At 55.8% G+C, this 230,686-nt stretch carries 216 protein-coding genes, 5 tRNA genes and 2 pseudogenes (2 of these 223 cut by a window edge); 110 read left to right on the forward strand and 113 right to left on the reverse strand.

Annotated elements, in window-relative coordinates; all coding sequences use genetic code 11:
• Positions 1–185, forward strand: partial view of an MBL fold metallo-hydrolase gene (locus EC836_RS09725; protein WP_123332509.1) — the 3' end only. 445 nt of this gene lie to the left of the window's left edge; 185 of the gene's 630 nt are visible here — the last part of the coding sequence; its start codon lies off the left edge, out of view; it ends in the stop codon at positions 183–185.
• Between the two features lie 47 nt (positions 186–232).
• Here EC836_RS09725 and EC836_RS09730 read toward each other — a convergent pair whose 3' ends face one another.
• The 5 genes from EC836_RS09730 to pncB form a co-directional block, all read right to left on the reverse strand.
• Positions 233–1,423 carry an amino acid aminotransferase gene (locus EC836_RS09730; RefSeq protein WP_123332511.1) on the reverse strand — a complete coding sequence of 397 codons (1,191 nt, stop codon included), beginning with the start codon at positions 1,421–1,423 and terminating at the stop codon, positions 233–235.
• A gap of 111 nt (positions 1,424–1,534) precedes the next feature.
• Positions 1,535–1,825 (reverse strand): hypothetical protein, encoded by a 291-nt coding sequence (locus EC836_RS09735; RefSeq protein ID WP_123332513.1) that lies wholly within the window; start codon positions 1,823–1,825, stop codon positions 1,535–1,537.
• 232 nt (positions 1,826–2,057) lie between these two features.
• Complete coding sequence (ompC, locus tag EC836_RS09740; protein ID WP_304466142.1) at positions 2,058–3,149, reverse strand: porin OmpC; 1,092 nt, start codon at positions 3,147–3,149, stop codon at positions 2,058–2,060.
• Positions 3,150–3,447: 298 nt separating this feature from the next.
• On the reverse strand, positions 3,448–4,848 hold the full coding sequence (asnS, locus tag EC836_RS09745) for an asparagine--tRNA ligase (RefSeq protein WP_123332515.1): 1,401 nt from the start codon (positions 4,846–4,848) through the stop codon (positions 3,448–3,450).
• Between the two features lie 167 nt (positions 4,849–5,015).
• On the reverse strand, positions 5,016–6,221 hold the full coding sequence (pncB, locus tag EC836_RS09750; protein ID WP_199735102.1) for a nicotinate phosphoribosyltransferase: 1,206 nt from the start codon (positions 6,219–6,221) through the stop codon (positions 5,016–5,018).
• A gap of 262 nt (positions 6,222–6,483) precedes the next feature.
• Between pncB and pepN the strand changes: the two genes are divergently transcribed.
• Entirely contained in the window at positions 6,484–9,099 is a 2,616-nt protein-coding gene (gene pepN / locus EC836_RS09760) for an aminopeptidase N (protein ID WP_123332521.1), read from the forward strand.
• Between the two features lie 51 nt (positions 9,100–9,150).
• On the opposite strand, the gene ssuB is transcribed toward pepN, so the two are convergent.
• The 4 genes from ssuB to ssuE all read right to left on the reverse strand — a co-directional run bounded on the left by ssuB (position 9,151) and on the right by ssuE (position 12,579).
• Positions 9,151–9,939, reverse strand: coding sequence for an aliphatic sulfonates ABC transporter ATP-binding protein (ssuB, locus tag EC836_RS09765; RefSeq protein WP_123332523.1), 789 nt, complete (start codon positions 9,937–9,939; stop codon positions 9,151–9,153).
• Entirely contained in the window at positions 9,936–10,727 is a 792-nt protein-coding gene (ssuC, locus tag EC836_RS09770; RefSeq protein ID WP_123332525.1) for an aliphatic sulfonate ABC transporter permease SsuC, read from the reverse strand. Before ssuC ends, ssuB begins: the two co-directional genes overlap by 4 nt.
• A 73-nt stretch (positions 10,728–10,800) precedes the next feature.
• Positions 10,801–11,946: an FMNH2-dependent alkanesulfonate monooxygenase gene (gene ssuD, locus EC836_RS09775; protein WP_123332527.1), complete on the reverse strand. Its 1,146-nt coding sequence runs from the start codon at positions 11,944–11,946 to the stop codon at positions 10,801–10,803.
• An 81-nt stretch (positions 11,947–12,027) separates the two neighbouring features.
• The gene (ssuE, locus tag EC836_RS09780) at positions 12,028–12,579 is read right to left on the reverse strand and encodes an NADPH-dependent FMN reductase (protein WP_123332529.1); all 552 of its coding nucleotides are present in this window, start codon (positions 12,577–12,579) and stop codon (positions 12,028–12,030) included.
• A 257-nt stretch (positions 12,580–12,836) separates the two neighbouring features.
• On the opposite strand from ssuE, the gene pyrD reads away from it, so the two are divergent.
• Positions 12,837–13,847 carry a quinone-dependent dihydroorotate dehydrogenase gene (pyrD, locus tag EC836_RS09785; RefSeq protein ID WP_123332531.1) on the forward strand — a complete coding sequence of 337 codons (1,011 nt, stop codon included), beginning with the start codon at positions 12,837–12,839 and terminating at the stop codon, positions 13,845–13,847.
• A 174-nt stretch (positions 13,848–14,021) separates the two neighbouring features.
• Complete coding sequence (locus EC836_RS09790; protein WP_123332533.1) at positions 14,022–14,567, forward strand: cell division protein ZapC; 546 nt, start codon at positions 14,022–14,024, stop codon at positions 14,565–14,567.
• Positions 14,568–14,585: 18 nt separating this feature from the next.
• Here the strand turns inward: EC836_RS09790 and EC836_RS09795 are convergent, their stop codons facing one another.
• Positions 14,586–15,695 carry a YcbX family protein gene (locus EC836_RS09795; RefSeq protein WP_123332535.1) on the reverse strand — a complete coding sequence of 370 codons (1,110 nt, stop codon included), beginning with the start codon at positions 15,693–15,695 and terminating at the stop codon, positions 14,586–14,588.
• 136 nt (positions 15,696–15,831) lie between these two features.
• Here EC836_RS09795 and rlmKL point away from each other — a divergent pair, with 136 nt between their 5' ends.
• From rlmKL to rmf, 6 genes are all read left to right on the forward strand, one after another.
• Complete coding sequence (gene rlmKL / locus EC836_RS09800; RefSeq protein WP_123333156.1) at positions 15,832–17,949, forward strand: bifunctional 23S rRNA (guanine(2069)-N(7))-methyltransferase RlmK/23S rRNA (guanine(2445)-N(2))-methyltransferase RlmL; 2,118 nt, start codon at positions 15,832–15,834, stop codon at positions 17,947–17,949.
• A 6-nt stretch (positions 17,950–17,955) separates the two neighbouring features.
• Positions 17,956–19,869, forward strand: a complete 1,914-nt coding sequence (locus EC836_RS09805) for an ABC transporter ATP-binding protein (protein WP_123332537.1) — start codon at positions 17,956–17,958, stop codon at positions 19,867–19,869.
• An 18-nt stretch (positions 19,870–19,887) separates the two neighbouring features.
• Positions 19,888–21,162 (forward strand): membrane integrity-associated transporter subunit PqiA, encoded by a 1,275-nt coding sequence (pqiA, locus tag EC836_RS09810; protein WP_123332539.1) that lies wholly within the window; start codon positions 19,888–19,890, stop codon positions 21,160–21,162.
• Complete coding sequence (pqiB, locus tag EC836_RS09815) at positions 21,149–22,789, forward strand: intermembrane transport protein PqiB (protein WP_123332541.1); 1,641 nt, start codon at positions 21,149–21,151, stop codon at positions 22,787–22,789. Before pqiA ends, pqiB begins: the two co-directional genes overlap by 14 nt.
• A complete protein-coding gene (gene pqiC / locus EC836_RS09820; RefSeq protein ID WP_123333158.1) occupies positions 22,789–23,349 on the forward strand; it encodes a membrane integrity-associated transporter subunit PqiC in 561 nt (186 codons plus the stop codon). Before pqiB ends, pqiC begins: the two co-directional genes overlap by 1 nt.
• A 278-nt stretch (positions 23,350–23,627) precedes the next feature.
• Positions 23,628–23,795: a ribosome modulation factor gene (gene rmf, locus EC836_RS09825; RefSeq protein WP_123332543.1), complete on the forward strand. Its 168-nt coding sequence runs from the start codon at positions 23,628–23,630 to the stop codon at positions 23,793–23,795.
• A gap of 88 nt (positions 23,796–23,883) precedes the next feature.
• Here the strand turns inward: rmf and fabA are convergent, their stop codons facing one another.
• Complete coding sequence (fabA, locus tag EC836_RS09830) at positions 23,884–24,402, reverse strand: bifunctional 3-hydroxydecanoyl-ACP dehydratase/trans-2-decenoyl-ACP isomerase (protein ID WP_123332545.1); 519 nt, start codon at positions 24,400–24,402, stop codon at positions 23,884–23,886.
• Positions 24,403–24,470: 68 nt separating this feature from the next.
• Positions 24,471–26,237 (reverse strand): Lon protease family protein, encoded by a 1,767-nt coding sequence (locus EC836_RS09835; protein WP_123332547.1) that lies wholly within the window; start codon positions 26,235–26,237, stop codon positions 24,471–24,473.
• A gap of 185 nt (positions 26,238–26,422) precedes the next feature.
• On the opposite strand from EC836_RS09835, the gene matP reads away from it, so the two are divergent.
• Entirely contained in the window at positions 26,423–26,878 is a 456-nt protein-coding gene (gene matP / locus EC836_RS09840) for a macrodomain Ter protein MatP (protein WP_123332549.1), read from the forward strand.
• A gap of 90 nt (positions 26,879–26,968) precedes the next feature.
• Here matP and ompA read toward each other — a convergent pair whose 3' ends face one another.
• Positions 26,969–28,039 carry a porin OmpA gene (gene ompA / locus EC836_RS09845; RefSeq protein ID WP_123332551.1) on the reverse strand — a complete coding sequence of 357 codons (1,071 nt, stop codon included), beginning with the start codon at positions 28,037–28,039 and terminating at the stop codon, positions 26,969–26,971.
• Between the two features lie 349 nt (positions 28,040–28,388).
• The gene (gene sulA, locus EC836_RS09850) at positions 28,389–28,901 is read right to left on the reverse strand and encodes an SOS-induced cell division inhibitor SulA (RefSeq protein WP_123333160.1); all 513 of its coding nucleotides are present in this window, start codon (positions 28,899–28,901) and stop codon (positions 28,389–28,391) included.
• A 214-nt stretch (positions 28,902–29,115) separates the two neighbouring features.
• Between sulA and EC836_RS09855 the strand changes: the two genes are divergently transcribed.
• Entirely contained in the window at positions 29,116–29,724 is a 609-nt protein-coding gene (locus EC836_RS09855) for a TfoX/Sxy family DNA transformation protein (RefSeq protein WP_123332553.1), read from the forward strand.
• Here the strand turns inward: EC836_RS09855 and yccS are convergent.
• A complete protein-coding gene (gene yccS / locus EC836_RS09860) occupies positions 29,721–31,886 on the reverse strand; it encodes a YccS family putative transporter (RefSeq protein ID WP_123333161.1) in 2,166 nt (721 codons plus the stop codon). The genes EC836_RS09855 and yccS overlap by 4 nt on opposite strands.
• Before the next feature lie 8 nt (positions 31,887–31,894).
• Positions 31,895–32,341, reverse strand: coding sequence for a YccF domain-containing protein (locus EC836_RS09865; RefSeq protein ID WP_123332554.1), 447 nt, complete (start codon positions 32,339–32,341; stop codon positions 31,895–31,897).
• 135 nt (positions 32,342–32,476) lie between these two features.
• On the opposite strand from EC836_RS09865, the gene helD reads away from it, so the two are divergent.
• A complete protein-coding gene (gene helD, locus EC836_RS09870; RefSeq protein WP_123332556.1) occupies positions 32,477–34,531 on the forward strand; it encodes a DNA helicase IV in 2,055 nt (684 codons plus the stop codon).
• Between the two features lie 12 nt (positions 34,532–34,543).
• On the opposite strand, the gene EC836_RS09875 is transcribed toward helD, so the two are convergent.
• Together EC836_RS09875 and EC836_RS09880 are read right to left on the reverse strand one after the other, a co-directional pair.
• Entirely contained in the window at positions 34,544–35,002 is a 459-nt protein-coding gene (locus EC836_RS09875; RefSeq protein WP_123332558.1) for a methylglyoxal synthase, read from the reverse strand.
• Positions 35,003–35,084: 82 nt separating this feature from the next.
• Positions 35,085–35,729 (reverse strand): DUF2057 family protein, encoded by a 645-nt coding sequence (locus EC836_RS09880; protein WP_123332560.1) that lies wholly within the window; start codon positions 35,727–35,729, stop codon positions 35,085–35,087.
• Positions 35,730–35,917: 188 nt separating this feature from the next.
• Here EC836_RS09880 and EC836_RS09885 point away from each other — a divergent pair, with 188 nt between their 5' ends.
• Entirely contained in the window at positions 35,918–36,337 is a 420-nt protein-coding gene (locus EC836_RS09885) for a CoA-binding protein (protein ID WP_123332562.1), read from the forward strand.
• 27 nt (positions 36,338–36,364) lie between these two features.
• On the opposite strand, the gene hspQ is transcribed toward EC836_RS09885, so the two are convergent.
• On the reverse strand, positions 36,365–36,682 hold the full coding sequence (gene hspQ / locus EC836_RS09890; protein ID WP_123332563.1) for a heat shock protein HspQ: 318 nt from the start codon (positions 36,680–36,682) through the stop codon (positions 36,365–36,367).
• A 63-nt stretch (positions 36,683–36,745) separates the two neighbouring features.
• Positions 36,746–37,936 (reverse strand): 23S rRNA (cytosine(1962)-C(5))-methyltransferase RlmI, encoded by a 1,191-nt coding sequence (rlmI, locus tag EC836_RS09895; RefSeq protein WP_123332565.1) that lies wholly within the window; start codon positions 37,934–37,936, stop codon positions 36,746–36,748.
• 89 nt (positions 37,937–38,025) lie between these two features.
• On the opposite strand from rlmI, the gene yccX reads away from it, so the two are divergent.
• Positions 38,026–38,301, forward strand: a complete 276-nt coding sequence (gene yccX / locus EC836_RS09900) for an acylphosphatase (RefSeq protein ID WP_123332568.1) — start codon at positions 38,026–38,028, stop codon at positions 38,299–38,301.
• A 3-nt stretch (positions 38,302–38,304) separates the two neighbouring features.
• Here yccX and tusE read toward each other — a convergent pair whose 3' ends face one another.
• The gene (gene tusE / locus EC836_RS09905) at positions 38,305–38,631 is read right to left on the reverse strand and encodes a sulfurtransferase TusE (protein WP_123332570.1); all 327 of its coding nucleotides are present in this window, start codon (positions 38,629–38,631) and stop codon (positions 38,305–38,307) included.
• Positions 38,632–38,739: 108 nt separating this feature from the next.
• Positions 38,740–39,396: an FtsH protease modulator YccA gene (gene yccA, locus EC836_RS09910; RefSeq protein WP_123332572.1), complete on the reverse strand. Its 657-nt coding sequence runs from the start codon at positions 39,394–39,396 to the stop codon at positions 38,740–38,742.
• A gap of 216 nt (positions 39,397–39,612) precedes the next feature.
• On the opposite strand from yccA, the gene EC836_RS09915 reads away from it, so the two are divergent.
• Together EC836_RS09915 and EC836_RS09920 are read left to right on the forward strand one after the other, a co-directional pair.
• Positions 39,613–39,700 (forward strand) — tRNA-Ser (locus EC836_RS09915).
• A 360-nt stretch (positions 39,701–40,060) separates the two neighbouring features.
• A tRNA-Ser gene (locus EC836_RS09920) sits at positions 40,061–40,148 on the forward strand.
• 43 nt (positions 40,149–40,191) lie between these two features.
• On the opposite strand, the gene EC836_RS09925 is transcribed toward EC836_RS09920, so the two are convergent.
• A complete protein-coding gene (locus EC836_RS09925) occupies positions 40,192–41,043 on the reverse strand; it encodes a hypothetical protein (RefSeq protein WP_148050364.1) in 852 nt (283 codons plus the stop codon).
• Between the two features lie 302 nt (positions 41,044–41,345).
• Here EC836_RS09925 and EC836_RS09930 point away from each other — a divergent pair, with 302 nt between their 5' ends.
• The 8 genes from EC836_RS09930 (at position 41,346) to agp (ending at position 50,413) form a co-directional block, all read left to right on the forward strand.
• Positions 41,346–41,873, forward strand: coding sequence for a fimbrial protein (locus tag EC836_RS09930; protein ID WP_123332577.1), 528 nt, complete (start codon positions 41,346–41,348; stop codon positions 41,871–41,873).
• Positions 41,874–42,064: 191 nt separating this feature from the next.
• Positions 42,065–44,590 (forward strand): outer membrane usher protein, encoded by a 2,526-nt coding sequence (locus tag EC836_RS09935; protein WP_158612776.1) that lies wholly within the window; start codon positions 42,065–42,067, stop codon positions 44,588–44,590.
• 2 nt (positions 44,591–44,592) lie between these two features.
• Positions 44,593–45,345 (forward strand): fimbria/pilus periplasmic chaperone, encoded by a 753-nt coding sequence (locus EC836_RS09940; RefSeq protein WP_123332580.1) that lies wholly within the window; start codon positions 44,593–44,595, stop codon positions 45,343–45,345.
• A 19-nt stretch (positions 45,346–45,364) separates the two neighbouring features.
• Positions 45,365–46,321, forward strand: coding sequence for a fimbrial protein (locus tag EC836_RS09945; protein ID WP_123332582.1), 957 nt, complete (start codon positions 45,365–45,367; stop codon positions 46,319–46,321).
• Positions 46,322–46,361: 40 nt separating this feature from the next.
• Positions 46,362–46,868, forward strand: coding sequence for a fimbrial protein (locus EC836_RS09950; protein ID WP_123332584.1), 507 nt, complete (start codon positions 46,362–46,364; stop codon positions 46,866–46,868).
• Between the two features lie 27 nt (positions 46,869–46,895).
• Entirely contained in the window at positions 46,896–47,294 is a 399-nt protein-coding gene (locus EC836_RS09955) for a hypothetical protein (RefSeq protein WP_148050365.1), read from the forward strand.
• Positions 47,291–48,436: an FKBP-type peptidyl-prolyl cis-trans isomerase N-terminal domain-containing protein gene (locus EC836_RS09960; RefSeq protein ID WP_123332588.1), complete on the forward strand. Its 1,146-nt coding sequence runs from the start codon at positions 47,291–47,293 to the stop codon at positions 48,434–48,436. Before EC836_RS09955 ends, EC836_RS09960 begins: the two co-directional genes overlap by 4 nt.
• 309 nt (positions 48,437–48,745) lie before the next feature.
• Positions 48,746–50,413 carry a bifunctional glucose-1-phosphatase/inositol phosphatase gene (gene agp, locus EC836_RS09965; RefSeq protein ID WP_123332590.1) on the forward strand — a complete coding sequence of 556 codons (1,668 nt, stop codon included), beginning with the start codon at positions 48,746–48,748 and terminating at the stop codon, positions 50,411–50,413.
• Between the two features lie 81 nt (positions 50,414–50,494).
• On the opposite strand, the gene EC836_RS09970 is transcribed toward agp, so the two are convergent.
• From EC836_RS09970 to wrbA, 3 genes are all read right to left on the reverse strand, one after another.
• Positions 50,495–51,865, reverse strand: coding sequence for an NAD-dependent succinate-semialdehyde dehydrogenase (locus EC836_RS09970; protein ID WP_123332592.1), 1,371 nt, complete (start codon positions 51,863–51,865; stop codon positions 50,495–50,497).
• A 150-nt stretch (positions 51,866–52,015) separates the two neighbouring features.
• On the reverse strand, positions 52,016–52,246 hold the full coding sequence (locus tag EC836_RS09975; protein WP_123332594.1) for a YccJ family protein: 231 nt from the start codon (positions 52,244–52,246) through the stop codon (positions 52,016–52,018).
• A gap of 17 nt (positions 52,247–52,263) precedes the next feature.
• A complete protein-coding gene (gene wrbA / locus EC836_RS09980; protein WP_123332596.1) occupies positions 52,264–52,863 on the reverse strand; it encodes an NAD(P)H:quinone oxidoreductase in 600 nt (199 codons plus the stop codon).
• A gap of 256 nt (positions 52,864–53,119) precedes the next feature.
• Between wrbA and EC836_RS09985 the strand changes: the two genes are divergently transcribed.
• On the forward strand, positions 53,120–54,046 hold the full coding sequence (locus tag EC836_RS09985; protein ID WP_123332598.1) for a DMT family transporter: 927 nt from the start codon (positions 53,120–53,122) through the stop codon (positions 54,044–54,046).
• Here EC836_RS09985 and rutG read toward each other — a convergent pair.
• The 6 genes from rutG to rutA all read right to left on the reverse strand — a co-directional run bounded on the left by rutG (position 54,043) and on the right by rutA (position 59,049).
• On the reverse strand, positions 54,043–55,371 hold the full coding sequence (rutG, locus tag EC836_RS09990) for a pyrimidine utilization transport protein G (RefSeq protein ID WP_123332600.1): 1,329 nt from the start codon (positions 55,369–55,371) through the stop codon (positions 54,043–54,045). The two genes, EC836_RS09985 and rutG, sit on opposite strands and share 4 nt — an antisense overlap.
• Positions 55,372–55,464: 93 nt before the next feature.
• Complete coding sequence (gene rutF, locus EC836_RS09995; protein WP_123332602.1) at positions 55,465–55,977, reverse strand: NADH-dependent FMN reductase RutF; 513 nt, start codon at positions 55,975–55,977, stop codon at positions 55,465–55,467.
• The gene (rutD, locus tag EC836_RS10000; protein ID WP_123332604.1) at positions 55,962–56,786 is read right to left on the reverse strand and encodes a pyrimidine utilization protein D; all 825 of its coding nucleotides are present in this window, start codon (positions 56,784–56,786) and stop codon (positions 55,962–55,964) included. Before rutD ends, rutF begins: the two co-directional genes overlap by 16 nt.
• 11 nt (positions 56,787–56,797) lie before the next feature.
• Positions 56,798–57,184 carry a pyrimidine utilization protein C gene (gene rutC / locus EC836_RS10005; protein ID WP_123332606.1) on the reverse strand — a complete coding sequence of 129 codons (387 nt, stop codon included), beginning with the start codon at positions 57,182–57,184 and terminating at the stop codon, positions 56,798–56,800.
• A gap of 27 nt (positions 57,185–57,211) precedes the next feature.
• A complete protein-coding gene (gene rutB, locus EC836_RS10010) occupies positions 57,212–57,958 on the reverse strand; it encodes a pyrimidine utilization protein B (RefSeq protein ID WP_123332608.1) in 747 nt (248 codons plus the stop codon).
• Positions 57,958–59,049: a pyrimidine utilization protein A gene (gene rutA, locus EC836_RS10015; RefSeq protein ID WP_123332610.1), complete on the reverse strand. Its 1,092-nt coding sequence runs from the start codon at positions 59,047–59,049 to the stop codon at positions 57,958–57,960. The genes rutB and rutA overlap by 1 nt, the downstream gene beginning before the upstream one ends.
• 291 nt (positions 59,050–59,340) lie before the next feature.
• Between rutA and rutR the strand changes: the two genes are divergently transcribed.
• Positions 59,341–60,006, forward strand: a complete 666-nt coding sequence (gene rutR / locus EC836_RS10020) for an HTH-type transcriptional regulator RutR (RefSeq protein WP_123332612.1) — start codon at positions 59,341–59,343, stop codon at positions 60,004–60,006.
• A 58-nt stretch (positions 60,007–60,064) separates the two neighbouring features.
• Here rutR and cycA read toward each other — a convergent pair whose 3' ends face one another.
• Positions 60,065–61,459, reverse strand: a complete 1,395-nt coding sequence (gene cycA, locus EC836_RS10025) for a D-serine/D-alanine/glycine transporter (protein WP_123332614.1) — start codon at positions 61,457–61,459, stop codon at positions 60,065–60,067.
• A gap of 641 nt (positions 61,460–62,100) precedes the next feature.
• Here cycA and sdiA point away from each other — a divergent pair.
• On the forward strand, positions 62,101–62,823 hold the full coding sequence (gene sdiA, locus EC836_RS10030; protein ID WP_123332616.1) for a transcriptional regulator SdiA: 723 nt from the start codon (positions 62,101–62,103) through the stop codon (positions 62,821–62,823).
• Between the two features lie 128 nt (positions 62,824–62,951).
• The gene (locus tag EC836_RS10035) at positions 62,952–63,575 is read left to right on the forward strand and encodes an acyl-homoserine-lactone synthase (RefSeq protein ID WP_123332619.1); all 624 of its coding nucleotides are present in this window, start codon (positions 62,952–62,954) and stop codon (positions 63,573–63,575) included.
• Here EC836_RS10035 and EC836_RS10040 read toward each other — a convergent pair.
• Together EC836_RS10040 and EC836_RS10045 are read right to left on the reverse strand one after the other, a co-directional pair.
• Positions 63,572–63,910 (reverse strand): GlpM family protein, encoded by a 339-nt coding sequence (locus tag EC836_RS10040; protein WP_123332621.1) that lies wholly within the window; start codon positions 63,908–63,910, stop codon positions 63,572–63,574. The genes EC836_RS10035 and EC836_RS10040 overlap by 4 nt on opposite strands.
• Positions 63,911–64,052: 142 nt before the next feature.
• The gene (locus tag EC836_RS10045; RefSeq protein ID WP_123332623.1) at positions 64,053–64,277 is read right to left on the reverse strand and encodes a DUF2594 family protein; all 225 of its coding nucleotides are present in this window, start codon (positions 64,275–64,277) and stop codon (positions 64,053–64,055) included.
• A 525-nt stretch (positions 64,278–64,802) separates the two neighbouring features.
• Here EC836_RS10045 and uvrY point away from each other — a divergent pair.
• The 7 genes from uvrY (at position 64,803) to EC836_RS10080 (ending at position 69,294) form a co-directional block, all read left to right on the forward strand.
• Positions 64,803–65,459, forward strand: a complete 657-nt coding sequence (uvrY, locus tag EC836_RS10050) for a UvrY/SirA/GacA family response regulator transcription factor (protein ID WP_123332625.1) — start codon at positions 64,803–64,805, stop codon at positions 65,457–65,459.
• Between the two features lies 1 nt (position 65,460).
• Positions 65,461–67,287, forward strand: coding sequence for an excinuclease ABC subunit UvrC (gene uvrC / locus EC836_RS10055; RefSeq protein WP_123332627.1), 1,827 nt, complete (start codon positions 65,461–65,463; stop codon positions 67,285–67,287).
• A gap of 71 nt (positions 67,288–67,358) precedes the next feature.
• Positions 67,359–67,907, forward strand: a complete 549-nt coding sequence (gene pgsA / locus EC836_RS10060) for a CDP-diacylglycerol--glycerol-3-phosphate 3-phosphatidyltransferase (protein ID WP_105593373.1) — start codon at positions 67,359–67,361, stop codon at positions 67,905–67,907.
• Between the two features lie 173 nt (positions 67,908–68,080).
• A tRNA-Gly gene (locus tag EC836_RS10065) sits at positions 68,081–68,156 on the forward strand.
• 42 nt (positions 68,157–68,198) lie between these two features.
• Positions 68,199–68,272: transfer RNA gene (locus EC836_RS10070), tRNA-Cys, on the forward strand.
• A 13-nt stretch (positions 68,273–68,285) separates the two neighbouring features.
• Positions 68,286–68,371, forward strand: a tRNA-Leu gene (locus tag EC836_RS10075).
• 209 nt (positions 68,372–68,580) lie between these two features.
• The gene (locus EC836_RS10080) at positions 68,581–69,294 is read left to right on the forward strand and encodes a YoaK family protein (protein ID WP_123332628.1); all 714 of its coding nucleotides are present in this window, start codon (positions 68,581–68,583) and stop codon (positions 69,292–69,294) included.
• 173 nt (positions 69,295–69,467) lie between these two features.
• On the opposite strand, the gene EC836_RS10085 is transcribed toward EC836_RS10080, so the two are convergent.
• Together EC836_RS10085 and EC836_RS10090 are read right to left on the reverse strand one after the other, a co-directional pair.
• Positions 69,468–70,052 (reverse strand): RraA family protein, encoded by a 585-nt coding sequence (locus EC836_RS10085; protein ID WP_123332630.1) that lies wholly within the window; start codon positions 70,050–70,052, stop codon positions 69,468–69,470.
• A gap of 39 nt (positions 70,053–70,091) precedes the next feature.
• Positions 70,092–70,586: a GNAT family N-acetyltransferase gene (locus EC836_RS10090; RefSeq protein ID WP_233599226.1), complete on the reverse strand. Its 495-nt coding sequence runs from the start codon at positions 70,584–70,586 to the stop codon at positions 70,092–70,094.
• 127 nt (positions 70,587–70,713) lie between these two features.
• Between EC836_RS10090 and EC836_RS10095 the strand changes: the two genes are divergently transcribed.
• Genes EC836_RS10095 through EC836_RS10110 form a run of 4 tightly spaced genes read left to right on the forward strand, consistent with a single transcriptional unit; the run spans position 70,714 to position 75,310 of the window.
• The gene (locus EC836_RS10095; protein WP_123332634.1) at positions 70,714–71,145 is read left to right on the forward strand and encodes a MarR family winged helix-turn-helix transcriptional regulator; all 432 of its coding nucleotides are present in this window, start codon (positions 70,714–70,716) and stop codon (positions 71,143–71,145) included.
• Positions 71,146–71,205: 60 nt separating this feature from the next.
• Positions 71,206–72,843: an MFS transporter gene (locus EC836_RS10100; RefSeq protein ID WP_123333163.1), complete on the forward strand. Its 1,638-nt coding sequence runs from the start codon at positions 71,206–71,208 to the stop codon at positions 72,841–72,843.
• Positions 72,843–73,934 (forward strand): HlyD family secretion protein, encoded by a 1,092-nt coding sequence (locus tag EC836_RS10105; protein WP_123332636.1) that lies wholly within the window; start codon positions 72,843–72,845, stop codon positions 73,932–73,934. The genes EC836_RS10100 and EC836_RS10105 overlap by 1 nt, the downstream gene beginning before the upstream one ends.
• Positions 73,934–75,310 (forward strand): efflux transporter outer membrane subunit, encoded by a 1,377-nt coding sequence (locus EC836_RS10110; protein WP_199735104.1) that lies wholly within the window; start codon positions 73,934–73,936, stop codon positions 75,308–75,310. Before EC836_RS10105 ends, EC836_RS10110 begins: the two co-directional genes overlap by 1 nt.
• Positions 75,311–75,352: 42 nt before the next feature.
• On the opposite strand, the gene EC836_RS10115 is transcribed toward EC836_RS10110, so the two are convergent.
• On the reverse strand, positions 75,353–77,362 hold the full coding sequence (locus tag EC836_RS10115; protein ID WP_123332640.1) for a bifunctional diguanylate cyclase/phosphodiesterase: 2,010 nt from the start codon (positions 77,360–77,362) through the stop codon (positions 75,353–75,355).
• A gap of 756 nt (positions 77,363–78,118) precedes the next feature.
• Here EC836_RS10115 and EC836_RS24830 point away from each other — a divergent pair.
• On the forward strand, positions 78,119–78,292 hold the full coding sequence (locus EC836_RS24830) for a hypothetical protein (protein ID WP_199735106.1): 174 nt from the start codon (positions 78,119–78,121) through the stop codon (positions 78,290–78,292).
• On the opposite strand, the gene EC836_RS10130 is transcribed toward EC836_RS24830, so the two are convergent.
• Positions 78,274–79,437, reverse strand: a complete 1,164-nt coding sequence (locus EC836_RS10130) for a beta-glucosidase (protein WP_123332646.1) — start codon at positions 79,435–79,437, stop codon at positions 78,274–78,276. The two genes, EC836_RS24830 and EC836_RS10130, sit on opposite strands and share 19 nt — an antisense overlap.
• Positions 79,438–79,561: 124 nt before the next feature.
• On the opposite strand from EC836_RS10130, the gene EC836_RS10135 reads away from it, so the two are divergent.
• A complete protein-coding gene (locus tag EC836_RS10135) occupies positions 79,562–81,028 on the forward strand; it encodes a phospholipase D family protein (RefSeq protein WP_123332648.1) in 1,467 nt (488 codons plus the stop codon).
• 24 nt (positions 81,029–81,052) lie between these two features.
• Here EC836_RS10135 and mdoC read toward each other — a convergent pair whose 3' ends face one another.
• Positions 81,053–82,177 (reverse strand): glucans biosynthesis protein MdoC, encoded by a 1,125-nt coding sequence (gene mdoC / locus EC836_RS10140; RefSeq protein WP_123332650.1) that lies wholly within the window; start codon positions 82,175–82,177, stop codon positions 81,053–81,055.
• Between the two features lie 253 nt (positions 82,178–82,430).
• On the opposite strand from mdoC, the gene EC836_RS10145 reads away from it, so the two are divergent.
• The 3 genes from EC836_RS10145 (at position 82,431) to EC836_RS10155 (ending at position 86,927) form a co-directional block, all read left to right on the forward strand.
• On the forward strand, positions 82,431–83,984 hold the full coding sequence (locus EC836_RS10145) for a glucan biosynthesis protein G (protein ID WP_233599255.1): 1,554 nt from the start codon (positions 82,431–82,433) through the stop codon (positions 83,982–83,984).
• Positions 83,977–86,538, forward strand: a complete 2,562-nt coding sequence (gene mdoH, locus EC836_RS10150; protein ID WP_123332654.1) for a glucans biosynthesis glucosyltransferase MdoH — start codon at positions 83,977–83,979, stop codon at positions 86,536–86,538. The genes EC836_RS10145 and mdoH overlap by 8 nt, the downstream gene beginning before the upstream one ends.
• Positions 86,539–86,693: 155 nt before the next feature.
• Positions 86,694–86,927 (forward strand): YceK/YidQ family lipoprotein, encoded by a 234-nt coding sequence (locus EC836_RS10155; RefSeq protein WP_370347342.1) that lies wholly within the window; start codon positions 86,694–86,696, stop codon positions 86,925–86,927.
• 27 nt (positions 86,928–86,954) lie between these two features.
• On the opposite strand, the gene EC836_RS10160 is transcribed toward EC836_RS10155, so the two are convergent.
• The gene (locus tag EC836_RS10160; protein WP_123332658.1) at positions 86,955–87,353 is read right to left on the reverse strand and encodes a MysB family protein; all 399 of its coding nucleotides are present in this window, start codon (positions 87,351–87,353) and stop codon (positions 86,955–86,957) included.
• A 303-nt stretch (positions 87,354–87,656) separates the two neighbouring features.
• Here EC836_RS10160 and EC836_RS10165 point away from each other — a divergent pair, with 303 nt between their 5' ends.
• On the forward strand, positions 87,657–89,006 hold the full coding sequence (locus EC836_RS10165) for a carbohydrate porin (RefSeq protein WP_123332660.1): 1,350 nt from the start codon (positions 87,657–87,659) through the stop codon (positions 89,004–89,006).
• 60 nt (positions 89,007–89,066) lie between these two features.
• On the opposite strand, the gene EC836_RS10170 is transcribed toward EC836_RS10165, so the two are convergent.
• Entirely contained in the window at positions 89,067–89,987 is a 921-nt protein-coding gene (locus tag EC836_RS10170; RefSeq protein WP_123332662.1) for a Kdo(2)-lipid IV(A) acyltransferase, read from the reverse strand.
• Between the two features lie 444 nt (positions 89,988–90,431).
• Here EC836_RS10170 and EC836_RS10175 point away from each other — a divergent pair, with 444 nt between their 5' ends.
• Positions 90,432–91,478 carry a rhodanese-related sulfurtransferase gene (locus EC836_RS10175; RefSeq protein ID WP_123332664.1) on the forward strand — a complete coding sequence of 349 codons (1,047 nt, stop codon included), beginning with the start codon at positions 90,432–90,434 and terminating at the stop codon, positions 91,476–91,478.
• Between the two features lie 49 nt (positions 91,479–91,527).
• On the opposite strand, the gene EC836_RS10180 is transcribed toward EC836_RS10175, so the two are convergent.
• Both EC836_RS10180 and EC836_RS10185 read right to left on the reverse strand, forming a co-directional pair.
• A complete protein-coding gene (locus tag EC836_RS10180) occupies positions 91,528–92,103 on the reverse strand; it encodes a YceI family protein (RefSeq protein WP_123332666.1) in 576 nt (191 codons plus the stop codon).
• Between the two features lie 21 nt (positions 92,104–92,124).
• On the reverse strand, positions 92,125–92,679 hold the full coding sequence (locus EC836_RS10185) for a cytochrome b (RefSeq protein ID WP_123332668.1): 555 nt from the start codon (positions 92,677–92,679) through the stop codon (positions 92,125–92,127).
• Positions 92,680–93,273: 594 nt separating this feature from the next.
• Here EC836_RS10185 and proP point away from each other — a divergent pair.
• The gene (gene proP, locus EC836_RS10190; RefSeq protein ID WP_123332670.1) at positions 93,274–94,752 is read left to right on the forward strand and encodes a glycine betaine/L-proline transporter ProP; all 1,479 of its coding nucleotides are present in this window, start codon (positions 93,274–93,276) and stop codon (positions 94,750–94,752) included.
• Positions 94,753–94,854: 102 nt separating this feature from the next.
• Here the strand turns inward: proP and solA are convergent, their stop codons facing one another.
• The 7 genes from solA to grxB form a co-directional block, all read right to left on the reverse strand.
• A complete protein-coding gene (gene solA / locus EC836_RS10195) occupies positions 94,855–95,970 on the reverse strand; it encodes an N-methyl-L-tryptophan oxidase (RefSeq protein WP_123332672.1) in 1,116 nt (371 codons plus the stop codon).
• Between the two features lie 108 nt (positions 95,971–96,078).
• The gene (bssS, locus tag EC836_RS10200) at positions 96,079–96,336 is read right to left on the reverse strand and encodes a biofilm formation regulator BssS (protein WP_123332674.1); all 258 of its coding nucleotides are present in this window, start codon (positions 96,334–96,336) and stop codon (positions 96,079–96,081) included.
• 213 nt (positions 96,337–96,549) lie between these two features.
• A complete protein-coding gene (locus EC836_RS10205) occupies positions 96,550–96,825 on the reverse strand; it encodes a hypothetical protein (protein WP_123332676.1) in 276 nt (91 codons plus the stop codon).
• Positions 96,826–96,946: 121 nt separating this feature from the next.
• Positions 96,947–97,192 carry a DNA damage-inducible protein I gene (dinI, locus tag EC836_RS10210; protein ID WP_105592825.1) on the reverse strand — a complete coding sequence of 82 codons (246 nt, stop codon included), beginning with the start codon at positions 97,190–97,192 and terminating at the stop codon, positions 96,947–96,949.
• 76 nt (positions 97,193–97,268) lie between these two features.
• Positions 97,269–98,321 carry a dihydroorotase gene (gene pyrC, locus EC836_RS10215; RefSeq protein WP_123332678.1) on the reverse strand — a complete coding sequence of 351 codons (1,053 nt, stop codon included), beginning with the start codon at positions 98,319–98,321 and terminating at the stop codon, positions 97,269–97,271.
• Positions 98,322–98,459: 138 nt separating this feature from the next.
• Positions 98,460–99,023, reverse strand: a complete 564-nt coding sequence (locus tag EC836_RS10220) for a lipoprotein (protein ID WP_123332680.1) — start codon at positions 99,021–99,023, stop codon at positions 98,460–98,462.
• 153 nt (positions 99,024–99,176) lie between these two features.
• Complete coding sequence (gene grxB, locus EC836_RS10225) at positions 99,177–99,824, reverse strand: glutaredoxin 2 (protein WP_123333165.1); 648 nt, start codon at positions 99,822–99,824, stop codon at positions 99,177–99,179.
• Between the two features lie 335 nt (positions 99,825–100,159).
• Between grxB and rimJ the strand changes: the two genes are divergently transcribed.
• The 4 genes from rimJ to murJ all read left to right on the forward strand — a co-directional run bounded on the left by rimJ (position 100,160) and on the right by murJ (position 104,023).
• Complete coding sequence (gene rimJ / locus EC836_RS10230; protein ID WP_123332682.1) at positions 100,160–100,753, forward strand: ribosomal protein S5-alanine N-acetyltransferase; 594 nt, start codon at positions 100,160–100,162, stop codon at positions 100,751–100,753.
• 10 nt (positions 100,754–100,763) lie between these two features.
• Complete coding sequence (locus tag EC836_RS10235) at positions 100,764–101,414, forward strand: YceH family protein (RefSeq protein ID WP_199735121.1); 651 nt, start codon at positions 100,764–100,766, stop codon at positions 101,412–101,414.
• Entirely contained in the window at positions 101,415–102,338 is a 924-nt protein-coding gene (locus tag EC836_RS10240; protein ID WP_123332684.1) for a Gfo/Idh/MocA family protein, read from the forward strand.
• A 146-nt stretch (positions 102,339–102,484) separates the two neighbouring features.
• Complete coding sequence (murJ, locus tag EC836_RS10245) at positions 102,485–104,023, forward strand: murein biosynthesis integral membrane protein MurJ (protein ID WP_123332686.1); 1,539 nt, start codon at positions 102,485–102,487, stop codon at positions 104,021–104,023.
• 195 nt (positions 104,024–104,218) lie between these two features.
• Here the strand turns inward: murJ and rne are convergent, their stop codons facing one another.
• Entirely contained in the window at positions 104,219–108,049 is a 3,831-nt protein-coding gene (gene rne / locus EC836_RS10250; protein WP_123332688.1) for a ribonuclease E, read from the reverse strand.
• 592 nt (positions 108,050–108,641) lie between these two features.
• On the opposite strand from rne, the gene rluC reads away from it, so the two are divergent.
• Entirely contained in the window at positions 108,642–109,598 is a 957-nt protein-coding gene (gene rluC, locus EC836_RS10260; RefSeq protein ID WP_123332692.1) for a 23S rRNA pseudouridine(955/2504/2580) synthase RluC, read from the forward strand.
• Positions 109,599–109,643: 45 nt separating this feature from the next.
• Here the strand turns inward: rluC and EC836_RS10265 are convergent, their stop codons facing one another.
• Entirely contained in the window at positions 109,644–110,225 is a 582-nt protein-coding gene (locus tag EC836_RS10265; RefSeq protein WP_123332694.1) for a nucleoside triphosphate pyrophosphatase, read from the reverse strand.
• Positions 110,226–110,367: 142 nt separating this feature from the next.
• Here EC836_RS10265 and yceD point away from each other — a divergent pair, with 142 nt between their 5' ends.
• The 22 genes from yceD to EC836_RS10375 all read left to right on the forward strand — a co-directional run bounded on the left by yceD (position 110,368) and on the right by EC836_RS10375 (position 129,038).
• Positions 110,368–110,889, forward strand: coding sequence for a 23S rRNA accumulation protein YceD (yceD, locus tag EC836_RS10270; protein WP_123332696.1), 522 nt, complete (start codon positions 110,368–110,370; stop codon positions 110,887–110,889).
• Positions 110,890–110,903: 14 nt separating this feature from the next.
• The gene (gene rpmF, locus EC836_RS10275) at positions 110,904–111,074 is read left to right on the forward strand and encodes a 50S ribosomal protein L32 (protein WP_013025362.1); all 171 of its coding nucleotides are present in this window, start codon (positions 110,904–110,906) and stop codon (positions 111,072–111,074) included.
• A 25-nt stretch (positions 111,075–111,099) separates the two neighbouring features.
• Positions 111,100–112,134 carry a phosphate acyltransferase PlsX gene (gene plsX, locus EC836_RS10280; protein WP_123332698.1) on the forward strand — a complete coding sequence of 345 codons (1,035 nt, stop codon included), beginning with the start codon at positions 111,100–111,102 and terminating at the stop codon, positions 112,132–112,134.
• Positions 112,135–112,140: 6 nt separating this feature from the next.
• Positions 112,141–113,094: a beta-ketoacyl-ACP synthase III gene (locus EC836_RS10285; protein ID WP_123332699.1), complete on the forward strand. Its 954-nt coding sequence runs from the start codon at positions 112,141–112,143 to the stop codon at positions 113,092–113,094.
• A gap of 16 nt (positions 113,095–113,110) precedes the next feature.
• Positions 113,111–114,040 carry an ACP S-malonyltransferase gene (fabD, locus tag EC836_RS10290; protein WP_123332702.1) on the forward strand — a complete coding sequence of 310 codons (930 nt, stop codon included), beginning with the start codon at positions 113,111–113,113 and terminating at the stop codon, positions 114,038–114,040.
• Between the two features lie 13 nt (positions 114,041–114,053).
• Positions 114,054–114,788, forward strand: a complete 735-nt coding sequence (gene fabG / locus EC836_RS10295; protein ID WP_123332704.1) for a 3-oxoacyl-ACP reductase FabG — start codon at positions 114,054–114,056, stop codon at positions 114,786–114,788.
• 154 nt (positions 114,789–114,942) lie between these two features.
• Positions 114,943–115,179, forward strand: coding sequence for an acyl carrier protein (acpP, locus tag EC836_RS10300; RefSeq protein WP_004157115.1), 237 nt, complete (start codon positions 114,943–114,945; stop codon positions 115,177–115,179).
• A gap of 88 nt (positions 115,180–115,267) precedes the next feature.
• Complete coding sequence (gene fabF, locus EC836_RS10305) at positions 115,268–116,509, forward strand: beta-ketoacyl-ACP synthase II (protein WP_123333169.1); 1,242 nt, start codon at positions 115,268–115,270, stop codon at positions 116,507–116,509.
• Between the two features lie 132 nt (positions 116,510–116,641).
• Positions 116,642–117,436 (forward strand): aminodeoxychorismate lyase, encoded by a 795-nt coding sequence (gene pabC / locus EC836_RS10310; protein WP_123332705.1) that lies wholly within the window; start codon positions 116,642–116,644, stop codon positions 117,434–117,436.
• 17 nt (positions 117,437–117,453) lie between these two features.
• Positions 117,454–118,479 carry a cell division protein YceG gene (gene yceG / locus EC836_RS10315; RefSeq protein WP_123332707.1) on the forward strand — a complete coding sequence of 342 codons (1,026 nt, stop codon included), beginning with the start codon at positions 117,454–117,456 and terminating at the stop codon, positions 118,477–118,479.
• Positions 118,469–119,101 carry a dTMP kinase gene (gene tmk / locus EC836_RS10320; protein ID WP_123332709.1) on the forward strand — a complete coding sequence of 211 codons (633 nt, stop codon included), beginning with the start codon at positions 118,469–118,471 and terminating at the stop codon, positions 119,099–119,101. The genes yceG and tmk overlap by 11 nt, the downstream gene beginning before the upstream one ends.
• Positions 119,098–120,096, forward strand: coding sequence for a DNA polymerase III subunit delta' (gene holB / locus EC836_RS10325; RefSeq protein ID WP_123332711.1), 999 nt, complete (start codon positions 119,098–119,100; stop codon positions 120,094–120,096). The genes tmk and holB overlap by 4 nt, the downstream gene beginning before the upstream one ends.
• 11 nt (positions 120,097–120,107) lie before the next feature.
• Positions 120,108–120,899, forward strand: coding sequence for a metal-dependent hydrolase (locus EC836_RS10330; protein ID WP_123332713.1), 792 nt, complete (start codon positions 120,108–120,110; stop codon positions 120,897–120,899).
• 297 nt (positions 120,900–121,196) lie between these two features.
• A complete protein-coding gene (gene ptsG, locus EC836_RS10335; RefSeq protein WP_123332715.1) occupies positions 121,197–122,630 on the forward strand; it encodes a PTS glucose transporter subunit IIBC in 1,434 nt (477 codons plus the stop codon).
• 199 nt (positions 122,631–122,829) lie between these two features.
• Positions 122,830–123,180 carry a purine nucleoside phosphoramidase gene (gene hinT, locus EC836_RS10340; RefSeq protein WP_123332717.1) on the forward strand — a complete coding sequence of 117 codons (351 nt, stop codon included), beginning with the start codon at positions 122,830–122,832 and terminating at the stop codon, positions 123,178–123,180.
• Positions 123,181–123,206: 26 nt separating this feature from the next.
• Positions 123,207–123,575, forward strand: a complete 369-nt coding sequence (locus EC836_RS10345; protein WP_123332719.1) for a YcfL family protein — start codon at positions 123,207–123,209, stop codon at positions 123,573–123,575.
• A gap of 23 nt (positions 123,576–123,598) precedes the next feature.
• On the forward strand, positions 123,599–124,192 hold the full coding sequence (gene lpoB / locus EC836_RS10350) for a penicillin-binding protein activator LpoB (protein ID WP_370347505.1): 594 nt from the start codon (positions 123,599–123,601) through the stop codon (positions 124,190–124,192).
• Positions 124,176–125,024 carry a thiamine kinase gene (thiK, locus tag EC836_RS10355; protein WP_123332722.1) on the forward strand — a complete coding sequence of 283 codons (849 nt, stop codon included), beginning with the start codon at positions 124,176–124,178 and terminating at the stop codon, positions 125,022–125,024. The genes lpoB and thiK overlap by 17 nt, the downstream gene beginning before the upstream one ends.
• Positions 125,025–125,065: 41 nt before the next feature.
• A complete protein-coding gene (gene nagZ, locus EC836_RS10360) occupies positions 125,066–126,085 on the forward strand; it encodes a beta-N-acetylhexosaminidase (RefSeq protein ID WP_123332724.1) in 1,020 nt (339 codons plus the stop codon).
• Positions 126,086–126,120: 35 nt separating this feature from the next.
• The gene (ycfP, locus tag EC836_RS10365; protein ID WP_123333171.1) at positions 126,121–126,663 is read left to right on the forward strand and encodes an alpha/beta hydrolase YcfP; all 543 of its coding nucleotides are present in this window, start codon (positions 126,121–126,123) and stop codon (positions 126,661–126,663) included.
• A 243-nt stretch (positions 126,664–126,906) separates the two neighbouring features.
• Positions 126,907–128,211, forward strand: a complete 1,305-nt coding sequence (locus EC836_RS10370) for an NAD(P)/FAD-dependent oxidoreductase (RefSeq protein WP_123332726.1) — start codon at positions 126,907–126,909, stop codon at positions 128,209–128,211.
• Positions 128,212–128,498: 287 nt separating this feature from the next.
• Positions 128,499–129,038 (forward strand): glycine zipper 2TM domain-containing protein, encoded by a 540-nt coding sequence (locus EC836_RS10375; RefSeq protein WP_123332728.1) that lies wholly within the window; start codon positions 128,499–128,501, stop codon positions 129,036–129,038.
• A 271-nt stretch (positions 129,039–129,309) separates the two neighbouring features.
• On the opposite strand, the gene EC836_RS10380 is transcribed toward EC836_RS10375, so the two are convergent.
• The 4 genes from EC836_RS10380 to EC836_RS10395 all read right to left on the reverse strand — a co-directional run bounded on the left by EC836_RS10380 (position 129,310) and on the right by EC836_RS10395 (position 135,845).
• Positions 129,310–129,750: a hypothetical protein gene (locus EC836_RS10380; protein ID WP_123332730.1), complete on the reverse strand. Its 441-nt coding sequence runs from the start codon at positions 129,748–129,750 to the stop codon at positions 129,310–129,312.
• A 369-nt stretch (positions 129,751–130,119) separates the two neighbouring features.
• Positions 130,120–133,563, reverse strand: coding sequence for a transcription-repair coupling factor (gene mfd, locus EC836_RS10385; RefSeq protein ID WP_123332732.1), 3,444 nt, complete (start codon positions 133,561–133,563; stop codon positions 130,120–130,122).
• 216 nt (positions 133,564–133,779) lie between these two features.
• Positions 133,780–135,000, reverse strand: coding sequence for a glycosyl transferase (locus tag EC836_RS10390; protein ID WP_123332734.1), 1,221 nt, complete (start codon positions 134,998–135,000; stop codon positions 133,780–133,782).
• 29 nt (positions 135,001–135,029) lie between these two features.
• A complete protein-coding gene (locus EC836_RS10395; RefSeq protein WP_123332735.1) occupies positions 135,030–135,845 on the reverse strand; it encodes a mannosyl-3-phosphoglycerate phosphatase-related protein in 816 nt (271 codons plus the stop codon).
• A gap of 644 nt (positions 135,846–136,489) precedes the next feature.
• On the opposite strand from EC836_RS10395, the gene EC836_RS10400 reads away from it, so the two are divergent.
• Together EC836_RS10400 and dsrB are read left to right on the forward strand one after the other, a co-directional pair.
• Entirely contained in the window at positions 136,490–136,648 is a 159-nt protein-coding gene (locus tag EC836_RS10400) for a YqaE/Pmp3 family membrane protein (RefSeq protein ID WP_034824466.1), read from the forward strand.
• A 70-nt stretch (positions 136,649–136,718) separates the two neighbouring features.
• On the forward strand, positions 136,719–136,907 hold the full coding sequence (dsrB, locus tag EC836_RS10405) for a protein DsrB (RefSeq protein WP_123332737.1): 189 nt from the start codon (positions 136,719–136,721) through the stop codon (positions 136,905–136,907).
• 40 nt (positions 136,908–136,947) lie between these two features.
• Here dsrB and rcsA read toward each other — a convergent pair whose 3' ends face one another.
• The 3 genes from rcsA to EC836_RS10420 form a co-directional block, all read right to left on the reverse strand.
• Positions 136,948–137,589: a transcriptional regulator RcsA gene (gene rcsA / locus EC836_RS10410; protein WP_123332739.1), complete on the reverse strand. Its 642-nt coding sequence runs from the start codon at positions 137,587–137,589 to the stop codon at positions 136,948–136,950.
• 578 nt (positions 137,590–138,167) lie between these two features.
• Positions 138,168–138,377 carry a DUF2767 family protein gene (locus EC836_RS10415; RefSeq protein WP_123332741.1) on the reverse strand — a complete coding sequence of 70 codons (210 nt, stop codon included), beginning with the start codon at positions 138,375–138,377 and terminating at the stop codon, positions 138,168–138,170.
• A gap of 173 nt (positions 138,378–138,550) precedes the next feature.
• Positions 138,551–139,945: a GGDEF domain-containing protein gene (locus EC836_RS10420; protein WP_123332743.1), complete on the reverse strand. Its 1,395-nt coding sequence runs from the start codon at positions 139,943–139,945 to the stop codon at positions 138,551–138,553.
• Between the two features lie 454 nt (positions 139,946–140,399).
• Here EC836_RS10420 and lolC point away from each other — a divergent pair, with 454 nt between their 5' ends.
• From lolC to cobB, 5 genes are read left to right on the forward strand one after another with little or no spacing between them, the layout of a single operon-like run.
• Entirely contained in the window at positions 140,400–141,599 is a 1,200-nt protein-coding gene (gene lolC / locus EC836_RS10425) for a lipoprotein-releasing ABC transporter permease subunit LolC (protein WP_123332745.1), read from the forward strand.
• The gene (gene lolD, locus EC836_RS10430) at positions 141,592–142,296 is read left to right on the forward strand and encodes a lipoprotein-releasing ABC transporter ATP-binding protein LolD (protein ID WP_123332747.1); all 705 of its coding nucleotides are present in this window, start codon (positions 141,592–141,594) and stop codon (positions 142,294–142,296) included. The genes lolC and lolD overlap by 8 nt, the downstream gene beginning before the upstream one ends.
• Positions 142,296–143,540 carry a lipoprotein-releasing ABC transporter permease subunit LolE gene (lolE, locus tag EC836_RS10435; RefSeq protein ID WP_123332749.1) on the forward strand — a complete coding sequence of 415 codons (1,245 nt, stop codon included), beginning with the start codon at positions 142,296–142,298 and terminating at the stop codon, positions 143,538–143,540. The genes lolD and lolE overlap by 1 nt, the downstream gene beginning before the upstream one ends.
• A 12-nt stretch (positions 143,541–143,552) precedes the next feature.
• Positions 143,553–144,464, forward strand: coding sequence for an N-acetylglucosamine kinase (gene nagK, locus EC836_RS10440; protein ID WP_123332752.1), 912 nt, complete (start codon positions 143,553–143,555; stop codon positions 144,462–144,464).
• Positions 144,465–144,474: 10 nt separating this feature from the next.
• A complete protein-coding gene (gene cobB, locus EC836_RS10445; RefSeq protein WP_123332754.1) occupies positions 144,475–145,308 on the forward strand; it encodes a Sir2 family NAD+-dependent deacetylase in 834 nt (277 codons plus the stop codon).
• Between the two features lie 6 nt (positions 145,309–145,314).
• On the opposite strand, the gene EC836_RS10450 is transcribed toward cobB, so the two are convergent.
• Positions 145,315–146,496 (reverse strand): benzoate/H(+) symporter BenE family transporter, encoded by a 1,182-nt coding sequence (locus EC836_RS10450; RefSeq protein WP_123332756.1) that lies wholly within the window; start codon positions 146,494–146,496, stop codon positions 145,315–145,317.
• Positions 146,497–146,594: 98 nt separating this feature from the next.
• Here EC836_RS10450 and EC836_RS10455 point away from each other — a divergent pair, with 98 nt between their 5' ends.
• The gene (locus EC836_RS10455; protein WP_123332758.1) at positions 146,595–147,155 is read left to right on the forward strand and encodes a helix-turn-helix domain-containing protein; all 561 of its coding nucleotides are present in this window, start codon (positions 146,595–146,597) and stop codon (positions 147,153–147,155) included.
• Between the two features lie 90 nt (positions 147,156–147,245).
• The gene (pepT, locus tag EC836_RS10460) at positions 147,246–148,484 is read left to right on the forward strand and encodes a peptidase T (protein WP_123332760.1); all 1,239 of its coding nucleotides are present in this window, start codon (positions 147,246–147,248) and stop codon (positions 148,482–148,484) included.
• A gap of 83 nt (positions 148,485–148,567) precedes the next feature.
• Here pepT and EC836_RS10465 read toward each other — a convergent pair whose 3' ends face one another.
• From EC836_RS10465 to rluE, 8 genes are all read right to left on the reverse strand, one after another.
• Positions 148,568–149,695 (reverse strand): cupin domain-containing protein, encoded by a 1,128-nt coding sequence (locus EC836_RS10465; protein WP_123332762.1) that lies wholly within the window; start codon positions 149,693–149,695, stop codon positions 148,568–148,570.
• A 92-nt stretch (positions 149,696–149,787) separates the two neighbouring features.
• Positions 149,788–151,260 (reverse strand): two-component system sensor histidine kinase PhoQ, encoded by a 1,473-nt coding sequence (gene phoQ / locus EC836_RS10470; RefSeq protein WP_123332764.1) that lies wholly within the window; start codon positions 151,258–151,260, stop codon positions 149,788–149,790.
• Positions 151,261–151,264: 4 nt separating this feature from the next.
• Positions 151,265–151,933: a two-component system response regulator PhoP gene (gene phoP, locus EC836_RS10475; RefSeq protein ID WP_123332766.1), complete on the reverse strand. Its 669-nt coding sequence runs from the start codon at positions 151,931–151,933 to the stop codon at positions 151,265–151,267.
• Between the two features lie 119 nt (positions 151,934–152,052).
• Positions 152,053–153,423 (reverse strand): adenylosuccinate lyase, encoded by a 1,371-nt coding sequence (gene purB / locus EC836_RS10480; protein WP_123332768.1) that lies wholly within the window; start codon positions 153,421–153,423, stop codon positions 152,053–152,055.
• 29 nt (positions 153,424–153,452) lie between these two features.
• On the reverse strand, positions 153,453–154,097 hold the full coding sequence (gene hflD / locus EC836_RS10485; RefSeq protein ID WP_123332770.1) for a high frequency lysogenization protein HflD: 645 nt from the start codon (positions 154,095–154,097) through the stop codon (positions 153,453–153,455).
• 36 nt (positions 154,098–154,133) lie between these two features.
• A complete protein-coding gene (gene mnmA / locus EC836_RS10490) occupies positions 154,134–155,243 on the reverse strand; it encodes a tRNA 2-thiouridine(34) synthase MnmA (RefSeq protein ID WP_123332772.1) in 1,110 nt (369 codons plus the stop codon).
• Positions 155,244–155,430: 187 nt separating this feature from the next.
• Entirely contained in the window at positions 155,431–155,904 is a 474-nt protein-coding gene (locus EC836_RS10495; RefSeq protein WP_123332774.1) for an NUDIX domain-containing protein, read from the reverse strand.
• A 45-nt stretch (positions 155,905–155,949) separates the two neighbouring features.
• A complete protein-coding gene (gene rluE, locus EC836_RS10500) occupies positions 155,950–156,606 on the reverse strand; it encodes a 23S rRNA pseudouridine(2457) synthase RluE (protein ID WP_123332776.1) in 657 nt (218 codons plus the stop codon).
• A 102-nt stretch (positions 156,607–156,708) separates the two neighbouring features.
• On the opposite strand from rluE, the gene icd reads away from it, so the two are divergent.
• The gene (icd, locus tag EC836_RS10505) at positions 156,709–157,959 is read left to right on the forward strand and encodes an NADP-dependent isocitrate dehydrogenase (RefSeq protein ID WP_123332778.1); all 1,251 of its coding nucleotides are present in this window, start codon (positions 156,709–156,711) and stop codon (positions 157,957–157,959) included.
• A 376-nt stretch (positions 157,960–158,335) separates the two neighbouring features.
• Complete coding sequence (locus EC836_RS10510) at positions 158,336–160,417, forward strand: hypothetical protein (protein WP_123332780.1); 2,082 nt, start codon at positions 158,336–158,338, stop codon at positions 160,415–160,417.
• A gap of 336 nt (positions 160,418–160,753) precedes the next feature.
• Here the strand turns inward: EC836_RS10510 and EC836_RS10515 are convergent, their stop codons facing one another.
• From EC836_RS10515 to EC836_RS10530, 4 genes are read right to left on the reverse strand one after another with little or no spacing between them, the layout of a single operon-like run.
• The gene (locus EC836_RS10515) at positions 160,754–161,575 is read right to left on the reverse strand and encodes a carbohydrate ABC transporter permease (RefSeq protein WP_123332782.1); all 822 of its coding nucleotides are present in this window, start codon (positions 161,573–161,575) and stop codon (positions 160,754–160,756) included.
• Positions 161,575–162,486, reverse strand: a complete 912-nt coding sequence (locus EC836_RS10520; RefSeq protein ID WP_123332784.1) for a carbohydrate ABC transporter permease — start codon at positions 162,484–162,486, stop codon at positions 161,575–161,577. Before EC836_RS10520 ends, EC836_RS10515 begins: the two co-directional genes overlap by 1 nt.
• A 48-nt stretch (positions 162,487–162,534) precedes the next feature.
• Entirely contained in the window at positions 162,535–163,809 is a 1,275-nt protein-coding gene (locus EC836_RS10525; RefSeq protein ID WP_123332786.1) for an extracellular solute-binding protein, read from the reverse strand.
• A 48-nt stretch (positions 163,810–163,857) separates the two neighbouring features.
• Entirely contained in the window at positions 163,858–164,964 is a 1,107-nt protein-coding gene (locus EC836_RS10530; protein ID WP_123332788.1) for an ABC transporter ATP-binding protein, read from the reverse strand.
• A gap of 555 nt (positions 164,965–165,519) precedes the next feature.
• On the opposite strand from EC836_RS10530, the gene EC836_RS10535 reads away from it, so the two are divergent.
• The 3 genes from EC836_RS10535 to EC836_RS10545 are packed head-to-tail and all read left to right on the forward strand — an operon-like array spanning position 165,520 to position 168,177.
• Complete coding sequence (locus EC836_RS10535) at positions 165,520–166,206, forward strand: cysteine hydrolase family protein (protein WP_233599227.1); 687 nt, start codon at positions 165,520–165,522, stop codon at positions 166,204–166,206.
• Complete coding sequence (locus EC836_RS10540) at positions 166,203–166,772, forward strand: cysteine hydrolase family protein (protein ID WP_123332790.1); 570 nt, start codon at positions 166,203–166,205, stop codon at positions 166,770–166,772. Before EC836_RS10535 ends, EC836_RS10540 begins: the two co-directional genes overlap by 4 nt.
• Entirely contained in the window at positions 166,759–168,177 is a 1,419-nt protein-coding gene (locus EC836_RS10545) for an allophanate hydrolase (RefSeq protein WP_123332792.1), read from the forward strand. The genes EC836_RS10540 and EC836_RS10545 overlap by 14 nt, the downstream gene beginning before the upstream one ends.
• Positions 168,178–168,261: 84 nt before the next feature.
• Here EC836_RS10545 and EC836_RS10550 read toward each other — a convergent pair whose 3' ends face one another.
• The 5 genes from EC836_RS10550 to EC836_RS10570 form a co-directional block, all read right to left on the reverse strand.
• Entirely contained in the window at positions 168,262–169,074 is an 813-nt protein-coding gene (locus EC836_RS10550; RefSeq protein WP_123332794.1) for a DeoR/GlpR family DNA-binding transcription regulator, read from the reverse strand.
• A 187-nt stretch (positions 169,075–169,261) separates the two neighbouring features.
• The gene (locus EC836_RS10555; RefSeq protein WP_123332796.1) at positions 169,262–169,885 is read right to left on the reverse strand and encodes an HAD family phosphatase; all 624 of its coding nucleotides are present in this window, start codon (positions 169,883–169,885) and stop codon (positions 169,262–169,264) included.
• Positions 169,882–171,393, reverse strand: coding sequence for an FGGY-family carbohydrate kinase (locus tag EC836_RS10560; RefSeq protein WP_123332799.1), 1,512 nt, complete (start codon positions 171,391–171,393; stop codon positions 169,882–169,884). Before EC836_RS10560 ends, EC836_RS10555 begins: the two co-directional genes overlap by 4 nt.
• A 27-nt stretch (positions 171,394–171,420) precedes the next feature.
• Positions 171,421–172,221: a BtpA/SgcQ family protein gene (locus tag EC836_RS10565; RefSeq protein WP_123332801.1), complete on the reverse strand. Its 801-nt coding sequence runs from the start codon at positions 172,219–172,221 to the stop codon at positions 171,421–171,423.
• Positions 172,222–172,253: 32 nt separating this feature from the next.
• Positions 172,254–173,120, reverse strand: a complete 867-nt coding sequence (locus EC836_RS10570; RefSeq protein WP_123332803.1) for a DeoR/GlpR family DNA-binding transcription regulator — start codon at positions 173,118–173,120, stop codon at positions 172,254–172,256.
• A gap of 145 nt (positions 173,121–173,265) precedes the next feature.
• Between EC836_RS10570 and EC836_RS10575 the strand changes: the two genes are divergently transcribed.
• From EC836_RS10575 to EC836_RS10595, 5 genes are all read left to right on the forward strand, one after another.
• Positions 173,266–174,066: an SDR family NAD(P)-dependent oxidoreductase gene (locus EC836_RS10575; protein WP_123332805.1), complete on the forward strand. Its 801-nt coding sequence runs from the start codon at positions 173,266–173,268 to the stop codon at positions 174,064–174,066.
• A 99-nt stretch (positions 174,067–174,165) separates the two neighbouring features.
• Positions 174,166–175,314, forward strand: coding sequence for an ABC transporter ATP-binding protein (locus tag EC836_RS10580; protein WP_123332807.1), 1,149 nt, complete (start codon positions 174,166–174,168; stop codon positions 175,312–175,314).
• Positions 175,311–176,111 (forward strand): carbohydrate ABC transporter permease, encoded by an 801-nt coding sequence (locus tag EC836_RS10585; RefSeq protein ID WP_123332809.1) that lies wholly within the window; start codon positions 175,311–175,313, stop codon positions 176,109–176,111. The genes EC836_RS10580 and EC836_RS10585 overlap by 4 nt, the downstream gene beginning before the upstream one ends.
• 65 nt (positions 176,112–176,176) lie before the next feature.
• Positions 176,177–177,451 carry an extracellular solute-binding protein gene (locus EC836_RS10590; RefSeq protein WP_123332811.1) on the forward strand — a complete coding sequence of 425 codons (1,275 nt, stop codon included), beginning with the start codon at positions 176,177–176,179 and terminating at the stop codon, positions 177,449–177,451.
• A gap of 17 nt (positions 177,452–177,468) precedes the next feature.
• Positions 177,469–178,380, forward strand: a complete 912-nt coding sequence (locus EC836_RS10595; protein ID WP_123332813.1) for a carbohydrate ABC transporter permease — start codon at positions 177,469–177,471, stop codon at positions 178,378–178,380.
• Positions 178,381–178,460: 80 nt separating this feature from the next.
• Here the strand turns inward: EC836_RS10595 and EC836_RS10600 are convergent.
• Positions 178,461–178,679 (reverse strand): annotated as a pseudogene (locus tag EC836_RS10600) (Lrp/AsnC ligand binding domain-containing protein); the annotation flags it as partial.
• Between EC836_RS10600 and EC836_RS10605 the strand changes: the two are divergent.
• The gene (locus EC836_RS10605) at positions 178,662–178,871 is read left to right on the forward strand and encodes a hypothetical protein (RefSeq protein WP_199735108.1); all 210 of its coding nucleotides are present in this window, start codon (positions 178,662–178,664) and stop codon (positions 178,869–178,871) included. The pseudogene EC836_RS10600 and the gene EC836_RS10605 sit on opposite strands and share 18 nt — an antisense overlap.
• 28 nt (positions 178,872–178,899) lie before the next feature.
• Here EC836_RS10605 and EC836_RS10610 read toward each other — a convergent pair whose 3' ends face one another.
• From EC836_RS10610 to licT, 4 genes are all read right to left on the reverse strand, one after another.
• Positions 178,900–180,186, reverse strand: a complete 1,287-nt coding sequence (locus EC836_RS10610) for a carbohydrate porin (RefSeq protein ID WP_123332817.1) — start codon at positions 180,184–180,186, stop codon at positions 178,900–178,902.
• Positions 180,176–181,588, reverse strand: coding sequence for a glycoside hydrolase family 1 protein (locus EC836_RS10615; RefSeq protein WP_123332818.1), 1,413 nt, complete (start codon positions 181,586–181,588; stop codon positions 180,176–180,178). The genes EC836_RS10610 and EC836_RS10615 overlap by 11 nt, the downstream gene beginning before the upstream one ends.
• 105 nt (positions 181,589–181,693) lie before the next feature.
• Complete coding sequence (locus EC836_RS10620) at positions 181,694–183,124, reverse strand: PTS transporter subunit EIIC (RefSeq protein WP_123332820.1); 1,431 nt, start codon at positions 183,122–183,124, stop codon at positions 181,694–181,696.
• Positions 183,125–183,355: 231 nt separating this feature from the next.
• Positions 183,356–184,201: a BglG family transcription antiterminator LicT gene (gene licT / locus EC836_RS10625; protein ID WP_123332822.1), complete on the reverse strand. Its 846-nt coding sequence runs from the start codon at positions 184,199–184,201 to the stop codon at positions 183,356–183,358.
• A 441-nt stretch (positions 184,202–184,642) separates the two neighbouring features.
• Here licT and umuD point away from each other — a divergent pair, with 441 nt between their 5' ends.
• The 3 genes from umuD (at position 184,643) to EC836_RS10640 (ending at position 187,668) form a co-directional block, all read left to right on the forward strand.
• Positions 184,643–185,065 carry a translesion error-prone DNA polymerase V autoproteolytic subunit gene (gene umuD, locus EC836_RS10630; RefSeq protein WP_123332824.1) on the forward strand — a complete coding sequence of 141 codons (423 nt, stop codon included), beginning with the start codon at positions 184,643–184,645 and terminating at the stop codon, positions 185,063–185,065.
• On the forward strand, positions 185,065–186,327 hold the full coding sequence (gene umuC / locus EC836_RS10635) for a translesion error-prone DNA polymerase V subunit UmuC (RefSeq protein WP_123332825.1): 1,263 nt from the start codon (positions 185,065–185,067) through the stop codon (positions 186,325–186,327). Before umuD ends, umuC begins: the two co-directional genes overlap by 1 nt.
• Before the next feature lie 399 nt (positions 186,328–186,726).
• Positions 186,727–187,668, forward strand: a complete 942-nt coding sequence (locus tag EC836_RS10640; RefSeq protein ID WP_123332828.1) for an ornithine cyclodeaminase family protein — start codon at positions 186,727–186,729, stop codon at positions 187,666–187,668.
• A 71-nt stretch (positions 187,669–187,739) separates the two neighbouring features.
• Here the strand turns inward: EC836_RS10640 and EC836_RS25080 are convergent, their stop codons facing one another.
• From EC836_RS25080 to ldcA, 3 genes are all read right to left on the reverse strand, one after another.
• The gene (locus EC836_RS25080; protein WP_255416840.1) at positions 187,740–187,865 is read right to left on the reverse strand and encodes a hypothetical protein; all 126 of its coding nucleotides are present in this window, start codon (positions 187,863–187,865) and stop codon (positions 187,740–187,742) included.
• Between the two features lie 412 nt (positions 187,866–188,277).
• The gene (locus EC836_RS10650) at positions 188,278–188,523 is read right to left on the reverse strand and encodes a DinI-like family protein (protein WP_123332831.1); all 246 of its coding nucleotides are present in this window, start codon (positions 188,521–188,523) and stop codon (positions 188,278–188,280) included.
• Positions 188,524–188,687: 164 nt separating this feature from the next.
• Entirely contained in the window at positions 188,688–189,629 is a 942-nt protein-coding gene (gene ldcA / locus EC836_RS10655) for a muramoyltetrapeptide carboxypeptidase (protein ID WP_123332833.1), read from the reverse strand.
• A 308-nt stretch (positions 189,630–189,937) separates the two neighbouring features.
• On the opposite strand from ldcA, the gene emtA reads away from it, so the two are divergent.
• Both emtA and EC836_RS10665 read left to right on the forward strand, forming a co-directional pair.
• Positions 189,938–190,546: a membrane-bound lytic murein transglycosylase EmtA gene (emtA, locus tag EC836_RS10660; protein WP_199735110.1), complete on the forward strand. Its 609-nt coding sequence runs from the start codon at positions 189,938–189,940 to the stop codon at positions 190,544–190,546.
• Positions 190,547–190,684: 138 nt separating this feature from the next.
• Entirely contained in the window at positions 190,685–190,933 is a 249-nt protein-coding gene (locus EC836_RS10665; RefSeq protein ID WP_123332837.1) for a GlsB/YeaQ/YmgE family stress response membrane protein, read from the forward strand.
• A 521-nt stretch (positions 190,934–191,454) separates the two neighbouring features.
• Here the strand turns inward: EC836_RS10665 and EC836_RS10670 are convergent.
• The 11 genes from EC836_RS10670 to EC836_RS10725 form a co-directional block, all read right to left on the reverse strand.
• Positions 191,455–193,590 (reverse strand): TonB-dependent siderophore receptor, encoded by a 2,136-nt coding sequence (locus tag EC836_RS10670; RefSeq protein WP_123332839.1) that lies wholly within the window; start codon positions 193,588–193,590, stop codon positions 191,455–191,457.
• 1,708 nt (positions 193,591–195,298) lie between these two features.
• Positions 195,299–196,975, reverse strand: coding sequence for an alpha,alpha-trehalase TreA (gene treA / locus EC836_RS10680; RefSeq protein WP_123332843.1), 1,677 nt, complete (start codon positions 196,973–196,975; stop codon positions 195,299–195,301).
• A gap of 229 nt (positions 196,976–197,204) precedes the next feature.
• The gene (locus EC836_RS10685) at positions 197,205–197,591 is read right to left on the reverse strand and encodes a hypothetical protein (RefSeq protein ID WP_123332845.1); all 387 of its coding nucleotides are present in this window, start codon (positions 197,589–197,591) and stop codon (positions 197,205–197,207) included.
• Entirely contained in the window at positions 197,573–198,892 is a 1,320-nt protein-coding gene (locus EC836_RS10690) for a phosphatase PAP2/dual specificity phosphatase family protein (RefSeq protein WP_123332847.1), read from the reverse strand. Before EC836_RS10690 ends, EC836_RS10685 begins: the two co-directional genes overlap by 19 nt.
• Positions 198,885–200,648, reverse strand: a complete 1,764-nt coding sequence (locus EC836_RS10695; RefSeq protein WP_123332849.1) for a bifunctional alpha/beta hydrolase/class I SAM-dependent methyltransferase — start codon at positions 200,646–200,648, stop codon at positions 198,885–198,887. Before EC836_RS10695 ends, EC836_RS10690 begins: the two co-directional genes overlap by 8 nt.
• 15 nt (positions 200,649–200,663) lie before the next feature.
• Positions 200,664–201,266, reverse strand: a complete 603-nt coding sequence (locus EC836_RS10700) for a CDP-alcohol phosphatidyltransferase family protein (protein ID WP_123332851.1) — start codon at positions 201,264–201,266, stop codon at positions 200,664–200,666.
• A gap of 138 nt (positions 201,267–201,404) precedes the next feature.
• Positions 201,405–202,334 (reverse strand): N-acetyl-gamma-glutamyl-phosphate reductase, encoded by a 930-nt coding sequence (gene argC / locus EC836_RS10705; protein ID WP_123332853.1) that lies wholly within the window; start codon positions 202,332–202,334, stop codon positions 201,405–201,407.
• 182 nt (positions 202,335–202,516) lie between these two features.
• Entirely contained in the window at positions 202,517–203,032 is a 516-nt protein-coding gene (eco, locus tag EC836_RS10710; protein WP_123333174.1) for a serine protease inhibitor ecotin, read from the reverse strand.
• Positions 203,033–203,132: 100 nt separating this feature from the next.
• Complete coding sequence (locus EC836_RS10715; protein ID WP_199735112.1) at positions 203,133–204,338, reverse strand: lysozyme inhibitor LprI family protein; 1,206 nt, start codon at positions 204,336–204,338, stop codon at positions 203,133–203,135.
• Positions 204,339–204,426: 88 nt separating this feature from the next.
• Positions 204,427–205,317, reverse strand: coding sequence for an oxidoreductase (locus EC836_RS10720; protein WP_123332855.1), 891 nt, complete (start codon positions 205,315–205,317; stop codon positions 204,427–204,429).
• Positions 205,318–205,498: 181 nt separating this feature from the next.
• Positions 205,499–206,698, reverse strand: a complete 1,200-nt coding sequence (locus EC836_RS10725) for a cyanate transporter (RefSeq protein ID WP_123332858.1) — start codon at positions 206,696–206,698, stop codon at positions 205,499–205,501.
• A 108-nt stretch (positions 206,699–206,806) separates the two neighbouring features.
• Between EC836_RS10725 and cynR the strand changes: the two genes are divergently transcribed.
• A complete protein-coding gene (cynR, locus tag EC836_RS10730) occupies positions 206,807–207,703 on the forward strand; it encodes a transcriptional regulator CynR (RefSeq protein WP_123332860.1) in 897 nt (298 codons plus the stop codon).
• Here cynR and EC836_RS10735 read toward each other — a convergent pair.
• Entirely contained in the window at positions 207,651–208,361 is a 711-nt protein-coding gene (locus EC836_RS10735; RefSeq protein ID WP_158612777.1) for a transcriptional regulator, read from the reverse strand. The genes cynR and EC836_RS10735 overlap by 53 nt on opposite strands.
• A 97-nt stretch (positions 208,362–208,458) precedes the next feature.
• Here EC836_RS10735 and EC836_RS10740 point away from each other — a divergent pair, with 97 nt between their 5' ends.
• Positions 208,459–209,124: an alanyl-tRNA editing protein gene (locus EC836_RS10740; RefSeq protein ID WP_123332865.1), complete on the forward strand. Its 666-nt coding sequence runs from the start codon at positions 208,459–208,461 to the stop codon at positions 209,122–209,124.
• Position 209,125: 1 nt separating this feature from the next.
• Positions 209,126–210,043 (forward strand): pyridoxal-phosphate dependent enzyme, encoded by a 918-nt coding sequence (locus EC836_RS10745; protein ID WP_123332867.1) that lies wholly within the window; start codon positions 209,126–209,128, stop codon positions 210,041–210,043.
• Positions 210,044–210,130: 87 nt separating this feature from the next.
• On the opposite strand, the gene yobA is transcribed toward EC836_RS10745, so the two are convergent.
• From yobA to EC836_RS10760, 3 genes and pseudogenes are all read right to left on the reverse strand, one after another.
• Positions 210,131–210,493, reverse strand: a complete 363-nt coding sequence (gene yobA / locus EC836_RS10750) for a CopC domain-containing protein YobA (RefSeq protein WP_370347408.1) — start codon at positions 210,491–210,493, stop codon at positions 210,131–210,133.
• 107 nt (positions 210,494–210,600) lie between these two features.
• Positions 210,601–211,968 (reverse strand): annotated as a pseudogene (locus EC836_RS10755) (PepSY-associated TM helix domain-containing protein); the annotation flags it as partial.
• A gap of 95 nt (positions 211,969–212,063) precedes the next feature.
• Positions 212,064–212,648, reverse strand: a complete 585-nt coding sequence (locus tag EC836_RS10760; protein WP_233599228.1) for a DUF2946 family protein — start codon at positions 212,646–212,648, stop codon at positions 212,064–212,066.
• A gap of 191 nt (positions 212,649–212,839) precedes the next feature.
• On the opposite strand from EC836_RS10760, the gene EC836_RS10770 reads away from it, so the two are divergent.
• From EC836_RS10770 to EC836_RS10785, 4 genes are all read left to right on the forward strand, one after another.
• Positions 212,840–213,022, forward strand: coding sequence for a hypothetical protein (locus EC836_RS10770; protein ID WP_123332873.1), 183 nt, complete (start codon positions 212,840–212,842; stop codon positions 213,020–213,022).
• 566 nt (positions 213,023–213,588) lie between these two features.
• Positions 213,589–214,926: a lipopolysaccharide biosynthesis protein gene (locus tag EC836_RS10775; RefSeq protein ID WP_123333180.1), complete on the forward strand. Its 1,338-nt coding sequence runs from the start codon at positions 213,589–213,591 to the stop codon at positions 214,924–214,926.
• Positions 214,926–215,759, forward strand: coding sequence for a hypothetical protein (locus EC836_RS10780; protein ID WP_123332875.1), 834 nt, complete (start codon positions 214,926–214,928; stop codon positions 215,757–215,759). Before EC836_RS10775 ends, EC836_RS10780 begins: the two co-directional genes overlap by 1 nt.
• 47 nt (positions 215,760–215,806) lie before the next feature.
• Entirely contained in the window at positions 215,807–216,385 is a 579-nt protein-coding gene (locus EC836_RS10785; RefSeq protein ID WP_123332877.1) for a YtfJ family protein, read from the forward strand.
• 39 nt (positions 216,386–216,424) lie between these two features.
• Here EC836_RS10785 and EC836_RS10790 read toward each other — a convergent pair whose 3' ends face one another.
• The 4 genes from EC836_RS10790 to EC836_RS10805 are packed head-to-tail and all read right to left on the reverse strand — an operon-like array spanning position 216,425 to position 220,522.
• Positions 216,425–217,597, reverse strand: coding sequence for an aminotransferase class I/II-fold pyridoxal phosphate-dependent enzyme (locus EC836_RS10790; RefSeq protein WP_123332879.1), 1,173 nt, complete (start codon positions 217,595–217,597; stop codon positions 216,425–216,427).
• Positions 217,584–217,844: an acyl carrier protein gene (locus EC836_RS10795; RefSeq protein ID WP_123332881.1), complete on the reverse strand. Its 261-nt coding sequence runs from the start codon at positions 217,842–217,844 to the stop codon at positions 217,584–217,586. Before EC836_RS10795 ends, EC836_RS10790 begins: the two co-directional genes overlap by 14 nt.
• 27 nt (positions 217,845–217,871) lie before the next feature.
• Positions 217,872–218,786, reverse strand: a complete 915-nt coding sequence (locus tag EC836_RS10800) for an NAD(P)-dependent oxidoreductase (RefSeq protein ID WP_123332883.1) — start codon at positions 218,784–218,786, stop codon at positions 217,872–217,874.
• A complete protein-coding gene (locus tag EC836_RS10805) occupies positions 218,783–220,522 on the reverse strand; it encodes a fatty acyl-AMP ligase (protein WP_199735114.1) in 1,740 nt (579 codons plus the stop codon). The genes EC836_RS10800 and EC836_RS10805 overlap by 4 nt, the downstream gene beginning before the upstream one ends.
• A gap of 459 nt (positions 220,523–220,981) precedes the next feature.
• Between EC836_RS10805 and EC836_RS10810 the strand changes: the two genes are divergently transcribed.
• Complete coding sequence (locus EC836_RS10810) at positions 220,982–222,106, forward strand: N-acetyltransferase (protein ID WP_123332887.1); 1,125 nt, start codon at positions 220,982–220,984, stop codon at positions 222,104–222,106.
• A gap of 26 nt (positions 222,107–222,132) precedes the next feature.
• Positions 222,133–222,492, forward strand: coding sequence for a diacylglycerol kinase (locus EC836_RS10815; RefSeq protein ID WP_123332889.1), 360 nt, complete (start codon positions 222,133–222,135; stop codon positions 222,490–222,492).
• A gap of 39 nt (positions 222,493–222,531) precedes the next feature.
• Here the strand turns inward: EC836_RS10815 and EC836_RS10820 are convergent, their stop codons facing one another.
• Together EC836_RS10820 and EC836_RS10825 are read right to left on the reverse strand one after the other, a co-directional pair.
• Positions 222,532–223,272 carry a hypothetical protein gene (locus EC836_RS10820; RefSeq protein WP_123332891.1) on the reverse strand — a complete coding sequence of 247 codons (741 nt, stop codon included), beginning with the start codon at positions 223,270–223,272 and terminating at the stop codon, positions 222,532–222,534.
• A complete protein-coding gene (locus EC836_RS10825; protein WP_233599230.1) occupies positions 223,265–223,993 on the reverse strand; it encodes a hypothetical protein in 729 nt (242 codons plus the stop codon). The genes EC836_RS10820 and EC836_RS10825 overlap by 8 nt, the downstream gene beginning before the upstream one ends.
• A gap of 141 nt (positions 223,994–224,134) precedes the next feature.
• Here EC836_RS10825 and EC836_RS10830 point away from each other — a divergent pair, with 141 nt between their 5' ends.
• Positions 224,135–224,851, forward strand: a complete 717-nt coding sequence (locus EC836_RS10830; RefSeq protein ID WP_123332893.1) for a thymidylate kinase — start codon at positions 224,135–224,137, stop codon at positions 224,849–224,851.
• Here EC836_RS10830 and lptG read toward each other — a convergent pair.
• The 6 genes from lptG to EC836_RS10860 all read right to left on the reverse strand — a co-directional run.
• Positions 224,848–225,927: an LPS export ABC transporter permease LptG gene (gene lptG / locus EC836_RS10835; protein ID WP_123332895.1), complete on the reverse strand. Its 1,080-nt coding sequence runs from the start codon at positions 225,925–225,927 to the stop codon at positions 224,848–224,850. The two genes, EC836_RS10830 and lptG, sit on opposite strands and share 4 nt — an antisense overlap.
• Entirely contained in the window at positions 225,924–226,994 is a 1,071-nt protein-coding gene (gene lptF / locus EC836_RS10840; protein ID WP_123332897.1) for an LPS export ABC transporter permease LptF, read from the reverse strand. The genes lptG and lptF overlap by 4 nt, the downstream gene beginning before the upstream one ends.
• A gap of 183 nt (positions 226,995–227,177) precedes the next feature.
• Positions 227,178–227,855, reverse strand: a complete 678-nt coding sequence (locus tag EC836_RS10845; RefSeq protein WP_123332899.1) for a GntR family transcriptional regulator — start codon at positions 227,853–227,855, stop codon at positions 227,178–227,180.
• Between the two features lie 45 nt (positions 227,856–227,900).
• Positions 227,901–229,313 (reverse strand): dihydropyrimidinase, encoded by a 1,413-nt coding sequence (gene hydA, locus EC836_RS10850; protein WP_123332901.1) that lies wholly within the window; start codon positions 229,311–229,313, stop codon positions 227,901–227,903.
• Complete coding sequence (locus tag EC836_RS10855; protein ID WP_233599232.1) at positions 229,310–230,059, reverse strand: amino acid ABC transporter permease; 750 nt, start codon at positions 230,057–230,059, stop codon at positions 229,310–229,312. Before EC836_RS10855 ends, hydA begins: the two co-directional genes overlap by 4 nt.
• An 18-nt stretch (positions 230,060–230,077) precedes the next feature.
• Positions 230,078–230,686, reverse strand: the 3' portion of a protein-coding gene (locus EC836_RS10860; RefSeq protein WP_123332903.1) for an ABC transporter substrate-binding protein. It continues 207 nt past the right edge of the window; only the last 609 of its 816 coding nucleotides appear in the window; the start codon falls outside the window, past its right edge; its stop codon occupies positions 230,078–230,080.

Here is a 230,686-nt window from a genome sequence, read left to right on the forward strand (position 1 = left end):
CTGGCGATGTGATTTTCAACGGTGGCGTAGGGCGGTCTGACTTCCCGCAGGGCAGCCACAGCGATTTGATTGCCTCCATTCATAACAAGCTTTTACCGTTGGGGGACGATGTGACGTTTATTCCAGGTCACGGCCCGATCTCAACGTTAGGGCGAGAAAGAATCAGTAATCCTTTCCTGCAATAAATAAAAAAGCCTGCAAATGCAGGCTTTTTTATACCATCAGACCCGCATTACAGCACGGCGACGATCGCTTCACACAGTGGTGACATATTGTCAGGCGTCATACCCGCCACGTTAACGCGACCGGAGTTCACCGCATACACGCCAAATTCTTCGCGCAGGCGAACAACCTGGTCTTTCGTCAGACCGCTGAATGAGAACATGCCGTTCTGGCTGATGATAAAGCTGAAATCACCTTCAGCTCCCTTGTCCTGCAGCGTATTCACAAACAGCTGGCGCATACGCTGAATGCGCTGGCGCATATCGGCCAGTTCCTGCTCCCACAGAGCACGCAGTGCGCTGTTGCTGAGGATGGTTGCGACGATGGCAGCACCGTGAGACGGCGGGTTAGAATAGTTAGCGCGGATAGTCGCTTTAACCTGGCTGAATGCGGTATCCGCAACCGACGCTTCAGCAGCCACCAGCGTGAAGGCACCGACGCGTTCGTTGTACAGGCCAAAGTTCTTCGAGTAGGAGCTGCAGACAATCAGTTCCTGGTGGCTGGCAGCGAAGATACGCAGGCCTTCTGCATCTTCTTCCAGACCACGTGCGAATCCCTGATAGGCGAAGTCGAACAGCGGCAGCCAGCCTTTCGCCAGCGACAGTTTCGCCAGCGCCTGCCACTGTTCGGCAGTCGGGTCGATGCCCGTTGGGTTATGGCAGCAGCCGTGGAACAGAACCACGTCTCCAGCCTGCGCGGCGTCGAGGCTGCTGACCAGTGCATCAAAGTCCAGCGCATGATTAGCGGCATCGTAGTAGGCGTATTCACAGACTTCCAGTCCGGCAGCGGCGAACACATTCTTGTGGTTAGGCCAGCTAGGGTTGCTCACCCAGACGCGCTTAGCACTCGTCTGATTAGCAATAAAGTCAGCAGCAATACGCAATGCACCGGTTCCGCCAGGGGTTTGCGCGGTGCGCGCACGTTTAGCGCTGATAATGGCGCTGTCGGCTGAAAACAGCAGTTCCTGCGTGCAGCGACCAAAGTCAGCAATACCGTCGATGCTGAGGTAATTTTTGGTTGTTTCGTTTTCCAGCAGATACTGCTCAGCTTTTTTTACGCTGGCCAGCACCGGCGTTTTGCCGGTTTCATCTTTATACACCCCGATACCGAGGTTGATCTTATTTGGGCGGTCGTCAGCACGAAACAGGTCGGCTAAACCAAGAATGGGATCGGCGGGTGCAGCTGCAATACGTTCAAACATAATTGAAGTCCGTTAGCTTAATCTAAAGCAAAGTGAGCAATCAGGTTACCGCCAGAAACGTGAAATTGCCAACCGTTTGCATTAAAAAAGCCGGGTAAAGATCAAGCTTCGTTAAAAGAAAACTTTAACGATGGTCATGCAGCTGGCGGCAATAGTGACGGCTGTCCCCATTATCCAGCGAGTCTGATTCGATATCTCCTGGTGCATGCTGCCGATCTCTTTATGCATGCCACCCATTTCTTTATGAATGCCCACCAGACTTTGGTGCATTTCCGTTCTCAGCTCTGCCAAATCGGTCTTAGTTGCAAATGTTTCCGAGCGGGCGGTCAGACATGCAAGGTCAATTTTGATTTGGCCGGTGTCTTTTTCAAGCTGTTCAATACGATTAATCATGATGTCCATACCCTTGTCCTTGTGCCAGGTCCTTGCCTGAGAATGAGTGTACGGCAGCGTGTGGAAATATCACCCTTTATATTCGGGCTTGGGCGAGTTTAGCGCCGCGCTGGGAAGAGGATCGCAGAGTTAATGTAAGGAACTGAAAACTGGCGGGTCAGGGGAAATAAAAAACAAAAACGGGGCCGAAGCCCCGTTAGTTGCGAGTTGCGCGGTGGGCAAGCCCACCGGCAAAAGGCAATTAGAACTGGTACTGCAGGCCAACACCAACAACGTCGTCGGTAGATTTGCCAGCTGCACGAGTGTAGTCGGTGTCGTCCAGCAGGTTGATTTTGTAGTCAACGTAGGTAGACATGTTTTTGTTGAAGTAGTAGTAAGTACCCACTTCGATGTATTTAACCAGGTCAGCATCGCCGCCGCCGAAGCCGTTGAAGCCGTCCAGTTCCTTACCTTTAGACTGCAGGTAAGCGATGGATGGACGCAGACCGAAGTCGAACTGGTACTGTGCAACCACTTCGAAGTTCTGAGTTTTGTTAGCAGCTACGCCGGTGTTGCCGTAGTTGGTGGTGTTACGGGATTCACCGTAGAATGCCGCCAGGTATACGTTGTTTGCGTCATATTTCAGACCCAGACCGTATGCATCAGCTTTGTCGCCGGTGCCGTCTGCTTTCTGATCAACGGTACGGTTAGCAGAGAAGTAAGAACCAACTGCGCTGATGCCCATGCCGGTGTCATAGGCTACAGAAGTACCCCAGCCGTCGCCGTTCTGAAGCTGTACTTCACGACCTTCGTTTTTACCCTGGTACTGTACAGCGAAGCTCAGGCCGTCAACCAGACCGAAGAAGTTGCTGTTACGGTAAGTAGCGACACCTGAAGAACGACCGATCAGGAAGTTATCGTTGTCCTGGTACAGGGTGTCATCGCCGAACACTGGCAGCTGGTCAGTGTAAGACATTGCGTCGTAGATCACGCCGTAGTTACGACCGTAGTCGAATGAACCCGCGTCACCAAATTTCAGACCAGCAAAGCCCAGACGGGTTTTGTTTCCGTCTTGAACGTCAGCGCCGCCTTCAGTGTGGTTAGCCTGGACGTTGTATTCCCACTGGCCGTAACCGGTCAGCTGGTCGTTAATCTGAGTTTCGCCTTTAAAACCGAAACGCACATAAGTTGCATCGCCGTCATCGCCAGCGTTGTCAGAGAAAGTGTGACGCGCATCAACTTTACCGTACAGATCCAGTTTGTTGCCGTCTTTGTTGTAGATTTCTGCTGCGTTGGCTGCACCAGCTGCTAACAGAGCTGGAATTACCACTGCAAGAATGTTGCGCTTCATCATTTTTATTACCCTCATTGGAGTTATTTGGACACCTGCCACTGCCGTCAAGAATTCATTACAGAACTATGATGAGAGTTTGGTGTCTTCCTGTGTCTGCACGCATCTTTCCATTCGTAGCGCGGTTAATCTAGAGGGAAAATGCTACTAATCTCCTATTCTGGTTACAAGAGGAAAATGTGTGTAACAAAATGTAAAAAACAGGGAACTTTGTGAGTGAACTCAAAATTTACAAAAATAAAAAAAGGCCAGCGAGGCTGACCTTTGTATATATATGAATTTCTTATATTTAATTCTGAAATTAGAAAGAAGCGTTCCGCGGCGTACGTGGGAATGCGATAACGTCTCTTACATTTTGTACGCCGGTGACATAGGCGATTAATCGTTCGAAACCTAAACCAAAACCTGAATGCGGTACGGTGCCGTAGCGACGAAGGTCGCGATACCACCAGTAATCTTCTTTATTCAGACCCATCTCAGCCAGGCGGGCATCCAGCACGTCCAGACGCTCTTCACGCTGCGAACCGCCGATGATTTCGCCGATTCCCGGCGCCAGAACGTCCATCGCCGCAACGGTTTTACCGTCATCGTTCAGGCGCATATAGAACGCTTTAATGTCTTTCGGGTAGTTTTTCACCACCACCGGTGCCTTGAAGTGTTTCTCGGCCAGATAGCGCTCGTGCTCAGAGGAGAGATCGATGCCCCATGAAACCGGGTTCTCAAAGGTCTGTCCGGATGCCAGCAGGATCTCTACCGCTTCGGTGTAATCCACCTGGGCGAAATCGGTGGTGACAAACTGCTGCAGGCGAGTGATAGCTTCTTTATCTACGCGCTCGGCGAAGAAGGCCATATCATCAGCACGCTCTTCCAGAACGGCTTTAAAGACGTACTTCAGCATCGCTTCCGCCAGTGCGGCGTTGTCTTCGAGGTCGGCAAAGGCGATTTCCGGCTCCAGCATCCAGAACTCAGCCAGATGACGGCTGGTGTTGGAGTTCTCGGCGCGGAAGGTTGGACCGAAGGTGTAAATTTTAGAGATGGCGCTGGCGTAGGTTTCGCCGTTCAGCTGGCCGGATACGGTCAGGAACGATTCTCTGCCGAAGAAATCTTCTTCGTAGTTGACCTTGCCTTCCGGCGTGCGCGGCAGGTTTTCCAGATCCAGCGTGGAGACGCGGAACATTTCTCCGGCACCTTCGGTATCGGAAGCGGTGATCAGCGGGGTGGAAACCCAGAAGAAGCCCTGCTCGTCAAAGAAACGATGCAGTGCCTGAGCCAGCGTGTGACGCACGCGGGCAACGGCACCAATCAGGTTAGTGCGCGGGCGCAGGTGGGCCACTTCTCGCAGATACTCAATGCTGTGGCGTTTAGCCGCCATCGGATAGGTATCCGGGTCATCAACCCAGCCCACCACTTCTACGTGGGTCGCCTGAATTTCAAAGCTCTGTCCTTCACCCGGGGATTCCACCACTTTACCGGTGACGATCACGGAACAGCCGGTGGTCAGACGCAGCACTTCATCCTGATAATTATTCAGAGAATTATTGACCACAGCCTGAACGGGATTAAAGCAGGAACCGTCATAAACGGCGATAAAGGAAATACCGGCTTTTGAATCTCTTCGGGTACGCACCCAGCCACGTACGGTGACTTCGCTGTCAACCGCAACCCGGCCGTGCAGTACATCCGCTACAGGCACAACGCTCATATAAGTCTCTCACTATTGATCTGAATAGGAATGGTTACCCCAAATTTTGGGTCTTGCTATGTTACTTGCCGGGCGGGGAGAAACAAGAGGAATTCAATGAATGAGGGGAGATTTATTCAGTATTAACGGTGTTGCGGGCCAGAAAGCGTCTGGCCCCAGGGGAAGTCTTAACTGGCTTTCTTCACCAGCGGGAGATCGAAGGCTTTACGCAGTGCGCGAACGAAGGCCTGATCCTGGCAAATGGTTTTGCCCGGGCTGTCGGAAAGCTTGGCCACCGGCTTGCCGTTACACTCCACCAGTTTAATGACGATATTTAACGGTTTAACCTGAGGAATATCGCAGGTCAGGCGTGTGCCAATACCGAACGCCACGTTAATACGCTGGCCGAAGTGACGATAAAGCGCCACGGCGCTGTCGAGATCCAGATTATCGGAGAACACCAGGGTTTTGCTGAGCGGGTCGATTCCCAGCTGCTGATAATGGGCAATCGCTTTTTCTCCCCATTCCTGCGGCTCGCCGGAATCATGGCGCAGCCCCTGATACGCGCTGGCAAAGTTGCGGCCAAAATCGCGCAGGAAGGCATCCATCGTAATGCAATCGGTGAGGGCGATCCCCAACTGGTCCGGGTACTCTTCCAGCCAGGCCTGCAGGGCAGCGCGCTGACTGTTTGCCAGAACAGGGCTGATTTGCTGGTGTGCCTGGAACCATTCATGAGCCTGCGTCCCCATTGGCGCGATATCCAGGCGGCGGGCAATTTCATAGTTGCTCGACCCCACCAGCCACGGGAAATCCTGCTTCAGCGTGCTGACAATGGCCAGATGCACATCCCACGAGAAGCGGCGTCGCGTGCCGAAGTCCATCAGGCGGAAGCGCGACATATCCAGGTCAGCGGTCAAACCCGCAAACTGATCCAGCTTGCATTTCAGCTTATCGACGGCCATCTCCGCCGTCACCTGCGGTGAGCGGTGGCGATGCACGACTTCACTGATCAGCGCCAGCAGTGGGACCTCCCACATAATCACTTCACGCCACGGGCCGCTGATGCGGATATCCAACTTGCCCAGATTATTGCGCACCTGAACCTGTTGGGGATCGTATCGGAATTCTCTAAGCCAGTTGAGATAGTCAGCGGTAAAGAAAGGCAGGCTGGAGAGATAGGCGAACTCTTGATCGTTCAGCGCCAGCGAAGCCATCATCTTTATCTGCTGCACAATTTCATCGGCATACAGGCCCAGCATATCGTCACCGCGGCAGCGAAATTCGGCTGCAACCGTAACATCATGATACCGGTGAAAAACCGCCTGCTGCATATGAAGTTTGTAGGCGTCGGTGTCCAGAAGCGTAGTCAAAATCGGGGAAGCGTGTCGTGTCATGGTGCGTTTCAGCATCCTCTGGCGAAGAGCGTTATCCCTGGTTCAAATGGAAAAAAGTCGCAGGAGTATAACCCGAATACTCATTTATTGAACCCGATCACAGCACAATTCAGACGGGCTGGTCGAGGACATTCTGTGCTCATGTTAACAGTATGTATCATTTTCCAGCAATCCCGCGTTTCAGGTGGAATCAACGTGGCAACCGTGCGATAACAGGAATAAACTTGGAAAGTTAAATTAATTATCGACGTGAGAAGGACTTATGACGCAACTGCCGCAAGCTAAGAACCGCCATGATTATCGTGCACCCGATTACACGATTACCGATATCGATCTGACGTTCGATCTTAATGCCAGTACCACCAGGGTGACCGCCGTCAGCCAGATTAAGCGTCTGGCAAGCACCGACGCCGATCTGCGTCTGGACGGTGAAGATCTGACGCTGGTGTCGATTGCCGTCGATGAGCAGCCCTGGGAGCATTATCGGCTGGACGAGGGGGCTCTAGTTATCAGCCGCCTGCCCGACGCGTTTACGCTGAAAATTGTGAACGATATTCACCCGGATAAAAATACCGCGCTGGAAGGTCTGTACAAATCCGGCGAGGCCCTGTGCACCCAGTGCGAAGCGGAAGGTTTCCGCCATATTACCTGGTATCTTGACCGTCCGGACGTGCTGGCTCGGTTTACAACCACCATTATCGCCGAGCAGGCGCTCTATCCTTATTTACTGTCGAACGGCAACCGCATAGACGGCGGTGAGCTTGACGGTGGCCGTCACTGGACCCAATGGCAGGATCCGTTCCCGAAACCGTGCTACCTGTTCGCGGTAGTGGCCGGGGACTTCGACGTGCTGCGCGACAGCTTCCGCACCCGCTCCGGTCGCGACGTGGCGCTGGAGATCTTTGTCGATCGCGGCAATCTTGACCGCGCGGACTGGGCGATGACCTCGCTGAAAAACAGCATGAAGTGGGATGAAAAGCGCTTCGGTCTGGAATATGACCTGGATATCTTTATGATCGTCGCCGTTGATTTCTTCAACATGGGCGCGATGGAAAATAAAGGCCTGAACGTCTTCAACTCTAAATACGTGCTGGCGAAGGCCGAAACCGCCACCGACAAAGATTACCTCGGTATTGAGGCGGTGATCGGCCATGAATACTTCCATAACTGGACCGGCAACCGCGTGACCTGCCGCGACTGGTTCCAGCTCAGCCTGAAAGAGGGGCTGACCGTGTTCCGCGATCAGGAGTTCAGTTCCGATCTCGGTTCCCGCCCGGTTAACCGTATTGATAACGTCCGCGTAATGCGCGGCGCGCAGTTTGCGGAAGACGCCAGCCCGATGGCGCATCCGATTCGCCCGGAGCAGGTGATCGAGATGAACAACTTCTATACGCTGACGGTGTATGAAAAGGGTTCGGAAGTGATCCGCATGATGCATACGCTGCTGGGCGAAGCGGCCTTCCAGAAGGGGATTCAGCTCTATTTCGAGCGCCATGACGGCAGCGCGGCAACCTGCGATGATTTCGTGCAGGCGATGGAAGACGCCTCAAATGTCGATCTGTCACAGTTCCGCCGCTGGTACAGCCAGTCGGGTACACCGGTTCTGTCGGTACGCGATGACTATAATCCTGAGCTTGAGCAGTACACCCTACACGTTACCCAGATGACGCCGCCGACCGCGGATCGCCAGGAGAAGCTGCCGCTGCATATCCCGCTGGATATCGAACTGTATGACAACAAAGGCCAGCCAATCCCGCTACAGCACAACGGCCATCCGCTGCATAACGTGCTGAACGTCACCGAAAGCTTCCAGACGTTTGTCTTCGACGGCGTTCCGGTACAGCCCGTACCGTCGCTGCTGCGTGAGTTTTCGGCGCCGGTTAAGCTCGACTATAACTGGAGTGACGCCCAGCTGACCTTCCTTATGCGCCACGCGCGTAACGATTTCTCGCGCTGGGATGCGGCGCAGAGTCTGATGGTAAATCATATCCGACTGAACGTTGCCCGCCATCAGCAGGGGCAGCCGCTTTCCCTGCCGCTGCACGTGGCGGATGCATTCCGCGCGGTGCTGTTAGAAGAGAACAGCGATCCGGCGTTGATGGCGTTGATCCTGACGCTGCCGAGTGAAAATGAAATCGCCGAGCTGTTCGAAACCATCGATCCGCTGGCGATAGCCGCCGTGCGCGAAGCGCTGGTGCGCACACTGGCTGAGGAACTGACGGATGAGCTGCAGGCGGTATATCGCGCGAATCAGACGGGTGAATATCGCATCGAGCATGCGGATATCGGTAAACGCGCGCTGAAAAACGTCTGCCTGAGCTATCTGGCGTTCGCCGATGCGGTAGCGGCCGATAAGCTGGTCAGCGCTCAGTATCACGCTGCCAATAATATGACCGACAGTATCGCCGCGCTGGCCGCGTCAGTCGCGGCACAGCTGCCGTGCCGTGCGGAACTGCTGGCGGCGTTTGACGAGCGCTGGCATCACGACGGACTGGTTATGGACAAATGGTTTGCGCTACAGGCCACCAGCCCGGCGGCGGATGTGCTGACCCAGGTCAGAGCGCTGCTGAATCACCGCTCGTTTACTCTCGGTAACCCGAACCGCGTTCGCTCACTGGTCGGGGCGTTTGCCGCAGCCAATCCGTCGGCGTTCCACGCGCAGGACGGTAGCGGCTATCAGTTCCTGGTTGAAATGCTGACCGATCTGAATACCCGCAACCCGCAGATTGCCGCACGGCTAATCGAACCGCTGATTCGCCTGAAGCGTTACGATGCTCATCGCCAGGCGCTAATGCGTCAGGCGCTGGAGCAGCTGAAAGGGCTGGATAAGCTTTCGGGTGACCTCTTCGAGAAAATCGAGAAGGCGCTGAACGCCTGAGTCTGGCGTCCGCGTTAACTAAAGGGGGCGATCGTATCGCCCCCTTTTTTATTAGCGCTGTGCGTAACGCGGTTCGGCAGGTGCTGCCGGGCGCTGCATAACGCGATCGAGAACTTCAGCTTCCAGCTCGGCCAGCCGCAGCGAGCCTTTCCTTCGCGGGCGCGGCAGGTCAATACTCAGATCGAGGCCAATATTTCCTTCCTCTATTAACAGCACGCGATCCGCCATCGCCACCGCTTCGCTCACGTCGTGCGTGACCAGCAGTACGGTGAAGTGATGCTGTTGCCACAGCGATTCAATTAAATCCTGCATCTCAATTCGCGTTAAGGCATCCAGCGCGCCGAGCGGTTCGTCCAGCAGCAGCAGGCCGGGGCGATGGATCAGTGCTCTGGCCAGCGCCACGCGCTGTTTCTGACCGCCGGAAAGGGCGGCGGGCCATTCTGCGGCGCGATCCGCCAGACCGACGGCGGCAAGTGCCTCCAGCGCATTTTGCTTCCAGCCGCGTCCTTTTAATCCCAGGCCAACGTTATCGATGATGCTTTTCCACGGCAGCAGACGGGCATCCTGGAACATCAGGCGGATATCTTCACGCGCCTCGTTCAGCGGTGCGCTGCCGGCAAGAAGCTCGCCGCTGCTGGCTTTTTCCAGCCCGGCCAGCAGCCGTAACAGAGTGCTTTTTCCGCAGCCGCTGCGGCCCACGACCGCCACAAACTGCCCGGAGGGGATATGCAGATCTATACTGTTCAGCACGGTGCGGCCACTGTACTGTTTGCTGGCGCCGTTAATGTTTAATGGTGTTCCTGCATTCAGACGCGGCGGGACGGAGTTGAGCTCGCTCATGCGTTCTCCTCTTTCAGTTGATATGCCGGATGCCAGCGCAGCCAGACGCGCTCCAGCAGCTGAGCGCCGACGTCAGCCAGTTTTCCCAGCAGGGCGTAAAGGATGATGGCCACCACTACCACGTCGGTTTGTAAAAATTCGCGGGCGTTCATCGCCAGATAGCCGATACCGGAATTGGCGGAAATCGTTTCGGCCACTATCAGCGTCAGCCACATCAGGCCGAGGGCAAAGCGGACGCCAACCATGATCGAAGGCAGCGCGCCCGGCAGCACAACCTGAATAAACAGGCTCCAGCCGGACAGGCCGTAGCTGCGCGCCATTTCCACCAGGCCGCGATCGACATTGCGAATGCCGTGATAGGTATTGAGATAGATGGGGAACAGGGTGCCGAGGGCGACCAGAAAGATCTTGGCCGACTCATCGATGCCGAACCACAGGATCACCAGCGGGATCAGCGCGAGGTGAGGCACATTGCGCAGCATCTGAACGGAGGTATCCAGAAGACGTTCTCCCAGGCGCGACATGCCGGTGATCAGGCCAAGCAGCAGGCCAATCGAACCGCCGATAGCGAAGCCCACCAGCGCGCGCCAGCCGCTGATGGCCAGATGCTGCCACAGCTCTCCGCTGGCGGAAAGACGCCAGAAGGTCACCACCACCGACTCGGGGGAGGGTAGGATGCGCGTGGACAGCCAGCCGGTTTGTGAAGCCAGCTGCCAGACTGCAACCAGCAGTACCGGCAGCGCCCACGGCAGCAGGGCATTGGTGATATGTTTTGTTGCTTTACTCATGCCTACCTCTGAACCATGACGACGGGTATTGCCGTAGATCGAAACGCCCGCACGTCAGTACGGCGAGACGTTGTTAGCTTTGGGACACTTTCTGCGGCGCAAAATCATGCGCAACGTGTTCGCCGTGGGCGTGGATTTTCGCGGGCTGCGGCACCTCCGGGATAGCCAGATCGAGATGCGGGAATAGCAGTTCCCCCACCCGATAGGCCTCTTCCAGGTGCGGATAACCGGAAAGAATAAAGGTTTCAATGCCGAGGTTGGCGTACTCCTGCATTCTTGCGGCAACAGTCGGACCATCGCCGACCAGGGCTGTACCGGCACCGCCACGCACCAGGCCGACTCCGGCCCACAGGTTCGGTGCGATCTCCAGATTATCGCGCTTGCCGCCGTGCAGAGCCGCCATCCGCTGCTGGCCGACGGAATCGGTGCGCGCCAGCGCGGCCTGAGCTTTCGCAATCGTGTCATCGTCAAGGTGAGAGATCAGCCGGTCGGCGGCCTGCCAGGCTTCCTCATTGGTTTCGCGGACGATCACGTGCAGGCGAATACCAAAGCGAACCTTGCGCCCCAGCGCGGCGGCTTTCGCCTGCACCTGGGCAATTTTTTCTTTTACCTGTGCGGGCGGCTCACCCCACGTCAGATAGACATCGACCTGTTCAGCCGCCAGATCCTGTGCCACCTCCGACGAACCGCCGAACCACAGGGGCGGGCGTGGCTGCTGTACCGGTTTAAACATCAGTCGCGCACCGCGCACATTGACGTGCTGACCTTCATAATCGACGGTCTCGCCTTCCAGTACCCGACGCCAGACGCGGGTGAACTCGGCCGATTCAGCATAGCGTTCGCGATGATCGAGAAACACGCCGTCACCGGCGAGTTCTTCCGCGTCGCCCCCGGTCACCAGGTTAAACAGGGCGCGTCCGTTGGACAGTCGATCGAGCGTGGCGGCCTGGCGTGCCGCATGGGTGGGGGAGGTGACTCCCGGGCGCAGGGCAACCAGAAAACGCAGCCGCTGGGTCACGGGGATCAGCGAAGCGGCGACCAGCCAGGCGTCTTCACAGGACCGCCCGGTAGGTATCAGCACGCCGCCGAATCCCAGCCGGTCGGCAGCCTGAGCAATCTGCTGCAGATAGGTGTAATCCACCGGACGGGCACCCTGGTTGGTGCCCAGGTATTGACCATCACCGTGCGTAGGAAGAAACCAGAAGACGGACAGGCTCATCGTTTAACTCCTTGATCAGGGCTGTACTGCACCAGCAGAAAACAGAAACGGCTCAAATATGAATAGATGCGGGTAACGGGTTTACACGGCAGCAGCCAGTGGCTGATGGCGTCGCGCCAGCGCATGCCAGAAGGTATCCACCGATTCTTCCAGGCGCGCAGCCAGTCCAGGGGATAATTCCGGCTGACGATCGTAGTGAGCGATCTGGCTGTCATCGGCAAACACACCGTGCAGAACCTCCTGCGCTTTCAGCGCGTTCAGCACCGGCTTCAAGGCGTAATCAACCGCCAGCAGGTGGGCAACGGTGCCGCCGGTGGCCAGCGGCAGAACCACTTTGTGTTCCAGCGCGCGTTCCGGCAGCAGATCGAGCAGCGTTTTCAGCGCACCGGCAAAAGACGCTTTATATACCGGCGTGGAAACGATCAGTCCGTCGGCTTTTTCCAGGTCTTCCTTAAAGGCCAGCAGCGCCGGAGAGTCGAAACGTGCGTACAGCAGATCTTCAGGATGGAAGTTATGCAGATTCCACGGAGTTACCTCAACGCCGCGCTGTTCAAGGGCATGCTGGCAAACCGTCAACAGTGCGGTGGAGCGAGAAGGAAAGCGGGGGCTTCCCGCCAGAGTAATAACGCGCATAACCACTCCTTATAGCTAAAAGTTATTAATTAAACACATTCAAGAACTGATTGGCTTATCCTGACAGAGCGGGCAGAGGGGCTTAAATGATTTATCCGGCATTTTTTTGCCGTTTTTCTCATATAGCGATGGGCGGCGACGGTGAGGCTGTCAGCCGGGCGCACTTTTTTTCAGCTTTTACGCCGCGGCGTTTCCCTTTATTGCCTGAATACCGGATAATACGACCCCGATTTTCTATCGGGACCTCAGGAGTGACCATGTACTATCCCCTCGTTCGTAAGGCGCTGTTCCAGCTCGATCCTGAGCGCGCGCATGAACTGACTTTGCAGCAGCTGACGCGCCTTTCCGGCACCCCCTTCACCGCCCTCATCCGCCAGTCTTTACCGTTTAAGCCGGTTAACTGCATGGGACTGACGTTTAAAAATCCGCTGGGCCTGGCTGCCGGTTTGGATAAAAACGGTGAATGCATTGATGCCTTTGGCGCAATGGGATTTGGTTTTATTGAAATAGGTACGGTCACCCCACGTCCGCAGCCGGGTAACGATAAGCCGCGCATGTTCCGCGTTGTGGAAGCGCAGGGCATCATTAATCGCATGGGGTTTAATAATCTTGGCGTCGATCATCTGGTCGAGAACGTTAAGAAAGCCCACTACGATGGCATTCTCGGCATTAATATCGGTAAGAATAAAGACACGCCGGTTGAGCAGGGCAAAGAAGATTATTTAACCTGCATGGATAAAATCTATCCGTATGCGGGCTATATCGCCATCAACATCTCTTCACCTAACACGCCGGGATTACGCAGTCTGCAATACGGCGAAGCGCTGGATGATTTGCTGCAGGCGATTAAAACCCGACAGGGTGAACTGCAACAGCGCCATCATAAATATGTTCCTGTCGCCGTGAAGATCGCGCCCGATCTTTCTGAAGAAGAATTGATCCAGGTGGCCGACAGTTTACAGCGCCACAATATTGACGGCGTGATTGCCACCAATACCACCCTCGACCGTTCATTAATTAAAGGGCTAAAACACTGTGATGAAGCCGGTGGGTTGAGCGGCCGTCCGGTGCAGCTGCGCAGTACGGAAATTATCCGCCGACTGTCCGCTGAACTGAAAGGAAGCATGCCAATTATTGGCGTAGGCGGTATTGATTCCCTGGTTTCAGCGCGGGAAAAAATGGAGGCGGGTGCCTCGCTGGTGCAAATATATTCCGGGTTTATTTACAAAGGTCCGCCATTAATAAAAGAAATTGTGACCCATATTTGAGTAAAAAATGCCAGGGGCTTTATTTTCGCCTCTGGCTCGTTTATATTTTGTTCTGTTAGATCGCTATTAAGCCATTTTGGCGTGTTGCTGTGAGTTTAAGAAACAGCCGCTTTTTTCCCGGACCATGAATATTTTTCCGGACATCGGTAACCCATTATTACTACAGGACTCATCATGAGGATTAAACCGGACGATAACTGGCGTTGGTTTTTCGACGCAGAACAAGACCGTATGATGCTGGACCTGGCTCGTGAACAGCCGTTTCGTTCACGTTTTCCCCGTAAGATGCTTACGCCGGATGCCTTTGATGTTTCAGGCTTTTGTGTTGATGATGCCGCGTTGTTTTTCACGTTTGCCGAGCGCTGCCGTCAGGCCGAACTCGATTCAGATCAGCATGCTGAACTGGTGCTGAACGTGCTGGTGGCGACGCGCTTCCTCAAGCCGCTGATGCCCAAGAGCTGGCATTTCGATACCCAGGCGCACGGTGGCTTCCGCCCTGAAGAAGGCGATTTGGTTTGCGTAACCGTGAGTGACAGCGGTGAGCAGGCGACAATGATCGTCGTTGAATCTGGTGATAAAGCGGCACTTTGCCTGCTGGCTCAGCCGGAGCTGAACCTGGCCGGACGCAGTATGATGCTGGGTGATGCCATAAAGATTATGCACGATCGCTTTACGCCTCAGGCAAAACCTGACGCGCTGCGGTTCGCTCGCGCGGTGTAGCCCACCGCGCAGATCCTCTTAACGTAGTACCAGATCCCCCGACGGGATGCAGCTGCAGCTCAGTATGGTTCCGTCCTTTCGTATTGCTCCTTTTTTCAACGCGCTGACTTCGCCGCTGACCAGGGTGACTTTGCAGCTGCCGCAGATCCCCGCACGGCAGGAGTAGGGAATGCGGATCCCCTGCATTTCCAGCTGCTCCAGCAGCACCTGCTGATTATTGCCGCTGAACGCCTGGCCGTTCCAACTGAGGGTCACTTCACCGGGCGGTTGTGCATCGATGGTCAGCGTTTCCGTGACTTCTCCACTGCCGTAGGCGCGGGCGGGCTGGCGTTGAATCACCTCAAGCCGGTCACCGGTGCGGATGACGCCGCTGCTGCGGGCGACCAGATTCATTCCGAAGTCGATATCGCCGCTGCCGTCCTGCGCGCTGCGAAAACGCTGAAGCGTTGACAGCGGTTCACCGTTGGGGTGTTTACGACCGCGCTGAGGGCTGATAGTGGTGAACACGCAGCGGCTGCAGGGTTTGGGCAGGTCGAAAAGCACATCGCCGATCTTTACGGTTGACCAGCCATCTTCGGCCCAGGGCTCAGCCCCGGTAATCACCAGGTTTGGGCGAAACTGCTCCATCCTGACGCCCGCCGGGCAGCGCTGTTGTAAATCAAACAGTGAGGCTTCGTTCACCAGCAGATAGGGGAAGCCATCGGCGAATCCCAGGGGAACCTGCTCGAAGTGTTTTACCCGGCGGGTCATCTGCGGGCCAACCCAGCGCAGCTGCAGCGGTCGGGGGAAAAAACCGCTCAGCCACTGGTTGATACTGTCCGGGGCAATCAGGGCGCTGAAGTGGCTTCCCCAGACCTCGGTAGGCGCATCGTCGGGAAGAAAATCGTCAAACAGCACCGTTGCGCTGCTGCCGTCCGGTGCACTGAGCTGTAAACCACCCATAATTAACGCCGGAGTGAACAACACCATTTCGGGATACTGACGCGCGGTAATAAAGGTGCCATCGGGTTCGGTCAGCATAAAGATGCGATCGAAGGCCAGGCCGCTCTCCAGGGCCTGCGCATGCGAAACCTGCATGCCACGCATGGATTTTACCGGGTGAATAAATAACCGTGACAGTGTGATCATGGTGCTGACTCCTTGTGCAGTCGGTATATGCCCCCTGTTAATTCAGGGTTTCTGCAGCAAAAGAAGCTAACTTTATGACATGACGCCATGATTAGCTATAATGCGCAGCAATTTTCTGATGACGATAAGTGACACTATGAATTCTCTGTTTGCCAGTACGGCGCGTGGGCTCGAAGAGCTGTTAAAAAGTGAACTGGAAGCCCTCGGCGCGCAAAGCTGCCAGGTCGTCCAGGGCGGCGTACATTATCAGGGTGACGATCGTCTGATGTACCAGAGTCTGATGTGGAGCCGTCTGGCGTCGCGTATCCTGCTGCCGCTGACCGAATGCGGCGTGTACAGCGATCTGGACCTCTACCTCGGCGTGCAGGCTATTGACTGGCCGGCGATGTTCGGCAGCGATAAAACCTTCGCCGTGCACTTCAGCGGCCTGAACGAGGTGATCCGCAACAGCCAGTACGGTGCGCTGAAGGTAAAAGACGCCATCGTTGACAGCTTCACCCGTAAAGGGCTGGCCCGTCCCGATGTCGATCGCGAACTGCCGGATATTCGCGTTAACGTCTGGCTGAATAAAGATACCGCCAGCATCGCGCTGGATCTGAGCGGCGAAGGCCTGCACATGCGCGGCTATCGCCAGCAGACCGGCCAGGCTCCGCTGAAAGAGACGCTGGCTTCCGCTATTGTGCTGCGCTCGGGCTGGCAGTCGGGTACGCCGCTGGTCGATCCGATGTGTGGTTCCGGTACGCTGCTGCTGGAAGCGGCGATGATCGCCTGCGATCGCGCGCCGGGTCTGCATCGTAACCATTGGGGCTTTACCGGCTGGAGCAAGTTTGATGCGGCGCTGTGGAGTGACGTGAAGCAGGAAGCACAGGCGCGGGCGAAGAAAGGCCTGCAGGACAACACCTCACGCTTCTTCGGTTATGACAATGATCCTCGAGTGATTGAAAGCGCGCGCGCCAACGCGCGTCGTGCCGGGCTGGCTGAGCGTATCAGCTTCACCCTGCAGGATGTGCTGAAGCTGCAAAACCCGCTGCCGGAAGGCCCTGCGGGGACCGTACTGAGTAACCCACCTTACGGTGAGCGTCTGGAAAGCGAGCCCGCGCTGATCGCGCTGCACAGCCAGCTGGGTCGCCTGATGAAATCGCAGTTTGGCGGCTGGAACCTGTCGCTGTTCAGCGCCTCGCCGGAGCTGCTGAGCTGCCTGCAGCTGCGTGCCGGTCGCCAGTTTAAGGCGAAAAACGGCCCGCTGGACTGCGTGCAGAAAAACTATCAGCTGGCGGCGAATCCGGAAGGCGGCGCCGTGGCGCAGCTGGCGGATGATTATGCTAACCGCCTGCGTAAGAACCTGAAGAAGCTGGATAAATGGGCGCATCAGGAAGGCATTGAGTGCTATCGCGTCTATGATGCCGACCTGCCGGATTATAATGTCGCCGTCGACCGCTACGCTGACTGGGTGGTGGTGCAGGAATATGCGCCACCGAAAACCATTGAGCCTGCCAAAGCGCGCCAGCGTCTGTTTGATGTGATTGCTGCGACCCTTAGCGTCATGGAGCTGCCGACCAACAGGCTGGTGCTGAAAACCCGTGAAAAACAGAAAGGCAAAAGTCAGTATCAGAAGCTGGGTGAGAAGGGGGATTTCTTCCAGGTCAGCGAATTTAATGCCAAACTGTGGGTCAATCTGACTGACTATCTCGACACTGGTTTGTTCCTTGACCACCGCATCGCCCGTAAAATGCTGGGTCAGATGAGCAAAGGAAAAGACTTCCTTAACCTATTTGCCTACACCGGCAGCGCCAGCGTTCATGCCGGTCTTGGCGGTGCGCGCAGCACCACCACGGTCGATATGTCGCGCACCTATCTGGAGTGGGCGGAACGCAACCTGCGGCTTAACGGCTTAACCGGCCGCCAGCACCGTTTGATGCAGGCAGACTGCCTGAACTGGATGCGTGAAGCCGATGAACAGTTCGATCTGATCTTTATCGATCCGCCAACGTTCTCTAACTCCAAGCGTATGGAGGAGAGTTTCGATGTGCAGCGCGATCATCTGGATCTGATGAAGGATCTTAAACGTCTGCTGCGCGCGGGCGGTACCATTATGTTCTCTAACAATAAACGCGGCTTTAAGATGGACTTCGCCGGGCTGGAAGCGTTGGGCCTTGAGGCCCGCGAAATTACCGCCAAAACGCAGTCTCAGGATTTTGCCCGTAACCGTCAAATTCACAACTGCTGGCTGCTGACGCACGCCGGTAAGGAATAAGTTTTTATGTCACTAATCAGTATTCATGGCGCTTACCTTTCATTCAGCGACGCGCCGTTGTTGGATAGCACTGAACTGCACATCGAAGAAAATGAGCGCGTTTGTCTGGTCGGGCGTAACGGAGCGGGTAAATCCACGCTGATGAAAATCATCAACCGTGAGCAGCCGCTGGATGACGGTCGCATCATTTATGAGCAGGACCTGATCGTCGCGCGCCTGCAGCAGGATCCGCCGCGTAACGTGGCCGGTTCGGTTTATGACTTTGTGGCCGAAGGGGTGGAGGAGCAGGCGGAACACCTGAAGGCCTACCACGCAATTTCCCATAAGGTAATGGAAGATCCGAGCGACAAAAATTTGAACGAGATGGCGCGCCTGCAGTCCATCCTTGACCACCAGAATCTGTGGCAGCTGGAAAGCCGTATCCATGACGTGCTGGAGAAAATTGGCCTTGATGGCGATGCCGATCTGTCTTCTCTGTCTGGCGGCTGGCTGCGTAAAGCGGCGCTGGGCCGCGCGCTGGTCAGCAACCCAAAAGTACTGATGCTCGACGAGCCAACCAACCACCTGGATATTGAAACGATCGACTGGCTGGAAACGTTCCTGAAAACGTTCCAGGGCAGCATTATCTTTATCTCTCACGACCGTTCATTTATCCGCAATATGGCGACGCGGATTGTCGACCTGGACCGCGGTAAGCTGGTGTCCTGGCCGGGAGATTACGATCAGTATCTGCTGAGTAAAGAAGAAGCGCTGCGCGTTGAAGAGATGCAAAATGCAGAATTTGATCGCAAGCTTGCGCAGGAAGAAGTGTGGATCCGCCAGGGCATCAAGGCGCGCCGTACGCGTAACGAAGGCCGTGTTCGTGCCCTGAAAGCGTTGCGTCGCGAGCGTTCCGAACGTCGCGAAGTCATGGGTAAAGCCAACATGCAGGTGGAAGAGGCGTCGCGCTCCGGCAAGATCGTCTTTGAAATGGAAAACGTTAAGTACGGCATCGCGGGCAAGCAGCTGGTCAACGACTTCTCCCGTCAGGTTCAGCGCGGCGACAAAATTGCCCTGATTGGTCCGAACGGCTGCGGTAAAACCACGCTGCTGAAGCTGATGCTGGATCAGCTCAAGCCGGATAGTGGCCGGGTGCATATCGGCACCAAACTGGAAGTGGCCTACTTTGACCAGCACCGTGCCGAGCTGGATCCTGACCGTACGGTGATGGATAACCTGGCCGAAGGTAAGCAGGAAGTGATGGTTAACGGCAAGCCGCGCCACGTGCTGGGCTATCTGCAGGAGTTCCTGTTCCATCCAAAACGTGCGATGACCCCGGTACGGGCGCTTTCCGGTGGAGAGCGTAACCGACTGCTGCTGGCGCGCCTGTTCCTGAAGCCCAGCAACCTGCTGATCCTCGATGAACCAACCAACGACCTCGATGTGGAAACGCTTGAGCTGCTGGAAGAGCTGATCGATGGCTATCAGGGTACCGTACTGCTTGTCAGCCACGATCGTCAGTTCGTTGATAACACCGTGACCGAATGCTGGATCTTCGATGGCAACGGTGAGATTGGCGCGTTTGTCGGCGGTTATCATGATGCCCAGCTGCAGCGTACCGCCTGGAAACAGAACCGTGCGGCGGCGAAAAATACGGCGTCTCAACCTCGCCAGGAAAGCGTTAAAAGCGAAGCAGTGAAAAAACCGGCTGCTAAGCTGAGCTACAATTTACAGCGCGAACTGGAACAGCTTCCGAAAAAAATGGAAGAGCTGGAAGCTCAGCTTGCTGCTTATCAGGCTCAGGTGGCTGATGTAAACTTCTTCAACCAGCCGCATGATGCGACTCAGCCGGTGCTGGACGCGCTGGCAAACGCTGAGCAGGAACTGGAAACGGCGTTTGAACGTTGGGAATACCTTGAGTCGTTAAGCAACGGCGCGTAATTTTACTGAGGAAAAGGTATGTGTTCGTCGCACCACGCACATCAATGGATTTTATGTCCGCAGTGTGACCTGATGACACAGTTGCCCGTGCTACTGCCGGGCAGCAAAGCAAGCTGCCCGCGTTGTCATACTACACTCCATTCCAGCTGGGTTGAGCCGCTCAGGCGGCCGGCCGGCTATGCGCTGGCGGCGCTGTTTATGCTGCTGCTGGCCAACCTCTTCCCCTTCGTTAATATGCGGGTTGCGGGTTTAAGCAGCGAAATTTCCCTGATGCAAATCCCTCAGGTCATGGTTTCTGAGGACTACAGCAGCCTGGCCACGCTGTTTATGCTGTTTGTTCAGGGCGTGCCCGCGTTCTGCATGGTGGCGATACTGCTGCTGGTCAGCCCGTTGAAACTGCCGCTGCCGTTGAAACGCTATATGACCCGTATCCTGATGCAGCTACGCAGCTGGGGGATGGCGGAAATTTTCCTCGCCGGTGTTCTGGTGAGTTTCGTCAAGCTGATGGCCTACGGCGATATCGGTATCGGCAGCAGCTTTATTCCGTGGTGCCTGTTCTGCGTGCTGCAGCTGCGGGCATTTCAGTGTATTGAGCGCCGCGTGCTGTGGCAGCGTGTGGCACCGCTGCCGCCCCTTCCTGCGCCGCCGGTGGCCGGGATCAGCGGTCTGCGCCAGGGGATGCGCTCCTGCGCCTGTTGTACCGCCGTACTGGCGAGTGACCAGCGGGTCTGCCCGCGCTGCGGCAGCCACGGACATGCCCGGCGTAAGCACAGCCTTCAGTGGACGCTGGCGTTGTTACTGACTTCTATAATGCTCTATATCCCCGCCAACCTGATGCCGATCATGATTACCGAAGCGCTGGGTAACAAGATGGGCTCGACGATTATGGCCGGGGTTATCCTGCTATGGAGCGATGGTTCCTATCCGGTGGCGTTAGTGATATTCATTGCCAGTATCATGGTACCGTCGCTGAAGATGCTGGCCATTGCCTGGCTGTGCTGGGATGCCCGGGGGAACGGTCGTCATCACCGCGACAGTGAACGGATGCACAAAATTTATGAAATGGTTGAGTTTGTTGGACGCTGGTCAATGATTGACGTATTTGTTATTGCCGTCTTGTCGGCACTGGTGCGAATGGGGCGGTTGATGAGCATTTATCCCGCTACGGGCGCGCTGTTATTCGCGATGGTGGTGATCCTGACGATGTTTGCCGCCATAACGTTTGATCCCCGACTGACCTGGGATCGGGTGAAAGATAAGAGTACTGAGGAGTCGTTGAGTGACGGAAAATAATCACAGCACCGCCAGGGTAGAATCCATTAAGCGCTGGTCTCCGGTGTGGATCGTTCCGATTGTGACCGTGCTGATCGGCGCATGGATCCTGTTTTACCACTTCAGCCACCAGGGACCCGAAATCACGCTGATCACCACCAATGCGGAAGGCATCGAAGGTGGCAAAACCACCATTAAAAGCCGCAGCGTGGATGTCGGTATTGTTGAAAGCGCGGTGTTAACCGACGATCTGCACCACGTTGAAATTAAAGCGCGGCTCAATTCGGGCATGGAGAAACTGCTGCGGGAAGACAGCGCGTTCTGGGTGGTGAAACCGACCATTGGTCGCGGCGGCGTCAGCGGTCTGGGAACGCTGCTGTCCGGTGCCTATATTGAACTGCAGCCTGGCGCGAAGGGCGAAAAGGCCAAAGAGTATCAATTGCTGGACGCGCCGCCGCTGGCGCCGCCGGATGCCAAAGGGATCCGCATCACGCTGGATAGCCGTAAAGCCGGTCAGCTCAATGCCGGGGATCCGGTGCTGTTCCGTGGTTATCGGGTTGGCTCGGTGGAAACCAGTACATTCGATACCGACAAGCGCATGATTGGATATCAGCTGTTTATTGCCGCGCCTTACGATCGCCTGATCACCACCAACGTTCGCTTCTGGAAAGACAGCGGGATTGCGGTGGATATGTCCGCGTCGGGCATGCGGGTTGAGATGGGATCGCTGGCGACGCTGCTGAGCGGCGGGGTGAGTTTTGACGTGCCGGAAGGCTGGGAATTGGGCAAGCCCGCCGAGAATAAAGCGGAGTATCGTCTGTTTGACGATCAGCGCAGTATTCAGGACTCCCTGTACAGCGAGCACAGGGACTTCCTGATGTTCTTCAGCGACTCGGTTCGCGGACTGAACGCCGGTGCACCGGTTGAGTTCCGCGGTATTCGCCTGGGCACGGTGGCGGAAGTACCGTTTACGGCTCCGGGCATCGCACAGCGTCTGAATAATGATTACCGCATTCCGGTATTGATCCGCATCGAGCCCGATCGCTTCCGTCAGCAGCTTGGCGAAGGATTTAACTTCGAGCAGCATCTGAAAAACGGCATCGGTGAGGGATTACGTGCGTCGCTCAAATCTGCCAACCTGTTGACCGGTTCTCTCTACGTCGATCTCGACTTCTATAAAAATGCCAAGCCGGTTACCGGGCCATCGAAATTTGGTGATTACGAGCTGATTCCAACGGTTAGCGGTGGACTTGCGCAGATCCAGGAAAAGCTGGTGGAGTCGCTGGATAAAATTAATAACCTGCCGCTGAATCCGATGCTGAACGAGGCAACAGGCACGTTGAAAGAGAGCCAGCGCACGCTGCGTGAACTGCAGAAAACGCTGGATAATCTGAATCAGATCACCTCCAGCCAGGCGATGCAGGAACTGCCAGCGGATATGCAGACGACGCTGCGTGAACTGAACCGCAGCATGAAGGGCTTCCAGCCCGGATCGCCGGCCTATAACAAGCTGGTTGCGGATATGCAGCGACTGGATCAGGTGATGCGTGAACTGCAGCCGGTGCTGAAAACGCTCAACAACAAAAGTAATGCGCTGGTGTTTGAAGCTAAACCCGGTCAGGACCCACAGCCGAAGAGGGCGAAATGATGATGAAATGGATCCCCTTAGCGTTGATCCTTGCGGTAACGGCCTGCAGCAGCACGCCCGAAACCCGTTACTATCAGCTGCCTGCTGCAGGCAGTAATACGGTGGTGAGCAGCCAGACATTCTCCCGCCCGATCTGGGTGGAATCGGTCTCCATACCTGATTATCTGGCAGGTAACGGCGTAGTTTATCAAAGCAATGACGTGCAGTATGTGATTGCGGCCAACAATCGCTGGGCCAGCCCGCTTGACCAGCAGCTGCAGCAAACGCTGGTCAGCAACCTGAGTAGCGAACTACCCGGGGCTATGGTCTCTTCTTCGCCACTTGGCCAGCAGCACGATACGCTTAACGTTACGGTAACTGGATTCCATGGCCGCTACGATGGTAAAGCGGTGGTCAGCGGCGTGTGGGTTTGGCAGCACGAAGGTCGTCTGGAGAAGCGGGCCTTTAGCCTGGCTCTGCCGCAAAGTGAAGACGGTTATGATTCTCTGGTCAGAACGCTGTCCCAGGGCTGGCAACAGACTTCGACTCAGATCGCAAATGCGATAAATCAGCAACGTTAGTTATTATTTTTACAAATGCCCTAAGCCTTTGATTATCGCAAAATGAGACTTTTGCATAATCAGAGGCTTTTTTATTGCGAATCATCTACCTGTGGCCATCCAGGCTCAATAAAAAATGCAAAATTATGAAAATGCCAGGTCATAAATATGACATTGGCGTGAAATTTGCGCATTGATCTTTTATTACCGCAGAGGTAGAACTGGATTGTGGCTGCACGGGTTGTAGCCACTGTTTTCTTTCCACCAGATTCCACCAGACAAAATGAGGGAAACGCGGCATGAAGAGACAGAAACGAGATCGCCTGGATCGGGCACATTCACGAGGTTATCAAGCGGGCATTACCGGACGCTCAAAAGAGATGTGTCCTTACCAATTGCTAGATGCTCGATCTCACTGGTTGGGAGGTTGGCGACAAGCCATGGAGGACAGGACGGTTACCGCGTAACGCCTGTTCAACGTAAAGGAAAAAACCTCCGCTGCTGCGGAGGTTTTCGGTTCTTAGGGTCATCATTTCAAAGCGATAACCAGAACGCTTAGAACGCCGTGGTATCTTTGAACAGACCTACTTTCAGGTCAGTTGCGGTATAAATCACATTACCGTCAACCAGCACTTCACCATCAGCAACGCCCATCACCAGTTTACGGTTGATTACACGTTTGAAATGAATACGGTACGAAACCTTTTTCGCCGTCGGCAGAACCTGGCCAGTGAATTTCACCTCGCCCACGCCCAGCGCACGACCTTTACCTTCTGCACCTAACCAGCCGAGGTAGAAACCAACCAGCTGCCACATTGCGTCCAGTCCCAGGCAGCCCGGCATTACCGGATCGCCAATAAAATGACAGCCGAAGAACCACAGGTCCGGATTGATATCCAGCTCGGCCTCAACGAAGCCTTTACCGTAGTTACCGCCATCTTCGGTCATCTTGATCACGCGGTCCATCATCAACATATTGCCGGATGGCAATGGCGGGCCTTCTGCACCGAAAAGTTCACCGCGACCAGAAGCAATCAGGTCTTCTTTTGTATAGGATTCGCGTTTATCTACCATATTCTCAATAAGCCTTATTTTAGTGAATCACGAATTTTAGCTAACACGTGTACGCTGAGCAAGTCCGATCAGCGCTGGTTGAACCAGTTTAACCAGCGTAGCGGCCAGGGAAGCTGGCGCGCATCCTGTTGGTTAATCTGAGCAATGCGATCCTGAATAGAACGCAGCAGGCAAGAATCGTTTTCCTTGTCCCATTCAACACCCGTTAACAACGGCAGGGCTTCTTCCACGCTGGATACCGCCCACAAATGAAATTTACCTTCTCGTACCGCATCGACAACGTCTTGTTGTAACGAGAGGTGACGTACGTTGGCTGCCGGGAGAATAACACCCTGGTGGCCATTTAGCGTACGCTGGTTACAGATATTGAAGAAGCCTTCAATTTTTTCGTTTAATCCCCCTACCGGCTGAACGCGACCGAACTGATCGACGGAACCGGTGACGGCGATTTGCTGATTGATCGGTTGTAATGCGAGTGCGCTGATGAGTGCGCAAAGCTCGGCCAGCGAAGCGCTGTCGCCGTCAACCTCTGAATAAGACTGTTCAAATACCATCGAAGCGGAGAAGGGCAGTTGCTGATCAAGATCCAGCTCCGCAATCAGCCACGCCTGCATAATCATCATTCCCTTGGCATGAATATTACCGCCAAGCTCTGCTTTACGCTCTACGTCGGTAAACTCGCCGTCACCCACATGCACGACGCAGCTGATACGCGAGGGTTCACCAAATGGACGCGGATGGCCCGGGAAATCAATCACCGAAAGTGCGTTGATTTGGCCAACCATCTCGCCTTCGGTCTCGATCAGGATCTGCTCGAGCAGGATGTCATCGCGCACGCGCTCGGAGAGGAAACTTTCACGCCATTCACGCGTTGTCAGGGCATCACGTAAATTTTCACCGCTTACGCTTTCATTTTCGCTGTAAAGCGCGGCGTCCTGCAGCTGGCGTGCCAGCCACGTTGGATCCAGCGGCAGCGTCTCCTGATCGCCGGTAAAGCGTGCGGCTTCGCGGATAAGCACCGGCCAGAAATCAGCAGCGGGCGCGGGATAACCAAGGCTCTCCGCCACGCTTAACACCCACTGCATCCAGTGAGTGAACTCTTCTTCATCAACCAGCTGGATGTTCTCTTCAAACTCGCTGTAAAGCGACAGCGAAGCCAGCTCGGGTTCGATATCCTGAAAATCAGCCAGGGCATCACGATCGCCGGTCAGCACCAGGCGAAGCTGCATCGGCATTGACGGCACGTCAAGCGGCAGCGGGCGTGTTTCATCCTGTGAATACCAGTCAAAGCGCTGGTTGACCATGATTTTTTTAAGACGCAGCCAGAGCAAAGGCTGTGCCAGCAGCGCGCGCAGAGAAAGGAGCAGTACGCCGCCGTTTGCACGATGAACAAGACCAGGAGACAGGGTCAACGATGCGTTATGAAGACGAACGCAGCCAAACAGCTGCTCTGCTTCAATCCAGTCAGCATGGTGAATGCCGCCGGTGCTGGCAAAATTATCGAGCGGACTTTCCGCCGGGCGCCAGACGATCTGATGGGGTTCAACCAGATAGTGCCCGCCGTATAACGGGCTGGCATCTTCCTCCTCCCCGGATTCGATGAGGGAAGAGAGCACGTTCTGCAGCAAAGCCTGGTATTCAGCGCTTTCGGCGCTTTTGACCAGCATAAGCGGTACTTTTGCCGGGGTTTGCAGCAGCAGGCTGAGGCCATTGAACAGGCGAGACTGCACGTTAGCAAAACATTCTGTCTCAGTGGTGGCCGCCTGTGAGATGAGATGCTGGAAGCGTTCTGTATCGGGCTGTAGGGCGCGCCACTCTAATCGGTTGTTGGTCAAAGTTATCGTATTTTTCTGAAATGAATAAAAGCGGCATTATACAATAATTCAGCCTGTTAAGCACAGCAGACATACGGTTCTGTATTATCTGAATTAAGATTCGCGGCCTGGTTCCGGTTTTCTTTGCAGCCAGATTAAAAAAAGCTGTTATTCTTAAGTTGTTATAGGGTCAGCATGAGATTCCGATGAAATATCAACAACTGGAAAATCTTGAAAGCGGATGGAAATGGAAATACCTGGTCAAAAAACACCGCGAAGGTGAAGCGATCACGCGCTATATCGAGCTTAGCGCAGCACAGGCGGTCGTGGATGAGTTGTTGGCGATGGAGAACAGCCCCAATCTGGTTTTAACCTGGATTAACCAGCATATCAATCCGGCTCTTGAAAACCGTATGAAGCAGACGATCCGTGCGCGTCGTAAACGCCATTTTAATGCTGAGCATCAGCATACGCGAAAAAAGTCTATCGACCTGGAATATCTGGTGTGGCAGCGACTTGCAGGACTGGCGCAGCGTCGTAACAGTACGCTTTCGGAAACGGTGGTGCAGCTGATTGAGGATGCTGAACGAAAAGAGCAATATGCCAGTCAGATGTCCTCACTCAAGCAGGATCTGAAGGCTATTCTCGGGAAGCCTGAATAGCAGGGCAGGAAGCGGTTTACATATCTTAGAAGCTGTAAAACAGGAAATAAAAAACCCCGCCTTAGCGGGGTTTTTTCATCAAAACGTCACTTATGCCTGAGGCTGAGTTACAACGTCTTTGATGCCTTTAACTTCGATTTCTACGCGACGGTCTGGCGCCAGGCAGTCGATCAGAGCCTGACGGCCTTTCACGCTGTCACAGGTGTTGCCAGTAACTGGGTTGGATTTACCCTGGCCACGTGCAGAGATCTTGTTAGCTGGGATACCTTTAGAGACCAGGTAATCCACGACTGACTGAGCACGTTTCTCAGACAGTTTCTGGTTGTATTCTTCAGAACCGATGCGGTCTGTGAAGCCCAGTACCACAACAGAGCCATCTTTCGGATCCAGATTGCTCAGCTGGGTGTACAGCTGATCCAGAGCCTGCTGACCTTCTGGTTTCAGAGTAGCTTTGTTGAAGTTGAACAGTACGTCAGATTTCAGTGTGAAACGCTTGGTTTCAACAACTGGAGCCGGAGCTGGTGCTGGAGCCGGTGCTGGAGCAGCAGCTTCTTCCTGACCGAAACGGTAAGAAACACCTAAGCTGAACATGGAGTTATCAGGACGAGTACCCACGGTACCTGCGTCACCGATGTTGTTCACCCACTGGTAGTCCAGACGGGTTGCCCAGTTTGGAGTCAGCGCATATTCAACACCTACTGCTGCCAGTGGAGAAACGCCGGTGTCGTGGTCGCTGATGCGATCGCCGCCAACTACCTGCTGAGTGGAGTCAGCACGCCATACCATACCACCCAGACGGGTGTACAGGTCCAGGTTGTCCAGAACCGGGTAGCTTAACTTAGCTGCCAGCTGAACGCCCTGCGCTTTGAATGCGCCATTAACCTGGTCGCCTTTGTTAGGCATACGGCCCAGCCAGTCATAACCCAGTTCGAAGCCCAGGTATGGATTAGCCTGATAACCAAGGAATGCACCAGCACCAAGCTGATTTTCATGGGTTGGGCCGTCGTTGTCTTGGTAACCGTTACCGTAGTAACCTTTGTCGTGGTACTGAGACCAGCCCAGTTTAGCACCGGTGTACCAGGTGTCATCTTTAGGAGCGGCCTGCGCTACGGTAGCGAAGCCAGCCAGTGCCACTGCAATTGCGATAGCTGTCTTTTTCATTTTTGCGCCTCGTTATCATCCAAATAGGCAATGAGCTTAAAGTTAGCTCTTTGGTTAAATCCTTTGCCGGGTTATCACGCTCATTTGTGACTCTTCCAAAAAAAAGGAGGTTATTGAGCACCCTGGCGAGATAAAGTCTACAACGTACTAGCAAATTAACAAGTGTGATATGACGATGGCCGATAAAAAAATGGGGATTTTTACATATTTTTTAACAATCGGAAGGGAATTATGTGTACAAGAAATGGTCAGAGACGCAGCTAACCTATTGTACAGCCGCGTCATAACATTATCTGAGGCTTAAGGCGCGTACCACGAGAAAAAATCCTGAGAATTATCTCATTTTTACTTAATGATACAAACTTGAATGAATTTTTAACCCGCTAAGTGGTCTGCCTGACTGCAAATTTGCACGATCGGGACGCATAATCAGCCCCAGCGCCTGGCCAGAATTTGCTGCTGCCATCAGCCGCGCACGATCGCTCTCCGAAACCTCTTCTTCAAACCAACCCAGCACCACGCTGTAATTACCTGTTTGCAAGGCTTTAATCATCGCTTCAATGGTGGTAATGGGCCCTGAATGTGTCGCCTGCATGACTTTATCCAGAGGCAGTCCCGAACGCTGCAACCAGTCGCGGCTCAGTTTTTGCTGTGGGGTGAGCCATAGCTGCCAGCGAGACTGTTTGCCTAGCTGCTGTAGTAGAGGAAGCAACAACAGCTGGGTCATGCCCGGCTGGTTCTCGCTGTAAATTAATTCGCTAATCAGACCAGCGGCACATGCCGGAGCAGATGTCACACGTGATGCAACGTGAAATGCACTATCGCTATTAACAGATTGAGATTTCGGGAAATAGGTACGCATGATGTCTTCGCTCGCAATGTCACTGTATGAATATACAGTATATGGCTGGCGAACAAAGATCAACCTTATTTTTTTGATGACGTCTCGCAAAATCACAAGATAACTGGCAGCAAGCCGAATTATTCATTGAACCTGTAATGCGGATTGCCTATGTTTCAATAGGTTGATTTATCGGGATTTATGCGAATATTCTTAAGCTGAACAGGGAGTAGCTATGAGTAATTCAAAACAGAGAATTGAGCAGACTAAACAGCGGTTAGCGGCATTGGGGCCGGTTGAATCACGCACGCAGTTCGGTGGCTATAGCCTTTCCGTCGCGAAGACCGTTTTTGCTGTCGTTGCCGATGGAGAACTTTATCTGCGTGCCTGTGAACAGGCCCAGCCGTATATCAGCGAAAGGAAAATGCAGCCCCTCCATTTCGTGAAACGTGGCCTGCCTGTTGCACTCAATTACTACCGGGTCGATGGCGTGCTGTGGTCCGATGCTGATCAGCTGGTGGCTATTTCTTCACTGTGCCTGAATGGCGCAAGGCAGGAACTCCGGGATCGGCAGCAAAACCGACGTATTAAGGATCTCCCTAATATGGGAATGCGTATGGAAGCGATGCTGCGCGACGTAGGGATTTTCTCCATTGAAATGCTGATGCAGCAGGGCGCAAAGCGCAGCTGGTTGAAGCTGCGCGCCAACAATAAACACCTCGGGCTTTCGGTGCTGTTTGCACTGGAGGGGGCGATAGTCGGCAGTCACTATCAGGCGCTGCCGACGGCGGTGAAGGACGAACTGCGGGCGTGGTTCAAGCGCAATGCGCCATGGAATCGCTAGGACAGCTCTGCAACCTCACGTCCTGAACGTTGGACAATCTGCTGCTTAAGTCTGGCAATTTCAGGTAGCAATGCCACCAGTAGGCCGACCTGCTGTAATACCAGCGGTTCTTTGGTGGCATTATCCGCCTCGGTTTGCTGAATCCGCTGTGCCAGACTCGCCATCAGACGCTGTGCCTTCGCTTCATCCACCACCTCAATATGCAAGATATCATCGACATAGCAGACTGCATCATCCATCAGCTGCAGTAGGGTGGTGTTTTCCAGCTTCTCACGGTGTGCGCCCAGTGCGGAAATGTAGCTGAGAAAAGAATGGTTCAGGCACAGTAGCCTGAAAGCGGCTTCGCGAAGCGCACTGTCCGCTTTGTTTTCAACCGAGATATTCGACACGACGGCAGCCAGTTCCGCATCACCATTATGGGCATCACGACGTGCTGCTCGGTAATCAAGGCGATTATCCTTGCCCTGATGATATTGCACCAGCACCGCATCCAGATAGCGGCAGTTGGCGTTCAGCGTTCGCTCTGCCACGGCCGGAAGCCGCAGGAAACGCCAGTCGGGCCAGATAAAGGCCACGGCCAGCCAGGCGATAGCGCAACCCAGTAGCGTATCAATAATGCGCGGTAGCGCGACTTCAAACCCTTCGCCTAGCAGATTGAAGCACAGCAGCACCAGCAGCGTAATAAACAGGGTGGCATGCGCATACTGAATAGTGCGGAAGAAGAAGAACAGCACGCCGGTGACGACGATCAGCATCAGCTGACCTTCAATAGACGGTACCAGCCACAGAAGAGGCAGGCCAAGGGCAATCCCCGCCAGCGTGCCGACAATGCGCAGCGCCAGACGTCGGCGTGTCGCGCTGTAGTTAGGCTGGCAGACAAACAGACTGGTCAGCAGTATCCAGTAGCCGTGCTGCAGGCCGGTAAATTGAATAAAGGCGTAACCGGCGCACAGCAGAAGTGATAGGCGTACCGCATGACGGAACAGCGGCGACTCCGCGCTCATATGGCGGCTGAGCCGCAGGCGGATATCGCTCCAGCCGGTCAGTCCCTCGCGAGAAAGCGACTGATCGTGGTAATAACCGCCTTCTGCCAGTGCCTGCTCTGATTCAATGGTCGCCAGTTGGGCATCGATGGCCTTCAGATTGTTCAGCAGAAAGTGCATCGCTTTCACTTCCTGACTATCCGGCTGCTGAACCGCCAGTCTCTGCAGCGCTGCGTTAAGATTGGCAAAAACGCGTTCGAATCGCGGATCATGCTGATAGGTTTCACGCAGCAAAATGGCACGCGAAAGCTGCCGACAGGCCAGAGCCTGCAGGGTTAACAGGCGTTGGAAGCGAAAAAGAATATCACTGGCTCCCCAGGCTTTACGCAGGGAATGGTACTGCACGTGCGATGAACTGGCGCGTTCGTGAATATCCTGCGCCACAAAATAGTAATGAAGCGTGCGTCGTGTTCCACGCTGGCCGCGATCGCCGCGCAGCCTCGACTGAATTGAGGCTTTTGCCTGATTCAGCAGCGTAACCAGCTGGCTGTTGGCCATGGCCACGTCAACCATCGCCTGGCGGTCATCGTCTTCCAGGTCGGGGTCGAACAGGCTGGCTTTGGCTTCCAGATAGTGAGCCAGCTGCGCATAGCAGCGGGAAAGGTTTTCCTGCAGCGGGCGAATAGGAAACAGAAGGTGTCCGCAAAGCGTCAGCAGGTTATACCAGATGGCACCGGTCAGCAGCAGGGCAGGCTGCAAATACCACTGGGGAAACAGGCCAATTCCCAGCATGGTATAGATGGCGATCAGCAGCGCACCGAAGGCGATGGTCGCGTAACGCGGCCCCAGCGCGCCTAACAGGATAAAACCCCAGCTCGAGATCGCCAGCCCGATAACAAACAGCCACGGATGCGGAAACAGCAGCTCGACCGAAACGGAAGCAATACAGAAGCAGACCAGGGTAATTAGCAGGTTTCGCAGGCGTCCGCTCAGACGATCGTCGAGATCGGTCAGCGCGGCAGCCACCACCCCCAGCGTCAACGGGATTGTCCAGGTGATTTGATCCAGCCACCAGGGGAGCGCAGTGGTACCAATCAACGCCAGCGTTATGCGGATGTTATACAGCCAGCTGCTGTTAAAAGCATAACGGCGAAGGTTATCAATCAATGACGTGTGCATGCTGCGGCTCACGGGAAACGGCGGCGCGCATTGGCTTCACGGGCCGCTCGTGCGACCTCGACGGGCACCACGCGGCGACCGACCGGCCAGAGGGCAATCACGGCAATTTTCAGGTTAGCGATGCCCACCGGAATGCCGATAATCGTCAGGCACTGAGCAATCCCGGCCGTAATGTGCATCAGGCACAGCCACCAGCCGAAAAATATCACCCACAGAATATTGAGCAGCGTGCCGCCAGAATTCATCAGGGTGCTTCTCCCATCAGGATCCAACTCGTCCACGTGTATGGCTTCATTGCCGAAGGGCAGCAGCGAAAGTTTGGTGATTTCCCAGCATGAACGGGTCAGCGGCAGGGTAAAAATCAGCACGATGCTGACAACGGTAGCCAGCAGCCAGGACAGGGTAGTCAAAAAGCCACCCAGAATGAAATTGAGGATATTGAGTACGGCGCGCATTGGTGGCGTCCCCTTATGCGTAGAGAAAAGTCTGAGTGACAATTCATTGATTGTAACGCGTTTTAACGCTGGAGCGGTAAACTGTCGCCAGCTAAACTATAAGATGATGAAAATAACCGCAGCAGGGTCGCAGGAATGGAACTGAAAGCAACATCGCTGGGTAAACATCTGGCACAACATCCTTACAACCGGGTGCGGCTGTTGAATGCGGGCGTGGAGGTCAGCGGAGAAAAACACGAATATCTGATCCCGTTTAATCAGCTGTTATCGATTGCCTGTAAGCGGGGCCTGGTCTGGGGCGAGCTCGAATTCTCATTACCTGACGATAAAGTCGTTCGTCTGCACGGCACGGAATGGAATGAAACGCAGCGCTTTTATCACTATCTGAGCCTTGCCTGGCAGCAGTGGAGCCAGGAGATGAGTGAGGTAGCGGCCGGGGTTTTAAACCAGCAGGCCGAGGCGATTCGTCTTGCCGAACAGCAGGACCGCTGGCTGAAACGCAGCGATATCAGCAGTTGGCAGCAGGCGATCCGTAAATCCTTTGACGCCGTGCCGCTGCCGGTCACCCGGCTTGGCGAGTTTGATAACTGCCGCGAATCCTGGCTTTACTGTCAGCAGTGGCTGAATGACAGCGACAGCCAGCGTGTGAAGCGTAACGCGCGCTGGACCGATCGCATGCTGGAACAGCATGCCGACTACTTCGAACAGGTAGAAAGTTCACCGCTGAATCCCTCGCAGGCCAGAGCCGTGGTCAACGGTGAAGATTCGGTGCTGGTACTGGCCGGAGCGGGCAGCGGTAAAACCTCGGTGCTGGTCGCGCGGGCGGGATGGCTGATGCTGCGCAGGCAGGCGACGGCGGAGCAGGTGCTGTTACTCGCCTTTGGCCGTAAAGCGGCGGAAGAGATGAACGAACGCCTGCGTTCACGTCTGCACCGTGAAGATTTTTCGGCGCGCACCTTCCATTCCCTGGCGCTGCACATTATCCGCCAGGGCAGTAATAAATCGCCGGTCATCAGCAAGTTGGAAAACGATACAACGGCGCGCCATGCGTTGCTGATTGACGTATGGCGGCAGCAGTGCAGTGAGAAAAAGGCCCATGCCAACGGCTGGCGTCAGTGGCTGAGTGACGAGCTGGAGTGGGAAGTAGAGGAAGGCAATTTCTGGCAGGATAATGGACTGGCGAAGCGACTGGCGTCGCGCCTTGAGCGCTGGCTGGGGCTGATGCGCATGCACGGCGGCGCGCAGGCGGCCATGATTGAGGGGGCATCAGACGAGATCCGCGATCTGTTCAGCAAGCGGGTTAAGCTGATGGCCCCGCTGCTAAAGGCCTGGAAGACCGCGCTGAAGGAGGAAGGTGCCATCGATTTCTCCGGCCTGATCCACCAGGCGATCAACATTTTGGATAAAGGCCGCTTTATCAGTCCGTGGAAGCATATCCTTGTCGATGAGTTTCAGGATATCTCGCCGCAGCGGGCGGAGCTGCTGGCTGCGCTACGCCGGCAAAATCGGCAAACTGCGCTGTTTGCCGTCGGCGATGACTGGCAGGCCATTTATCGATTCAGTGGCGCAGAAATGACGTTGACGACGTCATTCCATCACTACTTTGGTGAAGGGGATCGCTGCGTGCTGGATACTACCTACCGCTTCAATCAGCGTATTGGAGAAGTCGCCAACGCCTTTGTGCAGCGTAACCCGCATCAGTTGAAAAAGACATTGAACAGCCTGACGAAAGGGACCAAAAAAGCGGTTCAGCTGTTGCCGGAAGATCAGCTCGAAGCGCTGCTCAATAAAATGAGCGGCTACGTTCAGCCGGACGAGCGGATTATGCTGCTGGCCCGCTATCATCATCTGCGGCCTGAGGTGCTGGACAAGGCCGCAACCCGTTGGCCAAAACTCAATCTGGAGTTTATGACTATCCACGCCAGTAAAGGACAGCAGGCGGAGTACGTTATCTTACTGGGGCTCTCTCATGGGAATGAAGGTTTCCCGGCACCGGCCAGGGAATCGGTGATGGAGGCGGCGCTGCTGCCAAAAGTGGAGGAGTTTCCGGACGCGGAGGAACGGCGACTGGCGTATGTTGCCATCACCCGCGCGATTCATCAGGTCTGGCTGCTGTACGATCGCGATGAGCCTTCGGATTTTGTTGCCGAACTGGGCCGTCAGGGCGTTCCGCAGGTGCGAAAACCCTGACGGTAGAAACGGTTACTTCAGGCGCTGCTGCAGGTAGCGCTCATAATCCGGTATCTGGATTTCAACCTGCCGATCGAACAACGGTGAGTGGATAATAAAGTCAGCGGTGGCGCGGTTGGTTGCCACCGGGATATTCCACACGGTAGCCAGACGCAGCAGCGCTTTAACATCCGGGTCGTGCGGCACGGCGTTCAGCGGATCCCAGAAGAAAATCAACAGATCGATTTTCCCTTCTGAGATCAGCGCACCGACCTGCTGATCGCCGCCCATCGGGCCGCTGAGCATCGCCGTAACCGGCAGGCCGGTTGCGCGCTGCACCAGATTACCGGTTGTGCCGGTGGCATACAGCGTATGAGGCTGCAGCTTATCTCTGTGAAGACTGACCCATTCCATCAGGGAGTTTTTACAGTGGTCATGAGCGACCAGCGCAATATGCTTTTGCGGCTGTATCTTACGAGTGGTCTGGTCCATTCAGATATCCTGGCTATGTAGGGTAACGGCAGAAACGTCAAATAAACAGAAAGTTGAGTGTAACGTTGCGGTTAAACGGATATCAACTGGTATGTAAGGCTTTCATCAACGTAATAAAACGCTGGCGGGTGGCAGCATCAACCTGCTGATACCACAGATGCAGCATTCTTTCTGCTGAAGAACGGCGATCGAGGGCAAGATCCTGCTCCTGCGCCGCATTGAGGGCAGTATGTTTACCCGAATGCGCAAAACGTGGCACCGAGGCGCTTTCTCCGTTCAGGTTATAGTGAATCATCGCCTGTTCAAAATCACCGCTGGTGGTGACGGCCAGAAAGTCGCGCTTATTGGCGATTTCAGCACCTTTCTCATCGACTAACGTAAACTGCGGTTTCTTATCGAACATTCTGACTTCGCGTACCGAAGCCAGCGGCGGAAGCTGGATCAGCACCGAACGACTACGCGCGGTAAACGTCACAATCTGCGGGGCAGAAACCCAGGTGACCGGGCTGTGGGCGGGAAGATGAAACGATTTCTCCACGCGAAACAGCAGTTGATGCTCACCGCGGTCCAGTTCTAAGCCGTCAGCGCCTTTAAGCAGAGAACCGGAAATCTTGTGCCCGTCCAGAACCAAAAGGTCAATATCGGCAGAAAGCTTAAGCGTGGTTGCCTGCGCAGCAGAGACAATCAGCATAATGACCAGCCCGGTTATGACCTTAAACAGCTTCATTCTTACTCCAGACGAGCAAACGGTGAGAAAACGTCGAATGTATCAAAGTCTTTCAGTATGGCATCATATTAACATTTAAACACACTTAATCGTGCTATTGATCGTGAATTGCGGAAGTGTCGATACTGAGAGTAGTGAATCAGTCATAATGAGAAAATACAGGCCGTTAACCCGAACCGGAGAAAAAAATGGATGATAAAAAGATTATCAATGTTCTGACCAGCAGCAAAACCATCGCCCTGGTGGGGGCCACTGATAACGCGCAGCGCCCAGCTTTTCACGTTATGGAATATCTTCTTTCACAGGGTTACGACGTCGTCCCGGTTAACCCTAAACTGGCCGGTCAGGAGTTATTGGGGCAAACGGTCTATGCGGAGCTAAAAGACATTCCTCAGCCGGTAGACATGGTGGATGTGTTCCGTAACGCCGAGGCGGCATGGGGGATTGCACAGGAAGCCATCGCCATCGGTGCGAAAACGCTTTGGTTACAAATTGGCGTTATCAACGAACAGGCTGCGGTGCTGGCGGCCGATGCCGGGTTAACCGTTGTGATGGATCGCTGCCCGAAAATAGAAATCCCGCGCCTCGGTTTAGCAAAGAGCGCATAAAAAACCCTGCTTAAGCAGGGCTTTAAATTAGTTTCTCAGGCTTGGCGACTGCAACTGCTGGCGGATAGATAGCGCCAGCTCATCTAACGACTGCTGGTCGGGATGTTCCCCCGGCTGTTCCCAGGAAATCTGTGCTTCCGCCAGATAGGTATGCACCGTCTGGCCTTCTTCATCTTCCATCACCACGTGATACCAGGGCGCGGCACGCAGCGCTTCGCTGCCGCTGATATCTTCACTGACCGATTCTTTCAGTGAATACTGGGGATCCACATCGACTATCACGCCCAAAAAACCCAGCAGCTGATGACGAACCTGCTGACCAATACCGTATTTGCTGGCAATCATGGGTGACCTCCTGAAACGTTGCCCCTACCTCACTGTATGGAGGCAAAGGCAGCATTTTTCAAGTCACAGCACGCGGCAGGCGAACCCTTTCAGGTAAAGTCCTTCAGGATAGCTGGAAATAACCGGGTGATCGGCGGCCTGGCGGAACTGCTCAATAAACTGTACGTCGCGCTTAGCGTCGACGGCGGCATCGGCGATAATTTTCTGGAACAGCTCGGTAGGCATCAGACCGGAACAGGAGTAGGTCATCAGCATACCGCCCGGGTTCAACAACTGCATTGCCAGCATATTAATATCTTTGTAGCCACGACACGCGCCCATCAACTGATTTTTATTCTCAACAAACTTAGGCGGGTCCATCACAATCAGATCGAATTTCTCGCCTTCATCGCGATAGCGACGCAGCAGCTTGAACACGTCATCGCGCAGGAACTGGGCTTTGCTCAGATCCAGACCGTTTAGTTCAACGTTCTGTTTTGCCACATCCAGTGCCGCCTGCGATGTATCCACGCTGATCACCTCACGGCAGTTGCCCATCAGGGCAGAAACTGCGAAACCACCGGTGTAGGAGAAGCAGTTCAGCACGCGGCGATCTTCCGCGTAGCGGCGGGTGGCCAGGCGACTGTCGCGCTGATCGAGGTAATAGCCGGTTTTATGGCCGGTCTGAATATCCACCAGCAGTTTCATACCGTGTTCGGTAATCGGCAGCAGTTCCGGTGGCGTTTCACCCAGCACAACCCCCTGGGTCAGTTCCAGACCTTCTTTTTTACGAACGCTAACGTCGGAGCGATCGTAAATAGCGCAGCCCGGATAGCAGGTTTGCAGCGCGGTGATCAGCGCGGCACGCTGGTACTCCGCGCCGGCAGACAGGAGCTGCAGCACGAGGAAGTTGCCAAAACGGTCGATGGTGATCCCCGGCAGACCGTCGGATTCTCCGGCGATCAGGCGGTAGCTATCAAGATTATCGCGGTGCGCCAGCCAGTCGCGCAGCTGCTGCGCGGCCTGTAGACGGCGAACGAAAAAGTCGATATCAATCGATTCATCCTGCTCCCAGCTCCAGACGCGGGCACGGATCTGCGATTGTGGGGACCAGGCGGCACGCGCCAGCCATTTACCCTGGCTGTCGCAGACATCAATAGTTTCACCCGACTGGGCTTTCCCTTCCATGCGGGCAATAGCCCCGGAGAACACCCACGGATGGCGACGAAGTAAGGACTTTTCACGCCCTTTGGCAAGAATCAAACGAACAGTCATAGTCAGTTATACTTATACTCAGAGAATCAGGCGATATTGTCCGGTGCTGACTGGGAAAAAGCAATCAGTGGCGAAGATAAGGAGAAAAAATGGCGACTATCGGCCTGCGGGCCTGGGTTCACGGCAGGGTACAGGGCGTCGGCTTTCGTTACAGCACCCAGCACGAAGCAAAAGCGCTGGGATTGACGGGCTATGCGAAAAATCTTGATGACGGCAGCGTCGAGGTGTTGATGTGCGGTGAGCAGGAGCAGATTGATACGCTGCTCGGCTGGCTTAAGGCTGGGGGACCGCGCAGCGCAAGGGTTGACCGCGTACTGACGGAACCCTGCCAGCCTCCTACGCTAAAGGGGTTCACAACCGGTTAGCGCTTACAGGCACTTGGCGGGCTTGGGTAAACCGGCAATCTTTGTTGCCTGTTTGGCGGGGCCTTTGGGGAACAGTCGGAAAAGATAGCGGCTGTTGCCTTTTTCCTCACCGTACTTCTGCGCCATGGCCTTTACCAGCATGCGTACCGCCGGAGAGGTATTAAACTCCAGATAAAATTCGCGAACGAATCGAACGACCTCCCAGTGTGCGTCGCTTAGTTCAATGGCTTCTTCCTCCGCCAGCAGCGGAGCCAGCGCCTCGCTCCAGTCCGCGGTGGATTTCAGATAGCCCTGCGTGTCGCGCTCAATTTCTCTGCCTTCGAATTGCACTTTATTGCCTCTGCTGCCTGATTCATTCTGCGGCGGAGTTTAACAAACTTTTCCGCCGCAAAAAATAAAGCCCCGCATAAGCGGGGCTTTATTCACATCAGGTCAGAATTAGTTGCTGCGGGACATGCCCAGCAGGCTCAACAGGCTGACGAAGATGTTATAGATAGAAACGTACAGGCTGACGGTGGCGCGTATATAGTTGGTCTCGCCGCCGTTAATAATGTTGCTTGTTTCCCACAGGATGGCACCGGTAGAGAACAGTACAAACAGCACGCTGATTGCCATGTGCAGCGCCGGAATGTTCAGGAAGATGTTGGCCACTACCGCAATCAGCAGGACAACAAAACCTGCCATCAGCATACCGGACAGGAACGACATGTCTTTACGGGTGGTCAGCACGTAGGCGGAACAGCAGAAGAACACCAGCGCGGTACCGCCCAGCGCCAGACCAATCACATCACCCATGCCTGCAGACAGGAAGGAGTTCAGGATTGGACCCAGGCAATAGCCAAGGAAGCCGGTAAAGGCAAACGCGGCCAGAATACCCGCCGGGCTGTTAGCCAGACGATAGGTCAGGAACATCAGACCGTAGAAGCCAACCAGCATCAGAATCAAACCTGGTGATGGCAGCGCAAATACGGTACTCAGCGTGGCGGTCAGCGCGGAAAACGCCAGCGTCAGGCCCAGCAGGAAATAGGTATTGCGTAATACTTTGTGCGTGCTCAACAGCGAGCGTTCGCGAGCGGAATAAACTATGCGATCCATAAAGCACCTCTCAGGGTCACTAAAATACCAGAGAGAATAAAGAGGGAAGGGCGATTGGAAAAGATGTTTTACCCTTCTTTACTCGCTAAAACGCTGATAACTTGAGCAGATTGGCGAATATCACAGCGAACGCATCGCTTTCGCTGATTTTTCAGGCAAGCGCAACAAAACCTGCTTTACAAGCCAGGTCGGGATGTTTATAGTGCGCCCCATTGTGGAAGCGTGGCCGAGTGGCTGAAGGCACCGGTCTTGAAAACCGGCGACGGGAAACCGTTCTAGAGTTCGAATCTCTACGCTTCCACCACCTCATTCTACGGGTCAGCGAAAGCTGGCCCGTTTTGCTATGTGCAGAATAAATTTGCCGGCACAAATCAGGCCGTTTAGCTTGCCTCTGCCTCTGCCTCTGCCTCTGCCTCTGCCTCTGCCTCTGCCTCTGCCTCTGCCTCTGTTTTGCTACCGTGTCTTCTGTGACATCACTGGGCCGGGACCCAAAACCGTCGGATTTATAATCGTTTACCGTGTGGGCTGCCTGCAAAACAGCCAAAAGAATTCAAATGTTCACAAAATCAACAAAATAGCGAAAAATAATCTTGGCAAACGAAAAAACTCCCCCTATACTGCGCTCCATCAGTTAGCGGCACCTTAGCCAAAGCTGATACCGTGTGGAAGCGTGGCCGAGTGGCTGAAGGCACCGGTCTTGAAAACCGGCGACGGGAAACCGTTCTAGAGTTCGAATCTCTACGCTTCCACCATCCATTCTGACCCCGAGCTTGAAGAAGCTCGGGGTTTTTTGTTTTAGTCCATCCCCTTCAAACCGTATTCAACGGTTGCCAGATAGATGCAAAAATAGTCCTGCACCATCGTCATAAATTCCGGTTTCAGCGTAACGGTATTCTTATCTTCCCTAATCGTCAGCAGTTGTCGGCTGGCGGCAGCCTGCAGGCAGCGACGGATCAGCGATCGCGATACGCAGCAGGCAAATGAAGCCTTCAGCAGGTTATATTTCACATCCAGACTTCCCTGTTTAATGCTCTCCTGAAACAGATTAAACATCATCATATGTCCCCCATCATGGCTCAAAAATTCGCCACTTCCGGGAACCATGTCATGAATAAACAGGCGATTAAGCGTTATTTCCCCATAGTTTCGAAAAAATCGCGGGATAAAGTCATCCTGACGCAAATAGAAATCCGCATCACAATCGGCCGATAGCAGCGAGCAGGGGCGCAGCATGGTATTAATCATTCGCCTGGTTTCGTTAAGGGCTTTTTCCGTGGGTTTGTAGTTCAGCTTACGCCTGTCGTCCTCGTCCCGAAAAACTTCAAGCCGCTGGCTGACCCGAAGGAACAGCAGGAAAGAGTCCAGAGCATTGCTGCTAAACAAATCGTTAGCAATACAAAAGCGGCGGACGTCTTTAAATGTACTGCTGCTCCGCGTGTAATAAATCCCCAGGATTGCTGAACCGACGATAAAACGATTGGCTTTGAATAGCGTTTTAAAATATAGCGGGTTCGTTAAGTATAATTTAGTTAACAATTCATAATGGCATTTTATAGCATCGTTAAGGTTACTTTTCTCCCGTAATTCTTTTGCTCGTCCTTTGATTTCCGTCTCTAACTCTAACTTTCTTTTGCTAATAAATGGCATTTGGCCCTTTGTTATTTCTGATGAACTAAGAATTATCTTATTTAAGATAATCTCCACTGTCAACAAAACCCGTGTATTAAAGCATTAATGGATACGAATCCAGTAAGAATGATTAATTAATGTTATGTTTTTATTGGTTTTTAAATGGCAACAAAAAAGGACAGTGACATATTTGTTTGGATGAATAGTATTGCGGCTGCTGGACAAGGTAATACAGATGTTAAACGAGATGGAGATTTTTAATTTCGTTCTTTTCTAGTGCATACAAATCTGTTAGCTGAAATTTAATCAAGGATATCAAAATGAAGATGACAAAGGTTGCCATTATTTCGCTATTGACTTTGAGTGTGGCGAATATTGCGAATGCCGCCGATCAAGGTAATGGTAAAGTCACATTTAGCGGTTCCATCGTTAATGCACCATGCTCAATTGCACCTGGCGCAGACGATCTGAAAGTTTCTCTGGGTCAGGTTTCGAATACGCTGCTGGCCGCTGGTGGCGAACAAACAGCCGTACCTTTTACGATCGATCTGCAGAACTGTGATGATGCAACCCGCCATACCGTGACCGCAACGTTCACCGGTAAATCTGGCGCAGACGGGCGTCTGGGCATTACCGGCGAAGCGTCCGGTGCCAGCATTTTGCTGCGTGACGGCAGTGGTAAGAAAGTCGAGCTGGGAACCGCAACCGATGCTCAAATTCTGAACGGTACCAATAACAGCCTGCAGTTCTCCGCGGCGCTGAAAGGAGACGGTACCACCGACGCTCCGGTAGCCGTCGGCACCGGTGCTTTCACCTCCGTGGCCAACTTTACCCTGGCCTACCCGTAAGTTTTCCCCGAACCGTCGATGCTGTGACGTTTCGGGAGCTGCCAGGCCTCCTGCCGGTATCTGAATAGGGATGTCCCCAAATTTGGTTCACCGGTAGTGAGGCCTGAAAGCACCCGTCAATCCGCATTTATTCCCCGTCACCCTCAGGCGAGGGGGAAAGCGCCGCTGCCGATAAGGACATCGTAAACGTTATGACCAGTAGAAAAGCCACCAGAAGGTATTACGGGAAAATGGCATTTCCGCTCTGTCTGGTCATGGTATCGGTGTCCGGTCACGGCAGCAGCGACGAAATTCAGTTTAATACCGACGTCATGGATGTTCAGGATCGCAAGAACATCGACCTCAGCCGTTTTACCCATAAGGGATACATCATGCCCGGGCGCTATACGATGAACGTGCGCCTGAATAGGGATGCGCTGCGGGAACATGAGATCGATTTCTTCCTGGCCGACGATCGCCAGGGCAGCAGTTTGCCGTGTCTGACGGCACCTCTGGTGCAGACGTTTGGCCTGCGCGCTTCCGCCAGCGAACACCTCCGCTGGTGGCACAACGAACAGTGCCTGGATACCCGTAGTTTGAAAGGTATGCAGGCGCGTGGAGACCTCGCGACTGCCACGCTTCAGATCGGCCTGCCACAGGCCTGGCTGGAATACCGTTCGGAAAACTGGGACCCGCCTTCACGATGGGATAACGGCATCCCGGGCATTCTGCTGGACTACAGCATTAACAGTCAGGTGCGCTTCAATCAGCGCGGCAGCGACAGCCGGAATCTGGGTGGTACCGGGACCGTGGGCGCCAATGCCGGGACCTGGCGCCTGCGCGCAGACTGGCAGGGACGACAGGAGAACGACGGGACTGAAAAGCGACGCAACTTCGACTGGACGCGATATTACGCCTATCGCGCACTCCCTCAGCTTGAAGCAAAACTGGTCGTTGGTGAGGACTATCTGGTCTCTGACATTTTCGACAGTTTTCGCTTTGCCGGGGCCAGCATTAGGACCGATGACAATATGTTGCCGCCCAATCTTCGAGGTTATGCTCCGGAGATAACCGGCGTGGCGCGGACCAATGCGCGGGTGATCGTGATGCATCAGGGGCGCGTCCTGTATGAATCCCAGGTCGCTGCAGGCCCCTTCCGCATTCAGGACATAAATGACGCCGTGCGGGGAGAACTGAATGTCCGTATTGAAGAGGAAGATGGCTCAGTCCAGACCTTCAGCATGAATACCGCCAGCATTCCTTACCTGACGCGGCCGGGACGCGTTCGTTACAAAATTGCACTGGGCCGCCCAGTGAACTGGAATCATACCGCTCAGGGTTCAGCATTCGTCAGTGGTGAATTTTCCTGGGGTATCAACAGCGGCTGGTCGCTTTATGGCGGGACGATCGGCAGCGATAACTACCAAGCGCTGGCCGCGGGTATCGGGCGGGACTTACTGGCGTTTGGTGCCATGGCACTGGATGTGACCCGCTCTAACGCTCGTCTTCCCGGTGGTGAAACGCTGACCGGCAACTCCTATCGCCTCAGTTACTCCAAGCGATTTGACGACTATGGCAGCCAGGTCACCTTTGCCGGCTATCGTTTTTCCGAACGCCAGTTTATGTCAATGGGCGACTATGTGGATGCCCGGCAGCATGCCGATACCGGCCGCAATACCGGCAATAGTAAAGAGATGTATACCGTCACCCTGGCCCAGGATATCCGTCCGCTGGCGACCAGTGCTCAACTCAGTTACAACCGGCAAACCTGGTGGGACCGGCCGGACAGCGAACGCTTCAGCGTGGCATTCTCCCGCTATTTCGATTTCCTGATGTGGCGCAACCTCAGCCTGTCGGTTTCCGCCTACCGCAATCGATACAGCGGGAATCGTGACGATGGGGTTTACCTCTCGCTGTCGGTCCCGCTGGCTAACAGCGGCACGCTTAGCTATAGCGGGTCGATGAGCAGCGATCGCAGCAGCCATCAGGTGGGTTATTCAAACCGTCTTGAAAACGGGGATAACTACAGCATCAGCAGCGGAAGGAGCCGAAACGGCCTGGAAGCGGGAGGGTACTACCAGCGTGACGGGAGCCTGGCGCAGCTGACCGGCAGCATGAACTATCAACAGAACCGATACAGCACCCTGAGCGGTTCACTGAAAGGCGGGCTGACGGCGACGCCACAGGGAGTTGCCCTTCACAGACAAAACTCCGCCGGCGGTACGCGTCTGATGCTTGATACCGATGGTGTCAGCCATATCCCGGTCAGCGGCGGTGGCAATCTGGTGTGGAGTAACAGCGCGGGCAAACTGGTGATCCCGGATATGAGCAGCTACTACCGCAACCAGGTGAGCATAGACATCAACAGGTTACCGGAGAATGCCGATGTTGCTTCGTCCGTCGCCCAGGCCACGCTCACGGAAGGCGCCATTGGCTATCGCCATTTCTCGGTGGTTGCCGGAGAAAAAGCGATGGCGGTGATCCGTCTGGCTAACGGTTCCGTGCCGCCCTTTGGTGCCGAAGTGCGTAACGCCCGGCAGCAGCAGGTTGGACTGGTTGCCGATAACGGAAGCGTTTATCTCAGCGGCATTCGTGCGGGTGAATCAATGTCCGTGCACTGGGACGGACGACCGCAGTGTGTACTGTCGTTACCGCAGCGGCTGAACCGCGACGTACTGGCTAATTTATTACTTCCCTGCGGGGATACTTTGCCGATGGCAAAAAAAGAAGAGGATTAAACATGGCCTTTTGGCAAACAGCGGGGCGACTGTGCCTCACGGGCATGGTGCTCGTTTCAACCGGATCTCAGGCTGCTATTGCGCTGGACAGAACGAGAGTGATCGTGGACGCGGGTAATCAGTCTGTCAGCCTGTCGGTGGCAAATGAAAACCCACGCCTGCCTTATCTGGCGCAGGCCTGGATTGAGGATGAACGCCATAACAAGGTGACGACACCACTGATCACCCTGCCGCCGGTACAGCGCATTGAACCGGGGGAAAAAAGCCAGCTTAAAATCCAGGCACTGCCGGCGATCAATCTGCTGGCGCAGGACAAGGAAACGCTGTTTTATTTTAACCTGCGCGAAATCCCCCCGCGCAGCGACAAGCCCAACACGCTGCAAATCGCCCTGCAAACGCGGATCAAGCTTTTCTTCCGCCCGGCGGCGCTAAAAGTGTCGGCGTCCGGCTACCAGTCGCCGGTACAAAAGCAACTCACCCTAATCCGTGAGGGAGGTCGTTACCGGCTGAATAATCCCACGGGTTACTACGTCACGATTGTTGAAGCGTCTGGCCGCGTGGATGGTCCGTCGGTAAAGGGATTCGAACCGATAATGGTGGTGCCGCGTGCCAGTGAGCCGTTGAGCGCCAGCATTGCGCAGCTGGGGGACACGCCAGTATTGAAATACGTTAACGACTTCGGCGGCCGCTCAACGCTGATTTTCCGCTGCGCGTCGTCGGAGTGCAGCGTGGCAGATGTGCTGAACAAGGGCTGATGCCAGACAGGGAAGCGTTATGACGATGCGATTTTTTTTACTGCCATATGTTCTTTTCACTACGCTGGTACTGTTGTTTTCCAATGAGAGCGCGGCATTTTCCTGCATTGATAAACGTGATGGCCGGGCGTTTGATGCCGTCGGCCAGCGCAATATTGATGTAACGGTGAATCTATCCCCGGAAATCATGATAGGCGATGTGGTGATCTTCGATCTGGCTAACTATTTTCAGTGCCAGAACACGATTCCCAATCGTTATGTCGACTACATGCGCATCAATGCCGGTAGCTATCAGACTTCACTTGACGCCAACTTCAGCAGTGGGCTGGAAGTGCAGGGACAGCGGCATCTGAACCCCATCACGTCAGCGCTGATGGTTTACGACCTGCGAGATAGTAACTGGCATGATCTGCAGGTTAAGGCGTTTTATCAGCTGAAAGACCGTCCGGGTAAAGGGGTATACATCAAGGCAGGGACGGTGGTGGCGAGTCTGCAACTGTACAAATGGAGCATTCCCGCCGGGGGCGTGTTTACCGCTAACTGGCGCGTGCTGGCGGCAAATGATGCCTACTACACCTCCGGGACCTGCGCCATTAATAATAGCCAGGACATTGATGTTAATTTTGGTCTGATAGCCAGAGAGCAGGTAACCCGCAGTGCCGCTACCAGTCCGTTTCGCCGTGAGGTGACGGTCCCCTATCAATGCAAAGATAACGGCAACTGGGCGATCAAAATGACCCTTTCCGCCGATGCCAGTGCCTTCTCCGCGTCAGCGGTGAAAACCAGCAATCCTGACCTGGGGGTGGAAATCTACCATCAGGGCAAATTGATCAAGCCGTTCGACAGTATCGATAGCCAGATTGTTAACGGTGCCGGAAGCGATGATTTTACCTTCAGTCTGGTGGGGTCAGGCAAAAGTGGGATGGCCACCGGCCCCTTTACCGGCTCTGCCGTGCTGGTGATGAGCCTGCAATAACGCTGGCCGGTAAGCCAATCTAATCAGGAGTGAAAATACCATGCGAGTCTTTCTCAGCGTGATGTTGATGCTTGTGCTTTCGTCAGGGGCGTTCGCCGTTGGCAATAACGGTTACGGCAATATCAGCATTCGCGGCGTCGTCATTGATGCTCCCTGTTCTGTCGCGCCAGGCGACGAGGATTTGCAGGTCAACTTTGGTCAGGTTGCCAGCGCCTCGTTGACCGCAGGCCGCGCCTCGCCCGCACAGGACTTTAGTATCAGGTTACTCCGCTGCTCGCGCCAGATGAGAAATCAGGTGCGGGTCATGTTCAGCGGCAGTGCCTTCAGCGATGGGTTGTTTAAGCCCGGCAGTACAGAGGCTTCATTTGGTATTGCGATCCGCGATCCGCACGATCGTCCGGTTATCAACGGTCAGCCCATCGCCTGGCAGGCGCTCGCCGACGGCGATAACGTGCTGCATTTCAGCGCGTTTCTGAAAGGGCGGCAACAGACGATCGCGCCGGGAGATTTCCAGGCACAGGTCCTTTTTTATCTTGAATATCAGTAATAGCGAACAGCTATCAGGGAGAGCGTGGTGATGAAATTAATAACGCCGTACGGCAGGAACATAGCGCTGATGATGCTGCTGCTCGGGCTGGCAGGATGCCAGGCAAAGAAGCCGCAGGCGATAGCTAAATTACAGGCAGAAGAGACGCTGGCAGCCAGCAGCGGAGACGGTGGGCAGATGGCACTGTGTTTTAAACAACTGGAAGCGCTGAAGGTGATGCAATCTGCGCGCTATCCCTCGCTGCTGGCTGAGTTTAACCAACTGATGGCGGGAGCAGCGAAGTACGGTAGCGTGCGAAAAACGATCGGCCCCCTTAACCAGGATACCGGCGACGCTTTTTTTCGCTTTCGCGCCAACATGATTTGTTCAAAGATCGATAGTGCACTGCTGTCTGCACTGATTGAACAGGACGGGAGCACGTCATGAACATTTCAGGTCAGACCCGGCTGCGCCAGTCACGAACGATTTCACTCTGTCTGTTAACGATCGCGGCCGCTGGCTATCCGGCGACGGAGGGCAGGGCGTCCGATACGGAGATCCCGGCGATTTTACAGTTCGCCGCGCAGTATCACATGATGACGAAGACCGAAATGGATAAAACGAACGCTGTCGGCAAGGCTGCGAAGCCCGGGTCAACGTCGTTGCCGCCGCCCGCCCCGAAAACAGAAAAATCGACCACCTCAGCCTGGCGGCTGAATAACGACAAACAGCTTTTAGCGCTTAATCAGGCGCTGCAGGCATCCTTACAGCGCCAAAAGAGGCTGGAACAGGAAAACCAGCGGCTGAAAAAACCGCCTCTTAAACTCGATGTCTCGGGAGCGCTGGCCAGAGGTTGGGGGGCGTTAAAGCAGCAACTGACCCTGCCGCCGCTGCCCACCGAGCCGATCCGTGCGCTAACCCGGCAGGAGCTGAACCAGGCGGATATACGTCAGGACTATGCTGCGGGGATCTCGCTCGGCAATGAGATCCTGCGCATGCAGTCTGAACATCAGCAATGGGGTATTCCAGGCGACAGGCGCACAATTCTGGCCGGCATCCGCGATCTTTTCGCCGGACAGGCACGACTGAATCCCGGGGAAGTAAACGACGCGCTGGCTGCGGTCGATCGGCAGGTGGCGGCCAGCCGTGAAAAAATGCGCGAACAACAAACCCGGACGGGGGTAGCCTATCAGGCTTCATTTATGCAGCAAAAAGGTAGCCTCACCGCCGACATGGGCTATGGCTACCGGATTGATTATCGCGGCAAAGGAAAGATAGCCAGCGATGCGATAATTGAAGTGGCGGTAAAAGAGATGCGGGTGGATGGAAAGGTGATCCAGGATATGGATGCAGGTGGAGCGCTTTTGTCGCAGCGTCTTGATGAGTTTCCTCCTGTATTCCGCGATGCGCTGGCGCGTCTGGAAAACCATGGCAGTATGACTTTGCTGGTGCCGCCGGATCTGGCCTACGGTGAGGCAGGTTATCCGCCTGATATTCCTCCCGGTGCTTACATGATTTACCAGATCCGTATCTCTGATGTCTTTGATGCCGATACCCCAACTCTCCGTGCGAAGGCAAAGTCATCCTGAGCACGACTAAGACAATAAAGCAGCGAATTGACGCTGACGACATCTTCTGTTTTCGCTCACATCCTGCTATTTTCTTGCTGGAAAGAGCGATTGAGCATTACCGAAAACATCTTGTTTCTTTTCAATCTTCTAATGCCACTAAACCGCCGGGGGCAGAGTCTGCTATATTCTCAATATCGATGATGATTGTGAATGGCCCGGCTTTCTCCGGAGAGCGGTGGTGGTGACTTAGCGCTGTGCGCTGATTTTCTTCTGTGCTGCACGTTTATCTGCCAGTTATTCACCCTGATGAATCAATGGAATACACCTATGATCAAAAAGTTAAGTCTCTGTGCACTCGCCGTATGCTCTGCACTGTCCGGCGTGTCCGCATGGGCAGCCGATAGTGATTACCAGCTGGAACAGGTGCTGATGATGAGCCGCCACAACCTGCGTGCGCCGCTGGCGGACAACGGCAGCGTGCTGGCGCAGGCAACGAAAAAAGCCTGGCCAAAGTGGGATGTACCGGGCGGTCAGCTGACCACCAAGGGCGGCGTGCTGGAAGTGTATATGGGGCGCTACACCCGTGAATGGCTGGCGCAGCAGGGCCTGGTAAAAGATGGCGAATGTCCTTCCCCTGACGCGATTTATGCCTACGCTAACAGCCTGCAGCGTACCGTCGCCACCGCACAGTTCTTTATCACCGGCGCGTTCCCGGGATGCGATGTTACGGTGTCCCATCAGGATGAAATGGGGTCGATGGATCCGATCTTTAATCCGGTTATCACCAGCAGTACGGAAGACTTCAACAAGCAGGCGCTGTCGGCAATGAATGCCGAAGGCGAGAAGCTGGCGCTGAAGCCCGCTTTCCAGCGCCTGGAAAAAATTATTGATTACAAAAACTCTGCGGCCTGCAACGGCAAAAAGCAGTGCGATCTTTCCAGCACCAATCAGAACACCTTCAGCGCCGACAGCGGCAAAGAGCCCGGAGTTTCCGGTCCGCTGAAAGTGGGTAACTCACTGGTTGACGCGTTTACCCTGCAGTATTACGAAGGCATGCCGCTCGACCAGGTGGCCTGGGGACAGATCAAAACCCCTGAGCAGTGGAAAGAGCTGTCGGCGATTAAAAATGGCTATCAGGACACGCTGTTCACCTCACCGCTGGTCGCCCGCGAAGTGGCCGCACCGCTGGTGGACTACATCCGCAGCATGCTGATCGACCAGGATAAAGACAGCGCACCGAAAGTTACCCTGATGGTCGGGCATGATTCCAATATCGCCTCGTTACTGACCGCGCTGGACTTTAAGCCTTACGATCTGGCGGATCAGAACGAGCGCACGCCGATTGGTGGGATGATTCAGTTCCAGCGCTGGCTGGATAAGAAAAACAACCGCGAGCTGGTCAAGGTGGAATACGTTTACCAGAGCACCGAGCAGCTGCGCGATGCAGAGCCGCTGTCGCTGGATAACCCGCCGAAGCGCGTGACTCTGCAAATGGCCGGCTGCCAGACTGACGCGAATGGATTCTGCCCGTGGGATCAGTTCACTGCGGTGCTGAATACCGCGCTGCAGGGCACCTCGATGCAGGTTGCTGAGCCCGTTGCCGCCTCGGCCGATGCGGCCGACGTGACGAAGGAAGCGTCCGACAAAGCTGCTGCGGATCAGGCCGCCGCCGAGAAGGCGACGCAGGATAAAGCCGCGACGGAAGCCAAAGATAAAGCGGCTGCTGAACAGGCGGCAAAAGATAAGGCCGCTCAGGAAAAAGCGGTGAAGGAAAAAGTGGCTGCTGAGAAAGCCGCAGCTGAGAAAGCCACAGCCGAGAAGGCGGCTGCAGAACAGGCAGCGAAAGAGAAAGCGGCCGCTGAAAAGGCTGCTGCTGATAAGGCGGCAGCGGAAAAAGCCGCCGCTGACAAAGATAAAGCCAGCGAGACCAAAACCGCTCAGCCTGATTCTGCAGGCAGTGCTGATAAAACGCAGGCTCAGCCTTCAGCGGGCTAATAGCCGCGGTAAATTCGCGCCAGCGTTAAAAGGCCGACACCCGGGTGTCGGCCTTTTTTTCACTGTTTTTCAAGGTAGGGCTTATTTGCTGATAACCACCAGCTTCTGATTCACAAACTCTTTAATACCGAGATCGGACAGCTCACGGCCAAAGCCTGAGCGCTTGACGCCGCCAAACGGCAGCTCCGGCGCGGTATTACTGGCCGAGTTGATATATACCATGCCGGTTTCGATTCGGGAGGCCAGCGCTTTACCGCGAGCGATGTCTCCGGTAAAGACGGCTCCTCCCAGGCCATAGTGGGAATCATTAGCCAGTTTCACCACCTCATCATCGTTGCGGACAATGTAGATTTGCGCCACCGGCCCGAAAAACTCTGCAAACCAGGCCGGGTTATCGCGGGTGATGCCGGTAAGAATGGTGGGCTGATAGAAGCAGCCTGCGCCGTCGACCGGCTTACCGCCCAGCACCAGTTTCGCACCCTCTTTAACGGCCTGGTTCACCTGCTTTTCAAGGCGATCGCGTGCTTCGGCCGAGGATAGCGGGCCAAGCGTTGTGCTGGCATCTAACGGGTCGCCAATCTTCACCGCCTCGAATGCAGCAACGAATCTTTCCATAAACGCCTCGGCGACCTTCTCATGCACCAGGAAACGTTTGGCGGCGGTACACACCTGACCACAGTTGCTGAGGCGCGCGCCCGCACCGGCCTTCACGGCTTTATCCAGATCGCAGTCATCCAGCACCACGAAAACGTCATTGCCACCCAGCTCAAGGGTGGTTTTCTTGAGATATTTTCCCGCCTGCTGCGCGACCGCGCTGCCCGCACGTTCAGAGCCGGTCAGGGCCGCACCCTGGACGCGGTCGTCGGCAATCAGCCCGGCGATTTGATCATTGCTGACGAACAGGTTGGTCCATGCGCCTTCCGGCGCACCCGCTTTGCTGACCAGATCGGCAAACAGCGTCGCGCAGTGTGGGACATTCTGGGCGTGTTTTGCCAGCACCGGATTACCGGCGGCGAGGTTAGGAGCCAGCACGCGCATCAGCTGATAGAAGGGGAAATTCCAGGGTTCAACGGCCACCAGAACGCCTATCGGATGATGTTCCACCCAGGCCTCACCCAGCTCGCTGGGATAACGCACCGGGGCGAGGAAACGCTCTGCATTTTCAGCATAGTAGCGCGCGATCTGCGCGCACAGTTCCACTTCACCCCGGCTCTGGACAATTAGCTTACCCATCTCGATACTGGCCGCGGTAGCCAGTTCCTCCACGCGTTCCTCAATCAGCGTCGCCAGCTTCTGCAATACCTGCAAACGCGGTTGAATATCCCCTTTAGACCAGTTGGAATGATACAACGCATCGGCGGTGGCCAGCGCCTGTTCTACCTGCTCGTCGCTGTGCGCTGGCCACGATTTTATCAGCTTATTACTCGCGGGATTGATTGTCTGATAGGACATATTACGCTCCTTGGTCGGTAATCAGCCTTAATGGGCCAATAGGTCAATGTGGAGTTAAGCTTAGTAGAAACATTGAGGGGAGTGCCAGGTTATCGGACGAGTCTCAGCGGGCTGTAAACAGAAAGGGCGGGATGATCCCGCCCTCATGCATCAGACGTTTTTGCGTTCAACCACTTTGTTATCCCAGGTAAGCACGTCGTCTTCGGTTTTATCAAAGGCACGGATCAGAACGTCGTCGCTTCCCTGCTGCGCCCAGATTTGTTCGGCAAGGCGTTCATCATAATTAGCCACCTCAAAAATGGCTTCGGCGATTTCCAGCGAGGTGCAGCGCAGGGCTGCCCATTCTCCGACGTGATGAGCCTTGGATTGTGGGGTTGTCATTATTGCCTCCTGTGCGATTATCCGTTGAGTTTGACTGCCAGTCCGGCAACGTATTCGCCCTGATAGCGGGCAATAGTAAGTTCTTCCTCGCTGGGCTGGCGGGAACCGTCGCCGCCTGCAATGGTGGTCGCGCCATACGGCGTTCCGCCACGTACCTGAGAGATATCGAAGAGTTCCTGGGTTCCGTAGCCGATGGGAACGATCACCATTCCGTGATGGGCGAGGGTGGTCCAGGTGGAGGTGATGGTCTGTTCCTGGCCGCCGCCGGTACCGGTTGAGGCGAAGACGCTGGCGAGTTTGCCGTAGAGTGCGCCGGAAGCCCACAGCCCGCCGGTGCGATCGAGAAAGCTACGCATCTGTCCAGCCATATTGCCGAAGCGGGTGGGCGTGCCAAGCAGGATGGCATCATAGTCCGCCAGTTCTTTCGGATCGGCCTCGGCCGCGCTCTGACCGGTTTTGCCGCCAACTTCGGCGAAGCGTGCGGCGTCCATCGTTTCCGGCACGCGTTTAATGGTCACTTCTGCGCCAGGGACTTTACGGGCACCTTCCGCAACGGCGTGCGCCATTGTCTCAATATGTCCGTACATGGAGTAATAGAGCACTAAAATTTTTGCCATACGCTGCTGAGCTCCTCTAACGCTGAGTTTATTTTTTAACTGATTTTTCAGTATAGAAGATGCCTCTGTACCTGCCTGGTGGCAGATCAATTTTGTATTAAAAATCATTTCGGGGTGGCCTGCAGGTCGGTTTGCTTCGATTCTGTCAGGGCCAGAAGAGAGCGCTGAAGTCACTGAAAACAGCCCGCACCGCGTGGCGCTTGACCGGCTATCGTTAACCCCGCAAACTGACGCCAAAATTACAGCAGAGTGCGTTATGTCTGGTTTACTTTCCCGTTACAAATTCTCCGTTAATACCAGCGAGCTGGTGCTTATTCTGATCACTATGGTGTGGGGCGGAACGTTTCTTGCCGTGCATCATGCGATGACCGTCAGCGGCCCGTTCTTTTTTATCGGCGTGCGCTTTGCCGTTGCCGCGCTGTTGCTCGGGCTGGTTTCATGGCGGTTTATGCGCAAGGTGACCTGGCCGGAAATCAAAGCCGGCGTGCTGATCGGTATTGCGATCGGTCTGGGCTACGGCCTGCAGACCTACGGGATGCAAACCATCTCCAGCAGCAAATCTGCCTTTATTACCGCCATGTATGTCCCGCTGGTTCCGCTGATGCAGTGGGTGTTTCTCCGCAAAATGCCGGGGCTGATGTCGTGGGTGGGCATCGCACTGGCGTTCAGCGGACTGCTGCTGCTGGCCGGGCCGGATGGCGGAGAGGTGGCGTTTAACGTCGGTGAAATTGCCACGCTGCTGAGCACGCTGGCCATTGCGGCAGAGATCCTGCTGATCGGCGCCAGTGCGGGGAAAGTGGACGTGCGCCGTGTAACCGTCATCCAGCTGGCCGCCGCCTCAATTTTTGGTTTCCTGATGATGGCCCCAAACGGGGAGTCCGTTCCGGCGTGGAGCCCGTACCTGCTGTACAGCGCGGTGGGCCTGGGCATCGCCAGCGCGATTATTCAGGTGACGATGAACTGGGCGCAGCGCAGCGTTTCACCGACCCGTGCCACCGTGATTTATGCCGGTGAGCCGGTCTGGGCAGGCGTGGTCGGGCGCATCGCCGGAGAGCGTCTGCCGGCCATCGCCCTGCTGGGCGGCGCGCTGATTGTGATGGGCGTGTTGATTAGCGAACTGAAGCTGAAACGCAAAAAAAAGGCGAAGGGATCCCCTTCGCCTGCAGAGTGTAATAGCGGCTAACCGTCCTGGCGCAGCGCGCTGCCGTTGCTTATGGCGGCGGCGCGTTTATGGCTCAGGATCGCGTTGAGCAAAATCGCGCCAAACGTCGCCGTACCGATGCCGCCGAGCGTAAAGCTGCCGATTTTAAGCGCGAAGTCCCCCGCGCCCAGCACCAGCGTCACCGCCACCATGATCAGGTTACCGTTGTGGCTGAGATCAACGTTGTTCTGCACCCAGATCCGCGCGCCGGCCACGGCAATCAGGCCAAAAACGACGATCGACGCCCCGCCGATCACCGGACCCGGAATGGTGTGGATCAGCGCGCCAAATTTAGGCGAGAAGCCCAGCACCATGGCAATCAGCGCCGCCGCAACAAAGACCAGCGTCGAATACACCTTGGTGACGGCCATCACCCCGATATTTTCCGCATAGGTGGTTACGCCCGTTCCGCCTGCGCTGCCGGAGATCATCGTCGCCAGACCATCACCGACGAACGCGCGCCCCATCCACGGATCGAGGTTACGCCCGGTCATACCGGCCACGGCTTTAATATGGCCCAGATTTTCCGCTACCAGAATCACCGCCACCGGCGCGATCATCACGATAGCCTGAGTGCTGAACGTCGGTGACGTAGTCTGCGGCATACCGAACCAGGCGGCTGCGGCCAACGGGCTGAAGTCCACCGGCGTGCCAAAACCCAGCACGTTGGTCATCAGCGCATAAATCGCCCATGCGACAATCAGCCCGACCAGGATCAGCAGTCGCTGCACCATGCCGCGAGTAAAAACCGCCACCACGCCGATGCACATCACGGTCATCACCGCCATCCAGCTGTCGAACATCGAAGCGGATACGCCGCGAACCGCAATCGGCGCCAGGTTCAGGCCGATGGCCATCACTACCGCGCCGGTGACCACCGGCGGCATCAGCTTTTCGATCCAGCGGGTTCCCGCTTTCATCACCACAAAACCGATCAGCGTGTACAGCGCGCCGCAGGCAATAATTCCACCCAGCGCAACGCTGATGTTGGGGTTGATACCCTGGCCGTTAAACCCGGTGGCGGCGATCACCACGCCGACGAACGCCGCGCTGGAACCGAGGTAGCTGGGGATGCGACCTCCGGTCACGAGGAAGAACAGCAGGGTGCCGATGCCCGACATCAGGATCGACAGGTTGGGATCAAACCCCATCAGCAGCGGCATCAGCACGGTGGCACCGAACATCGCCACCGCGTGCTGCAGGCCCATAATCAGGGTTTGCCCGACGGGCAGGGCTTCATCGGGCGCGACAATATCCTGCGCTGACGCCGTTTTTTTCGACCATTGAGGAAACCAGGAACTCGCCATCGTCTTCTCCAGAGTGTCATAACCGCATTGACCGGCCGCGTTGCCGCTGAGTGAGCCAGTAGGTGTGCGGACCGGGTGGTCCGCGAAGAAAAATCAGAAACTGTGTTCGCCGACCGGGTGATAGCGGCGATCGAAATAGATCAGACCACGGCGGCTGTCGCCAAACACCAGCGCGCGGGTCTCGCAGACCAGGATGTCATGGGTGCCAACGCTAACAATCTGGCTGACGATGCAGTCGAAGGAGGCCAGCGCTCCGCTGAGGATCGGTGAGCCGGTCACCTGAGTTGTCCAGTCTGCGGCAATAAAGCGCTCCGCCATCGGGGTTTTACCGCCAAAAAGACCGGATAGCGATTCATGACCGGCGGCCAGCGTATTGACGCACAGCCGCATGTTCTGTGTGAAAACCTCGTAAACCGAGGCGGAACGATTCAGGCACACCAGCAGCGTGGGCGGTGAATCCGTGACGCTGCACACGGCCGAGGCGGTAAAGCCTGCACGCCCTGCGGGGCCGTCGGTGGTGATAATGTTTACGGCGGCGCCAAGGCGGGACATAGCATCACGAAACTGCTGTTTTTCTACCGCCGGGTCATTCAGGGTTTCAGCCATATCAGCTCCATATCAACGGTTTCGGGGCTGCGTTCGGTATGCTGCAGCCAGCTCAGTAAATGGTGGTTAAAGGTGGCACTGTCAGTGACGCTCATGGCATGGCCGCCCCAGTTCATTTGCTGCAGCGTGGCATTGGGCAGGGCGGCATGCAGCCGCTCGGAGCAGGTCCAGGGAACCAGCAGATCGTCACGGGAGCACAGCAGCAGCACCGGCTGAGTGATACGCGCCGCCAGCGCGCTGTAATCACAGCTCATCAGCGCGTGCAGCCGTTTAAGCAAATTCTCCATCCCCTGAAAATGTGCGGTATGCAGCGCATCTTCGGCTTCAATACGTTCCTGATGGTCCGACAGCCAGTCGGCGGGATAAAGAAACAGTGGCTGAGCGCGGACATAAGCCTCCACGCCCGAGTTCAGCAACAGATCCTGACGTACGCGAAAGCAGCGGCGGGTATGGGCATCCAGCTGAAGCCAGCCGTTGACCAGCACGATCCTTGCCACGCGCTGCGGATGATCCAGCGCCAGCTGCATGGCGATCATCCCGCCCAGCGCATGGCCTATCACATCGAAGTGTTCGAGCCCATGCCGGTCGAGCAGCGCGATCAGTTCGTCGGCCATGTCTGGCATGCTGTAACCGTCAGGCAGGCTGTCCGCGCTGCGACCAGTGCCGCGCTGGTCATACACCACCACGCGATATGCGGCGCGAAGGGCATTCATCTGCGGTAGCCAGAAACTCCCCAGTCCACCCAGCCCGGCGGACAGCACGAGGGTTCGGGCATCGGGATCGCTACGGCCTGACAGTTCAATATGCATCAGTGCACTCCTTATTTTCCGATATGCGCCACGCTGGCGATTTCAACCAGCGCGTCCGGTTTCACCAGCCCGCACTGAATGCAGAAACGGGCCGGTTTCTCGCCGGGGAAGTAGTCGGCATACACCGCATTCACCGCCGCGTAGTGGCTCCAGTCGGTAATAAAGATGGAGTTAAAGGTGACGTCATCCATCGTGCCGCCCGCCGTTTCGATCACGCTTTTAATCGTTTCCAGCACGTGACGGGTCTGCGCCGCCGCATCACCGACGTGGACAACGTTGTTATCTTTATCAAAAGGCAGCGTGCCGGAGACATACACGATGCCGTCGGCCAGCGTACCGGGGGCAAACGGGGCTATCGGGATACCGGTGCCGGGTGGGGTAATAATGGTTTTAGGCATGAAGCTTCTTCCTCAGGAAAGTGATAGTTATGCCGTCTGCGGCAGCGCGTTTTGACCGGCCTTCAGCGTGGCGCAGAAGCTGTCAACGTTGGATACCCAGCCGAAAAAGGTTTCGATATTGAAAATCGCCGCCTGCTGGGCAAATAACGGCCCGGCCTGATAGGTCGCGTCTTCCAGCACGATGCCGAAATATTCGAGGAAGAAACCATCGCGCAGGGTCGACTCAACGCAGACGTTGGTGGCGATGCCGGTGAACACCAGATGGCGGATCCCGCGGCTGCGCAGCATGCTGTCGAGCGCGGTATTAAAGAAGCCGCTGTAGCGGGGTTTAGGCAACACGATGTCGCCGGGCTGCGGGGTAAGCTGATCGACCAACTGATAGTCCCAGGTCCCCTTGGCCAGCAGCGTGCCCTCTAACTCAGGGCGTTGGCGCATGGTTTTCAGCGCGTTGGATTTATGCCAGTTTGGCGATCCGGGGCCACCGGCCTCAACGTAGTTATCGTCCCAGCCGTTCTGGAACCAGATAATCTGAATGCCAGCTTCGCGTGCGGCGGTCACCGCAATGCTAATCCGATCGATAACCGGTCGGGTCGCCGACACGTCAAAACCTGCCAGGTCCAGATAGCCGCCGGGGGTAGCGTAGGCGTTCTGCATATCCACCACGATCAGCGCGGTCTGCTCCGGTGGGAAAACGATATCCTCCGGCCGGGCGGGGAGAGTGAGCGCCTGCGCGGTGGAGGCGGTGGTACAGACGACGGCGCGTTTCGCGTTCATTATGCTACCTCTTTTGCGATATCAGTCAGTTCGGCGCGGCTGTGCATCAGTGGCTGGATGCGTTCGCCAAAATCTTCAATGCCCTGCAGGAAATCATCAAACGTCAGCAATATGCCCTGAGTACCGTCAACGGTGGCGGCCTCATCCAGCATGCGGGCGACGTTAGACCATGAACCCACCAGGGTGCCCATATTGATATTGACCGCCGAAGTCGGATCGGCCATTTGTCGGACGTTAGTATCGCTGCCGGAGCGCTTATCCTGCTGGCTCTGGGTGGTCAGCCAGGCGAGTGCTTCCTCATCGGCACCGTCTTTGTAGTGTTCCCATTTGGCGCGCGCGGCCTCGTCCGTTTCGGCGGCAATAATCATAAACAGCACGTAGGAACCGACATCGCGTCCCGCGGCATCGGCGGCAGCCTTCATGCGTGCGGCGGTCGGCGCAAAGGCGGTCGGCGTATTGACGCCTTTACCGAAGCAGAAGTTGTAGTCAGCGTGCTGCGCCGAGAAAGCCATTCCGGCATCGCTCTGCGCGGCACAGATCACTTTCATCGGGCGCTGCGGCTGCGGGCTGAGGCGGCAGTCGTTCATGGTGAAAAATTCACCCTTCAGATCGGATTTACCGGTGCCCCACAGGTCGCGCAGCACGTTGACGTACTCGGTGAGATAGTCATAGCGACGGGAGAAATACTCGTCCCCCGGCCACAGCCCCATCTGATCGTACTCGGGCTTCTGCCAGCCGGTGACCAGATTCACGCCGAAGCGGCCGCCTGAAATGGAATCAATCGTGGAGGCCATCCGCGCCACGATGGCCGGAGGCAGCGTCAGGGTGGCGGCGGTGGCGTAGATCTCGATGCGGGAGGTGACGGCGGCCAGACCGGCCATCAGCGTAAAGGATTCCAGATTGTGGTCCCAGAATTCCGTTTCTCCGCCAAAACCGCGCAGCTTAATCATCGACAGGGCAAAATCGAAGTGGTAGGCCTCGGCTTTTTGCACAATGGCTTTATTCAGCTCGAAGGTCGGCATGTACTGCGGCGCATTGCGGGAAATTAGCCAGCCGTTGTTACCGATAGGAATAAAAACACCGATTTTCATAGGGAACCCTCTGATTAATTGAAAGATTTAATCCCGGCGCTGCGTTGCTTCCTGCGGTTTCCATTTCAGCGGCGCATTGCAGTAAAGGTTGCAAAGGTTATGCCAGAATTAAAAATGTTAATTAAAGCAATGGGTTGTTTTTACTCTGTGAATCAGCAGGTGGAGCAGTCGGTCAAAACGGACCATTTGATAAAAAATAACCGCACAAAAAACGGGCAGCCGTGCGCAATAAAAGTGCAGCGTTGCGATTAGGTGTGATTCAGGTGATTTGGTATTATCCCCGCAACCCCTATGGATCACGGAGTCACGGTGAATTCGACAGATAAACAGCCGGTTAAAGCCCCGACGCGGCGTTCACGCGCGGTTGCGGCGAAGCGTTCCGCCATTCTTGCGGCGGCACTGGAGTATTTTTCGCAGTTTGGCATCCACGGCACCAGCCTGGATAAAGTGGCCGAACGCGCCGATGTATCAAAGACCAATTTGCTGTACTACTTCCCCTCCAAGGAAGAGCTGTACATTGCGGTGTTGAAAGATCTGCTGGACGTCTGGCTGGCACCGTTGCGTGCGCTGCGTGCCGACCAGCATCCGCTGGAGGCGATTCGCCACTATATTCGTCTTAAGCTGGAGGTCTCGCGCGATTATCCGCAGGCTTCGCGGCTGTTCTGCATGGAGATGCTGCAGGGCGCGCCGCTGCTGAAGGCTGAGCTGGCAGGGGATTTACGTCATCTGGTCGAAGATAAAGCGGCGATCATTGAACAGTGGGTTCGCGAGGGGAAACTGGCGGAGGTTCAGCCGCACCATTTGATTTTTATGCTGTGGGCGACCACGCAGCACTATGCTGATTTTGCCACTCAGGTTGAAGCCGTGACCGGCCGGACGCTGAGCGATGAAGCCTTTTTCAATCAGACGGTGGAAAACGTGCAGAAAATGGTGATTGAGGGAATACGCGTACGTTAAGCCAGGTTGGCCGCTAAAGCAGGGCAGTCCGACGATGGACTGCCCCGTTCGGTAGGGCTTAAGCTTTTTTACGGCTGCGCAGGAACCAGCCCACGGCCAGCATCAGGAACCACAGCGGCGTCACCATCAGTGCCTGACGGGTATCCTCTTCCAGCGTTAATAGCACCAGTACGAAGGCGAAGAACGCCATGCATACCCAGCACATGAATTTGCCCAGCGGCATTTTATAGCTCGATTCCGCGTGGCGCTGCGGGTGCTTTTTACGGTAGGCGAGGTACGAGCACAGAATAATCGTCCAGACGAACATAAACAGAATGGCGGATACCGTGGTGACCAGGGTAAACACCGTCATGACGTTCGGGATCAGATAAATCAGCGCCACGCCGCCCAGCAGGCATAAGCAGGAGAAGAACAGGCCGGTCGTCGGTACCGCACGGCTTGAAAGCACACCGAAACGGCGATGCGCCACGCCCTGCTGCGACAGGCCGTATAGCATACGGCTGGTGGAAAAGATGCCGCTGTTGGCGGATGATGCCGCCGAGGTCAGTACCACGAAGTTAACGATACTTGCCGCTGCCGGCAGACCAATCAGCACAAACATTTCAACAAACGGACTGCGGTCAGCGACCACCTGATTCCACGGCGTCACCGCCATGATCACCATCAGCGCCAGCACATAGAACATAATGATGCGCAGCGGGATCGCGTTAATGGCGCGCGGCAGCACTTTTTTCGGGTCGTGAGTTTCCGCCGCTGCGGTGCCCACCAGCTCGATACCCACGAAGGCGAATACGGCAATCTGGAAGCCGGCGAAGAAGCCGCTCAGCCCTTTCGGGAACATACCGCCGTGATCCCAGATATTGCTCAGGGACGCGGTGCCGCCGCCCGGCGAAGGATAGTGCATGGCAACCAGCACGATACCGGTAGCAATCAGCGCAACGATGGCAACGATCTTAATAATGGCGAACCAGAACTCCATTTCACCAAACAGCTTAACGGTGGCAACGTTAAGCGATAAGAAGACGACGATGCACAGCAGGGCGCTCATCCAGATGGAGAAATCGGGGAACCATAGCTGGAAGTAGGAGCTGATGGCCACCACATCTGCAATACCCGTTACTACCCAGCAGAACCAGTAAGTCCAGCCGGTAAAATAGCCCGCCCACGGGCCAAGCAGGTCCGCCGCGAAATCGCTAAAGGATTTGTACTCAAGATTGGAGAGCAGCAGCTCACCCATGGCACGCATAACGAAAAACAGCATAAAGCCGATGATCATATAAACGAAGATGATCGAGGGCCCGGCCAGACTGATGGTTTTACCGGAACCCATAAACAGTCCGGTGCCGATGGCGCCACCGATGGCGATAAGCTGGATATGCCGGTTGTGCAGGTTACGCCGCAGCGTATCCGGGCCTTCCTCTGAAAGCGTTGCCTCTTTTGATTGATCAACCATTAAGGTTCTCCTGTCGTGTTCTGTCCTGTGTAAATGAGTTAAAGCTCTGATGGCTTTTATTTCATTCGGTCCTGCCATGATTAGCTGGCATAAGATAGTGTAATAACCGGTTAAACGGGTAATTCTTTTCGGTAATAGTGATGGCGATCGAAGCGAATGATTCTGGTTGACAACACTCAACGGGGAGCTTAGCGCAAAACCGTACGGTTAAAGCAGAAAAAACAATGACATTGCAGTATTTTTGCCTCATTCGCTTAAAAAATCATCACTGGTGACGGTGCGGATGAGACAAGATGCAGATCCCAAGGAAAAAAGCGTAAAGTTACTGTATGCTGAATGAGATAAATCCTATGATGCTGGTGATATTTGATGGTTAAATGACCGTCGCAGAGGGGGGCTTAGACCGCACAAGTGATAATAACATACGGTATTGTTATGGATTGGCGTAAATATGGACTTATTACGGTGAAAAAATAGCTACACTTAATAAAAATTAGCGAACAATCCGTTAATTTACTCATGTAAGCATTACAACAAAAACCATTTAGCCTGGTCACATTTAATGTCCAATTACGCAGCAATATTGACAATGAAAATTAAAATCAAAACTCATCGTATCCCTTCATTCCATTGGGGAATTAATGGCTGCTGACACTTATTTCAGCTGGCGAGACGCAGTTCAATTCGATTTCAGTAAACAAACTGAGGTTGATCGGGTGACCCTGTTAATTGAGCAGCACGCAAAGCGTCTCGGATTCGATTTTTATGTGCTTTTCATCAGGCATCCTGTGCCATTTACCCGGCCGAAGACCTTTTATTACTGTAATTTGCCGGAAGAATGGATAAATTTTTATTTTCAGAAAAATTATTCTCCTGTGGATCCGATACTAAGGAATTGTCATTTCCCGGGCAGCCTGTGGGTGTGGGACGATGAGAGTGCTGGTGAAGGCGCAGTAATGATGCAGGCCGCCCGGCAACACGGGATTTACCACGGCATTTCAACCTCTGCCATCGCCCAAAACCGGGCAACGGGAATATTATCATTCGCCTCATCAGATCCGTTCAATAATGTAAAATTAACCACCGAGTTAGAGCTTAAACTCCAGTATCTGGTGGAACTGTCTCTGGCGGCGCTCACTCGCCTGAATGATATTTCAATGGTGTCAGTAAAACTGGAATTAAGTGACCGCGAGCGTGAAATCCTCAAGTGGACCGCTGAAGGAAAAACATCAGCTGAAATATCGCTGATACTTTCTATTTCACAGCACACGGTTAATTTTCATCAGAAAAACATGCAAAAACGATTAAATGCGCCAAACAAAACGCAAATTGCTTCTTACGCGGCCGCCATCGGTTTGATCTGACAAAAGACGCAACTACTAATTTTGGTAGTTTCGTATTACTAACGGGTTGTCTACCCTTCGCAAGGGTAACAACCCTGCGCGGCCCGCCTGGGGCGGTTTTCGTGCGGGAGTGCGACGGGGATTTATCAATGAAAATTATTCAGACCAAACTGAAGGATATGCCTTCCTCGTTGCTGGCCGAGTTGGGAAGCTATCGTTACAGCGTTTTTGCCAGAGAAGAAGGCTGGTCAATTCCGTCACGGCTTAGCACCCCCGGTCAGGAGTACGATCGCTTCGATCGCTCAGATGTTTGCTGGCTGATTGCCTGGCATGCGCAGCACGGTATCTGCGGCTGCGCCCGGCTGATGAAATGGCAGTGTCCTGATAATAACGACCTTTCTGACGCCGAGCGTGAAAGCCTGAACGGCGGCCCGATCTGGGAAATGTCGCGTTTTTCAGCGCGTCTGGAAATTGACAGCGAGTTGCCGTTGAATATTTTATGGCATGCACTGCAGCTGGCCGAGCAGTCCGGCATTGGCAATTTATTCAGCGCAGCCACACCGATGCTGGAGAAAATGTTTGGCCAGTATCACGTTAACTACCTGCCGCTGCCGCCGGGCGTAATTCAGTCGGAAGACAATCTGTTCGCCGTAAAAATACCGGTGTCACAGCCCGAGCTGGCAAGCCGTTTTCACGGCTCCAGACGCTTTAAGCCTGAAGAGGTCCTGCCGTCACTGGGCGTTTCCATCAGTTGGGGGATGCGCGGCCGCTAGGCATGCCATTTCGACCACAGGGTAATCAACAGCCAGGCCGCCACGGACCAGCAGGCGACCGCGGCCATCAATGCAGGCACCAGGCGCATCATGTTGATGAAATACCACAGCGAAAGCAGATAAACGAAGTAGGGAATAATCGCCCACATGCCGAACAGGATGGTTGCGCGCAGCGCTTCCATTCCGCGCTCGCTGCCGACGATATAGTGTGCGATCAGCGCAAACGTTGGGAACAGCGGGATCAGTCCGGCAAGATAGTAATTACGTGTTTTTGCGAGTATCCCGATCAGTAAAACCACCACAGCGCCAAGTATCGCTTTTATCAGTAAGGCCATTATTTCTTCAACTGGTTATGAATTGTTACACCGGGAGCGAAGTACACCTTCGGTTACGGGCGCAGGGTAAACGGCGCGGGTAAATATAAAGACTCCGGCACCGGTCCGGACAGATCCATCCGGCTTTCGGTGCCGGTCTGTACTACTGACGGAAAGCGTATTTGATTTGCTTTACGGTATTACTGAATACTTCGGCCTGCTGCTCATCCTCTAAGCCCGCAATGTAGCGTTCCATATTGATGATCACTTTGCCCGCGTCGGCCTGACCAATCGATTTCAGCATCAGCGTAACCAGCGCCTTCATGCAGGTGACTTCGTTAGCTAACGCCTTAACGTCTTCACTGGTTGAAAAGTCAATCTGACTCATGATCTCTCCTGATAAATGATAAAAAACATGCTCCTGAGCCGCAGGACAGGGCGCGAAAAATTGTTAAAAGTATATCATACAACGCGTAAAAAAAAGCAGATGCGCACTCTCCGTTCGTGCTCCCTATGCAGGTTAAGAGTGTTAAGAGAAACGGTAACGCAGTCCGCCTGGCTTCTGGCTTAATACTGAACATAATTAAGTCATCAGTTCTCTCTGACCGCCTGTAAAATTTATCGAATCAAATCGTAGATTGATGATTATTTCGCTAACTCCATGTAAATAATGATTATTGTTTTTCTTGTCTTTCTTTTTCGTAACTATTTATTGCCATTATTCCGCCTGTTATCGACATCGCTCATTTAGTCATTTTCCACAGCGTTCTTTTTTATTTTGCATTATGATTTAAGAAACTAAATGGTTAGCCGCTGTGTTAAATATGTTCTACCAATGAAAAAAAAGTAGTAGAATAACGACCCTGCAATAATTGCTAATCGTCACCTGCCTCAGGCATTTAGGGAGTTCCGTTTGATAAGCGTTTTTCTCGTCGATGACCACGAACTGGTGCGTACAGGGATCCGTCGCATACTGGACGATATCAAAGGTATCCAGGTAGTCGGTGAAGCCAACTGTGGTGAGGATGCAGTCAAATGGTGTCGCGGCAACAACGTTGACGTGGTGCTGATGGATATGAATATGCCCGGTATCGGCGGCCTTGAGGCCACGCGTAAAATTGTGCGCTACACGCCGGATGCTAAAGTGATCATGCTGACCATTTACACTGAAAGCCCGCTGCCGGCAAAAGTGATGCAGGCCGGTGCCGCAGGCTACCTCAGCAAAGGGGCTGCGCCGCAGGAAGTGGTCAACGCGATTCGTTCAGTCAATGCCGGACAGCGCTACATCGCGTCGGATATTGCCCAGCAAATGGCACTGAGTCAGATCGAACCGCAGGCCGAATCGCCGTTCAGCTGTTTGTCAGAACGCGAACTGCAGATTATGCTGATGATTACTAAAGGTCAGAAAGTGACTGAGATTTCCGAACAGCTGAACCTTAGCCCGAAAACGGTCAACAGCTACCGCTATCGGATGTTCAGCAAGCTTAATATCAGCGGTGACGTCGAGTTAACCCATCTGGCCATCCGTTATGGCCTGTTTAATTCGGAACCGTTAATCAGTAGTGAGTAGTATGGCGTTTGATGCTCGTTCCTTCCTGAAAACTGTGACCAGTCAGCCTGGCGTCTATCGAATGTATGATGCCAGCGAGACGGTGATTTATGTCGGCAAAGCTAAGGATCTGAAAAAGCGCCTCTCCAGCTATTTTCGCGGCAACCTTGCCAGCCGAAAAACCGAAGCGCTGGTGGCGTTGATCCAGCAGATTGACGTGACCGTGACCCACACCGAGACGGAAGCGCTGCTGCTTGAGCACAACTATATTAAGCTCTATCAGCCGCGCTATAACGTTCTGCTGCGCGACGATAAATCCTATCCCTATATTTTTCTTAGCGCCGATACGCATCCGCGGCTTGCCAGCCATCGCGGCGCCAAACACGCCAAAGGGGAGTACTTCGGTCCTTTCCCCAATGGCTACGCGGTGCGGGAAACGCTGTCGCTGCTGCAGAAGGTTTTTCCGGTGCGCCAGTGTGAAAACAGCGTGTACCGCAACCGTACGCGCCCGTGCCTGCAGTATCAGATTGGTCGCTGTTTAGGCCCCTGCGTCAGCGGACTGGTGACTGAAGAAGAATATGCGCAGCAGATTAACTACGTGCGGCTGTTTCTTTCCGGTAAAGACGATCAGGTGCTCAACCAACTGGTCACCCGGATGGAAGCGGCGGCGATGGAACTGCGTTTTGAAGAGGCCGCGCGCCTGCGCGATCAAATTCAGGCGGTGCGACGCGTTACGGAAAAACAGTTCGTTTCCAATCAGGGAGACGATATGGACGTTATCGGCGTGGCCTTCGATGGCGGCCTGGCCTGCCTGCACGTGCTGTTTATCCGTCAGGGCAAGGTGCTGGGCAGCCGCAGTTATTATCCGAAGGTCCCGGCGGGAACGGATCAGGCCGAAGTGGTTCAAACCTTCGTCGGGCAGTTCTATTTACAGGGCAGCCAGGCCCGAACCCTTCCTTCCGATATCCTGCTGGATTTTACCCTGCCGGAAAAAGATCTGCTGGCCGATTCCCTGACCGAGCTTGCCGGGCGGAGGGTGAGCATACAAAGCAAACCGCGCGGCGATCGCGCCCGTTACCTGAAGCTGGCGAGAACCAATGCCGCCACGGCGCTGGCAACGCGACTGGCGCAACATTCCACCGTGCATCAGCGGTTGTCCGAGCTGGCGCAGGTGCTGGAACTGCCCGAAATCAACCGCATGGAGTGTTTTGACATCAGCCACACTATGGGGGAGCAGACCGTCGCTTCCTGCGTCGTCTTTGATGCCAATGGTCCGGTGCGCAGTGAATACCGACGCTATAATATCAGCGGGATTACGCCAGGGGATGACTACGCGGCGATGAATCAGGTGCTGCGCCGCCGTTATGGTAAAGAGCTGGAAGAGAGTAAAATCCCCGATGTGATTTTGATCGACGGCGGTAAGGGACAGCTGGCGCAGGCGAAAAGCGTTTTCGCCGAGCTGGACGTCAGCTGGGATAAACAGCATCCTTTACTGTTAGGCATTGCGAAAGGCACCGATCGCAAGGCGGGGCTGGAAACGCTGTTTTTCGAACCGGAGGGGGAGGGTTTTTCTCTGCCGCCGGATTCCGCTGCGCTACATGTATTGCAGCATATTCGTGATGACTCTCACAATCATGCAATTACGGGTCATCGAAATAAACGGGCGAAAGTGAAAAATACCAGCGCGCTGGAAACGATAGAAGGCATAGGCCCGAAACGTCGTCAGATGCTGCTGAAGTACATGGGAGGCCTGCAACCGCTGATAAATGCTTCAGTGGAAGAGATTGCCAAAGTACCGGGAATTTCGCATGCACTGGCCGAAAAAATCTTCTATGCGCTGAAACACTAAGCATTGCAACACCCGTAGCAATGTAGGAACATAGAGACAAATTCTACTCTGTCCAAACAGTTAGCATAATTATGCCATTTAATATCCCGACCTTACTGACCCTGTTTCGCGTAGTCTTAATTCCATTTTTCGTGCTGGCGTTTTACCTGCCGTTCGAATGGGCTCCGCTGCTTTGTGCGCTGATCTTTGTCGTTGCTGCGGTAACAGACTGGTTTGACGGGTTTCTTGCCCGTCGCTGGAAGCAAACCACCCGTTTCGGTGCCTTCCTCGACCCGGTTGCCGATAAGGTGATGGTTGCCATGGCGCTGGTGCTGGTGGCGGAATACTTCCACGCCTGGTGGATCACGCTGCCTGCGGCCACCATGATCGCCCGTGAGATCATTATTTCTGCGCTGCGCGAGTGGATGGCAGAAATCGGTAAACGCAGCAGCGTTGCCGTATCCTGGATCGGTAAAGTGAAAACCACGGCGCAGATGCTGGCACTGTTTGCTCTGCTCTGGCGTCCAAACTCTATCGTCGAAGGGATTGGCGTTGCCGCGCTGTACATCGCTGCCGTCCTGACTTTCTGGTCAATGTTCCAATATTTGAGCGCTGCACGCGGCGATTTGCTCGAACGTTGATCGAAGCGACTTAAAAAGCAGCAAACGGACGCATTGTACGGATAATTTGATTGACTCATTGCTCCATGTCAGTAGAATGCAACGCATCGAAAGGCAGCAGGGTCTGCCAGAAGATAAAGCAAATCAGCAGCTTCTGAGTTTCACTCAAACAAAGCAGCAAAGTTGATAGCTAAGCGGGAATAGCTCAGTTGGTAGAGCACGACCTTGCCAAGGTCGGGGTCGCGAGTTCGAGTCTCGTTTCCCGCTCCAATTTTAGTCGTTAGAGTTTCTCTGAAGACAAAAAAGAATAAAGGCGCGTTGGCAGAGTGGCCATGCTACGGATTGCAAATCCGTCTACCTCGGTTCGACTCCGGGACGCGCCTCCAATCTTACATCCAGGCCCGGATGGTGAAATCGGTAGACACAAGGGATTTAAAATCCCTCGGCTTATGGCTGTGTGGGTTCAAGTCCCACTCCGGGCACCATATTCGAAGTACCGATTAAAACGAATAAAATCAAAGCAATATGTAGTAATGTCGTGACCGCCCAAGGGCGGTTTTTTTGTTTCCGCCCCGCAGTATTCCTGATACCCTTTCCTAATATTATTCTGCTCTCTTCTGCCCACCTCCACTTGTCCTCCGATACAATTAGATCGATGATGTCGGCTCCTCCGCCTGAGAATGAGTCTCCACAGATGTTAATCAGTACCGATGAAGCCAGAACCATCAATACCGACAGTCGCCTGGCGTGCACGCTTGCCGCGGTGGCGGGTGCGCTGAATACGGCGGCTTTTGAGATCGTGGGGTTTTTCTCGGCGAATATGACCGGCAACGTTTCGTCGCTGTCGGATAATCTGGCAAAAGCCAACCTAAAGTCGGGAGCCTTGTTCCTGGCGGTGCTGCTGCTGTTTATCGCCGGTTCTGCCTTCTCCACCACCATTATCAATGCCGGGAGAAGAAGGGGAATACGCACGATATTTGCGGCGAATATTTTGGTCGAAGCGCTGGCGCTGATCGCGCTGGGCATCGTTGAGATGTGGTTCAATCCGTCCTATCCCGGGCTGCTGCTGATATTTTCATTGAGCTTCTTGATGGGACTGCAGAATGCGGTCGTGACGCGGATCTCCAACGCCAGGGTCAGAACCACTCACGTTTCCGGTACGGCAACGGATATTGGCATTGAGGTAGCGATGCTGATTGACGTCTTCCGGCGTAAAGAATCACCGAAGGACGCACCGCTTTATCTGGAAAGGCTGGGGCTACATTCATCAACGCTTTTAGCGTTTTTTGTCGGTGGGATCGCCGGGATCTGGCTGTCTAAGCTGTTTGGCTATGTATTCCTGATCGTTATTGGGGTGGGGCTGGTTTATCTTTCACTGGCGACGATTTTCAGAAAGCGGCCTGCCTGAATAAAGCCGGCTACCTGGCTAAAATTCCCGATAGAGCCTGGCTGAAATTACCGATCCATCCAGAGTCGAACCCTGCTGGAATCACCGATCAAGCCAGGCTTGAAATCGTCTGGAATCATCCCGTTAGCCCGGCGGGTCACCGGGGAGGGATCGATTTTAAAACGCTGCACCATTTATCGCGGGAAGCGTTTTTCCAGCATATCAGCGACTTCCTCTGCATAGTACAGCGGAATAACGCAAACGCCGTTACGATCGGCAAAGACGATATCTCCCGGGCAAACCACCACGCCGCCGCAGCTGATTGGTACGTTGATTTCACCGATACCGGACTTTCCTGAAGCGCCGCAGGTCAGGCCACGGGCAAAGATCGGCAGGCCAATTTTCTCGCAGTCGTCGATATCGCGGAACGCGCCGTCAATAATCACCCCAATCGCGCCGTACTTCAGGGCAAGGCTGCTGCGCTGATCGCCCCAGTAGGCGCTTTCGGTGTTGCCTTTGCCGGCAATCATCACGATATCACCGGGCTGCGCCAGTTCGATGGCGGTGGGAATAATACCGCCTTCGCCCGGCGGCACTCTGACGGTCAGGGCCGGGCCTACGATTTTTCCCGCCCCTACCCAGGGCTTAATGCTGCTGGTCATGCAGTCGAAAATACCGGCCACGTCGCATAAATCCGGCGTGGCATACACCGCCAGTCTGGCCAGCACCTGCGGATCGGGGCGTTCGAAGGAAGCGTTAACGCGTTTACCGTAGCTCATCGTCATTACCTGTCTGAGTCGTTAAGTTATCCATCGCGGTCAGGCCGCGAGGTCCAGCACCATCACCGACACCCATTCGCCGGAGACCTCGCGCTGTTCAACCTCGCGCCAGCCCAGCCGCTGATATAAATTCTGCTGGTCCGGTGTATAAAGCCACAGGCAATCCATACGGTTACTTTTTGCATGGCTGATACAGGAATTAACCAGCGCCGATCCCACGCCCTTGCCGCGCCAGGCAACCGGCGTGAAAACCTCTCCCAGCCAGAAGCGGCGCGACGGATTATCGTCCAGTTCGAACTCAATGACGCTGGCGGTGCCCATCAGATTACCGTCGGTGTGGCAGGCGAGCAGGGTAAAACTGCGGCGATCTGCATGATTGCGCTGCAGCAGACGTTCACTAATCTTTGCGACCGAAGACCAGTTGGCCAGTGCCGACCACTCGCTGTACAACAGCCTGGCGATCTCCTCACTTCTGTCCGGCTGCTGACGCAGGGCAAAAATCTCCATTTGATCCTCTCCGACGCGTGATTTCATTTCCACTCTGTGGCGGAAAGCTTAGGAACTATCTAAACTTTTTCCGATCCTCTTCCCATTTTTATCTGAGCGCGTTTATAATTGCCAGGTAATTTAGTTAGAACTCTAATCATCAGGTCTCTATATATTGAACTCCCAGGAACTGAACTTCTCCCGTTTGCTGCATCTTACGGCGCATGCCTGGCGTCAGGCGATCGATCGGCGGATGAAAGATAACGGTCTGAGCATGAGCAGCTGGATGGCGGTGGCCACCATTGCGATTCAGGAAACGCCCATCAGTCAGAAAGAGCTGGCTCAGGCGCTGGGGCTGGAAGATGCCAGCGTGGTGCCGCTGATCGACAGGCTGGTCAAACAGCAGCTGGTGGAACGCATACAGCCGGAGGAAGATCGGCGCAAGCGACTGCTGCACGTAACCCCGCAGGGCGAAACGCTGTATCAGCGGCTGAAAGTGGAAGCGGATGCGCTGCGCAATGAGCTGCTGGCAAACGTCGATAAAGACGAGCTGGCGGTTACTCAGCGGGTGCTACAACAGCTACTGATTGCCACCGAGGGCAACTAAGTGCGCCGCGATAAACCGAATCCCTATGCGCCGCGCGAATGGGCCCCCGGTGAAAAACCGATGCTGCCCGGTTCGCCCTCTACGCCGCTGCATCCCGGGCACAAGCGCATTGCCTTCGGCATTGTCGGCCTGCTGATCTCCATTACCGGCGCGTTAAGCAACGCGCTGGTCACCGCCAATCTGACCAATCTGCAGGGCGTTTTTGGCGCGTACAGCAATGAAATTGCCTGGCTGCCTGCGGTGTACGTGATGGGCAATATCTCCATCAACCTACTGCTGGTGAAGTTTCGCCAGCAGTTTGGCCTGCGTGTGTTTACCGAAGCGTTCCTGGTGCTGTACGTCCTGGTGGCGTTTTTCCATCTGCTGGTTAACGACCTCAGTTCGGCCATTATCGTACGTGCGGCGCACGGGATGGTGGGGGCCGCGCTCAGCTCGCTGGGTATTTACTACCAGATCCAGGCCTGGCCCGCGAAGCACCGACTGAAGGCGCTGGCTATCGGGCTGGGTGCGTCGCAGCTGGCAATCCCACTGGCGCGTCTGTTCTCTACCGAGCTGCTGCAGCTGGAGGAATGGCGCGGGCTGTATCTGTTTGAGCTGGGGCTGGCGCTGGTGGCGCTGGGCGCGGTGCTGATCCTCAAGCTGCCGCCGGGCGAGCGCACCCGGGAGTTTGAGAAAAAAGATTTCCTCACCTTCTTCCTGATGGCTCCGGGGATGGCGCTGTTTTGCGGCGTGCTATCGCTGGGCCGTATTGAATGGTGGACCAGTACGCCGTGGCTGGGGGTCTGCACGGCGCTGGGCCTGGTGCTGGTGACGGCGGCCGTGCTGGTGGAGCACAACCGCAGCAATCCGCTGATCAATACGCGCTGGCTGGGCAGCGGGGCGATCTTCCGTCTGGGGATCGTGATGATCCTGCTGCGTATTATGCTGGCCGAACAGAACACCGGTGCGGTGGGCTATCTGCAAACGATAGGGCTGTTAAACGATCAGATGCAGGGGCTGGCGCTGGCGATTCTGGCAGGCGTTGCAGCCGGCATTGTTTTCAGTGCGCTGACCATTAATCCGAAACATCTCAGCTGGCCGATCGTCGTTTCTCTGATTATCGTGATGGTCGCCTCGCTGATGGATGCGCAGTCCAGCCCGCTGACGCGCGCGCACAATATGTATTTCAGCCAGTTCCTGCTCGGCTTCAGTACCTCCTTCTTTATTGCACCGGCGATGCTGCTGGGCGTCGGGGGCGTGGTCACCCAGCCCAAAAATCTGGTGAGCTTTGTGGTGCTGTTCGGCATGAGTCAGAACATTGGCGGACTGATGGGATCGGCGCTGCTGGGGACGTTTCAGACGTGGCGGGAGAAATATCATTCCAGCCTGCTCGGCGACCAGCTTTCGCTGCTCGATCCCAACGTGACCGAACGGCTTGCGCAGTATTCCAGCCTGTTCAGCAGTCAGCTGACCGATCCGATCCTCACCAGCGCGCAGGGTACCACGCAGCTACAGACCGTGGCGACTCTGCAGGCCAACGTCCTGGCCTATAACGATGTCTATCTTCTGACGGCGGGGATTGCCGCCGTCACTTTACTCTGGGTGCTGTGGCGGCTGTCCCGCCTGCGCTATCTCAACTGGCAGCAGGCAAAACGAGAAGCGGAAGCTGAACAGCGGGCAATGCAACAAACGGCGACAACGATCGCGACGGGGAAATAATGAGCCAACAGGAACAGCAGCAGGCCGAGCGCCAGAGAAACAACAAGCTGCGAATTTTATCTATCGCTCTGGGATCGGGCATTGCCATCGTCGGCGTACTGGTGATCCTGTACGCCTGGCAGCTGCCGCCGTTTACCAGCCAGGTGCAGTCAACGGAAAATGCCTACGTGCGCGGCCAGGTCACCTTTATCAGCCCGCAGGTCAGTGGCTACGTCACCTCGGTTAAGGTGCTGGATTTGCAGCCGGTAAAACGCGGCGAACTGCTAATGACCATCGACGATCGCATTTATCGCCAGCGCGTGCATCAGTCTCAGGCGCAGCTGGAGATGAAGAAAGCGGCTCTGGCGAACAACCAGCAGCAGCGGCGCAGCGCGGAGGCGGTGATCAAGCGTAATGAAGCCGCCTTGCAAAATGCCAAAGCTCAGGCGGTGAAGGGCGGGCTGGATCTGAAGCGCGTGGAAAATCTGGTGGCGGATGGATCGCTGTCGCTGCGTGAACGCGATGCCTCGCGCGCCAGCAACAGCCAGACGCAGGCGGACGTGCAGCAGGCACAGGCCACGCTGGAAGTCTCCCGCCAGGATTTGCAGACCACTATCGTTAACCGCGCCTCGCTGGAGGCCGACGTCACCAGCGCGCAGGCCGCGCTGGAGCTGGCGCAGATCGATCTGGATAACACCCGTATTATTGCCCCGGATGACGGCCAGCTGGGTCAGATCTCGGTGCGTCAGGGTGCCTACGTGATCGCCGGAACCCGACTGACGTCAGTGGTGCCGCAGCAGAAATGGATTATCGCCAATATGAAGGAAACCCAGATGGCGCACATCCGTCCGGGGCTGCCGGTGAGCTTTACCGTCGACGCGCTGAACAACACGCGTTATGACGGCGAGGTGGAGTTTATCTCCCCGGCGGCGGGTTCCGAATTCAGCGCGATTTCACCGGATAACGCCACCGGCAACTTCGTGAAAATCGCCCAGCGCATTCCGGTGCGGATCCGTATTACCAGCGAGAATACCACGCAGCTGCGTCCCGGCATGTCGGTGGAAGTCAACATTGACACGGCAGGGGATGATAACGGCAGGGAGAAACGCTGATGTCCGCTCAAAAAGCCCTGCTGGCGGTGCTGCTGGCGTCGGTGCTGTCGGCGTGCGCCACAAACGTAGACCAGGCCCCCGCCTCGCTGCCGATCCCTGACGGCTGGCGCAGCCAGGTCGGGCCGGGCGCCGCCGTCGAGGCGAGCTGGTGGCGGGCCTTTGGCGATCCGCAGCTCAATCAGCTGGTGGAGCAGGCGCTGCGCAATAATCCGGATATCCTGATTGCCCGCTCGCGCGTGGATCAGTATCGCGCGCAGCTGCGCGGTGCGCAGGGCGACAACTTCCCGACGCTGGATGCCGGTGTGGCCGCGACCCGTGCCCGTGCGATATCGGCCGTTACCGGGCAGCCTTATCAGTACTCGGTATTCCAGGGATTGCTGCAGGCAAACTATAACGTCGACCTTTGGGGCGCACGCAGCAGCAGCATCGATGCGGCGAAAGCCACGCTGGCCGCACAGCAGGCCGCCGCCAGCGCCGCGGAGCTGACCATCGCCAGTTCAGTGGCTTCCGGTTATATGACGTTGGTTTCGCTGGATGAGCAGCTGCGCGTCACCGAAGCGACGCTGGCAACCCGGCAAAACTCGTTGAATCTGGCGCAGCGCCAGTTCGAAACCGGCTATACCTCAAAGCTGGAGTGGGTGCAGTCGGAGTCGGAATATCAGACGGCAAAAGCGCAGATACCGCTGTTGCAGCACCAGATAGCCCAGCAGGAGAATGCGCTGAGTATTCTGGTCGGTATGAATCCACGCCAGATTGCGCGGCAGAACCATTTCGATCATCTGGCACCGCAAACGCTGCCGGCGGTGATGCCATCGCAGCTGCTGCAACGGCGGCCGGATATCGTGCAGGCCGAGCGCCAGCTGCTGGCGGCGGATGCCTCGCTACAGTCTTCACGCGCCAGCCTGCTGCCGTCGCTGAATCTGACCGCCAGCGGTACGCTGCAAAGCTCCGTTCTGCATGAGCTGGCGGCGAATCCTTTCCGCCTGTGGAGTATCGGCGGCAGCGTGCTGGCCCCGCTGCTTAACCGTGAGGCGTTAACCGCGCAGGTGGATGTCTCAATGGCGTCGCGCAATCAGGCACTTTACACCTATGAAAAGGTGGTGCGCAGCGCATTTGGTGAAGTGAATGACGATCTTGATGCGATTACGCGCTACCAGCAGCAGCTGGTTGAACTGGAAAAGCAACAGCAGGTGGTAAGTGAAGCGCTGCGGATTGCCAGCAATCGCTATCGCAACGGCTACGCCTCGTATCTGGACGAGCTGGATGCTCAGCGCACGCTGTTCAGCACCCAGCTCAGCGTGGTGCAGGCGAAAAATAACCTGCTGCTGGCGCAGATCGACCTTTATCGCGCGCTGGGCGGCGGCTGGCAGCAGTAACGTCCAGCCCGTTCTCAGTTCCGAATCTCAGCCCCGAACGCGTCAACTAAACAGATGGACCAGCCGATCGGGGGTCTGGGAGCGGGAAAAATACCAGCCCTGAAAACGATGACACCCCATGTCGCACAGGGCTGAAAACTGCGTTTCTTCTTCCACGCCCTCGGCGACAATATGGATCCCCAGCGCTTGGCACATGGCGATCATCGCGCGGATCGCCATCAGATGATCCGGGTTGCGCTCCATATCCATCACAAACGATCGATCGATTTTAACCTCGCCGATCCCCAGCTTGCGCAGCCCGGTCAGCGATGCCATGCCCGTACCAAAGTTATCCAGTGCGATATTAATCCGCATGTCCCGCAGCGCGGTGAGCTTTCGCTGAACGTCGTCGATATCGCTGGCCAGCGCCGACTCCAGGATTTCAAAACTCAGCCGTTGGGGATCGATACCGCTGCGGCTCACGATGCGCTGCGTCTGACGGATAAAATCACTGCGTTTGAGCTGGCGCGGGCTGATATTGACCGAGACGCGCACCGTTTCCATTCCGGGCTGGGTCTGCCACTGCTTCAGCTGCGCGCAGGTTTTTTCCAGAACCCATTCGCTGATGTTAAGGATCAGCCCGCTGTTTTCCGCTACCGGGATAAAGGTCGCCGGGGAGATCAGCCGACCATCCGGCGTGCGCCAGCGCAGCAGGGCTTCCAGGCAGGTGACGCTGCCGCAACGGGAAAACTGCGGCTGATACTCAAGGAAAAATTCGTCTTCTTTCAGCGCGCGCCGTAAACCGTTTTCGATAGTATCGCGCTGACGCTGTTCTTCACGCAGGCGTGTTGACCAGAACATCCACTTGCGCTGATTCTTTTTGGAGTAGTACTGAGCCATATCGGCCTTGTGCATCATTTCGGCGATGGGCGCAAGGTCGTGACGATAAAGATAGATGCCGATGCTGCTGGTGATATTAAGCTGGTTATCGTCGATGATGACGTCATGCTCCAGATTCTGCAGCAGGCGCTCGGCGAGAACGGTCAGTTTACCGCGTGCGTCCTGATAGCTGTCGCCGAGGTCGGTGACCAGAACAGCAAATTCGTCACCGCCGAGACGCGAAAGCGCATCGTGGCTGCGCAGGGTGCCACGCAGGCGCTGGGCGATGATTTTCAGCAGTTCGTCGCCGGCGTTGTGGCCCAGCGTGTCGTTCACCTCTTTAAAGCGGGTCAGGTCAAGATAGAGCAGGGCGGAAAACTGCTGGCGATCGGCCTGGCTGCGTGCCTGCTCAATTTTGTCGTAAAAACGGTTGCGGTTATCGAGTTGAGTTAACGGATCCTGCCAGGCCAGCTGGAGCATCTCGCGTTCGCGACGCTTTTTCTCGGTGATGTCCTTCGCCTTGCCCAGCATTTCCAGTACCGTGCCCGACTCGCTGTGGCGCACCGCCTTGCCGTGATTGAGGATCCAGCGCTGGCGTCCAGCGGGGTCGACAACGCGGTATTCACAGTGAAAAAGGGGAGTCTGGCCGGAGAGGTGATTTAAGAAATGCTGTTTGGTGGCGGCGAGATCGTCCGGGTGGATCAGATTGAACATCGCATCCTGATGATGCGTGAGGCGTTTATCTTCAAAGCCGAAAAGCCGGTTCCAGTCCTGATTATGGGAGATAATTCCGCTGGCGATATCCCATAACCAGAATCCCTCTTCCGTGAGCTCCAGCGTCTGTTCCAGACGCCAGCGTGAAAGCGACTCTTCACGCTGTGCCTGCACCTCGGTGGTAATATCCGTGGCAATCAGCAGCTGGCCCGGCGTGGCCTGAGGTTCGCTGATGGTGACGCAGCGCGTCCGTAACCAAAGAGGCACGCTGCCCGTGGACAGATCGAGCTGCGCGCAGTCCTCAGTCAGCGTTTTAGCCAGCTGTCCGGTTGCCAACAGATGATGATAGAGCCGCTCACCCGGATGGTTGGCAAAGGTCAGCATCAAGCCGCCGTCGACGATGAAAATCGCATTGCTACTGTGTTCAATAATCTGTTCAAAAATTAAAAAACTGTCTTCAGGAAGGCGATATCGATGCATGATAAACCTGGTCGCGCAGCAGGATAATTTGGCGATGCCGTTGAATGAGCGCCAGCATTATTCAGTCTTTTTTCATGCAAGTCTATCGGGGTGGCGAGAAAAGAAGCACCCGAATAGCCTGTTGAAAGAATTCCCTATTTTATCTCTTAAATTGCTTAAAATTGGTCGAATAATTCAGGGTCAACGGTATTCACCGTATTTATCAATTGTGCTAATGTTTTTTGAGGTGCCTGGTTTCGTCACCTTAGCCGACGTTCAGGTGTGATGACAAAAAGGAATATCTTATAGCCAATCGGGCCAGTGTTAACTGATTGGCCGTGTTAATATGTTTATTCCCTATGTTATCATTGTTTTTTAACTTGTTTTAGCGGTATCTGGTGCGATTGGGTTGATAAAAACAGGCTGCTGATGATTTTTTCAGGTTAATTATTCTTTATTTAACGACCGATGATCTTGACTCAGAGGGTCGTTTTCTTAAATTTTTTGAAATGGATTTCGGACAGGTTTCTGGTCATCGAACAGGGCAGTTTTGCTAACACGCTGCGGCTTAACATGAAAAAAAGTTCTGAATCTGGCTCCGAATCTGAAGCTGAAAAACACGCACGGGTACCGCTTGATGATGCCCCATTTGCGATAGTGGTACTTGCAGTCACCTCTTTTACTCTTATAATCTTTGTCCTCACCATAACGTTACTGATGTCATGATTTTCCAGGCGGCATCCTGACGTGTTGATTATCCAAAGGATTGAGGATTGCATGGAATCCAGAGACGATAAATTACTGGCGTTGGTCGGACTGCTTACCGCTGGGCTGATTACTGTTACGGTACTGTTTACCCTGACCTGGCTTTCAGACGTGCGGTATCCCGCTGAACAGCCGCTGGACACCCGAACCTGTCCCTCTTCGCTGCATTACTCTTCCCGATCCTGATTCTGCTTTAGTTTTATCTGCTGGCTGCGAAGCGCCAGCGCGCAGGCTTCGTTGATTGTTCGATTGCCGTTAGCGTCGGGCAACCCAAACAGCCCCGCCGGTGAGCGACGATCGTCGTCCCAGCTGGGGTAGTCAACCAGCGGATAGAGCGAAATACCTTCCACTTCGACCCCCAGATCGAGTGCCGTTCTGACTTCATCACACACCCGGTTCAGCCAGTCCGCGCAGCGGGCTGCTTCGGCACCGGTCTCCGCCAGCAGAATGGGGCGCTGATAGCGCTGTCCGATGTCCTGCAGCAGCCGGTGAAGCGGGCGGTAATCGGGGTGATGCGGCTCCAGCGGATCGCCATTGTGAAACCACTGATGATCGGGATACCAGGTCAGGCCAATAATATTCAGTAAATCCTTCTGGCCACCCAGTTCCGGCAGGCTGCGGCCACCGATCCAGTCCCATACTTCAAACTGTGCCTCGTGCTGCTGCTGCGCTGCACTTTTCGCCGCGCCGGAATAGCCGGATGCCGCAACGTGCACCAGCGGATCGGTAATCACAAACCGGGCTTCAGGCAGCTCATGACGTATACCGTGCATCGCCGCGATCGCGGCTTTAGCAAGCTGCTGCTTCAGCTCGCGCCCTCGGCCCGTTTCGAACGGGTTAAACCAGGCGATTTCAGCTCCGGCCCAGGACCAGAATGAGATCTGATTCATCGGTGAAATCAGCGGTTGAATCTCCCCTTCCTCGCGCAGCAGGCGGGCGAATGCCGTGGCGAAGGCCGCGAAGCGGTCAACAAATTCAGGCTGCCAGATATCCAGCCCGTCCGGCCAGCCAAAATGTGCCAGTTCCCAGATCATCTGAATATGGTGTTTTTTTGCCGCCTGCAGCTGCGGCAGAAAGCTGTCCCAGCAGTATTCACCCGGCGACGTTTCAATCAGATACCAGCGAGCACCGTCGCGCGCGGTCAGCAGCTGATGCTCCGCCAGCAGTGCATAATCTTTATCCAGTAAGGTATCGTGGCCGCTGTTGATCATCAGATCGGCGCGCTTACCGGGTGAACGGCAGGCGCTCGAACACGGGAAACTGCCCTGGAAAAAACTCTGAAACAGCCGCGGATGATGTCGGGAGCTTGAGGAGTGGGTGTCATCACACATAATGCTCTCCTGCTTGCAGAACTGAGCGGAACGATGGGATAAGTCTAGACTAAGATAGCGATCGGGCCCGAGGATGACGGAAGCCGCTAACGATGATTGACCGTAACGCCGTAAAGGACAGAAGATGAGTGAAGTGACCGTTTCAAAGCAAACCGATGTCGACGGCTTTACCCGCCTTGCCCAGGCCATCAGGCCGCTGGTTTCAGGACACCCTCAGAACAGCGGTGTTTATCCTCTGGCAGAAGGCCTGGATGCGTTTGCCGCACGCTATCTACTGATTGCGATGGCAGAGAAAACGTTGGATATACAATATTATATCTGGGAAAACGATATGTCCGGGCAGCTACTGTTCAGCGCCGTGCTGGATGCCGCACGGCGCGGTGTGTGCGTTCGGCTGCTGCTGGATGATAATAATACGCTGGGGCTGGATAAGACGCTCAGTGCGTTGAACAGCCATCCAAATATTGACGTACGCCTGTTCAATCCATTTTCATTTCGCACGCTGCGTCTGTTGGGTTATCTCACGGACTTCGCGCGTTTAAATCGCCGAATGCACAATAAAAGCTTAACCGTAGACGGTGAGGCGACCATCGTTGGCGGTCGCAACGTGGGCGATAAGTACTTTGGCGCCGGTGACGAGCCGCTGTTTTCCGATCTGGATGTGCTGGCCGTAGGGCCCGTGGTCCGGGAGGTTGAACTGGATTTTGACCGCTACTGGCAGTGTCGTTCCGTCGCGCCGTTTAGTACGGTCGTTGATACGGATCCCGGTTCGGAAGCGGATATTGGCCTGCCGGAAGCGTGGCGTGAAAACGAGCAGGTAAAGCACTATTTCACCCGTCTGCAGGAATCCACGTTCATTACCCGGCTGGAAAGCCGCACGCTGCCGTTTATCTGGGCCAGCACTCGTCTGCTCAGTGACGACCCGCGCAAAGGGTTGGGGCGAGCCAGAACGAAAAATCTCTTGCCCCAGCGCTTACTGTCGATCATTGGCCGCCCGCAGCAGCGGCTGGACATTATCTCTGCTTATTTTGTCCCGACCCGCGCCGGGGTGGCCCAGCTGCTGGCGCTGGTACGCAAGGGGGTGAAAATTGCCATTCTGACCAACTCCCTGGCGGCCAACGATGTTTCCGTGGTGCACGCCGGTTATGCGAAATGGCGTAAAAAACTGCTGCGTCACGGCATCGCGCTGTATGAGCTGAAGCCGACCAGCACGCGGCCGGGCGGCGTGCTACACGATCGTGGCCTGACCGGCAATTCCGGCTCCAGCCTGCATGCGAAAACGTTCAGCGTGGACCAGGAAACGGTGTTTATTGGATCGTTTAATTTCGATCCGCGTTCGGCAGTGCTGAATACGGAAATGGGGCTGGTGATCGAAAGCGGCGAACTGGCGAACCGCATCCATGAGAATCTGTTGATTAACCTGCGCGAACACGCATGGACGCTGCGGCTGGATGACTGGGGTAAGGTTAACTGGGTGGAATATCCGGGGCAGGCGGAAGAGATCGTGCATAAACATGAGCCACGCACGCGGTTTATGCAGCGGCTGCTGGTCAGGCTGGTGTGGCGTCTGCCGATTGAATGGCTGCTTTAGCCCGGCTGAAGCCGGGCCGGAGCATTAGCGCTGGGACTTGCCGGAAAACAGGAAGCGCAGCAGCGGAATACGCAAATGGATTTCATACAGCAGAAATGCCACGCCGAACACCATCACCAAACCAACGAAGAAGCCCAGCGTGCTGCTGCCAATTAGCGGCACGACGAAAATACCGTACAGAATAGTCAGCGGATGGTGCACCAGATAGATAAACAGCGAGGAGTTCACCAGGTAAGTAACGCGCGGCGAATGGGAATTCAGCATGCGGTGGCCGAAGGAGAACACTACGTTGACCATCCACAGTCCCATCAGCATCGAGGCGATCGCGTCCAGTTCGTACATCCAGCCTTCGCCCGTACTCCACTTCAGATTTGCCACATAGGCAGCAAATGCCAGCGCGGCACCTGCAAACGTCCACGGATTCGGCTTCACGAACAGGGCCTTAATGGCCGGATATTTCCACGCCATCGCGCCGAGCAGGAAGAAGGGCAGGTACATCAACGACTGCATGACCGCCATATTGAACAGGCCATCGGCGGTGACCTGGGGTGCCACGAACAGAATCAGTCGGCGGAATGCCCCCCATCCCAATGCGCAAAACAGGATGACGAGGGTTAATTTGCCCCATGTCAGATCGGAATAGTCTGCTTTTGCTCGCTTGCCGTCGCGCAGCAGTCGGAAAAGCCAGAAGCCGGCAACGGTCAGCACCAGCAGCACCAGCAGGAACCACAGGTGCGAAATCAGATCCCAGACCAGCGCATTGTACTTCTGATAGGGAGTCATCTGACTCCAGTTGCCAACCTTATTGGTCAGCTCTTTCAGAATAAAGAACTGAGGCACGGTAATCAGCGGAATGGCGGCCAGCATGGGGATACCGACGCGCTCAACGCGCACCTTCAGCCAGTGCCCGGGGGAGTAGCGCAGAAACAGCATGTAGGAGAAATAGCCCGAGATGACAAAGAACACCTGCATGCGAAATGCATGGATAAACTCGTTCAGCAACGTCAGCCATTCTGAGGGGGCCGGACTGTTTACTGACCAGTTTTGTGAAGAATAAATTAGCGAAAGATGAAAGGGTACGCCCAATAACATCAGCCAGGCGCGAATCGAATCTAAGAAATATTCTCGTTGTGGTGATTTTTTAGTCATAATTATCCAATTTTCAACACGTTATATTACTGGTTCACCCTGAGCCAGCCTAAAGCTTGATGCTTACTTTAATAGAGTAAACGCAGGTATACTATCAGTCGAATCTGTATCCGCTAACCACTTGAGATTACGGCGCTTGCGCGTTCGGAATAGTGGAACAAAAACGCGGTCAGGCTGTCGGAATGCTTAATTATCCATTAAGATGTTTAGGATTGATTTTCGCACCCGTAAAGGGGGGGTTGTGCTGATTAAAATGAACAATAAACCAAAACTTATGCAGCTACGTTGGGTTGGTGCAGCAGTTTTGCTTGCAATGTATGCCAATTCAGGATGGGCATTTAGCATTGACGACGTTGCAAAACAGGCAAAGGATCTGGCCGGAAAAGGTTACGAAGCGCCGAAGAGTAATTTGCCTTCTCAGCTGCGCGATATGAAATATGCCGACTATCAGCAGATTCAGTTTAATCATGACAAAGCTTACTGGGGTAAGCTGAAGACGCCTTTCAAGCTTGAGTTTTATCATCAGGGCATGTACTTCGATTTGCCGGTCAAACTCAATGAAGTGACCGCCAACAGCGTTCGCGCCATCAAATATTCACCTGACTATTTCAATTTCGGCAATGTGCCGCACGATCCGGACACCCTGAAGAACCTTGGTTTTGCCGGGTTTAAAGTGCTGTATCCGCTGAACAGTAAAGACAAGAAAGACGAGATCAGCAGCTTCCTCGGCGCCAGCTATTTCCGTGTGATCGGTGCAGGCCAGGTGTACGGTCTGTCCGCACGCGGCCTGGCGATTGATACCGCGCTGCCATCCGGTGAAGAGTTCCCACGCTTTAAAGAGTACTGGATTGAACGCCCTAAGCCGCAGGATAAACATCTGGTTATCTATGCGCTGCTGGACTCGCCGCGCGCGACCGGGGCCTATCGCTTCCTGATCTCGCCGGGTAAAGACAGTACCGTGGACGTCACCTCTAAGGTGTATCTGCGCGATAAAGTCGGCAAGCTGGGCGTTGCGCCACTAACCAGCATGTACCTGTTTGGTGCTAACCAGCCGTCGTCGGTGACCAACTACCGTAAAGAGCTGCACGATTCAAACGGCCTGTCGATTCACGCCGGAAACGGTGAATGGATCTGGCGTCCGCTGAACAACCCGCGCCACCTCGCCGTCAGTACCTTCACCGTGGAAAACCCACGTGGGTTTGGATTGCTGCAGCGCGGACGTGATTTCAGCCAGTATCAGGATCTGGACGATCGTTACGATCTGCGCCCAAGCGGCTGGATCGAGCCGAAAGGCGACTGGGGCAAAGGCCGCGTCGAGCTGGTAGAAATTCCAACCACCGATGAAACCAACGATAACATCGTGGCGTTCTGGAGCCCGGAAAGCCTGCCGGAGCCGGGTAAAGAGATGAACTTCTCCTACCGCCTGCACTTCACGCGCGATGAAAGCCTGCTGCATTCACCGGAAACGGCCTACGTTAAAGACACGCTGCGCTCTACCGGCGACGTGAAACAGTCTAATCTGGTGCGCCAGCCGGACGGCACCGTGGCCTTTATCGTCGACTTTATGGGCCCGGAAATGAGCAAGCTGGCGCAGGATACACCGGTCACGCCGCAGGTGAGCATCGGTAATAACGGTGAGCTGGTGGAAAACAGCGTCCGTTATAACCCGGTCACTAAAGGCTGGCGTCTGGTGATGCGTTTGCGCGTGAAAGACAATAAACAGCCGACTGAGATGCGTGCTGCACTGGTTAACGGTGATAAGACGCTGACAGAAACCTGGAGCTACCAGCTGCCTGCCAATGAATAAGTCTACAGTGATACCCGTTGAATACATCGACGCGCTGCCGCTTCCCCCTGAACGCCAGGGGGAACTGCGTGGTGAAGAAAGCTTCAGCCAGCTGCACTTTACGCTGGCGGGTGAAGCGCCGTCTGAGATCCGTCCTGACGACGCACCTCAGCAGTCGGTAAAAGCGCGCGTTGAGATGAGCTGGCCCGATTCGGTTGATGAGGGGCGCCAGTTCGACCAGGATGCGCTGGGCCGCAGTACGTTGAAAGCGATGCCTGAGCATACCCGCTCCTCAATGTATCCCGAAGAGTGGCGGACCAACCCGGTTGCCCGGGCCTGGGACTCGCTGCGCGGGCGCAAAAGCACCCATCGCTACGCCACCAAAGAAGAGCAGAAAAGTGAGGATAACTGGCGCTATGTCGGTTCCATCCGTCGCTATATTTTGCTGTTCCTCACCATTTTCCAGACGGTGATCGCCACCTGGTATATGAAGACCATTCTGCCTTACCAGGGCTGGGCGCTGATCGATCCGATGGACATGATCAATCAGAACTGGCAGCAGTCGCTGTTGCAGATCCTGCCTTACGTGCTGCAAACCGGGATCCTGTTCCTGTTTGCCATCCTGTTCTGTTGGGTTTCCGCAGGATTCTGGACCGCGCTGATGGGCTTCCTGCAGCTGCTGATCGGCAAGGATAAGTACAGTATTTCCTACAAGACGACCGGTGATGAGCCGATCAACCCGGAACACCGTACCGCGCTGATTATGCCGATTTGCAACGAGGATGTGGAACGCGTCTTCGCCGGCCTGCGTGCCACCTGGGAGTCGGTCGTTCGTACCGGTGAACAGCAGCACTATGACGTGTATATCCTCAGCGACAGCTACAATCCCGACATCTGTATGGCCGAGCAAAAGGCCTGGATGGAACTGGTGCGTGACGTCGGTGGAGAAGGGCGCATTTTCTATCGTCGCCGCCGCCGCCGTGTGAAGCGTAAATCCGGTAACATCGATGACTTCTGCCGCCGCTGGGGTAGCCAGTACAGCTATATGGTGGTACTGGATGCCGACAGCGTGATGAGCGGTGGCTGCCTGAACGGCCTGGTGCGGATGATGGAAGCGAACCCGAATGCCGGCATTATCCAGTCCTCGCCGAAGGCGTCGGGAATGGATACGCTGTATGCACGCTGCCAACAGTTTGCCACTCGCGTCTACGGCCCGCTGTTTACCGCCGGTCTGCACTTCTGGCAGTTGGGTGAATCGCACTACTGGGGTCATAACGCCATTATTCGCGTGAAACCGTTTATCGAGCACTGTGCGCTGGCGCCGCTGCCGGGCGAAGGTTCATTTGCCGGCTCCATCCTGTCCCATGACTTCGTTGAAGCCGCGCTGATGCGTCGTGCGGGCTGGGGCGTGTGGATTGCTTACGATCTGCCGGGTTCTTATGAAGAGCTGCCGCCAAACCTGCTGGATGAACTGAAGCGTGACCGTCGCTGGTGCCACGGTAACCTGATGAACTTCCGTCTGTTCCTGGTGAAAGGCATGCACCCGGTACACCGTGCGGTGTTCCTGACCGGGGTAATGTCCTATCTCTCTGCGCCGCTGTGGTTTATGTTCCTGGCGCTGTCCACGGCGCTGCAGGTGGTGCACACCCTGATTGAGCCGCAGTACTTTATGCAGCCGAGGCAGCTGTTCCCGGTCTGGCCGCAGTGGCGTCCTGAACTGGCCATCGCGCTGTTCTCGACCACGCTGGTGCTGTTGTTCCTGCCGAAACTGCTGAGCGTGGTGCTGGTATGGTGCAAAGGGGCGAAACCTTACGGCGGTGCCCTGCGCGTGCTGGCCTCGCTGTTCCTGGAAATGCTGTTCTCGGTGCTGCTGGCACCGGTACGTATGCTGTTCCATACGGTGTTTGTGGTCAGTGCCTTCCTCGGCTGGGAAGTGGTGTGGAATTCACCGCAGCGTGACGATGATGCCACGCCGTGGAGCGAAGCCTTCAAGCGTCACGGTTCGCAGATGCTGCTCGGCCTGGTATGGGCTGGGGGTATGGGCTGGCTGGATCTGAACTTCCTCTGGTGGCTGTCACCGATTGTCTTCTCGCTGATCCTGTCGCCGTTCGTGTCGGTATGGTCCAGCCGCCGTACGCTTGGGCAGGCCTCGAAGCGCGGTAAACTGTTCCTGATCCCGGAAGAATATCAACCGCCGCAGGAGCTGTTGGATACCGACCGCTATGTGGAACTGAACCGCGAGCGTGCGCTGGATAACGGCTTTATGCATGCGATGTTCCATCCGTCGTTCAATGCCCTGGCCAGTGCGATGGCGACCTCACGTCACCTGAAAAGCGATATCCTCGACTTTGCTCGTGACCGTCGCGTCGAGCAGGCGCTGAGCCAGTCACCGGCTAAGCTGGATCGCGACAGCCGCCTTGCGCTGCTGAGCGACCCGGTTACGCTGTCGCGGATGCACTACCGTCTGTGGCAGAATGCGGACAAGTATCACGACTGGTTGGATCATTATCACACGCTGCCGCTTAATCCGCTGGCGTTAAATAATGCGAAGCCGCTGAGCGTCACCGCGCCATAATCTGGGCGGATCTTCATTAAGCCGGGACAGCGTCCCGGCTTTTTTATGTCTGTCTGCCGGAGGATTTACGCATAATTTTCACTGCTGGCTATGGCGTGATGGAAAACTGCGGGTAGAATAGTGCGTTTTTTACCCTAAAGTGCGATGTGATGAGTATGCTTTTACGAAGTGTAGTAGTTGGTCTTTGCGTGCTGGTGCTGAGCGGTTGCGGCAGTATTATCAGCCGCGCCGTGCCCGGACAGGGACACGGCAATCAGTATTATCCGGGCGTGCAGTGGGACGTCAGGGATACGCCCTGGCGCTTTCTGACCATCATCGACCTGCCGCTTTCGCTGGTTGTTGATACGCTCCTGCTGCCGGTAGATGCTAAGCACGGGCCCTACGAGTAAATTCTCACCCTGCGGCCCGGCGCGGATTTATGCCCAGCGGTCGGACTCGCTGTTATCATCCTCCCACTCCTCTGCGGCAGCATCGGCTTCTTCAGTGCCTTCCGGCGGCACCAGCTGAAACTCACCTTCATCCCACTCGTGCAGGGTGTTTTCCGCCAGCCACTCCTGACGCAGTTCGATCTCATCGAAGTCGCCGTCAAAAATCGCCTGTGCGGCTTCACCACTGCGCAGCGGCAGGCACTCGCCTTCATCACCTTCGTTGGTGAAAAACTCCACTTGCCACATGATGTCGCCATCCTGCATCACATATTTCTGCATCGCAAACTGTTCTACGGAAGCCTCTTCCTCCGCCACGTCAGGGTTCGCGGCAAGATACTCTTCACGAGCGGCGTCAATGGCTTCTTCCAGAGTTGCATAAAGGGTCATGTACTTCTCCTTGCTGGCATATAAGTAAAAACATCGTTAAGTGTTGTCGCTGTTACTCAAGATGCAAGGAGACGGCGAGGAAATTTTTGCCGGATGTGCGGATGATGGCGTTGCGCTATTGCTGTCTGCATCTGCAGCCCCTGATGTCTTCGCGGCTCTGTGCGGTTTATCCGGCGAGCGCACGATTTAAATACAGGATAGTGCCTGAGAAGTGGTTAATTAGCGCCGCGCACAATGATGTGCCGACGGGCCGCCGGATTCATTCTCCGCCGCCCGAACACAGACTTCTTAAGGATGACGGACATGGCAAGGATTTTAACTATATGCAAACCCCGGCAAAAGAAAAACGCAGGGCTGCTGCCTCTGGGACTGGCATTAGTTTCCTTTAGCGCACTGGCGGATACGCCGCCTTTCTCTCTGGATTCTCCCTGGCTACTGGGTGACTGGGCCGGATATCGCCAACGCCTGGCGGATGACGGCGTTGACTTCCAGTTAGGCTATACGATGCAGTCCGCTGCTAACCTGGCGGGGGGATACCGTACGGCAACGACCATGCGCTATGCCGATCAGTGGACCTTGGGCAGCACGCTGGATCTGGACAAACTAATAAGCTGGCAGGGCGGCACTTTCCAGCTAACGTTGACGAATCGCACCGGTCAGGATTTGACGCCCTACCTTAACGATCCCCGCACCGGCGGGTTATCCAACGTGCAGGGCATCTCAGCGCGCGGCGATTATCTGCGGCTGACGCAGTTCTGGCTAAATCAAAGCCTGTTTAACAACTGGCTGGAGGTTAAACTGGGGCGCGTGACGACCAACGAAGACTTTGATACCGCTAAACTGGGAATGTTTCAGAACTGGGCCATGGGGAGTGGCCAGCCCGGCCACTGGCGTAATGACCGCTGGTTTAACGCCCCGGTCTCGCAATGGGGGGGAAGGGTCAAAATGAACCTGCCGGACGATCTCTATCTTCAGGTCGGTATCTACAATCAGAACAAGGTAAACAATACCAAAGCCAACGGTTTCCGCTTCGATATGCGTCACGGCGAGGGAAATCTGGTGCCGTTCGAGCTTGGCTGGCAGCCGAAGTTAGGCGCCGACAAACTGCAGGGTAACTATCGCCTGGGGGGCTACTACAGCTCAACGCGCGGTGGTAATTACAGCAGCTGGCATGATGGGAAATACGGTAAAAACGACCATGCCTATGGCGGCTATCTGTTAGCCGAACAGCGGCTGACCGCGACCGATGGTGATAACACACGCGGTCTGGGTATTAACTTCCAGTACATCATGAACGATCACCGCACCTCAAAGCTGGATAACTATCAGTCGCTGGCGCTGACATGGGCCGGGCCGTTTGAAGCGCGTCCAAAGGATGAAATAGGTGTCGGTATGGCGCGTATTCACGTTAACCACGACTACGCGAAAATGCGTAATGAACAGAACCAGCAGAAGGGCGTCAGCGACTATCACGATATGTCCTACATGCCGCTGCAGCAGGGCTCGGAATGGAACTATGAGGTCTATTACAATGTGAAAGCCACGCGCTGGTTAAGCCTTCGGCCTAATCTACAGCTGATTACGAAACCGGGCGGTGTTGATCAAGTACAGGACGCCTTCGTCGGGGGAATTGCCGGGGATATTACGTTCTAAAGCACCAGGGTTTGATAAGTGCCTGTCAGGTCGTGGTGTTGCCTGACAGGCATTACGGCATCAGTAGAGCGAGGGCTGGCCGTCCGGGCGGGTTTTAAAACGGCGGTGTAGCCACATATACTGCTCCGGTGCCATCAGCACGCCGTGTTCTACAATCTTGTTCATTCGTGCGGCGGTGGCCTGCTCATTTTCCAGGGGGATATCCCGCTCTTCCGGCAGGATAACCATCTCATAGCCTTTACCCGAGGGCAGTCGGCGCGGTACGAAAGGGATCACCGCGGGATTACCGCTGCGGATTAACAGATAGCTCCCTTTGGTTGAGGCTGCCTGTTCAACGGCAAAAAAGGGCACAAATACGCTGCTTCTGGGTCCGTAATCGTGGTCCGGTGCGTACCAGATAATGTCGCCATTTTTCAGCGCACGGATCATTCCCTTCAGATCTTTGCGGTCGAGCATGCTTTTGTTTGAGCGCATGCGGCCCCAGGTCTGCAGCCAGTCCAACAGCGCATTGTCGTTCGGCCGATAAACGCCGATCCCCGGGTTATGAATGCCGAAAATGCGCGCGCCCAGTTCCAGCGTCAGGAAGTGCATACCGATCAGCAGCACGCCTTTTTGGTCGGTTGCGGCTTTAGCGATGTGCTCAAGGCCACTCACCTGAAACCAGCGGCTTACCCGCCAGTCCGGCCAGAACCAGGCCATACCGGTTTCAATCAACCCCATACCCAGTGATTCAAAATTGCGCACCACCATGGCTTCACGCTCCGCCAGGGGCATATCCGGAAAGCACAGTTCCAGATTCCGTCTGGCGACGGTAACGCGACGTTTAAGAAAGCGCATCGAGAGGCGTCCAAGGCCGCATCCGATGTAATACAGCACTGGGTAAGGCAACAGGACCAAAAGATAAAGTAGGGTGATACCCAACCAGGTAAACCAATAACGAGGATGCAGCAATGCACGGCTAAACTGAGGCAGCTGAGTCATGAGTTTCCAGATCGTAAAAGTGGGAATGTTATCCTTTCCATAAAGGATTATTTATGGCCTATTGTGCCATTTTTTAGATATCTCGGGAAATTACGCCCTGTTTGGGTGATTTTTATACGACAAATCAGACGCTCATTCCGCTAAGAGGGTCGAAAACTGACAAACGTTCTCACCCTGAATACTTAACCAATTAACGTAACAGGTGTCCAAAAATGGCTTCCGCCACTCCCGCGTAGATAAAATCATAGCACGTGTAAGCGAGTTTTTCCTGGTACTGAATTTTCCACCAGGAGAGTTTATCCGACTGAATAGGCTTAGAAAGTCGGTGAAGGAAAGTCAATCAGTCAGCAGGCAACCGGCAATATCGGGCAGTGCATTTCAGCATAATTCAGGTATGATAGCGCCGCAAAAATTTCTCTCATTCAGAATTCAGGAACGAACACCATGCCAGTGTTACATAACCTTGTTTCCAATGAAGAGCTGAAGGCACGCATGCTTGCTGAAACCGAGCCGCGTACCACAGTTTCTTTCTATAAGTACTTCAATATTGAAGATCCAAAGGCCTTTCGCGACGCGCTCTATGTTGCGCTGACCAAACTGAAGGTATTTGGCCGCGTTTATGTGGCCGCCGAGGGGATTAACGCCCAGATCAGCGTGCCGGCCAGCCAGTATGAAACCATGAAATCCATGCTGTACGCGTTCCATGCACAGCTGAATAACCTGCGCATGAATATCGCGCTGGACGACGACGGCAAATCTTTTTGGGTGCTGCGTCTTAAAGTGCGCGAGCGTATTGTTGCCGATGGTATTACCGACGACACCTTCGATGCCAGCGACGTTGGCGCGTATCTGAAAGCGGCGGAAGTGAACGCCATGCTGGACGATCCGACCGCGGTTTTCGTGGATATGCGTAATCACTACGAATACGAAGTGGGGCACTTCGACAACGCGCTGGAGATCCCGGCGGACACCTTCCGCGATCAGCTGCCGATGGCCGTGGATATGCTGCAGCAGGACAAAGAGAAAAAAATCGTCATGTACTGCACCGGCGGCATTCGCTGTGAAAAGGCCAGTGCGTGGATGCGCCACAACGGTTTTGAAAATGTCTATCACATCGAAGGCGGCATCATTGAGTACGCGCGTCGCGCGCGTGAACAGGGATTGCCGGTGCGTTTTAAGGGCAAAAACTTTGTCTTTGACGAGCGGATGGGAGAGCGTATTTCTGAAGATGTCATCGCCAACTGTCACCAGTGCGGTGCGCCGTGCGATACCCACGTTAACTGCCTGAACGACGGATGCCATCTGCTGTTTATTCAGTGCCCGAGCTGTGCAGAGAAATATCATCACTGCTGTAGCCCGCTGTGTATGGAAGAGCTGGCGCTAACGCCGGAAGAGCAGCGTTCCCGCCGAGCCGGGCGCGAGAATGGCAATAAAATCTTCAACAAGTCTCGTGGTCTGCTCAGCACCACGATGCAAATTCCTGAAGAGTAATTTTCAGTGAAGCGCCACCTCTCCTACGGGGAGGTGGCGGCCTCCGGGCTTACTGACGCACGCCCTCTACGGAGATAATCAGTTCCACTTCCTGCGAAGCCGGGCCTAAATCGGATTTGATATTAAAATCCTTCAACGCAAATTTGCCTGTTGCCTCAAAGCCTGCACGCTCGCCGCCCCACGGATCCTTACCTTCGCCGGTCAGCTTCGCTTCCAGCTTCACCGGTTTCGTCACGCCGTTCAGCGTCAGATTACCGTCAACGTTCAGCGCATCGCCATTTTTCGTCACGCCGGTGGAGGTGAAGGTCGCCTGCGGGAATTTACCGGCGTTCAGGAAGTCGGCGCTGCGCAGGTGCTTATCGCGCTCGGCGTGATTGGTGTCCACGCTGCCGGTATTAATGGTCACGTTGACCTTGTCTTTAGAGGGATCGGCCTGGTCGTAGGTGAAACCTCCGTCGAAATCTTTAAAGCTGCCGTACAGCCAGCTATAACCAAGATGTTTAATACGGAACTGAACGAAGGCGTGCTGCCCTTCTTTATCAATTTTATAATCAGCCGCTGCAGCAGTGCCGGCGGTCATCAGCAATGCGGCGGTGGTTAATCCCAGAATTGTATTTTTGAACACGAGACTTCTCCTTTCCAAAGGTTAATCGATGCGGGAACCCAGCATCCGTTTCAACGTAATATCTTTATCAATAAAGTGGTGCTTCAGCGCGGCAAGCCCGTGTAGTACGGACAGCACCACCACGCTCCAGGCCAGCCAGAGATGGATATCCCCCGCCAGATCCGCCTGCTCACCGAGGTCGGAAAACGCAGCTGGCACGGGGACGGTGCCGAAGACATTAATCGGTTTCCCTTCAGCGGTAGAAATCAGATAGCCGCTAAACAAAATGGCAAACAGCACGCCATACAGCAGGAGATGTGCTGCAATGGCGCCGTAGCGGGTGAGCGGGGAATAGCTGCTGAGTGGCTTTGGCGGAGGGGAAATAAAACGCCACGCCACGCGAATCAACATCACGGCGAACAGTACCATACCGATGCTTTTATGCAGCTCGGGCGCTTTGTGATACCAGGTATCGTAATAGCCGAGCGTCACCATCCACAGCCCGAGGGCGAACATGCCATAAACGGCGATGGCCACCAGCCAGTGCAGACTGATGCTCAGAGAGCCATAACGGGTAACGCTATTTTTCCACCGCATAATTCACCGAATGTCATTTTTTTGTTAAGACTGGCCAGGTGAAAGGTTAAAATCAACCGCTAATTACGCTAAAGAACAAAATAATTATTTATGTGAAATTATTTGAATATAAAAAGCGATTAACACTCAGTAAACCAGTTGATATTGACAGGTTGATGACAGTGAATTGGCTTTAAGTCTGAATTTTAATCATTTATTGATGGCGGCTGGATATTCTATTTTTTTGTTTGTTTTATAAGTTATCGTCAACTTAATGTCATTTTTTGTCAGCCTGTATTGATGGAAACAGATTAGGCATGCTAATAATTTACTGTTGCTTATCATTATCATGGTGCAAAAGTTCACGGTAGTGGTGCTAAGGTCGTAATTGATAGCCCACCATGTGCAGTTTATGGCTTAAAATGCGGTTAATTTGAAAAATATCGGAATTTTGTATACATTAAAGATACGTAAGCAAGGGTGCCATGGGTATTCGCTGCTTATTGTCATCTCACATCTCGCTGCGTTATAGCTTTCTTCCCCTTTATTTATTCCGATTCGATCTGGCGACGAAAGCTATAAGGCTGCTCAATCCACTGCGTGACAGGGAGCGCTATGAGCAACTTATCCGAACAAAATACACCGCCAAAAAAACACTTCTGGCATAAAAAGCCGGTTAAAAAAGAGCTGAGCGTTGACGATATCACCATCGTTGATAAAGACATGCTGAAACGTGCCGTGGGTGCGGCAGCACTGGGTAACGCCATGGAGTGGTTTGACTTTGGCGTGTACAGCTATCTTGCAGTGACCATCGGTAAAGTCTTCTTTCCCGGCGGTAGCCCTGCCGCACAGTTACTAGCCACCTTTGGTGCGTTTGCTGCGGCATTTCTGGTTCGACCGCTGGGTGGGCTGGTATTTGGCCCACTCGGCGATCGTATTGGCCGCCAGAAAGTGTTGGCGCTCACCATGATCATGATGTCGATAGGGACATTCTGTATCGGACTGATCCCCGGTTATGGCTCGATAGGCATCTATGCCCCAGTGCTGCTGTTGATGGCGCGTTTACTGCAGGGGTTTTCTACCGGTGGGGAATATGGCGGAGCAGCGACGTTTATCGCGGAATACTCCACCGATGAGCGCCGTGGCTTTATGGGCAGCTGGTTGGAGTTTGGCACACTGGGTGGCTACCTGCTGGGCGCGGGGCTGGTGACCTGCCTGACGGCGGCGATGTCGGAACAGGCACTGCTCGACTGGGGCTGGCGAATTCCGTTCTTTATCGCCGCCCCACTGGGACTGTTTGGTCTCTATATCCGGCTTAAGCTGGAAGAGACCCCGGCGTTTCAGAAACATATGGAAAAACAGGAGCAGCTTGAGCACAGCAAGCCGCAGCTGGGACTGTGGGCCATGTTGAAAAAATATCGTGCACAGATGCTGAAGTGTATTGGCCTGGTGCTGCTGTTTAACGTCTCAAACTACATGCTGACGTCGTATATGCCGAGCTATCTCACCGGCATCCTCGGATTGAGCGAATTAAGCAGTCTGCTGCTGATTCTGGTTGTGATGTTTGTGATGATGCCGCTGACGCTGTTTTGGGGGCACTGGAATGACCGACTTGGCCGACGCCCGGTTATCTGGGGCGGAGCGGTGGGTTTGATCCTGCTGGCGGTCCCCTGCATGATGTTAATCGGCACCGGCAATCTGCTGCTGGTCTTCCTCGGATTGATTATTCTCGGTGCGCTGCATACCTGTTTTAGCGGTTCCATGCCCGCGACGCTGCCCGCGCTGTTTGCCACCGATGTTCGTTACAGTGCGCTGGCGATCGGTTTTAACATCTCGGTTTCGCTGTTTGGCGGCACCACACCACTGATCACCACCTGGCTGGTGGAAACAACCGGTAACCTGCTGATGCCGGCATACTATCTGATGGGCGCCGGGGTGATTGGTGTTATTACCGTCTTTACCCTGCGTGAAACGGCACGTAAACCGCTTCGCGGTTCGGCACCGTCGGTAGGCAGCCGTGCCGAGGCGCACCGGTTGGTGAACAAGCTGCGCCTGCGCAGCCAGAAGGCGCAGGCTGGCGAACTGAAAAAATAATCGTTAATGAAATAGGGTGAGAAAAAGAGTGGCTCAGATCTGAATCATGCCAGTCGATTGCTTAATGGACTGGCATTATCGTCATGATGTGGACGCTTTTATTCAGGAAAAACGGGAAAGGGTGAACGGCGATAAGTCAAACTCGCTGCTTTTCCCTGCGGCAAACTGAGCAGCAATCTCACCCAGTACGCTGACGAACTTAAAGCCGTGCCCGCTTAAGCCGGTAATCATTAAGCGGTTCGGCTGGCCGGGGAAGGTGTCAATGATGAAATCCTCATCCGGCGAGTTGTCGTAGGTGCAGGACTCGCCGCGCAGGCAAACGCCAACGCCCGGCAGAAACTGGCGTAAAAAGCCAAACAGCTCGCTGCCGTCCTCCGCCACGCTGCCAAACGGCCTGCGCTGCTCAGGCGTATCAATCGGCTGTCCGCCTTCGTGCTTGCCAATTTTGATGGCGTTGTTATCAGCCGGGAATCCGTAGTAGTGAATGCCGTCCGGCATTTCTGCGGTAAACGCCGGGAATTTGTTTTGCTCACTATAGCGTCCATCCGCCTGGTGCCAGGCAAACACCTTACGTACCGGCGTCACCGGCAGGGACGGGTAAAGCGTTTTGACCCAGGTTCCGGCGCTCAGCAGCAGTTTGCGAGCCTGATACACGCCTTCAGGCGTGGTGACCGTCTGTAGGCCGTCCTGCTCATCGATCGCGGTGACCTCGCAGTTAAACAGTTGCCCGCAGCCCGCCTCTCTTGCCAGACGAATGCAGTGTTTGATGGCGAGTTCGGATTTCAGGTAGCCGGAACGCGGCTCGAATACGCCAATATAGCCCTCAGGTATGTTAATTTGCGGCCAGCGAGCGGTAATTTCATCGCCGCGCAGGGTCTGTACATCAAGGTTAAACTCACGCGCGCTGCTCATGACGTTCTGGATAAACTCAGCATTTTCAGGGCCGAGGTTCAGCACGCCGCTGCGGTGCATAATCTGTTCACCGCAGTCATTCTCCAGTTCGTCCCACAGCTGCTGGGCACGGAGCACCATCGGCACATAGCGCGCGCCTTCACCGTAGGCATGGCGAATCAGGCGGGTTTCGCCATGGTGGCTTCCCGCCGTGTGGGGAGGATGGGCGCGGTCAATCATCAGTACTTCCAGTCCGGCACGCGTTGCATACCATCCGGCGGCGGCGCCAACGGAACCACTGCCTACCACAATTAAATCGTAAACCATTTTTACCCGGCCTCTGGTTGGAACATTATTCCATGCAGAATAACAAATTATTGCGGGCATGAAAAAGGCACCCGATTGGGTGCCTGTCGGTATCGAACAGAGTACAGATCAGTGCTTCTTGTAATCGCGGTCCTGGTAATCGGTCGCTTCGATCTTGGCAATGCCAGCTTCAAGAATGGAAATAAACTGGCGAGCAACATCGGTTGTCAGCCAATAGGTCTGACCCACTTCGGCTTCATCACTTGGTTGCTCGTTGGAGGACAGGGAATGCAGGCGAATCATCATTGCATCGTAACTGTCTACTGTACTGATATCCCACCCGATGAGGGGATGTGTCTGGATGACATCTTTGTTGGTTCTGTCCATTATAACCCCCTTTTTACTCGTGTTAATGATGACAACGAAGTTATTTATCGAGGTTCAATGCGGCTTCTTTTATTACAGCTTTGTAATTATAACAGCAGTTTTTGATCTGACAGAATTATATTTTTGAACGGTAAACGCTGAAACGTTATTTGAACGTTAATCGTACGATTGTGGGTGAAAAATAGTCACCTCGGTTATCAAAGCAGAATTTTCTCACTCATGAGTGTCCGGCGGCGGAGCGGAAAACCCGAGTCGCTTTTCGATATCATCGGCAAAGCTGATGAAGTGCTTTTGCAGCTGCTCATCGCGATTCTGGTTTTGTCCTTCCAGCCGCAGGCTGTGAATTAACAGCTGGTTAGCTTTGTCATCGAGGCAGAAGGTGAGCCAGGAAAAGGCATTTTCTAACACGGTAAGCCGGCGCTGCTGCTCGCCGATAACGTCCAGAAGTTCCCCAAAAGTCATTGCCTGTTCAGGATTGTCATGGGCCACTAGCGACACCTCGGTAATAAATAACGGCGATTTGATTGATTCAGATTAGGGGATAATTCGTATGTCGTCTATCCCCTGAAGGGCAGTTACCGCGCAGAAAGGCAATATAAAAGGGTAGGGATTAATCGGTTATAAACCAGTCGTCGGCGCTTTCCCAGGTTTCCTGTAAAATTTCGCTAATGAGATCCTTCGCTTCTTTACCGCCGCCCATCACTGTAAGGTTATTGGCGCCGGCATAGCGCACCGAAATAGTATTTGTGCCGTCTGGAAACTGTTTATCAATTCTTTTGCTGAGTTCCTGCGTCAGCGCTTCGATCGCGCCTGCGGGCAGTGAGGTGGTTTTTGCTACAGTGACTTCTACACGCATGAGAGCCTCCGGTTTATTTACTGTAAATATATACAGTAAACCAGCCGAAGGCAATCACCGCATCAGCAAAAAATGCTTATGGTTTAACGCGCCAGTTCAGGGTTTCACCGGCAAGGAATGGAATGACGGTGTGGCCATCGTCACCCACGGCAACGCTTTCCGCCACGGTCCACGGCTGGCGTTCCAGTGTGATCGTGCCCTCGTTCAACGGCAGGCCGTAGAAGTTCGGGCCGTTTTCGGAACAGAACGCTTCGAAATGCGCCAGCGCGCCAATTTCTTCAAACACCGTTGCGTAAGCCGCCAGCATGGATGGCGCATTGAATACGCCTGCACAGCCGCAGCTGGCTTCTTTACGGTCCCGGGTATGCGGAGCGGTATCGGTACCGAGGAAGAAGCGACGGTTGCCGCTGGCGACCGCATCACGCAGGGCCTGCTGGTGGATATTGCGCTTGAGGATCGGCAGGCAGTACAGGTGTGGACGAACGCCGCCAACCAGCATATGGTTGCGGTTAAACATCAGATGCTGAGGCGTGATGGTGGCGCCGAGGAACTCGTTGCCTTCCAGAACAAACGCGGCAGCTTCTTTGGTGGTGATATGTTCGCACACCACCTTCAGCTCCGGGAACTGCTGGCGAAGCGGCTGCAGCACGGTTTCGATAAAGCGCGCTTCGCGGTCAAAGATATCAATATGCGCATCGGTCACTTCGCCGTGGATCAGCAGCGGCATGCCGATTTTTTGCATCCGCTCCAGCACGCTAGCGATCGTGGCGATACTGGTTACGCCGTGAGCCGAGTTGGTGGTGGCGTGCGCAGGGTACAGTTTCGCGGCGGTAAATACGCCTTCGCGGAAACCCTTTTCGATTTCATCAGGATCCAGACCGTCGGTAAGGTAGCAGGTCATCAGCGGCGTAAACGCGTGCCCGGCAGGTACGGCTGCCAGAATACGCTCGCGGTAGGCGCGGGCGGCGGCAACGCTGGTCACCGGCGGCACCAGGTTTGGCATCACAATCGCGCGGCCACAGACCTCACTGGTAAAGGGCACTACCGCTTCCAGCATATCTCCATCGCGCAGATGGATGTGCCAGTCGTCAGGGCGGCGAATAATTAACTGCTGAGGTTGTGCGGTCATGCGATGTGCTCCGGCAAAAGAGAAAGGTAATGGCGGGTTTTGGCCGGGTACCAAGGATAGGGATAAAGCGAGGGGAATGCACCAGGTTTATGACTGATAAGTGAAAACGGTACGGAAAAATTCCGTACCGCGACGTCATTAGTCAGTGAACGGGATCACCAGTTCGCCTGGCTTCACTTCCAGCCCCTTGGCAAAGCGTTTGGCCAGTGATTCGGCTTTACTGCGGTCGGTGCTCAGCACATAGGCCGGTTTCTGATTGAAATAGTTTTTCAGTGACTCGTTAAGATACGGCGTCAGCGTTTTCAGCACGCCCTGCATTTTCTCCGGCTGCACCTCAACGTCAACCAGCTCCATATCCTTCAGATAAATGGCGCCCGCGGCGGCATCGAAGGTGGGCTGGGCCTTCATTTTCAGCTTCATATCCGCCTGCTGCGGGCCGAAAAGCGAGCTGATATTCACTTTTGCATTGCCCGTCAGCGTGACTTTATTGGGTTCTTCGCGGCCAATCTGACTGTTCAGATCGTTGAGAACAATGTGCGCATCAACCAGGCCGGGAACGCCGATCTGTTTCTCATAGTTATTATGCTTGACCAGCGCCTGATTAATTTCCTGTTCGCTGATGCTGTACTGTGCAATCTGATTACAGCCGGTGACTAAGCCCGCTAACAGCAGCGCGCACAGGCCAAAATAACGATTTTTCATGATTATCCTCTGTTTTATTACCGGTAAATTCCAGTCCGGCCAGAGGGATAGCATGCACCACTCACCGGAATTCGTCACCAGGACAAAGCCGATTACCGAGAGGGAAAATCACAACGGGATATGTCGGGCCAGCCTTTGCCGGCCCGAAGCGGACTAGGCAGCGACCGAGGAGAGCAGATTCACCTGCGTCTGTTTTGCCATATTGTCGCGATAGTCAGCGACGCGGCTGGGGTACTCCACGCCGGCCACCAGCGACAGGGATCGCAGGAGCGGGAAGAGGTGAATGTCATCCAGTGAAAGTTCACCGTTCACCGCATTGGGCTTAACGATAAGATCGTCAAGTTTGCGTAGATCGTCACTGATATTTTTGATCAGGCCGGGGGCATGTAGTTTTAACTCGGTGAAATCCCCGTAGGTTGCCTGTTTTTTAGTAATAAAATACTGTCGCGCCTGCGGAGTAGCAAATTCCGCAAAGGGGGCCTCTGCCACACGTGGAATTAGTAGTTTATTAATGTAGCCGTTAACGCGTCGTAGCCAGTCACCGACGGCGGGATTGTCTGCGCCGGTCAGAAGCGGGCGGCTATCCGACTCATCAATATAGTGAACAATATCCAGGCTTTCCGGCATGCAGCTTCCGTCCGCCTTCATCAGAATGGGGGCCATTTTCTGACCGATGAGCCGGACCGGAGTCTGCTCATCATCATTCATCATGACAATCAGCTCAATCGGGATGTTTTTCAGGCCGAAAATCATCCTGGCTTTGACGCAAAACGGGCAATGATCGTAAATATAAAGTTTCAACATGTCCTCCTTTTGGTCTTAGTTGAACCATCAATTATTTGAATATATTCAGAAAGTATGGTGGAGAACGCGCAGTAGAGCAAATGACGCCGGGCAGCACCTGGCGGTCTGTTAACAGCTAACTAACTGGTATCGCGCCGTTTTATTCCCATTCCAGAACGGTCATTTTTTTGATATTCACCTGTATTTTCGACGAATTAACACATTTTTTGTTGTCAGTATTTTCCTGGGATCCTGATGGCAGGTATAGTGACAAACAGCGAGGCCCGCACCGGTCGGTGCACCCGGCCTGATGAGTGACAATGTTGACCCGGCCACGGATTTCAGGAGAAAAGATGTTTGGCTATCGTACCGCTGCGCCGAAAGTGCGCCTGACTACCGACCGCCTGGTCGTGCGGCTGGTCCATGAGCGTGATGCCTGGCGCCTGGCTGATTATTATTCTGAGAACCGGGCATTCCTGAAGCCGTGGGAGCCGGTTCGCGACGACAGCCACTGTTATCCCTCCGGCTGGCAGGCGCGTCTGGGACTGATTGCCGAAATGCAAAAGCAGGGCAGCGCCTTCTACTTTGCGGTGATGGATCCGGATGAAAATGAAATTCGCGGCGTGGCTAACTTCAGCAACGTGCTGCGAGGATCGTTTCACGCCTGTTACCTTGGCTATTCACTGGGTGAAAAGTGGCAGGGGCAGGGAATGATGTTCGAAGCGTTGCAGACCGCCATTCGCTATATGCAGCGGCAGCAGCGCATGCACCGCATTATGGCTAACTATATGCCGCACAATCAGCGCAGCGGCGATTTACTGGCTCGCCTCGGCTTTGAAAAAGAGGGCTATGCCAAAGACTACCTGTTAATTGACGGACGTTGGCAGGATCATGTCCTGACGGCGTTGACCTGGCACGAATGGCTGCCTGAACGGCGTGGAGTATAACTTTATCATGATCAAAAGCCCTTTTAGCGCGACCGAAGCGCGCGTGGTTGGCTGCCTGCTGGAAAAGCAGGTGACCACCCCGGATCAGTATCCGATGTCGCTTAACGGTGTGGTCACCGCCTGCAATCAAAAATCCAACCGCGAACCGGTGATGTCACTGAGCGAAAGCGACGTGCAAAACACCCTCGATCTGCTGGTCAAAAAGCATCAGCTGACCGCCCTCAGCGGCTTCGGCAGTCGGGTGGTGAAGTATGAGCAGCGCTTCTGCAATTCCGAGTTTGGCCAGCTGAAATTCAGCCCGGCTGAAGTGGCGCTGATAACGACTCTGCTGCTGCGCGGTGCGCAGACGCCGGGCGAATTGCGCACCCGCAGTTCACGCATGCATGACTTTAGCGACATGGCGGAAGTTGAGCAGACGCTGGAAGGGTTGAGCAACCGCGAGAGCGGCGCGCTGGTGGTCCGTCTGGCGCGGGAACCCGGCAAACGGGAAAGCCGCTATATGCATCTGTTCAGCGGGGAGCCGGATGAGGCCAGCCTCGCTGGTGCCGACAGCGAAATTGCCGACGAAGGATTGAACGCGCGCGTTGCTCAGCTGGAACAAGAGGTTGCCCTGCTCAAACAGCAGCTGGCTTCACTGCTGGAAAGCCGGGAGGGTGAATAAATGGCCGCGCTAAGAGTCGGTATTGTCGGCCTCGGCGGCATTGCGCAGAAGGCCTGGCTGCCGGTAGTGACCCGCACGGAAGGCTGGACGATTTCCGGCGCGTATTCGCCCAACCAGCAGAAGGCGCAGCCGGTGTGCGACGCTTACCGCATCCCGCTACTGGCCTCCCTCAACGATCTGGCTGCGGTCAGCGATGCCGTGTTTGTGCACAGCAGCACCGCCAGCCATTTTGGTATCGTCGATATGCTGTTACGTGCCGGGGTAGACGTCTGCGTCGATAAGCCGCTGGCTGCCACCTACGACGAAGCGGAGCAGCTGGTGGAGCTTGCCGCGTCGAGAGGCCGTAAGCTGATGGTGGCGTTTAACCGCCGTTTTGCGCCGCGCTATCTGCAGCTTCGTGCCGCGCTCACCCAGCCCGCGTCGTTGCGTATGGATAAACACCGCAGCGACAGCGTAGGGCCGCAGGATGCACTGTTCACCCTGCTGGATGACTATCTGCACGTGGTGGATACGGCGCTCTGGCTGGGCGGTGGGGCAGGGGCGCTGCAAAGCGGCGTGCTGCAAACCAATCCGCAGGGGCAACTGCTGTACGCCGAGCATCATTTCCGCGTGGATGAGACTCAGGTGACCACCAGTATGCATCGTCGCGCTGGGAGCCAGATGGAAACGGTCCTGGCGGTGGACGACGGGGCGGTATTCCGCATCGGCGATATGCGCGACTGGCAGCAGGAGAGCGGGGGGCGCATCGTCACCGATCCCATCCCGGGCTGGCAGAGCACGCTGGAACAGCGCGGTTTTGCCGGTGCCGCGCATCATTTTATCCGCAGCATTGAAAATCAGACAATGCCGGAGATTAGCGGTGAACAGGCCCTGGTCGCGCAGCGCTTAGTAGAAAAACTCTGGCGCGACGCGGATCGCGGCTGATTAATCTCACCCAGTGCCTGTCCCCGGAGAGGCGATGGGTTTATAGGGTGTAACAATCGTGAGTGGTTATTTCCTTTCATATCCGTAGACTATCCGCACCTTGATCCGGCCACCTCGTTGGCCGGAAAACCCAAATCAGGAAACACATGAACCTGTTGAAATCACTGGCAGCGGTCAGCTCTATGACCCTGTTTTCTCGCGTGCTGGGCTTTGCCCGCGACGCGATTGTGGCGCGAATTTTTGGCGCGGGAGTGGCGACCGACGCCTTTTTTGTGGCGTTCAAACTGCCTAACCTGTTGCGCAGGATCTTTGCGGAAGGCGCTTTCTCTCAGGCTTTTGTCCCCATCCTGGCTGAATATAAAAGCAAGCAGGGTGAAGAAGCCACGCGCATCTTCGTGGCCTATGTTTCGGGCCTGTTGACGCTGGCGCTGGCGATCATCACCCTTCTGGGCATGTTTGCCGCGCCGTGGGTTATTCTGGTGACCGCGCCGGGATTCGCCGACACGGCCGACAAATTTGCGCTGACTTCCTCGCTGCTGAGGGTCACCTTCCCTTACATCCTGCTGATTTCGCTGGCGTCGCTGGCCGGGGCGATCCTCAATACGTGGAACCGCTTCTCGGTGCCCGCGTTTGCCCCAACCCTGCTTAACGTCAGCATGATCGGCTTTGCGCTGTTTGCGGCACCGCACTTCAACCCGCCGGTGATGGCGCTGGCCTGGGCGGTAGTGGCGGGGGGCGTACTGCAGCTGGGCTATCAGCTGCCGCATCTGAAGAAAATCGGCATGCTGGTGCTACCGCGTCTGAATCTGAAAGATGCCGGCGTCTGGCGGGTGATGCGCCAGATGGGGCCCGCGATCCTTGGCGTTTCCGTCAGCCAGATCTCTCTGATCATCAACACCATTTTCGCCTCTTTCCTTGCTTCCGGCTCCGTCTCCTGGATGTATTACGCCGATCGCCTGATGGAATTTCCGTCCGGCGTGCTGGGCGTGGCGCTGGGCACCATTTTGCTGCCGTCGCTGGCGAAAAGCTTTGCCAGCGGTAACCAGGATGAATATTCACGCCTGATGGACTGGGGCCTGCGTCTGTGCTTCCTGCTGGCGTTACCGAGTGCGGTGGCGCTGGGGATTCTGGCGAAGCCGCTGACCGTTGCGCTGTTCCAGTACGGAAAATTCACCGCGTTTGACGCGGCGATGACCCAGCGCGCGCTGGTGGCCTATTCAGTCGGACTGATGGGGCTGATTGTGGTGAAAGTGCTGGCTCCCGGCTTTTACTCGCGGCAGGACATCAAAACCCCGGTCAAAATTGCCATGGTCACGCTGGTGATGACGCAGGTGATGAACCTGGCCTTTATCGGCCCGCTGAAGCATGCCGGATTGTCATTATCGATTGGCCTTGCGGCCTGCCTCAATGCGGCTCTGCTGTACTGGCAACTGCGCAAGCAGGATATCTTCCAGCCGCAGCCGGGCTGGCGCAGCTTTCTGGTGCGTCTTCTGTTCGCCGTACTCGCCATGGCCGCCGCGCTGCTCGGCGTGCTGTACGTCATGCCCGACTGGGCCTCGGGTAATATGCTGTGGCGTCTGATACGTCTGGCGGCGGTGTGCGCCGTGGGCGGTGGCGTGTACTTCGCCGTGCTGATGCTGCTGGGCTTCCGGCTGCGTGACTTTGCCCGGCGCACGGTAGCGTGATCGCATACGGCAATTGATGCCGGATTAACGCGTAATGAAAATCGCCTTCGGGCGATTTTTTTTGCCTGTAAATCAGGGCTGTGGACAGGGAAGAGAGTGAAGGGATCGCATCTGTTTCTGCTCATATCTGAAGGTATAAAAAAGCCCCGGCACATTGGCCGGGGCTGGATTTCACTTCAGCGCAGAGATTGACGCTTAAGGACGGGTTGCCGGAGCGGTTGCCTGGTGAGAAGCAGCATGCCCACCCGCAGAACCTTTACCTTCAAAGTTGAAGTCCGGGCGCACCCAGTCGCTCTGCGGTGCCGGTTCTGGCTGATAGGCCGGAGCTGGAGCACTGGTCATCGGCGCGCTGGCGTGATGTTTGAAGCTGCCGTTGACGTCGGTATCACTCACCGGCTTGTCGCGTGCGGGGACTGGCGCATGCGGTTCGCTAATGACCGGAGCCTCTTCACTCACCGCGTCGTTTGCATTCAGCACTTCAGCAACCTGCTGAGTGGTTTCCGCGCTGACGCTGGTTGGCGCTTCGGCCGCTAGTTCGCTCGCGGCTTCAGCAATCTGCTGCTGCTCAACGATATCCGCAACGGCATCAACCGGGGCGAATGCGGTCTGAGGCTCTTCTGCAGCCGATACGGCTTCAGCGATAGTCTCAGCGGCAACGCTCTCTTTCGCTGGTGGAATGACCGATGGGACCTCTGCTGCCGGGGTTTCGATAGCGGCGGTTTCATCGGTGTTCACCACGGTAACCTGTGGCTGTTCTTCTTCCTGCAGCGGTTCAGAGATATGAACCGGCTCGGCTTCAGGCTGAACCTCTTCGGCGAAGGTAACTGGCGCAGCGGCAACCGGTGCTTCGTTTACCGGTGCAGATTCCACAACCTCTTCAGTTGGGATGACTGCAGCCGGTGCAACGGTGGCCGTAACGATGTCTTCCTGTTCTGGTGTCGCTTCAGCTGCTGCCGGTGCGGCTTCTACGGACGGCGCTTCGGTCTGTGCTGGGGCGGCTTCAACCCGTGGGGTTTCGGCCTGCACTGGAGCCGCGTCAACCGATGGCGCAGTTTCTGCCACGACTGGTGCAGTCTCTGCCGATGGCGTTGCTGCCTCGACTGGTGCAGCTGCTGCGTCTACTGGCGCAGATGCAACCGGTGCGGTTTCTACCTGAACAGCAGGCTCAGCTGGCGTTTCCTCGACCGGTGACGCTTCGGTTGCAGCGGCAACGGCTACGCTTGCTGCCGCAGCCACTTCAACGGCTGCCGGAGCTTCCGTGACTTCGCTATCGACATCAGCATGACCGTAGGCGGGAACGACGGACTGTTCCTGCTCAACTTCATCGCTTGCCTGAGCGACAGGGTAGGAGATCCACACTTTTCCCGAGGCCATTTCTGGCGATGCAGCGGCGCTGGTCAGCGGCATTGGCGACTGTGTTGGATAACGCTCATCACGGTAACGGCGGCGACGCTGACCGCTAACGCGCAGATGGCGCGGAGAACGACGTGAACGACGCGGCATGTTGTTGCTGTCACGATCGTCATTGTCGAAGGTCTCGCTGGCCGTTTCGACCGTGGCTGGCTGCACTACCGGAGCCGGTGCGGCTTCGGTCTCGTCCGGACGGAAAGTACGGGCTGCAGTCTGCTCAGCGGTTTCGATGCGAATTTTCTGATTCAGCTGACGCGGCTTACGACGCGGCATAACCTGCACATTTTCTTCCTGCGCATCGATGTTTTCTTCAACGGCAGCAACGACCTGCTCGGTGATTTTCTCTTCCTGCACTACCACTACCGGGCGTTTTTCTTCCTGGCGGCGACGCTGACGATCTGCACGAGGTTCGCGGCGCGGCTGCTGCTCTGCGCGATTCTCTTCGTTCAGATCCTGACGATCGTCCGTCTGCTCAACCGGAGTGGCAACGTTACGCTTGTTACGGCGATTGTCATCACGACCTTCGCGCGGTTCGCTATTACGATCGCGGGAAGTATTGCGGTCATTGCGGTCGGTATTGCGTTCAGAACGCTCATTGCGATCGCTGTAACGGTCATTGCTGCGCTCGGTACGGTCGGCATTACGGTCGTTACGTTCGTTGCGATCGCTACGCTCATTGCGGTCGTTACGCTCGTTACGGTCACTGCGGTCATTACGATCGCTACGCTCAGAACGTTCACCGTTGCGATCGCGGCGGTTGTTGTTCTGACGACGGTTGTTGCGACGATCGCCACGCGGTGCGGCGCTATCGGTAGCCTTTTTCTCGGCAACCGGCTCAGCCTGTTCAACGGCGGCTTTTTCTTCACCAGCAAACAGCTTTTTCAGCCCGCTGAAGAAGCGGCTAATCAGGCCTGGCTGTGCAGGTTCTGCAGCAGCTTGAACAACCGGTTTTTTGCTGACGACAGCCGGCGTTTCAGCGCTGATGGTTTCCTGCTGTGCCGGAGGTGCATCAGGCATCACGAAGGCCGCCAGAGCAGGCTGCTCAGGGCGTTTACGCTCGGCACGCTCTTCTTCCGACGGCAGCGCCATTTCGGTTTCATGCAGCTTCGGCAGGTGATAGCTCAGCGTCTGGGTTTCTTCGCCGGTGCGCACGCGCAGTACGGAGTAGTGCGGGGTTTCCATCTGATCGTTTGGCACGATGATGGCCCGAACGCCGCCCTGACGCTTCTCAATAGCACTGACGGCATCACGTTTTTCGTTCAGCAGGTAGGAAGCCACCTGCACCGGAACGATAGCGTGAACCTCTTTGGTGTTTTCCTTCAGCGCTTCTTCTTCAATCAGACGCAGAATTGACAGCGACAGCGACTCGTTATCACGAATGGTGCCGGTACCGCTACAGCGTGGGCAGACGTGATGGCTGGATTCACCCAGTGACGGGCTGAGGCGCTGACGTGACATCTCCAGCAGGCCAAAGCGTGAAATGTGGCTGATCTGAATACGCGCACGATCCTGGCGCACCGCTTCGCGCAGACGGTTTTCAACCGCGCGCTGGTGGCGAACCGGGGTCATATCAATGAAGTCGATAACGATCAGGCCGCCCAGGTCGCGCAGGCGCAGCTGGCGGGCAATTTCATCGGCCGCTTCAAGGTTGGTATTAAATGCCGTTTCTTCAATGTCGCCGCCGCGGGTTGCGCGCGCCGAGTTGATATCGATAGCGGTCAGGGCTTCGGTGCTGTCGATAACGATGGAACCACCGGACGGCAGGCGAACTTCGCGCTGGAAGGCGGATTCAATCTGGGATTCAATCTGGTAATGGCTGAACAGCGGAATTTCACCGGTGTACAGTTTAATTTTGCTGCTGAAGTCAGGTCGGCCCAGCGCGGCGATGTGCTGACGAGCCAGTTCCAGGACCTTCGGGTTATCGATAAGGATTTCCCCGATATCCTGGCGCAGATAGTCGCGGAAGGCGCGGACAATCACGTTGCTTTCCTGATGAATCAGGAACGGAGCAGGGCGGCTGTCAGCGGCTTTCTTAATGGCATCCCAGTGCTTCATGCGGAAGCTCAGATCCCACTGCAGGGCTTCTGCTGATTTACCCACACCGGCGGTACGAACAATCAGTCCCATACCATCCGGCAGTTCCAGCGCAGAGAGTGCCTCTTTCAGTTCCGTACGGTCATCACCTTCAATGCGGCGAGAAATACCGCCAGCACGTGGGTTGTTCGGCATCAGAACCAGATAGCTTCCCGCCAGGCTGATAAAGGTGGTTAAAGCCGCGCCCTTGTTGCCGCGCTCTTCTTTATCAATCTGAACAATCACTTCCTGACCTTCACGGAGAACGTCCTTAATGTTAGGGCGGCCGTGGGCGGAATAGTTAGCGGGGAAGTATTCGCGAGAAATTTCTTTCAGAGGTAGGAAACCGTGTCTTTCAGCACCGTAATCAACGAAGGCGGCTTCAAGGCTGGGTTCAATGCGAGTGATCTTACCTTTGTAGATGTTGGCTTTTTTCTGTTCGTGTCCTGGGCTTTCAATATCCAGATCGTACAGGCGCTGGCCGTCTACGAGTGCCACACGCAACTCTTCCTGCTGAGTTGCGTTAATCAACATTCTTTTCATCGTAACTTACTCATTATTCTTACATTAGTGACTAAGCTGCGGGCAAAGTAACGCTGGACGTATTGAACCGATGGCCCCGTGTCTCATCGCTTAGTCGTCAACCTCTCGGGTGTCGACCGCTCCAGGGGCGCAAAATCACGGTAGCCTGTTTTACATATGGAAAAACAGCGCTTTGTAAGGGGGGGAACCGCCAGTAGATTACCAGGTGAACCAATCCCGTTTTTTCGTCCAGGCTGCAACCCGCAGCCCGCTAAATGCCTGATTGCACAATACGTCTTACGCCATTGCTGCGTGTATGGGCTATCCGGCAAAATTTTGGTCGTACACCCCAAATCTTATTGGGTTAACGCTTTTTCTTGCATTCCCAAGATGTCGCGTTAAAAACGGAAACATTATTCCATTGCTAAGCTTGAGAGCGCAAGATGACTTTATCCGCGATGAGAAGTTTATCCCGTCTTTTAAAACGAATTGCAGTGCTTTTCAGCAAACTGTATAAAATCCGGCCATAACTTCCGTGCGGCGGTCATCCATCTCAGTTAAGCACATAAAAAGATGTGGCGCTATCACTGCCGGGTATTTAGAATCGCCAACCATGAAAACCATGACTCCAGCCGTACAAATAATTGCCATTTCTGCTGATGAAGCAGGACAGCGCATCGATAACTTTTTACGCACTCAGCTAAAAGGCGTGCCGAAAAGTATGATTTATCGCATTTTGCGTAAGGGCGAAGTGCGGGTGAATAAAAAACGCGTCAAGCCCGAATACAAACTTGAAGACGGCGATCAGGTTCGCGTCCCGCCGGTGCGCGTGGCCGAGCGTGAAGAAGAGAGCGTTTCACCGAAACTGGCCAAAGTGGCCGCGCTAAGTGATGCGATCGTATATGAAGACGATCATATCCTGGTGCTCAACAAGCCGTCCGGAACCGCAGTGCACGGCGGCAGCGGCCTGAGCTTTGGCGTCATTGAAGGGCTGAGAGCCCTGCGCCCGGAAGCACGCTTCCTTGAGCTGGTGCATCGTCTTGACCGCGATACCTCCGGGATCCTACTGGTGGCGAAAAAGCGGTCCGCGCTGCGTTCGCTGCACGAGCAGCTGCGTGAGAAAGGCATGCAGAAAGATTATCTGGCGCTGGTGCGCGGCCAGTGGCCATCACATGTTAAATCGGTGCGCGCGCCATTATTGAAAAACATCCTGCAAAGCGGCGAGCGGGTAGTGAAGGTCAGCAGTGAAGGTAAGCCGTCGGAAACGCTGTTTAAGGTTGAAGAGCGCTACGCGTTCGCCACGCTGGTGAAAGCCAGTCCGGTGACCGGTCGTACTCACCAAATCCGCGTGCATACCCTGCATGCCGGGCACCCCATTGCGTTTGACGATCGCTACGGCGAGACGGAGTTTGATAGTCAACTGAAAGGCACCGGGCTGAACCGTCTGTTCCTGCATGCGGCCGCGCTGAAGTTCACCCATCCCGGTACCGGTGAAGAGATGCGCGTGGAAGCCCCGCTGGATGACGGCCTGAAGCGCTGTCTGGCGGTGCTGCGTAAGCAAAGCAGCTAATACATCCCGATAATGAAATGCGGCAGTATCTGCCGCATCCTTTGCTCAGGCCAGCGGGTCCATTCCTGCCTGCCTTAACATCTCACACAGCGCGATCAGCGGCAGGCCAATCAGCGTATTCGGATCCCGCCCTGACAGCCGCTCGAATAGCGTAATCCCCAGGCCTTCGCTTTTAAAGCTCCCCGCGCAGTTTAGCGGCTGCTCGCGGCTGACGTAATGCGCAATTTCAGTCTCGCTCAGCGTGCGAAAATCCACGGTGAAAGGTTCACACAGCGTTTGCAGCACCTGACTGCGACTGTTGTAAAGCGCCAGCCCGGTATAAAACACCACGCTGTGGCCGCTGGCGGCGCGCAACTGGGCGCGGGCGTTCTCTTCTGTGTGCGGTTTGCCGCAGATTTTGCCCTCGACGACGCAGACCTGATCGGAACCGATAATCAGGTGCTCGGGGTAACGCTTGGCCAGGGCCTGCGCTTTCGCCGCCGCCAGACGCACAACCAGCTGCTGTGCCGTTTCATCCCCCAGCCGCGTTTCATCCACCTCCGGCGCATCGGTAATAAAGGGTAATTGCAATTTCGTTAACAGCGCGCTGCGGTAAGTCGAGGTTGAGGCTAAAACCAGCTTTGACATATTTTTTTCCAGAATTGATAGCGAATCGATGAAAGGCATTTTAAACTGTGCGCCGCACTGGATGCGAATAATGGCTGAAAGATGTCGTTACACGGCCTTTTTCTTTGACTCTATGTCGTTACAAAGTTAATATGCGCGCCCTATGCAAAAGGTAAAATTACCCCTGACTCTCGATGTGGTGCGAACCGCTCAGAAACGCCTGGACTACCAGGGTGTTTACACCCCTGAACAGGTTGAGCGAATCGCCGACTCGGTGGTTAGTGTGGACAGTGATGTAGAATGTGTGATGTCGTTTGCGATCGACAATCAGCGTCTGGCGGTACTGAAAGGTACAGCTGAAGTTTCCGTGACGCTATGTTGTCAACGCTGCAACAAACCGTTCCCACAGCATGTCCACGTATCGTACTGTTTCAGCCCGGTCGTTACTGACGAGCAGGCCGAAGCACTACCGGAAGCGTACGAGCCAATCGACACCAACGAGTTTGGTGAAACCGATTTGCTGGCAATGGTTGAAGATGAAATCATCCTCGCCCTGCCTGTCGTTCCGGTGCATGATTCTGAACACTGTGAAGTGTCCGAGGCGGACATGGTCTTTGGTCAGTTGCCTGCAGAGGCAGAAAAACCAAATCCATTTGCCGTATTAGCCAGTTTAAAGCGTAAGTAATAGGAGTAAGGTCCATGGCCGTACAACAGAATAAACCAACCCGTTCCAAACGTGGCATGCGTCGTTCACACGATGCTCTGACCACTGCAACACTTTCCGTAGATAAAGTTTCTGGTGAAACTCATCTGCGTCACCACATCACTGCGGATGGTTACTACCGCGGTCGCAAGGTCATCGTTAAGTAATTCCGCGGAATAGCGCGGCAATACTTTGACACGATTGACCCTGGCGATAGATGCCATGGGCGGGGATTTCGGTCCCTGCGTGACAGTGCCTGCGGCAATGCAGGCACTGGCATCTGATTCGCATCTGCATCTTCTTCTGGTCGGCGATCCCGACAAAATCACGTCATTACTAGCCACAGCTGATTCTGCGCTGCGCGCGCGTTTGCAGGTTATTCCTGCCGAATCGGTTATTGCCAGTGATGCCAGACCCTCGCAGGCCATTCGCGCCAGTCGCGGGTCGTCAATGCGTGTTGCCTTAGAGCAGGTCAAAGCGGGTAACGCCGACGCCTGCATCAGCGCCGGTAACACCGGTGCGCTGATGGGGCTGGCAAAAATATTATTACAGCCGCTGGAAGGGATCGATCGTCCGGCGCTGATGACAGTACTGCCTAATCAGCTAAAGGGTAAAACCGTCATGCTGGATTTAGGCGCTAATGTCGAATCCGACAGTGCTATGCTGGTGCAGTTCGCCGTTATGGGCGCGGTGATGGCCGAAGAGGTTTTGGAGATTGCCAACCCGCGTGTGGCGCTGCTCAACATAGGCCAGGAAGAAACCAAAGGGTTAACGGCGATCCGTGAAGCTGCAGCAGCACTTCGTGATTCAGCAGAAGTTAACTATATTGGATACCTTGAAGGTAACGATGTTCTTACCGGCAAGACGGACGTTCTGGTTTGCGATGGCTTCATCGGGAACGTCACGTTAAAAACTATGGAAGGTGTGGTAAGAATGTTTCTTTCGCTGTTGAAATCACAGGGCGAAGGTAAAAAAAAGGCATGGTGGCTGAGACTATTGGGGCGCTGGATACAAAAGCGTCTGGCGAAAAATTTCGGCCATCTCAACCCCGACCAGTACAATGGCGCCTGCCTGTTAGGATTGCGCGGTACCGTGATTAAAAGCCACGGCGCGGCCAATCAACGCGCGTTTACCGTCGCGATACAACAGGCAGAGCAGGCGGTGCGGCGGCAAGTTCCCGAGCGGATTGCTGCCCGCCTACAGGCTGTATTACCTAAGAGTGACTGAGCGTACATGTATACGAAGATTATCGGTACGGGCAGCTATTTGCCCGAGCAGGTGCGGACTAACGCCGATCTGGAAAAAATGGTGGATACGTCGGACGAGTGGATTGTCACCCGAACCGGTATCCGTGAACGTCGTATTGCTGGCCCGGATGAAACCGTGGCGACGATGGGCTTTCATGCCGCCGAGCGTGCGCTCTCCATGGCGGGCATTGATAAAAATGACATCGGCTTGATCGTGGTCGCAACCACCTCATCCAGTCACGCTTTCCCAAGTTCAGCTTGCATGATCCAGCAGATGCTGGAAATTGACGATGCGGCCTCTTTCGATCTGGCGGCGGCCTGTGCGGGGTTCACCTACGCGCTGAGCGTTGCCGATCAGTATGTTAAAAACGGTGCGGTGAAATACGCACTGGTGATCGGTGCCGACGCGCTGTCGCGCACGCTCGATCCTGAAGATCGCGGCACCATCATTCTGTTCGGCGATGCCGCCGGTGCCGTCGTCCTCGGCGCCAGCGAAGAGCCGGGCATTATCTCTACTCATCTGCACGCGGATGGCCGCTATGGCCAGCTGCTCACCCTGCCAAACCAGGACCGCGAACATCAGGAACAGCCTGCGTATCTGACGATGGCGGGTAATGAAGTGTTCAAAGTTGCCGTGACCGAACTGGCGCATATCGTTGATGAAACGCTTCAGGCGAATGACCTTGACCGCGCCGCCATTGACTGGCTGGTGCCGCATCAGGCCAACCTGCGCATTATCAGCGCAACGGCCCGCAAGTTGGGTATGGACATGGACAAAGTGGTGGTGACCCTCGATCGCCACGGCAATACGTCTGCGGCTTCCGTACCTTCCGCGCTGGATGAAGCGGTGCGCGACGGGCGTATTCAGCCCGGCCAGTTGATTCTGCTGGAAGCCTTCGGTGGCGGTTTCACCTGGGGTTCCGCTCTGGTTCGTTTTTGATTAACAGGAAATAACGATGACGCAATTTGCAATGGTATTCCCGGGACAGGGATCGCAAACGGTAGGCATGCTGGCTGATTTAGCCGCAGAGAACCCGACTGTGGAAAAAACCTTCCGCGAAGCTTCTGACGTGCTGGGCTACGATTTGTGGCAGCTGGTTCAGCAGGGACCTGCTGAAGAGTTGAACAAAACCTGGCAAACTCAGCCCGCTTTACTGGCTGCTTCTGTTGCCATTTTCCGCGTTTGGCAGGAAAAAGGCGGAAAAGTACCGTCAATGCTTGCAGGGCACAGCCTGGGTGAGTACAGTGCCCTGGTTTGCGCCGGCGTGATTGCGTTTGCAGAGGCCATTAAGTTGGTTGAACTGCGCGGTAAGCTGATGCAGGAAGCCGTACCGGAAGGCACGGGTGCCATGCAGGCGATTATCGGCCTGGACGATGAATCAATCGCCAAAGCCTGTGAAGAGTCTGCTCAGGGGCAGGTTGTATCTCCGGTGAACTATAACTCACCGGGCCAGGTGGTGATTGCAGGCAATAAAGAAGCCGTTGAGCGTGCAGGTGCAGCCTGTAAAGCTGCGGGCGCCAAGCGCGCGCTGCCGCTGCCGGTGAGCGTGCCGTCGCACTGTGCACTGATGAAGCCCGCCGCTGACAAGCTGGCCGTGGCGCTGGAGCAGCTGACTTTCAACGCGCCGGCATTCCCGGTGGTCAACAACGTTGACGTTCAGTGTGAGACTTCACCTGAAGCTATCCGCAGCGCACTGGTGCGTCAGCTGTACAGCCCGGTGCGTTGGACCGGTTGCGTAGAATTTATGGCTCAGCAGGGCGTTACGTCGCTGCTGGAAGTGGGTCCGGGTAAAGTGTTAACCGGGCTGACTAAACGTATTGTTGACACCCTGACGGCGGCGGCGGTAAACGACCCGGCCAGCCTGTCAGCGGCGCTTGAACAATAACACGAGGAACAACATGAATTTCGAAGGTAAAATCGCGCTGGTTACCGGTGCAAGCCGTGGTATCGGCCGTGCTATCGCGGAGACGCTTGTCGCCCGGGGTGCCAAAGTTGTCGGTACAGCGACCAGCCAGAACGGAGCCGATGCTATCAGCGCTTATCTGGGCGACAGCGGGAAGGGCATGCTCCTGAACGTGACTGACCCGGCTTCAATCGAAACCGTGCTGGGAAATATTCGCGCCGAATTTGGCGAAGTGGACATTTTAGTCAATAATGCTGGCATCACGCGTGATAATCTTCTGATGCGCATGAAAGACGATGAGTGGCAGGACATCCTGGACACCAATCTGACTTCAGTATTCCGTCTGTCAAAAGCGGTAATGCGTGCCATGATGAAAAAACGCGTGGGTCGAATTATTACCATTGGCTCCGTAGTTGGAACAATGGGTAATGCGGGTCAGGCAAACTATGCGGCAGCAAAAGCAGGTTTGATTGGCTTCAGCAAGTCACTGGCGCGTGAAATTGCGTCACGTGGCATTACCGTTAACGTTGTGGCACCTGGTTTCATTGAAACCGACATGACGAGTGCGCTGAACGAAGATCAGCGTGCGGGTATTCTGGCGGAAGTTCCTGCGGGCCGCCTCGGCAGCGCGCAGGAAATCGCTAATGCCGTGGCATTTTTAGCCTCTGACGAAGCAGCTTACATCACTGGTGAAACGCTGCACGTCAATGGCGGAATGTATATGGTCTGATAATCACGAAAACTATTTGCGTTATTTGAGGCAAAAGCCGCAAAATAGCGTAAAATCGTGGTTTGACCAGCCGGGATTTAGTTGCATCTTTTTCAACATTTTATACACTACGAAAACCATCGCGAAAGCGAGTTTTGATAGGAAATTTAATAGTATGAGCACTATCGAAGAACGCGTTAAGAAAATCATTGGCGAGCAGCTGGGCGTTAAGCAGGAAGAAGTTGTTAACACTGCCTCTTTTGTAGAAGATCTGGGCGCTGATTCTCTTGATACCGTTGAGCTGGTAATGGCTCTGGAAGAAGAGTTCGATACCGAGATTCCGGACGAAGAAGCTGAGAAAATCACTACTGTTCAGGCTGCTATTGATTACATCAATGGTCACCAGGCATAAGTGAGCATCTCCAGGCGGTCATTCGACCGCCTGAGTTTTATCTAACTATCCCACATCGCGTCAATTTTTCCCTCCCTGGAGGATGAACGTGTCTAAGCGTCGTGTAGTTGTGACTGGTCTTGGCATGTTGTCTCCTGTCGGCAATACCGTAGAGTCTACCTGGAATGCTCTTGTTGCCGGTCAGAGTGGCATCAGCCTGATTGACCATTTTGATACTAGTGCCTACGCAACGCGTTTTGCTGGCTTAGTAAAGAATTTTAATTGTGATGAAATCATCTCGCGCAAAGATCAGCGCAAGATGGATGCTTTCATTCAATATGGCGTTGTTGCTGGCGTTCAGGCCATGCAAGATTCTGGCCTTGTCATTACCGAAGAAAACGCAGGGCGCATTGGTGCCGCGATTGGTTCCGGTATTGGTGGTCTTGGTTTGATTGAAGAAAACCATGCCTCACTGGTCAACGGCGGCCCCCGTAAAATTAGTCCGTTCTTTGTGCCTTCAACCATCGTTAATATGGTTGCCGGACATCTGACGATTATGTACGGAATGAAAGGCCCAAGTATTTCCATTGCTACCGCCTGTACGTCTGGCGTGCATAATATTGGTCATGCAGCACGAATCATCGCCTATAACGATGCGGATGTGATGCTGGCCGGTGGTGCAGAGAAAGCCAGTACGCCACTGGGCGTGGGTGGTTTCGGTGCTGCTCGTGCACTGTCAACCCGCAATGAAAATCCGCAGGCTGCCAGCCGTCCGTGGGATAAAGACCGTGATGGTTTTGTTCTCGGCGATGGCGCTGGTTTGATTGTGCTGGAAGAGTATGAGCACGCGAAAAAGCGCGGCGCTAAAATCTACGCGGAAATCGTCGGTTTTGGTATGAGCAGCGATGCTTATCATATGACTTCCCCGCCGGAAAATGGCGCGGGCGCAGCCCTGGCGATGGTCAATGCGTTGAAAGACGCGCAGATCTCACCGGAGCAGATTGGCTACATCAACGCGCACGGTACCTCAACGCCGGCCGGTGATATCGCTGAAGCTCAGGCGGTGAAATCCGTCTTTGGCGCTTCCGCAGGCAGCGTAATGGTCAGCTCGACGAAATCCATGACCGGCCACCTTCTGGGTGCGGCGGGTGCGATCGAATCGATCTTCACCATTCTTGCCCTGCGCGATCGGGTTGTGCCGCCGACCATCAACCTGGATAACCCGGATGATGGCTGCGATCTGGACTTCGTTCCGCATACCGCGCGTCAGGTAACAGACCTGGAATACACGCTGTGTAACTCCTTCGGCTTCGGTGGCACCAACGGGTCACTGATCTTCCGTAAAGTCTGATTTTTGCTTTCGCTAAAAGCCTGCCTCGCGGCGGGCTTTTTTTTTATCTGGCCCCGCCCCGCGATAGATTCGGATGATTCTGGCGCGCCGGACGGGTAATCTTGCAGCATGATCGATAATGGAGACGTCAGCATGATGTGGGTCAATGGCGAGAAGCAGAACGTTGTTGCGGCGAGCGATCGGGCCGTGCAGTTTGGTGACGGCTGTTTTACCACCGCCCGCATCAGGTCCGGCAACGTCGACCTGTTCGAGGCCCATATTGCGCGTCTGCAGCAGGGCTGTGAGCGACTGCTGATTAGCGGTGTAGACTGGGAGTTACTGCGTCGGGAAATGCTTAACGCTGCCGCGGATCGCGACGATGGCGTACTGAAGGCGATCGTCACCCGGGGCAGTGGTGGCCGGGGATACAGCGCCGCGGGCTGTGCCGCACCCACCCGCATCGTCTCCGTTTCCGCCTATCCTGCGCACTACCACGCGCTGCGAGAGAGCGGGGCAAGGCTGGCCCTCAGCCCGATTGCGCTGGGGAAAAACTCTCTGCTGGCGGGAATAAAGCATCTTAACCGCCTGGAGCAGGTGCTGATCCGCACACGGCTTGAGCAGACCGGTGCCGACGAGGCGCTGGTGCTTGACACTGATGGCATGCTGGTGGAATGCTGTGCGGCGAATTTTTTCTGGCGCATCGGGGAGCAGGTTTTTACCCCGGACCTGAGCGCGTCGGGCGTGAACGGCATCCAGCGCCAGTGGGTTATGCGCCGGGTCGTCGAACTGGGATTCACCCTGACTGAGGTCCGCGTGGGCATTGAGGTGCTGGCGCAAGCCGAAGAAGTGCTGATCACCAACGCGCTGATGCCGGTTTTACCCGTCCGCCAGATCGAGGCATGGCACTTCAGCTCACGCCGTTTATTTCGTCTGCTTAACCCCCATTAATCAACCGTGGAATTTTCATGACTAAAACACGCAAAATTATCGCCGGGGTCGTTGCTGTCTCTCTGCTGGCCGTCGGGTACGGATACTGGCAAACCCGCCAGTTTGCCGATTCAACGCTGACGGTGGACAAAGAAACCATCTTTACCCTCCCGGCGGGTTCTGGCCGGGTGGTGCTGGAAGCTCAGCTGGAATCAAAACACATCATCAAACAGAGCCCGTGGTTTGGCACACTACTAAAGCTGGAGCCGGATCTGGCGAAGTTTAAGGCCGGGACCTACCGCCTCGATCCCAACATGACCGTGCGCGACATGCTGGCGCTGCTTGCCAGCGGCAAAGAGGCCCAGTTCCCGCTGCGTTTTGTTGAAGGCACGCGGATGCAGGAGTGGCTCGGCCAGCTGCGCAGCGCGCCGTATATTAAGCACACTCTGGCGGATGACCAACTGGCTACCGTCGCCGATGCGCTGAAGCTGGACGGCGAGTCAAAGGGCGTTGAGGGCTGGTTCTATCCTGATACCTATCTGTATACCGCCAATACCACCGATGTCGCGGTGCTCAAGCGCGCTTACCAGCGGATGGAAAAAGAGGTGGATGCGCAGTGGCAGGGAAAAATGGATAACCTGCCCTATAAAAGCAAAAATGATATGCTGACCATGGCCTCCATTATTGAAAAGGAAACGGCGGTCAGCGAAGAGCGCAGCCGGGTGGCGTCGGTATTTATTAACCGTCTGCGGCTGGGCATGCGTCTGCAAACCGATCCGACGGTGATCTATGGCCTTGGGCCGGACTATCGCGGCCCGCTGACGCGCAAAGATCTGGAAACGCCGACGGCCTGGAACACCTATACCATCAACGGCCTGCCGCCCGGGCCGATTGCGATGCCGGGCAAAGCCTCGCTGGAAGCCGCAGCGCATCCGCTGAAGACCAACTTCCTCTATTTCGTTGCCGATGGGAAAGGTGGCCATACGTTTACCACCAATCTGGCAAGCCACAATAAAGCCGTGCAGGTGTATCGCCTGGCGCTGAAGGAAAAAAATGAACAGTAAATTTATCGTTATTGAAGGCCTGGAAGGGGCAGGGAAAACCACCGCGCGTGATGCGATTGTGGCTGAGCTGCGCCGTCATGGCATTAACGATATTGTCTTCACCCGCGAACCCGGCGGCACGCCGCTGGCGGAGAAGCTGCGCGATCTGATCAAGCAGGGGATTGAGGGCGAGCAGGTTACCGATAAGGCCGAGCTGCTGATGCTGTATGCCGCGCGCGTGCAGCTGGTGGAAAACGTGATCAAACCGGCGCTGGCCCGGGGAGCCTGGGTGGTGGGAGACAGGCACGATCTGTCGTCGCAGGCTTATCAGGGCGGCGGTCGTGGCATGGATAATCAGCTGATGGGCAGCCTGAAGCAGGCGGTGCTGGGTGACTTTTCCCCTGACCTGACGCTCTATCTGGACGTCACTCCTGAAATCGGCCTGCAGCGTGCCCGGGCACGCGGTGCGCTGGACCGCATTGAGCAGGAGTCGCTGAACTTCTTTATCCGCACCCGCGACCGTTATCTGGCGCTGGCCGCTGCCGACGCGCGGATTAAAACCATTGATGCCACCCAGGACCTTCCGCAGGTGACGCAGCAGCTGGAGCATACGCTGCAGCAGTGGTTACAGGAACAGCAATGAACTGGTATCCGTGGCTGAATAGCAGCTACCGGCAGATTATCAGCCAGCATCAGGCAGGGCGTGCCCATCATGCGCTGCTGATCCAGGCGCTGCCCGGCATGGGTGACGATGCGCTGGTCTGGGGGATCGGCCGCTGGCTGATGTGCCGCCAGCCGGACGGGCTGAAAAGCTGCGGCAGCTGCCATGCGTGCCAGCTAATGCAGGCGGGAACGCACCCTGACTGGTATCGGCTGGAAGCCGAAAAAGGCAAAAGTGCGCTGGGGATTGATGCGGTGCGCAGCGTAACGGAAAAGCTCTACCATCACGCCCAGCAGGGCGGCGCAAAAGTGGTCTGGCTGCCGGATGCTGCACAGCTGACCGAAGCCGCTGCAAATGCCCTGCTCAAAACGCTGGAAGAACCGCCGCAGAATACCTGGTTCTTACTGAGCTGCCATGAACCCTCGCGCCTGCTGGCTACGCTGCGCAGCCGCTGCCTGCAGTGGCACCTCGCGCCGCCGGATGAAACGCAGAGCCTGCACTGGCTACAAAAGCAGTGCGCGGCGGGCCTGAATGAGCGGACCACGGCACTGCGACTGACCAGCGGCGCACCTGCGGCCGCGTTGACGCTGCTGGAAGAGAAAAACTGGCAGCAGCGCCAGCTGGTTTGCCAGGCGCTGCCCACCGCGATTCAGGGCGATCTGCTCAGCCTGCTGCCCGCGCTGAATCATGATGATGCCGCACGGCGCATCGGCTGGCTCTGTTCGCTGCTGGTGGATGCGGTGAAATGGCAGCAGGGCGGCGGGGCTTTTATCAGCAATGTGGACTGCCAGGCGTTGGTGATGCAGATTGCCAGCCTGCTGCCGGCCACGGCGATTGACGCCAGTCTCCGCCAGTGGCTGACCTGCCGCGACCGTCTTCTGAATGTCGTAGCGGTTAACCGCGAGCTGCTGCTTACCGATCTGCTGCTGAGCTGGGAAGCCATTCTGCATCCTCACGCTAACGATTTAACAGGTTAAGAGTAACGATTATGTTTTTAGTAGATTCGCACTGCCATCTGGATGGCCTGAACTATGAAACGCTGCATCAGGATGTCTCCGACGTTCTGGCAAAAGCCGCAGCGCGTGAGGTGAAATTTTTGCTGGCGGTCGCCACCACGCTGCCCGGCTATAAGGCGATGATCGAACTGATTGGCGATCGTGCCAACGTGGCGTACTCCTGTGGCGTCCATCCGCTGAACCAGGAAGAAGAGTACGATTTTGCTGAACTGCGGCAGCTTGCCGCCGATCCCCGAGTGATTGCCATGGGCGAAACTGGTCTGGACTACTTCTACCAGAAAGAAACCAAAGCGCGCCAGCAGGCTTCATTCCGTGAGCACATCCGCGTGGGCCGCGATCTGAATAAGCCGGTGATCGTTCATACCCGCGATGCGCGGGAGGATACGCTGGCGATTCTGCAGGAAGAGCAGGCCGAGGGCTGTGGCGGCGTACTACACTGCTTTACCGAAGATCGTGAAACGGCGGAAAAACTGCTGGATATGGGCTTCTATATCTCCTTCTCCGGTATTGCCACCTTCCGTAATGCTGAGCAGATCCGCGAAGCCGCGCGCTATGTGCCGCTGGACAGAATGCTGGTCGAAACCGACTCACCGTATCTGGCCCCGGTTCCACACCGTGGTAAAGAGAATCAGCCCGCCTACACCCGCGACGTCGCGGAATACATGGCGGTGGTAAAGGGCGTGAGCATCGAGGAGCTGGCGCAGGCCACCACGCAAAACTTCTCCCGACTGTTCCATGTCCCTATGTCGCGCCTGACCGATTAATCGCCGGGCTTTCTTTTATGGCTCGTAATTAATACGGAAAATTTGTAAAGTGCAGCCCGATAAAAACGGTGGCTGCATTTTTTTTGCTGAAAAAAGTCGCAAATCTTTGTGAAATCTTCTAAAGAGCTGCGGTGCGTTCAACGAAACGTGATAGTCATCAAACAAATTTACGCGGATTTATTTTACTCTTCGTAATAAATATCAGGGGCGCAACGACGCCTCACCCGCAAAGGGTCCTCCCCCCTTTGTAACGCGCCCGGCGCGAAGAAAAGCACTCATACTCAGGAGCTTTACACTATGTTCAAAAATGCATTTGCGAACCTGCAAAAGGTCGGTAAATCGCTGATGTTGCCTGTATCGGTCCTGCCGATTGCAGGTATTCTGTTGGGCGTTGGTTCCGCCAACTTCAGCTGGCTGCCAGCGGTAGTCTCGCAGGTTATGGCGGAAGCGGGCGGCTCGGTATTTGCCAATATGCCGCTGATTTTTGCCATCGGCGTGGCACTCGGCTTTACCAATAACGACGGTGTTTCCGCGCTGGCTGCCGTTGTTGCCTACGGCATCATGGTGAAAACCATGGCGGTTGTCGCACCGTTGGTGCTGCATCTGCCTGCGGATGAAATCGCCGCTAAACACCTGGCGGATACCGGCGTCCTCGGCGGGATTATTGCCGGTTCGATAGCGGCCTACATGTTCAACCGCTTCTACCGCATCCAGCTCCCCGAATATCTGGGCTTCTTTGCCGGAAAACGCTTCGTGCCGATTATCTCCGGCCTGACGGCGATCTTCCTGGGCGTGGTGCTTTCCTTCATCTGGCCACCGGTGGGTACGGCTATCCAGACCTTCTCCCAGTGGGCGGCGTATCAGAACCCAGTGGTTGCATTCGGTATCTACGGCGTGGTTGAACGTTCTCTGGTGCCGTTCGGTCTGCACCATATCTGGAACGTTCCTTTCCAGATGCAGATTGGTGAATTCACCAACGCGGCGGGCCAGGTCTTCCACGGTGATATCCCTCGCTATATGGCGGGTGACCCAACCGCAGGTAAACTGTCAGGCGGCTTCCTGTTCAAAATGTACGGTCTGCCAGCGGCGGCGATTGCTATCTGGCACTCAGCGAAACCGGAAAACCGCGCGAAAGTGGGCGGCATCATGATCTCCGCAGCGCTGACCTCGTTCCTGACTGGTATCACCGAACCGATTGAATTCTCATTCATGTTCGTTGCGCCAATCCTGTATGCGATCCACGCTATCCTGGCCGGTCTGGCATTCCCAATCTGTATTCTGCTGGGCATGCGCGACGGCACCAGCTTCTCGCACGGTCTGATCGACTTTATCGTGCTGAGCGGCAACAGCAGCAAAATCTGGCTGTTCCCAATCGTGGGTATCATCTACGGTCTGGTGTACTACACCATCTTCCGCGTGCTGATTGCCAAGCTCAACCTGAAAACGCCGGGCCGTGAAGACAGCACCACCGAGCAGACCACCGGGAACGCCACCGAAATGGCTGCGAACCTGGTTGCCGCCTTCGGTGGTAAAGACAACATCACTAACCTGGATGCCTGCATCACTCGTTTACGCGTCAGCGTTGCTGACGTCAGCAAGGTTGACCAGGCCGGTTTGAAAAAACTGGGCGCGGCCGGTGTGGTCGTTGCTGGTTCCGGCGTGCAGGCAATTTTCGGTACCAAATCTGACAACCTGAAAACCGATATGGATGACTATATCCGCAAGATGTAATCGGGCAGGATGATGACGCAAAAGGGGAGGCCGGCGGCTTCCCCTTTTGCTATTTAGCGGGCGGATTAATCGTGCTGTCCGGATGCTGAACTGCTGCAAAGCCGCGCAGTCGTGAAAGAAAAATCAGTTGCAGGTTGAAAGAAAACGATTTTCTCGCTCATACTGCGGTTATAAAAAAACACTGCTAAGGATATGCAACATGGCCGAAGAAACGATTTTCAGTAAAATTATCCGTCGTGAGATCCCATCCGACATCCTGTTCCAGGATGAGCTGGTCACCGCATTTCGCGATATCTCACCGCAGGCGCCAAGCCATATTTTGATCGTCCCGAATGTATTGATCCCGACCGCCAACGACGTTCAGGCTGAACACGAGGCCGCGCTGGGGCGAATGATCACCGTCGCTGCTAAAATCGCTAAGCAGGAAGGCATTGCCGAAGACGGCTACCGCCTGATCATCAACTGCAATAAACACGGTGGCCAGGAGGTGTATCATATTCACCTTCATCTGGTCGGTGGCCGTCCTTTAGGCCCAATGCTGGCCTCCTGAGCGCCGGTGAACGGGGACACAATGTTATGCGGGCATGTCTGACGGCTCTGACGTTACTGATTGCATTAACCGGATGCAGTAACGATCGTACCACCATTAATACCTCACAGTCGCTGGTGATGGAATCCTCGGTGCTTTCAGCCGGTATCACCACCGATGAGCCGATCATCGGCGAAACGGAAGGTCAGCAGCGCGCGGTCAGCACGTTGGTCAATCAGCAGGAAAAACCGGTCAAAGTCACCTATCGTTTCTACTGGTATGACGATCGCGGGCTGGAAATTCTGCCCTATGAGAAACCGCGAACGCTGGTGGTGCCCGCGAAGGGTAAAACCGACATTTCATCGCAAACCGGCAATCTGACGGCGAGCAAAGTTCGCCTTTACCTGTATCTGTAAGGAGTGATGGCGTGACAAGTCACCTGTTAAAATTTTCTGGCGTGCTGGCGCTGGCGCTGATCCTCAGCGGTTGTGTTCTCGACCAGCAGCAGCCCGAGCAGCCACAGCAGCCTGCGCCGGTAGAACCGGTACAGCCGCAGCAACCTCAGCCGGTACCTGCGCAGCCCGGACCGATCGAAACCGTGCCGCAGCCGCCGAAAATGCAAAGCATCAATTGGCAGGCCAGCGTTACTCCGTTAGTGGCACAGATGCTGAAGGCCGAAGGCGTGACGGCGGGCAGCGTGCTGCTGGTCGATAATGTGAAAAACAGCACCAACGGCAGCCTGCAAAGCGCTAAAGCGACCGCTGCGCTTCAGAGTGCGCTGGCGAACAACAGCCAGTTTACCCTGGTCACGCCGCAGCAGCTGGCGGTGGCGAAACAGACGCTGGGCCTGTCGGCGGAAGACAGCCTGGTGTCGCGCAGCAAAGCGATTGGCCTGGCGCGCTACGTCGGCGCGCAGTACGTGCTTTACAGCAACGCGCAGGGTGATGTGAAATCACCCGAACTGCAGATGCAGCTGATGCTGGTGCAAACCGGCGAGATCATCTGGTCGGGCAGCGGTGACGTTCAGCATTAACGGCGATTTGCGGCAGCTGATAACACGACAGTTTCCGGCGGCGCAGGCCGCCGGTACCGTTTTACCGCTGGACGGCCTGAGCGGTTACAGCATGAAAGTTTCTCTTCCCAATCAGACCCTGCTGGCTCGCCGCGCTGCCGGAGCACTGCAGATGCCCGGAGTGGATCGCCAGCGTGAATACCGCATTCTGCGTAAACTCCATGCCAGCGGGCTGGTGCCTGCGGTCTACGGCCGCAGCCGTCACTGGCTGCTGCTAGACTGGCTGCCGGGAGAGATGCTGTCTGCGGAGGAATTCGGCCGGGCGCTGGAACCGCTGTCCGAGCTGATTGCCGCGCTGCACCGCCAGCCGCTCAGCGGCTATCGGCTTCAGCTGATGCCCCTGTTGATGGACTACTGGCAGCGCAGCCATCCCTCTCGCCGCACGCTGACCTGGCTCAGGGCGCTTAAGCGTCTGCGCCGTCGCGGCGAGCCGCCCCCGCTGCGGCTGGCGGTGCTGCATATGGATATCCACTGCGGCAACCTTATCGGCGACGGCGGTCGTTTGCGATTGATCGACTGGGAGTATGCGGGAGACGGCGACGTGGCGCTTGAGCTGGCCGCGCTGATTGATATTAACGGGCTGAACGACGCGCAGCAGCAGCGGCTGATCGACGCCTTTGCCGCCCGGCAGAATCTCGACAGCGGCAGGCTTTTCCGCCAGATTCGGCGCTGGCAGCCCTGGCTTTTGCTGCTGGCCACCAGCTGGTACGAACTTCGCTGGCAACAGACCGGCGAAAACCATTTTGGCACGCTGGCAGCAACAGGCTGGCAGCGGCTTTCACAGTTAAATTAGCCTGATAAACAGGCTTGCAGAGGTGCAGTGTGGGACCGGTAATGTTAGATGTGCTCGGCTACGAGCTGGAGGCGGAAGAGCGCGAAATTTTGCAGCATCCGCTGGTGGGTGGTTTGATTCTGTTTACCCGCAACTACCACGATCCGGCACAGCTGGCCGAGCTGGTCAGACAAATCCGCGCGGCATCGCGTCATCGTTTGGTGATTGCCGTCGACCAGGAAGGCGGGCGCGTGCAGCGCTTCCGTGAAGGCTTCAGTCGACTGCCGGCGATGCAGTCTTTTGCCGCGCTGAATGATGCGGCAGAAGCGGCGCGGCTGGCGCAGGAAGCGGGCTGGCTGATGGCTTCGGAGATGATTTCAATGGATATTGATATCAGCTTCGCGCCGGTGCTGGATATCGGCCACGGCAGCGCGGCGATCGGCGAGCGGGCGTTCCACGAAGACCCGGTGCAGGCGCTGGCGCTGGCGCGTTGTTTTATTCGCGGCATGCATGAAGCCGGGATGAAAACGACCGGAAAACACTTCCCAGGCCACGGTGCGGTGAGCGCCGATTCCCATAAAGAAACGCCGCGAGATACCCGCAGCGAAGCGGACATTCGTCAGCACGATATGACGATTTTCAAACAGCTGATCGACGAACAGGCGCTGGACGCGATTATGCCCGCCCACGTTATCTATACTGAAGTCGACCCGCGCCCGGCCAGCGGTTCCTCGCACTGGCTGCAAAAGGTGCTGCGTAAAGAGCTGGGCTTTGACGGGGTGATCTTCTCTGACGATCTGTCGATGGAGGGCGCGGCGGTGATGGGCAGCTATGCCGAGCGCGGACAGACCGCGCTGGACGCCGGATGCGATATGATTCTGGTGTGTAACAACCGTGCGGGTGCGGTCAGCGTGTTGGATAACCTGTCACCGATCAATGCAGAGCGCGTGACCCGGCTATACCATCGGGGTTCCTATACCCGCCAGCAGCTGCTGGGATCTTCCCGCTGGAAGCAAATCAGCGCGACACTCGATAACCTTCAGGAGCGCTGGCTGGCACACAAAGCTGCAACAGGTGACTGACTCCGCCGTCTGCGGCACGTAAAGTGAGAATGACGATGATTATCTACCTACATGGTTTTGACTCTAACAGTCCTGGCAATCACGAAAAGGTTTTACAGCTGCAGTTTATTGACCCGGATGTCAGGCTGGTGAGCTACAGCACCCGACATCCGAAGCACGACATGCAACATATTCTTAAAGAGACCGATAAGCTGTTAAAGCAGGGCAGCGATCCCTCGCCGCTGATTTGCGGCGTGGGGCTGGGCGGGTTTTGGGCGGAGCGCGTGGGATTTCTATGCAATATCCGCCAGGCGATGTTTAATCCAAATCTCTGGCCGCAGGAGGTGATGGAAGGCAAAATCGATCGCCCCGAGGAGTACCTGGATATCGCCACCAAATGCGTGCAGGACTTCCGCGAGAAAAACCACAGCCGCTGCCTGACTTTCCTGTCGCGCAATGACGATGCCCTTGATAGTCAACGTAGTGCGGCGCTGCTGCGGGAATATTATGAGCTGGTGTGGGATGAAGTTGAAGGGCATAAATTCAAAAATATCGCCCATCATCTGCCGCGAATTAATCACTTCAAAACCCTCGGCTAATCATCAAAACAGGCGTTATTTCTTCTTCCCGTAACCCGCATTGCGCGGGTTGCGTATCTAAGTTTATTCTTACTATTCGTGGTTTTTATAATAAAATTGACCAGGATCAATTTTCGTAGAACTCATGAATTCCCCCGTGATATCCTGCCCTCAGCTTGCGAATTAACATCGCCAACCCTATGTTTACCAAGGTTATTTATTTAACTTTTGGTTAACGATTGGTTCACTTTTAGAGAGGGTCGTTTGACAGCACCTATGAAGAAAATTGTTATTATCGGCGGGGGGGCAGGCGGACTGGAACTGGCTACCCAGCTGGGCCATAAGCTTGGGCGTAAGAATAAAGCACAAATCACGCTGGTGGATCGTAACCACAGCCATTTGTGGAAACCTCTGCTGCATGAAGTGGCGACCGGTTCACTGGATGAAGGCATTGACGGCCTGAGCTACCTGGCTCACGCGCACAAGCACAACTTCCAGTTCCAACTGGGCACGCTGACGCAGCTGGACCGCGAGAACAACCGCGTTCACCTGGCGGAAATACGTGATGCGCAGGGCAGCGTGCTGGTTCCTGAGCGTGAACTGGCGTATGACACGCTGGTGATGGCGCTGGGCAGCACCTCGAATGACTTCGGGACGCCGGGCGTGAAGGACAACTGCATCTTCCTGGATAATCCGCATCAGGCGCGTCGTTTCCACAATGAAATGCTGAACCTGTTCCTGAAATTCTCCGCCAGCGAAGGTGTTACGGAGAAGGTGAACATTGCTATCGTCGGTGCGGGTGCGACCGGCGTTGAGCTTTCTGCCGAACTGCACAATGCCGTTAAGCAGCTGCACAGCTATGGCTACAAAAACCTCGACAGCAACGCGCTGAATGTGACGCTGGTGGAAGCCGGCGAGCGTATCCTGCCTGCTTTACCTGCACGTATCTCCAGCGCTGCGCACCAGGAGCTGACCAAGCTCGGCGTGCGTGTGCTGACCCAAACCATGGTGACCAGCGCCGAGAAAAACGGCCTGAACACCAAGTCTGGCGAATTCATCGAAGCCGATCTGATGGTATGGGCGGCCGGTATCAAGGCGCCGGACTTTATGAAAGATATCGGCGGTCTGGAAACCAACCGTATTAATCAGCTGGTGGTCGAACCTACGCTGCAAACCACCCGCGATCCGAACATCTACGCGATCGGTGACTGTGCGTCCTGCGCGCTGCCTGCCGGTGGTTTCGTACCGCCGCGTGCGCAGTCTGCTCACCAGATGGCATCCCGCGTTCTGGCGAACATCCTTGCTGAGATCAAAGGCAAGCCGCAGCAGGCCTATGTCTATAAAGATCACGGCTCACTGGTTTCTCTGTCCCGCTTCAGCACCGTGGGTAGCCTGATGGGTAACCTGATGCGCGGCTCGATGATGGTAGAAGGTCGCATCGCTCGCTTCGTGTATATCTCGCTGTACCGTATGCACCAGATCGCCCTGCACGGCTACTTCAAAACCGGCCTGATGATGCTGGTGGGCAGTATCAACCGCGTGATCCGCCCAAGACTGAAACTGCACTAATTTTTATTGGCGCAGTGCTAACACGGCCCGGGGTAACGTTCTTAACTGAGCGTTATCAACGGGCCGTTTTTATTGATGACCGCGTGAACGCTTCGGAACACTCTTAAAACGTGGTGTTAATCATGCGCTAACTGCATTTCTTCCCGTATTCCGATTGTCAGTTTACCCTCTCCGCAGCAAACTTTGCCTTAATTACCCCGGCGCGTCGCGCACGCCGAGTATGCCGTACCTGCCACGGATGTCGCAGCAGGCAAAGATGCGCGGTAACACTTTCAGGAGGGTTTCCTGTGAATAAATCAATGTTAGCCGGTATTGGGATCGGTGTGGCTGCAGCCCTGGGCGTTGCTGCCGTTGCCAGTATGAACGTGTTCGATCGCGGCCCGCAGTTTGCACAGGTTTTGTCCGCCACCCCGATTAAAGAAACGATGAAAACGCCGCGTCAGGAGTGCCGTAATGTGACGCTGACGCATCGCCGTGCGGTGCAGGATGAGAACCGAATCGCCGGTTCCGTGTTGGGTGCGGTGGCGGGTGGCGTGCTGGGTCATCAGTTCGGCGGCGGTCGCGGGCGCGATGTGGCGACCGTGGCCGGTGCACTGGCCGGTGGCTACGGTGGTAATCAGGTGCAGGGCGCGTTGCAGGATCGCGATACGTACACCACCACCGAACAGCGTTGTAAAACCGTCTACGATAAGCAGGACAAGATGATGGGTTATGACGTGACGTACAAGATTGGCGATCAGCAGGGTAAGATCCGTATGGATAACGATCCCGGCACACGCATTCCGCTGGATGGCAATGGTCAGCTGGTGTTGAATAATAAGGCCTGATCGGTTAGTTTCAGGCCGAAGTTACCGAAGTTACCGAAGTCGCTGGAAGCTGGGTGGCTCGGTTCAGCCGCTGCGGTGGCTTCTGGGCGGTCCTCGCGTCGTGCTCTGCACGATGCCCTCGGTGGCCGCATCTGGCCGGTCGGATCGGCGAAGACGGGTCGTCCCTGACCCGACTTCGCCTGACACCGACGTCCTGTCGGTGTCTCCTGGCCAGCTGCTTCCCCCTCAGCGCTGCGGATTGCCCGTAAGCCACCGCAGCGGCTGTCCCTTTTTATCCTTCGTTGTCGCGATGTAAAACGTTTTTCTCATGGCGCATTACGTATATTTCACCGGGCCGAAAATTTCGATTCTGCGATAACTCTTCTTTTCGGTGGTCAAGCCAGCGGGCAAGGTTATTAGCTACAAACAACGCTGTGGCTTCCTGAATGCGCGAAATGCCCGTAAGCCACCGCAGCGGCTGTCCCTTCTTATCTTTCGTTGTCGCGATGTAAACGTATTTCTTGTGGCGGATTCCGATCATTTCGCCGCGCCGAAAATTTCGATTCTGCGATAACTCTTCTTTTCGGTGGTCAAGCCAGCGGGCAAGGTTATTAGCTACAGACAACGTTGTGGCTTCCCGAATGCGCGAAATGCCCGTAAGCCACCGCAGCGGCTGTCCCTTTTTATCCTTCGTTGTCGCGATGTAAAACGCATTTCTTGTGGCGCATTCCATATTTTTTCCGCGCCAAAATTCCCGGCTGTACAGTATTTATTCCCATCAATCAGTGGAATAACAAGAGGTCACTAATTTTCTCTGACAGACAACGCGGAATGCAAAAGCGGAGCGGCAGGGGGCCCCTACGGGCAATCCGCAGCGCTGAGCGAAGAGAGGAAGCCAGGATTTGTCCACAGGGACGTGGACGAAAGCCAGAGCCGTGCCACGGATGGCACGTCTCTGGCGGTCCGACAGGCTGACGATCGGAGAGAAGGAATCGCGAAGCGACGCGAGGACCGCCCGTAGGGGCCCCCTGCCGCTCAGCGCCGCACAATGGTTCAGACGGTTTAAACCGAACCGGGCACCATCAAAAGGACCAGCACGCCGTCAGCCCACGTTCTCCTGCATGCGCTGCATAAACTCCTGCACCCACTTCATCCGCACCTTACGGTCTGCCAGATCGCGAATAAACTTCAGCCGCGTTGGGCCATCAAGACGCCAGTGCTTCGGCTCCTTCTGCAGCAGCCCAATCAGCCACATCGGATCCACCTTATTCTTCTCGGCAAACTCAACGTAACCGCCGTTATCGCTGGCCTCAATCTTACGCACGCCCAGCTTCTGAGCAATCAGCCGCAGGGCCGCAATATCCAGCAGGTTACGTGCCGCATCCGGCAGTAAACCGAAACGATCGATCAGCTCAACCTTCAGATCGTCCAGATCGCCCTGCTGCTGGGCGCTGGCAATGCGTTTGTAGAACGAAAGGCGCGTGTTAACGTCAGGAATAAAATCATCGGGCAGCAGCGACGGCATGCGCAGCTCAATCTCGGTCTGGCTGCTGGTCAAATCTTCCAGCGACGGCTCACGACCCTCCTTCAGCGCCGTTACCGCATTTTCCAGCAGCTCCATATACAGCGAGAAGCCAATCGTCTCCATCTGCCCGCTCTGGCCTTCTCCCAGCAGCTCACCGGCACCACGAATCTCTAAATCGTGCGTGGCCAGTGCGAAACCGGCACCCAGATCCTCCAGCGAGGCGATAGCTTCAAGCCGCTTGTGCGCATCCACGGTCATTGCTTTTGGATGCGGCGTCAGCAGCCAGGCGTAGGCCTGATGATGCGAACGCCCCACGCGGCCGCGCAGCTGGTGCAGCTGTGCCAGACCAAAATGATCGGCGCGCTCGATAATGATGGTGTTGGCCGTAGGAATATCGATACCGGTTTCTATAATGGTGGTACAGACCAGCACGTTGAAACGCTGATGATGGAAGTCATTCATCACCCGTTCCAGCTCGCGCTCGCGCATCTGGCCGTGGCCGATTGCCACCCGCGCTTCCGGCACCAGCGTGGATAAGCGCTGGGCGGCTTTTTCGATATTTTCCACGTCGTTATACAGGTAATAGACCTGTCCACCGCGCAGCACCTCGCGCAGGATCGCCTCGCGCACAACCAGATCGTCATATTCGCGAACGAAGGTCTTCACCGCCAGGCGGCGCGCCGGAGGGGTGGCGATAATCGACAGATCGCGCATGCCGCTCATCGCCATATTCAGCGTGCGGGGGATCGGCGTGGCGGTCAGCGTCAGAATATCGACGTCGGCGCGCATTGCCTTGATACGCTCCTTGTGACGCACGCCAAAACGGTGCTCCTCATCGACGATTAACAGACCGAGATCGCGCCATTTGAGGTCATTTTGCAGCAGCTTGTGCGTGCCGATCAGAATATCGACTTTGCCTTCGCCGGCTTCGGTCTGCACCAGCGCCTGCTCTTTCGCGGTACGGAAGCGGGAAAGCATTTCAATTCGCACCGGCCAGTTGGCAAAGCGATCGCGGAAGTTATCGTAGTGCTGCTGAGCCAGCAGGGTGGTGGGCACCAGTACCGCCACCTGCTTGTGGTTTTCCACGGCCAGAAATGCGGCGCGCATCGCCACTTCGGTCTTACCAAATCCGACGTCACCGCACACCAGACGATCCATCGCCAGCGGCTGGCACATATCGCTCAGTACTGCGTTGATGGCCTGCGCCTGGTCCGGCGTGGTTTCAAACGGGAAACCGTCGCAGAACAGCTGGTACTGCTGGCGATCGTGTTTGAATGCAAAGCCTTTTTTCGCTTCACGCTGGGCATAGATATCCAGCAGTTCGGCGGCCACGTCACGCACTTTTTCGGCGGCTTTCTGCCTTGCGCGCGTCCAGGCATCGCTGCCCAGCTTGTGCAGCGGTGCATTTTCCTCGGCGCCACCGGCATAGCGGCTGATCAGATGCAGTGACGATACCGGCACGTAAAGTTTGGCGTCACCGGCATAAGCCAGCATCAGGTATTCTGCCGTGATGCCGCCGGTCTCCAGCGTGCTCAGGCCAATATAGCGCCCGACGCCGTGCTCAAGGTGGACCACCGGCTGGCCGGGGCGCAGCTCGGCAAGGTTGCGGATCAGTATGTCAGGATTAATCGTTCGTTTGCTGTCCTGGCGGCGTCGGCTGACGCGCTCGCCCAGCAGATCGCTCTCGCAAATCAGCGCCAGATTGCGCAACCCGTCAACAAAACCGTGCTCGCTGGCACCAATCAGCAGGTAATGACCCGGCTGAACGGCCTCTTTCAGCGAGCGCACCGGTTTAGGCTTCAGCTTGATGCGAGCCAGCAGCTCCTGCAGCGTCTCGCGGCGGCCTTCGCTCTCAACGGAAAACACCACCGAACCGCTGAAGGATTCCAGGAATTTCCGCAGCGCTTCCAGCGGTGACTTCGCCTGTGCCTGCACGGCCAGATCCGGCAGCGGCTGATACTGCAGATTAGTATTCGCCGCTTTGTCGGCCAGCAGGTCGGTGCGCAACTGAATACGCGGCCAGTTTTTCAGTTCGGCAAAGAGTTCATCGCAGCGCAGCCACAGCGTGGGCGGCGACAGCAGAGGGCGCATCGGATCAACCTTGCGGTTATCAAAACGCGTATTCACATCCAGCCAGAACCGTTCGGCGCTGCTTTCCAGATCGCCCGCGACCACCACCAGCGTACTGGCAGGCAGATAGCTGAACATCGCGGGTAACGGCTGGTCGAAAAACAGCGGCTGCCAGTATTCGATCCCGGCGGGCAGGGTGCCTTTGCTCACCTGCTGATAGATATGTTCCGGCTCGCGGCGAACGTCAAACTGCTCGCGCCACTGGCTGCGGAACAGTTCAATGGCATTCTTGTCCGTCGGGAACTCATGCGCCGGCAGCAGATTGATGGCGGAAACTTCTTCCTGGGTACGCTGCGTATCGACGTCAAACAGACGCAGGCTGTCGATTTCATCATCGAAAAAGTCGATACGATACGGCCGTTCGCTGCCCATCGGATACAGGTCCAGCAGCGCACCGCGCGTGGCGTATTCGCCGTGCTCCATCACCTGGTCAACGCTGCGATAACCCGCCTGCTCAAGCTGGGAACGCAGCGTATCGCGGGAGAGCTTTTGCCCCTTGCTCATCACCAGCGCATGTCCGTGCAGGAAACTGTGGGGGCACACGCGCTGCATCAGGGTATTCACCGGTAAAATCAGAATACCGTGGCTTAGCGAGGGAAGCTGATACAGCGTGGAGAGGCGCGAAGAGATGATTTCCTGGTGCGGGGAGAAACTGTCAAAAGGCAGCGTTTCCCAGTCCGCCAGCGTCATCACCGGCTGTTCCGTAAACTGGCGGATTTCATCCTGCAGGCGCAGGGCATTCTGCATATCCGGTGCGATCAGCAGCACCGGGCCCGCGTGGCGTTCAACAATTTCGGCACATTCTACGGCGCAGGCCGCGCCGGTAAGCTGCCCCAGCAGCCGCTGATCCCCGGCGCGCGAGGGAAGCGTATAACGATAGTTTTCAGGCATATTCAGTTCGATAGTCTCTACTCAAATGGGAGAGAGGGGAGCCGCCATGACGCCTGTCGGCTGCAATGGCTCTGACGGCAGCGGCCCCCATTCAGCTCTGCTGAGTATACCTTTATTTTGCAGACCACAGGCTACTGTGTCGGTCTGCCCGGTTGATATTTGTACGAATTTTCGCGTTTTCGTGATGACAATGATGCCCAGCCTCTGCCACCGGGATTAAACGTCGCCGCTGTTATCGTCCTCAACCGCCTGATAAATGCGCTGCATAATATCGGGGAAAGCGGACTGAACGCGACTCCAGCTGGGGATAAAGGGTTTTTCATTAGGGCGTTCAATAAACGCCTGTCCGGCTTCAAGGATCGACTGGGTGAACATTTCGACCGCCGCCTCTTCGGCGTGCTGATCGAACTTCAGGCCGTTCATCGCCGCTTCGTGGTTGTAAATCTCCATCATATCCAGCGCATTGCGATAGTAGGTTGCTTTTAATACCCGGAAGGAATCGCTGGTGATATTTACCCCCATGGTGGCCATTTTGCGCAGCAGCGACTGCACAATATCGTTGCTCATGCGCCGCAGCCCGCCGGTACCGTCCTCTTCCGATAGCGGCTGGTGCTTGTGGTCGTAATTATCTGCGATCTCAACCTGACAGCTCTGGCGGGTGGTGTAGTTGCGATAGATCTCGGACAGCACGCCGATTTCCAGCCCCCAGTCTCCGGGGATTTTAATGCCGTTCAGCACGTGAGTGCGCATGGCGAATTCGCCGGAAAGCGGATAGCGGAAGCTGCTGAGGTAATCCAGATACTCGGAGTGACCGTAAACCTTTTGCAGCGAGCGCAGCAGCGGGCCAACCAGCAGGCGGCCCACGCGGCCGTTAAGCTTGTTATCGGCTACCCGGGCATAAAATCCTTTACAGAATTCGTACTGGAAGTCGGGATTGGCCAGTGGATAGAGCAGCCGCGCCAGCATCCCGCGTTCGTAGGTGACGATGTCGCAATCGTGCAGGGCCACGCAGGTGGATTTATCAGAGGCCAGCGTATAGCCGGTACAGAACCACACGTTGCGCCCCTTGCCGGGCTGTGAAGGCGAGAGTCCCTCTTTGTCGAGTTCCGCATCCAGCGCCTTCAGGCGCGGCCCGTCATTCCATAAGATCCGGTGGCGCTGCGGCAGGCGGGAGAAGAATTCGCGGGCGTGCAAAAACTGATCGCGGTCGGCGCGATCCAGCCCAATTACGATTTCTGCCAGATAGGGCACCTGCGCCAGTTCGTCAACAATATGGCTCAGCGCGGGGCCTTCCAGCTCTGAAAACAGCGAGGGCAGAATCAGCCCCATCTTACGTTTGCGCGAGAAGCGTACCAGATCCTTTTCCAGCTCTTTTAGACTGCGCCCGGTGAGATTATGAAAGTTGGTAATTACGCCGTTCTGGTAAAAATCGCTCATCGCTATCCCCTTGGAATGTAGGTGGTCAGTCAGGATGGAGTGATAAAATGGTCAAGGCCCTCAACCCAGCCTTCCGGGCCTCGGGCGGCACTGCGATAGATATGCTGTTTGTCGGCCCGCTCAAGCAGCACCGGATTTTTACTGTAGCCGTGGATGACCACGGCATAATCAACGCTGTCGAGCATCGGGGCATCGTTAGGCCCGTCGCCCAGCCCTATGGTGAGCGGACGCTGGCCGGGCTGGGCAGTCGGGGAAGGATAGTGTTCAAGCAGCCAGCGCAGCGCAGCACCTTTTCCACTGCCTTTACTCATGACGTGCCAGAATCGCCCGCCCTGCACCAGCGTCAGTCCGGCCTCATCCAGCCGCTCGCGAAAAAGATCAAACTGCTCGCGGCTGTCACGCCAGATCAGGCTTTCCGACGCCTCACGCATTTTGGCGCGAGCCGCAAGCGCAGGCGTCAGGCCGGTCCACTCGGCTATTTCTTTTTCGCTGACGTCGGCAAAACCGGTGAATTTAAAACCGTCATGCTGACGCAACCGCAGCAGCGTATGGCAGATAGCGGCAGAGTCCTGGCTGGAAAACTGAGCGGTTTGCTCTGCCTGAGCATCGCCGTAGCGGACGACGGCACCGTTTTCACTGATAAAGGGCGAACCGCCAAACCCCAGTTCCTGCTGCAGCGGCACAATCTCAGCGGCCGTTTTACTGGAGCAGATAACCAGCGGGATATGGTGCTCCTTCAGCCGCATCAGCCACTGTCGGGCAGGCTGCCAGCTATAGGTATGATGATCGAGCAGTGAACCGTCGAGATCGGTAACGATCATCAGAGGATCCTGCAAAACAGGCATAGGCATAACCTCCAGAAGTAGATCCCGCGCGGATGCGACAGGAAAATCGCAGTAGAATCATTGAGTATAGTCCAGCCTTGACGCGGCACAGCAGCCTGACACGCAGGCACAGCGATAACGGATGCAGATTAATCCTAAAAAACGGCTGCTTTTATGAGCGTATTCTGGTGAGGCTTTCACGCTGAGACGCACGGCTGGCGCGGCTTTGCTGTACAAGATGAAAAAACTTGTACACATTTATCCGCCATCTTAGGACTAGTCTTAAGGCAAAATTCCGGTAGGTTAGAAGGGTAAAAGGATTTCCCCAAGTAACGAATTTTATCTTCATGTGAACAACTTACCCTGGCCTGAGGCTGGGGTTTTTTTTCACTAATGAAACACGGTAAAGGGAGCAGGGAAGGGATGCGGCAACGTGCGGGCAAAAAAAAGCCCGCGCTGCGCGGGCAAAATCCTTGTTACTTTTTAGGTTGACTGCGCCTTTGGGGTTGGTGCAGTGGGGATAGTCTACGGGTTGTTGACGTCAGAAATCTTTGCGCGAAACGTAAAGAAAGTGAAAAGGCCCGTCATGAGCAGGCCATTGCCTGACGAGGTCACATTGCTGTCTATACTGATTATCAGACAGTTACCCGAAAAAAGGAGAAGACATGGACTTTATACGTATTGTTATCGCGATTCTTTTACCGCCGCTGGGTGTCTTCCTGCAGGTCGGCTTTGGTGGTGCTTTCTGGCTGAACATCCTGCTGACGCTATGTGGCTATATTCCGGGGATTGTCCATGCCGTCTGGGTGATTGCGCGTCGATAACCCTGGGTAAAACCCTGCGCAGTATGCGGTTTTCGGTTAGACTGTTGGGAAAAATTGCACAGGAGTGACCATGAAGGTAAATCAGCAGGTGACGGTAAAAACGGACGGCGGTCCTCGTCGGGTTGGTACTGTTCTGGCAGTGGAAGAGTTTAACGAAGGAACGATGTATCTGATCGCGCTGGAGGACTATCCGCTGGGCATCTGGTTCTTTAATGAAACCGGTCACGAAGACGGTGTTTTCGTGCAGCCTCACCCCTGAAGACGCTAAGGGGGGTCGCTCCCCCTTCAAATATCCGCTGTCAGCCCTGCCGCACGTTGACGTAAATCCCGCTGGTGACATTATCCATCAGTCGCACCACGTGATAGATCACCTGCTTGTTGTGCGTTTTGATTTTCCGCTTAATATTGCCTTTATGCGACGAAACGGTTTTCACCTTAATCTGCATCTGGTCAGAAATCTGGCTGGTATCGTGTCCGGACATCCACATCCGCAGCATATTCGATTCCGTCTGACTGAGCGTCAGCGGATGGACATCCTTACCCGAAGACTGGCGCGAAGAAACGTTGAGCCGCTGCTGGAAGTAACTGCCTAACAGCTGGTCCAGAGTAGCCGGCTTGATCGATTTCGATGTAATAATCAGGTTCTTTCGTACGTAAAGATATTCTTCAAAATGATTATTAGAAATCGCCATAAAGATGAAGAACAGCGTGTCCGGATTCTGAACGATCGCCGCTCTAATCCGCTGACTGGCTTCGGGTTCATTAATGAAGCAGTCTTCGTTGATAAACACCACGCCGGGATGCAGCTGCTGGCAGCATGTTTGCAGCCTGTCAATGCCGCTAACTGGCGTTATATTCTTGCTTTTAATCCCTTTGGTTGTCATATAGTTGATCAACCCTGCGCGGGTATAATTACATGGATCCATAATTATTGTCGGCATTCTGGCGGCCCTTACCGGTTCGTTATCCATTTAAGTCAACGATGAATTACACGTTAGCGTGTTAAAAGAAAGCGTTCTGTATGCACATTCTTGTTATGGCTGCCAACATTAATACTACCCCGCCGCACGCGGCTGGAGTATTGACTCATCCTTGTAGAAGGGGGCTGCATGGCATGCAGCAATCGCGGTCACTATCGCGTAAAATGTTAAAAATCATGATAGGATTTTTCTTAAAAAAATTCAATCAGAAAAACATTCCTCAGAAAAGACCGGTTTTTTCAGACTGGGTCAGTCATTAAAATGAAATAAATAATCGGTAAAATAGCGCCAATAAACATGGGGTTGCTTTCACCGTGTTTCAGAGGGTTTAACGCAATATCATCCTATTTTTGGATGCGATTTGATACTGTCCTTACCCGCTCAGATTCACTAAATCAATGACATAAATCCTGGAATAACGGATGCCGGGATTGATGATTTTTAGTGCGAAAAAAGAGTTCTCTTCCGGCGGGTCATAGGAAAACATTATTTCTTGTGCGAAATTATAATATCAAACTGCAAATAAGTACTCATTGTCGTTAATCTGGCTGGATTAACCGAATGGCATGTTCCAGAACTTTTTGTTCATCGCGATTAGCATCACCGCGATTCAGGCGAGTTTGCCTCAGCAAACTGGCAATCATTCCCCGCGAAATATTATGACCGTCTTCGGTCAGCACAATCGCCGCATCACCGATAACCCGGCAAACTTCATCATAATATTCTTCGCTGAGCACATCACGTTTCATTTTTACTCTCCCATCGTTGCCAACGAGCAGACGTTTATCCTCCGACAGTGGGCCAGATGCAAGGATAAGCCTTCTGTATCACGCGCTTTTCATTAAATGATAGCGATTAAAAAAGGGTAGCAACGATTGAGGGTGTGTCAAACCGGAGCAGGGAGGGGAGTCGTCAACCGTTTTTACAGCACAAATTCCGGCCTGACCTGATTTCGACCGCTGCTTTTGGCGATATATAACTGTTCGTCAGCTCGATTAATCGCTTCATCCAGCGCCTGTACGCTACTGATATTTAGCAGGCTGATGCCGATGCTGGCCGTCACGCTAAGGTCGTTGCCTTTATGCAGGATGGCATTATTTTCAATGCTGTTACGCAGCCGGTTTGCCAGCAGGAATGCCCGCGGTTCATTTGCCGCTTCCAGCAGCACCAAAAACTCTTCCCCGCCCATACGGCAGACCAGCGAAGCCGGCGGCAGCGCCTGCTGGATGCACAGCACGGTTTGCGCCAGCACATAATCCCCGGCGGCGTGGCCCCAGGTATCGTTAATATTTTTAAAACGGTCGATATCTACCAGGAACAGCGCACCGGAAAACCCAGGTGGGCGGTTGCGTGCCGCCAGCAGCGCCTGCAGGCGCGACGACAGGCCGCTGCGGGTCAATGCTCCGGTCAGCAGATCGTAATCCGCACGGCGGGTTACGCGAGCCACCAGCCTTTTATTCGCCTCAATACTGAGAGAAACAATTAATGGACTGATGGTCATGGCGGCGACACCCAGCCGCGCCGCCGACAGGCTGTCAATGCGGAAAAGGTCATTCTCTCCCTGAATATTCAGCACGTTACCGGCCACCAGAATGATCTCGCTGATGCCGGTGATTAACGTCAGGCAGCAGGTGATAAACAGCGGATAGCTGATTGCACACCACAGCAGCGCCGGCAGCGGGAACAGCAGGCTGCCGCCGCCGCCCACCCAGATGCTCATGGCGGTGGTCACCAGTAGCGCCACCAGCGGCAGCAGCGAACTCTCGAAGGTTTTTCGCAGTATCGCACGAAGCTCATCACGACGCGGCAGGGCGATCACCGCCGGGAGCAGCAGAATCGAGGTTGACATCTGTTCCGAAAACCACGAGAACCAGGCCTTAAACAGCTCGTCGTGAAAATAGCGTTCGCTGACCACGCCACCGATGGCGGCACAGACCAGCGCACCGGCGATCGACGCCGGAAAGATGCGCATCAGCGACTGTAAGCGGCGCGGATACGGACGAGTAAAGTGGCGGGTCAGCAGCACCCAGCGCGCCGCGGCGATAAAGGTGATGTTGGAAAAATTCACCCCGACCGAGATCATCGCCGGTGTGCCCCAGCATAAATCGGTGGCCAGCATGCCGAAAAACAGCACCAGCAGCGAAACGCGGTTATCCAGCGCCGGAAAGCGGATCAGTAACCCCAGCAGTACCGCATTCCCGGGCCAAAAGATCGACATGGATTCGAAATTACGAAAGCTCAGGCCAATAACCGAGAGTAGAACGGCGAAAAAAAACAGAACGATAACCTGGTGAATACGATTTTTATTGTTTGGCATCTTCAGACTCGGTGCTGCCTGGTACGGCCGCTTATAGCATCTTTAATTGAGTCGCTGGCTTCCGGCCGGTATCCCCGTTCGGGGGATGACCTGAACTCACGTGCGATTGACATAAGTGACGAGCTGGATGAAAGCAAATAAGTAAGAACATTCCTGGTTATCATAGTAGCAAGAGTTGGCAATGTCTTTTCTGAAAATCATCACATTCTGTTCTTATTGAATAACTTCTCTGGGATTATGTCGACGAAATCTCCCATTTCAGACTCATTCATTCAGGCCGTTGACCGGGTAATGCAGACAAGTCCGGCTATATTTTAGGCGCTGCCATTGAGAATAGGCCGAATGTTTCAGCCATTGACAAAACAATGCGCACAGTCAGGGGCTTAGTGGTTCCATAAGGCGGGACTAAGCTTTATCATTCCCCCCACTTATTGCATTAGCAAAAACGGATTTCATGTATCAGCCTGTCGCACTCTTTATCGGCCTGCGCTACATGCGCGGGCGCGCCTCCGACCGCTTTGGGCGGTTCGTTTCGTGGCTTTCGGCTATCGGCATCACGCTGGGCGTCATGGCGCTGGTAACCGTACTGTCGGTGATGAACGGGCTGGAGCACCAGCTGGAGCAAAATACCCTTGGCTTAATGCCGCAGGCGCTGGTGACCAGCGACAGCGGCTCGATCAACCCACAGAAAACGCCCGCCGATTCGCTGCACCTCAGCGGTATCAGCAAGGTGACGCCGCTGACCACAGGCGAGGTGGTGATGCAGAGCGCGCGCAGCGTGGGCGTGGGCGTCATGCTGGGGATCAATCCCGACGAGCCGGATCCGCTCACCCCTTACCTGGTGAACGTCAGGCAGCAGCAGCTGCAAAGCGGGGAGTATAACGTCATCCTCGGTGAGCAGCTGGCCGCGCAGTTAGGCGTTCGCCTCGGCGAACAGATCCGCCTGATGGTGCCTTCCGCCAGCCAGTTCACGCCAATGGGGCGCATTCCCAGCCAGCGTCTGTTTACCGTGATCGGCACCTTCGCCGCTAACAGCGACGTTGACGGCTACCAGATCCTCGTTAATCAGCAGGATGCTTCGCGCCTGATGCGCTACCCGGCAGGCAACATCACCGGCTGGCGTCTGTGGCTGGATAAGCCGCTGGAGGTCGACGTGGTCAGCCAGCAAACGCTGCCTGACGGCCTGGTGTGGAAGGACTGGCGCGAGCGCAAAGGCGAGCTGTTCCAGGCGGTGAAAATGGAGAAAAATATGATGGGGCTGCTGCTCAGCCTGATCGTCGCCGTCGCCGCCTTTAATATCGTCACCTCGCTGGGCCTGCTGATTATGGAAAAGCAGGGTGAAGTGGCGATCCTGCAAACTCAGGGGCTGACCCGCCGGCAAATCGTGGCGGTATTTATGGTACAGGGCGCCACTGCGGGTGTGGTTGGCTCGCTGCTGGGCGCGCTGCTCGGCATGCTGCTGGCCAGCCAGCTGAATAATCTGATGCCGGTAATTGGCGCGTTCCTCGATGGCGCGGCGTTGCCGGTAGACATTTCTCTGACGCAGGTGGCGACCATTACCGTCACGGCAATTATCGTGGCGCTGCTATCAACGCTGTATCCTTCCTGGCGCGCGGCCGCCGTTCAACCCGCTGAGGCTTTACGTTATGAGTAACAAGATCCTGTTGCAGTGCGACAACCTGTGCAAACGCTATCAGGAAGGCAGCGTGCAGACCGATGTCCTGCGCAACGTTTCCTTCAGCGTGCAGCCGGGTGAAATGATGGCGATTGTCGGCAGCTCCGGCTCCGGGAAAAGCACCCTGATGCATCTGCTCGGCGGGCTGGATACGGCCACCTCCGGCAGCGTGGTATTTGACGGTAAATCGCTGAATGACATGTCTTCCGCCGCAAAAGCCGAGCTGCGCAATCGCGAGCTGGGCTTTATCTATCAGTTCCACCATCTTCTCCCGGACTTCAGCGCGCTGGAAAACGTAGCGATGCCGCTGATGATCGGCAAAACGCCGAAAGCGGAAACGCGCACCCGTGCGCTGGAGATGCTCAAAGCCGTGGGCCTCGATCATCGCGCCGAGCATCGTCCTTCGGAACTGTCCGGCGGCGAGCGCCAGCGTGTGGCGATTGCCCGCGCGCTGGTGAACAAGCCGCGACTGGTGCTGGCCGATGAACCGACGGGCAACCTGGACGCGCGCAACGCCGATGCGATTTTCGATCTGCTGGGTGAACTCAACCAGCGGCAGGGCACGGCGTTCCTGGTGGTGACGCACGATCTGCATCTGGCTAAGCGCATGCGCCGCCAGGTGGAAATGCGTGACGGCCAGCTTAGCGATCGCCTGACCATGGCGGGTAGCCTCTGATGGCGAAGTCGCTCTCTTTACTGCTGGGCCTGCGCTTCAGTCGCGGCCGCCGTCGCGGGGGGATGGTCTCGCTAATTTCGGTGATCTCCACCGTTGGAATTGCCCTCGGCGTGGCGGTGCTGATCGTCGGACTGAGTGCGATGAATGGCTTCGAACGTGAGCTGAACAACCGTATTCTTGCCGTTGTGCCTCACGGTGAAATCGAGCCGGTGAACCAGCCGTTCACCGGTTGGCAGGCCATGCTGCCGAAAATCGAGCGGGTACCCGGCGTAGCCGCCGCCGCCCCCTACATTAATTTCACCGGCCTGATTGAAAGCGGCAGCAAGCTGCAGGCCGTGCAGGTCAAAGGCGTGGATCCGCAGCAGGAGGCGCAGCTCAGCGCGCTGCCTTCCTACGTGCAGGGCAACGCCTGGCAATCGTTCGGCGCCGGTAAGCAGCAAATCCTGCTGGGGCAGGGCGTGGCTAACAGCCTGAAGGTGAAGCAGGGCGACTGGCTGACCATTATGATCCCCAACAGTGATGCGCAGAATAAGCTGCTGCAGCCGAAGCGGGTACGTCTGCAGGTCAGCGGCATCCTTAAGCTGAGCGGTATGCTCGATCACGGCCTGGCGCTGGTTCCGCTGGCCGACGCACAGCAGCTGTTGGGCATGGGCGACAACGTCACCGGCATCGCCATTAAAGCTGCCGATCCGTTTAGCGCGCAAAAGCTGATCCGCGAGGCGGGCAGCGTGACCAACGCCTATGTGTCAATCCGCAGCTGGATCGGCACCTACGGCTACATGTATCGCGATATTCAGATGATCCGCGCCATTATGTATCTGGCGATGGTGCTGGTGATCGGCGTGGCCTGCTTCAACATTGTTTCAACGCTGGTGATGGCGGTGAAGGACAAGAGCGGTGACATCGCCGTGCTGCGGACGCTGGGAGCCAAAGACGGCCTGATCCGCGCCATCTTCATCTGGTACGGGCTGCTGGCCGGGCTGGTGGGCAGCGTCAGCGGAGTGATTGTCGGCGTGCTGGCCGCGCTGAACCTGACCCCGATCGTTCATGCGCTTGAAGCATTGACCGGCTATCATTTCCTCTCCGGCGATATCTACTTTATTGATTTCCTGCCGTCCGAACTGCACTGGCGTGATGTGGCGATCGTGCTGTTTACCTCACTGCTGCTCAGTCTGATTGCCAGCTGGTATCCGGCACGGCGCGCCAGCCGCATCGATCCGGCACGCGTGTTAAGCGGCCAGTAAGCGAGGCAACGGATGTACTACGGTTTCGATATTGGCGGCAGCAAGATTGCGCTGGGCGTGTACAACGCCCGGCGCGAGCTCATCTGGAACAAACGGGTTGCCACACCGACGCAGGACTATGAGCAATTGTTGTCGGTATTACAGGCGCTGACCGCCGAAGCCGATGCGTTTTGCGGCAGTGCGGGCAGCGTTGGCCTCGGCATTCCCGGCCTGCCGGTGCCCGACGACGGTACGGTATTCAGTGCGAACCTGCCTGCCGCACGCGGGCGTACGCTGCGCGCCGATCTCAGCCAGCGGCTGGGGCGTGAGGTCCGCATTGATAACGACGCCAACTGTTTTGCCCTTTCCGAAGCCTGGGACGATGAGTTTCAGGCGTACCCGGTGGTGCTGGGCATTATCCTCGGCACTGGCGTCGGTGGGGGACTGATCGTCGATGGTAAGCCGGTGACCGGCCGCAACTACGTGGTGGGTGAAATGGGGCATCTGCGCCTGCCGGTGGATGCGCTGGAGGTGCTGGGCCGCGATATTCCGTTGCTGACCTGCGGCTGTGGCAAAAAGGGCTGTATTGAGGGGTATCTCTCAGGTTCAGGATTTTCCTGGCTGTGGCAGCACTTTTATCATCAGACACTCAGTGCACAGGAGATAATCACCCGTTATTATCAGGGAGATGCCAGTGCGCTGGCACACACTGAGCGCTATCGTCAGCTGCTGGCGGTATGCCTGGGCAATCTGCTGACCCTGCTCGACCCCCATCTGGTGGTGCTCGGCGGCGGCCTGTCCAACTTTGATGCGTTATATGACGGCCTGGCGGAGCGGGTTACCCCTCATCTCCTGCCGGTCGCCAAACCACCGCGCTTTGCCAAAGCGCGCCATGGAGACGCAGGCGGAATGCGCGGTGCCGCATTCCTGCACATTAAGGATTAGAGGATCGACTATGCGCACACCCCGCCGTCGCTTACGACTGGCCCGCTACAAAAAAAACCGCCGTCAGGTTCATCAGCGCTTTCGCCAGCGCATTTTTGAGCGCGATCGTAATCTCGAAATCTCTCGTCAGCCGCTGCCGCGCGTGGTGGTGCTGACCGGTGCGGGGATCTCTGCGGAATCCGGTATTCGCACCTTCCGCGCGGCGGACGGCCTGTGGGAAGAGCATAAGGTGGAAGACGTCGCCACGCCGGAAGGCTTTGCGCGCGATCCGCAGCGGGTACAGGCGTTCTATAACGCGCGCCGCAGCCAGCTGCAGCAGCCGGAGATCAGACCGAACGCCGCCCACGCCGCGCTGGCCGAGCTGGAAGCCGTGCTGGGTGACCATTTTCTGCTGGTGACACAGAACATTGATAACCTGCACGAACGGGCGGGAAGCCATAACGTGATCCACATGCACGGCGAACTGCTGAAGGTGCGCTGCACCGGCAGCGGCCAGATCCTGCACTGGACCGAAGACGTCAAGCCTGACGATCGCTGCCACTGCTGTCAGTTCCCTGCGGTTCTGCGCCCGCATATCGTCTGGTTTGGTGAAATGCCGCTGCAGATGGATGAGATTTACCAGGCGCTGGCCGATGCCGATTACTTTGTGGCGATTGGCACCTCGGGGCACGTCTACCCGGCGGCGGGCTTTGTGCACGAGGCCCGTTTACAGGGCGCGCACACCGTTGAGCTGAATCTGGAGCCTAGCCAGGTCGGCAGTGAATTTGATGAGAAAAACTACGGCCTGGCCAGCGAAGTGGTGCCCGCCTGGGTGCGCGGGCTGCTGAGTAATCTTGGACACTAAGCGGGATTAACCCACTTTACGTTTTGGCAGCGAGAAGATGAGATGAGCGATCACGCCGCCGCAGAGTCCCCAGAATGCCGAACCGACCCCCAACAGCGTGACGCCCGAGGCGGTAATCAGAAAGGTGATGACCGCCGCATCACGCTGTTTCTCATCGCTTAGCGCCCGCTGCAGGCTACCGGCGATGGTGCCCAGCAGCGCCAGACCGGCAATCGTATGGATCAGCGCCAGCGGCAAAGCGGTAAACAGCCCGCTGATGGCCCCACCAAAAATCCCGGCAATAATGTAGAATACGCCCGCCGCCGCCGCCGCCATATAGCGCCGCTGCGGATCGCTGTGGATCTCCGGTCCCATGCAGATCGCGGCCGTTATCGCCGCAATGCAGAAGGTAAATCCACCAAATGGGGCGAGGATCAGCGCCGTGGCTCCGGTCCAGGCAATCAGCGGTGAAATCGGCACCTGATAGCCCGCGGCTTTCAGCGTGGCGATGCCCGGGGCATTCTGCGACGCCATGGTGACCACAAAGAACGGAATGCCAATGCCCAGCAGGCTGGAGAGGGTGAAATGCGGGGCGATAAACTCCGGCATCACCATACTCTGGCCGCCGCTAACGTGGATATTGCCCTGCATTGCTGCCACCGCCAGCCCGGCAAACAGCGTCAGCACAATGGCGTAGCGCGGGGTAAAGCGCTTTGTCAGCAGATAGACCAGGCACATCGTCCCGCTGAGGGCGAAATTAACCTGCAGCGCGCCAAAGGCGTCAATGCCGAAGCGCAGCAGGATCCCGGCCAGCATCGCGCTGGAGATCGCCAGCGGAATATGATTCATCAGGCGGGCAAACAGCCCGGTGACGCCGCAGAACACGATAAGCGCCGAGGCAAAGATAAAAATCCCGATGGCTTCGTTAATCGGCGTGCCTGGCAGGCTGGTCACCAGCAGCGCCGCACCCGGCGTCGACCAGGCCGTCAGGATCGGCGTGCGGTACCAGAGCGACAGCGTCAGGGTGGTGATGCCCATGCCCAGACCCAGCATGGTCAGCCATCCGCCCGTTTGCTGCGGTGTGGCGCCGGCAGCGCCGGCTGCCTGGAAAATAATGGCAGCGGAACTGGTGTAGCCTACCAGTACAGCAACAAATCCGGCGATCAGCGCCGGGAGAGTGAGATAGCGTATCGAGAGAGGCGGGCGCATTGCAGGTTCCGAATCATTGAGCGTTATAGCGCACACGTTAGCACCGTGCGTTATAACGCACAAGGGGATATACTCGCCTGATTAACCGGAGGGAAAGTGTGGACGATCTGCAAAATCATCTGGCGCAAACGCTGAAAACCCAGCGCGGCCTGCGCGGCTGGAGTTTAAGCCAGGCGGCCGACGCCACCGGCGTCAGCAAGGCGATGCTGGGACAAATTGAGCGTGCCGAATCCAGCCCGACGATTGCCACGCTGTGGAAAATAGCCACCGGCTTCAACCTGCCGTTTTCGCAGTTTATCGACGGGCCGGATATGCCGCACGATGCCCCCAGGCAGCAGCAGCGCCTGCCCGCGTTTCGTCAGCCAAATCTTGCGATGCAGGTGCAGACGCTGTTCCCGTTTGATGCCGCCACCGGGTTTGAAATGCTGGTGATTGAACTGGCCCCCGGTGCCGTCAGTGAATCGGCCCCCCACGAAGCGGGCGTGATTGAACATGCTATTGTCATTGAGGGGCAGCTGGAACTGCGCGTTGCCGATAGCTGGCGGATCGTTGCCGCCGGTGAGGCGCTACGATTCCAGGCCGATCGGCCCCATGCCTATCGCAACGGCGGGGCGCAGCCCGTGCGTTTTTATAATCTGATTCATTACCCGCACCGGTAACGGCCTTCGCCGCACACTAAACTGACCTGAAACAATATTTACAGGTTTCCGAATGATCATAATAAATACTGGCATTCAGAGGGACGACAGATGAATAACTTACTCGATCGCTTCTTAAATTATGTAGCCGTGGATACGCAATCTAAAGGTAACGTTCGTCAGGTTCCCAGCACGGAGGGGCAGTTACGCCTGGCGGACCAGCTTTGTGAGGAGCTGCATGATTTGGGGCTGAGCAATATCAGCTGTAGCGAACACGGGATTGTGATGGCCACGCTGCCATCAACGGTCAGCTGGCCGGTGCCGGTCATTGGCTTTATTTCGCACGTGGATACGTCACCGGATTTCACCGGTAAAAATGTTACTCCGCAGGTGATTGAAAACTATCGCGGCGGCGATATCGCCCTGGGGATTGGCGATGAAATCCTCTCGCCGGTGATGTTCCCGGTTCTGCACGAGCTGCTGGGCCATACGCTGATCACCACCGACGGTAAAACCCTGCTGGGCGCCGATGATAAAGCCGGTGTTGCAGAAATCATGACCGCGCTGGCGCGGCTGATTCAGGGAAAACAGCCGCACGGTGAGATCCGCGTGGCGTTCACGCCCGATGAGGAAATTGGTAAAGGCGTGCACTTTTTTGACGTGGCGGCCTTCGGCGCGGACTGGGCCTACACCGTTGACGGCAGCGGCTTAGGCGAGTTTGAGTATGAGAATTTCAACGCCGCGTCGGTCACGGTAAAAATCACCGGTAATAACGTGCATCCCGGTACGGCAAAAGGGGTGATGGTTAATGCGTTGGATCTGGCCACGCGCTTTCATCAGGCGCTGCCGCCGGATGAGGTGCCGGAAAAAACCGCCGGCTATGAAGGCTTCTATCATCTGCACGGTATAAAGGGCGCGGTCGATCGCGCGGAAATGCACTACATCCTGCGTGACTTCGACCGCGAGAGTTTCGCCCGGCGTAAAGTGTTGATGCAGGATATTGCCCGGCGGCTACAGCAGTCGCTGCCGCATTCGGCGGTGATTGAGCTGGTGATTGAGGACAGCTATTACAACATGCGCGAGAAGGTGGAAGCCTGCCCGCAAAGTATCGATCTGGCCCTGCAGGCGATGCGTGACTGTGATATCACCCCGCTGGTGAAGCCGATTCGCGGCGGCACCGACGGCTCGCAGCTGTCCTATATGGGGCTACCCTGCCCGAATCTGTTTACCGGCGGCTATAACTATCACGGCAGGCACGAATTCGCCTCGCTGGATAATATGGAAAAGGCGGTGCAGACTATTGCACGCATTGCCACGCTGACGGCGGAACGGGCGAAGGCCTCTTGCTGAAAAAAGGGGGATGTTACGTTTTAACCCTGTAAGCAACCGAAAGGACGGATACCGCTGAATGCGCGGCATCCGTTATCAGGGCATTACTCTTCGTCGCCGAAGAACCAGTAGCCGCTGTTGACTAAAGCCGCCAGCTGGGCGAGGAACGACGGGTCGTCCAGCGCATCGCCGAAGGACTGCTGATCCAGCGTCAGCTGATTGGCCAGCGCGGTCAGCGCGGCGCGGTGCGGCGAATCCAGCTGCTCACCGTTGATAAATACCGCATCACCAATCGAAACGACGCGCAGACCGCCGAGGCGAGAAAGCGAGTCGCCCTGCTGCAGCGCATCGTAAATTTCATCAGGCTGGTACGGCGGCTCCGGCGGGGCAACGTCCAGCTCGTGGCGTGACTGCGAAATAAACTCACCAAACCACTGATTAAACTGCTGCGGCTGGTCGATCACGTCCAGCATCATCTGGCGGATCCCGGCCAGCTCGGCGGGCAGGATCTCGGCCGGATTGTCGCGCGGCTGGACATCCGGATCGCTGAAGCGGTAGCTGCCCAGTTCACGGGACAGAACGTGATCGGCGAAGCCGCTGATCAGCTCGCGGCCGCTCGGCGCGCGGAAGCCCACGGAGTAGTTAAGGGCGTTTTCCAGCGAGTAGCCTTCGTGCGGGAATCCCGGTGGAATATACAGAATATCGCCCGGCTCCATCTCTTCATCAATGATGGCGTCAAACGGCTCCACCTGCAGCAGATCCGGGTGCGGACAGTGCTGCTTCAGTTCGGTTTTCTCACCCACGCGCCAGCGGCGGCGACCGGTCCCCTGAATGATAAACACATCGTACTGATCGAAATGTGGCCCAACGCCGCCGCCCGGCACCGAGAAGGAAATCATTAAATCATCGGTGCGCCAGTCCGGCAGGAAGCGGAAAGGGCGCATCAGCGCGGCGGAAGGCTCGTGCCAGTGATCGACGGCCTGCACCAGCAGCGACCAGTTGTTTTCGCCCAGGTGGTCATAGCTTTCGAACGGGCCGTGCCCGACCTGCCATTTGCCGTTCTGATGGCTGACGAGGCGGCTGTCCACCTCATTTTCCATCGCCAGCCCGGCCAGCTCGTCGGGAGAGATCGGGTCGACGAAGTTTTTGAAACCGCGCTTAAGCAGTACCGGCCGTTTTTGCCAGTAGCGCTGAATAAAATCGGGCCAGTCGAGGTCGAGTTGATAATCCATGAGGGTTTCCTGAAGCGCCAAAGTGAATCGATTATAACAGTGCGCGGGCCTTGCTGTGTACCGTCTCGCTGAAATGTCTACGCGCAGGGGGCCTACGCGTCCTTGTGCAGCAGTTCCTGGCGACGAAACACCATCTCCATCCGCGCGCCGCCAAGCTCGCTGCTGCTGGCGCTGATATCTCCGGCGTACTGCTCCAGAATTTCACGCGCCAGCCCCAGGCCCAGACCCTGGCCGGGGCGCAGCGTATCCGCCCGCTGGCCGCGAATAAATACCAGATCGCGTTTATTTTCCGGAATGCCGGGGCCGTCGTCTTCCACAATCAGCTGCAGCTGGTTGTCGGTCTGGCTGGCGGTGACCTCGACAAACTCCAGGCAGTATTTGCAGGCGTTATCCAGCACGTTGCCCATTACTTCCATAAAATCGTTCTGCTCGCCGACGAAGATCAGCTCCGGGGAAATATCCAGCGTCAGCACAACGCCTTTGCGCTGATACACTTTGTTCAGCGCCGAACACAGGCTGTCGAGCAGGGCAGGGACCGAGTGCAGGTCGCGCTTGAGGGCGTGATGATCGGCCTGCATGCTGGCACGATGCAGGTAATAGCCAATCTGCTGCGAGATGCGGCTGATCTGCTCCAGCATGATCGGCTCGGCCTGCTCAATCGACAGATTGCGCCCGCCGCGCAGCGAACGCAGGGTGGTTTGCAACACTGCCAGCGGCGTTTTCAGGCTGTGGGTTAAGTCGCTGAGCGTGGTGCGGTAGCGGGTATAGCGCTGTCGTTCGTTATCCAGCAGCAGATTGAGGTTGCGCACCAGTCCCTTCAGCTCCTGCGGCGGGGCCGGATCGAGCGTTTCCCGCACGCCGTTTTCCAGCTCGCGCACCTGGCTGGCCAGCGAGCCGATGGGGCGCAGACTCCAGTGGGCCGCCAGCCACAGCAGCGGAATAATCAGCAGCAGATTAGCCAGCAGCACGTAGCTGAACCATGACCAGACAACGTCGGAATGCTGCAGCTCCTGCGGAATGGAATCCACCACCACGATGGTCAGTTCAGGAAGGTTGACGGTGGCCTCGTAGCGGTTCACCGCCACCGAGTGGGTGAAGGTGTCGTTGCCGTCATCGTCGTAGGCGCTGAGTTTGTTCTGCGCATCGCGGTCGTTGCTCAGCACTTTGCGGCTGGTGTAGTTATTGGTGTCGATCTCGTAAAAATCGGACTTGTTCAGCCACTCGCGGCGAATTTTACTGCGGATCTCCGGCACGTCGCGCTGCTGCCACAGCAGCCTGCCGCGATCGTCATAAATAAACACCAGCGCCGGGAAATTCAGTGACATCCGCTCCGGCTGCACGATGGTCAGCTGGTTGTTCTGCCACTGGGCGAGGGTGAAGAACAGATTACTTTCGCTGCGCAGCACGCGATAGGTGTTTTTATCGAAGTTCACCACGTAGCCAATCACCGCCACCATGCCGTAGGAGAGCGACATGGTCAGCACCACGGCGGCGGTAGCCAGCAGGAAGCGCACGCGCAGCGACAGCGGTTTTTTTCGGCGGAAGAGCTTCCGCAGCAGATTCATCGCGTCAGAGATCGAAACGGTAGCCCTGACCGCGCACCGTGGTAATCACATCCTGCGAGTGTTCGGCCTGGATCTTCTTACGCAGGCGCCCCATCAGGACGTCAATGGTGTGGCTTTCGCGCAGCTCAGCGTCGGGATACAGCTGCAGCATCAGCGAATCCTTACTGACCACTTTACCGACGTTACGGATCAGCGTTTCAATAATGGTGTATTCAAAAGCGGTCAGTTTGATCTGATTTTCGTTAATCGTCAGTTCACGGCGGGAAAGGTCGATCTGGAACGGCAGCAGGGTAATGATCTGCGAGGCCAGACCGCTGTTACGACGCATCAGCGCCTGCATGCGGGCGACCACTTCTTCAATATGGAAAGGCTTGGTAACGTAGTCATCGGCACCGGCTTCCAGCGCTTCCACCTTGGCCTGCCAGCCATCGCGGGCGGTCAGCACCAGGATCGGCTGACGCACTTCCTGGCTGCGCCAGCGGCGGATCATCGCCATGCCGTCTTCATCCGGCAGGCCGAGATCGACCAGCGTGATGTCCGGCGTATGCTCATTGAGAAAGTAATCCGCTTCTTTTGCGCCTTCCGCGGCATCCACCTGATGACCCATCTCCCGCAGCTGCACGGCCAGATGATGACGCAACAGAGGGTTATCCTCGACGACTAACACACGCATAACCTAATCCTTAATCGATTCGAACTGCATTGAGACGCAGCATAAACTGTCAGAAGTATAGGAGAAAGCAAATAAACCGCAGGTTAACGCGGGCCGACTAGCGCCGGCCCGGCGGGGGATTATTTCAGGTCATCAACCATCTGGATAGCGCGGCCGATATAGTTGGCCGGGGTCATCTGCTTCAGACGGGTTTTTTCTTCTTCCGGCAGAGCCAGGCTATCGATAAACGCCTTCATGCCTTCGGCATCCACGCGCTTGCCGCGGGTCAGCTCTTTCAGCTTCTCGTAAGGCTTCTCAATGCCGTAGCGGCGCATCACGGTCTGGATCGGCTCAGCCAGCACTTCCCAGTTGTGATCCAGCTCGTCCAGCAGACGGTCACGGTTCACTTCCAGCTTGGAGATGCCTTTCAGCGTGGCCTGATAGGCGATCAGCGCATAGCCCACACCCACGCCGAGGTTACGCAGCACGGTGGAGTCGGTCAGATCGCGCTGCCAGCGGGACACCGGCAGTTTGCTGGCCAGGTGCTGCATAACGGCGTTGGCCAGGCCGAGGTTGCCTTCGGAGTTTTCGAAGTCGATCGGGTTCACCTTGTGCGGCATGGTGGAAGAACCGATTTCACCGGCGATGGTTTTCTGCTTGAAGTGGTTCAGCGCGATGTAACCCCAGACGTCACGATCGAAGTCGATCAGAATGGTGTTGAAGCGGGCCATGCAGTCAAACAGTTCAGCGATGTAGTCGTGCGGCTCGATCTGCGTGGTGTACGGGTTCCAGGTGATGCCCAGAGAGGTGACAAACTCTTCGCTCAGCTGGTGCCAGTCCACTTCCGGGTAGGCGGCGATGTGGGCGTTATAGTTACCGACCGCACCGTTGATTTTACCCAGCACTTCAATGCGCTCCAGCTGACGCAGCTGGCGCTCGAAGCGGTAGGCGACGTTGGCCATCTCTTTACCCAGCGTTGACGGGGTTGCAGGCTGGCCGTGGGTACGGGAAAGCAGCGGAATATCGCGGTACTGCACGGCGAGATCCTTCACCGCGGCGATGATTTTGTTCCAGTAAGGCACAATGACGTCGCGGCGCGCGGTGTCCAGCATCAGCGCGTGGGACAGGTTGTTGATATCTTCTGAGGTACAGGCGAAGTGGATAAATTCGGAAACGGCATGCAGGGCAGGCACGCTCTCCACTTTCTCTTTCAGGAAGTACTCAACCGCCTTCACATCGTGGTTGGTGGTGCGCTCGATGGTTTTGATACGCGCGGCGTCTTCTTCGCTGAATCCGGCGACAATAGCATCAAGGAAAGCGTTTGCGTCGGCGTCAAATGCAGGAACTTCCTTGATCGCAGCGTTGGAGGCCAGTTTTTGTAACCAGCGAACTTCAACCTCAACGCGGAATTTCAGCAGACCGAATTCGCTGAAAATGCCACGCAGTGGGCTGACTTTGTCGCCATAACGGCCATCAACAGGTGAGACGGCGGTCAGAGAGGATAATTCCATTGTTGCTGCTCCAGGATCGGTTAAAAAAATCAGGTTGGTGTCCCGTTCAGGCGGGCCAGAATCGCTTTCGCCTCGTTAACGAGACGGCCACGGGAAAACATCAGCTGCAGGCGGCCACCGCCAACCTGCTGCCACAGCACCGCTGCGCGGATACCCGCCAGCAGCGCCGCACGAACTTTGCTCTGCACCTGCGTATTCTGCAGGATCGCCGGGGAACCGGTGACCTGAATACGCGGCCCGAGCGGGCTAATTACATCTACGTAAATCCCGGCCATCGCGCTGACTAAGGTGTCAGACTCCAGGCCATAGTGTGCCAGCTGGCGGTCAAGCTGGGCGATGCGCCGCGACAGGTCGTTCATCGCATCCTTGTTGCCGTGAAGCTTGCGCTCCAGCACCATCAGGCTCAGGGTATAGCGCGTCAGCTCCGCGCCCAGCCCCTGACGGCTGTTGCTGTTCAGCACCGCCTGCAGGGTTTCCAGGCCGAAGCGCAGGTTAGCTTCATCGTCGCCAAACACCGCCAGCGTGGAGGAGGGATTCAGATCCAGCAGGCTGTGCAGCGAGACCTTTAACGCTTCTGGCGGACACTGGCCCTGGTGCGCCAGCTGCTGCACCAGGTGAGCGGACTGGCAGATACCGGCCAGTGCCAGGGTAATATCATAATAGTTCTTCGCCACGATGACTCCTGTTGTCTTCCCTGCACGTCGTCTGAATCAGGCACTGACCAGAGGCAGACGCTGTTCGATAATGCCGCCGCCAAGGCAGACTTCATCAAGATAAAATACCGCCGACTGGCCCGGCGTCACCGCCGCGACCGGCTCGTCGAAACGAACCTCAATACGCTCGTCGTCGATCGGCGTGATGGTGCACGGAATATCTTCCTGGCGGTAGCGGGTTTTCACCACGCAGCGCAGCGGGGCGCGCAGCATTTCGCGATCCACCCAGTGCAGCTGCTGGGCGATCAGGCCCACCGACATCAGGCGTGGATGATCGTGGCCCTGGGCGACAACCAGTACGTTATTCGCCACGTCTTTATCCACCACGTACCACGGCTGTTCGCTGTGCTCTTTGGTGCCGCCAATGCCCAGGCCTTTGCGCTGGCCGAGCGTGTGGTACATCAGCCCCTGATGCTGGCCGACGGTGTCTCCGGCCACGGTGACAATCGGGCCAGGCTGCGCGGGCAGATAGCGGGCAAGGAATTCGGTAAATTTGCGCTCGCCGATAAAGCAGATGCCGGTGGAGTCTTTCTTCTTCGCGGTAATCAGCTCCAGCTGTTCCGCAATGCGGCGCACTTCCGGTTTTTCCAGCTCGCCGACCGGGAACAGGCTTTGTGCAATCTGATCGGTGCCCAGCGTATAGAGGAAGTAGCTCTGATCTTTGTTGCCATCCAGGCCGCGCAGCAGGCGGCTTTTGCCGTCAACATCGGCACGGCGCACGTAGTGGCCGGTGGCAATATAGTCCGCGCCGAGATCTTCGGCGGCAAACTCCAGGAAGGCTTTAAACTTGATCTCTTTATTACACAGAATATCCGGGTTGGGCGTGCGGCCCGCTTTGTACTCGGCGAGGAAGTGCTCGAAGACGTTATCCCAGTATTCGGCGGCAAAGTTTACCGTGTGTAAATAGATGCCGAGCTTATCGCAGACGGCCTGGGCGTCGGCGAGATCGTCTGCTGCGGTGCAGTACTCTTCGCCATCGTCCTCCTCCCAGTTTTTCATAAACAGGCCTTCAACCTGATAGCCCTGCTGCTGCAGTAACCAGGCGGAAACGGAGGAGTCAACGCCGCCGGACATGCCGACGATCACTTTTTTCTGGCTGTTAGACATAATTACCTGACTTTAAAGTTTTTACCCGCATTCCCGGATCCGACAGCCGTGGCCGTTCTGATTCATCACCGCCGCAGACCGGGATCGGTCCGGCGCGATAACAAAACGGCCGCGTTGCCGCGTTGGGGAATTTTTGGGCACCAGGAGTCGTTAAAGGCGACTCTGATAAAATTGCGGCGGCATTCTATCATGCACCGGCGGCGGGCGCATCCTCGCTAAACGGCCACTGGAAGGCGCTGAGGATCGACAGCGGATAGCGCGGGCCGTGCTGATAAACCCGCAGGCTTTCCGCTACCAGCGCCGAGCGCAGTTTCTTCGATGTGAGGATCTCCTCCGGCGGCAGCCACCAGCAGCGATCGATGTCGCGATCCTGCGGATAGGTTTCAACGATGGCGGGCAAATCCAGGCAAAACAGGAAGCGCAGAAACGGCGTATTGTCCGGCGCAATCCACTGGTGCATACCGAGGAACGCCTGCGGCACGGCTTCAATGCCGGTCTCTTCCGACAGCTCGCGCGCGGCGGCCTGCAGCAGCGTCTCGTTGGCCTCCAGATGGCCTGCCGGCTGGTTCAGGGTCGCGCGACCGCGTACCCGTTCTTCTACAACCAGAAACTGTCCTTCGGCCTGAACGACGGTGGCGACGGTCACATGCGGTTTGAACATGAGGAGCTCCTTAACGTTAACGGCGTGCGGCTTCCACGCGCCGAGTCAGATCAGATGGCTGATATCGCGCCATTCGCCCGGGGCCAGTCCCTCTAACTGTAGTGTGCCCATCGAAAAGCGAATTAAACGCAGAGTGGGGAAACCGATATGGGCGGTCATGCGCCGCACCTGGCGGTTGCGCCCCTCAAACAGGGTGATTTTCAGCCAACTGGTGGGAATCGCTTTCCGCTCGCGGATTGGCGGATCGCGCGGCCACAGCCAGTCGGGTTCGGCCACTCGCTCAATCTGAGCGGGCAGGGTGGGGCCATCCTTCAGCGTCAGGCCGTGGCGAAACGGCAACAGGTCACTTTCAGCGGGTTCACCCTCAACCTGCACAAAATAGACCTTTCCGGTACGTTTTCCCGGCTGGGTCAGCGTTGCCTGAAGTGCGCCATCGTTGGTCAGCACCATCAGCCCTTCACTGTCACGGTCAAGCCGCCCGGCTGCATAAACGCCCGTTTGCGGCACATAATCTTTCAGCGTGCGCCGCCCGGATTCATCGCTGAACTGGGGCAAAACATCGAACGGTTTGTTAAATAAAATCACACAGCGCGGCCCCTTATCGACGGGTTTGGCGGCCTGGCGCGGGCTGTTCCGCTTAACGCGGTGATTGCTAACAGAAGATTTTCGCATGGTCTTTGCACTTAGAAACAATAAGCGCATTATACCGCAATCCTGAGATGATTGGCGCGGAGTCAATATTCAAGTAGTATTGACGCGCATCTTACAAGTCATTAACAAAAAAAGCGCTCGAAGGAGAGGTTAATGGAAAGCAAAGTAGTTGTTCCGGCGGAAGGTCAGAAAATCACCCTGGTAGAGGGAAAACTGAACGTACCTAACAATCCAATCATCCCATTCATCGAAGGTGATGGTATTGGTGTGGACGTTTCTCCAGTGATGATCAAAGTTGTCGACGCCGCTGTACAGAAGGCTTATAACGGTGAGCGTAAAATTTCCTGGATGGAAATTTACACCGGTGAGAAATCGGTAGAGCTCTACGGCCAGGACGTTTGGCTGCCGCAGGAAACCCTCGATCTGATTAAAGATTACCGCGTGGCTATCAAAGGCCCACTGACTACCCCAGTCGGCGGTGGTATTCGTTCCCTGAACGTTGCGCTGCGTCAGCAGCTTGACCTCTACATCTGCCTGCGCCCGGTTCGTTACTACACCGGTACGCCAAGCCCGGTTAAACGCCCTGAAGACACCGACATGGTGATCTTCCGCGAAAACTCCGAAGATATCTATGCCGGTATCGAATGGAAAGCGGGCTCGCCGGAAGCGGATAAAGTGATCAAGTTCCTGCGTGACGAAATGGGCGTGAAGAAAATTCGCTTCCCTGAGCAGTGTGGTATCGGCGTTAAGCCGTGCTCTGAAGCGGGTACTAAGCGTCTGGTTCGTGCGGCCATCGAATACGCAATCACTAACGACCGTGATTCCGTTACCCTGGTTCACAAAGGCAACATCATGAAGTTCACCGAAGGCGCCTTCAAGGACTGGGGCTATGCTCTGGCACGCGAAGAGTTCGGCGGCGAGCTGATCGACGGCGGCCCGTGGGTGAAAATCAAGAACCCGAACACCGGCAAAGAGATCGTCATCAAAGACGTGATCGCCGACGCCTTCCTGCAGCAGATCCTGCTGCGTCCAGCCGAGTACGACGTTATTGCCTGTATGAACCTGAACGGTGACTACATCTCTGATGCCCTGGCGGCACAGGTTGGCGGTATCGGTATTGCTCCGGGCGCAAACATCGGTGACGAATGCGCACTGTTCGAAGCCACCCACGGTACTGCACCTAAGTACGCAGGCCAGGATAAAGTGAACCCAGGTTCCGTAATCCTGTCCGCAGAAATGATGCTGCGCCATATGGAGTGGTTCGAAGCCGCAGACCTGATCGTTAAAGGCATGGAAGGCGCAATTAACGCCAAAACCGTGACCTATGACTTCGAGCGTCTGATGGACGGCGCTAAACTGCTGAAATCTTCAGAGTTTGGCGATGCAATGATCAGCCACATGTAATATGTGCTGTTGATGATTGTGAAGACGGGGGCCTTTTGGCCCCCGTTTTTGTTGTGTTGAAAAGCTTTCCCCAAACTTCCCTAAAACCCGAGCCTAAAACCTTTTCCCAAAATTGCTCATACAGCGAGCTGCTCAGGTGGCTGTTTCTATCCAGTCTTTTCCCCGGTTATTCCATGGCCTCGTGCTGATATTTGCCTTTGGAGCTCACATATCTTTTGAGATTAAGGTCTGTTTTGAGCGAACAGCGGACGCTCTCATTTTTTCATTTTTGTTAGGTTGCAGGACTAACATATGATATATCGTTGGGTAAAGGTCAGAAGATGTAAACTCAGGATTGAACATATCCCAATCAACTATTATAGGAGTAAAAAATAACATGGAATATAAAATAGACGATATTTCGGCACTTTTAAGTGGCGTTCAAGTAATAAGTGACAATGAAGATGGTGATGGTTGGTTTTTCTCTAAAGATTTAACTACGGATTACGTCCCAGCCAGGCTCGCGCTGAATGAAAATCTGACTGGGGATATTACTGGTGCGAGAGTAATTCTAATAAGTGCTCCCGGCGCTGTTGGTAAGTCAGTACTTGCGAGGGAGCTAAGCAATCGAACTGGTAGTATATACTTGGACTTATCAAAGGCTTCAAGCATTGCTGGAAATTATGTTATTGGTGGATTGGCAAATAAAGATATTTTGCCGGCATGGAATTCCGGGTCGGTTGGATTAATAATTGACTCTTTAGATGAAGCACGGCTAAGAGTAACTCAAGATTCATTTGAAGACTTTTTACTCGATGTCAGTAACGTTTCTAAGAAAAATAAAAACCCAATCATTATATTTGGTCGAGTTGGTATTATTGAGGAGGCATGGCTAATTTTAAGTGAGATTCACAATATAAATTGCCCTGTTTTCGATATTGACTTTTTCAATGAGCCTGAAGCTAGTGATTTCATCGGAAAAAACCTTGTGAGATTATCCGAAAGCCAAAGGGAAGAATACAAACATTTATCATCCTCTCTTAGTGTTCATTCACAAGTATATAAAAATTCAATTCGTGGCGTTGTAGATGAACTGAAGGAGATATCGGGCGCTGAATCCACTAGATTCTTCGGGTATGCACCGGTATTGGAAGCTGTATCAAAAGTTATTGGCACCATCAAAAATCCATCTAGAATTTTTGAAGAAATGAAAGATATTTTGAGCGGTGAAATGTTGTTGAGCATATGCAAAGCTGTCTTATTGCGAGAGCAGAGCAAACTAACTCAGCAATTGTCTGACAAGTTTGACTCGATAAAAGATGAACTTTATTCAACCGATGAGCAACTAAACCGACTTGCATGTCGCTTGTTTAACATTCCTACCATAGATAGCATGAGTATGCTAAGTGGTAATTTAATTGCTTTGTATAACGATGCGGTTGAAAGTATGTTACCTCAACATCCATTCTTAGATGGTACGGGGAGAAAGGTTGCTAGCTCTGTTTTTGAAGCATGCATTTTGTCCCATGCATTGATGAGCGAGAATATAAGCATTTCAAATGCGGCAAAGAACTATTGCTTACTAGGCGTGTCAACGCCTAACCCATTCCTATTTGATTTTTTCGTTGAGTCTAGGGAGGAGGACAGTAATTCAAAAGTTAACAGTGATTACATAGGTATTCTATTCGACTCCGCTCTGTCTAAGCTAAAAATTAATGAAAGCGCCACTTTGATAGTTAATGATAATGAAGACATGAGTCTTAATGTTGAATTTATTATTACTAATTCCAACAATGAAGACTCCAGAGAGATTGAGTTTACATCCGATGGATATAACTCAATAGTTCTAGGGGCTAAAGTAGGCAACGTTTTTATTAATACAGAATCTTCTGATGTCGAGTTCGCTTATAGCGAACAGCTTGAGCTTTTCTCACCTATTAGTATCTATTGTGACTGTCTTCGCATAAACAGTGAAAAATTAATTGTTAAGTCAGTAAAAAAAGATGAAGAAAACACAAGCGTTATTTTAGAAGCAAATCGATTCGAGAGTAAACAAATTATTAGTCCCCCATTAGTTCGCCCTGGTGCTGAACTTTATGTGAACTGGCCATCATCAGAGGGTTTTCCATGGTCTGCGTTTTCAAGCAAGATTGTAAATGCTAATTCCGACGAACGGGTTGCTGATGCGTTAAGAGTGTTTCGCCGAATCGTTATGGCGTTTAGGTCTCACAGTAAAGGCCGTTTGGCAAGGCTTCAAGATAAAGTTAATCATGCTCGTATGCTGCGAGGCGAGGACGGACGAATGCTTTTGTCTCAGCTTGTTGAAGATGGAGTGATAAGTCCTGAAAATCACATGTATTACCTTGAACCAAACCTCCTAGGAAGTGTTGTAGGCGCATCATTCTTACAGGTAAATACCAAAAACTATTCTGATGAGACGCTTCGATATGTGGCGCGTGCGATAAAGCACACTGCGTGAGACAAAACAACTTTATATTAGATAACAGCCCTCCGTGAGAGGGCTGCTTCTCATGGTAGGGCCTGTTTCGTTGACTTTATCCCAATACGCTACCATTGTTCGATATTAGCAACGTCCGTTTTTGGCACAAAGCCGACGCCAGAAAAACTATGCCGCATACGCGCAGGAGCATCACAGCGACCTCAGATCTCGAGCCTGAAAAACCTCAATGCGACAGATTAGCTCGTGACAAACGGGCATAAAAAAGCCCGCAAAAGCGGGCTCTCTCATCGCTCAGGAATCCAGGCTCCCTTACGTATCCTGTTTTTCTCCGTTTACAGTCTCACCCGGTTGCCGTCAGTGCATCCCTTTGGTCATCCCCTTCACAAAGTAGCGGTTCAGCAGCATGGCGATCAGCACAATCGGCAGTACCGAGAAATGTGACATTGCCCCCATCGTTCCCCACGAAACATCTTTGGTGCCGTAAGAGGAGAGGATCGCCACGGACAGAGGCTTACTCTCCGACCCGGTCAGGAATACCGGGCCGATAAAGTCGTTCCACGCCAGGATCAGGGTGAAAAGGGCGCTGGAAATAATCCCGGGGATCACCAGCGGAATGGCGACAAACACAAATGCGCCAACGCGGGAACGCCCGTCCAGCTGCGCCGCCTGTTCCGCCTCCACCGGCAGCGCTTTGAAGTAGGCGTACATCGTCCAGACCACAAACCCGGCGCTGAGGGTGGTATCGAAAATAATCACCGCCCACACGGTTCCCAGCAGGTCCACGCTGCGCATCATCAGATAGAAGGGCAGCAGGGTCACCACCCTCGGCATCATACGGATGGCTAACAGGCTAAAGGCGATAGCGTTGGCATAGCGCGTTTTGCTGCGCGCCAGGGCATAGCCGCAGGGCACCCCGAGCAGCAGCGCCATAACCGTTGTGCCCACGCCAATCATCAGGCTGTTAGCCAGCAGTCCCGGAATATTGAAGATAGCGAACAGGTCAGTAAAATTTTTCAGGATCGGCGTAAAGGTAAACGAAGGCGGGACGGAAAAAATATCCCGCACCGGCTTATATGCAGTGGTGAGGATCCAGACAATCGGATACAGAAACAGCAGAGCGATAATCCCGGTGACCATCGGGTTCACCAGATTCAGTTTACGCGTGTAGCGGCTCATCATGAGATCCTTTTCTCAAGCTTGCTCATGAAAATGCTGAATATCGCGGCGATAACGCCGACTAAAATCAGCATCACCGTCGAAATGGCGCTGGCGGCACCCATATTGAAAAACTCCAGTCCCTGTCGCACGGCCTGCAGCATCAGCACGTTGGTGGCATTGCCGGGGCCGCCGTTGGTGGAGACGTAAATCGTGTCAAACACCATCGACGCATCAATCAGGCGCAGTAACAGGGCCAGCAGAATGCTCGGCAGCATCACCGGGAAGATGATGGTGGTAAATTTTTGCAGGCGGCTGGCACCGTCAAGCTCGGCGGCTTCCAGATAATCGGCGGGAATGGTTTTTAATCCGGCCAGTAAAATCAGCGCCATCAGCGGCGTCCATTGCCAGGCATCGATAAATACGATGGCATTGAGTGCCGAGTCCGGGCTGCCGAGGAATCCGCGCTCGGCCGACCAGCCCGACAGCCGGGCAAAATAGCCAATCGGACCATAGTCCGGGTTGAACAGGGCTTTAAAAATCAGCCCGGCGGCCAGCGGCGTGACGCTGACCGGCACCAGCAGCAGCGCCAGAATGATTCGGTTCCAGCGGCTGTCTCGCCACAGCAGCAGCGCGATAATAAAGCCCAGAATAAATTCGACCACCACCGCTTTCAGCATAAACGTCAGCGTATTGACCAACGCGCTGCGGGTGTCCTCGTCCTGCCAGATCGCCAGATAATTCTCCCACCCGGCAAAGCCATTACGTTTCGGATGAACCAGCGAATAGTCATAAAAACTCAGCCCGATGCCTGCCAGCATCGGTAATACGGCAAAGAGTATCACCCAGACAATCAGCGGGGCGGCCAGCAATATCAGCAAAAGCTGCTGACGCTGGTGCGGAGTACGGTGGGCGAACAGTTTGGCTAACATAAGGCGATGACCCTGTGCGGTGAGGGGGAGCGTATCCCCCTTATTCAATCAAAAAAGCTTCACGGCTTTCTTCTGTGCTTTTTGCAGCTCTTCCGTCACGTCGCCTTTGCCAACCAGCACGTTGTTCACTGCCGTACCAATCAGGCTTTCCAGCTCCGGGTACTGCGGAATACGCGGGCGATAATCGCCATCCCCCTGGGCAAAGCTGCTGGCGATCACCGGCAGGAAGGGATATTTCTTCAGCAGGTCGGCATCGCTAAGGGTGCTTTGACGAATAAAGCCGCCGCCGCCGAGCATCGCCAGCTGTTTCTGCATCGGTTCACTGGTCAGCCATTTGATCACCTTCCAGGCGGCCTCCTGTTTCTCTTTGCTGATGTCGGCGTTGATGCTCAGGCCCCAGCCGCCGATGCCCACCCGTGGCTTTAGTCCAGCGCCGGACGGCGCGGCAATCACCGCATATTTGCCGACAATCGCCGAGCTTTGCGGGTCAGAATAGCCCGCCGCGCCCACCGACCAGGTTTGCATGGTTGCCGCATGGCCCTGGCGGAAGGACTCTTCCCGGCCTCCCCAGTCATAATCGACGGCGCCCGGCGGGGCCGCCTTGTCGAACAGTTCTTTATAGGCTTTCAGGCTGGCAATATTGGCCGCGCTGTCCAGCACCGGCTGCCCCTGCGCATCCAGCAGGGCTCCGCCCAGCTGTGCGTTGTATTGCATCCAGTCCTGGGCCGACGCAGGGCCTTTCTGACCGTTCGCCACCCAGCCATACTGGCCGCTGCTGCGGTCGGTCAGCGTGATGGCCTGCTGCTGCAGTTCCTCTACCGTTTTGGGCGCGGTTAAACCGGCTTTACTGTAGAGGTCGGTGCGGTAAACCAGCACGTTGGCATAGCCGGCAATGGGCCACGCAACCCGTTTATCCTGATATTTACCAATGGCGTTATAAACAGCGGGATAGATATCCGGAATAGCCAGCTGGGCTTTATCGCGCTCAACGAAGGGGGTGAGGTCCACCACCTGGCCGGATTCTGCATACTGGCCCGCCAGCACAATATCCATCGTCACCAGATCGTAGCTGCCGGTATTGCCGACAAAATCGGTGGTGGTTTTGGTCATCAGTTCGCCATAGCTCATGATATCCACGTTGAGTTTAACGCCGATGGCCTCCGGTGCCTGTGCGGCCACTTTGCTCAGCGCCACCGAGAAAGGATCGTTCATACTGGCTAAGGTGATGCTGACTTCCGCTGCGCTGCTGGCCTGGCTGATGCCGAGTAACATCAGCATGGCCAGACGGCTGGTCATGTTGCGGGTGAAGCGACGGCTGAACATAGTGAATACCCCTTGCTGCCCTGGCGGCAGAGTAATGAACCCCAAACGTTAATTAAGACGAACACCGCTTTCGCGGTCGAAAAGATGAATTTTGCTGCCCTCAATTTCCAGATGGACATTCGGGTCACGGATATCGCCACAGGTGGAATCGAAGGATAAAACCGCCACCTCGTCGACGGTGGAGTGATGAATTTTTGCCGCTCCCAGATACTCAGAAAAGCGAAAGCGGGCGGAAAAGGTCCGGGGCCCCGGCGCCAGATGCAGCTGCACGGCTTCGGCACGTAAACCGACATCCACACGGGTTCCGGCCGCCAGAAGCATCGGCTCAACCAGCGGGATCCGCGCCTGATTACTCAGCACCACCGCATCTCCCGTGGCGGTGATCTCCCCCTGAAGAAATGACATCGGCTGCCCGCCGACAAATTCCGCCACGTAGCGGGAGGCCGGTCGTTCATAAATATCCGACGGGGTGCCGACCTGCTCAATTTTGCCCGCGCGCATAACGATAATGCGGTCGGCCATGGTCATCGCTTCCACCTGGTCGTGCGTCACGAAAATAGCCGTAACCTTTAGCCGCTCCTGCAATTGCCGGATCTCCGCACGCATGATGACGCGCAGCCTGGCATCCAGGTTGGACAGCGGTTCATCAAACAGAAACAGCGCCGGTCGGCGAATAATCGCCCGCGCCATCGCCACGCGCTGACGCTGTCCGCCGGACAGATTGGCGGGTTTGCGGTCAAGATAAGGCAGCAGATCAACAATGCGGGCGGTTTCTTCCACTAAGCGGCGGCGCTCCGAGCGTGCTACACCGGCGATGCGCAGCGGATAGCCAATGTTGTCAGCCACGGACAGGTGGGGGTAGAGCGCATAGCTCTGAAAAACCATCGCGCAGTCGCGATTGCGCGGGGCCTGATGAGTGACCTCTTTGCCGTTAATGGTGATGGTGCCGCCCTGAATATCCTCCAGACCGGCAATGACCCGCAGTAACGTGGATTTGCCACACCCCGAAGGGCCGAGGATAACGATGAACTCGCCATTTTTAGCCTCAAAATCAATCGCGTGCAGAGCCGTAATCCCGGCATATTCTTTTCGGATCCCGCTCAAAGTCAGGCCGGGAGTCTGGTGACCCGCGGCGGGTAACGCTGGTTGCAACATGCTCACATGACGTCCTTCTTAACAAAGCGCTCTGCATATTCACAAAAACAAACGAATTATTAGAAAATACACACATAACAAACAAAATCAAACAAAAAACCACTACGGCTGCGACGATCTGTTTTCATGAAAATCCGGTCATAGAGATTTATTATTACGCAGATTTTTTGACGGCTGGGCTGTGGAATCACGCTGCCGGTGCCGGTGACGATTGGGGAATGAAATGAAGGACTGTTGAGGTTTTTAATTAACTAGCTGTTAATTATTAAATTATTATTACTCCGTTTCCGGTTTGGCGTGGGGGGATAAGCGGGCCTCTGCATGGCTTTCTTCATTTTCGTTTCGACCGTTGCCGGATTTTAGCCATATCAGATGATTATGATAAAACAACACAGGTGAACAATAAGGTGCCTGTTCAATCTTTTTTCGTCTTTTCCAAACATAAACAAACATGCTAGCTTGAATTTTTCGCGATAAAACGCGATCGGTGGCCGTCAGGATCTCTTCTGGACGCTGGGGAACGCGGCGGTGTAGCCGCAATGGGGAGTGTAAGAGGTGAGCAATCACAACCAGATTAGCGATGTGTTCAGTCAACCTTATCCCGCCGCGCCGCGGAATATCGGGCTGATCATCATCGATATGCAGCATGATTTCTGCGGTCCCACCGGCTGGGTCGCGCAGCTGGGCGAAAACCCGGCGAACACGGCCGCGATGATTGCCCCGATCCAACGATTGCTGCATGCCTGCCGTGCCGCTGGCGTAACGGTCATCCACACGCGTGAAGGGCATCTGCCCGATCTGTCGGATTTGCCCGCGAATAAACAGTGGCGCACCCGGCAGCATGGTCTGGGCATTGGGGACAGGGGGAAAACCGGGCGGGTGCTGGTCAGGGGGGAACCCGGATGGCAGATCGTCGAGGAACTGCGCCCGCTTGACGGTGAAATCGTGATTGATAAACCCGGCAAGTCCAGCTTCCACCGCACGGATTTGGATGCCCGGTTACGCCAGTTACAGATTAGCCATCTGCTGATCTGCGGGGTGACCTCGGACTGCTGCGTACAGGCAACGATGCGTGACGCCGCCGATCGGGACTTTCACTGCGCGCTGGTCGTGGACTGCACAGCCGCGGTGGAAACGCCAAACCACCAGGCCGCGCTGGCGATATTAGCCGCCGACGGCGGCCGCTGGGGAAAAAGTGTCACAGCCGAGCAGGCAATGTATGCCGTACAGGAGCTCAGATGACACACCCGATGATATTTGCTCAGGTCGCTTCTCAACCCTACCGGTTTCCGTTTGATGCCGACTTCACCGCCGGCAACACTGCGGTGCTGTGCCTCGGTATGCAGCCGCATTATATCGAACGGTGTGACGGGCAGGCGGTTGCTCAGCGGGCGCTGGCGCTGATCGATAGGCTCAGACTTCGGGGCATTGCTGACGTCTGGACTGAATCAGCCCACGGAGGGCCTCTGCTGGCGCGGTCCACGCCGGGGCAGACGATCCCGCTGGTGAAAGAGAATGCCTTTTTCAACACCGATCTGCACCAACGTCTGACCGATCGGGGGATCAGGAACCTGATTATCGTCGGTTTTTTTACCGATGAGCTGGTTCACTCCTCAACCCGGGCTGCGACCGATTGGGGGTTCGAATGCCTGACGATAGCCGAAGCCTGTCAGGCTTCACGGCCCGAATTTCATCTGCCGCAGCTGCGCATCACGCAGTTTGGTAATGGCTTATTCGGCACGGTAGCCAGCGCCGAGGCGCTGCTGACGGCTTTAGAGACCACAGGAGAAAATAATGAGTGCCGCTAATCGCGATTTGAGTTTGGATTTTCACACGTTACGCAACGGATACGCCGACGGATCGCTGACGCCGGTTCAGGTGATTACGCTGATCTACGACCGGATTGCCGATCGTGGCGACGATGCGGTCTGGACCTGCCTGGTTCCCCGAGAAGAGGCGCTGGCAAGAGCCAGAGAGATTGAACAACTGCCCCGGGGATCGTCGCCGCTGTGGGGGATCCCGTTCTCGGTCAAAGACTGTAATGACGTGATCGGCCTGCCCACGACCAATGGGCTGAAAGAGTCACTGTATATTGCCGAGTCGACCGGGCAGGCGATAAGCCGCCTGTTTGACGCCGGGGGCATACTGATTGGCAAGACCAACATGGACCAGTTCGGCATTGGGCTGGTGGGCATGCGATCGCCGTATGGTGCCTGCAGCTCGGTATTTAATGACGACTACATTTCGGGCGGATCCAGCTCTGGCTCGGGCGTTTCGGTGGGGGCCGGGTTAGCCAGTTTCTCAATTGCTAACGATGCGGCAGGCTCCGGGCGTGTCCCGGCGGCGTTTAACAATATCGTCGGCATTAAACCCACCCCGGGGCTGGTCAGCAATACCTGCGTCAGCGGCGGCGGATGCGTGAAGACGATTGAAACCGTCTCGGTGTTTGCGTTAACCGTTGAGGATGGCATGGATGTCCTGCAGTTGATTGCGGGCTACGATCCCAGCCATCCGTTCTCCCGCCCGGAAGCCGATGAGGTGCCGCTGGCGCTGAAGGCGGCTCCGGCCACCTTCACCTTTGGCGTGCCGGCGGGTGACGATCTGCGCTTTTTCGGTGACAAAGATGCCGAACGTTTGTTTGAACAGGCCGTTGAACGGCTGGAAGCCGCCGGAGGACGCAGGGTGGCGGTGGACTTCGCGCCCTTTGAAGAGGTGCAGAAGCTGCTGTATGAAGGGCCGTGGATTGCGGAGCGCGCCTTAACGCTGGACAGCGTGCTGGAGAAGTACCGTGACGCTATTCATCCCGTTACGCGCACTATTCTTGAAAAAAGCCATGATTTCTCGGCAAAAGACACCTTCGGGGCCATCCACCGCCTGGCCGAGCTGAAAGCGCAGACCCGGCCGTTGTTGAACAGTCTGGATGTCCTGCTGGTGCCGACCGTGCCCACCATTTATCGCAAAGACGAGATCGCCGCCGATCCGATCGTGTTAAATGCGCGGCTGGGGATCTATACCAATTTCGTTAATCTGATGGGATTGTGTGCGGTCGCGGTACCCAACGGGTTCCGTGATGACGGTCTGCCGTTAGGCGTTACCTTCCTCGCCCCCTCATTCCACGACGCGAAAGCCGCGGCGATTGCCGCTGCCTTCCACCGTACCCGCGAGTTGACGCTGGGTGCGACGGGCGCAGCGTACCCGAACTACCCGCAGTAATGGGTCAGGCGCGGGGAACTCCCCCGCGTCATCAACCCGTCAACCGCCGTGTGCCAGGCCGGTGAGCCGTCATTACGTGCAGCCTCAGGAGGCGATAAGCACCTGTACTTTCGCCAGTTCCAGCGCCGTGGCAAGCACGGCAGGGGGCTCGCAGTCGGTAATCAGCATATTGATATCCTGCAGTTGGGCGACGTGCACCAGCGACATATGCTGGAATTTGGCGGCGTCACACAGCAGCACTTTATAGCCCGACCGGCGGATCAGTACCCGCTTCATCTCCGACTCATCCAGTGCGCCATCATAAATGCCCTGGCTGGTCATCCCCGATGCGCTGATAAACGCAATATCAAACCAGAACTGCTGAAACTGTTCGATGGCGGAGGGACCCACGATCGCCATTTCATCATCCCGCATCACGCCGCCCGCCAGATAAACTTCCGGCGCCTGCGAATGGCGGCCCAGCGCATGTGCAACCCGCACGCTGTTGGTGAAGATTTTCAGCCGTTCATACTTCACCAGCTCCTCGGCCATAAACAGCGTGGTGGTACCAATATCCAGCGCGACGGTCTGGTAGCGCCCCGCGACCTCCGCCGCCTGCCGGGCGATACGCATTTTGCTGTCCCGGTTAAGCGACAGACGCGCGTCGAAGTGGGCCGGTACGGGATCCATAATCGGCTGGTTGCTCGTTTCCACCAGTACCGCGCCGCCGTGGACCCGGCTGAGTTTCCCTTCCGCTTCCAGTTCCGCGAGATCGCGACGAACCGTCATCTCTGACACCGCCAGTGCAGCGGAGATATCGGTCACCCCCGCCCGGCCATGTTCGACCAGCATGCTGAGAATGCGGTTTTTTCGCTCCTGAGGGAGGTAACGCGACTGGGTATCCGGCTTTTCTGACATAACAATGGCCACTCTGTTTACGGGTAATCGTGATCGTCGGGGTTCACGTGTGACGTGAACCTCAATTCTAAGGGGAAGTGACCGTTATTAAAACCTGATTTGTTAGGTTTTGTTCATTTCTTTGTGCGGGGTAAAGGGCCGTAGACGAGAGTGCAGCGTGCAGGGCCTCGCTGCACGCAATCCGTACTTAAAACCATGAAAGCAGCTGAGTCAGGGTGTTCACTTTTGTGACCCCGGCGGTCGGCACGTCTGCGTTACCGCAAAAGGCGACATGCAGACCGGCTGCCCGCGCGGACGCTACCCCTGTCGGGCTGTCCTCGACCGCCAGCACCGCATCAGCGGGCAGACCTAATGCCTCTACCGCCCGGCGGTACGGTTCCGGGTCCGGCTTACCGTTCTGAACATCATCCAGCGTGATAATCACCGCGATCAGATCCAGCACGCCCAGCGCGCGCAGGCTGGCCTCCACCACCGCGCGGGATGAGTTGGAGACGCAGGCCTGTTTGATGCCACCGGCGGCCAGCTGCCGCAGCGTGTGCGGGCAGCCTGGCATCGCCTGTATCTCCCCGCTGTGGGCGTGATAGTACGTTTCAATCGCCTGAAGCCAGGTTTCTTTGTGCAGATCCGCAGGCAGTTCGGCGCGCAGCGCCTGCCAGACATCGTGGATGTGCACGCCGCAGAAACGCGCCTCCGGGATCTGGCTGAGGTCCAAACCGTATTGCGCGCAGGCCCACAGCAGCGCCCGGTGATGCAGGGGCTCGCTGTCCACCAGGGTGCCATCCACATCCCATGCAATCGCCTGAAAAGTCATGCTTCCTCCGTTAGCGTCAGCGGGCGGCAGGCGTCATAAAGCTGCCTGAAGCGGCGATATCCCCGTTGGTAAACCTCCTCATTGACGGCCTGTGGCTCGATGATGTCGCCCACCGTGACCCAGGCGCTGGCACCGTGCCAGTCGCTGGACACCCCCACGCCCATGGCGGCGGTCCAGGCGGCGCCCAGGCAGGAGCCGGGATGCCCGACAAGTCGGGTGAGGGGCGCCTGCAGCACATCGGCAACAATCTGCATCCACAGCCCGCTGGCGGATCCGCCGTCGGAGACGATATAGCGGGCGATCGGATAACCGATGTCGCGCAGCGTTTCAATATGATGGCGGATGGCATAGGCATAGGCCTCCAGCAGCGCGCGCCACATGTGGCCGGTGTCGTGCGTCAGCGTCAGGCCGAACAGCACACCGCGCGCGGCAGGATCGTGCAGCGGCGTTTTCTCCCCCAGCAGATACGGCAGGAAGATCAGGCCGTCGCTGCCGGCGGGTCGGGACCCCGCCAGGGCATCAAGATACTGATGGATGTTCAGCCCCTGTTCCCTGGCGGCCGACTGATGTTGCCCGGCAAACTGCTGAACGAACCAGTTCAGGCCGGATCCGCCGGTCGACATACAGCCGTTCGGCATATAGCACCCGGGCACCAGGTGGTAATCCAGATACAGGCGCGGATCGGGGGTGACACTTTCGGTAACGGTCAGGATATCCACCGAGCCGCCAAATTTCAGCAGCACATCGCCCGGGGAGGTCACGCCCGCGCCCAGCGCCGAGGCAATAAAGTCCGCCGCGCCGCCAATCACCGGGGTCCCTTCGCTCAGCCCTGTCCACGCGGCCGCATCGGCCGTTACCGTGCCGATAACCTGGTGTGACGTGGCCAGCGGCGGCACCGCATGCGGCGGCAGATGGGCAAACGCAATCAGGTCGTCATCCAGCCGGTTGCGGCTGACGTCGATAAAACCGGCTTCCAGCGCCCAGTTCTGTTCAATGTTTTTCTGACCGGTGAGCTGCCAGTTGATGTAGTCATACGAACCAAAAACCGTGTCGATACGGCGGTAGATCTCCGGTTCGTGGCGTTCAATCCAGCGGATTTTCGCGCCCACCAGCTGCTGATTAATGCCGTTACCGGCGCGCTGTAAAAAGTCGTCGCTGTCGCGCTCGGCACGCATCTCCAGCACCTGCGCGCCGCTGCGCCCGTCACTTTGCTGAATGCTCGGGCGCAGCAGCCGGTCCTCTTTATCCAGCAGCACCACCGCTGGCAGCATCCCGGTGACGCCAATACCGGCAATGTCGCTGGCCGCAATCCCGCTGTCGGCCAGCAGCTGCCGGCAGATTTCCCCGACGTTACGCCACCACTCGTCCGGCGACTCTTCCGTCCAGCCGCTGTGTGGGGCGCTCAGGGTCACCGCCCGGGAGGCCATTGCCAGCACCCTGTCGGGCAGGCCGATAAGGATCCCGATTGTTGAGGTCGTGCCAATATCAATCCCTAACAGATAGTGCATCCTGTCCTCCCATACTGTTGGCGGTTATTAGCGCAGTGTTTCAACCACGTCCATAAAGCGCTTAACGCGGTCGGCATCCACCTCATTCCAGGTATGTCCGTCAACCTTGAAGTGGGTGCCGATCACCACGCCGCTGGCAATGCTAAGGATATCGGTGACGTTATCGATATTAGTACCGGTATTGGCGAACACCGGCACGCCCTCCACGGCTTCACAGACTTTACGCAGGTTGGAGTGCTCCGCCGGTTCGCCGGTGATCGGCCCGGACACCAGAATGGCGTCGGCGAGGGAAGAGAAAATGGCACTGCGCGCGCGCAGCTCAATCGGACGGGCATCCAGCGAGTGGGCAAACTCAGCGTTGATATTAAACAGCAGTTTCATATCTTCGCGCCCCAGGTTACGGCGCAGGCGTGCGGCGCTGGCGCAGTCCGGTTCCCAGATCCCCATATCCGACGCAAAAACGCCGGTAAAAATCTCCCGCACGAACTGCGCGCCGGTGGCCGCCCCAATCGCCACGCTGGCGCTGGGATCCCAGAGGTAGTTAACCCCGAACGGCACCTTCAGCAGCGGTTTTACCGCCTGAATCACCGCCGACATCGCCGAAACCCCTTCCAGCGAGGCTTTAAACACGTAGGGGCGATCGTTCTCATTACCGAACATAATCGCATCCACGCCGCCGTCCTGAAGCTTTTCAACATCGGCGATCACGCCGTCAATCAGCTTGTTGAGGCCGCCTTTGGCGTCATACAGCGGGGCGCCGGGCAGGGCACCAATGTGTGCCATGGCGATAACGGCTTTCTTTTTATTCTGCAGAAAATCAAAAATCATACATCACTCCGGTGTTGGCTGAGATATCAGGGTTAGGAAAGCGACTGCGCCTCACCCGCAAGCGGCGGGGCGATAATCACGTCAATGTTGGCCGCAGCGAGCACGGCTGACAGCGCAGGCGCGGGCGCCTGCTCGGTAATCAGCATGTCGATGTGTTCGAGTTTTGCGAGATGAACCAGTGATTTGCGCTGAAACTTGCTGGAGTCGCACAGCACCACCTTCAGGCTGGAACGCGCGAGATACAGTCGCTTCAGACCGGCATCCTCAAACGAGTAGTCATAAATGCCGTCTGCCGTCAGGCCCGACACGCCGAGAAACGTCACGTCGAACCATAAATCACTGAACTGCCGGAGGGCTGACGATCCCCCGATCGCCATTTCATCGGGGCGCATCCGCCCTCCGGCGAGATAGATTTCAGCCTTGGCGGGCGACAGGTCATGGGCCACCCGCAGGCTGTTGGTAAAAAGCTTCAGGTGCGGGCAGTCGCTCAGTCCCCGCGCCGCCAGAAACGTGGTGCTGCCCACGTCCAGCGCCACCGTGCGAAAGCGCTTGCCCAGTTCGGCCGCCGCCGCCGCGATACGCAGCTTGGCGGTGTGATGCTGCAACAGTCGCGACTCAAAACGGGGTTCGAGACGATCGATCATCACCGGTTCCCCGGTGGTCGATAAGGTTGCGCCGCCGTAAGTGCGGCAGATGCTGCCGTTCTGCGCCATCTCTGTCAGGTCACGACGAATGGTCATTTCTGACACCGCCAGCAAGGCGGCCAGTTCGGCGACGGAAATCTCCTGCCGACGGGCCAGCAGTTGCAGCATTTCGCTTTGCCGCAGCGCAGAGGAACGACGTGAACGCGTCACCTCTTTACGTTCATTTTCTGCAGGACCTGCCGGGGTATGCGCCATCGCCTGACTCCGAACATTGAAATTAACAATATCAAACATACAAAACAAAATTTGTGATCGCAATTACTTTTATCATAAGAAATTTGTTTTGTTGTGTTCGTGAATATGGTGTAAAAAATAACCATCTGAACAGGAGAAAGAAGAAATGAGCGAAGTCGTTAAGACCTCCGGGCACTACCCGGACCTGCAGGGAAAAATAGCGATTGTCACCGGCGGTGCCACCGGTATTGGTTTCGCCATTGCCCGGGCGTTGAGCCACCAGGGCATGCGCGTCGCCATTGGCGATATTAATGAAGACGCCGCCCGCGCGGCGGCCCGCCAGCTGGGCGAAGGCCATGTGGCGTTCGGGCTGGATGTGCGTTCACGTGAGTCGGTTGAAACCGGCTTTCGCTGGGTTGAAGACACGCTTGGGGATTATCACCTGCTGATTGCCAACGCCGGGGTTTCCACCATGCAGAAGGCGCTGGAGATTACGGATGACGAGTGGGATTTCAACCTCGACGTCAACACGCGCGGGGTGTTTCTGACCAACCAGATCGCGGCGCGTAAATTCGTCGCCCGCCGGTCCGGCACCATTGTTAATACGGCTTCGCTGGCGGCTAAAGTCGGCGCACCTTTACTGGCGCACTACTCGGCGAGCAAGTTTGCCGTACTGGGCTGGACCCAGGCGCTGGCGCGCGAACTGGCCGTTGATGGCATCCGCGTGAATGCGGTCTGTCCCGGTTTTGTCAAAACCGGCATGCAGAGCCGCGAAGTTGAGTGGGAAGCCGGGTTACGCGGTATGACACCCGATGAGGTGATTGCGGATTACATTCGCCAGACCCCGCTCGGACGGCTGGAAGCGCCGGAGGATGTCGCTGAAGTGGTGGCATTCCTGAGCTCGGACGCGGCACGTTTTATGACCGGGCAGGGGGTGAATGTGACCGGCGGCGTGTATACGGGATAAGACGAACATCCGGCCATAACACCTTCGGTTTTAATCAAACAAAATCGAACATGAATGTGGTCGGTGTTAAGACGGGTGAGACAGCCAAAGGTAACCATTATGGCCTCCATTGAATTACGTAACGTCACCAAGTCCTGGCACGGTAATCAGCACAGCGTCCGTAATGTGAATCTGCATATCCGGGACGGTGAGTTTGTTATTTTCCTCGGCCCTTCCGGGTGCGGCAAGTCCACCACGCTGCGGATGATCGCCGGGCTGGAGAGTATTACCGAAGGCACGCTGCTGATTGACGGGCGCGATGTGAGCCACGTTGCCCCGCGCGATCGCAACATTGCCGTGGTGTTCCAGAGCTACGCCCTGTATCCACATATGACGGTCGCCGAGAATATGGCGTTTGGCCTGAAGATGCGCGGCGTGCCGCAAAGCACCATCAACAGCAAAGTGGCGGAGAGTGCGGCCCTGCTGGGGCTGGATAAGTTGTTAAATCGCAAACCGGCGGCGTTATCCGGCGGGCAGCGGCAGCGTGTCGCGCTGGGCAGGGCGATTGTCCGGGAACCCCAGGCCTTTTTACTCGATGAGCCGCTGTCCAACCTGGACGCCCAGCTGCGGGGGGAGATGCGCAGCGAGTTGATCAAGCTGCATCGCCGCCTTGGCAAAACCATGATCTACGTGACCCACGACCAGGTAGAGGCTATGACCATGGCCGATCGGATCTGCATCATGCGGGACGGGCATCTGGTGCAGTGCGGTACGCCGCTGGAGGTCTATAACTACCCGGTCAATACCTTCGTCGCCCGTTTCCTCTCATCCCCGCCGGTCAATCTGCTGGGCGGACGGGTTCAGGGCAGTGGCAGCGCGCTCAGCGTGCAGCTGTCGGACGGGCCGGTCATTCCGCTTCCCGACTGGATGGCCGAAGACTATCGCCATCTGGCGGGGCGTGAGATGACGCTGGGCATCCGGCCGGAAGACTTTCACAGCCATCCGCGCAGTGCGGACGGGATCCCCCTGACGCTGACGGTCAGCCGCATTGAAGCGCTTGGCGCAGAGAACATCGTCAGCGGCAGCCTGGGCGGGGTCGATGTGGTGGTCCGCCTCGATCACCATACTCACCCCAAAGTGGGGGCGCCGCTTCCGGTCTACCTCGATCCGCATTCGCTGCATCTGTTCCATCCCGAAAGCGGGGAGGTGGTCAGCCGCCGCAGAGCGCCCGATGACCCGGTATTCACCGCAGATGAGGTGCAAAAATGAGTCGAAAAATCGGCCTTCATCTGGGGCTGATCCTGGCCTGCCTCACCATTTTACTGCCGGTTTTTTGGGTGGTCAGAACCAGTCTGGTCCCGGAGTCACTGGCGTACAGCAGCGAGGTCTTTCCCCAGTTCACCTGGGAAAACTTTCGCAGCCTGATTGAGAACAATGATTTTTTACGCCACTACGCCAACAGCCTGATTGTGGCCACCGGGTCGGTGGTCCTCGCGATGCCGTTTGCGGCGGCGACGGGCTATGCCTTCGCCCGCTTTAAAACCGGCGGCAAAGCGGCGCGTTTTATCATGCTGGCCACCCAGATGCTGCCCGCCGTAGCGCTGGTGCTGCCCGCCTTTGCGGTACTGCGATCGGCGGGCCTGACCAATTCATTACTGGGGCTGACGCTGGTTTATGCGGCGCTGAATCTGCCTTTTCTGACCTGGATACTGATGGGGTTTTTCGACGGCATCCCGGTGGATCTGGAATGGGCGGCGATGACCGACGGGGCCACGGCCTGGGGCGCGTTCTGGTATGTCGTCTTACCCATTTCTTTACCCGGTCTGGCGGCATCGGCGGTGCTGGGGTTCATTCTGTCCTGGAATGAATTTCTGTTTGCCCTGGTGCTCAGCGGGCCGGACACCGCCACGGTTCCGGTGGCGCTGGCCGCCCTGCAAACGTCGAATGGCGTCCAGATCGGCAAAGTTGCGGCCGGGATTGTGCTGGCCGTTTTGCCCCTGATGGTCGCCTCACACTTTATCCAGCGTTTCATCGTCAAAGGGCTGACCTTTGGCGGCGTGAAATAACATCATCATCCACTGTCAGACAATTGTCGCCGTTCACACTTCGGCACGCATACCAGGAGTTAATTATGTTGAACAGAAACAAAGTCACATTGTTATCGGGTCTGATTCTGTTAAGCCTTACGGCCTCCGTGCGAGCGGAAGATGTGGTACTGCGGGCGTTGATGGAGGATGTGCCTGAAACGCAAATTATCGAAAAAATGCTGCCCGACTTTGAGAAGCAGTACCACATTAAGGTCCAGTTCGAAAAAATCGGCTACGGCGATATGCACGACAAGCTGGTTTCCCAGCTTATTCAGCCGCAAAGCTATTATAACCTGCTGGAAGTGGATTTCTTATGGGCAGGGGAGTTTAGCCGGGCAGGCTGGCTGAGTGACCTGACTGACGAGGTGAAAAAGCCGGGCTTTGATATGTCGGCCTTTATTCCCGCCACGGTTTCGTTACTGAACGTCGATGAGAAAAAGACCCTGCTGGTGCCGATGTATAACTATTCGATGGGGCTGATTTACCGCACCGATGTGCTGCAGGATGCGAAGTTAAACAGCGCCTGGCAGGCCGAATTCAAACAGCCGCTGGCGCTGCCGACTACGCTGGATGGCTACGTTTCGCTGATTAAATTTATCAGTAAAAACAGTGATATGTCCGGCGCGGCAATGCAGGGCCAGCGCGGGGATCCCAACAGTATGGAATTCTCGAACTATCTGTTTGCCAGCGGCGGCGCCTACGTGAATGCGGAGGGCAAATCCGCGCTCAACGGCCCGGCGGGACACAAGGCGATGTCGCTGTACGCTGACGCGATCAAAAACGCCGCTCAGAAAGGGGCGCTTTCCGCCACCCTCGACGATACCGTGCGCCTGATGTGCAGCGGGAAAGCGTTCAGCATGCTGACTTACTGGTGGATGCTGCCGCAGCTCGACAATACGGCGGCCTGTCCGGCGGTGGCCGGTAAGCTGGCGCTGACGACCGTACCGGGCGGGCACGGCGAAAGCGGCGGCTGGGGCTGGGGCGTGCCTAAAAACATCCCGGATAAAGAGAAGCAGGCTGCGCTGACCTTTATTCAGTGGGTGCAGAGTAAGGACGTGACCATTGCCCGTGCTCTGCAGGGGCATGCGCCGGTCCGTTCTGATGTCTACACCTCCGCCGAGGTGCTGAAAAAGTACCCTTACTATAAAGACGCGCTGAATATTGTCGCCACCGGCAAGTCGTTCCCTATTTTTACCTATTCAGCGCAGTATGAAGATGTGCTCGGCACTCAGCTTTCGTTGCTGGCCAGCGGCGAAAATACCGTCGACGCTTCGCTTAAAAGCACCTCCGACCAGCTTGATAAGCTGCTGCAGAAATGAAGCGAGGGGACCGGGAAATGTCGTTAGCTGAGGCGTTAATTATCAAACCGAAGCCCCGATTTACCGTAGACAGATTCCGGGTAACAGGCTGGGCTTTTGCCCTGCCTGGCTTACTGGCACTGGCTATTGTGCTCGGTTTTCCTGTGGTTTATGCGGTGGTGCTGGCCTTTTCTTCCTACACGCTGATGCACACCGAGATCCTGCCTTTTGCCGGGCTGGATAATTTTGTCAGCGTGCTGACGAGCGAAACGTTCTGGCACTCCGCGTGGCTGACGATCCGTTATTCGGTGCTGACGGTGAGCGGGGAGTTTATTGTCGGGCTGGGGATTGCCCTGATGCTCAACCGGGTGGTGAAAACCCGCCCGATCTACTTCGCCTTGCTGACCATTCCGATGGCGATGTCCCCGGTCAGCGTGGCGCTGATCTGGCGCATGCTGCTGCAACCGAATCTGGGCATTATCAATCATATGCTGGAAAGCATCGGGCTGCCGGGCGTGGACTGGCTGGGCGATCCTACGCTGGCTTTCTGGAGCATGGCGTTTATTGATATCTGGCAGCAGATGTCCTTTGTGGTGCTGCTGCTGGCTGCCGGTCTGGCTTCGCTGCCGAAAGACCCGTATGAGGCGGCCGAAATTGACGGGGCAAACAGCCTGCAGCAATTCTGGTACATCACCCTGCCGATGCTGCGGCCGGTGTCCGCGATTGCGATCGTTATCCAGCTGATTAATGAGCTCAGAACCTACGACCTGCCGTATATTCTCACCCGGGGCGGGCCGGGAAATGCAACCGAAGTCCTGAGCTTCTTTGCCTACCGGCGCGCCTTTCTGGGGCTGTCACTAAATGAAGGATCGGCGGCGGCACTGATCTTGCTGTTAATCGTGCTGGCGATGACCGTGATCTACTTTGTGCTGCTGGAGCGGCGAAGATAGTTTGGCGGTAGCAGGGCGTGGGTGGGATAGCACTACAGATAGTGAGCCAGGCAGTGTGCTATCGCTGCCGCTCAACCCACTCAGTACCCCGGTAACCGCCGCTTAACCGGCTGCGACTTCACAATTGCGCTGCTGGTTTCCGCCTTGTCGGTGATGCGATCCAGAATAAAATCCAGGTGCTCGATGGAGCGCAGATGCAGGCGCGCAATAAAGCAGTCGTCGCTCGTCACTTTGTCACATTCGGCCCGTTCAGGAATGGCTTCCAGCAGTTTCTGTACCTCATGCAGTTTTCCCGTCATCAGTTCCTGCTGGTGGGCCTGGGCGCGCTCTCATTTATCTACCAGGTGGTGGGGTTTATCGTGGATGCCGTCGCCTTTGGCCATCGATTGCATCCGCTGCAGATGGCGGGAGCCGCCGCTATTTTACTGGCGGCGGTCGGTATGATGAGGGTGAGGCGGCTGCCAGCGCAGCCGTGTGTGGTTAATGATTAATCAGACCGGGCTTGATGTCGAACCTCTGCTACAGATTAATGACAATCTGCGTCAGCAGATTCCACGCATCGTCCTCTTTCGGGGTGACGGAGGGATGATGCGTCCAGGCCAGCTGATTGGTCCAATATATGCCGTTGCTGACGCGCAGCGTATAGGCGGTGGATGCCGTGGCGCTGTAGCTTTCTGCGCTGCTGCCGTGCCGCTCGAAGTAATCCTTTGCATCCTCACTGAATTTATTCCAGGCCAGGCCAAACGACAGCATATCCATCGGGCGGCTGTCAAAGGGACCAATACTGAACAACGTCAGCGAGGCATCCTGGGTGAAGACATTGCGATCTTCCGGCGAGTAGTTCGTTTTCCCGTCGATATACCATCCCCGGAACGGCAGGCTGGCATCCGGCTGGCTGAGCTGATGGGTGGCCGCCAGGTAGTGGGACCAGGTTTCATCCTTATCCTGCTCGGAGTTGTAGTCGAAGTAGGGGGTTTTATTGTAGACCGACCCGCCGCGCAGCCACGTCATGCGCTCTGACGCGCCGGCATTAACGCGATAACCGATCTCGTTAATTAACAGCGTTCCGGCATTCGGCACCTGCCAGCGCAGCCCGTAAGTATTGTACTTCGAATCCGCCAGCAGGCCGTCCGAGCTTTGGCTGCGGGCTACGCCAATATGGTCGTACCAGCGCCGATCCTCAGACTGAAAACGAATGTCCATTCCCGGGCTGGGCTTCAGGCTGGTGAGCCCGGCCTGGCTCAGCATGACGCTGGTCGGACCGAGCGCCGACGACGCCGTGCTGCTGCCAAGGTACAGCCCGTAGAAATGCGTCAGCCAGGCCGAATAGCCGTAATGCAGGATTACCCGGTTGTCGAATAACGGCTGATAGACGGACAGATCGCTGATCGCCACATGCCCGTCCTGACCGTTGCCTTTGAAATTGTTATAGGCATACATCGCGCCAACGCGCAGCTGGGCACCTTCGCCCAGGCCAAGACGCGCCAGATCCCAGGTGAGATCCGCGCTGAGCGCGTTGCCGGTGGTCAGCCGCTGACCCACGTAGTTCGGCTCATTTTTCCAGTTGCCTGCCACGTCGTAGGTCAGGTTGGTTAACAGCTGAACCTGCGCATAGAAGCCATTATCGGCCATATCCTGCCGCAGGCCACCCCATTCGGGAGCGATGGTGTCACAGACTGAACCAATGCTGGGCGTCTCTGGCCCTTTCGGCAGCATTTTATCGAACCGGGAGCAGTCATCTGCGGCCTGCGCCAGAGGCGCGATCGACAGCAGCAGCGACGTCATTAACAGCAGCTTATTGCGCATTTTTCTCTCCCTGCACCAGGCTGGCACCCGCGCTGGCAATCACCTGCTGATACCAGCCAAAGCTCTGTTTACGATGGCGTTGCAGGGTGCCCTGGCCGCTATCATCGCGATCAACATAGATATAGCCGTAACGTTTCGACATTTCCGCCGTCGAGGCGCTGACCAGATCGATCGCCCCCCAGCTGGTGTACCCCAGAACCCTGGCACCGTCGGCAATCGCTTCACGAACCTGAACCAGATGGTCATTCAGATAGGCAATGCGGTAGTCATCGCGAATGCTGCCGTCCTCTTCAATCCGGTCTTTCGCACCCAGCCCGTTTTCCACGATAAACAGCGGTTTCTGATAGCGGTCCCAGAGCATATTCAGCAGATAACGGATCCCTACCGGATCGATCTGCCAGCCCCATTCCGACGCCTTTAAATGCGGGTTAGTAATCAGATTTAAAATATTGCCGGTGACCTTATGCTGTTCCGGATCGGCACTGGCGCAGCTGCTCATGTAATAGCTGAAGGAGAGGAAATCCACCGTTTCCCGCAGGTCTTCCCGATCCTGATGGGTGATATCCAGCAGGATATTCTGCTGTGCAAAGTGGCGCTCCATAAAGCTCGGGTATTCCCCCCGCGCCTGAACGTCGAAGAAGAACAGCCACTCCCGCTCTTTACGCTGTGCTTCCAGCACATCGTCAGGATGACAGGTCAGCGGATACTGCGGCATTGCCGCCACCATGTTGCCAATTTTGGCATCCGGAATAATGCGGTGACAGGCTTTAACCACCCGCGCACTGGCAACCAGCTGATGGTGGACCGCCTGATAAACTTCCTGCGGGCTGCTGCCTTCCGGCAGGCCCAGCGGGCCGAAATGCGCGAACAGCGCGGCGTTGATTTCATTAAAGGTCAGCCACCATTTCACCTTGTGCTGATAGCGTTCAAATACCGTGGTGGCATAGCGTTCAAAAAAGGTAATTGTCTGCCGGTTTCCCCATCCCCCCAGGTTTTTCGCCAGGTGGTAAGGCATCTCGTAATGGGAAAGCGTGATCAGCGGCTGAATGTTGTACTTAAGCATTTCGTCGAACAGGGCATCGTAAAAGGCCAGCCCGGCTTCATTTGGCGTAGTTTCGTCGCCGTTGGGATAGATGCGTGTCCAGGCGATCGAGGTGCGCAGGGTTTTGAAGCCCATTTCGGCAAACAGGGCAATATCTTCGGGATAGCGGTGATAGAAGTCGCTGGCGATGTCCTTGATATACAGCTCACCGGCGGCTCTTTCCCCAGGAGGATAAAGCAGGCCGCCCGTCTGATAGTCAGAGGTGGAAAGGCCTTTACCCGCCTCGTCAAAAGCGCCTTCGACCTGGTTGGCAGCAACCGCACCGCCCCAGAGAAAATCGGAAGGAAATGTCGTTTTCATGTCTGCATCCTCATATTTTAGGTAATACCCAGCCCGTCCGGCAGCGGGAGGCAGCCAGCGAGGGAAAAACAGGGTGAAAGGGGTGGAAAAGGGTGAAAAAGAAACCTAGCGCGGTGAGGCCGTACCCAGCTCCGCGTGACCGTCAGGCAGCGATCGCGGTATGCCGACCATCCAGCTGCTGACAAAGGCGAACAGGAAGGCGACGGCGGAGCCGGTCACAATCCCCCAGAAGCCGGCGTCGATGCCCGTTGGCGAGATAAAGGACGGGAAGGCGAAAATCCCCAGACCGCCGAAGGCGTAGGCCGTGCCGTGGTAATAACCGATGATGGCGCCCCCGAGCGCACCGCCCATGCAGCCCAACACAAACGGGCGCTTCAGCGGCAGGTTGACGCCATAGATGGCGGGTTCAGTGATGCCGAAAATGCTGGAGACAAATGACGGCCCGGCAATGCGTTTCAACGCCGTGTCACGGGTGCGCAGCCAGACGCCCAGCGTCGCCCCAGCCTGTGCCCAGACCGCCGCCTGAACCAGTACCGAGACGGTATCCGTGCCGGTGGTCATCAGATTGTTGATCATCAGCGGCGCCAGACCCCAGTGCAGACCGAAGATCACACACACCTGCCACAGCGCGCCGAATACGGCACCCGCAACGGTGGGATTGAGGTGCCAGACCCAGTTGTAGCCGATGCCGATAGCGGAACTGAGCTGCGTGGCCAGTGGGCCGATGACCAGGAAGGTGGCCGGTAAGGTGATGGCCAGGCACAGATAGGGCGTCACGAAGGTTCTGATTGAGGCCGGCAGCCAGCGGTTGAAGCGTTTTTCCAGCCAGCAGCAGAACCAGGCGGCGAGTATCACCGGGATCACCGTGGAGCTGTAATTGATGAAGGTCACCGGGATCGACAGGAACGAATAATGCTGCGCCGGATCGGCCTGAGTGCTGTGGAAGGCGTCAATCAACGAGGGGTGAACCATGGCGGCGCCCACGACCAGCGTGACCAGCGGATTGCCGCCGAATTTCTTCCCGGCGGTATATCCCAGCAGTACGGGCATAAAGAAAAATACCGCATCGCTGGCAGCAAAGAGAATAAGGTACGTTCCTTCGTCTTTATTCAACCAGTGAAACAGTGTGGCAATAATCAGCGAGCCTTTTAAGAGTCCGGCGGCCACTAATATCCCAAGCAGCGGTGCGAAGATGCTGGATATAATATCAATGGTGCTGTTTAATACGGCTTTAAAACCGCGTGGAGATGAAGATGAGGCGTTATCATCGGCATTCCCTTCAGGGTTATTATCGGGGATATATTCAATAAGCTGATTGTATACTTCGCCAACGTGGCTGCCGATAACTACCTGGAACTGTCCGCCACTCTCAACGACGGTAATAATTCCCGCCACCTGCTTTAATTTTTCAGCCTGAGACAGACCGCTGTCTTTAAGCTTGAAGCGCAGGCGAGTGGCGCAATGAATAACGCTGATAATATTATCCCGTCCACCGACGCCGGAGAGGATCTCAGCACATAAATGGGCATATCCCATAACTTACCTCTTGTCAGAGTTTCCTGAGAAGGAAATTTTAGGCAAAAAAAAACCTAACTTTCCTTCCCGCTGACCTGATTCGGGAGGTGTAGTTAGGTTTTGCTCAGCGCGCCGGTTAGGCGAGAAGATAACAATCCTGTTATGGAAAAATTTATAATCTCAAACTTCCGTTCCGACAAGCGTTTTTCTTAATGTTATGACACTGTGTGAAGTGACTCACAAAAAGATGCGCTATTTATCCTCCGTGGAAATCGCTATTTTCACCTGCTCAATGTGGATCGCCAGAAACATCAATTCATCCATTGTTAATGTGTGGTCATGGTGTAATTCACTGTATTTGCTAATTTTAATGGCGCACGCATAGGCGTCTTTATATTTCCCCTTCACCAGCGTAGCCAGATCGGGATCGCCAATATCCAGATGTTTTTTATCCAGGATACGCTGGGCGAAAAATTTCAGATGGGTAACAAAACGCTGATAGCTTAATGCCTTTTCCTGATAGGTAATATCAAAGTGATAGGCCACCAGGCTTAATATGTCCTGTATGAAACGCGTGATCTTCATCGTGTTCTGCATATTATCATTGAGCTGGGCATTGACCAGATGCAGGGCGATAAACCCGGCTTCATCCTCGGGTAATAGCGTGCCGGTATGCTGATAAATAATCTGCAGCGCATCTTTTCCGACATCGTACTCGTGCGGATACACTTTTTTTATTTCCCACAGCAACCCATTTTGAATGCTGATGTTTTCTGAAAATCGCTGTAGTGCATAGTGTAAGTGATCAACCAGTGAAATTAATAAGCTATCGTGTAGTTTTCCCGGTAACCGACCGCGAGCCAGCGATATAATCGCCTCTGTGGCGAGAATGCACTCCTTCGATACCTGATCCAATAATGACCTGAAGTGATCGCTGTAGGGGGTATCCGGTGAAAACGTTTTCTCAACGTGGGTCGGGTTAATGTTTTCTCCGGCTTTTTTATTGAAGCCGATACCTTTACCCATAACCACCATTTCCTGCAAATTTTCATCAACGGTGATAACAACATTGTTATTCAGTATTCGATCTATTTTCATTACACGCTCCAGAAGGAACAGGCGGGAGATTTATCCGGAAAAAATAAATGAGTGCACACCAGAATGTCAATTGTCGGGTGTGCGAAGATCTTTTTCGGCCGGTTCTTTTATCTTAAGTGCCAGCACGGTCACATTTAATGTGATGAACCGACTGATTCCCGAAGGGGGAGTCCGGGTGATAGCAGCAGTGCTATCTTCAGGCTGGTCAGTGAAAAGCGGTTAAAACGATAGCTCGGTGTGTGAGCTGTGTCTGAAAGCGTTGAAAACGATCGTTCAGTGTGTGAGCAGCGGGTAACAAAGCAGGGTCCTTGCCTGTCTACGAAGCAAAATAAATATCCTTTTCCACCAACCGCTTTACAAAAACTTCCTGTTCTCGCCTTGATCAAAGCGGCAAAACAAGATTACTGTATTTATATACAGTAATTGTCTGAGATCGTAACCATGAAGTTTTATCAGCCCGCAGAAATCCGCGCCATTCTGGACCTGCCGTTGTTTATCAGCCGGGTGCCGTGCGGCTTTCCATCGCCCGCGCAGGACTACGTTGAGCAGCGCATTGACCTCAACGACCTGCTGGTGAGCCATCCCAGCTCAACCTATTTTATCAAGGTCAGCGGCGATTCGATGATTGAAGGCGGAATCGGTGAGGGCGATATGCTGGTGGTGGACAGCTCGCAGAAGGCGGAACACGGCGATATCGTGGTGGCGGCGCTGGACGGCGAGTTCACCGTCAAGCAGCTGATGCTGCGGCCTTATCTGCACCTGCGGCCAATGAATTCCGCCTATTCGATTATGCCAATTCCCGATGCTGACCAGTTCGAGATTTTCGGCGTGGTGAAGCACGTGATTAAAACGCTGGGTAAGTGATGTTTGCCCTCGTGGATGTGAACTCATTCTACGCCTCGTGCGAAACGGTGTTCAGGCCGGATCTGAAGGGCAAGCCCGTCTGCGTGCTGAGCAACAACGACGGCTGCGTGATTGCCCGCTCGGCGGAGGCAAAGGCGGTCGGCGTAAAAATGGGTGAGCCCTATTTTAAAATCAAAGACCATCTGCGGCAGCATCGGGTGAATGTGTTCAGCTCAAACTATGCGCTTTACGCCGATATGAGCCTCCGGGTGATGACTACGCTGGAGGCGATCGCCCCGGCGGTAGAGGAGTACTCCATTGACGAGGCGTTTATCGATCTGACCGGCGTGCGCAACTGCCGGGTGCTGGAAGAGTTTGGGCACGAGATCCGTGAAACCGTGAAGCGCGACACGCACCTGACCGTGGGCGTGGGGATTGCCCAGACCAAAACGCTGGCCAAGCTGGCTAACTACGCGGCAAAAACGTGGACGCGGACCGGCGGCGTGCTGGATCTGTCGAACGTGGATCGCCAGCGCAAGCTGATGGCGCTGGTGCCGGTGGAGGAAGTGTGGGGTGTGGGTCGGCGCATTAGCAAGAAGCTGAACGCGATGGGGATTATCACCGCCAAAGATCTGTCAGAGCAGAGCACGTGGATTATCCGCAAGCACTTCAACGTGGTGCTGGAACGTACGGTGCGTGAACTGCGCGGTGAGCCGTGCCTGGCGCTGGAAGAACAGGCGCCGGACAAGCAGCAGATCCTCTGCTCGCGTTCGTTTTCCACGCGGATCGTTGACTATGCCGATATGCGTGAGGCGGTGTGTAACTACGCGGTACGCGCGGCGGAAAAGCTGCGGGAGGAAAAGCAGTACTGTCGGCAGATTGCGGTGTTTATCCGCACCAGTCCGCATGCGGTCGATGAACCGTTTTACGGCAATCAGGCGATGAGCATGCTGCTGACGCCGTCGAACGATACCCGGGATATTATTCGCGCCGCGATGAATGCGCTCGATCGCATCTGGCGGGACGGGCATCGATATATGAAAGCAGGGATCATGCTCGGCGACTTTTTCAGCCACGGCGTATCGCAGCTCAATCTGTTCGACGACTTCAAACCGCAGCTGAACAGCGAAGCTCTGATGCAGGTGATTGACCACGTGAATCAGAGCGGCAGAGGCACGCTGTGGTTCGCCGGGCAGGGGATCCAGAAGCCCTGGGCGATGAAGCGTGAAATGCTGTCACCGGCTTATACCACCCGCTATCAGGACCTGCCGCTGGCGAAGTAGCGTTCCCGGCGAGAGTTGCACCTGTTTCGCTCGGCGCTGCTCCTGCGTAGTTAAACACTATCCGGTGAATAAGGTGATGCCGAATTCACTGCTCAGCCCGGTGTTTGCCATCTTTTCTGGCGTTATTTAAAAAACACCAGACTGAATAACCCGCGATGACGTAGTGTGATCTGTCTCTGAGTTAACGGATAAACTCTTAGATTTCATCGATTTTGACTAAGTCTATAAGCAGTATGGGAATTTATTTTCCCGGATGTAAATTGCTACCGTAGCCGCGTAGGAGAGTTATATTTTTTCGCGCGACGCTTTATTCTGCCGGGTTGATTTGTCTTTACGCGCCATGCACATTCTTTTCCTGCTAATGGGCGCGTCGATAACCTCATCCAGGATAAATCCACCATGCAATTTATTTCCGCAAAAACCATTCATGACCTGCTGGAGTGGGAGGGCGCAATCAACGCCATCCACTCGGCGCATCTGGGCCCCCGCCATAGCGGGGACGGCTTTTTCCTCGGTGATGCCGCATACGGTTTACTGAGCCGCGCCGTAATTTTACCGGGGCGTGGTGCCGGTTTAAAAATGGCGTCAATCTGTCCGGCCAATGCGCAGGCACAGCCGCCTCGTGCAGTGGAAGATGCCGCCTTCGTGGCGATCGACGAAGAGACCAAAGCGATTTCTGCTGTGCTCGATGGCCCGGCAATTACCCGCTGGAAAACGGCGGCGGATTCGGTTACCGCCGCCCGGATACTCAGCCGTGAAGACAGTGCCACGCTGCTGGTGCTGGGAGCTGGACCGGTGGCGACGGCGCTGGTCGATGCCTATCTGCATATACGGCCCTCCATTCGCAACGTGCTGCTGTGGAACCGCACGGCTGAAAAGCTGACGGCGACGCTGGCGACGCTGAGAGAGAAGGGGATTGAGGCGGAAATTGTGCAGGATCTTAACGCAGCCGTCAGCCGTGCGGATATTATTACGGCCGCCACCAGCTCGGCGTCACCGCTGATTCTGGGGAAATACGTGCAGCCCGGCACGCATATCGATCTGCTGGGCGGATATCGCCCGGATATGCAGGAAGCGGACGGCGAAGCGGTGGCAAAAGCGCGCATATTTGTTGATGACCGGACCAATGCCATGATGTCGGGCGACCTTCATATCCCACTGCAGCAGGGCATGATGACTGAAGGGCAAATCGAAGCCGATCTCTACGAGATTTGCCAGAACGCGACGTTCAAACGGCAGAAGCAGGACATTACGCTGTATAAAAACGCGGGCGGCGCGCACCTGGACCTGATGGTCAGCCTGCTGGTCATTGAGCGGTTAAAGCACTCTTCCGCCGCGTAGATAAAATGGGGTTCACCCGGTAGCGATTTGGCTGAGCTTATCGGGTGAATGCCGGCTAGCGGCATGCAGAGCTAGTGACGGCCCGGACGATGCAGTATCTCCGCCAGCACTCCCGGCAGGCAGGCGCCTACAATCACCAAAAATCCCATCAGTGGCCCCCCAATCAGCAACAGGGCGCAAAACAGTACGGCGTTCATGTGTGTCCTTTTCGATGTTTTTTCTTCTGGCAGGAACGTAAACAGCGTGGCTATGCTGCACCGAAAGGGTCGATTATGCATTGATCGGCATCACAATTTTACGGTGCTAAAAGGGGAGAAGATTGATAGCTGGCGGGTAGTGCTTAAAGGCAAAGATTCCGGGCCGAGGGGCGCGATGAGAAAACGAGGAAAGCATAAGAATTTTTTCAGGGGGAATCGGAGGGGGTATGTTATAACAAGTAAAATTTACTTATATTTACGCAAAAAAAAAAGCCCGCTAAGAGCTTTAATGCGGGCCAACACCAGGGAAATCGATTAATTTTAATGATAGGAGTATTCTCAGTTATTGCCAGGCGAAAACGCGTTATTTGCGAGCGAAATCAAAAAAAATGTTGGATCACCCTTTCCCGCATTAATACTCTTCAGAAATCAGCCACTGGTCCGCTTCTTCAAACATCTCTTCAATAATGCGCAGCAGCGTGGATTTATCGGTTTTACTGGCATCGCTTTTTACGCCGTTGGCCTGCATCGGTTTCACTTTAACCAGCGCATCGGGGAAAACCCGCTGAACGCGTTTTTCCAGCTCTTCCTGTATCAGCTGCTCGGCATTTGCCAGACCCGCCACGTTGCGCTTGTCATAAATCAGTTCAACAAACATTCTACTTTCGCTCCCTTTAAATTTATCTGTATAAAAATACAGGTATATGGCGGCGGGTTCAAACACTATTTCATGGTCTGAACGGGCGCTCACCCCGCGTGTTGGCTGGCCTCAGCGGCGAGTCTCAGCCAAATACGCCGCGCGGCGAGCGCGTTTTCATCGAATCACTGACTCAGCATTGCCGATCCCATCGGCGTATGGCCAGAAATCGCCAGCGCGGCATCGCTGCCATTGACGCTAAGCTCAACCCGCGCGCCCAGCGGCAGCGTAACGGTATCGTGACCGTGGCCGAAGTCCAGGCCGGTCACCAGCGGGACGCCGCTGCGTTGGGCAATCAGCGCCCAGACGCTGCTGAAATCGTAGCCGTTGTCGTAGTCGGAAAGCGTGTTGCCGGTAAAGCTGCCGGTCACAATGGCCTTCTGCCGCGCCAGAATGCCGCTTTCCAGCAGCTGTAGCAGCATGCGTTCAACGCGGAAAGGGTGCTCATTAACATCCTCGATCACCAGAATCCCGTCGTGGATATCCGGCATCCACGGCGTGCCGATCAGCGAGGCTATCATCGCCAGGTTTCCGCCCCAGAGCGTCCCCGACGCGCTGACCTGCTGCGGTGTAGTCTGCCAGCGCAGAGTGAACCGATCCGAGGTCAGCGCCAGCCAGAAATTGTCGAGGGTGAAAGCAGAGGGCGTTTCCGCCCCAAAATTCCCCGCCAGCATCGGCCCGCTAAACGTGATGATCCCGGCCTGAGCCAGCAGGGCCAGCTGGATAGCGGTGAAATCGCTGTGCCCGCAGAGGGCAACAGGCCGATCGCGTAGTCGTTCAGCCAGGCTCTTATAGTCAAGATCGGGCAGCAGGCGGCTGGCACCATAGCCCCCGCGCACGGCCAGCACGATGTCCGGCAGCGTCTCCAGCCGGGCGAGATCGTTCACATCGGCCAGCCGCTGTGCATCGCTACCGGCAAAACGCTGTTCGCGCCTGGCGATAATTTCAGTATTGGTTACCTGATGCCCGTCCGCGCGCAGGCGCGCAATGCCGCGCTGTGCGGCGTCCGGATTGTGGCAAAAGCCAGAAGGGGCGATCAGATGAATATTTCGTGGGGACACGGTCATAATACGTACTTATCTCATCCGGATGGTGGTTTTACCGACGTTTATCAACAATTTTGCCACCAGGGGCGGCAATGAAAAATGTGCTCTGCCGCAGGTTGGTGAAAATTTATACGCCGATAAGTGAATTAATTTTGTACACTCGCTGTCAGATTCTTTCGATGATGACGAAAAGCCGTAGTGATGTCATCAGACTCAGCCAGCAAATTAAGAATTACGGCAATTTTCTGCTAACCGGTAAGTCGTATGATAGGCGCGACGCCAGGCTCAGAGGAAAAACAAGCGTGCATAAATGCGTGAAATTAGCAGCCATGTTGGCTGCGCTACTGCTGGCAGGCTGCGCCAGCGAACCCGCAAAGAAGATCGTTCATCAGCCGGATACGCCGCTGACGTCAGCACCGCCACAGAAAGTGGCACAGGCCTGGTCACTCTTTACTGAAAATGCCGCGCGTAGTTACGGTGTCGATCAGAAACTGGTGGATGCCATTATAGCCGTGGAGTCCGGCGGCAATCCGACGGCGATAAGTAAGTCTAACGCCGTCGGTCTGATGCAGATTAAAGCCTCCACCGCCGGGCGTGAGGTGTATCGTGCGCAGGGCCGCCACGGGCAGCCGAGCAAAAGTGAACTGCGCGATCCGGTCAAAAATATTGATATCGGCACGGCCTATCTGCGAATTTTACAGCGGCAGCAGCTGGCCGGCATCCGCAATCCTGAAACCCTGCGCTATGCAACCATCGTTTCCTACGCCAACGGCGCGGGGGCACTGCTGCGGACGTTCTCACGGGATCGCAACCGTGCGATTGCGATGATCAATGCCCTGAGCCCGGATGAGTTTTATCAGCACGTACAGAACAATCACCCGGCGGCACAGGCTCCGCGCTATCTGTGGAAGGTAACAACGGCGTATCGGACCATCTGAGCCTTAACCGGTTTTGATAAATGCTAAAAAAATTTCGAAAAAAGTTCGTCCTTAAATCACAGACTTAGAATCCTCTCCTATACTTAGTGCAGTTTTAATCGTGCCAGTTTGATAACGGTAATCATTAAGGGGGAGTAAATGGGTATTCTGTCATGGATCATTTTTGGATTGATCGCCGGTATTATCGCCAAGTGGATTATGCCAGGTAAGGACGGTGGTGGTTTCATCATTACCGTGATACTGGGGGTTGTCGGTGCGGTCGTCGGCGGCTGGATCAGTACCTTCTTCGGTTTTGGTCGGGTCGACGGGTTTAATTTCGGCAGCTTTGTCGTGGCGGTGATCGGTGCCATTGTGGTGCTGTGGATTTATCGCAAGGTACGTAGCTGATACGAATGTAGCCTGCGGGCTGGTTTCGTTGAGAATTGTGGAGCCACTCTCTGTTAAGGAGGGTGGCTTTTTTATTGGTGGCGAGGAGGAATGTTTGGTGCATGGGTGCATGGGAAAACGGTGATCGGGAGCCAGCCTCTGCGGCGGGCGGCCGGTCCTCGCGCCACGCTTTGCGCGGTGCCCTCGGTTGCCGCATTTGTCCGGTCGGACCGGCGGAGACGGGTCGTCCATGACCCGACCCCGCCTGACGCCAGCGTCCTGCTGGCGTCTCCTGGCCAGCTGCTTTCACCTCGGCGCTGCGGATTGCCCTTCCGCCGCACAGGCTGGCTCCCTTTCGGCAATATGTGCCGCAATCAGGCCCGAACTAACGTTGTTTCTTCTGACAGCCCGCCAGTCAGCGCCATCACTGGTCATGCAGGCAATAAATCACCAATCAGCACGATCACAGGGAAGGCAACGAATCACCGATTCAGCCAAACGAACCAAGCCAGCGCATCCGATCGCGCTGGCTCAAACTGGGATTAGAAATCATACCCCACGGTCGCCACCACAGAACGCTCCGCGCCCCAGTAGCAGTAACCATAACCGTAGCAGGCCGCCACATAATCACGCCCGGTCAGGTTATTCGCGTTCACCTGCACAAATGCACCCTTCAGGCTGCTGTTCCACGCACCCAGATCCGCACGCACCGATGCATCAAACAGCGTCACCGACGGCAGACGTACGGTATTGGCATTGTCCGCCCACTGCTTACCGATATAACGCACGCCGGCACCGGCACTCAAACCATAGTCAAACTTGTAGTTAGCCCAGGCAGACGCTGTCGCGTTAGGTGAAACGTACGGCGTATGGCCGTTGATCGACTCACCGGTTGAGGCATCGATCGCTTCTTTATAACGAACGCGGCTCAGCGTGTAGTTGGCAATCGTACTCAGGCGAGGCGTCAGCTGATTGCGGGCTTCCAGCTCCAGACCGCGCGAGTTGACCTTGCCTGCCGGATCGTAATATCCGCCCTGCACGTTGCGGCTGCCAACGTTTTTCTGCGTCAGATCGTAAACCGCCACGGAATAGAGATCGGAAGTCCCTACCGGCTGGAATTTCACCCCGGCCTCATACTGCTCGGCGGTGGTTGGCTGCAGCAGATTACCGTCGGCACCGGTCAGCGACTGTGGTGTGATCGCCTGGCTGTAGCTGATATACGGTGAAACACCGTTATCAAAGGCGTACAGCAGCCCGGCGCGCCCGCTCACGTGATCGTCCTGGCGACGATTATCGTTACCGAGGTCGATATTGTTGATTTTCGACACGATGCGGTCATAACGTCCGGAAACGTCGAAGTGTACGCGGTCCCATTTCATCTCATCCTGCAGGTACATCCCGGTCTGATAGTACTGGCGCTCGGAGTGAACAAAGTTGTAGTTCGGACGCACGCCGATGGTCTGGCCGGTTGCCGTATTCAGCTGTGAACCGTATCCGCTGGCATCATGCAGGTCATTTTTATACTGATGATATTCCGCGCCGAGCACCACTTTATGCTCAACGTCGCCGGTGGCGAAATCGGCTTCCAGCTGGTTATCGATAGCGAACGCGTCCAGGGAGGAGCGAGAGCCGGAGTAATAGCGATTCATAATATCGCTGTCGGCAGAAACCCAGCCGATCTGGTAGATCTGATCGAGATCCACGTTGGAGTGGCTGTAGCTGGCGGTGGAGCGTACGGCCCAGGTATCGTTAAAGCGATGGGCGAATTCGTAGCTGTAGATCTGCTCGTGGCGCTTAAAGCGATCGAGATCGGAATCACCGTCGTAGAAGCCGGTGCTCAACTTCTTGCCGTTGTGCTCATAAATACTGCCTTCGCCCGGAACGGAACCGTGGTAGCCGCCGGACGGATCCTTCTGCAGGTAGGCCTTCACCAACAGCGAAGTGTATTCATCAGGCTGCCACAGCAGGGAAGGGGAAATGGCGTATTTCTCTTCGCGCGTATGATCGTACTGGGTGTCGCTGCTGTGGGTCAGACCGGTCAGGCGGAAGGCCAGCTGATCGTTAATCGCATTGGTATAGTCAACGGCGACGCCGGAGGTGCTGTTATTCCCGACGTAGGTACGGAAATGGCCTTCTTCCGTAAACTGCGGTCGCTTAGACGTTTCCATCACCAGACCGCCCGGGACGGTTTGGCCGTACAGCGCGGAGGATGGACCTTTAATCACGTCGATACGCTCCAGGAACCACGGATCCACCTGCAGGACGTTAAAGCTGCCCGGATCGCTCATCAGGCGCAGGCCATCGAGGAAGATGTTATCCACATCGCCGCCGTGGAAGCCTCGCAGGGAAACGGTGTCATAGCGGGTGGCGGCGCCGCCGAAGTTGGTGAAGGCCCCGGCGGTATAGTTCAGCGCCTGGTTGATGCTCATGGCACCCTGGTCTTCCATCTGCTGGCGGGTAACAACTGAAACGGACTGCGCGGTGGTAATCAGCGGTTCATCGGTCTTGGTCGCGCCCTTGCTGCTTTTGACCGTGTAGCCTTCGGTCGGCGAAGTGGCGGATTCTTCCGGGGCAGAGGTTACCGTGATGGTATTTTCTGCGGCAAAGGAGATTCCGGGCGCGATAAGGGCGAGTGAACAGAGCAGCGCAGAACGCTTCAGGTTGAAAGCCATACTCATTGTTAATATCTCTTATTAAGGTTAAGAACGTGCCACCGCGTTGAGTGCGGTTTACCTGTCTGTATTGGTATCGGCAGGTAAATGTAAAGAGTTGTAATAATATCAATGAGAAGTATTATCTTTTCGATTAATGCTTTCAAGGATTAATTACAGTTAATAATTGCCTGTTGATTTCCAGTAATTAACCTGAAAAATGATAGGCATGAGGGCATGAGGGCATGAGGGCATGAGGGCATGAGGGCATGAGGGCATGAGGGCATGAGGGCATGAGGGCATGAGGGCATGAGGGCATGAGGGCATAGGTGTACGGGAGCCAGCCTGTGCGGCGGGCGGCCGGTCCTCGCGCCACGCGCTGCGTGGTGCCCTCGGTTGCCGCATCTGGCCGGTCGGACCGGCGGAGACGGTACTTCCCTGTACCGACTCCACCTGACGCCAGCGTCCTGCTGGCGTCTCCTGGCCATCTGCGTTCACCTCGGCGCTGCGGATTGCCCTGTCGCCGCAGAGGCTGGCTCCCTTTCGGCAATGTGTGCCGCAATCAGGCCCGAACTAACGTTGTTTCTTCTGACAGCCCGCCAGTCATTGATGTCACCAGGTGACTGTCAATCTTACAACCAACAAGCCTGTCACTTAGAGCCAGCACAAAGCTATGCAGAAGCTGACACCCTTTAGAATATGGGTCTTACATTCGGAAATGTAAGGTCGTTTTTCTGAAGATATTTGAGCGATACATGGGAAGGTGAATTTTGCTCAAGACAACACTGAAGTCACGAAGCAGACTGGCGGGTTTCCCGTTTGGGCATCCGCAGCGCTGAACGCAGAGAGGGAGGCCGGGTTCGGCCGTGTGGGCTTAGGTGTACGGGTGCCAGCCTGTGCAGCGGGCGGCCGGTCCTCGCGCCACGCGCTGCGTGGTGCCCTCGGTTGCCGCATCTGTCCGGTCGGACCGACGGAGACGGGTCGTCCATGACCCGACCCCGCCTGACGCCAGCGTCGTGCTGGCGTCTCCTGGCCATCTGCTTTCACCTCGGCGCTGCGGATTACCCGTCCGCCACACAGGCTGGCTCCCTTTCAGGCTATGCGTGCCGCAATCAGGCCCGAACTAACGTTGTTTCTTCTGACAGCCCGCCAGTCATTGATGTCACCAGGTGACTGTCAATCTTACAACCAACAAGCTTGTCACTTAGAGCCAGCACAAAGCTATGCAGAAGCTGACACCCTTTAGAATATGGGTCTTACATTCGGAAATGTAAGGTCGTTTTTCTGAAGATATTTGAGCGATACATGGGAAGGTGAATTTTGCTCAAGACAACACTGAAGTCACGAAGCAGACTGGCGGGTTTCCCGTTTGGGCATCCGCAGCGCTGAGCGCAGAGAGGAAGGCCGGATTCGGCCGCATGGACGCGGACGAAAAGTGCAGCCGGGGCAGGAAGCCCCGTCTGCGCTGGTCCGAAAGGCTGACGAAAGAAGTGAGGGTACCGCGAAGCGGCGTGAGGACCGCCCATTAGGGAAACCCGCCAGTTGGCGCTGTCAGCAGCCATACAGTTCCGTCTGCACTGGTCCGAAAGACTGACGAACGAAGTGAAGGTACCGCACAGCGGCGTGAGGACCGCCCATTAGGGAAAACCGCCAGTTGGCTACTTCACCAATCGTACAGGCACCCGATCACGAAAAAAAAAACTGGCGGATATTCCCCCGTTAAAGTGAACCCTCGCTACTGCGCCGCCTTCACCACCCCGATATCACCCGCATTATTACAGGTCTTGTCTTTCGGGCAGTAAAGATCCAGCAGCTTCAGCGTCACCCCGTTGGTCCAGCCAAAACCATCCTGCAGCGGATACTCACCGCCGCCACCGCCGCCCAGACCTTTCCCTTCCACCACGTATTTTTCCACCAGCTTGTGCTCTTTATCGTACGTCGCCTGCACGTTCTGCAGGAAACGTATGCCGATCTCTTTCGCCAGCTCCTGCTTGCCGTAGTGATTCAAGCCCTCAACGGCGGCCCACTGTAGCGGTGCCCAGCCGTTGGGCGCGTCCCACTGCTGGCCGTTGTTCACGGTCGTTGTAACCAGGCCGCCTTCCTTCAGCAGCTGCGCCTGCACGGCACTGGCGGTTTTGCTTGCGTGGTTGTCGGTGGCCGCCTGCAGATAGAGCGGGAACAGCGCGGCGGCGGTCAGCTGCGGGCGCACGCTGGCTTTCTGCCAGTCGTAATCTGCATACCAGCCCTGTTTCTCATCCCACAGATAGCGGTTGATTGCCTGCTTGCGGGTTTCCGCCTGCGCATCAAAACGCTTCGCCGCCGCGTCGTCTTTAGCGATCCGGCTGGCCTTCGCCAGGGTTTTCTCCAGATGGAACACCAGGGCATTCAGATCCACCGGAACGATGCGCGTGGTATGGATAGTGCTCAGATCGTCGGATTTATCGAACCAGCGGGAGCTGAAATCCCAGCCCGAGGCCGCACCCGCGCGCAGGTCGCGGTACAGCGCGGCTTTTTCACGGCCTTTGGCTTTGTCAGCTGTGTCGATGTCATCCATATAGGATTCGGTACGCGGCACATCGCGCGCATCCCAGTAGCGGTTAAGTACCGTGCCGTCCTTCAGTTTCACCACGCGTTTGCTGGCTGCACCGGCGGCAACGCTATCGGCGTCGGCCATCCAGTAGTCATACTCTTTTTGCAGCTGCGGGCGATACTGGCTGTAAACCGCGTCGCCGCCGTGCGTGGCCAGCAGGTCGACCATCATGCTGAAGAACGGCGGCTGCGAGCGACTCAGGTAGTAACTGCGGTTGCCGTTCGGAATATGGCCGTACTTATCCAGCTCCGAGGCGAAGTTGTCGACCATGTCCTGCACGCGATCCCAGTGGCCGCTCTCCGCCAGGCCCAGCATGGTGAAATAGCTATCCCAGTAATAGACTTCGCGGAAACGGCCACCCGGCACCACGTAGGGCTTCGGCAGCGGCAGCAGGGAATCCCACTGATTGGCCTGGCTGGCGGAACGGGTCAGCACCGGCCACAGGCCGTTAATGTGCTCACGCAGGCTCTGCCCGCCGGGCGGCACATACTTTTCCCCCTCGGCGGGCAGCGTAAAGTTGGTATTCACAAAGCGCTTAAGGTCAAAGTTGCCCTGTGACTTCTGCATCTGCCAGTCGGCGAGAATGGCGGTCGGATCGCCGTGAGGCACCGCATCGGCAAAGGTTTTCTGGTCGGGGTAGAGTTTCGCCGCCTGAACGGCGTGATACAGCGGCCCCAGGCGCACATCCGGCGGCTGCGGGTTGCTGCTCAGCATCCGCTGATTATCTTCCGCCTGCGCCGCAAAGCTGGCCGCGACCATTCCCGCCAGCAGAAGCGGATACATCAGGCGCGTACTCAATCGACGTTGTTCGACTTTTCTCATCGGCTATTCTCCATGTCCAGATCCGTTTGATCTGTAAGCTGTTGACCCTGCGAAAAACTTTAGACGACTTTTCGCATTTGGTCAGGGAAGCAGACCGGAAAATGTGAGTCAGATGGGCATTTTTGCGGTTAAACAGGCATGATAAACACTATCGATAATACGTTATTTATCCATAAAATCGGGCGAACAACGGCATCAGCGGCAGCTTCAGTTTCAAGTCAGGATCCGACTAAATCATCCCCAGTGAGGACACGATTGCCACCAGCCAGAGGGCGGTGAGCGCAGACATTGCCCGATGAAGTATCCGCCGCGCGCCGCGCCAGCGCTGTTCCATTGAACGCGCAGGCCCCGGTTTGGCAGACCATAAACGGGCCATTCCGGCGTCAAACGCGGCGAGGTCGTCCTCACTGTTTAACAGCGGAAACAGACGCTCGTCCAGCCACAGACGCCAGCAGTAATACTGCGTCAGCAAAAACAGTGCCAGCAGCAGCGCGCTCTGAAATGAGCCGAGCAGCAAAAAGGCCAGCAGCAGCGGCGGCAGGGCCAGCGCGGAAAAGAAGCGCCAGCTGGCGAGATGAGCGTGAACAACGCGCTGCGTCATACGGATGTCGGGCATGATGCCTCCTTAAACTGTGCCAGCAGCCGGAGGTGATCCGCCGTCAGCACCACCTGCGGCCGCTGTAAGCGGACGATTTCCACTGCGGCTTCAACGCTGTCGGCATGCCGCTCCGTCAGCAGCCAGGCGGCCACCACCGTTGCACTGCGCGACAGGCCGAGGGCGCAGCACACCAGCAGCGTTTTCTGCGGCTGACGCAGCAGGTTGAGCCGATCCACCGCGCGCTGGAGATCCGGCAAATCCGGCACCAGTAAATCCATCATCGGACAACTGTGCCAGATCGTCCCTGGCTCTGCGCGATGATGAAATTCAGCGGTCAGGTCCAGCACCGCTGCGTAGCCGGATGTCCTGCCGGGAAATCCGCCGAGGGAAACTTCCCCGAGAATCGGCGAGATCGCAGGCAGCGTGCGGGAAAACCAGCGCTTCGACAGCCGGGCACCGGCCAGATACGGCCACAGCAGCCAGCGGGCGGAAAGTGACAGCTGGCCCTCCGGCGTTTTCTGAAACACGGTGGTGCCCAGTCCGGCATAGCCGGCGGCCACCATCAGCAGTGCTGCGGCGGGCCACAGCAGCATCGTGCCGTAAGGAACCCCCCACGCGATAAGCGCCATCAGCAGCGCACCAGCGGCATAACGTGCCGCAAGCCGTCGGGCGCGGGAAGAGGGCCGCCGCCAGCGCCAGCCGCCTGTCATTGGAATGGCGTAACTGATAGCAATACCTGCGGCGATACCGGTGATGACGTCAATAAAATGGTGCTGCCAGGTGGTCATCACCGACACGGCGATCAGCCAGAACCAGCCCGCGGCAAGCCAACGCACCGGCCCGGTTAGATGCTGGCGAAAGCGCAACCACAGTAGCCAGGTCAGAATAATATGCAGTGAGGGCGCCTGATTATAAGGCAGATCAAACTGCTCAAGCTGGTGGAACAGCCAGCCGAAGATCCCCGGCGATTCCGGGCGGGTAAAGGTGAACTTCAGCGGGAACAGTAAAAAGCCCGTACAGGCCACCAGCGATGCCGCCAGCAGTCGCCAGGCGTGGCGGGTCAGCTCGCGCTGAGTGGTGCAGATAAACAGCGAGAGGCCGTACAGCAGATCGATGCTCCAGTAGGGCACGATGGTCCACGGCATAAAAGGAATGGCGTGTTCCCAACTGAAGACAAGGCTGCCGACATCGGCGCGGGTAGCGGTAAAATGGTTGACCTGACCGTAGCTGAGAAAGAACAGCGGACCCAGCAGCAGCAGCCAGTACAGGCCCTGCTTCCACTGGCGGAAGCGGCTCGGTATAACCGCAGTGTCAGCCATGGGGCTTTCTCACCGCCAGCGATACGGTGAAAATGCCGAATTCATCGATCGCCTGCTGCTGCTTTTCAAAACCGGCTTCTTCCACCAGCGCATCCATCTCTTTCTGGCTGCGTACGCGCATGATCCACGGCATGCCCTTTTGATGGCTGGTCAGCGTCCAGGCAATGGTTTTAAGCTGCGGATGCCACGGCTGACCGGTATACACCAGCACGCCGCCTGGCGGGATGGCTAACGCCAGCCCGGCCAGCGAGGCTTTAATCAGCGCGTTATCGGGGAAGAGTTCATACAGCCCGGAGACGATACCCAGCGTCGGGGCGGGATCGAGCGCGGCAAGGGAATCGGTGTCAAAGGCGTTGCCGAGGCGGAATTGGGCCAGGTGGCTCAGCCCGCGCGATGCAATCATGGCCTGGCCTTTCTCCACGTTGAGGTCGCTGTAATCCCGCAGCAGAATGCTCTCAATGCCGGGCTGGTTTTCAAGCGCATCCAGCACGTAGCGCCCGTGCCCGGCAGCAATATCGACTACCCGCACCGGGAGATGGCTCTGCTGTAGCTGCGCAACCGCCCGACCAATCATCTGCTGGATGTTTTCTTTGCGTACCCGAATACCGCGCCAGCCGATGCTGTTCAGATACTGCCTGTCGATAACCCGGCCCAGCATGCCGTTGCCTTCCGGCTGATTGCGGTAAACGTAATCCAGCGTGCTGCCGGAGTCGAAGCCGGTTTCATAGCCCAGCCGCATACCCGCCGACTGTCGGCCAATCGTTTTCATCCCGTAGCGCATCGCAGCATAAAACATCCCCTGCGGCGAGCGTGAATTCGGCGGTGCCTGCAGTACACGGAAGGCATCCGCGCTCGGGCTCCAGCGATCTTCCTCTCTGTAGTTAAAGACGTAAGGCGCAGCGGCATACAGGCGGTCGATAAAGCTTTTCATCTTATCGAACGCCAACTGGCGATCTTTCTCGCCCAGCGTGTCGTGATAGAAGCCGGGCAGGATGTGCTGCTCTTTGATCGCGCTGCGCAGCCCTGCATAAAACTGCTGCTGCGGCTTCGCGTGTACCACGAAGTCATCACCGGAAATCAGCAGCTGGGTTGGCAGGGTGATGGCGGATGAATCGGAGACAATGCGTTCGGCGGTCTTATACAGATCCAGCAGGATATTCACGGCGATCTGACGGGTGATCAGCGGATCCTGCTCGAAGCTGGCGATGCGCTGCGGGTCGTGGCTGAGGAATTTCCCCTTCACGTAGGAATTGACGTAAAACAGGCCGCGCAGGCGCTGCATCAGTCCCAGCCCGGTGCGGGCAAAAGGCACGTACAGTTTGACCTTAAAGGCCGGAGACGCCAGCACCATGCCGCGAATTTTCGGCGCGTAGTCGTGTACCCATGTGGCGACCAGCACCGCGCCGACGCTCTGGGCAATCACCACGATATCCTCCAGACCGACCTTTGCTTCACGGGCAACGAAGCGTACGAATTCATCCACGTCCAGCACCGAGCGGGCCAGGCTCGGACTGTAGCCGCGATCGCCGGGCGTATGGCCGTGGCCGCGCGCGTCCCAGGCGTAAAAATGCGCGTCGGGCATCTGCAGTTCATCAACGACGTGCTGTAACCGCCCGGAGTGCTCGTGGCCGCGATGGAACAGCACGATAACTTTACGGCTGTTGCCGTGTTCTGCGGGCCAGTGACGGAAATACAATTCCGCCCCGTCGCTGGTTGCAAAGGTGCCTTCCTGACATTCACGTGATAGTTGGCTCATGACACTTTCCTTATCTCAAGAGGTTTTTGCCGCCGTTGCGCTGCGGCAGCGGTTAATACAGGTCCAGACCAGCAGCAGGGCACAGACGGCAAATACCCCATTAAACGCGCCGATAAACTGCGGCCAGAGGGCAATCACCAGGCCTGAAGCACCGAAGACAAAGGCGCGATCGCTTTTCCCCAGCGGGCCGCGATAGTCGCGCACGCCGGTCAGCGTCTGGCAGATGATGCCACAGAACTCCGTCAGCCAGGCCAGCAGCACCACCAGCACGACCAGCCACGGCGAGATGCCTACCACGAAGGCAAAAGCCAGGTAAAGTGCGGCGTCGGAGATGATGTCGCCCACCTCATTCAGCACGGCACCGAGCGTGGACTGCTGGTTAAATTCCCTCGCCAGCATTCCGTCGATGGCGTTCAGCGCCATGCGCAGGAACAGGAAAATCGGCAGGGAGATAAACAGCAGCGGGTGCGGGAAGGCGATCAGGATGCCGCCCAGCAGGACCGAGGCCAGCATCGCCAGCAGGGTCACCTGATTTGCCGTTACGCCGCGCGCATGCAGCCACGCAACCAGCGGTCTTAACAGGTTCTGAAATTTGGGTTTGATGTCGTACAGCGTCACGTTATGGCTCCTGCCTTGCGTCGCGACGGGCGCGTTGCCCGCTCGGGTATGATGCGGATAAATATAACTCAGATGGGGACTTTTGCCGCCGCAGCGGGCGGAAAGCCGGGAACGTTGCGATTCCCGGCGTCACAGCGATTACAGATTAACGCAGGTTTCTTCCGCCAGGCCCAGCATAATATTCAGATTCTGTACGGCGGCACCGGAGGCCCCTTTACCCAGGTTGTCCAGGCGCGCAACCAGCATCGTCTGGCGCTGCTGCGGATGCGTAAAGACAAACAGCTCCATATTGTTGCTGTTGTTTAACGCTTCCGGCAGCAGGTAAGGCGCGGTGTCGTCATCCAGATTATTCAGTTCGCGAACCTGGATAAACTGCTGACCGGCATAGAATGCCGCCAGCGCGCGCTGCAGCGGTTCGCCGTCGGTATCGTTCAGCGGGATAAACACCAGCATACCCTGAGCATAGTCGCCCACGCCCGGCTGGAAGATCGGTCGGGTGCTCAGTCCGCCCCAGGCCTGCATCTCTTTCAGGTGTTTATGATCGAAGCTCAGGCCGTAGGCGGCAAAGCCGGTGCCCTGCTGCTGGTACTTTTCAATCATCGCCTTACCGCCGCCGCTGTAGCCGGATACGGCATTGATCGCCAGCGGGCGATCGGCAGCCAGCAGTCCGGCGCGGGTCAGCGGGGCCAGCAGGGCGATAGCGCCGGTGGCGTAGCAGCCCGGGTTTGAGACATGGCTGGCCTGGCGGATTTTCTCGCGCTGACCGGCATCCAGTTCCGGCAGGCCGTAAACCCAGCCGTCCTGCACGCGGTGCGCGGAGCTGGCATCCAGCACGCGGGCACCGACTTCATCAGCCAGCGCAACGGCTTCACGCGCGGCGGCATCCGGCAGGCAAAGGATGGTGACGTCAGCCTGTTTCATCAGGGCCTGACGGGCAGACGCTTCTTTACGCTGCGCGTCGTCAATGCTGAGCAATTCGATCTGGGGATGGCTGGCCAGCCGCTGCTGGATTTGCAAACCGGTCGTACCCGCCTGACCGTCGATGAACACACGATATTTCTGACTCATTACAGCCTTTGCCTTAAGAAAAATGAGAAAAAACCAGTGTAGTCAGATTGCAGCAGATTAAAAGCGCTTTATGAAAAATTTATGCATGAATATTCACATCAGGGAGTTTTTTATGCGGATTGAAGTGAGCGACGTCTGACGTTCCCACCGGTGGCGTATCCCGCTGGTGGGAAGGGCTGTGCTTATTTTTCGCTGGCCTGACTGACCGTCTCAGAGGCCTGCCAGATACGATATTTAACCTCTACGCCTTTCGGCACGTAGACCACAATCGGCAGGCGGCTGTTATAGCGCTGGAGCGCATCCTGGCCCAGATTGGCGGCGATAAATTTTTGCTCACGGGCGCGGGTCGGGCAGGCCATCATGGTGGATGCCGGTTCGGAAAGCTTGTCAACGACCAGGTAGTCATAGCCCCAGCCGGAAAGCGTTTCGCGCTTTAGCGTGCCGCCAATCATATGCCGGTTACAGTCCACTTCCAGCGTTTTACCGATAAGCAGTTCCACTTTCAGATCCTGTTCATTCTCCGTTGGCGGCAGCGTAATCACCTGACGGGTCATTCCCACCTGCGCCTGCGGATAAGGGGCAATTTTTTCCAGCGGCTGCGGGTCAGAAGCGGCCTCCTGTGACGTGCCGGAAGCCGCCATTGCCGGGACTGAGCCGGCCAGCAGCAGAACAGAGAGAGTTGCAAATAGCTTATTCATCGTTTCGTCCTTTAAATGATCGGTGAAATCGCTAAAATTATACACCAGGCAACAGGAATAAACAGGTCATAAATATTGCTGTTGTGCCAGTTATGCAGAGTTATTCGCTGTCGCTGTTCTCTTCCAGATAGTCCAGGTGCTGATTGAGCCACTGCCGGACGATATTCTGCGCGGCGACAGGTGCATCCGTAGCGGAAAAACCGCGCTCAAGCTGCAGCCACTGGCTGGTGGCCTGCTGGGCGGGTTCGATCGCCGCCAGGGTCAGCTGCCGCTGGGTGGCTGGCCAGTTCTTTTCATCAGTCCAGTCGCCTATACGCTGCGCCGGATCCTCGTTCTGCTCTGCGTTCTGCTCAGGCTTGAGGAAACTTTGCGGCGACAGCGTGGCCCGCAGTGCCAGAATGCGCCAGGCGGCGAAGCTGGCAAAGCGGATGGTGCCCGCGCTGGCGCTGACCGCGCTTTCCGGTGCGGTCAGCTGGTTGCGCAACTGCCGCCAGGCTTCCTGCTTGAACAGTCCGCCCTGCGGAGGGCAGATAGGTGCAGAGGCGTCGCGGCTGGAGCCGTACAGCGGGCCAAACGCCTGATAGGCCGCATCCCCCTGGCGGGCGAAAACGAAGCAGTGAACGTACGGTCTGTCGTCTGCGTCATAGTCGTTCATTTCAATAGTCATCCGCAGCAGCAGCAGAACGGCCTCACCGCGAGATGTTTGTGCCTCTTTGCGCGCGTCCTGCAGAATTGAGGCGGCGAAACTGTCCTGCGCGGCAATGGCGGCGGTCGCGATATTTTCTGCGCGCTGTGCCTCCTGCGAGCTGACGCCGCTGGTCGGAATAAACTGATGTAAATACACCAGCCAGGCTGCGGCCAGCGGGTTGCTGGCATAGCGGCGCAGCTGTATTGCCGACTGAGCAGGGGTTGTCGGGATGGTGGCAATCACCGCATCCAAAGCGGTCTGCGCCTGATGCAGGCGGGCGTTGAGCTCATCATCTCGCTGGGTTAGCCGCTGGGTCAGGCAGGCGTTAAGCGAGGCGCCGTCGCGGGTGCAGGTATTACGCTGCTTCAGCCAGGCGCGCTGCTCCGCGCGCAGCGCATTTTTTTCCGCCTCCGGCAGCAGGTAAGCCAGCTGCTGGTAACTCTCTGCAATCGTCCGATCCTGATTACTCAGTGCCGTATCGGCACAAATTGCCCGCTCGGTTGGCGTCGCGGCTTTCTGGCAGTCGAAAGAGGCCGCCTGCGCTGAAAAACCGGTGGAAACCAGCATCATCAGCATGAAAAGACGGGATTTTTCGAACAGAACAGCGCGTGTCGCCATGGGCATTCCTTTTGAGAAAGAGGGGGAGTATTTGCCCGTTATCCTAAAGGGAGCCAGCGGGCAGCGGCAAGCAAAAGACGCAGTTCCTTCAGCCAGGGCCATCGCTGGCGGCGGCCAGCAGCGGCACGATCAGGTCGCTGATCGGCGTGGCGATACCGTGCGCCTGGCCACGGCGCTGGATCACTCCGTTGCGGCAGTCCCATTCCAGCGGGCGGCCCGCCTGGCGATCGGTGAGGATCGAGGTACTGAGATCGGTGGGCGCGCGGTGGAACCAGGCGAGGATCTCCTGCGGGACCTCATCGCCCAGCGCGGCGCCTTCGGCACGCGCTACCGCCAGACACTCCTGCAGCAGGGCGAGCGACAGGCCGGTAATATCAATGCGGGAAAACATCCCGGCGCGGCGGCCGGTCAGCACCATAAGCCCGGCCAGCGCGTTCTGCATCAGTTTACGCCAGGACACCTGGGTGAAATCGGCGGTGACGTCAACCTCACAGCGCGTTCCGCGCAGGGCATCAAGCACGAGTGCGCTTTCGGCCACATCGGGCAGCGTCAGGCGCGGGCTGCCGCGCAGCCAGACGGCGTTTCCCGCTTCGCGCTGCGCGGGAAACCACACCACCGAGGGCAGGATCTGCCGGGCGGCAAGATAAGGCGCGAAGAGCGCGCGCTGCTCAACGCCGTTTTGCAGCACGCAGACCACGGTGTCAGGCCCGCACAGCGAGGCCAGCCACGGGGCGGCATCGGACACCTGAGTCGATTTCACCGCCACGAACACCAGATCGTGAGGCTGCCTGACGGCGGCAGGATCGGTCAGCACCGGGCCGGGGATGTCAATGTGGGCGTCATCGACGCGCAGCAGCAGGGCGTCGTGCGCGGTGCGGCCACAGAGCGTGGGCGTGCGGCCGGCTTCATGCAGCGCCGCCGCGACGGTGGTGCCAATCGCGCCGGGACCGATCAGAGCAATACTACGGTGTTCAGACATGGTGCAGGTTTCCTGTTGATCTGAGAGTCGGACGGCGGCGACAGAGGGCACGCCTGTGGCGAAGGAGTGCCCGTCTGCGGCGCGGGAGCCGTTATGCGTATTATCTTCCCCGCTTAATATGAACAAACCAGGGCAGCGTCGTCGAAAAAAACATCATAACGGACAGATCGCGCGCCGTCTGTCAGCGATTTCCGGCGGGAGGGGATGTCTGCCAGCCGGAGGGGAACCGCGACGGGGCAAAACGCAGCGTCAGCAGCATCAGCCCGACCACACAGGCCGCGTGGAACATCCAGTCTGCACGGTAGTCGCCGGTCAGGCTGCGCAGGAATCCGGACAGATACGGCGAGGCGCCCGCGATGATAAAACCGATGCCCTGCATAAACGCCACCAGCCGTGCGGCCAGAGGCGCATGGGGAGTATGATCCAGCGCCAGCACCAGGCTCAGCGGGAAGGTGCCGCCCAGGCCCACGCCACCGATTAGTGCCCAGCCAACAGGCAGCTGCTGCGGCAGCCAGATAAAGCCGCAGAATCCCACCAGCTGCATCGCCAGCGACACCAGCAGCAATGTGCGCCGGTCCCGGTGGCGCGCCAGCATCGGCATCAGCAGCGCGCCCGCCGTTTGCCCCAGCGTGAGCAGTGCCAGCAGGCTACCGCTGGACTGCGGCGAGGAGCCCAGCTGCATGTAGTAGGGCGGCAGCCAGGCGATCAGGCTGGTGTAGCCGCCGTTAATCAACCCGAAGTACAGCCCCAGCATCCACGCGCGCGGGCTGATATGCAGCCTTACTGCGGGGCCGGGTAGCGCGTTATCCGGAGACTGCACGGCGGAACGACCGATGACCATCCAGCCGATCAGCGCCAGTATGGCCGGCAGCGCCCACCAGGCCAGTGCGTGATACCAGACCTTGCTGCGCTGCGCCAGCCACGGCGTCAGTGCCGCGCCCAACCCACCGCCGCCCATCAGCGCCGCCGACCAAAGCCCCATTACCGCGGGTGTGCTGCGGCTGAACAGCCGTTTAATCACCCCGGGCAGGGTGGCTTGAATAAGACCAATGCCGATGCCGCCGATTAAGGCGCTGCTTAACAGGATCGCGCTGTGGGGAGCCCGTTCACGCAGCAGCGCACCGGCGGCGATGGTCACCAGGCTCAGCGCGACGAGGTGATGCGCGTTCAGACGGCGGCTCAGCCATCCACCGGCCAGCGCCATCACGCCCATCGCCGCTACCGGCAGGGCGGTCAGCAGGGAAGCCAGCGCAAAGTTCATGCCGCTGGCATCCCGCAGCAGCGGGAGCAGCGGACCCACCGAGGTCAGCAGCGGGCGCATATTCACGCCGACCAGCACCAGGACCAGCAGCATCAGGATATTTTTTGTTGTTGGACGCATTACATCATTCTCATCATTTGCCGTGCGCAAAAGGGTAAGGATGCGGACCCATAAGATGAAATATTCATTTATGATGAAGTCTATTGGTTCTGCTTATGGGATGACGTCATGCTGCTTCGACATATCAACTATTTTCTCGCCGTGGCCGAACACCTCAGCTTCACCCGCGCCGCGCTGGCCCTGCATGTCTCGCAGCCCGCGCTATCTCAGCAGATCAGGCAGCTGGAGGACCATCTGGGCGCGCCGCTTTTCGACCGCAGCGGGCGGACCGTACGCCTGACCGACGCGGGAGAAGTGTATCTGGACTATGCCCGCCGCACTCTGCTGGGGCTGGAAGAGGGAAAAAGGGCGATCCATGATGTCGCCGATCTGCGTCGCGGCCTGCTGCGAATTGCCGTCACGCCAACCTTTACTTCGTGGCTGATCGGGCCGCTGCTGGCGGCATTCCATCAGCACTACCCGGATATCACCGTCAGCGTTCGCGAAATGCCGCAGGAGCGTATAGAAGAAGGACTGAACGCGGGCGAACTGGATGCGGGGATAGGCTTTGAGGGCGTCTACGCGCAGGAAATCGAGGCGCAAACGCTGCTGACGGAAAAGCTGGTGCTGGTGGTCGGAGCCGGACATTCGCTGGCGGGGCATACCCGTCTGCCCGTATCGACACTGAACGCGCTGCCGCTGGTGCTGCTGAGCACCGAGTTTGCAACGCGTGGCCAGATTGACCGCTGCTGCTGGCGGCACGGCGTGAATCCACGTGTGGTAATGGAGGCGAACTCCGTCAGTGCGGTGCTGGAAATCATCCGGCACGCGCCGCTGGCCACGCTGCTGCCTGCGGCCATCGCCAGGCAAAACGAGTCGCTGACGGGCATTGCGTTTGCGCCAACGCTGCTGGAGAGAACGGCGGTGATCCTGCAGCACCGGGGCCGCTATCAGAGTGCGGCGGCGCGGGCCTTTATTCAGCTGGCTCTACAGGTTCAGCAGCAGTCGGATCCGTCGCCTTTTTGATCTGCTCAAGGTAGTTGTAAACGGTGTAGCGCGTCACGCCCAGCACCTTTGCCGCTTTCTCCACGCCGCCGCGCACCATAAACATGCCACGATGCTGCATCTGGCGCACGATCTCGACTTTTTCCTGCTTGCTGGCCCCGGTTCTGAGCCGCCCCGTGGGAGGAATGCAGGCGCGAATAATCTCATCCATCTTCTCTTCCAGGCCGGCCTGCTGCTCCTGTTTCTCCTCGGGTTCCTGAGGCAGCAAAATGGCCAGGGCCTCACGCGCGGCATTTATCGCGCCGTTGTCGGCGTTAAAACAGAGTGAAAGATGGGGCCTGCCGCTGTCATCGTGGAATAACACCGTTGAGCTTTGCAGCGGCCTGCCCTGCAGGCTGGTCGTTGGGTAGCGGGTAAAAACCGCTGGTTCGGTGCCCTGCGGGGTGGACGGCGGATTGAGCAGGCCGAGAAACCCCCGGTCATTATCCGGTGCATCCAGCAGCGGGCTGCCCGGCTGTCTGCCGGAAACGTGGCCGTTGAAGATCTTGATGACCGATGAATCCGGCTGGGTCAGGTCGTGCAATACCACCTCGATATGGCGACCCGCAACGGACGCGAAAGCGTCCATTACTGCGCTGAGCTGATCGATCAGAAGTGATTTTTCGTGGCTGGCTGTCATCAGTAAAAACTCGTTGTATCCCGTATCATTCTGGATAAGAATATAAACAAAATGTTGAAACATCAACACGGATTTAAATTCACGCCGGTGAGGGCCGATGACCAGCAAACTGTACCTTTCAAACGACAGCCTCAGCGCCGTCGTGACCGTCTTAGCATCCACCCCAGACGAAGAAGGGCGGTTCCATACCCGTCTGGCGGAAACGCTGTTTCATCCGCAGGGCGGAGGGCAGCCTTACGATATCGGGCAGATTGGTGATGCTCGCGTGCTGGGCGTGTTTCTGGAAAATGATGAGATAGTACATGTGACCGACAGGGCACTTCCCGCCGGTGAGTGGGCAATCACGGTGGATGCCGATCGCCGGCAGTTAAATACTCGTATGCACTCCGCCGGGCATTTGATTGCCGCCGTGGGCGAAACGCTGGGCTGGCAGGCGATTAAGGGCAACCATCGTCCCGGCGAAGGGAGGGTGGTGCTGGAACCGGTAACGTCAGGACAGGCCGTGCCCGAGGCTGAATTGCTGCGTGACGGCGTGAATAAGTGGGTGGCGCAGGCGCTGCCGCGTCAGCAGACGATGACGGATGGGATCCGCCGCATCACCTGGGGCGATCTGCCGTTTTACAGCTGCGGGGGGACGCACGTTATCAGCACCGAGCGGGTGGGTGACGTGCTGATTAGCGGCGTCAAGTTCCGCAAGGGGCAGCTTTCCGTCTCCTACTCGCTAGCCGATCCGCGCCCGTTAACCGACAGGGAGGCAGATTAATATGCCGCTACATCTGAATACGCCACTGCTGAACTCACGCGCGCTCAGCCAGTTGAGCGGCAGTGACGTCTGGCTGAAAATGGATGCACTGCAGCCCTGCGGGTCCTTTAAAATTCGCGGCATTGGTCTGGCCTGCCAGACCCGGTTTGCACAGGGGGCCCGGCGCTTTATCTCCTCGTCGGGCGGCAACGCAGGCCTGGCCGTCGCCTATGCCGGCAGGGCGCTGGGCGTGCCGGTGACGGTGGTGGTGCCGGAAACCACGTCAGCCCGGGCAAAAGACCTGCTGCACCTTGAGCAGGCCGAGGTTATCGTTCACGGAGCTTCCTGGCAGGAGGCCAACCAGTTTGCGCTTTCCCTGAAGGGGGAGCATGACGCCTTCCTTCATCCCTTCGACGATCCGCTACTCTGGCAGGGGCATGCCACGATGATTGATGAAGTGGTGGCCTGCGGCGTGCAGCCCGATGCGGTGGTGCTCTCCGTTGGCGGCGGCGGTCTGCTGTCCGGCGTGATTGAAGGCCTGCAGCGTAACGGGCTGCACGCTATCCCGGTCATTGCGGTAGAAACCGAGGGCGCGGCGTCATTTCGTGCCGCGATGGCGGCCGGTCAGGCGGTGGAGCTTGAACGCATTACGACCGTAGCGACCAGTCTGGGCGCGAAAAAGGTGTGTGAACAGGCGGTCAGGCTGGCCGGGAGGCATCCGGTCATCAGCGAAGTGGTGACCGATGAAGAGGCGGTGCGCGCCTGTCGTCGGTTTAGTGACGATCATCGCGTGATAACGGAACCGGCATGCGGCGCAAGCCTGGCCTGCCTGTATGAGCAAAAAGCGGTGCTGAAACCCTTCCGTCATCCGCTGGTGATCGTCTGCGGCGGCGCAACGATGTCCGCCGAACAGCTTTTCAGCCTGTCGGGCGGAGTATAAGGGACGAACGGCCCGACGGCGAACGTTCGCCGTCGGGCCGCTGAGTTTTCTGGCGGGCATCAAACGCGCCGATGCCCGTACGCGGGATCACTTCACGGTGAAGTTATACATTCCTTTGGTTTTGTGGCCGTCAACGGACAGCACGTGCCAGTCCACCATGTATTCACCCGCCTTCAGTTCTGACGACAGTGGAATATGCAGGACCTTATTGTCCGCATCGTCGACGGTGGCCTTCGCGGTATCTACCGCTTTACCGTCAGCGCCGGTGATGGCCGCACCGCTGAAGCTGGCCTCAACGCCTTCGGTAAAGGTCAGGGTCAGTTCTTTCGGTGAACCGCTGACTTCTGCCTTGCTGGCCGGTGACGCGCTGGCAAGATGGGCGTGGGCCAGAGCCTGCTGGGACATCAGGGCTGCAGCCAGCACAGCTGCGGCGGTAAGGGCTTTTTTCATACGTAGTACCATCTGAACTTCTCCTTGCGTGACAAACGGCTGCCGGACGATCGCCGACAGCATGAATAAATTTTATCGCCGCTGACTCAGGCGAACTGCGATACCTGGCGTTTCTGCTGCTGCCAGCGCGCCACATCAATCAACAGGAAAACCAGCAGGCTGGCCCCCATCACCGGTAAACACCAACCCAGACCTGCGGTAACCAGCAGAGAGCCGATGCGCCAGCGCAGCGGCAGTCGGAACCAGGCATGGAACAGCGAGCTGGCGACATTGTCGGTCGGTGCCGTCGGGCGGCGCAGCCACCACATACGGTAGCCCAGCACAATCATTACGCAAACGCCGACGCCGAAGGCGGTGAGCAGCAGCTGATTGGCCAGACCAAACAGCAGTCCCATATGGAAATCGATGCCCCAGCGGGTCAGTTTGGCGGCAAGCGGGTACTGGTCAAAATAGACGCGGTCAACAATATGCATATCGCGCGGGTCGACGGCGACGGCATCAACCCGGGTGGGCCAACGCGCCTGGGCTTCGGCAACGGTCCAGGCTTTACCTGCGCTTTTCGGGCCGCGAATTTCTACCTTCGGCGCATCAATCCCCGCCTGTCGGGCGCTGGCCAGCACCTGCTGCCAAACGCTGTCCTCAGCAGAAGGCATCACCATACCGGCCATCGACATATGATGTTCCGCGTGCGGGTCGGCGGGAGCAGCGGAAACGGCATGTGCGTCCAGCGTGGTGCGCACCTGCGGCGTCAGCCAGTTGAAGGCGGTGCGCATTTTATCAATATTGCCACCGGCCCACTGCGACCAGGTCAGGCCCGTCGCGGAGAACATCAGCAGTCCGGCCAGCAGGAACAGGCCCAGCGTGATGTGCAAGCGGCGGCTGGCGGCCATGCGGCCCTTTGCTTTTTTCAGACGACGTTTTGGGCGGCTCAGCCACCACAGCGCCACGCCGCCCACGGCCGCTACCCACATCCAGGAGGCCGCCAGCTCGCTGTAGAGGCGACCGGCATCGCCGAGAAGCAGTCCGCGATGGACCTGATCGATCCACATTCTCAGCGGCAGCGAACCGCTGCTGCCATACACGGTCAGATCGCCGCGGATTTCAAGCGAATAGGGATCGATGAAAATCGCACGGGATTCCGACGCGCCCAGCGCCGGGTCAACGAACTGCACGCGGGTGGTATCAGCGCGACCGGGAGCCGGGCGCACGGCGTAAATCCGGGTATCTTCCCCGGCGTAAGCGCGCGCCGCGGAGATTTGATCGGCCAGAGAGTGCGCCTCACCCACCGGCTGCGTGGTCAGCTGATGGGCATAGAGCCGGTTTTCGATCTGCGTGCTGAAAACATAAAGCGTGCCGGTTAACGCGGCGACAAAAATAAACGGGCCAACAAACAGGCCGATATAAAAATGCAGGCGGCGGAAAAATTCCACAATGGCACCGCGCGTATTTATTCCGTCAGTTTTAATTTGGGGCATGGGCGATCCTGTGCAGAGCACATAATTTAAAATGCAGGTGAAGCTTCCTGATTAATAATCAGGAGTTGTAATTTTATAGTGGAATAACGGCGTAATTAGCGGGCAGGAGGGGCTCGTGGCAGGCAGGTGCCCGGCAGGAAAGTCGCGAAGAATGAAACAATCAGACGCACCGGCGGCGCGCGCGTCGAGGTACAGAAAAGCCAGATCAGCGGGATCAGCAGCCAGAGCATAAACGGGAAGTGAACCAGCAGTTCACAGTAGCCGCAGGCGAGATCGTCCATGTTGGCCATGCCGGGCATCGAGGCCGCATCATGCGGCTGGGAGGCGTGTGTTTTAGCGGCGCTATCAGTACTGACCGCAGGCATTGCGTGATGTGGCATGTCGGAAGCCATGCCGTGCATGGGCATTGAGCCGTCGTGCGTAGCGGGATGATGGCCGTCACTCATTGGCATTGAATGACCTCCGATCGCGCCATCAGACATTCCGCCAGCACGCATCGAATCTTCAGACGCTGTGTTATGCGCGTAGTCCGTAGGGTCACCGTGAGCCGCTATCGCGCTTGCTGCTGCACGCCACTGCGCCAGAGTTTTAGAAACCTCCGGGGCAATAAACAGCATCAGTATTGCCAGAACGGCAATAAAGGCTGGCATGCGGCGCTGCGAAAGGCTTAACAGAGACACCAAAGCGAAAGTCCGATTGCAGAATTCAGAATGGTGGAAATTTTAACGACTTTTTCGGTAAATATGAAATCTAAATCATGGAAAAAATTATTTTTTATTTGCTTTGCCATATAGTGCAAAGAAATCATCGGATATGCGGCAATATTTAAACATTCCATTAACATTTTAGGGCGATTATGTTTAGGGAGAAAATGGCTAAAATCCTGCCGCCCGGGCTCCTGAAAAATGAGAGCCGTGACGCGGATGTTTTCCTGCACAATCGGCTGGGCAAGCTTCTGACTAACCGCGCATTCTACTTTGGCTGGTTGGCTGGTTGGCTGGTTGGCTGGTTGGCTGGCTGGCGAAGAAGGCAGGAGGTGCAACAGCGTCGGTAAACTGCGTAATGCCGCAGAATAAGATCATTGTGGCGATATCGGCGACTGACAGGCCGGGTTAGCCGGGTAAGAGCGCCTGAGTTTACAGGACGGGGCCGGATCATCCGCGGCCGCGCGTGCTGATGATCTCTACGGCCGCTTGCTGGTCCAGTTCACCTTGCTGCCATTGTGTCGCGCGGCGGATAAGAGTATCGATGGCTCTGACAAAGGCAGAGTGTTAATGAAATTTTAATGATTTTTATAATATTAAAAGTCTCATAATTTAAATCAATTCCTTATTCTCAGGCTGATTATTTCCGATAATATATTTTTTGATTACTAATGCGGTTCAGGGGCAAAGGCCTTTAGCCGATTTACAATATCGTTTATCCTGTCGCATCGCGTGAACAGGGAGTTGCCGATGTTTTCTTGAAAATATAAGAAAGCAGAATGAGTCAATCAGGTTATAACGATAATCATAAACTGACTTGTTCGGAAACCGCTGTTTTAATCCTATCGGGCGGGTCATATTGGCTAAATAATTGATAACCTGCTCTGATATACAGGCCGTTATGGGCTGGTTTTCCATGAAAAAATGGTTTTCTGATGGTGCCTTTCGCACTATTATTCGCAACAGTGCCTATTTAGGTTCCGGAAACGTTGTCAGCGCCTTATTGGGATTGCTTGCGCTTTCGTGCGCGGGTCGAGGTATGTCGCCTGAAATGTTTGGCGTACTTATCGTTATCCAGTCGTACACCAAAGCCGTCAGTGATTTTGCCAAGTTTCAAACCTGGCAATTTATTATTCAATTCGGCATGCCTGCATTAGTCAGTAAAAACCTGCAGCGATTCCGGGATGTGATTTCCTTTTCATTCGGGCTGGATATTGTTAGCGGTACACTGGCCATGCTGGTGGGAATGTTACTGCTCCCCTGGTTGGCTGATGTTATCGGTCTTGACAGGGAAAACTTCAAACTCGCCCTGCTGTACTGCACGCTGATTCCCTTTATGGCCTCGTCAACGCCGACGGGTATTTTACGCACACTGGACCGCTTTGATTTGATCGCCGTTCAGCAGGCAATAAAACCGCTGATGATCGCAACGGGCAGTATTATTTCTTATTTCTGCCAGTTTGGCTTTGCCGGATTTATTGTCACCTGGTTTGTCTCCAGTCTTTTTGCCGGTATTTTATTCTGGTGGTTTGCCGTCCGTGAGCTTCGGCGTAACCATTTCCACCGAGTTCTGCGTCCTGGTTTTTTTGAACCGGCGCGAAGATTATCGGGCGCGTGGAACTTTGTCTGGACGACCAATCTTTCACACTCAATCTGGTCGGCACGCAACTCATGCAGCACGGTTCTGGTCGGGATTATCCTGGGGCCGGTCGCGGCCGGATTGTTCAAAATCGCCATGACCGTTTTTGACGCCACGGGAACGCCGGCCAGCCTGCTGTCGAAAAGCTTCTATCCGGAAATTATGCGCCTGGATCCCAGTAGCAAAAGGCCGTGGGTACTCGGTTTACGATCGGCAATGCTGGCCGGGGGGATCGGCATTCTGGTGGCTTTACTGGTGATCATCGTAGGTAAACCGCTAATCTCCCTGGTTTTTGGGCTGAAATACCTTCAGGCGTACGATCTGATTCAGGTGATGCTGGGGGCGGTGGTTATCTCAATGATGGGATTCCCGCAGGAGTCGTTATTACTCATGGCGGGAAAACAGCGGACCTATCTGGTGATGCAGACAGTCGCTTCCGCTTCCTACATTGTGCTGTTAATTGCGTTGCCTCATTTCTTCGGGGTGATCGGTGCCGCGTTTGCCTATTTTGGCGGGCAGTGTTTTGACGTCCTGTTTACTCTGATACCCACGCTATGGGCCTATCGCCATCGCAGTACGCTTTCCGTTAATACTTCTGTTGGGACAACTAAATAATGATCGGTAAAAAATGGGAAAAGTTTCCCCCTGAGATACTCGAACGACTTTTTTCGGCCGTTGAAGAAGATGACAGGGTAGGCGGTTCTGCAAGCCTGCCGGCGTGTACCGACCTGTATTGTTCAACGGAAAGTATTCGTCACTGCTATGCCCTGTGCCTGCAGTTCTGGGAGGACGGGTTTCAGCGAAAGGATTTGCTGAAGTTGATTAATCATGTGTTAAAAGGCGGCGTTATGGGCGAAGATGACCGGCTGCGCTATAAATATATTCGCGCCCGCTATAAGCATTTACGCTTTGCACAGCGCCTGTACAGTAAAAAACATGAAGCTGACTTTATCTTTCGGCAAACCACCGTCTTTCTGGGTCATTTCCAGGATGCATTTCGGAATAACAATACGGAAAATATCAAGTTGTACGGTCGGCTGCTGAAATTTCTGCTGAGTGTGCCCGTATGGACATGCGTTCATTACTGTCTGCGCCATACGGTATTAGATAATGAAAATGGATTTATCCATTACCGGCAGCAGAAAATACGCAAACTTCAGGAGATGATTGCTCATCCTGAGTTAACGGGGGATGAGTTTCATGACGTGCGTAAAATTATCAGTCAGCAGGTTTCCTACTATGACACGGTTCGGTCTATGGAACCTGATAATATCGATGCCTGTAGCCTGTCGGGTTTCTTATCCAATATCAATGGATTAATGGGCGATCGTCATGACGAAATGGTGGCTGATAAGCTATCAGGGCGAAAATCGTACAGCGAATCAAGCCGGTTAGCTGAGGATATTCGTCAACCTGTTGAGATGTACATCGCACGTTATCCCTTATGATTCCTGAATTAATGGTTGAATTGAGACCGCACTGAAAAGGACGCTTCATGATGCTGCGTATTCTCGCGATAATATTAATTTTATTTCCGGCGGTGGCTTCTGCGCATAATTTTATTAAGGGACAGTACGTTGCCGCAGTTGAAATACGCGATCGCGGTGAATTAGTCCTTAATAATAATGACATTGGCTACCGAATATGGCGCAGTGCAAAGCTAAAAGGGAAAGTGCGTATCGTGCAATACATTGCCGGCCGCCGCTCGGCGAAAAAGAAAAATTCGCTGATGATCAAGGCCGTTAAAGCGGCTCATTTTCCCGAAGAGCGATTCCAGCCGACGACGATTGTGAATACCGATGATGAGTTCCCGGGAACGGATCTGTTTGTTGTCGGAAAAGTGGAGAAAAATCAGCGACGCTATCCCTGGGCCCAGTTTATTATCGATAGCGATGGGGTTGGCCGTAAGTCCTGGCAGCTGAATGAAGACAGCTCTACGATAGTCGTTCTCGATCGTGAAGGGCGGGTTCAGTGGGCAAAGGACGGGGCGCTGACGCCTGGTGAAGTGCTTCAGGTGATTAGCCTGCTACAGCATCTGCTTAATACAGAAATGCCTGATACGAGGAAATCCTGATCGCCATATCGTCGCCCCATCCTCTGCGGCACGCTGTTGTTAATTCCGCAGCGCGGTAAAGGCCTGAATGATCCTGTCTATTTGTTCTTCGCTGTGTGCGGCGTTAACGCTGCAGCGCAGCAGGGTAATACCCGATGGCGCAGCGGGCGGCAGCACCAGGTTGACATACACCCCTCTGTTAATCAGCTCGCGCCAGTAATGCAGACCGTCCTCTTTGGAACCAATCACCACCGGAACGACCGGGCTGATGTGTGCGCCAAGCGTGTAACCCAGTTTTTCCAGCCCCTGATAAAGCCTGGCCGCGTTATTCCATAATTTCACCCGTAATTCAGGGTGTTGGGCAATGATCTTCAGGGAAGCGCGAACCGATGCGATACAGGATGGCGAGGGCGAAGCGGTGAAGATGTAAGGACGACTGCTGTAGCGCAGCACCTCCATTGCCTTGCAGCCTACGGCAAAGCCGCCGATTGACGCCAGGCTTTTACTGAATGTACCCAGTACGATATCCACATCCTGCTCAACGCCCAGTTCCTGCGCCAGACCACGACCGGTCGAGCCCATCACGCCGAAAGAATGCGCTTCGTCCACCAGCAGATAGCCACCGTAACGTCGCTTGATTTCAACAATTTCCACCAGCGGAGCCACATCGCCGAGCATGCTGTAAATCCCCTCCACGATGATGATGGCCGCCTTAGCGCGCTCCTTCAGCCGGACCATGCGCAGCTCCAGGTCCCGGGGATCATTGTGGCGGAAACGTATGATTTGCGCGCCGCCCAGCACGCAGGCATCGTAGATACTGGCGTGGCAGTCCTCATCGATGAGCACGACGGCATTTGGATCGGCCAGCGTGCTGATCACGCCTAAATTCGCGGTATAGCCGGTAGAGAAAACGATGGCGGTAGGGCGGTCAAAAAAAGTGGCCAGCTCCTGTTCCAGAGCCAGATGCGAACCGTAGCTGCCGTTCGCCATACGGGAGCCGGTGGTGCCGGTTCCCTGGCTGGCCAACGCCGCCTGGCCAACCGCAATCGCTTCGGCGTTGAACGTTAAGCCAAGATAGTTATTGGTTCCTGCCAGGATAATTTTACGGTCACCAATGCGGCCTTCTGTTGCCGAATAGACTTCATCAATGCAGGTACCGAAGGGATTAAGGCCAGAGGTTTGAAACTGTTCTCGTTGGTTAGCGAGGCGGGTAAATTTATCATACAGACCCATGTGTGCTCTCCAGATATGAGAATAAGGTTTCCAGCAGCTGCTCCGGCGTTCTGACGTTGAGTAAAATATTCATCGGGATTGAAATATCGAGTTTATCTTCCAGCATCATTAACAGATTCATGACCTGAACGGATTCGAGGCCAAGATCGTTAACCAGATCGCTTTCTTTCTTTATTTCAACATCTTTTGGTGCCATTTCCTGTATGCATTCCAGGATATAGTCCATTAATAATTCACGGTTGCACATAGAAATAAATACCTGTGGTTTGAAGAATTAAAAGAGTCTTTCACGCAGCGCCTGCTCCAGGCTCATCTCAGGCCGCCAGCCAATCGCTTCGGAGAGTCGGCAATAGCTTGCCGACCAGTCGCCAAAGGTTAATTCGCGAACTTTACTGCGGGTTAACATCGGGTCTTTTCGTGCGATGCGATGCAGGAGCGTACTGATATCGGCGGCCACGTTGAGAAGCGGTAAAGGGATGCCGATTAAATGGACGGGTTTTGCACGGATTCTGGAACCTATTTCCTGCAGGCTTTTCCAGCTATATCCTGCATCCGCTCCGTCACACAGTTCGAAGGGTGCTGCTTCTGAGAGGGCAGTCATTAACCACTGATAGACGGCTTCAGCTAAATCGCTGATGTGCAGAAACGACAGTCGGGATTCAGGATTGCCGGTACAGGGAAGGATCCCGCGTAATAGCCAGTTAAATACCGGCTTCAGCTCCCGGTCTCCCGGCCCGTATACCGCGGTCGGGCGAAAAATACCGAGGGAAATATCCGACGCCATGGCGGTTAGCTGCTGCTCGGCTTGAAACTTGGAGTTCGCATACCAGGAAAGCTGCGGGTAGCGCGCGGCAAGCGAAGAGATAAACAAAAATCGCTCGCAGGTGCCGCTCGCTTTGACCGCCTGCATCAGACGCACACTGCCGCTCAGGTTACAGCGGGTGAAAATATCTTCACTGCTGCCCCGGACCTGGCCCGCGCAGTGGACGACGTCATCCGCCCCCCGCACCAGTTCAGCAAGCGCAGCGCTATCCTCCAGTGAACCCTGAATCCAGGTGAGATTATCGGCCGTGGTCTTTTTTGCCTGCCGGGTCAGTCCCCTGACGGCGAAACCCTGTGAGAGTAATTTTTCAACGATGTGCCTGCCGATAAAGCCCGTTACGCCAGTAACGGCTACCGTCCGGCTCATTGTGCATAGCCTGCCAGCCGCATATCCAGGCCCATGGCCTCATTGAGATAGCGCTTTTTCGCCTCTGCACGCGCCGGTTTCCCGGATGACGTGCGAGGAATGCTGTGCGGCGGCAGTAGCTTAACGTCTACCGTGACACCAAATTCACTTTGGATGCGCGAGGTCAGCATATGAATAATCTGACCCCGACGTTCCTCCGAATTGACCCGGCACTGGATCTGCAAAATAATCTTGCCGCCCTCGTCATGATCGCTTGAGGTCACGAAGGCAATGGCATCACCCGTCCGGATTTCCGGTACCGATTCTGCAACGTATTCAATATCCTGCGGCCAGATGTTGCGCCCGCGAATGATAATAAGATCTTTTTTACGGCCGGTAACATACAGCTCGCCGTTGAGCAGATACCCCAAATCGCCGGTATCCATTCTACCCAGAGATTCTATTTTCGACCGCGACTCTGCATCCCTGAAATAGCCACTCATCAGGCTGGGGCCTGAGATCCAGATATGGCCAACCTCACGCTCGGCCAACATTTTTCCGGATTCATTTCGTATTTCGATGCGATGCCCGGGAAGGGCTCTTCCGCAATTGACGAAGGTAACTCGCGCGCGCGTGCTTTTGGAGGGGGCAACGGCTCTGCCCTGATATTCCAGGATCTCGCGATCGACCGTATCGATCATCTGGGCGGAACGATTATCAAAGAAACTGACCGCAAGCGTGTTTTCAGCCAGTCCGTAGCACGGCATCAGCGCCTTGCTATCAAACTGAATTCTGCTGAAGCATTCAGCGAAGCGGTTTAACAACTCTCCCGAAATAGGCTCGGCACCCACGCCCGCCACGCGCCAGCAGGACAGATCCAGATCGGCAATTTCTTTATCACTACAGCGGCGCAGGCATATTTCATAGCCAAAAGGAGGGGCAACGGAGACGGTGCCGCGGTTTTTGCTGATGAGTTTTAGCCACTGCATGGGGCGCATGGCGAAATCCTGCGTGCGTAAATAGTCCACTGACAGCTGGGTTGCCACGGGCGTAAGCAGAAAACCAACCAGGCCCATATCGTGATAAAACGGCAGCCAGGATACGCAGCGATCGCCCGCCTTGAGTTTAATACCGTTCAGGCTGATCGCCTGCAGGTTGGCCATTGCTGAGCGCTGCGTGATAATCACGCCGCGCGGGAAGCGCGTGCTGCCGGAAGTATATTGCAGATAGGCGATATCCTCAGCGAGCGGCGCCTTGAGCTGAACGTCTTTCTCGGGCAGTGCTTCAATATCGGCGTGGGTGAGGATGCGGATTTGCGTGGCTTCACTGTGAACGGGTTGAACGAGCGGCAGCCATTCGTCACTGCTGATAATCGCGGCCGGCCGGCAGCTTTTTAACAGACCCTGAAGCTTGTCGATGTAGGTCGCGCTCTGGCCCATTCCCATTGGTATCGCCAGCGGAACCGCCACCAGTCCCGCATACTGACAGGCAAAAAAAGATTCGACGAAGCCAACGCTGGTTTCAGCAATAAGGGCAACACGGTCACCTTTTTTCAAATCCAACGACAACAAACGCCGCGCTCCCACTCTTGCCCGCTCGCGCAGTTGGCGATATTCCAATGAGGCGATAAGTTGGTTGCGTCGATCGTAGAAGTTCATCCCTGTACTTCCCTGTGCCGCATAGTCCAAAGCTTCAACAAGAGAAGAAAAGTCTGCGTAGCGCATAGGAAGAGAATGCGTAGAGCTTGTTTCGTGCATATACAACCCATTTATAGATGAGAATATCTAACAATAGAAGTGATGACTATTTGCAGGTTTTTATTTGGGTAACATTTTATACAAGCGCATTTTTCATCTCACAAAGTGTCTTTTATTACACGGGTGTTAATTGTTTACAGTATATTCCAATATGCTGTACGAAAACTGACTGGAAGGGGTGAGTGTATCACACTGGCATTATTTCATTTAACCCCGGCGTTAAAATACTGCCACAGACGTTATTTTAAAACCCTTCGTTCTGGAAAATTCACACAAGGACTTCGATGTAGCATTTAGTGTTAAAGCCCTTCCCGTGCTGTGAAGGAGGAATAGCGGATGAAATCAAAAAGCGTGCTCATTTATTTAGTTAAGCTGATAACCGCATAATATGCCTAACGGGATAGAGCAGTTGTTCGTTTAGATAAAACGCTAAAAATTCACTGAGTCGCAATGGTATGTATGATTCACATCGAAAAAGTCAGCAATAAGCGTCAGCTTAAATCCTTTATAGAATTCCCTTCGTCTCTTTTCCAAAATGACCCAAACTGGATTAACCCTTTATATATTGAAAGGTTGGAGCATTTTTCTAAGAAAAATCCGGCTGCTGCGCATATTAAATGGCAGACATGGGTTGCAAAAAAAGAGGGAAAAATTGTGGGCAGAATCTCTGCCCAGGTGGATACCTTACATCGCGAACTGCACGGCGAGGAAACCGGGCATTTTGGCACAATTGATGCCATTGACGACACCGAGGTATTCAGCCGGCTTTTTTCCGCCGCTGAGAACTGGCTGGCGTCTAAAGGCGCCAGAAAAATCTCTGGGCCCTTTAGCCTGAATATTAATCAGGAAAGCGGCCTGCTGATTGAGGGGTTTGATACCCCGCCAAGTGCCATGATGACGCACGGTAAGCCTTACTACGCGGCTCGGGTTGAAGAGCAGGGATACGCGCAGGGCACCGATCTTTTTGCCTATTCGATGCGTCCGTCAGAACTTCACTTTCCGCCTTCACTGGCTAAACTTATGGCTCGTGCGCGAAAAAAAGTGTCCATACGCTGCCTGAATCGCAAAAAATTCAGTGAGGAAATGCAGGTTTTACGCCAGATCTTCAACTCGGCATGGCAAAAAAACTGGGGTTTTGTCCCCTTTACCGAGCATGAATTTGCCGTCATGGGCGAACAGCTCAAGTTCCTGGTCCCGGATGATATGATCTTTATTGCTGAGATTGATTCCGTTCCCGTTGCCTTCATTATTGGGTTACCCAACATCAATGAAGCCACCGCCGATCTCAATGGGCGATTATTCCCGACTGGCTGGATAAAACTCCTGTGGCGACTGAAGGTCAGCGGGGTTCGTTCGGCCAGAGTGCCATTGATGGGCGTCAAGCTGGAACATCAGTTTAGCCGTATTGGGCCGGTGATTGCGTTACTGCTGATTGAAGCCCTGCAAGCCGTGTTTAGCGAAAGGAAGATTGAAACGGTAGAAATGTCATGGATTTTAGAGTCGAATTCCGGGATGCGAAACATTCTGGAAAAAATAGGCGCGGTCCCCTATAAGCGATACCGATTATATGAAAAACAACTTTAGTATCGAAAGGGGTTAACGGGGTCTCGATGTTTTTTGAAAAGAAAAAAGGTATCAGGCACTTTGGTGACAGTATAAAAAACTCTCTGACGGGTCTGTTGAATGCTTTATTAACCGAGTGTTCATTCAGGCAGATTTTTATTTTCTCCGGACTGCTGTTAGTTGCTGCGCTGTATGTCGACGTCACTAAAATTGAGCGCCTCTTTCTGGTCGCCAGCTGCTTTTTATTGCTGGTGGTTGAACTGCTGAATACCGCGATTGAAAGTGCCGTCGATCGCATCTCTCTGGAGTTGCATCCGCTGTCAAAGCGGGCGAAGGATATTGGCGGAGCAGCGCAGTTAGTCACGGTGGTGATGACCGTGACGCTTTGGACAATGATTCTGCTGTAGCGTTTGATATTGCGAAATTTACCCAGTGTTATATCTGGGTTATTTCCTCGGCCGTTCGGCGGAAAGGACAGGATTAATCGCCGCTAATGCCGTTTGCAGAACCTCAGAATAGGGGGCGCGGGCATCAATGTTAACCATGCGTGAGCCATTGTAATTAAGTTGGGTCATGACGCGCGCTTTGTCGCGCAGTTCGTCATAGTTATGGTCGGGTTTACGTGAAAATGCGGTGTCGGCATCAATATCAAGGCGAATAATCAACTGCGGGCGGCACAGCGCCATCTGCTGATACAAGCGCTGCTCACTTCTCGCCAGGCGCGTCATTAACCAACCGCGCGTGCGTTCAATCCCGATGCCGGGGCCGTCATAATAAAATCCTGACACCTCACACTGCGGATAACGGTCGCCGATCACCAGCACACCGCTCTGCGCCCGGCGTTTTGCCTTGTTTAAATTCGATCTTCGCCACAGTGACAGCCCGTACATAATCAGTGCAGCCCAGAGTGCGGGCGCTTTACTGCTCATACGCTGGGTTTTCTCCGATTTTGCCGCCAGTCGCCGCTCAAGCCATATGCCAATCAGCGGCAAACGTTTAATTTTATCTCCATCCTCCCCGGATATGAGTCCCAGGTAGCGGCGCTCAGTGGCACACTGTGAGCTCAGCAGCTGGACTAAATCTGCGGTTAGCGTCGATTTTCCTGTGCCGTCGCAGCCTACCACCGCAATAAGTCCGGGCACGAAGGCGTCCGCAGGCTGAGGGGCCATCTCTGATTTATTATGCATTTTTCTGTAAGCCTGAAAGGGTGGAATGAATCGCCTGCAGCGATCGACCTATAATTATGCTTTCCGCTTCACGGGCATCTAAATCCAGGATTTTTGCGCCGTTAAACGTTAACTGGGGTATTGCCTCGATTTTCTCTCGCAGTGCGGAAAGCGCGTGGTCGGGCTTGCGTAGGTGCGCCGTTTGTTCATCGATGTTCAGGCGGATCAATAAAGCCGGCGGGTATGACGCCATCCAAAGGTAAAGACGCTGCTCGCTTTTTCTCAGCATGCGAATCCAGTAATTACCGCCTTCGGCCTTCGCCAGCTGAGGGCCATCAACGCGAAATCCCGGGGCTTCAGCCTGAGGGTAGCGATCGGTAATTAACAGGCAGCCCTGTTCGGATTTCCTCAGCATGCGGTGGAATTTCACTGCCCGCCAGCAGGAAAGCAGGTAAATCACCAGCGCGGCGATATTGCCCGGGGGGGAAGAAGGGCGGCTATGGACGCGTTCTGAACGGGAAAAGAGATAGTTTCCAATATATGAACCCATAATGGGAAGATTACCGATCCACTTACCGATAAATCCTGAAGATTGCCCCAGATAAACCAGTTCGACCGATCCTTGTGCTGAAAGTCGATTGACCAGATGGGTCGCCAGCGTTGATTTTCCTGCGCCATCGCAGCCGGTAATAGCGATAACGCGCACCGGGGAATGGATAATATCCTTTTTCAATTCTCTCACATTAACAACCCTGTTTTAAAAATATTTTCCACACGGGTAAATTTTCCGATGTCTTTTCTTGCCAAGAATAACAAGCACTATTAGCGACAATCTTCTTTTAAAATGCTATATCCTGAGGCGTTTTCTTAAAAGGGAGTTTATATGAAATCGAATATCAATCCGCCGATTATTGCTATTATTGGCTGCGATGGTTCCGGAAAATCGACAGTTTCTGAACACCTGATTGAGTTTATTAACCAATATGGTGATGCGGTCAGAGTTCATTTAGGAAAACAGGCGGGTAACGTTGAACGTCAGCTGGTTAAACTGCCGCTATTGGGAAAAAAACTGGGTAAAACCATCGATCGAAAAAAACTTAGCGTGGCCAAATCAAAAATTGGCGTGGTTCCTGCGCTGGTAATGATGTTTTTCGTTTTACGGCGGCTATTCCGCTTTCGTCGAATGCTGCGCTTTCATCATCGCGGTTTAATTATCCTGGCGGATCGATTTCCGCAAATCCAAATCCCCGGCGCGTATGATGGGGTGCAATTGCCTGAGCGGATTCCCGGGCGTCCGTTCATTAACTGGCTGGCAGGGTGTGAGCATCAGGCATTTCACTGGATGGCCAGTTACAAACCCGACCTGGTGTTAAAGCTGAATGTTGATATTGATGTTGCCTGCGCACGTAAACCGGACCATCGCCGTGAGTCGCTGGCGAAAAAGGTCGCGGTCACCTCAAAACTGACTTTCCCCGGCTCACAGATTGTCGATATCGACGTTAACCAGCCGCTCGACTGTGTTCTTCCTATTGCCGAGCGAGCCGTAGCGGATTTTATGCAGTCGCGAGGCTATCATCTTCATCCTGCCAGTCAGGATTAGTGGCGTTTATCAAACTGAGTCACCAGCTTCAATGCGACAGCCAATAAAGCCAGCGGCGGGAAAATGGCAGTCAGTGGCGCATTGAAAGAGAATAATAATCCCAGATTAACGATGATTTGATCGCTGACGTAGGTCAGCAGGCCAATAATAGCGCCTGCCGCCAGGCGACTGCCTACACCCGGCGCACGTGGGTTGCTGAAGGTGAAGGGCACGGCAAGTAAAATCATGGCCAGTATCAGAATGGGGCGGCCCAGCTTTTGCCACAGTGCAATTCGGAATTCCAGCTCGGGCTGTTCGGTCGCACGCAGATAGCTGATGTAATGATTAAGCTGTGCAACCGAAAAACTATCGCTCGGCATCATTAACTCCTCCAGACTGGTGTGATTGAAAATTGACTGCCACGGCATGCTGTCATGAAACTGCGACGTCTCGTTGCCGTTTAGCCAGTTTTTTCGATTCACACCATGTAACGTCCAGTTGCCATCATTGCTAACGGTTGCCGTTTTTGCGTAAAGGTAATAATCGAGCGTCAGGTCCTGATGATAACGAAATATCTCAATGCCTGCGGGGCGGTTATATTCATCGAGCGTTTTTATGGTGACAAACTCATTATTCCGCCTCGCCCACAGTGTATTAGCCGAACCGGACGGATTATCACTTCTGGCTTCAGCATTATCTTTTAGCTGCAGCGCCCGCTGCTGAAGAGGTGAAGCCACCCATTCATCCAGAGCGCTCAGCGCGAGGGTAAAAATAAAGCCGGCGCACAGCGTTATCATCGCAATTCTGACAACGGACAGGCCGGAGACGCGCATTGCGGTGAGTTCCAGGCTTTTCGACAGCTGCCCCAGCCCAACAATCCCGCCGAGCAAAGCGATAAAGGGGCCAAGATCGATCAGGCAGCGGGGCAGCTTCATCAACACCACCATCAGTGCCTGCGTCCAGTGATACCCGCCTGAACTGACATCATCCAGCTCATTAATAAAGTCAAACGTCGAAAAGAGAGGGATTAGCAACGCGGCCGCGGCAGTGAAGCCGAGGAAAATATTTTTAATCAGATAACGGCTAAAAATGTTCACCGGAAGAATTTCTGCAGCAGCGATGTCTGATGGGCAACCAGCGCCATAAACACCAGCAGCATCATCAGGGGAACCGTCCACACCCCGGGGAAAGGGGGAATAATATTGCTGGCCACCAGCGAGCGGCTGATGTTGCCGGCATAAAAGATTAAAACAAACAGCACGGCTAACGGTAACAGGGTGGCAAAGCGACCCTGGCGTGGGCGTGTCCGGCTTAACGGAATGACCAGCATCGCTATTAATAACGCGCTGATACCCCGGCTTTCCCGCCACTGAAGTTCGGCGGTATCGGCGGGATCGCGAGAATCAGACAGTTCCGCCATCGATGCCGACTTACTTTTCAGTTCGCTACTGGGCTTTATCGGTTTGGGATGCAGATTAAAGTTAGTGTAGGTTTGTGCATTATCGTCCGATCCTTTCCGGTCAAGCCGATAGGCCGTTCCACTATGGAGAGTCACCGCTGGTGATGATGCCGCCGGATTGGTAACCTGAAGCGTGTGTGACCGGAATAAAAAGGTATTGCTGCCGGACGAGCTGTAAATCAGCACGTCCGAAAGATGGTTGCTGGCCCGATCGATTTTATCGCTCAAAATCATTCTGCCGCTATCGTTGAGATTAAACTTTTTTTCCTGCAGATGGCTGACATCTAATTCAGACTGCGCCTGCTGTTTGAGCTGAAATATTTGCGCGTAGGCCCAGGGACGGGCGTACATGGAAAGTAAAGTCACCACAATACCTAAAGGTATGGCCAGGTACATTATCGCTTTATAAATCCGTAGCGGGCTGATGCCTGATGCCAGCGCGGCGGTGATTTCAGAATCGTTATAAAGCTGACCAAGCGCAACGGCGACGGAAACATAGAGCCCGACGGGGATCAGCATTTCCAGCGCAATCAGAATTTTATAGAAAACAATCGACATCACCGACTGTAGCGCCAGCGTGCCGTTGGCGGCATCGGTCAGATAGCGTTGGGTCGAATAGCTGGCGAAGATAAAAATCAGGAAACCAATAATGGTCATCACCAGTCGACGTGTTTCAGTCATGATGTAGCGTTCGAACACAAACATAAATATGAAAACCCTACATCAGTCTGAATAATAATGGTGTTTTACGGCCCGCCAGATTAATAGTTCCGTTTCGTTATCGTCTTGCAGATCCGTGCTATTGCCCCGGAGTGACAGAAAGCAAAAAGCCCGCCGGAATTCCCGACGGGCTCAGGTTATTAGACGCGAAACGGCTGCGGCTGCCGTTTATAAAGACGCCATCACGTCGTTGCGTAATTTACTGATGTGATTGCGGATGGAGGCCAGGCTTTTCTCCCGGTCGCCTTCGCGCATGGCGGTCAGCAGATCGAGATGTTCGGTGTGATTCTCGCTCTGGCGGTGCAGCGGACTGTGCAGGCGGAACAGGCGCACGTTCACCCGCAGCCCCTTTAATACCCCGGCCAGCACCACGTTGCCGCTGGCTTCCGCAATGGTGTTATGCAGCTTCTCGTCGTAGCGCCAGAAAAGATGCTCCTCGTCGGCCTTCATCAGTTCGTGCAGTTCGGCGATCAGCGCGTCCAGGGTTGGCGTGCCGATTTTATCCAGCGCCTTGCCCACCGCTTCAACTTCCAGCAACTCGCGCAGCGCCATGGTGTCCAGATACTCTTTGATATCCACCGAGCGAACGGTATATGAACGTGCGCCGCGGCGCTCCAGCAGGTTTTCCCCGGCCAGCCTGACCAGCGCTTCACGCATTGGCGTGCGTGAAACCTGCAGCTCATCGGCTAGGCGCGACTCCGACATTTCGCTGCTGCCCGGAATTTTACGCTCAAGAATTAACTCTTTCAGTAATACATAGACCTGCTCAGACAGGCTGGCCGATTTCATATACAACGGTTTTGACGCCATAATTGCCGCCAGCGTATGGTCCTGATAGTCAGTCATCTTCACGCAGTTTCCAGTAGTTAATTCCGCCGCTAGTTTACCGAATTATCGTTCCGATGGGAAAGGAACCGCACAGGCGAGGAAACGCCCGTTGCCCGCCACGCCACTGAACTGATTATCGGCCCAGACCGCCACGCCTTGTGACAGGGTTACCGCAGGCCAGGCCTGAACCTCTTTCCCTTCATACGGTGTGTGGTCGGCGTTGGTGTGCAGCATGGCGCTGCCGATCGTTTTCGGCGTTTGCGTATCCCAGATCACCAGATCGGCATCGGATCCGGGGGCGAGCGTGCCCTTCTGCGGATAGAGGCCGTACAGCTTCGCCGGAGCGGTGGCAGTTAAATCGACAAAGCGCTGCGCAGACAGGCGATTTTTCAGCACGCCTTCGCTCATCAACAGCGGCATGCGCGTTTCCAGCCCGGCGATGCCGTTTGGCACCAGATCGAAAGAAGCATTTTCGCCGTGCAGCTTTTTACCGCTGGCATCGTTATTAAACGGGCAGTGGTCCGAAGAAAAAATGGTGAAGGTGCCGTTGGCCAGCGCCGTCCACACCGCGTTCTGGCTGTCGGTATCGCGCGGCGGCGGACTGCAAATGCATTTCGCACCGTGGAAGCTGTCATCAATCCCGAGGTCTTCCGCCGTCAGGAACAGGTACTGCGGACAGGTTTCCGAGAAAATATGCATGCCCTGGCCGCGCGCCCAGTAGATTTGCTCAATCGCCGCCCGGCTGGAGACGTGCACCAGCAGGATCGGTACATCGACCAGTTCGGCCAGTGAAATCGCGCGGTGGGTGGCCTCGCGTTCGCCGATCGGCGAGTGGGCGAGGGCATGATAGCGCGGGGCGATTTTTCCCTGCTTCTTCAGCCGCTCGGTCAGCCAGTTAATACAGTCATCATTCTCCGCATGGATCATCGAAATCGCGCCCAATTCGCGGGCGGCATCCAGCACATCCAGAATATGGTGATCCGACAGTTTCAGCGCCTCATAGGTCATATAGATCTTAAATGAGGTGTAGCCCTGGGCGATCATGGCCGGCAGCTCGGCAATCACCGCCGGGTTGGCATCGGTAATAATGAGATGGAAGGCGTAGTCAATGCAGGCCTTACCTTCGGCGCGTCGATGGTAGTCGTTAACGGCATCCTGCAGGCTCTGCCCCTTAAACTGCATGGCAAACGGAATCACCGTGGTAGTGCCCCCGCAGGCGGCAGAGCGCGTTCCGCTGTTAAAGTCGTCGGCGCCGACTGAGCCATCGGTAGAGGGCTGGTCGAGATGGCAGTGCGCATCCACGCCGCCCGGCGTGACCATCCGCCCGGCGGCATCAATCACCTGGCGCGCGTCTTCGCCATTCAGCCCGGCAGCAATCATGCTGATTTTGCCGTCGCGGATGCCGATATCGCCGTGATAACGGTCGGCGGCGGTAATGATATCGGCATTTTTCACAATCAGATCGAACGTGCTCATCGCTGTGTCTCCTTAGCCAGCGCGGCGCTGGTGTCGGTTAACGGGGCCTTTTTCGCCGGGCGGCTGTGCTGGGTGCTCTGATATGCCTTCGCGTAGTGCAGCTCGATGCGCCGCTGAATAAAGTCCCACAGCGTGGTGAGGATCAGGTAGTAGGTCGCCGCCACCATAAACAGCTCCAGCACCATAAACTGCTCCTGCATCAGGATCTGCGTGCGGCGCAGCAGCTCCTCCATTGAAATCACCGAGGCTATCGAGGTGGTTTTCAGCAGGCCGTTAAAACTGTTCCCCAGCGACGGCAGGATCAGCCGCATGGTCTGCGGGAAAATCACGTAGCGCGCCACGCCGGCGTGGTTGAAGCCCAGCGCCCTTGCCGCATTGATTTGCCCCTTCGGCAATGCCTGCACGCCGCCGCGAATAATCTCCGCCAGATAGGCCGCCTCATTCAGCACCAGCCCGGTGATCACCGCTTCGATCACCGTAAAGCGAATGCCGATCTGCGGCAGGCCGGTGTAGATAATAATCAGCTGCACCAGCAGCGGCGTACCGCGGAAAATCCAGATATAGGTACGCGCTAACTGATTAACCCAGGACCAGGGCGACAGCCTGGCGAAGGCCAGCACCACACCCAGTACCAGCCCACCCGCCATTCCAGCCAGGGTTAACAGGACGGTATTCACCGCCCCAAGGAAAATGAAATAGTTGGTGAGATAATGGAAGTAGCCTTCCCAGCTCCAGCCCTGAATCATAGTGAGAGTTCCTGTGGTTTAAGAGGAGGGGCCCTGAACGCTAAAGTTCCCGGGGATCATTTCCGCGCCGTATTTCTTAAACAGCGCAGGCAGGCTGCCGTCGGCATTCATCTTATTCAGCGCATCGGCGGCGGCGGCGGCCAGCTTCGGATCTTTAAAGGCGATCGCCACCGGGGTTGGCTCCAGGCCCGAAATCACCTGCTTAAACATCCCTTTGTGCTGATAGTCGGCGGCCACGGCGTCAATACTGATCACCGCATTCACCTGGCCTGCGCGCAGCGCCTGGAAGGCGACCGTGAAGTTGTCGAAGGTATGGATATCAACCGGTTTGAGGTTTTTGGCCACCAGCTGCTGACTGATTTTGCGGATGGTGGTTTCTTCAAAGCCGCCCAGCTCCACGCCCACGCTTTTCCCGGCCAGATCTTCAACTTTGGTGATTTTCCCTGCATCGGCAGGCGGGGTAGAAATACTCACGGCCTGGCTTTCATACGGGATCATGTACATCATTTTGGCGCGTGCCGGGGTGAAGAAAATGCCGGTATTGATCATATCCCAGCGGCCGCCCTGCAGGCCGGGCACCATCGCCGAGAACTCAATGCGGGTGTAATCGGCTTTCAGGCACAGGCG

Source organism: Erwinia sp. JUb26 (assembly GCF_003751505.1).
In the GTDB taxonomy this organism is placed as follows: Bacteria; Pseudomonadota; Gammaproteobacteria; order Enterobacterales; family Enterobacteriaceae; genus Erwinia.

Bases quoted from the DNA above. Each gene is read 5' to 3' on its own strand.
- EC836_RS09730 (WP_123332511.1), bottom strand. From the start codon at position 1,423: ATGTTTGAACGTATTGCAGCTGCACCCGCCGATCCCATTCTTGGTTTA.
- EC836_RS09735 (WP_123332513.1), bottom strand. From the start codon at position 1,825: ATGGACATCATGATTAATCGTATTGAACAGCTTGAAAAAGACACCGGC.
- ompC (WP_304466142.1), bottom strand. From the start codon at position 3,149: ATGATGAAGCGCAACATTCTTGCAGTGGTAATTCCAGCTCTGTTAGCA.
- asnS (WP_123332515.1), bottom strand. From the start codon at position 4,848: ATGAGCGTTGTGCCTGTAGCGGATGTACTGCACGGCCGGGTTGCGGTT.
- pncB (WP_199735102.1), bottom strand. From the start codon at position 6,221: ATGACACGACACGCTTCCCCGATTTTGACTACGCTTCTGGACACCGAC.
- pepN (WP_123332521.1), top strand. From the start codon at position 6,484: ATGACGCAACTGCCGCAAGCTAAGAACCGCCATGATTATCGTGCACCC.
- ssuB (WP_123332523.1), bottom strand. From the start codon at position 9,939: ATGAGCGAGCTCAACTCCGTCCCGCCGCGTCTGAATGCAGGAACACCA.
- ssuC (WP_123332525.1), bottom strand. From the start codon at position 10,727: ATGAGTAAAGCAACAAAACATATCACCAATGCCCTGCTGCCGTGGGCG.
- ssuD (WP_123332527.1), bottom strand. From the start codon at position 11,946: ATGAGCCTGTCCGTCTTCTGGTTTCTTCCTACGCACGGTGATGGTCAA.
- ssuE (WP_123332529.1), bottom strand. From the start codon at position 12,579: ATGCGCGTTATTACTCTGGCGGGAAGCCCCCGCTTTCCTTCTCGCTCC.
- pyrD (WP_123332531.1), top strand. From the start codon at position 12,837: ATGTACTATCCCCTCGTTCGTAAGGCGCTGTTCCAGCTCGATCCTGAG.
- EC836_RS09790 (WP_123332533.1), top strand. From the start codon at position 14,022: ATGAGGATTAAACCGGACGATAACTGGCGTTGGTTTTTCGACGCAGAA.
- EC836_RS09795 (WP_123332535.1), bottom strand. From the start codon at position 15,695: ATGATCACACTGTCACGGTTATTTATTCACCCGGTAAAATCCATGCGT.
- rlmKL (WP_123333156.1), top strand. From the start codon at position 15,832: ATGAATTCTCTGTTTGCCAGTACGGCGCGTGGGCTCGAAGAGCTGTTA.
- EC836_RS09805 (WP_123332537.1), top strand. From the start codon at position 17,956: ATGTCACTAATCAGTATTCATGGCGCTTACCTTTCATTCAGCGACGCG.
- pqiA (WP_123332539.1), top strand. From the start codon at position 19,888: ATGTGTTCGTCGCACCACGCACATCAATGGATTTTATGTCCGCAGTGT.
- pqiC (WP_123333158.1), top strand. From the start codon at position 22,789: ATGATGAAATGGATCCCCTTAGCGTTGATCCTTGCGGTAACGGCCTGC.
- rmf (WP_123332543.1), top strand. From the start codon at position 23,628: ATGAAGAGACAGAAACGAGATCGCCTGGATCGGGCACATTCACGAGGT.
- fabA (WP_123332545.1), bottom strand. From the start codon at position 24,402: ATGGTAGATAAACGCGAATCCTATACAAAAGAAGACCTGATTGCTTCT.
- matP (WP_123332549.1), top strand. From the start codon at position 26,423: ATGAAATATCAACAACTGGAAAATCTTGAAAGCGGATGGAAATGGAAA.
- ompA (WP_123332551.1), bottom strand. From the start codon at position 28,039: ATGAAAAAGACAGCTATCGCAATTGCAGTGGCACTGGCTGGCTTCGCT.
- sulA (WP_123333160.1), bottom strand. From the start codon at position 28,901: ATGCGTACCTATTTCCCGAAATCTCAATCTGTTAATAGCGATAGTGCA.
- EC836_RS09855 (WP_123332553.1), top strand. From the start codon at position 29,116: ATGAGTAATTCAAAACAGAGAATTGAGCAGACTAAACAGCGGTTAGCG.
- yccS (WP_123333161.1), bottom strand. From the start codon at position 31,886: ATGCACACGTCATTGATTGATAACCTTCGCCGTTATGCTTTTAACAGC.
- EC836_RS09865 (WP_123332554.1), bottom strand. From the start codon at position 32,341: ATGCGCGCCGTACTCAATATCCTCAATTTCATTCTGGGTGGCTTTTTG.
- helD (WP_123332556.1), top strand. From the start codon at position 32,477: ATGGAACTGAAAGCAACATCGCTGGGTAAACATCTGGCACAACATCCT.
- EC836_RS09875 (WP_123332558.1), bottom strand. From the start codon at position 35,002: ATGGACCAGACCACTCGTAAGATACAGCCGCAAAAGCATATTGCGCTG.
- EC836_RS09880 (WP_123332560.1), bottom strand. From the start codon at position 35,729: ATGAAGCTGTTTAAGGTCATAACCGGGCTGGTCATTATGCTGATTGTC.
- EC836_RS09885 (WP_123332562.1), top strand. From the start codon at position 35,918: ATGGATGATAAAAAGATTATCAATGTTCTGACCAGCAGCAAAACCATC.
- hspQ (WP_123332563.1), bottom strand. From the start codon at position 36,682: ATGATTGCCAGCAAATACGGTATTGGTCAGCAGGTTCGTCATCAGCTG.
- rlmI (WP_123332565.1), bottom strand. From the start codon at position 37,936: ATGACTGTTCGTTTGATTCTTGCCAAAGGGCGTGAAAAGTCCTTACTT.
- yccX (WP_123332568.1), top strand. From the start codon at position 38,026: ATGGCGACTATCGGCCTGCGGGCCTGGGTTCACGGCAGGGTACAGGGC.
- yccA (WP_123332572.1), bottom strand. From the start codon at position 39,396: ATGGATCGCATAGTTTATTCCGCTCGCGAACGCTCGCTGTTGAGCACG.
- EC836_RS09925 (WP_148050364.1), bottom strand. From the start codon at position 41,043: ATGCCATTTATTAGCAAAAGAAAGTTAGAGTTAGAGACGGAAATCAAA.
- EC836_RS09930 (WP_123332577.1), top strand. From the start codon at position 41,346: ATGAAGATGACAAAGGTTGCCATTATTTCGCTATTGACTTTGAGTGTG.
- EC836_RS09935 (WP_158612776.1), top strand. From the start codon at position 42,065: ATGACCAGTAGAAAAGCCACCAGAAGGTATTACGGGAAAATGGCATTT.
- EC836_RS09940 (WP_123332580.1), top strand. From the start codon at position 44,593: ATGGCCTTTTGGCAAACAGCGGGGCGACTGTGCCTCACGGGCATGGTG.
- EC836_RS09945 (WP_123332582.1), top strand. From the start codon at position 45,365: ATGACGATGCGATTTTTTTTACTGCCATATGTTCTTTTCACTACGCTG.
- EC836_RS09950 (WP_123332584.1), top strand. From the start codon at position 46,362: ATGCGAGTCTTTCTCAGCGTGATGTTGATGCTTGTGCTTTCGTCAGGG.
- EC836_RS09960 (WP_123332588.1), top strand. From the start codon at position 47,291: ATGAACATTTCAGGTCAGACCCGGCTGCGCCAGTCACGAACGATTTCA.
- agp (WP_123332590.1), top strand. From the start codon at position 48,746: ATGATCAAAAAGTTAAGTCTCTGTGCACTCGCCGTATGCTCTGCACTG.
- EC836_RS09970 (WP_123332592.1), bottom strand. From the start codon at position 51,865: ATGTCCTATCAGACAATCAATCCCGCGAGTAATAAGCTGATAAAATCG.
- EC836_RS09975 (WP_123332594.1), bottom strand. From the start codon at position 52,246: ATGACAACCCCACAATCCAAGGCTCATCACGTCGGAGAATGGGCAGCC.
- wrbA (WP_123332596.1), bottom strand. From the start codon at position 52,863: ATGGCAAAAATTTTAGTGCTCTATTACTCCATGTACGGACATATTGAG.
- EC836_RS09985 (WP_123332598.1), top strand. From the start codon at position 53,120: ATGTCTGGTTTACTTTCCCGTTACAAATTCTCCGTTAATACCAGCGAG.
- rutG (WP_123332600.1), bottom strand. From the start codon at position 55,371: ATGGCGAGTTCCTGGTTTCCTCAATGGTCGAAAAAAACGGCGTCAGCG.
- rutF (WP_123332602.1), bottom strand. From the start codon at position 55,977: ATGGCTGAAACCCTGAATGACCCGGCGGTAGAAAAACAGCAGTTTCGT.
- rutD (WP_123332604.1), bottom strand. From the start codon at position 56,786: ATGCATATTGAACTGTCAGGCCGTAGCGATCCCGATGCCCGAACCCTC.
- rutC (WP_123332606.1), bottom strand. From the start codon at position 57,184: ATGCCTAAAACCATTATTACCCCACCCGGCACCGGTATCCCGATAGCC.
- rutB (WP_123332608.1), bottom strand. From the start codon at position 57,958: ATGAACGCGAAACGCGCCGTCGTCTGTACCACCGCCTCCACCGCGCAG.
- rutA (WP_123332610.1), bottom strand. From the start codon at position 59,049: ATGAAAATCGGTGTTTTTATTCCTATCGGTAACAACGGCTGGCTAATT.
- rutR (WP_123332612.1), top strand. From the start codon at position 59,341: ATGGATCACGGAGTCACGGTGAATTCGACAGATAAACAGCCGGTTAAA.
- cycA (WP_123332614.1), bottom strand. From the start codon at position 61,459: ATGGTTGATCAATCAAAAGAGGCAACGCTTTCAGAGGAAGGCCCGGAT.
- sdiA (WP_123332616.1), top strand. From the start codon at position 62,101: ATGGCTGCTGACACTTATTTCAGCTGGCGAGACGCAGTTCAATTCGAT.
- EC836_RS10035 (WP_123332619.1), top strand. From the start codon at position 62,952: ATGAAAATTATTCAGACCAAACTGAAGGATATGCCTTCCTCGTTGCTG.
- EC836_RS10040 (WP_123332621.1), bottom strand. From the start codon at position 63,910: ATGGCCTTACTGATAAAAGCGATACTTGGCGCTGTGGTGGTTTTACTG.
- EC836_RS10045 (WP_123332623.1), bottom strand. From the start codon at position 64,277: ATGAGTCAGATTGACTTTTCAACCAGTGAAGACGTTAAGGCGTTAGCT.
- uvrC (WP_123332627.1), top strand. From the start codon at position 65,461: ATGGCGTTTGATGCTCGTTCCTTCCTGAAAACTGTGACCAGTCAGCCT.
- pgsA (WP_105593373.1), top strand. From the start codon at position 67,359: ATGCCATTTAATATCCCGACCTTACTGACCCTGTTTCGCGTAGTCTTA.
- EC836_RS10080 (WP_123332628.1), top strand. From the start codon at position 68,581: ATGTTAATCAGTACCGATGAAGCCAGAACCATCAATACCGACAGTCGC.
- EC836_RS10085 (WP_123332630.1), bottom strand. From the start codon at position 70,052: ATGAGCTACGGTAAACGCGTTAACGCTTCCTTCGAACGCCCCGATCCG.
- EC836_RS10090 (WP_233599226.1), bottom strand. From the start codon at position 70,586: ATGAAATCACGCGTCGGAGAGGATCAAATGGAGATTTTTGCCCTGCGT.
- EC836_RS10100 (WP_123333163.1), top strand. From the start codon at position 71,206: ATGCTGCCCGGTTCGCCCTCTACGCCGCTGCATCCCGGGCACAAGCGC.
- EC836_RS10105 (WP_123332636.1), top strand. From the start codon at position 72,843: ATGAGCCAACAGGAACAGCAGCAGGCCGAGCGCCAGAGAAACAACAAG.
- EC836_RS10110 (WP_199735104.1), top strand. From the start codon at position 73,934: ATGTCCGCTCAAAAAGCCCTGCTGGCGGTGCTGCTGGCGTCGGTGCTG.
- EC836_RS10115 (WP_123332640.1), bottom strand. From the start codon at position 77,362: ATGCATCGATATCGCCTTCCTGAAGACAGTTTTTTAATTTTTGAACAG.
- EC836_RS24830 (WP_199735106.1), top strand. From the start codon at position 78,119: ATGGAATCCAGAGACGATAAATTACTGGCGTTGGTCGGACTGCTTACC.
- EC836_RS10130 (WP_123332646.1), bottom strand. From the start codon at position 79,437: ATGTGTGATGACACCCACTCCTCAAGCTCCCGACATCATCCGCGGCTG.
- EC836_RS10135 (WP_123332648.1), top strand. From the start codon at position 79,562: ATGAGTGAAGTGACCGTTTCAAAGCAAACCGATGTCGACGGCTTTACC.
- mdoC (WP_123332650.1), bottom strand. From the start codon at position 82,177: ATGACTAAAAAATCACCACAACGAGAATATTTCTTAGATTCGATTCGC.
- EC836_RS10145 (WP_233599255.1), top strand. From the start codon at position 82,431: ATGAACAATAAACCAAAACTTATGCAGCTACGTTGGGTTGGTGCAGCA.
- mdoH (WP_123332654.1), top strand. From the start codon at position 83,977: ATGAATAAGTCTACAGTGATACCCGTTGAATACATCGACGCGCTGCCG.
- EC836_RS10155 (WP_370347342.1), top strand. From the start codon at position 86,694: ATGCTTTTACGAAGTGTAGTAGTTGGTCTTTGCGTGCTGGTGCTGAGC.
- EC836_RS10160 (WP_123332658.1), bottom strand. From the start codon at position 87,353: ATGACCCTTTATGCAACTCTGGAAGAAGCCATTGACGCCGCTCGTGAA.
- EC836_RS10165 (WP_123332660.1), top strand. From the start codon at position 87,657: ATGGCAAGGATTTTAACTATATGCAAACCCCGGCAAAAGAAAAACGCA.
- EC836_RS10170 (WP_123332662.1), bottom strand. From the start codon at position 89,987: ATGACTCAGCTGCCTCAGTTTAGCCGTGCATTGCTGCATCCTCGTTAT.
- EC836_RS10175 (WP_123332664.1), top strand. From the start codon at position 90,432: ATGCCAGTGTTACATAACCTTGTTTCCAATGAAGAGCTGAAGGCACGC.
- EC836_RS10185 (WP_123332668.1), bottom strand. From the start codon at position 92,679: ATGCGGTGGAAAAATAGCGTTACCCGTTATGGCTCTCTGAGCATCAGT.
- proP (WP_123332670.1), top strand. From the start codon at position 93,274: ATGAGCAACTTATCCGAACAAAATACACCGCCAAAAAAACACTTCTGG.
- solA (WP_123332672.1), bottom strand. From the start codon at position 95,970: ATGGTTTACGATTTAATTGTGGTAGGCAGTGGTTCCGTTGGCGCCGCC.
- bssS (WP_123332674.1), bottom strand. From the start codon at position 96,336: ATGGACAGAACCAACAAAGATGTCATCCAGACACATCCCCTCATCGGG.
- dinI (WP_105592825.1), bottom strand. From the start codon at position 97,192: ATGCGTGTAGAAGTCACTGTAGCAAAAACCACCTCACTGCCCGCAGGC.
- pyrC (WP_123332678.1), bottom strand. From the start codon at position 98,321: ATGACCGCACAACCTCAGCAGTTAATTATTCGCCGCCCTGACGACTGG.
- EC836_RS10220 (WP_123332680.1), bottom strand. From the start codon at position 99,023: ATGAAAAATCGTTATTTTGGCCTGTGCGCGCTGCTGTTAGCGGGCTTA.
- rimJ (WP_123332682.1), top strand. From the start codon at position 100,160: ATGTTTGGCTATCGTACCGCTGCGCCGAAAGTGCGCCTGACTACCGAC.
- EC836_RS10240 (WP_123332684.1), top strand. From the start codon at position 101,415: ATGGCCGCGCTAAGAGTCGGTATTGTCGGCCTCGGCGGCATTGCGCAG.
- murJ (WP_123332686.1), top strand. From the start codon at position 102,485: ATGAACCTGTTGAAATCACTGGCAGCGGTCAGCTCTATGACCCTGTTT.
- rne (WP_123332688.1), bottom strand. From the start codon at position 108,049: ATGAAAAGAATGTTGATTAACGCAACTCAGCAGGAAGAGTTGCGTGTG.
- rluC (WP_123332692.1), top strand. From the start codon at position 108,642: ATGAAAACCATGACTCCAGCCGTACAAATAATTGCCATTTCTGCTGAT.
- EC836_RS10265 (WP_123332694.1), bottom strand. From the start codon at position 110,225: ATGTCAAAGCTGGTTTTAGCCTCAACCTCGACTTACCGCAGCGCGCTG.
- yceD (WP_123332696.1), top strand. From the start codon at position 110,368: ATGCAAAAGGTAAAATTACCCCTGACTCTCGATGTGGTGCGAACCGCT.
- rpmF (WP_013025362.1), top strand. From the start codon at position 110,904: ATGGCCGTACAACAGAATAAACCAACCCGTTCCAAACGTGGCATGCGT.
- EC836_RS10285 (WP_123332699.1), top strand. From the start codon at position 112,141: ATGTATACGAAGATTATCGGTACGGGCAGCTATTTGCCCGAGCAGGTG.
- fabD (WP_123332702.1), top strand. From the start codon at position 113,111: ATGACGCAATTTGCAATGGTATTCCCGGGACAGGGATCGCAAACGGTA.
- fabG (WP_123332704.1), top strand. From the start codon at position 114,054: ATGAATTTCGAAGGTAAAATCGCGCTGGTTACCGGTGCAAGCCGTGGT.
- acpP (WP_004157115.1), top strand. From the start codon at position 114,943: ATGAGCACTATCGAAGAACGCGTTAAGAAAATCATTGGCGAGCAGCTG.
- pabC (WP_123332705.1), top strand. From the start codon at position 116,642: ATGATGTGGGTCAATGGCGAGAAGCAGAACGTTGTTGCGGCGAGCGAT.
- yceG (WP_123332707.1), top strand. From the start codon at position 117,454: ATGACTAAAACACGCAAAATTATCGCCGGGGTCGTTGCTGTCTCTCTG.
- tmk (WP_123332709.1), top strand. From the start codon at position 118,469: ATGAACAGTAAATTTATCGTTATTGAAGGCCTGGAAGGGGCAGGGAAA.
- holB (WP_123332711.1), top strand. From the start codon at position 119,098: ATGAACTGGTATCCGTGGCTGAATAGCAGCTACCGGCAGATTATCAGC.
- EC836_RS10330 (WP_123332713.1), top strand. From the start codon at position 120,108: ATGTTTTTAGTAGATTCGCACTGCCATCTGGATGGCCTGAACTATGAA.
- ptsG (WP_123332715.1), top strand. From the start codon at position 121,197: ATGTTCAAAAATGCATTTGCGAACCTGCAAAAGGTCGGTAAATCGCTG.
- hinT (WP_123332717.1), top strand. From the start codon at position 122,830: ATGGCCGAAGAAACGATTTTCAGTAAAATTATCCGTCGTGAGATCCCA.
- EC836_RS10345 (WP_123332719.1), top strand. From the start codon at position 123,207: ATGCGGGCATGTCTGACGGCTCTGACGTTACTGATTGCATTAACCGGA.
- nagZ (WP_123332724.1), top strand. From the start codon at position 125,066: ATGTTAGATGTGCTCGGCTACGAGCTGGAGGCGGAAGAGCGCGAAATT.
- ycfP (WP_123333171.1), top strand. From the start codon at position 126,121: ATGATTATCTACCTACATGGTTTTGACTCTAACAGTCCTGGCAATCAC.
- EC836_RS10380 (WP_123332730.1), bottom strand. From the start codon at position 129,750: ATGGAATGCGCCACAAGAAATGCGTTTTACATCGCGACAACGAAGGAT.
- mfd (WP_123332732.1), bottom strand. From the start codon at position 133,563: ATGCCTGAAAACTATCGTTATACGCTTCCCTCGCGCGCCGGGGATCAG.
- EC836_RS10390 (WP_123332734.1), bottom strand. From the start codon at position 135,000: ATGAGCGATTTTTACCAGAACGGCGTAATTACCAACTTTCATAATCTC.
- EC836_RS10395 (WP_123332735.1), bottom strand. From the start codon at position 135,845: ATGCCTGTTTTGCAGGATCCTCTGATGATCGTTACCGATCTCGACGGT.
- EC836_RS10400 (WP_034824466.1), top strand. From the start codon at position 136,490: ATGGACTTTATACGTATTGTTATCGCGATTCTTTTACCGCCGCTGGGT.
- dsrB (WP_123332737.1), top strand. From the start codon at position 136,719: ATGAAGGTAAATCAGCAGGTGACGGTAAAAACGGACGGCGGTCCTCGT.
- rcsA (WP_123332739.1), bottom strand. From the start codon at position 137,589: ATGCCGACAATAATTATGGATCCATGTAATTATACCCGCGCAGGGTTG.
- EC836_RS10415 (WP_123332741.1), bottom strand. From the start codon at position 138,377: ATGAAACGTGATGTGCTCAGCGAAGAATATTATGATGAAGTTTGCCGG.
- EC836_RS10420 (WP_123332743.1), bottom strand. From the start codon at position 139,945: ATGCCAAACAATAAAAATCGTATTCACCAGGTTATCGTTCTGTTTTTT.
- lolC (WP_123332745.1), top strand. From the start codon at position 140,400: ATGTATCAGCCTGTCGCACTCTTTATCGGCCTGCGCTACATGCGCGGG.
- lolD (WP_123332747.1), top strand. From the start codon at position 141,592: ATGAGTAACAAGATCCTGTTGCAGTGCGACAACCTGTGCAAACGCTAT.
- lolE (WP_123332749.1), top strand. From the start codon at position 142,296: ATGGCGAAGTCGCTCTCTTTACTGCTGGGCCTGCGCTTCAGTCGCGGC.
- nagK (WP_123332752.1), top strand. From the start codon at position 143,553: ATGTACTACGGTTTCGATATTGGCGGCAGCAAGATTGCGCTGGGCGTG.
- cobB (WP_123332754.1), top strand. From the start codon at position 144,475: ATGCGCACACCCCGCCGTCGCTTACGACTGGCCCGCTACAAAAAAAAC.
- EC836_RS10450 (WP_123332756.1), bottom strand. From the start codon at position 146,496: ATGCGCCCGCCTCTCTCGATACGCTATCTCACTCTCCCGGCGCTGATC.
- pepT (WP_123332760.1), top strand. From the start codon at position 147,246: ATGAATAACTTACTCGATCGCTTCTTAAATTATGTAGCCGTGGATACG.
- EC836_RS10465 (WP_123332762.1), bottom strand. From the start codon at position 149,695: ATGGATTATCAACTCGACCTCGACTGGCCCGATTTTATTCAGCGCTAC.
- phoQ (WP_123332764.1), bottom strand. From the start codon at position 151,260: ATGAATCTGCTGCGGAAGCTCTTCCGCCGAAAAAAACCGCTGTCGCTG.
- phoP (WP_123332766.1), bottom strand. From the start codon at position 151,933: ATGCGTGTGTTAGTCGTCGAGGATAACCCTCTGTTGCGTCATCATCTG.
- purB (WP_123332768.1), bottom strand. From the start codon at position 153,423: ATGGAATTATCCTCTCTGACCGCCGTCTCACCTGTTGATGGCCGTTAT.
- mnmA (WP_123332772.1), bottom strand. From the start codon at position 155,243: ATGTCTAACAGCCAGAAAAAAGTGATCGTCGGCATGTCCGGCGGCGTT.
- EC836_RS10495 (WP_123332774.1), bottom strand. From the start codon at position 155,904: ATGTTCAAACCGCATGTGACCGTCGCCACCGTCGTTCAGGCCGAAGGA.
- rluE (WP_123332776.1), bottom strand. From the start codon at position 156,606: ATGCGCTTATTGTTTCTAAGTGCAAAGACCATGCGAAAATCTTCTGTT.
- icd (WP_123332778.1), top strand. From the start codon at position 156,709: ATGGAAAGCAAAGTAGTTGTTCCGGCGGAAGGTCAGAAAATCACCCTG.
- EC836_RS10510 (WP_123332780.1), top strand. From the start codon at position 158,336: ATGGAATATAAAATAGACGATATTTCGGCACTTTTAAGTGGCGTTCAA.
- EC836_RS10515 (WP_123332782.1), bottom strand. From the start codon at position 161,575: ATGAGCCGCTACACGCGTAAACTGAATCTGGTGAACCCGATGGTCACC.
- EC836_RS10520 (WP_123332784.1), bottom strand. From the start codon at position 162,486: ATGTTAGCCAAACTGTTCGCCCACCGTACTCCGCACCAGCGTCAGCAG.
- EC836_RS10525 (WP_123332786.1), bottom strand. From the start codon at position 163,809: ATGTTCAGCCGTCGCTTCACCCGCAACATGACCAGCCGTCTGGCCATG.
- EC836_RS10530 (WP_123332788.1), bottom strand. From the start codon at position 164,964: ATGTTGCAACCAGCGTTACCCGCCGCGGGTCACCAGACTCCCGGCCTG.
- EC836_RS10540 (WP_123332790.1), top strand. From the start codon at position 166,203: ATGACACACCCGATGATATTTGCTCAGGTCGCTTCTCAACCCTACCGG.
- EC836_RS10545 (WP_123332792.1), top strand. From the start codon at position 166,759: ATGAGTGCCGCTAATCGCGATTTGAGTTTGGATTTTCACACGTTACGC.
- EC836_RS10550 (WP_123332794.1), bottom strand. From the start codon at position 169,074: ATGTCAGAAAAGCCGGATACCCAGTCGCGTTACCTCCCTCAGGAGCGA.
- EC836_RS10555 (WP_123332796.1), bottom strand. From the start codon at position 169,885: ATGACTTTTCAGGCGATTGCATGGGATGTGGATGGCACCCTGGTGGAC.
- EC836_RS10560 (WP_123332799.1), bottom strand. From the start codon at position 171,393: ATGCACTATCTGTTAGGGATTGATATTGGCACGACCTCAACAATCGGG.
- EC836_RS10565 (WP_123332801.1), bottom strand. From the start codon at position 172,221: ATGATTTTTGATTTTCTGCAGAATAAAAAGAAAGCCGTTATCGCCATG.
- EC836_RS10570 (WP_123332803.1), bottom strand. From the start codon at position 173,120: ATGGCGCATACCCCGGCAGGTCCTGCAGAAAATGAACGTAAAGAGGTG.
- EC836_RS10575 (WP_123332805.1), top strand. From the start codon at position 173,266: ATGAGCGAAGTCGTTAAGACCTCCGGGCACTACCCGGACCTGCAGGGA.
- EC836_RS10580 (WP_123332807.1), top strand. From the start codon at position 174,166: ATGGCCTCCATTGAATTACGTAACGTCACCAAGTCCTGGCACGGTAAT.
- EC836_RS10585 (WP_123332809.1), top strand. From the start codon at position 175,311: ATGAGTCGAAAAATCGGCCTTCATCTGGGGCTGATCCTGGCCTGCCTC.
- EC836_RS10590 (WP_123332811.1), top strand. From the start codon at position 176,177: ATGTTGAACAGAAACAAAGTCACATTGTTATCGGGTCTGATTCTGTTA.
- EC836_RS10595 (WP_123332813.1), top strand. From the start codon at position 177,469: ATGTCGTTAGCTGAGGCGTTAATTATCAAACCGAAGCCCCGATTTACC.
- EC836_RS10605 (WP_199735108.1), top strand. From the start codon at position 178,662: ATGCAGTTTTCCCGTCATCAGTTCCTGCTGGTGGGCCTGGGCGCGCTC.
- EC836_RS10610 (WP_123332817.1), bottom strand. From the start codon at position 180,186: ATGCGCAATAAGCTGCTGTTAATGACGTCGCTGCTGCTGTCGATCGCG.
- EC836_RS10615 (WP_123332818.1), bottom strand. From the start codon at position 181,588: ATGAAAACGACATTTCCTTCCGATTTTCTCTGGGGCGGTGCGGTTGCT.
- EC836_RS10620 (WP_123332820.1), bottom strand. From the start codon at position 183,124: ATGGGATATGCCCATTTATGTGCTGAGATCCTCTCCGGCGTCGGTGGA.
- licT (WP_123332822.1), bottom strand. From the start codon at position 184,201: ATGAAAATAGATCGAATACTGAATAACAATGTTGTTATCACCGTTGAT.
- umuD (WP_123332824.1), top strand. From the start codon at position 184,643: ATGAAGTTTTATCAGCCCGCAGAAATCCGCGCCATTCTGGACCTGCCG.
- umuC (WP_123332825.1), top strand. From the start codon at position 185,065: ATGTTTGCCCTCGTGGATGTGAACTCATTCTACGCCTCGTGCGAAACG.
- EC836_RS10640 (WP_123332828.1), top strand. From the start codon at position 186,727: ATGCAATTTATTTCCGCAAAAACCATTCATGACCTGCTGGAGTGGGAG.
- EC836_RS25080 (WP_255416840.1), bottom strand. From the start codon at position 187,865: ATGAACGCCGTACTGTTTTGCGCCCTGTTGCTGATTGGGGGGCCACTG.
- EC836_RS10650 (WP_123332831.1), bottom strand. From the start codon at position 188,523: ATGTTTGTTGAACTGATTTATGACAAGCGCAACGTGGCGGGTCTGGCA.
- ldcA (WP_123332833.1), bottom strand. From the start codon at position 189,629: ATGACCGTGTCCCCACGAAATATTCATCTGATCGCCCCTTCTGGCTTT.
- emtA (WP_199735110.1), top strand. From the start codon at position 189,938: ATGTTGGCTGCGCTACTGCTGGCAGGCTGCGCCAGCGAACCCGCAAAG.
- EC836_RS10665 (WP_123332837.1), top strand. From the start codon at position 190,685: ATGGGTATTCTGTCATGGATCATTTTTGGATTGATCGCCGGTATTATC.
- EC836_RS10670 (WP_123332839.1), bottom strand. From the start codon at position 193,590: ATGAGTATGGCTTTCAACCTGAAGCGTTCTGCGCTGCTCTGTTCACTC.
- treA (WP_123332843.1), bottom strand. From the start codon at position 196,975: ATGAGAAAAGTCGAACAACGTCGATTGAGTACGCGCCTGATGTATCCG.
- EC836_RS10685 (WP_123332845.1), bottom strand. From the start codon at position 197,591: ATGCCCGACATCCGTATGACGCAGCGCGTTGTTCACGCTCATCTCGCC.
- EC836_RS10690 (WP_123332847.1), bottom strand. From the start codon at position 198,892: ATGGCTGACACTGCGGTTATACCGAGCCGCTTCCGCCAGTGGAAGCAG.
- EC836_RS10695 (WP_123332849.1), bottom strand. From the start codon at position 200,648: ATGAGCCAACTATCACGTGAATGTCAGGAAGGCACCTTTGCAACCAGC.
- argC (WP_123332853.1), bottom strand. From the start codon at position 202,334: ATGAGTCAGAAATATCGTGTGTTCATCGACGGTCAGGCGGGTACGACC.
- eco (WP_123333174.1), bottom strand. From the start codon at position 203,032: ATGAATAAGCTATTTGCAACTCTCTCTGTTCTGCTGCTGGCCGGCTCA.
- EC836_RS10715 (WP_199735112.1), bottom strand. From the start codon at position 204,338: ATGGCGACACGCGCTGTTCTGTTCGAAAAATCCCGTCTTTTCATGCTG.
- EC836_RS10720 (WP_123332855.1), bottom strand. From the start codon at position 205,317: ATGTCTGAACACCGTAGTATTGCTCTGATCGGTCCCGGCGCGATTGGC.
- EC836_RS10725 (WP_123332858.1), bottom strand. From the start codon at position 206,698: ATGCGTCCAACAACAAAAAATATCCTGATGCTGCTGGTCCTGGTGCTG.
- cynR (WP_123332860.1), top strand. From the start codon at position 206,807: ATGCTGCTTCGACATATCAACTATTTTCTCGCCGTGGCCGAACACCTC.
- EC836_RS10735 (WP_158612777.1), bottom strand. From the start codon at position 208,361: ATGACAGCCAGCCACGAAAAATCACTTCTGATCGATCAGCTCAGCGCA.
- EC836_RS10740 (WP_123332865.1), top strand. From the start codon at position 208,459: ATGACCAGCAAACTGTACCTTTCAAACGACAGCCTCAGCGCCGTCGTG.
- EC836_RS10745 (WP_123332867.1), top strand. From the start codon at position 209,126: ATGCCGCTACATCTGAATACGCCACTGCTGAACTCACGCGCGCTCAGC.
- yobA (WP_370347408.1), bottom strand. From the start codon at position 210,493: ATGAAAAAAGCCCTTACCGCCGCAGCTGTGCTGGCTGCAGCCCTGATG.
- EC836_RS10770 (WP_123332873.1), top strand. From the start codon at position 212,840: ATGGCTAAAATCCTGCCGCCCGGGCTCCTGAAAAATGAGAGCCGTGAC.
- EC836_RS10775 (WP_123333180.1), top strand. From the start codon at position 213,589: ATGAAAAAATGGTTTTCTGATGGTGCCTTTCGCACTATTATTCGCAAC.
- EC836_RS10780 (WP_123332875.1), top strand. From the start codon at position 214,926: ATGATCGGTAAAAAATGGGAAAAGTTTCCCCCTGAGATACTCGAACGA.
- EC836_RS10785 (WP_123332877.1), top strand. From the start codon at position 215,807: ATGATGCTGCGTATTCTCGCGATAATATTAATTTTATTTCCGGCGGTG.
- EC836_RS10790 (WP_123332879.1), bottom strand. From the start codon at position 217,597: ATGGGTCTGTATGATAAATTTACCCGCCTCGCTAACCAACGAGAACAG.
- EC836_RS10795 (WP_123332881.1), bottom strand. From the start codon at position 217,844: ATGTGCAACCGTGAATTATTAATGGACTATATCCTGGAATGCATACAG.
- EC836_RS10800 (WP_123332883.1), bottom strand. From the start codon at position 218,786: ATGAGCCGGACGGTAGCCGTTACTGGCGTAACGGGCTTTATCGGCAGG.
- EC836_RS10805 (WP_199735114.1), bottom strand. From the start codon at position 220,522: ATGCACGAAACAAGCTCTACGCATTCTCTTCCTATGCGCTACGCAGAC.
- EC836_RS10810 (WP_123332887.1), top strand. From the start codon at position 220,982: ATGATTCACATCGAAAAAGTCAGCAATAAGCGTCAGCTTAAATCCTTT.
- EC836_RS10815 (WP_123332889.1), top strand. From the start codon at position 222,133: ATGTTTTTTGAAAAGAAAAAAGGTATCAGGCACTTTGGTGACAGTATA.
- EC836_RS10820 (WP_123332891.1), bottom strand. From the start codon at position 223,272: ATGCATAATAAATCAGAGATGGCCCCTCAGCCTGCGGACGCCTTCGTG.
- EC836_RS10830 (WP_123332893.1), top strand. From the start codon at position 224,135: ATGAAATCGAATATCAATCCGCCGATTATTGCTATTATTGGCTGCGAT.
- lptF (WP_123332897.1), bottom strand. From the start codon at position 226,994: ATGTTTGTGTTCGAACGCTACATCATGACTGAAACACGTCGACTGGTG.
- EC836_RS10845 (WP_123332899.1), bottom strand. From the start codon at position 227,855: ATGACTGACTATCAGGACCATACGCTGGCGGCAATTATGGCGTCAAAA.
- hydA (WP_123332901.1), bottom strand. From the start codon at position 229,313: ATGAGCACGTTCGATCTGATTGTGAAAAATGCCGATATCATTACCGCC.
- EC836_RS10855 (WP_233599232.1), bottom strand. From the start codon at position 230,059: ATGATTCAGGGCTGGAGCTGGGAAGGCTACTTCCATTATCTCACCAAC.